The organism is Synechococcus sp. PCC 7336, assembly GCF_000332275.1.
GTDB lineage: Bacteria > Cyanobacteriota > Cyanobacteriia > Thermostichales > PCC-7336 > PCC-7336.
Genome location: NZ_CM001776.1, coordinates 3,987,726 through 4,216,362, shown reverse-complemented (window position 1 = coordinate 4,216,362; position 228,637 = coordinate 3,987,726). Strand labels below are relative to the sequence as shown.

Here is a 228,637-nt window from a genome sequence, read left to right as displayed (position 1 = left end):
AGACAGCAGTTTTCTAGAGCAACGATCTGCCCCAAACTGGTAATTCGATCGGGAGCCCAGCGCTGTTGGTAGCAATTGCAGCGCGGGTTTACATTTCTTAACTAAAGGCTTCGGCCTCTCCATACTCTCTCCATATCCGTTCTCTATAGTCGAATGCAATAGGTACCGAGTTACTTGGCGATTGGACTCATACCGTCGCAGAATCGAGAACTTGAAACTGTAGATACTGGTAAATTAATTTACTGTTGCGAACATCTTTCATAGCTGCTGCGGTCAGAGCTAGCAGACCTCGTGGCTGAGAGATTCCTCGCGATCCAAAGAACCTTCGCAAGAGTTTAGTAGATCTAGCTTTTATGCTTCTATCATTTCTCAGTCTTTTTAAAGTCCTGACATGGAGAACCTGATGTCCTCGCAAGCAACGAAAGCCTCTTCTATCCCACATAAATCTCTAACGGAGTTTTCATTCTTGCAGAGCCAGATCGAAGAGACAATCTATTTAGATTGCTTGCAGCGGTTTGCTCGACGCATTAGCCATCTCTACGACTTAGAAACCCAAGGAGAAATCACTCCTGCAAAAGCTCTCGAAGGCATTCGACTTTCCTTAGAGATGCTCGATCGAACAAAACAAGATCTCAGTACTTCGAAAAAGTCAATGTTGTGATGAGAAAAAGTATTCGAACTTTGTTTCAAACCCATATATCGATCTCTACAGATCGGGACGATCTAACCATGAAAACCTCACCGATCGACAGCACCATTTCAATCATCACTGAAGAATTAGAATCACTCTTGAATGAAAATTATCAGATCTTTAATACTCAAGCCTTGACTCGGTATGGCCGCAAGGAAAAACTGATTTCTTATGTCTTCAGCCGTATCTTTAGAGATCGTGAAAAAATTCGACCTCAGCTTGATAGCGCAGACTTTATCTCATTAGATTCAAGTCTAAATTATAGAGATAGGGTTCGGGAATACCTCTATCAGGGTATATCAGAAATACTTTAGATCGAAGGTAGAATTGCGGATCGCCTTTGGTCTCTCGCTCCACTGGGTGAAAAGTTTGAGGATTGTGCGGAAGGGCTGTCTGAGACCCTCGACTTTGCTTGCGCAATCTCTGCCTAGAGGGACAAGTTGCCGACTGGCTCTCGCTGCTCTTCTACAGGAGCTGAACTGTTGGAGCTTGCAGGCAATCCAGCTCGATGTCGCAGTGCAGCAGCTAAGACGAAGGCCAGATCGAGAGCCACCCAAGCTCCAATCCAGCCAGAACCTCCGGTGCCGAAACCGTAACTGTGTAACCCCCGACCCAAGACAAAGTTGACCCCATACCAAGCCATCAGAACAGCATTAAAGGACACCACGCTAGCCACCGCCAAACCGAAATTGTTCGTCCAGCCGACAAAGCGACCGTGGAGGGGAGCCAGATAGCAGAGCAGAGCGATCGCCGCCCAAGTTTCCTTCGGGTCCCAGCCCCAAAAACGACCCCAAGAAAAGTGCGCCCAAATGCCACCCAAAATAATGCCGGCAGCTAAGAGCAACACCCCCACCTGCAAGACGCTGTAATTCAATTTCGACAACTTCTGCAACCGCTGCGTTGCGCTCGAGGCGAATAAATAATGACCCAAAATAATATGCCCCAATCCCATTGCCAGCGCAAAACAGGCATAGCTCAACGCAATCGTCGGGACGTGGACGCTCAACCAAAAATTATCCCGCAATACCGGCACGAGTGGCTGAATGCGAGCATCCAACACCACTGGCAAACTATCTGCCAACACTAGAGCGGCGATCGCCAGCGGAGCTGCGGCCAAGAGATAGTAGCGAGCCCGAGTGCGCAGCTCGAAGGCTGTTGCCAGTGCCGCAATGCCAAACCCCACCCACACCACCGACTCGTACATATTGGTGACTGGCGGGCGATCGGCCACCTGAATCCGCAGGGCAAATCCGTAAATCTGGATGCCCAATCCCGCCACAAATATCCCCATCGCAGTCCAATACCCATTGGGTAGGGGCAGCAGCGTCACCGCCAACATGGCCACAAACGCCAGCGCAAAAATCTTCCACGTCTTGCCAAAAGCATGCAAGCGATTGAAAAACACCTCGCGTGCCAAGACGCGATCGCCGGGATATACCTCGGGACTCAACTGCTGCAACTGACGGTGCAGTTCCTGCGCCATTGGCGCGATCGCTGCGGCATCGCCGAGACGGAGATAGGTTGACTGCAGGAGCTGAAATGCATCCAGCAGAGCCGCTGCTCTTTCGGCGTCGTAATACTCTGCAGCTCGCTCGATCCCCACCCAAGTCCCTTTCGCATCAGTGGGATGGGGCACGAGGGGCACGGCATTGCGGTTCGCCACCGTATCCAACATCAGCGACATCCGATCGGCCACGGTGAGGGCTTCGCGATCGCCTCGACTCAGATCGCGATCGGCGGCTTGCTTTTGCTGCGCCTGCCCGAACGCCTGCGGCAATTCAGACTGCATCAATTCTTGAAAGCTGAAGTATTTGCGTTCTCCATCCAGCCCCACGGCTTCCTTCAGCGGACGATAGTCGACCAGGATGAAGGGCTCTCGATTCCAATCGCGATCGTTCCACCAGATTGACAAATAGGTGCTCAGATAGTCCAACTTCTCGCCATTAACTGGCTGGTAATTGACCGACCCGTGCATCTGCGTTATAGCTTCGCGAGCAACGGTATCCAACGGTTTTTTGCGACCGTCTAACTGCACGGCCAGCGTCTGCAAGCCGTCGGTGGGGGCGGGCTGCCATGTGCTCGTGGGGAGAAAAATGAACAGCGAAGCCAGCAGGAGACCAAAGCAAAATTTAAGTATTTTCATCAGAAGTCGGTATAGATTATTGTGGGTGCGAATGGGTTTCCAAGGAGGTTGCTGGCGGGCCGAGCTAGGCGATCGCCTCTGAAGGCAAGTCAGACGACTCTGGTACAGTCCGCTCGTCAAGGGGATTGGGCTCGGCAGGAGGGCCAGCATTCGATCGCGATCGCAACTGCTTTGCAACCCCCGGCCCGTAAAACATCACCCCAATCCCCGTCACCACCAAGAGCGATCCCGTCCAGGTCAGCGCTGTTACCCAGGTCGGTTCCCGCTTGACCTGCAACGTGGACTGTCGCAAATCCCCCGGATTCCAAGAGGCTTGAGCAATCTTCCAGCCGCGATACCAAGTGGGATGATTCATCCAGACTGTGCGGTGCTCGTGACCGTTGAGGGCGGGATCGTCAATGCGAATCCGGCTGGTCCACATTGCCACTGCATCCGAGCCCTCATTGCGATCGACGATGAAATCTTCTAGGGCCACGGCAAACGGCAACTCCATCGACTTGGGGCTGTAAGCGGCATAAATAGGGCCGTCTTCTGTCTCGAAGGCTTGGGGTATGCCCCACTGCAGCCAACGGCGATCGCCATTCGGAGTTTCTACTAAAACCGCCGGGATTGCCTCCGCATCCCCCAGTCCGGCTTCGACGACCTGCCGCTGCAACACCGCCTGTTGAATCGAGTCTGTCAACTCGATCTGAAAATCTGCCCAGCCCAATGGAATCGGTGCCCCGATCCTCAGAGAGCCCGATTGAAACCCTTGCGAGCCATTGACCGAGTAGTACACATTCCCCTGCGGACCCACAATCGCCCGAAACACATTCGAAACCGCCGCACTCGGGGCTCGATAGCTCGCGCTCAGGTCTAAAGCCTCGCCAGACACAACCGTTCGCACTGACTCCAAGTCGTCGCGACCGAAGACAAACCACCGTTCCATCCCCCTAGCTCCAGTCACCTGCAACTGCAGCGCCGGATTGAGCAATTGCTCGGAAGCCGTTGCGGGCTCGTTGCGATCGTTGAGGCGAAAATCGGGCCAGAAATTCACCACCTGCACCGTCAGTCGGTCGGTCAGGGCAATGGTTTGACCGACTGACCGCTCCACATCCAGTTCGAGGCGATCGCCATTTCCCTCCAGCACCACCGATCCCCAGCGTCCTCGCACCTTCTCGGGAGACTTTAATAATCTCGCTAGCTCTGACTCGCTATTGGCTCGAACCAGCTCCAACGTCGCCGGACCCAAATTCACTTGACGGGCACTCGCCGGCATCGCAGCCAACCATTCCTCTACAGCCTGCCCCATTCGCTGACTGGTTAGCCTCAGGTGCAGAGCGGGATTGGACGCCGATCCTCCCTCGACAAATTGAGTCGCGGCCAGGGTGCGATCGCGATAATCTACCAGCGTTAGCCCCTCCAGCTCGCGCCGCTGTAGCCTGCCATTCCCTCCAACCGCCAGATCGATCGAGCGGCTGCTGCCATCGGGCAAAAGCACCTCAAACACTTCTCCTTGCAGTCGCAACAGGCGATTGGCCGCCAAATCTGTGCGCAATGGCAGCATTCCTTCCACGCCGAGGTGAATCACCGCTGCCGAGCCCGCGATTAAAACGATTAAGCCCAAATGGGTGAGGGCAAAACCCCATTTGCGAGCGCCGCGCCAAGGAAAGCGGGATAGAGCCGAAACCCCTAAATTAATGGCCAAGCCAAACATCAGTAACCCAAACCAGCCACTTTTATAAATCTGCCGCTGCACGATCTCCGAGCCCACTCGAGCCTCGTAAAACGTAGCCCCGATTAAAACGAGGGCGATCGCCCCCAACAGGGGAACCGCCAACTGAATCGATCCGAGAAACTTGAGGACTTTTCCCTGCATAGGTTGAAACATAAATTTCGATAGGACAGTAATGGATTCAGTCAACCCTATCTTGCGGTCCGCAAAGTGATTTTGTCTCACTCGACACCAGAATAATCTGGCCATGCAGTCAAAGGATTAAACATATGCGCAGCCCGCAAACATGAGCTCGAAACAGGCATCAATAGTATTGTTCGCTACGATTTGTGGCCCACCTAAGCCATACTGTTCGTTCTTAACACGCACCCAATCGCTCTTGATTTGTTGGAGCTTGGATTCGATTCATGCAGTTGGCCCTGTGGCAGATTCTGGTTTTGAGGCGGTCGTCGAATTGTCGTTTGAATCACCCAAAAGGGCGGTGGAGGGGTGAGAAATAGAGTAAGGTTTATTCCTCACTGAAACAGAGCTCTAACCGTAACAAGGAACTAAAATTAATGGCTTTAAATGTCGAACTGCTCGAAAGCAGCTTTGCGAAAATTAAACCATCAGGTCCGCAGTTTGCCGCATCCTTCTATACGAATCTGTTTGAGTCTGCGCCAGCAGCCAAACCTCTATTTGCCCACGTCGATCCCGAATCCCAACAGAAAAAGTTGCTGGCTTCCTTGGTACTGGTGGTCGAAAACTTACGCAATGGCGATGTTTTGGGCTCTACCTTGCGAGGGCTCGGCGCCCGCCACGTTCAATATGGCGCACTGCCCGAGCATTACCCCCTCGTCGGTGCCGCTCTGCTGCAAACCTTCGAGCAGTACCTCGGCGATGACTGGAAACCCGCAGTCAAACAGGCTTGGGTGGATGCCTACGGTGCCATCACCGAACTGATGTTGGATGGAGCTGACTATTCTGCTGGGGAGGTGGCTCTATCGGCCGAAGCGGCGACAGCGCTCGTTGTGGCTGACGGCAATCGCGGTGGCATGATTCCCCTCGCGGTTACCTTAGCTGGCTTTGTGGTGCTCGGCGTCATTCTGGTTCTCTAAGTCCTCTCGCCGATTGGTGTGACACGTTGTGCAGGTTCGGACTCAAAACGGCAGTGATTGGTACGGCGGCGATCGCGTTAACGATCTTGGCCGTCATTTTAGGTTTGGGACTCGAACAGCGCGTTGCCTTTCTGCCCGGACCCACCTCCCCCGGTCACCAGCTCTTCGAAGCCTCCTGCGAGTCTTGCCACCAGAAGTTCCAACCCGTAACCAACGACACTTGCAATCGCTGCCACGAAGCGGAGATGGCTGCCGATGTCCACGGACAGCGCAAATTTCGCGAGCTGCGTTGGGCAGGGTACCTGGAAAACATTGATGTTCTAACTTGCACCACTTGCCATCAGGAGCATCTGCCCATGTTTGGCCGAGGGGTCCACATTCCTCCCGATCTGTGCATGAACTGTCACGACCACATTATTACAGCAGGTAACCCCGACAGCTTGGACAGCCACATCGGCTTTGAACCCGACGGTTGCTGGACGGCAGGCTGCCACAATTTCCACGACCACCGCTCGATTTCGACGGGGTTTTTGCGGGTCAATTTAGACCAACCGGATTGGTTGCCCGAACCCCATCTGAAGGAGCGGGAGCTTGCGCCCGAGGTGGCAGTGGCTCCCGCCCCCGATCTCAATCGCGAGTTGTGGGGTCAGTAGCGTGGCAGGGAGGGCTCGGTTACAGAGGCGTCACGGATGGCGATCGCTACTCGGTCGGAGGTTAGGGCTGGCGATCGCCGCCTTTGCTCTCCTGCTGAATAGCGCGATCGCCAGTCTGCCCGCCCATGCCTTGACGGTGGATCGAGCGACCGAGCTGTGGAGGGGCAGCGCCCACGCTCTGCAGGAGGTGAATTGCTCCAGTTGCCACCAACCCGAACAGACAGAAACCTTTGTGGTCCATCCCGATCTCGAGAGCTGTCGCAGTTGCCACGAGGCAGCGACAGAGACATTTTTGTTCGGCAAGCACGGCATTCGTCTATTAGAAGGGCAAACGCCTCTGACCCCTGCAATGGCAAGGTTGCCGATGAAGTTAGACTCCCTCGATCGAGTGATGAATTGCAATACCTGCCACGAAGTCCACCGGCTCGACACGCGGACAGCAGCGGTGGATTCCTGTTTGACCTGCCACAACGACCCCCATTCACTCGCCTACGTCAATTCGAAACATGCAGGTTTGCTAGCGGGACATGAAAGCTTGCCCAGGCCGAGTGGAGGGGAGGTGACTTGCGCCACTTGTCACTTACCTCGCTATCGTCACTCCGGCCAGGTGGCGGTCAACCACAACAATACCTTCACCCTCAAACCCCGCGATCGGATGGTGTCGGAAGTGTGTATGAACTGCCACGGCATGGAGTTTGCCTACAACAATATTTTTGACGACGAGGTCGTCGAAGCCAACTTTGCCCGAGCGTCCAGCCAAGACCTCAAAACGTTGCAGATGGTACGCCAGCAGCGCGACAGCCGCACAAGTTTCACTCGCGATTCGGGCCGCAGTCCGAATCCGAGCTGATGCCGTTCACTCCCGTCCCTTCGCTCAATTGTCGAGCTCATTGCACTTAAAGAGAGGAAAAATCATGAATTTATCGAAATTAAAAGACTGGCTCGCCCGCCTCAACCATCGAGTTACGGCCCTCGCCACCTTTGCGATCGTCGCTCTGTTTACCGTTGTGGCCTGCAGCGGCCCACCCCCACAGCAAGCCAGTCAAGGCATTCCCCCAGAGATCGTGGTGGACTATATCGCCGCTACGGCGAAAGGGGCTCGGACTGCTTATGTCAGACACGTCGTCAACCGCCTAACGGAGTTGGAAGGTCAGCCCGTCACGCTGGATACTGCCGTGGTAGAAGGTAACGCGACTGAATTTTGGGACGCCGAAGCTGGCATTCCTCTGCCAGCTCAAATGTTCCGTTTAGCGTCGGAAGTGACGTCCGATAGCCCTCTAGCTGGCAACTTCACCATTGGTTTGATTTCTAGCTGGAATATCAACGATGCTCAGTCTCCTAAAACTGACTTTGAAAAAGAGGCGATCGCCGAGATGGAAGCCACGGGCGAACCCGTGAAGCGGGAGCAAGTGATTAACGGTCAGGGGTATATGACAGCAATGTATCCCGATCGCGCTGTGGCAGAAGCTTGTGTCACCTGCCACAACGAGCATCCCATTCACCGAGAGCGCTATCCCGATAAGGTATTCCAACTGAATGACGTGATGGGAGGGGTGGTGATTTCTCTGCCCCTCGGTCCGGCCTAGTCCTCACGAGCTCTAACAACGGATGGGGAAGGGGGGTCCCCATCGAACCTACCCACAGGCTATGAAACCGACTTTTCCAACTCTAGCGGTTCTGACGGCGATCGCCCTCGTGCTGCTCGTGCCGCTGTTTATTAGCGATTGGTATTTGCCGATTGTTCGCGATAGTGCATTTTATTTTCACCAAATTTTGCGGCGGGGACTCTACAAGCAGATTACTGGGTTTATCTGTTTGGGATTCTTTGCGTTGGAGATGATTTTGACACTGCGCAAGCGAGGACGTCGCTGGAAGATTAAGCTACCCGGTTCAATTCTGTTTTGGCGCAGTTTTCATATCTTTCTGGGAGTCGCGTTTGTGGGTATGGCGATCGTTCATACGGTGGGGGCGATCGGCAGTACGTTCAATCGTGTTTTCTTAATCGTGTTTCTCACGCTGTCCTTGGTGGCGATGTTTGGGGTGGCATTAGAAACTTGGCTGGTGGGGACGATCGATCGCAAAATAACCCTCCTGCCTGTTGTGGGTTGGCTGACGTTTCCTAAAGGTCAACTCATTCGCAGTTTGCGCTCGGTGTGGTTGGGGGTGCATATTGTGTTGGTGAGTTTGTTTGGCTCGATGCTGAGTATTCATATTTTGTTGGCGTTTTACTTCCAGTGAAGGATTTTCGCTGTCTATGTTTGGAGTTTTACAACAGTTCTGGGGCCGCTTGCAGTTGGTGAGGCGATTGGCGATCGCCCTTGCTGTTGGATTGTTATGGACGAATCCCCCAGCATTCGCCAGTTCCTTACTCTCGGACTTTGCCGCCCTCAAGCAATTGGCGGCTGAATCGGTGACCTATTCTGTGGCAATGGCTGACTCCAAGCCAGCGTTGGTGGAGTTTTATGCGGAATGGTGCGCCACTTGTCGGTCGATGGCTCCGGCGATCGCGCGTTTGCATGAGGAGTATGGCGATCGCGTCAATTTTGTCATGCTGGATATTGACGATCCGCAGTGGGCTCTACAGATACGGAAATTCGGCGTGATGGGGGTACCCCATTATGCGTTTGTGGGTTCTAGACAGGATGAGGCAGGCGATCGAGCTTTGGTTTCGACGGCGATCGGTTATCAACCTACTGTAATAATGGCGACAGGGCTAGATAGGTTGCTGACTAGCGATGTAAATTTGTGAAGGTCAAATCCGAGCTAGCTTTCGTACCCGGTTTCGCTGATTGTAGGCGATCGCTTTACGTGCCCAATTTAGCTGGAGTGTTTTGCATGATTTCATCAGATCTGATCTCAACTTTAAGAGCACTGAGTCGCTCAGACAAGTTCTACATTATGCAGCTTCCGATCTCGGAACTCGCCCAGCAGGAAACCGAACTAATTAAACCTGAACAAGCTTATCCAGTGTGGTCGCCCTATGGCGCAGATGAGGCTGCGGACACAATGTTAAAAGTGCTACAGGCTACCAAAGCTCAAGACCATGCTTAACGCTGAGCGATATCCATTTCTTTCTGGCGATCCAGCATTAGGTGAAGCCAGTTTTCGTCCATATCTGCCTTTCACCCTGGTTTATCAAGAGAGTCCTGTCGCAACAACTGGTCTACTGGATACTGGGGCAAGTGTAAACGTACTGCCCTATTCGGCAGGAATCGAGCTTGGGTACGAATGGGAGAGACAGACTACTGTACTGAGCTTGACAGGCAACTTAGCCCAATACGAGGCGCGTGTCGTGCTTGCCCAAGCGGTCGTCGGGCAGTTTGAGCCTGTGCAACTGGTGTTTGCTTGGACACAAGCTACTAACGTGCCGCTTATCTTGGGGCAGGTGAACTTTTTTATGGAGTAGGCATTGACTCGGAGATCTGCTTCATTAAGTTACTGTTCTGTAGCACATATAATGTTTCTTGCTCTCGCTCCCAGTCTTCGGCACTGACTACGACAAAGTCCTTTCCATTTCGGCGAGTAACTTTAAGAGGGGTATGCTGCCTGACCACTCTTTCAACGCAATCTCTGAGCGTGTCTCGGAACTTGTTTACACTCACGGTATCCATTGGAAGGCCCTAAACGTACGGCAACACCGTACATTATAGGTTAGGGTCACCTTGTCTAACAAACGCATGCACTCGGATGCTCGACCAACACTACTGCTACTTGAGTTTTCAGTTTCTGCTCGCACCGATGGTGCCGAACGTTATGCGGATTGCTCCGCTGCTGCATCTCCCCTTGCTAAAGGTGAGGCGTAATAGCAATAATCGTTATCTGATTCCTATCGGGGCCGTAACACCAAAACACGCGATACGCGCCTGATGTTCTATTTTGTACGTACGCTTCGAAAACCTTTTTGTCTTTGTCATACGGGTGTGGTATGGAATCATATTCGTGTGTATTTAGCCCTTGATGGCGCGGGTTGCTTTTCAGAAATTTGACAGTCTTCGCAACTTGCTTGAATAGCCCCTCTTGCTGAGTTGACTTCTCGATCTTTTTTTTCTTTCTTGCTTCTCTGTTCGCTTTTGCCGTTGCTTTCAAATCGGCGTATGTTTTGTCCGCAGTCTCTGTCCACTTGATTTCGTACATACGGCGCTTCCTAGAAAATTAAACAGGCAACCAAGTCGGATGCCTGTTCGTTGTCTCGTTAAGTTGAATCACACAACTAGTCGTCGATGTCATCCAACCACTCCATATCTGCTTCAACATCAGGAGGCGAGCTTGAGAATACACTATGACGAGCATCGTTCAACCCTTCCCGGACGCGATGCAATGCTATTTCATTGTTGTACAACCAAGCCTCTTGTGCTGGAATCATCACAACCGGCTTAATCAAAATGCAGCCTGGGTCGGAATCGTCAATGTCGACAGTTTGCCCAGCGTATTGCGCTCCAAGCGTAACCCGCCCCTTGCTGTCCAGTGTCTTTGTGGTCATCTTTGCACTCCAAGAAAGATGTGAATCGAATACAACTTTTCCTATCTTGCTTAACTATAGACGTCTGGTGGGCAAGTGGGCAAGTGGAGATTTCCCACATTATGTCGATCGATTGAAGCATTCCGTTATGCTGCCTCCAGCCATCGTCGCAGCTCCTTCCAATTGAATGCCTACGATAATCGCTAGGAGTCATTCCAGCCACGGCTCGAAAAGATTTGCCCGAGTGACTTTGACTGTTAGATCCACATTGCAGAGCGATATCTGCGATCGCCTCCAAACGATCGATCCCCAACAATTTCGCTGCCCGCCCGCTGGAAATCGTCCCATACCGCAGCAACTCATTTGTATCGTTGCGGCATTCACTCGGGCAGAAAACCTAATTCTAGGCTGGTGCGATCGCCTTCTCGCTATCAGAGGCGATCGCCATCCAGCTCGCAATAGTTATTCCAAACCAAAGGCGTATTTTTTCCACTCGCGATTGCCCCCCGAGCGAATTTGCTTGGCAATCTCGAAATATAGGCTGCTGTGGGGACGGCGGGGCGATCGCTTGAGCGGCATTCCTGCTTCTTTGGGGGTACGGTTGCCCTTCTTGATATTGCAGCGCACGCAAGCACTGACCACGTTATCCCACAGGTCGCCCCCCCCTCGCGATCGCGGAATCACATGGTCGATCGTGAGATTGTCTCCCGCAACGTTGCAATACTGACAGCGATATTCGTCCCGATATAAAACATTCCGCCGAGTCAGCGGAATGGCCTTATATGGAACGTTGACGTAATAGCGCAGCCGAATCACCGTTGGCAACCTGAAGTTGGCATACAACATTCGCCCATTATGCTCCACACCTTCAGCTTTACCCTTCAGCAACAACACGACCGCGCGCCGCCAAGTGGTGATGTTGAGGGGCTCGTAAGAGGCATTCAGAACCAGAACTTTGCTCATCTGGAACCAGGGCTCTCGCCTGCAAACAAAACGATCGAATAAATGCTAGCACAGGGGGTCTAATTGGCGACGCATCTATCGTTAGACTTTCCTGCTGCGATCGCCGCTGCGCGATGTTGCAACAGGCGATCGCGTCCGAGCGGTCCCAACAAATGTTCCCAGGGTAAAGGCAAATCTATCTCCCAGTCTTCATGAACGTAGAAATCGAGGGGGGGCAGCTCCCGTTTGAGGGTTTTGAAGGCGCGCTTGTAGCTGCCCAGAGATTCGCCAAACTCGCGGGCCAGCTCCAAAACGCGACCGACCCGGCGATCGCCCCGCGAGATCAGCGCTTGAATAACCGACCAGTTATAGCTTTCGGGTCTGAAATCAACGCCGAGGGGCCGCAATTGCTTTTGCAAGGCTTTGAGCTTTTTATCGGAGGTCTTATCGACGCCGTACCACTGGAAGGGGGTGTGGGCTTTGGGGACAAAGGTACTGCAACCAAAGGTGTAGCGCAGTTTCGGGGCGACTTTGCGCAGTCGCACAAACATCTCCACAGTTGCGTCTAAATCCTCTGACTCCTCAGAGGGCAATCCGGTCATCCCGTAAAACTTGATCGCTTTGAGACCACCCGCTTGGGCCGCCGCCGCCGCCTGGAAAATTTCCTCATTGTCCAGCTTCTTGTTGATAACCCGCCGCAATCGTTCCGAGCCAGTTTCGACTGCTACCGTAATCGAGTTGCTGCCCCGCCGCGTCAGGACGGACGCCAGTCGCTCGGTCACGGTGCCGGTGCGGACAGAGGCCAAACTGAGGCGAATGCTGTCGAAGCGATCGCCCTCTAAATAGGTCAGTAAATCGTCAAATTCGGGATGCTGCGTCACCGATGCCCCCAGCAAGCCAATCCGATCGGTCACCTCCAACCCTCGCTCGATCGCCGGAATTAACCCCTGCGGCAAGCTCGCCACCCGAAAGGGCAAGGTCAGGTAGCTGGCCAAACAAAAGCGGCACATTTCCGGGCAACTGCGCACCACCTCTACCATATAAATGTTTTCCCAAGCGGCATGGGGGGTCACCACCGTCGAGGTTGAGAGGGTATTGCCCCGATAGGTGCGCTTCTGCACCGTTTCAGGTACGTCGGCATATTTGGGGGTGCAGGCCACAATGCCGCCATCGGGACCGGCGTAGCTGGGCTCGTACAGCGTGGGGATGTAAATTCCGGGAACTTGGGCTAGATGCCGGAGGATGGCAAGGCGATCGCGATCGCGCACGACTTTGTAAGCCTCGATAAACTCGTGCAGTAAATCTTCTCCATCCCCCAGCAACACCACATCGAAAAACTCGGCAAACGGTTCGGGGTTGGCAGTCATGACGGGACCGCCGCCGAAGATGAGGGGGTGCCGATCGGTGCGATCGTCACTGTGGATGGGAATGCCCAACTCCTCTAAGAGATTGAGGATATGGACGTAATCCAGCTCCCACGAGACTGAGAAGCCCAGTAGCTCGGGCGGATGCGATCGCTTGTCGCTACCATCCAAGAACAGACGGGTGACCTCTAGATCGGAGCGAGAGGCGAGGGTTGCCCAGACCCCCTGATAGCCCAAGCTGGTAATGCCAATGGAATAGGTATTCGGAAACGCAAAGGTGAGGGGGATGGCATTGACCTCGGCGGGGGCGGGGCTGCACAACAGGGTTTCGTCAGTCCAAGCAATCGTCATGAAATAGGATGACCTGCGCAGTGGCGGGTACGGCGAGAGATCTTTGCTCCATTGTCGCTTCCCTCTGTCTCACCCCGCTATAGAAATGCTGGGTCTCATCAATCCTCTGACAGAGCCCCAGCCCCTGTGACGTTGAGAAATCCCAAAGACCCCAGCAAAGGCGATCGCATCGATTAGGATGGAAAATGCCTATTCCCTCCGCGATCGACTCCATGAGCACTGCCGCCACCCTCACCTCCGCTGCTCCCGCCCTTGCCGACAAACTCGAAATTGCCGGACGCCAGTTTCGGTCTCGTTTGATGGTGGGCACGGGCAAGTATCGCACTCTGGAGGAAATGCAACGGGCGATCGCCGCCAGCGGAGCCGAAATCGTCACGGTTGCCATCCGTCGAGTCCAACTGCAGGCCGCAGGACATGTCGGCTTGATGGATGCCCTGGACTGGTCCCACCACTGGCTGCTGCCCAACACCGCAGGCTGCAAAACCGCAGAGGAGGCCATCCGGGTGGCCCGCTTGGGTCGGGAAATGGCCCAAAATGTCCTGGGCCAAACCGACAACAATTTCGTCAAACTGGAAGTCATCCCCGACGCCAAATATCTCTTGCCCGATCCCATCGGCACCTACGAAGCCGCCCAACAGCTCGTGTCTGAAGGCTTTACTGTCTTGCCCTACATCAACGCCGATCCCCAACTGGCCCAACGGTTACAAGAGATCGGCTGTGCCACCGTCATGCCCCTCGCCTCCCCAATCGGCTCCGGTCGCGGGATCGAATGTCGCGACCAAATCCGCATCATCATCGAGCAATCCGCCATTCCGGTGGTGGTGGATGCCGGCATTGGCGTACCTTCTGAAGCGGCAGAGGCGATGGAATGGGGGGCAGATGCGCTGTTGATCAATACGGCGATCGCCCAAGCCCGCGATCCCGAAGTCATGGGTCGGGCCATGGGGATGGCAGCCGTAGCGGGACGGTTGGCCTTCAGTGCCGGTCGCATCCCGGTCAAAGCCTATGCCAGCGCCAGTTCTCCCATGACGGGCTTGGTGAGCGCACCTGCCGATCCCGAGCAACCGATCTCGACATAGAACGGGGCGATCGCTCCGAAGTCAGCAGGTAAGGGTTAGTCAGTCAATCGTGGACCGAGCGGATCGCTCAACGAGCGGGGGCTTCTCGGTCCGATCTATTCGGGCGCAAGCCTCGAGGCAATCTCCTTCACACATCGGATTCATCCAACCAACGATCCAGATCCGCCCCAGTCTGAAACTCTAATAGCACTTCCCCCAGGGCTTCCAATTGAGGCAGTGCCAGTGCTTCTATGCGGGCTTGGCGCTGCGGAGAAATCTCCCCGAATCGCCGCGCGAGCAGGCGCAAGAGCAGCGCTCGTTCTCCCTGTTCGCGACCTTGTTCGAGTCCTTCTTCGCGTCCTTCTTCGCGTCCTTCTTCGCGTCCCCGTTCGAGACCTTCTTGACGCGCCATGCGCTCAATCGTGCTGAGGTAAGGCATCTGACCCTCCTGCTCCCATCGCTCCAACTCTGTCCGAAATTCTAGCTCTAATTCCTCGGGCAACTGCATCACCCAATCGATGAACCGATACAAATTGACGATCGCCTGACGCTCGTAACCTCGCTCGTACAACCGACGCGTTAAACGCCATTTCCAGCCCTTGCGCTCGGTTGGCCGACCCCGAGTTGCCTGCGTCTTCAAATGCGCCATTACGACCGTTGCAAAGGGATTCTGGCTAGCTTCCAACTCTTCCCAGCGTTGCCCGTAGTCTAACAGCTTCACCGAGGGAAACCGAAAGCTGACCTCGCAGCCCCAGAGACGGGTCTCAAATTGATTGGGTCGCCAACTGGCTCGCTCGTCACTCAAGATGGCCACACTGACGATGGGGACATTGAACTTGTCCCGCAAGCGATAGTGGTAGGTAAACATACGTGCGGGAAAACTGTTTCTGGCTGACCTTGGACTTCAACGTGAATGATGACCCAGGCTTCGTTGCCATCTTTGCGCCACACTTTGACCAGCTTGTCTGTCCAGCGCTTGCCCACTTCTGCGTCGCGGACGATTTGCTGGAGTTCGGTATTCAGAAACTCGTAGCCTCGGCTCCAATCAATCTCGGCATAGATCTCGGGAAAGAAAAATGCCAAGAACTCAGCAAAATGGCTCTCGATGATGTCCTTCCAGGGGTTATCGAAATCTTGACGGGTTGAGCTCATGTCGGTGGGGGAGCGGATGGGGAAGATTATTTTATTGGGACGCAAGCCCCTTAATGAATCTCGATCTCGCCATTCGACAAGATGGCCCAATCCGCTCGAACGATCGGCGTAAACCCATAGCGAAGTTGGGGCATTTGGGTGACTGTCGGTTGCGTTTCCCCTGGCAATAGCGGTTGCGTAGAACGGGGCGATCGCTCCGAAGTCAGCAGGTAAGGGTTAGTCAGTCAACCGTGGACCGAGCGGATCGCTCAACGATCGGGGGCTTCTCGGTCCGATCTATTCGGGCGCAAGCCTCGAGGCAATCTCCTTCACACATCGGATTCATCCAACCAACGATCCAGATCCGCCCCAGTCTGAAACTCTAATAGCACTTCCCCCCAGGGCTTCCAATTGAGGCAGTGCCAGTGCTTCTATGCGGGCTTGGCGCTGCGGAGAAATCTCCCCGAATCGCCGCGCGAGCAGGCGCAAGAGCAGCGCTCGTTCTCCCTGTTCGCGACCTTGTTCGAGCCCCTGTTCGAGTCCTTCTTCGCGTCCTTCTTCGCGTCCTTCTTCGCGTCCCCGTTCGAGACCTTCTTGACGCGCCATGCGCTCAATCGTGCTGAGGTAAGGCATCTGACCCTCCTGCTCCCATCGCTCCAACTCTGTCCGAAATTCTAGCTCTAATTCCTCGGGCAACTGCATCACCCAATCGATGAACCGATACAAATTGACGATCGCCTGACGCTCGTAACCTCGCTCGTACAACCGACGCGTTAAACGCCATTTCCAGCCCTTGCGCTCGGTTGGCCGACCCCGAGTTGCCTGCGTCTTCAAATGCGCCATTACGACCGTTGCAAAGGGATTCTGGCTAGCTTCCAACTCTTCCCAGCGTTGCCCGTAGTCTAACAGCTTCACCGAGGGAAACCGAAAGCTGACCTCGCAGCCCCAGAGACGGGTCTCAAATTGATTGGGTCGCCAACTGGCTCGCTCGTCACTCAAGATGGCCACACTGACGATGGGGACATTGAACTTGTCCCGCAAGCGATAGTGGTAGGTAAACATACGTGCGGGAAAAACTGTTTCTGGCTGACCTTGGACTTCAACGTGAATGATGACCCAGGCTTCGTTGCCATCTTTGCGCCACACTTTGACCAGCTTGTCTGTCCAGCGCTTGCCCACTTCTGCGTCGCGGACGATTTGCTGGAGTTCGGTATTCAGAAACTCGTAGCCTCGGCTCCAATCAATCTCGGCATAGATCTCGGGAAAGAAAAATGCCAAGAACTCAGCAAAATGGCTCTCGATGATGTCCTTCCAGGGGTTATCGAAATCTTGACGGGTTGAGCTCATGTCGGTGGGGGAGCGGATGGGGAAGATTATTTTATTGGGACGCAAGCCCCTTAATGAATCTCGATCTCGCCATTCGACAAGATGGCCCAATCCGCTTGGCTGACTGGCGTAAACCCATAGCGCAGTGGGGGCGTTTGCGTAACTGTCGGTTGCGTTTCCCCTGGCAACAGCGGCTGTGCTGAAACAAGATCGTTGAGGCCCAAAACCAGTTCCCTCAAGCTCTGACGAAATTCCGCATCTCCAGTTAGCTCGTTTAGATCGGTGGTAATTTTCTGGGCGTTTTCAAACGTAACGCGGGCTGAGTCCAGTGTGGCGCGCAGATCCGCAATGGCCTGCGGATCGCTAAAGTTTTCAGTCAGCAGGCGCAGATCGGCCGTGACAGCCGCCACATTTTCAGAGGCAATCGCCGCTTGAGAGGTAACCGCACCCAAGTCTCGGGTCAACTCCTCGCTGGCGAGAAAGGGTTTGAGGGCCGTCGTAATTTCCCTCATATCCTGCGAGAAGACCGACAGATCGGCGATCGCGGAGTTGAGCGAGGCTTGATTGCTGGAGAGGCTCGTACTGAGGGTATTGGCCGCGCGATCGACCGACTGTGCAGCATTGGAAATCGCCGCAAAATCCAATTCGCTTTGCAGAGAATCGGCCAGCTCAGTCACACTATCGGCCACCTCCGTCACGCTGCTAGCCACGCGATTGATAGTATCGTCAAACTCGCCGTCCGCAAACGTACTCAACAGGCGATCCATCTTTTGCACCAGTTGGGAATAACTCACCCCAATCGAGCCCGTTACTTCCATGCCGTCGCAAACGATGGTCGCAATGTCACATTGTTCGTCCAATGGCCCGCGATTCTCGCCAATGACAATTGGCTCTAGCTCCGGATCGGGAACGATGTCCAAAGTGGTCTCGCCGATGAGCCCCGTTTGGCTGGCTAGAAATTGGGAGGCCAGCGGTACAATCGTGCGATCGCGATCGACCGCCACCCGCACCCGCACCGCATCGACATCGGTGGCAATTCCCTGGACGCGGCCGACTTCCACCCCCCGCAGCCGCACTGCAGCTCCATCGAGCAACCCGCCCGCGTCTTCAAATGTCACTGTGAAGCGGTAGCCTCGCTCTCCCACCCGAAAGTTCAACACCCAAAAAAATAGCCCTGCCAGACCCAAAATTCCCGACAGGATCAACAAACCGAGGAGTCCTTCTCGAATGACACGCGATCGCATTACATCTCCTGTTCCACAACGCGAATGGGACCTCGAATGCTGCCACTCATAAATTGCCGCACATACGGATCGTCCACCGTATCGAGCTGACTGGCTCGCCCCTGCCACCGCACCTTGCCATCGGCCAGCAAAATCACCCGATCGGCGGTGCGGCGAATGGTGGAGTCTTGGTGGGTGACAATCACATAGGTACCGCAAATTCGTTGCATTTGCTGTAGATCTCGGATTAAGTCTTCGATCACGGTGGAGGCGATCGGGTCGAGACCGGCGGTGGGCTCGTCGTATAGCAAGATGAGGGGATCGTCATCTGGGTCTTCGGGGTCATCGATAATAGCGCGGGCAAAACTCACCCGCTTGCGCATGCCCCCCGACAACTGCGCTGGCATGCGATCTTCAATACCGGGCAGTCCCACTGCCTCTAACTTTTGCCGCACTAGTGCCCGAATGCGCTCTCGCGGCAGTCGAGAATGTTGATAGAGCAAAAAGCCGACATTCTCGCAGACAGTGAGGGAATCGAACAACGCCGAGTTTTGGAACACCATGCCGAAATGTCCCGGTACGCTCTCGAAGCGCACTGCCTGCTGTGGGGGATGGCCGCGCCACTGAATCGTACCGGCATCGGCGGGCAACAGGCCAGCAATAATGCGCAACACCGTCGATTTGCCCGTGCCGGAAGGACCGACGATCGCCAGGGCCTCGTTCTGGTAAACGGTCAAATCGACATTATCGAGTACGAGGCGATCGCCAAATCGCTTCGAAATTCCTTTCAGCGTCACCAGCGGCTCTCTGGGCAGGATGGGTGCCAAGGGTCTGTTTGAGGGTGTCATGGATGGACGCGAAGTTGTCATGACTGGACGCAAGCCTACGGGCGTATTGTATTCAAGATTGTTGGTTCCGAGAGACTGCGTATGATGGAAAAATACAATCTTTCTTCTCAGAAGTCTCGGACGGAACAATGACTGCATCCGCATGGATGGTTTTGGGGTGGAGCTCCGCTTCCCTCGCAGGGGCGTTCTTTTGGGCGCTCGGATTTTATTGGATTTTCGGACGCTGGGTCAATCGCTGGATCGATCGCGCTTCGACCCGGATACCGGCAGCCGTTGCTTCCCTGGTCAGCATAGTGCCGTTCGTGCTAGCAGGCATCGCCTCTGAGGGATTGTGGGAACTGTACTTCAACCCCAGTTGGGCCATCTCCTGCGCCATCCTGACCTGTGGCGGTTGCGGGATATTCCGCCTCGGCCAACTGGATAATGAAGCTTACCAACAAAGCCAAACCAAAAACTCAAACCGTCGCCCCTAATCGATCCGCTCGGCTCTCGATCGTCCTAGACTGCCAGATACGTAGACGCATCCAAACTGGCCGCAAAGGACTGCTCTAAATGGCGGGCCTCTTCGATATATTGGCGATCTTTAAAGCTATTACAGACGATCGCCCTGCCGGGAACGTCGAGCACCGCTAAGGCGATCGCCAACTCCGATACTGCTGGCCAATTTAACATTTAGAAATATTGGCATGGTGCAAGTCCTCTGCATGGCCCTCACCCCCGGCCCCTCTCCCAAGTTTGGGAGAGGGGAGAAACAGCCGAAAATCCTTACGGGGCCTTGTTCCCCTGCCCCCAAAGTTGGGGGTAGGGGTTAGGGGAAGGGGGCCACAGGCATCTAGACAAATGGCCAATGTTTCGGAATATGAATTTCGCCAGCAGCATCAACTCCGGTTTCGAGCCCACCTCAAACCCGAGCTGGCTAGAGCGGCCGCAGGCTGCCACGGTTTCCACTAAATGTCGCTGCTGATTGGTTTTGACCGGATAGAGACCGCGATAGGGCTGCGGGTAGTTCAATTCGGCGATCGCCGCCGAGACGCACTTCTACCCGTCCCGAAGCATTAATGCCGAAGTAGGGACTGCCCCAGCCATCAATGTTGTAAAGCCTGCTACTATCCCGCACCGTCCAATTCGGACGAATTGCAATGGTCATTCAGGGGGATCTCCCAGCAAAGATAATGCTCGGACAAAAAAAGGTAGTGCCCTGACAAAAAAAAGGTGCGCCCTGACAGCGCACTGATTTCCGCAGAGCCAACGCGAGTTGTTATCCAATTAATTTTCACTCGCCAACGGAGCGCCTGCAAGCAAAAAATGAGCGTATTTTCGCGACTGGAGATCGGCTCAGTTTCGCCAGCGAGGCCTCAGAGACTGCGGTATGGGCTAGCCCATCATGCGCTCGGCAGCATTTGCTTCCGCTTCGCGCGCTATCTCCTCTTCAGATTTAGCCTCGATCGTGGCTCCATCCGGCTCGGCCCGCTTGCTGGGGGGTAACTGAGCCACTGTTGACTCCAGCTCCACCACCAAATCTTTAAGCTCGGCAATGCGATTGTCTTTATCTTCAATCTCGCTAGCTTGCTGGCGAAACTCAAACACGAACTGGGCTCGGCTCCAGGCGCTGAACAGCCAAGCCAGCCCCGCTCCCAACCCGCCAGCCAAGAGCAGTTCGACCACCAGAGGTGCTTCAAACGACATCCCTGGAGCCACATTCACCGTTACAAAACTGGCATTCTGCATGGCAAAGAAAGATACCGCCAAGCAAATCGCAAAAATCACTATGAAGTTGAACTGTCGCATCATTCACCTCTACCGTCAGATTGCCTCAATGAGCTCGAGTGGCAGACATCGCGCCGCACATATATTAGTGTATGAGAGCCTTCGGTTCAGGCAAAACCCCAGAGATTCCGCCACAATGAAAACTTTTGTTAAGATGTCGCCGCTTTAATTCGGTGGGTATGGCGGTATGACTTGCAAGCCAGGATTGAGATCGGCAGCGGATAGATTCTGCAACAGAGCTCGGATGTGCATGCGGGGAATGTAGGGCCAAGAACCGCTGGCTTCAATATCTTGCAAAAGGGCGTAGAGGGCTTGGCGACTATCGGGCAGCGACTCTTGAAAGAGACTGTCGTGAATGTCGCGGTGCAATTCTTCTAGCAGGCGCAGCAACTGCAATAATTCGAGGCAGTTACCCTGCCTCTCTTTCGCCAAGTCCTCAACGTTGGCGGCCAAGCTTTGCAACTCTGGGGGGAGTTCGTCTTTAGGAAAATTCATAAATCTACGGGTTGTTCGAGTCTAGTTTACGAAACATACCGAGCCGTTCTAACGATGTGTTTCTCAGGGCAGACAAGGGTTGGGACTGTTTGTCACAGGAGACATACCGGGAAAACAATGGCGGCGATCGCGTACGAGAGTCTCGTCACAGGACGATGGTCGCAGCAAACAAGACGCAATTTCGTACAATAATATGCAATTGTTAAGAGTATGAGAGATTGACTTCGGCTTTGCCCGCAGTTTCGACGAACTTGCGATCGCGGAGTCAGTTAGGCCCAAGAGCTGCCGATGGACTTCACGGTGTGGCTTTAGCGCCTGCGCAGGCTAGGTTCGACCTAATTCGCACGACCTGCAAACTTGCCCGACTAGCGCCTGACATCGAAACCCCATATTGGGGCTTTGAATTGCCAATCGATTGATTGATGCTTAACATCTGTTCATGTGTTGCACCGTTTTAACGAGGTTGAAGATGAGGTACCGTTCCCTGGTTGCGATGCTGCTGGCCTTATTTGTGGGCTTCACCGTAACTGCTTGTGGAGGGGCTCCCCAGCAGCAGGGGCCGCTCACCTACGATCAAATTCACAGCACGGGGCTGGCTGCCCTATGCCCCGAAGTGTCCGACGTCGCTCGCGGCAAAGTTCCCATGACTGCCGGTCAGGTCGTCAAATTGGACGATGTTTGCTTTCAGCCCGTTTCGATTGAGGCCGAAGAAGAGCGTCGCGGTGGCGACAAAGAATTTGTCAGAACCAAGAATCTGACTCGCAAGACCTTTACCCTCGGTCCCGCTCAGGCGGAGATCGTGTCGAATGGCGATACGTTAGAGTTCAATGTGCTGGATGGCATGACCTTCCAGGCCATAACCGCTCAACTGCCCGGTAACGAACAGGTACCCACATTGCTGAGCATTAAAAAGCTCAGAGCGACGGGAGAGTCTTCTGATGGCAGCATCAACGCTTCTTTAGACTTCGAGGGCACCTACAGCGTTCCTGGCTATCGCTCCAGCATGTTCCTCGACCCTCGCGGTCGCGGTTCCGAGACTGGTTATGAAATGGCGAATGGCTTGCAAGCCGCTCAGGATGAGTTCCCTGAAGGTTCCATCAAAACGGATGATTTTACTCAGGGTAAAATCTCCATTCAAATTGCTCGCGTCGATCCTTACACTGGAGAACTGGCCGGTAATTTCATCAGCTACCAAAAGTCTAGCGACGAGCAAGGCACCTTAGAATCTCGCTTAGTTCGGGTTCAGGGGTTGTTCTACGCTCGCATTGTTGACGAGTCCTAGTTTCCTTCATCGATCGCTGCCAATTTGCGATCTCCAAGCGCTGGGGTGCCTAAAGCTCCGGCGCTTTTATTGTCAATGTCGATGGTTTAGGGGCGATCGCCCTACGACTCAATCTTTATTCAGCCGGTAATCCAAGACCCGTTTGAGCTGGACTGGACATTTATAAAGACATCTTCCCAGGCAAACTGCGGTCGAAGGAGATCGCAGAAGTAATTGAATCTATTGAAGACATGATAGCTTCTAAACCAAGTCTAGTCAGAAATCTTTAGTTTTAATGAGGCACCTTTTAGTTCCCCTCACTAACGCTGTTAACCACTGCATTCGCCCCCTAAATCCCCCATTCTGGGGGACTTGACGACAGTGCTAGCTGGGGTTTGGAGACTGGGAAGACGAACCGGCCAATCTGCGGTCATTCAAGTTGTAGAACGAAGCCAACAGACTCTCACAAGTCCCCCACTGGTGGGGGATTTAGGGGGCTGAGTGCAACGCCTGAAAACTCCAGGTCTCAACATGGATGAGGTTTATGGTAGTTCGCGACCACTCAGAGCTAAAAAAAGACACCATAGTAGTAGTAACTCGCGATATGTACCGCAGAAGTGGTTTTCCCACAGCCTCCTTTGAAGCCAGAAGCCGTTACCATCACTAGATTTGTCCTCCAGATTAGGGCGAGTTTATCTCGAATTTTTAGCTTTGTCGATTGGCGGATATTCATATATTTATATTTTCGCCAATTCAAAAATCCGACTTCCCTTTTGGAATATTGAGATCCAAAAAGAGTATTCAAGTCGCTACTAATTTCTGCGGAGCAAGACGATATCCCAACGCCTGCATGATGGCGTTCACACTAGCCAATTTTGGATTGCCTTCTTCCGACAGAGCTTTCTGCAATCCCTTTCGACTCATCCCGGCAGCTTCTGCCGTTGCAGTCACCCCCCGCACTCGCGCGATCGACCGCAAAGAAGCAAGCAGCGCTCCAGTATCGCCATGCTCGGAAAATTCTTCAAAAATCAGTGCAATGTAGTCTTCGATTTCCTCGGGATGCTTGCGAAAGTAGTCCTCCTCTACCTGGTCGAGTGTCCGGTACTTACTCATGACGCTTGTACTCCTGCCAATAAGCCTTAGCGGTTTCAATATCCTTGGCTTGCGTACTTTTATCGCCGCCACACAGCAACACAACGATAGTGTCTCCGTCTTCTCCGAAATAAACTCGGTATCCTGGCCCGAAGAATAATCTCAGTTCGTACACACCATCTTGCAGCCTTTTACAGTCCCCGTAATTTCCTTGCTCCAATTGACGTAACCGGGTCAGAATACGCTTCCGTCCCATAACATCGCGCAAGCTTTCCAACCATTCTGTAAACGTTTCGTTCCCTGCCTCGTCGGCATAGAACAGAATTTGCTTCGGTCTGCCAGAGTTGGGCACGGCTAATGCTGTTGCCCTTCGCTTTAATCGCGTACTTTAATCGCGTACTTTAGTTCGCACCTAATCTAGCACGGATAGCCGATCGCGCAGCACAACGTGAAGATTGACAAGAAAAGCTTGCGCAAAAGAGGATGGTACATCATTGAGCCTCCAAATCCAGCCAAACAGACTGATTGAGAATAGATTCAACAAGATGCCTTTTCTCCCCACAAAGTGCAAGTTTTCACAGTTCTGACGAGATAGACTGGCCAGAAAATATCATTCCAATCTTCCAGCCATCCAAAGCTCCAGAGCTGAATCCAATTGAACGGTTTTGGGAATATATTAAAGCACCGCTGCGCTGGGAGAATCACGAGACGCTTTCACAACTGTGGGAAAGAATTCAAGAGATTCTCGGCCAACTCACTTTAGAAACCGTCCGTTCACTGACGGGCTGGGACTTCATTGTTGATGCAGTATTCAGCGCAGCTTCATAGAAAATTGGAGTGACTACGAAGAAAGGTCATTGTCAGACGTGTTTGATGAGTTAAAGGATTTAATGGGTGACACCTTTGAAAACATTACAGATGTAAATGGCTTTGTCTCTGAGATACGCTACGGACATTCGGAGGAGTAGATGAGTTTGGTTTGCTTCGATACGCACGCATATTATCAAACGCAATTGAATATAGAGGATGCTCAATGACTTGAACGAGGGGGGTGTTGCTAGGTGCAACTGACCGGCTTGGCGAGATCCGCAAAGCGGTATGGTTGGGAGGATGTTGCGTCGATTCTGCTTGCATGAGTGCAGCCGATACCGTTGCCTATCTCGGCCCTGCAGGGACCTTTACTGAGGCCGCAGCGCTTGCCTTTCAAGCGGAACCAGCTAAATTAGCCCCCTATCCCACCAATGCCGCCACCCTCATTGCAGTCGCCGAGGGAGAAGTGGGATGGGGAGTAGTGCCGGTGGAAAATTCGGTGCAAGGGGCAGTAGCAGCTACGCTCGATACCCTATGGCAGTTAGAGGGGCTGCAGATTCACCGCACTCAAATTATGCCCATTCGCCACCATTTGATGGGGTTTGCCGATCGCCTCGACGCCATCCGCACAGTCTACGCCCACCCACAGGCATTAGCCCAATGCCAGCAATGGCTGGCCCGCAACCTCCCCGAGGCGATCCTGGTGGCAGCCACCTCGAACACGAGCGAGTTGAAGCGACTGGAGGGCGATCGCCAGTTGGCCGCGATCGCTTCCGAACGAGCAGCTCGGGTCTACGGGGTGCCCATTTTGGCGCGCTCGATCGCCGATTACGACAATAATTGCACGCGATTTTGGGTGGTGAGTCGGGAGCCGTCGCCAGGAGGGAATTACACGTCGTTAGCGTTTTCCGCTAAGGCAAATGTACCCGGGGCGCTGGTGCAGCCGCTACAAGTACTGGCACGAGCGGGCATTAATATGACGCGGATTGAATCTCGACCGACCAAAAAGGCGATCGGAGATTATGTCTTCTTTATCGATTTAGAACACCCCGATCGGGCCGACCTATCTAATGTGCTACAGGAACTGAAGCAGATTGTGGCAGTGCTAAAGGTGTTTGGCAGCTATCCGCTACAGATCTGTACAGAATAGCGATCGCCCGATCGTAGAGCTCTCGACCGAACGGCACTCTGATGCCAGACTGAGAGCGAGAGGCCGACAACAGCCCAGATGGCGGGTTTGTAATGCGGATGGCGGATTTGTAACGCGATCGAAACGGGCGAATCCATCCCGCAGCGTAGGAAAATCCTCCTATAATGGATTTCGTCTAAAACCATTGCAGACGCAGGAGACGGCACCTATGCCGACGATCGAAACCAAAGCGGACCGGATGGTGCTCAACTTTGGGCCTCACCACCCCTCCATGCACGGCGTCTTGCGTCTGATTGTCACCCTCGACGGCGAAAATGTCGTGGATTGCGAGCCGGTGTTGGGCTACCTGCACCGTGCGATGGAGAAAATTGCCGAGAATCGCACCATTGTCCAGTACTTGCCCTACGTGACGCGGTGGGATTATCTCGCCACCATGTTCACCGAGGCTATCACCGTCAACGCCCCCGAGCAGTTGGCCGACGTGAAAGTGCCCCGTCGGGCTCAATACATCCGCGTCATCATGCTGGAGTTGAGCCGCATCGCCTCCCACCTGCTGTGGTTGGGTACCTTCGTAGCCGACATCGGCGCTCAAACTCCCTTCTTCTATGTCTTCCGCGAACGGGAGATGATTTACGACCTGTTTGAAGCTGCCACTGGCATGCGGATGATGCACAACTACTTCCGCATTGGCGGATTGGCCGCCGACCTACCCTACGGCTGGGTGGATAAGTGCCGCGACTTCTGCGATTATCTCTTGCCCAAAGTTGACGAGTACGAGCGGCTGCTATCCAAAAACCCGATCTTGCGCAACCGCACTGAAGGGGTGGGCACCGTCACCCGCGAAAACGCCATTAGCTGGGGCCTGTCCGGTCCGATGCTGCGGGCTTCGGGGGTGAAGTGGGATCTGCGCAAGGTGGACCACTACGAATGCTATGACGATTTTGACTGGGAGATTCAGTGGGAAACGGCTGGCGATTGTTTGGCTCGCTATTTCGTGCGCGTGCGGGAGATGCGCGAGTCGGTCAAAATTATTCGCCAAGCTTTAGACGGCCTGCCGGGAGGTCCGTTCGAGAATCTGGAAGCCCAACGGATGGCGGGCGGTCCCAAATCCGAATGGAACGATTTTCAATATCAGTTCATCGGTAAGAAATCATCCCCCATGTTCAAGGTGCCGGAGGCGGAGCACTACGTGCGCTTGGAAGCACCGAAGGGAGAGTTGGGGGTCTACCTCGTCGGCGATGACAGTGTGTTTCCCTGGCGCTTCAAGATTCGTCCGCCGGGCTTTATCAATTTGCAGGTGTTGCCCGAGTTGGTGCGCGGCATGAAGTTGGCCGATATCATGGCCATCTTAGGCAGCATCGACATCATTATGGGAGAGGTCGATCGCTAATTCGCCTACCTAAGCATCTGAAATCCCTCTCTTGACGCTAATTTCCTCGTTATTACGCTAATTCTTTCGTTAACACCCACCCTTCGCGAGCTCTCCCCAGTATGGAAACCGGTCTAGACCTACAACGCAGTTTTGTGGAAGCCCTGACAAGTTTTGGGGTGCGCCCGGATGTCGCTTCAGCATTGTGGTTGCCCTTGCCCATGCTCGTCCTGATTGTTGGGGTTACGGTGGGGGTGATGGTGCTCACTTGGCTGGAACGAAAGATTTCGGCGGCAGCCCAACAGCGGGTGGGACCGAACTTAGCGGGTCCAGAAGGACTGTTGATTCCGCTGGCGGACGGGCTCAAGTTGCTGACCAAAGAAGATGTCACCCCCGGCAATGCCGATCCGCTGCTGTTTGCCCTCGGACCGATTCTGGTATTCTTGCCGGTCTTTTTTTCCTACTTGGTGATCCCGTTCGGTCAGAACATGTTGCTGACCAATTTAGCGGTCGGGGTGTTTCTGATTATCTCGGTCTCTAGCATCCAGCCCATTGGCCTGCTGATGTCGGGATATGCCTCCAACAATAAATACTCGCTCTTGGGGGGGCTGCGGGCTGCGGCGCAGTCGATTAGTTACGAATTGCCCCTAGCGCTGTCGGTGTTGGCGATCGCCATGATGAGTAACGGCTTGGGCACCGTCGAGATCGTGCAGCAGCAGCAGGGTTTGGGCATTCTGTCTTGGAATCTGTGGCGGCAGCCGATTGGCTTTGTTATTTTTCTGATTTCTGCCCTCGCCGAGGCGGAACGCTTGCCCTTCGACCTGCCAGAGGCAGAAGAGGAATTGGTGGCGGGCTACCAGACTGAATATTCGGCCATGAAATTTGCCCTGTTCTACTTGGGCTCTTACGCCAATCTCCTGTTGGGGGCTCTACTCGCGACCGTGCTTTATATGGGCGGCTGGTCGTTTATTGTGCCGGTGGATGCGATCGCCGATTGGGTCGGGATCTCGATCTACAATCCGCTATTTCAGGTGCTTGCCGCAGCCTTGGGCATTGTCATGACCCTGTTTAAGGCGTTCCTGTTCGTATTCCTCGCCATCATCATTCGCTGGACGTTGCCCCGCGTCCGCATCGACCAATTACTCGATCTGGGTTGGAAATTCCTGCTGCCCATTTCGTTAGCCAATCTGCTGCTGACAGCAGCCTTGAAGTTGGCGCTACCGGCCTACTTTGGCGGTTAATCCGTCCTATCTATTGAGAGGGAAGACTAGCAATGAAGTTTCTAAATCGAGTCGGCGGCTATGCCAGCGATGTCTGGCAGTCGGCCAAGGCGATCGGTCAGGGGTTAACGGTGGTCTTCGACCACATGAGTCGCCGCCCCATTACCGTGCAATACCCTTACGAGAAGCTGATTCCTTCGGAGCGGTTTCGGGGTCGGATTCACTTCGAGTTCGATAAGTGCATTTCTTGCGAAGTCTGCGTCCGGGTCTGCCCGATCAACTTGCCGGTGGTGGATTATGCCTTCGATGCCAAGCTGAAGAAAAAGGAACTGTACAGCTACAGCATTGATTTCGGCGTCTGTATTTTCTGCGGCAACTGCGTGGAATTTTGCCCCACCAATGCCCTGTCCATGACGGAGGAGTACGATCTGGCAGCCTACGATCGCCACGAACTCAACTTCAGCCAAGTGGCACTGGGGCGGCTGCCCTATAAGGCCACGGAAGACCCGATGGTGACGCCGCTGCGGGAGTTGGCCTACTTACCCGCAGGGGTGATGGAGCCCCACGACTTAGAGCCCCGATCGCAGCGGGCCGGCAAGCGACCGGAAGATATTTTGGCCGAGCTGCGGGAGGCGAAGGCAGCAGCAACTTCAGATGGAGAGTAGGCAATACCGCTTACACTAATAGGGCTTGAAATTTGCGTGCAGTCGATCGAGGAGAGCATTCGTGCAGCTATCGGAAGGGGTTCAGTTAGTTAGCTTTGGCATCTTAGCTGCAATGGCAGTTGGATTTGCCCTCGGGGTGGTGTTGATGCCGAGCATCGTTTACGCCGCGTTTATGCTCGGGGGCGTGTTCTTGAGTATGGCGGGCCTCTACCTGTTGCTCAATGCCGATTTTGTGGCGGCTGCACAGGTGCTGATTTATGTCGGCGCTGTCAATGTGTTGATTTTGTTTGCCATTATGCTGGTGAATCGCCAGCAAGACTTCAAACCGCTCCCGTTGGGCTGGCTGCGGAGTGGTTTGACGGCGGTTACCTGCGGTGGCCTGCTGTTCTTGTTGGGGGCGATCGCCTTCACCACCGACTGGCAGATCGAGCCAGTGCAGGGGGTCAGCAGTATTCTGACGATCGGCGGGCAATTCTTTTCCAATTACCTGCTGCCCTTCGAGGTGGCCTCTATCCTGTTGTTAATGGCGCTGATTGGGGCGATCGTGATTGCCCGCCGCGAGTTTATCGCTGAGGTTTCCCCTGAAGGAAGCAACGTGGAATTTGCGCTGTTAGAGCGCCCCCGCGAAACCCTGACGGCAAGTTCCCCTTCTGAGGCCGAGTGAGGTCGTATGTTAGAGCTGCAATTTTTTCTCGTCGTCGCCGCAATTCTCTTTTGCATCGGCATTTACGGCATTGTCACCAGCCGCAACGCAGTGCGAGTGCTGATGTCAATCGAGCTGCTACTCAATGCGGTCAACCTCAACTTTATCGCCTTCTCCAACTTCCTCGATTCGCAAGCCATTCGCGGACAGGTGTTTTCGGTGTTTGTGATTACGGTTTCGGCAGCGGAAGCGGCGGTTGGCTTGGCCATTGTGCTAGCAATTTACCGCAACCGGGCCACGATCGATATGGAGAGTTTCAATCTCTTGAAGTGGTAGGTGCTTTGAGGTCGAGTGGCGGTAAGGCGATCGCTAAATCCTTAAAAGAGCGCTTGCGAACTCTTGTGAATGGCAAAGAATTTAAAGAGCGAAACTCCGAAAATAAATCCTCCGGCATGGGCGAGGAAGGCAATGCCGCCGCTGCCCATCTCGCTGTTGACGCCTAAGGATGCAATGCTGTAAAACGTCTGCTGAACGAACCAAAAACCCAAATAGAATAGGGCGGGGACTTGAATGGGAAGCCAGAAAAAGCCTAGCGGTAGGATGGCTTCTACCCTCGCTCTGGGGAAATTAATCAGATAGGCCCCCAGCACTCCGGCGATCGCGCCACTGGCCCCGAGATTGGGCACGAGCGAGCTCGTGTCCGAGAGGATTTGGGCCGCAGACGCTCCAAAGCCGCAGACGAGATAGAAGGCGAGGAATCGCCAGTGGCCCATCAAATCTTCGATATTATCCCCAAACACCCAGAGAAATAGCATGTTGCCTGCAATGTGAAAAAAGCCGCCGTGCAAAAACATCGCAGTCAAAATGGGCAGCAGGAGTAATGGCAACACAAAAATATTGCCAGACAGAACTTGCTGTAGAGAGCCAATTTCGCGGGCGGGGATGATGGCAAATGTGCGGAAAAAGTCTTCCAACTGACCGCCGGACATCAACAATAGCTCGAACAAAAATATGCAAATGTTGGTGGCCACCAAACACTTTACAACGACAGCCGGTCGTTGGCTGGGAATATTGTCACCGATGGGGATCATGGAGTTGCTACAAGCGGTTTAAATGGGACTTTGACGGGTGTAGATGTGGTTAGCCTAGCACTCGCCAAATGGTGTTGGCCTGCGAACAGAACTACTTTTCGCGCGATCGCTCTGCACGAGAGGGACTTTGCTGAAAATAGGCAACCTGGGCAACGCTCTAAGCAATGGTCACGCTGTCAGATAGATAAACATCTTGGATGGCATGGAATAGCTGGATTCCTTCGTCGAATGGGCGCTGAAAGGCTTTGCGGCCAGAAATGAGCCCCATACCGCCGGCTCGCTTGTTAATTACAGCGGTACGAATAACCTCGGCAAAGTCATCTTGTCCCGAAGCGCCCCCCGAATTAATTAACCCTGCCCGACCGGCATAGCAATTGAGCACCTGATAGCGGGCGAGATCGATGGGATGGTCGCTGGAAAGTTGACTGTAAACGAGATCGCTAGTTTTGCCGTAGGACCGACCGGTTGCCTGCGTCACAGCGGCATATCCCCCATTGCAAGAGGGCAGCTTTTGCTTAATGATATCGGCTTGAAGGGTGACGCCGAGGTGGTTGGCCTGAGCGGTGAGATCGGCAGCGAGGTGATAGTCCTTATCCTGCTTGAAAACATCGTTGCGCAGATAGCACCACAAAATGGTGGCCATGCCGAGCTCGTGGGCGCGGGCAAAGGCCGCACCGATCTCCTGAATCTGCCGTGCCGACTCCGGCGAGCCAAAATAAATCGTCGCTCCGATCGCCACTGCCCCGAGATTCCAAGCCCGTTCCACGGATGCAAAGAGAATTTGGTCGTAGCGATTGGGATAGCTGAGCAGTTCGTTGTGGTTGATTTTGACAATAAAGGGAATTTTGTGGGCGTATTGGCGGGATACGGTGCCCAAAACGCCTAGAGTGGTGGCGACAGCGTTGCAGCCCCCCTCGATCGCCAACTTGACAATATTCTCGCTATCGAAATACAGGGGGTTGGGGGCAAACGAAGCACCCGCCGAATGCTCGATGCCTTGGTCTACCGGCAAAATAGACAGGTACCCCGTATCGGCCAGCCGTCCCGCGCCGAAAAGCTGCTGCAGGCTTCGCAAAACTTGAGGGGAGCGATCGCTGGGGCTAAAGATGCGCTCGACCCAGTCCGAGCTGGGCAAATGTAATAAATCCCTCGACACCTTCGCAGTGTAATTGAGCAGATCGTCTGCCTCGTCTCCCAACCAGTCAGCGATCGACTGCGGTTTTGCGATCGTCTGGGTCATTATTCGATCCTCAAGGGTAATGGTGGCGATTTCAGATTAGCTCTAGGCTCTCAATAAATCCTGAGAATGGCTGATTCAACTGAGTGCGATCGCTGACTGGCCCCCATGACCCACTTCGGAACCGTTGAGTTCCCGTTACTCAGTTGCAGTGACTGAAAGGCGTTCGACAAAAGCTCGATGTTCTGCACTGGAGAGACCTTGCTGTAAGACAGCTAAGACCTGTCCCGAGTTTCCGGCCAATAAGGCAGCAGGATCTAACCAGAGCCCCGGAAACTGTTCGGAGCGGATGATTCCCACTCCCTCTACGCGATCGTAGACTCCAGCTTGGAGCCGAAACCAATCGAAGGCGCGATCGTACACTCGCCAGACCAGATATTCCCGTACTCCATTGCGGCAGTAAACATCGAGCTTGTCGCCTAAGTCCAGAGAAGCGCTACTGGCCGCAATTTCTACAATCAGTTCCGGTGCCCCCTCCACATAGTCATCCGCGCTAATCACAGACTGCCCCCCACGCTCGAAGCGCAGTAATGCATCGGGCTGGAGTTCATTATCGACATCGAGACGGACAGTGGCATTGTCGCCGGAGACAACGCCAGGGGTAGCAGCTTCGTAAACCCCCAACCAAGTCACAATGCGGCTGCGAGGATTTCCATGACTTCTAAAGCGCAAGGGAGAAGCCATATAAACAATTCCTTCGACCAGCTCGGCTTTTTTAACGTGGGGCATCGCTTCGTAGCGACGTTCGAATTCAGTCCGAGTCAGTTTGTCGCCGCTTTCGAGGGGCGGAATGGTTCGCTCTGGCTGTCCTGTCTGAATAACCATCTCGTTGAAAACGCCGATATACCCTCAAGCCTGTTTCTAGATTACTCAACCTCTACGATTGGAGGGGCGATCTGGAGCTGAGGGTTGAAAATCCTGTCGATTGAGATGCAAGCGGGACGCGATCGCAGTAAGATTGCTCAGCATCGATTTCAATCTGTCATGGCTCCGATCGTCCATAAATACGGAGGCACTTCCGTCGGCTCTGTCGAACGCATTCAGGCGGTCGCTCGTCGAGTTGCCGCCACTGTCGCCACTGGCCGCCAGGTGGTGGTGGTGGTTTCGGCTATGGGCAAACAAACCGACTTGCTGGCGAAGCTGGCCTGCGACATCGTGCCCCACCCCAGCGACGATGTTGCCCTCCGCCGCGAAATGGACATGCTGCTCTCGACTGGCGAGCAAGTGAGCATTGCGCTACTGGCGATGGCCCTGCAGCAGCTCGACTGTCCCGCCATCTCCATGACCGGCGCTCAAGCAGGCATCCTCACCGAACGGGAATACTCCCGCGCCCGCATTCACAAAATCGTCACCGATCGCATCCAACAACATCTAGAGCGCGGCAAAGTTCCTATTGTGGCTGGATTCCAAGGGATTGCCAGTGCAATGGATCTCGAAATCACCACCCTCGGGCGGGGGGGCTCCGATACCACCGCTGTCGCCTTAGCCGTGGCTTTGCAAGCCGAAGCCTGCGAAATCTACACTGACGTGCCGGGGGTGTTAACCACCGACCCCCGCAGAGTCTCCGAAGCCCAACTGCTGCCCGAAATTACTAGCGACGAAATGCTAGAGCTGGCTAGCTTGGGGGCACGAGTGCTGCACCCTCGGGCGGTGGAATTGGCCCGCAACTTCGGCATGAAGTTAGTCGTACGCTCCAGTTGGACCGACGAACCGGGCACCGTCATCCTGTCTCCCCCTCCCCGTCGCCGCACCAGCTTTGCCAGCTTGGAAACTTCGCAGGCCGTCAATGCCGTCACCGCCGATCGCGATCGCGCCAAAATCGTGCTGCTGCGGGTGCCCGATCGCCCTGGCGTGGCTGCCCGCCTGTTCGAGGCGATCGCGGCTGCGGGCATCAATGTCGATACCATCCTGCAATCGATCCATCCCACCCCGCCTGACGAGACCAAGGGCGAGATGACCAACGACATCGCCTTTACCGTGCCGCGATCGGTGGCAGCGGAAGCGGCAGAAGCTGCCCAAACCGTCGCGAGGGACTTGGGCTGCCGGGAAGTAGAACTGGATTGCGAAGTGGCCAAAATTAGCATTGCGGGGGCGGGCATGATCGGTCGTCCCGGCATTGCTGCCGAAATGTTCGAGGTGCTCGCTGCTGCCAATATCAACCTACAGCTCATTTCCATGTCTGAAATTAAGGTCAGTTGTATCATTGCTGCCGATCGGGCTGGAGATGCGGCTCTCCAGCTCAGCCAATATTTTCAGGTGGTTCCTCACGCCGTTGCCGATCCCGCCCCTTCAAAAATCCGCAACCACTCGCCAGTCAGTGGCGTTGCCCTCGACTTCGACCAAGCCCGCTTGGCCATTTTGGATGTACCCGATCGCCCCGGCTATGCTGCCCGCATCTTCCGTCGCTTGGCGGACGCAGGCATTGCCGTCGATACCATTTCTCAAAGCCAGCGCAGCCAAACCAATCTGGAGGGAGCTGCCACCAATCACATCGCCTTTACCATCCACCTAGATCGAGCTCCCACCGCCAAAACCCTACTGTACCAACTCTCTGACGAGCTGGGTTGCAGTGGCGTGGCGATCGACGAAGATGTGGCGAAGGTCAGTATTGTCGGAGCCTCTATGGAAGCGCATCCCGGCACAGCAGCCCAGCTATTTGCGGCCCTGGCATCCGCTAACATCAACCTAGAGATGATCTCCACTTCAGAAATTAAAGTGAGCTGCATTGTCCGCGCCTCAGAGGGCAATCGCGCTCTGCAAGTCGTCCACAGCGCCTTCAACCTGCACGAACCCCATGTCTGACTTTCACGGCGATCGCACTGCCCTCAACCAGCGGATCGGACGGTTCTACGATCGCTCCTCCGCTCTGTGGGAGGAAGTGTGGGGGGAACACATGCACCACGGCTATTACGAACCGGAGCAGCCGCGCCCCAATCGCCGTCAAGCTCAGATTGACTTGCTCGATCGCCTGATTGACTGGTCCCAACTCTCGACGGTCGATCGCTTGTTGGATGTGGGCTGCGGTATTGGCGGCAGTAGCTTGTATCTAGCCGAGCGATTTGGGGCGCAAGCGACGGGGATTACCCTCAGTCCGGTGCAGGCTGGGCGAGCGCAGGAGCGGGCCGTGCAGGCGCAGTTAGCCGATCGCACCTCGTTTCAGGTGGCAGATGCCCTCGCGATGCCATTTGCAGATGGCAGCTTCGATCTGGTCTGGAGTCTTGAAAGTGGCGAGCACATGCCGGACAAACAGCGCTTTTTATCGGAATGTTGCCGCGTGCTCGCGCCTGGAGGGCAGTTGATTGTGGCCACTTGGTGCCACCGAGAGGGGGCACTGACAGCAGCAGAGCAGCAGCATTTAGCCCAGATTTACGATGTTTATTGCTTGCCCTACGTGGTGAGTTTGGGGGAGTACGAGGCGATCGCGCGATCGTTTCCCCTCGACAGCCTGCGCAGCGCCGATTGGTCTGCTGAGGTTGCCCCCTTTTGGGATTTGGTGATGGATTCTGCCAAGGATTTGAGGGTGTTGTTGAAAGTGCTGACAGCAGGATGGAGCACGGTGCGCGCCACCTTGGCTTTGCGATTGATGTCGCAGGGATACGCTCGCGGTCTGATTAAGTTTGGCTTGCTGACCGGGACGAAGGCGATCGCAGGTGACTGACCCAATGCTTGCGAGCGGAACTCCGAGCTAGACCTTGACGATACCTGTTGTTGTCATTACCCTGTAATGACAACCCCCGACCAAGCCAATGCCAAACCCCAATACCTCAACCACCAGAGTGCGCAAATCGGGCAACTCCGCCTCAGTCACCCTCCCCAAAAATGTCCTCGAACAAGCTGGCATTCAGTTAGGCGACTCCGTCACCATTGTGGCCGAAGCGGGTCGCCTCATCATCGAACCCATCGATCCCGTTTTCGCAGAAGCGATGCAACTCTATCGGGAGTTCAGTAGTACCCACCGCAACGTCATGCGGGAACTGGCTAAGTGACAGAGCCGCGATGGTTGACTGCTGACATTGTTATTGCTCTCCACAACGCCTCCATCGGCCAATTTGGCGGTTCGGTGGGAATTCGAGATCGCGGACTATTAGAATCTGCGATCGCTAGACCCCTAAATCTCTATGCGTATCAATCCCCCGATATCTTTACACTAGCCGCTGCCTATGGATATGGAATTACGCAAAATCATGCTTTCATTGACGGCAATAAACGTACGGGATTAGCTGCAATGGCAGTATTCCTAGGACTCAATGGATATCAATTCGAGCAGCCAGGTCCTCAAACCGTTCTCGTCATGGAGGGTCTCGCCGATGGCCGCGTGCAGGAAGCAGAGCTCGCGGAATGGCTGAGAAACAATAGTGAAAAACGGCGATCGCTCGATTCATCAACCGAGTAAACCTCCACCCTCTTTCAATTCTACATTTACAGTAATAACCAGGAAAATAAATCGTCAATCGTAAGATTGAATACACTCATGAAAGATGGTGCGGGAAGCAGCATGTCTGGCCGATCGAAGACCTCAGTTTCTTGCTTGGAGCGATAAACAAACACCGCCTTTTCGTCTGGGTCGATCGACCAACCCATCTGAGTTCCATATTTGAGACAATGAAGAATATTTTTCGTTACTTTTGTATGACTTTGGCTAGGGGATAAAATTTCAATCGTCCAATCTGGAGCAAGGGGGAATGCATTAGCAATTTCTCCATTCTCATCACAGGGAATTCGATCCCAAGCGAAAACTGAAATATCGGGGACAGTCGATCGATCGCCAAAAGTGCAACGTAATTCAGGGAATGCACAAGCAATTTTTTGAAGCTTGACCAAACTATTGATAGTCGCTAAAAGCTCTCCTTGAATACGGCTATGTTTTCCTTGAGGCATTGGCTTCTGAATGATTTTTCCATCAATATATTCACTCGCAGGCTTCGTTTCCGGTCGTTTTAGAAACTCCTCCAATGTCAGCAGTTTAGATTGGACGCGTACCATGTCAAGACGATCTCCAAATCATTTTTTCAAGCATGAACAGTTCCGATCGCTCGGCGCTGTTGGCGAGGGGCAAGAAGTCTATTCGTGCCAGGTCAGCCGAAACACTTTTCGACTGGTGGCATTGTCGCCGAAGCGCAAGAACCCCCCAGAAACATAAATGTAGCCATCGCGAGCGAAGGCAGCGTGGGCGAAGCGGGCTTCGGGCAACGGAGCCAATTCCCTCCATGCCGACAGGTTGCCTTGCGGGTCTACCTCTGCCGCTTCAACAGTGGAGAGAGCACCATTAGCTCCCCCGCCCCCAATTAACACTAGAGTCCGATCTAAGAGCACAGTGGCATGACGCCCGCGGGCTGCCGTCGTCCCGATCGCCTCGAAAGGAGATAGCTGCAGATCCGCTTCTGCTTCGGCAACCCAGATCTCTGCCGTCAAGCCAACTGGGCCAAACCCCTGGCTAAAACTGACCCTGCCGGAGATTGCAAAAATGCGGCGATCGACGGTCGTGGCTGTTAGCCAGCTAATCGGGTTGGGGAAAGGAGAGAGGGTTTGAAACTCTCCAAAACGCCCTTCTGGGGAAATCGTGGCCGTGAAAATCGTATCGAGCACCTCTGTTCCCGGACGGAAAGTCCGAGTGCCCCCTAAAACGTAAACGCGATCGCCGATGGCTGTCACGGCATGAACGGTGCGCGGCTGCGGCAGTTTTCCCACCTCCACCCATTCTGCAATATCTCCTCGATCGTTCGGAACAGCGCGAAAAATACGATCCGAAACGCGGCTATTTTCCCAAAAGCCATTGTCACCCCCCAACACGTAGAGAGCATTGTTATGGGTCATCACTGCATGGTGCTGCAGCCTCAGCGGCATAGCAGCGGTTGTTTGCTGCCAATCATCCAGCCTGCCCTCTAGAGTCAAGGGAGCAAAGAAAACCTCGGAATGCGGTCCATTCGATTCATTCCAGCCCCCCAGCACGTAAACAAAGCCATTCAGAGCCACCATCCCGTGCGATTCGAGGGATATGGGCAGTTGACCGACTTCTTGCCACTGAGCCTCTTGCCAGCGAGCCACTTCCCTACCCGTTTCTTTCTGCAGGCTGTAAACAATTGTTGCGGTCGCAACCGTTAGCAGAGCGACTGCGAGAGCGAGGATTGCCCGTGGGAGCTTGGCCATAAGATTTCCGATCGCCAATTCCCGTCCAGTTTAACGACTCAGCTCCGCAGCCACGCGAAACCTCGGGCAAAAACCCGTCAGACTCTCGACGGCACAACAACTTTTTGGCGGGGGGCGATGGTGTGGTGGCTCACCTGATAGTGGCGGGCAGCTCGGGTCATTTTGAACGTCAATAGCTCGACATTGCCTAAAGGGAGAAGCGGTTTGGGTGGGACGCGGGATATGCCAGAGGCCCGCAAGATCTCGGCAGCAACGGCTCGGGCGAGCAGTGGGGGGACCGAGTTGCCAATTTGACGAAAGCCGTGCCACTTCGTGCTGTGGAAGCGGAACCAGTCGGGATAAGAATGCAGGCGAGCGGCTTCGCGGACCGTGATGCAGCGGGGAAACTGGTAGTGGACGGGGCGGGGGGAGGTAAATGCTCCACGACTGCTGGGGGTACCGGCCCGGAGAGTGTTGCACAAGCCGCGGGCATCCAGTTTGAAAAAGCGGCTGATGGGTTCGGTAAACCCCGGTTTGGTCTCGCGGAACCGCTCGATCGTCAGGGGGGTATGGCGGGTGCGGGTGCTGCAGGTGAGCAGATTGGGGTTGTAACGGCGGCGATAGGAAAAGTCGCGATCGCCCCTGCGATCGCCCCGCAACTGCTGCGCGTACTCACTTTTGGGGGAAGAGCCCGTCACCTCCACCCAGTCGCGAGCGAACAACTCCTCAAACTGCTCGATCTCGGGTAAATCGGCAATGGCCTCGGCCACTGTCGGGCCTCTAGGCAAATCGGAATTCTCGCTGACGCGATGCAAAGGCTTGGCCGGACGGACGATCGGGCTGGGATGGGAGGGAAGATTCTGCCCTTGGCGACAGCCAATCAGAAATAATCTCTGGCGATCCTGCGGGACGCCAAAGTGGGCGGCATTGAGCAACTCGAACTGGGCAGCATAGCCGTTTTCGCCCAACGTCTCTACCAGTTCGTCTAGCAGTTGGCGATGCTTGCCCAGCGTCAGACCGCGCACATTCTCCATCACACAATAATTGGGCTGCAATTCCCCCACTAAGCGAATAAATTGACGCATCAAGTCATTGCGCGGATCGTCTAAAGCCCGCTTGCCCATCGTGGAACACCCCTGGCAGGGGGGACCGCCAAACACAACGGTAATGTCGCGATCGCCAATCGCCGACTTCTGCCGTATTTCCGCCCCCGTAATCTCAGCTGCACTGCGACAGAAAATGCGCCAAAACGGAAAGTTAAATTCGTGGACGGCACAATGAATCGGATCTAGCTCGACAGCAGCGAGCACGTCAAACCCTGCCTGCTCGAAGCCCAACGTCATGCCGCCCGCTCCAGCAAACAGATCCACCCCCACCGGTCGCATTACTGCCATTCAATCTCCGTTAACCCTCACCTGACAGGTTGCTCAGCTCCAGCAATCCCCTTGTGACAGCAGTGGGCAATCGGGGAGGGCGGGCAAGTACCGATTTTAGCCCCGTCTCAGGAACGCGGGTAAATCGACGACGGCGGAATGGCGGCGGCTCGAATGGGAGGCGGGCTTGGAGGGCAAAGCAGGAGGAGTAGGAGATTGAGGAGCCACGATCTCGGCAGAGGAAGCCGCAAGAGTACGAACGCGGCGATCGAGTTTGCGCATGGGCACCGGGGAGTCCTCTCGCTTCAAGGCTAGGGGAGGAATGCTGGGGAGGGACAGACTGGAAAGGGCAAGCGGTAGCTCGGAGGGGCTAGAGGACGGTTTTGACTCGCCGTCTGCTCCAGGTAAGGGAAGAATGCGATCGCGGCCAGAGTCAGACTTGGGTTCTGCCGCAGTTTTTACGAGTTGTTTGCGGGCAGCCTGCGCCTGCAGAATTTGTTGTTTTAACGCATTCACCTGTTCTTCCAGCTCAGCCTTAGCGGTTTGGACTTCCGTCAATTCACGTTCTCGATCGCGCCCTGTGGCGTGAGCTTGCGAGCATTCCCGTTCCAGTTCTTTGACGCGGTTTTGCAGTGCTTCGTATTGGCGTTTGAGTACGTAATGGTGAGCCTCGGCCACTTCCTGACGGCGCTTGGCTTCTCGCAATGCTTCTGTGCTATCAGCTGTTGGCTGGGCGATCGCCTCCTGAAGTTTCTGGGTCAGAGTGGCTTGTTCGGCTTGCGAGGCAGCCAACTGTTGCGCGAGACTCTTGTGCTGGGCCGCAACCTCCTGAAATTTTTGGGCGAGCTGCTGGCGATCGCTCTCGCTCTGAGCCAGTTGCTGCTTTATCTCATCCACTAGGTCGGATTGGCCGCTGTGCAATTGGCAATCGGCCAGTTGCTGTTCCAGCTCTGCCGCTCGCTGTATGTTTTGAATCGCTAGCGCTTCCGACTCGGCAAGGGCTTGGGCCTGCTGGTGGAAGCGAGTTTTGAGGACCTGTAGCTGACGATCTGTAGAGTCCATAACCGAATTTAAAAGTAGGGGAACCGCGACCGGATGCCGAAGGGCATGCGCTGCTCAATCATATCCGCAATACCACCACATGTGGTGGTATTAAATTAGTTAGGACAATTTTCAGCTCTAAATATAGGTTGATACGTGGCGTTTGAAACGATTGCTGTTTCTGCAAGCATGCAGGCTGCCCGTAGGAATGTGGTAGGTTAAAGCGCGCTATCTGCTCGATCCCGTCGCGCGCGCTGCGACACTCAGGTTGATTTCTCGTGCATAAAATCCCCGTAACCGTTGTCACCGGCTTTTTAGGAGCTGGTAAAACCACCCTGATTCGCCACCTCCTGCAAAACAATCGCGGTCGCCGCATTGCCGTTTTGGTCAACGAATTCGGCGAAGTGGGCATTGATGGCGAGCTCTTGCGCTCCTGCCAGATTTGCGATGAAACGGACGAGCCCGATCGCAACATTTTGGAATTGTCCAACGGCTGCCTCTGCTGCACCGTCCAAGAGGAATTCTTACCCACTATGCAGCAACTGATGCAGCGGCGCGATCGGCTCGACTGCATTGTGATTGAAACCTCTGGACTCGCTCTCCCCAAACCGTTAGTCAAAGCCTTTCGCTGGCCCGAAATCTGCACCCAAGCCACCGTTGACGGCGTCGTGACCGTGGTGGATTGCGAAGCCCTCGCCAACGGGCAGGTGGTGGGCGCACTGGAGGCTCTGGAGGCGCAGCGACGGGCAGACGAGAGTATCGAGCACGAGACCCCGATTGAAGAGCTATTTGAAGATCAGTTGGCCTGTGCGGATATGGTGCTGCTGGCCAAGGGCGATCGCGTCGACGCCTCCAGCCAGCGCAGGGTAATACAGTGGCTGGAGGGGCAGATTAAATCTGGAGTCAAGGTTATCCCTTGCCAGCAGGGGGAAATTAGCCCCGAGATTCTGTTGGGCTTCAACGCCTCAGTGGAAGACAATCTGGGCAGCCGCCCCAGCCACCACGACGACGAGGAAGAGCACGACCACGACGACGATATTCAGTCGTTCTGCCTCGCCTTAGATCGAGTTTTTGACCCAGCAGAGTTAGTCGCTCGGCTGGAAGCGCTGGTAAAGCAGCAGGAGATTTACCGCATCAAGGGGTTTGTAGACATACCGGGGAAGGCAATGCGTTTGGCAATTCAGGGGGTGGGGCAGCGCTTTGATTCCTTTTACGATCGCCCCTGGAGAGCGACCGATCGCCGTCAAACTCAATTGGTATTTATCGGTCGAAACCTCGATCGAGAACGCATTGCAGCGTCAGTCAGTTAGGCATAATGTGGATGCGATCGCCCCGGCGATCGCTTGCTCGTCGCTTCAAGCGGCGACTTCTGTCAAGATCCCGGCTTCCAGAGCATCCTGGAATAGTCCAAACGGCATCAAAGCGCGATCGGTGGAATTGTGCTCGCTGACAATCAACACCTGTTCGCCCTCTTCCTTGCGAACGATGCCCAAAATCAACCACTTCGCATCCAATGCCTCACGCCAAGCAATTTTCTTGCCAAGATATCCACAGTTAGCGTTCATGATGACTTAGCTGGGGTTAACTACTCTACATATAGTGCCCAAGCTCGGAGAATAATTTCAGCAAACACTAGAAATTCAATCCCACTTCAGCGAGTGCTGCCAAGTCACCCAGCCTGGAAGACCTGCCAAGCTTTCCAGAATGTGTAGACCGCGAGAATAGCCATGAGGGCGCGGAAGGCCAAGCTGACGATTTCATCGGGCAGTTTCGGTAAAAAGCGGGTGCCCAATTGCGCCCCCATTAACCCCCCCAGCCCAACGGCAACACCGGCCAACCAGACCACATTGCCTAGTCTGGCGTGGGCAAAACTGGCTGAAATGGCGGTTAAAACAATCGCGCCCAAACTGGTGCGAATGGCTGGCTTGATGGCTTCTCCCAATAACAAAATTTGCAGCGGCACCATAATGACGCCCCCCCCGACGCCAAAGAGACCCGCCAACAGTCCTGCCGTTCCGCCTGTCGCCAAGCGACCGAGTGCTAGGTTTTTGGTTTGGCCAGCATCGCGAGCGACGACTGGGGTGTCGCTCTTATCCTGACTGATGGTGCCGCTCTCCTGACTCGTGGTGTCGTTCTCCTGACTGGTGGTAATTTCTCGATTGAGGGCTTGGGAGATCGCCTGTTTTTTCAACGCAATTAAATAGACATTGACCAGCAGCAGTAAAGCAAATCCAATCAAGAGGAGATGGGGTGGAATCTTATCGGCAAGCTCGGCACCGATTTGAGCCGTGACCAAAGCCGGCAGAGCCAGCGCAATCACTTTTCTGAGATCGAGGGCTCCAATACGCCAGTTTTGGAGACTTCCCGATATGGCGGTCATCAAAATGGCGAGACTGCTGGTGGCAACCGCTTCGACGGGAGTGAGTCCGGCGCTGACTAACAAAGGCACTAATAAAACGCCGCCGCCAATGCCGAGTATGCCTGCGATGATGCCCGAACAGATGCCGCCCCCCACCAAGAGCAAGATTGCGAGTACCGCCATTGCTGCCAATCCCGAGTCAGTTCGACGGTAACAGTAGCATGCCATCGCCAAAGGAATAGAAGCGATAGTCATATTTCAGCGCTTCTACGTAGAGATCGAGCAGGCGCGATCGCCCCAACATGGCGCTGACCATCATCAATAACGTCGATTGGGGCAAGTGAAAATTAGTGATTAATCCATCCAGGACTTTCCATTCGTAGCCGGGATAGATAAACAGGTGGCTTTTGCCAGTAAAAGGCTGTAATTGACCCGATTGAGCCGCAGTTTCGAGCGATCGCGCTACGGTGGTTCCCACTGCGATCGCGCGTCCTCCCCCCGCCTGTGTCTGGCGAATTTTCTCCACCGCTGCTGCCGGAACGTCAATCCATTCCCCATGCATGGCATGTTCGAGAATATTGCCCACTTCCACAGGGCGGAAGGTGCCCAAACCGACGTGGAGGGTAACGGTGGTGGTAGCAATCCCGCGATCGCCCAGCCGCTGGAGTAATTCGGGGGTAAAGTGCAGGCCAGCCGTAGGGGCAGCGACGGCTCCCGGTTGAGTGGCGTAGACCGTTTGGTACTGTTCGTCACTGGCAAAGCGATCTTTGACATAGGGGGGGAAGGGAATTGTTCCGGCCCGATCGAGAGCGCTCCAGAAAGACTCTTCGGCAGGCCAACTGAATTGAAGCGAGCGTCCGCCAGTTTCGGGGTGTTTGGCGATCGCCTCCGCCCGCAATCCTGCCGCAAACTCCAGTTGACAGCCCACCGGAATGCGTCGCCCCGGTTTCACCAGCGCCAGCCAAGTGTCTTCAGACTGCCGTTCGAGCAGCAGCGCTTCCACTTTGCCCCCCGTTTGCTTGCGCCCCAGCAGGCGGGCGGGAATGACTTTGGTGTTGTTGAGCACGAGTAGATCCCCCGACTGCAGCCACTCGGGTAGATGAGTGAAGTGTTGGTGGTGGTGTTCTGCAGCAGTGACGACGAGCAGGCGGGAGCGATCGCGGGGCTCGACCGGGACTTGGGCGATCGCCGCTTGCGGGAGCTCGTAATCATACGACTCGGTGCGAAAGTCTTCGGGCTGGGGGGGGCAACTGGGGCAGGGCATGGTGACAGAGCGGGAGAACGGGCGAGAGGGTTTGAAGACAGCACCAATAGCGTTTATGCTAAGCGGTGAATGCTTGCAGAACGCAGGGTGACAGGACAATGACTGGACGCCGGATTAGATTTGCACAGCTCTCGGATATTCATATCATGCAGCCGCAACGGTGCCGCTGTCAGTGGATGCCCGCCGATCCCGTAGAAATTTTGCAACAAGCGATCGAGCAAGTCCAGGCCATACCCGACCTGGACTTCGTTGTGTTTACGGGAGATTTGGTGGACGAAGCCGATCGCCTCAGTTTCGAACAGTTCGGCCAAGTTGTCAGCCAGTTGCGGGTGCCCTACTACTTCAGCGTCGGCAATCACGATATTGACGAGCCCATCTCGGAGACTTCAGCCGCAGACAGCGGCGTTCGGCAGCAGGGCGATCTCGATACCTTCAATCGCGCCGATTTCCTGAACTGGTGTCGGCAACATTTCCACTTAGAGGCCGCGACCACTGGCTGGGCAGATTTTGTCGTCACCCCTCTCCCCGGCTTGCGATTGATGGCGATGGATGCCAGTCTGGGGCCTTGTCCCGACCCCCAAGGCATTGTTCGCCCCCCTCAGTTGGCCTGGTTGCAGGAACAACTGGATCGATATCGCGACGAGCTCGTCATTCTGGCCATCCATCAACCCCCTCTAGCCTCCGTCCTGTTTCGCAACCACCGCATGCTGCCAGACAGTGCCCGCCAGCTCCGCGCCATGCTCAAAACCCACCGCTATGTGGCTGCCGTCCTCAGCGGTCACCTGCACACTCCCAAGGTTTACGCTCGACGCAACACTGCTTTCCTCACCGCCCCCCCTTTGGTCGGTCCATTTTGTGCCTTCCGCGTCATCGACCTAGAGGCACCGATCTCCTCCGCCCCCGATCGCCAGTGGGGCCAATTGCATTACCGCTGGCATCCCCTGCAGCTTGCCAATGGCAAACCTAAGCTGATGTGGCGGGCGCTCGCTAGAGGGCGCTCGCCCGATCGCGAGGGTTCCATACCCATTGCCTTTCCCGTCAATTGGGGCGATCGCCTCTGCCAATCCTCCCCTTTAACGGTGTAGCCGTCAGGAATCTCCGCCCGCGATCGCGGGTGGGAAGAATAGCACCGAATGCCAACTGCGGCGTATGATTTCGCCCGTAATGCTAGGGACGGTCAGCTCCCAAATTTTGCCGATATTGCGGGAACTGGTCACGATCGCAGTGACATCTTCATCTTGGGCAGCGGCCAAAATCTCTTTTACAGGAGACCCCTTGCGCACAGAGTAGTTGACCGAGAGGGGATGGCCCACCTGTTCGGCCAGATAGGCTCCTAGCTCCCGTAACTGGCGTTCGGCATTTTGACACAGCTCTTCAGCATCGCGATCGGTATAGCGGCGGCTGGCGGTGTCGATCACCGACATCATGAGCACTGACTCGCACTTGGCCTGTTGGCAGAGCATGGGCGACAGCATATCTAGCAGGCTCTGGCGCGATCGATCGAGGTCGCAGGGTACGAGCAGGTAGTCGAACAGGTGGCGACAGCGCAACTGCAGCTCGGCGATAGTCATGCTGGCCACAAACTGCGGACGCACGATCAGCACCGGAATTTTGAGTTGCTGAATCTGCTTCATCGTGTTGCTGCCAAATACCTTCTCCGCCAACAGGCTGCGGCTGGGGGGAGCCATCACCAACACATCGGCATTGAAGCTTTCAACAGCGCGCTGAATGACCTCTACAGGCGGCCCCACTTGCACAATGACTTCGGGCGAGATCGTGGCAGCGGCCAGATCGGGGTTGATGTAACGCTCGATCGTGTCTTTTGCTTTCCCTAAATCTAGGTCGTGAGAATCTGGCAATCCCCCCATCTGGCGATCGCCAAAGGGCACGGCGTGAACGAAGCCGAGTTGTGTGACTCCCCCTTCGTGAAAATCTTTCAAACACAAGGCAAGACGGTACATTCCGTCCTCAAGGTCAGTGGCGACCAACACACGTTCAAACATGCTCTACTCCACGGCAAGCGGCATACGCCATTACGGTAGCACCCCGCTTCAATTCTCCCAGAGATGTGCAATCGAGCTTAATAACAGTGTTTTCATGGCTTCAGATAGCTGTTTTGAGAGGGGTAACGGCTAGTTGGAGAAGGCGATCGACTGATGTTGGTTCGGCGACCCCAGATTCTGTGAATTGCGTGAAAGTTCGCGTGCGGCTTCACAAGCTGAGCAACAATCAATTCAATCGCTGCACCTCCGCTGTCAAAACCGCTTATGGATTCCTTATTCGAAGTCGTCGTTCTCAACCAAACCCCCGATCCCGAGCGGGTGATTTACCAGGCGATGCACCAAGACTATTCGTCGGAGTATATTACCCCTTCGTCCCCGTTGCCAGAGAATTATGGCGAAGTCGTCATCAAGCGCTTGCTAGAGGGAAATCGAGGCCATTACGGTCCTTTAGAGCACCCACAAATTACATTTGGAGTTGGAAATTTTCCTCATGCGGTTATGCAACAGGCTCGAACTCATAGAGTTGGAGTATCATTTGACGTGCAATGTTTGGCTGCTAACACCGAAATTACATTTGTGGATAAATTAGGTCACACTGGCTCGAAACTGAAGAAGACCCTTGGCGAACTCTACGAACTTTGGGAGCAGGGCGAAATTGCTATTCGGGAAAGGCACATTCGGGGCAGAAAGGGAGAACCTCCCGGTACGTATCGTCGAGATTGTAAGCGTCGTATACAAAAGATGCGCCTGCGAGTTTTGAATGAAACGACAGGTGAATTTGAGGCAGGCCACATCAAAACTATCATGTCTAGTGGCATTCAGCCCATCTACCGGCTGACCTTGGCAGATGGCAAAACACTAAATTGTACCGTTAACCATCGTTTGCATACTCCCGATGGGTGGCAGCGGATGGCGGATGCTGTGGAGTTAGAAGTCGATGCCAACAATCGTGTGGTAAGTTTCAGTCGTTTTTCCTATCTGACCTGCAATGGCATTTTAGTGTCAGGAAATGAGTTATATCGAGATCGCCATTGGTTGCGTCAGCAGATTGAAGCAGGCTGTTTAGAGCAGGAGTTTGCCCAAGGCTATCAGCCAATTGCTTCGGTTGATAGTTGGTCTCCCAAGCCTTTGGCTCCCGGCAGGCGATTCGTGTCTCATCCTGTCCGAGTCGCGAAGGTGGAGTACCTAGGTATGCAACCCAGCTACGATATCGAAGTGGATGGTCCGTGGCACAACTTTATTGCGAATGGGGTTGTGGTTCATAATTCTTTCCGCTATACGGGGGCCAATGTGGCGGAGGTTGGAGCTCAGTTGCAGCAAGGAGTTCAGCCGGATCGGGCAGGGCTAGACAAACTGTTTTACCTGCCGGAGACGATTGCGCAGGGGCAGGCGAAAACGCGGCAGGGGATGAAGCCGATCGCCCCCGAAGCGATCGAGATTGTGTTGGAGCAATATCGCAATCAGGCGATCGCCTATCACCGCTTGGTCAATGAGTGCGGGGTGCCGTATGAGGATGCTCGCAATGTGGTGGGTTACGGCATTCGCCAACATTTTGTGGTGTCGTTTAACTGCCGCAGCCTGATGCACTTTTTAGATTTGCGGGCCAAAGCAGATGCTCAGACGGAAATTCGGCATTTGTGCGAGCTGATGATGCCTCACTTCAAAGCCTGGTGCCCGCATACAGCAGAGTGGTATTTGCAAAATCGCTGGGGGAAAGCGCGACTCTCTCCCTAGTTCGAGCGAAGCCTATGCCTGCACTGCTGACTGGAGGGTTACGGCGCATTCTCGAGGGTATCGACCCGCTCTTGGCTGCTGTCGTAGCGGGTGTCTTGGGGGAGCGATTCGAGGGTCTGCCCGAGCAACGACGCGAAAGTGGAGGTTACGGCAGTTCTCATACGATAGCTGGCGGGACCGGCAGGCGGTGGCAAAACGCGATCGCCAATCGCGATAAAGAGGATGCCAACTAAGGCTATCAGCATAATTCCCGTTTGCTTAGTCATGTCAACCACCCTTGTTGCCATTAGAGCAACTTCGCGAACGATATGATGTGGCTTGCAAGAGGTTTGAGGCTGCGAGCGCCCTACGGAAGGCTAACCCCGGCAGGCTAACAGAATGTGGCGCTGGCCCGCAGTGAAGTGCCCGCTCCGATGCGATCGAGATCAGTTTGCCCGCAATTGGCGGCTGGGAAGGCACCTGCCAGTTGAAAGCCACTGGCGATCCTCAGGCAATTTCCATCATGACCTCCGGGGTACTCCCGCCAGAACGCAGAGCGTTTGGCGGTGAGGGGGGATAGGATAGTTAAACGCAGGGCGGTTGGACTACCGCTCTCTGGCTGTGGAGGCTTATCCGCTGGGATGCCTGTGAAACAGCAACTCTCACTCGTGAGTCTGAGAAGCTCCCGCTAGACCCGTAGGGTTAGCGGTGAGAGTAGTCACGTTGTCTGATACTAGGTTTTTGTAACCAAAAAAACGCCAGTACCAATCATTACACTACCAGCAGTCACATTCATTCCCTTTTTTGTTCTAGGGCTTGTCAAAAGCAATCTAGATTTATCTGACATATAGGCATACCCTAGCTTTGCTCCGCCGACTGCGATCGCTGCAATAACCATAATGATGCCTGTATCCAAAATGGACACACTAGACAGATCGAGAAAAGCGGGAAGAAAACTTAAATAAAATAAAATTGCTTTTGGGTCACCTAGGGTAATCAAAAGTCCACACAAGAAATTAGAAAGCCAAGATGATTCTGCAACTTTATGGATTTTAACAGACTGTGATTTCGATCTCCACAACTCTATTCCTAGCCATATAAGATAAGCACTTCCACAGTATTTTATCAAAACAAATAGGCCACTCATCATTTCAGAAAAAGACCATAAACCCAAGACAGCCAATATAATGAATATTAAGTCGCCAACCACGATCCCTAAAACTGTAGTCAGGCCATGAGAAAATCCAGATGCAATTGTTCTGGCCACCACAGTGAAGACACTTGGGCCAGGGATCGTAGCCAGAACAAACATGGCTCCGAATAACGCAGCAGCATTGCCAAATGTCATACTGATTTCCATAGAAAACCTCACGCTCTCAATGCACCCGCCACAGATAATCCTTTCGACGGTTGAGTGAATTTGGCTTGTTATATTGATGCGATCGCTCTTACATTTTATGGAGCATCAATATCGATGTTTTCATAGAGTGTTATGATTTCGATTTGAGTTTCAAAAGTACTCAATGAGAATGTGGTATTAGGCTCATCATATTCTGAGAGCAGCCATTGATTGGACGCCGTTTTGACGTAATGTTCTACATGGATACTGTACTGCTCGACGAGCAGATATTCGCGAAAGCTATCAATACTGCGGTAAGCAGAAAATTTCTCGCCGCGATCGTAGTCTCGCGTTGATTTAGATAGCACTTCAGCCAAAAAACAAGGGTTTATCACTGTGTCAGCACGCCCGGTCTGAAGTTGTAAGGGTTTTTCGACAACCATGACATCGGGATAGGTATAAAGATTGCGAGCAGGAACCCAAAGCCGTTGATCGGTTGCAAAAATACGGTAGGGTTTGCCCCGCAAAGAAGATTTGAGCAAGGCTGCAAGGTTAATCGCCAATTCATTATGGTCAGGTGTACCCCCGGTCATAGGAGTAATGGTTCCATTGCGGTATTCGCTGCGGATCTCAGATGCAAGTTCGAGGTCGAGATACTCTTCGGGGGTGTAGACTCGTTGTTCTAGTACCTGTGTCATGGTGGGATTGTGACTCCTAATGCTCCAAGCTATAGGTTTGCGAGACCGATCGCCTAAGAAGCCTCCGCAGGCACATCCCCCCGCCGCACCGCTGCCAAATATTCAAACACCGACTTGTCCCCAATATCCGGCGGAATCTCTTGAAAGGTTTTGCGCAACGCAAAGACTAAAAAGAGGGCTGCCCAAGCCACTAACAAGCCCCGCTCCCCCTCCAGCGGCAACAATCCGAATAAATGTCCCAAAAGTAACGTGGGTATCATTGGCGTCAGCAGTTTCGTTTCCAATCGGTTAAAGCAAAACGCTTCTTTGACAAACAATCCCGTCAGGGCAACAAAGGTGAATCCAACGCCCAACAGAGTTAAAGGATTGTGGTAGACCGCGATCGCCAGAGGTTCGGGCGCGAAAACCACCGCTGTGGCGATCGCCGCCACTGAGCCCATCGCCCAAAACACCTGCAGTGCCCGATGCAGGGAGACCATATAAATGTGGATCGTCCACAGCGCCACCCCCATCGCAATTGAAAACACGGCGTACAAACCGGCGATCGCCCACTGTACCGCCAAAGCTTGCGGCAGCCACATCGCCAACCCCGTTGCCACCGCGAAACAGAGGGCCGCCACCATCAGCGCAGCTCGATAGACCACAACACCCCGGCGATCGCCCTCGTTAATCTCAAACTGACCGAACTGTCCTCGATAAACTTCCGCTTGTGCTCCAGGCATCACTAAACTCCCGCTCCGCATTCGAGCTTTACTTCTACCTTAACGCCATAGTCTAACCGCAAGCGATCGCGAGCATTCCCTCCATTCACCGCAATTTCCACCCAACCGTGACTGCCTGCCAGTGCATCGGGATTATCATTCGGTGATTGTTTACAACGGAAGTTAAGCACAAATTCATATTGCTTTGCACACTTAATGAATATTTTATAGTTTTAGCTTGTTGATTGCCATTCTTCTAAAGCAGCCAATAAGATGTTGGTGCTAGGATTTTTAATGGACTCCCTGAAAAATTCTGCTCCTCCTGATTTCAGAGCTTCGATCGCACGCTGCTTAAATTGAGGTTTTTTCTCGATTTCTTCTATTGCTTTTGTTGCTACTAACATCTGCCCAGATAGTGTGTCATTTGGATGAGCCTCAGAGATTTTCTCTAGTAAACGCTGAAGTTCTGATACTGTCTCAGCTAAAGACTGTGTTTGTTCTGTCGTATGTACAAAACCTTTATTGACTCCTACTGAGAAAGGGCCTACCTGATAGAAATAACCTGGGGGTAGTTTCTGGGAACCTTCTTGAAATTTAGACTCTTCTGCTACAGATTCTTGAGTCTCTTCAGTGCTATTTGTTTGGGTTACTACTTCAGCGTAAATACTTGACGCAGAGAATTCTCTTTTAGAAAAGGCTTTTACGTTGGCAATCCTTGTGTTAGAAAGCTTGAATGTGTAACTGAGTCTTTTGCTTGGGTTGCTCATAACCTCAACAATTTTATTTATAAGATTGTCTACTGAGGCTTCATCTGTCACCACTACCAAATCTTTACTTCCAGCAGTGGTTTCTACAACGAGGCCGTATTGCTTGGCTTGAGCAAATCCCTGTTCGATCTGATATTTAGAAACTCTAGTAATTTCGCAAGTACGATAAACTTTAGAATCTAACGTAATTAATTGATTGGTGATTAATAAAGTGCGCGCCGCCTTTGAATCTGAAGAAGTCTTATCCTCAGCCGATCTCAAATCAAAAATTCGCTTTTGTTCATTCCATGAAACAAAAGCCGTACCAATAAAAAAGCTTAAAGCAACAACAAAGCTCGACGGAGCACCTCCAGTGATTAGCAACACGAACACAAAGCCAATAAAGACAGTAGTTGTTTGCCGAACTAAAGAACTAAGACCAGCTTTGGCTTCTTCATAAAGGGTGACTTTCTTACGACTTGTTAGAGTCATGACTACTACCTCGCCTTAATTCTCGGAGATCTATCCAGAACCGCCCAATTATTCGACCAGCCAGAATAATCCAAAGGCAAAAATCAGAAGTAATGATTATAAAACAAGCATAACGCGATACGCCTAAGGCATTCTCTTGCAAACATACATCAAAACTAGCGAAGTCTTTACCAATGATTATGCGGCCCACCAAACCGGGAAGCTGTAGCAATGTGCTGAGAGCGATCGCATCTTGGACTGAGAGATAAACTGTTCGCCATAAGCCCCCCATCAAGCCTTGTCCCAAAAGATCTATAGGCTCCCAGATATTGCTTAAGAATTGTTGCACGAACCGACCTGTGACTGTTTGCACTACTGGAAGGCTGGGGTCTGGTTTAACAGGTGGCTGGGGAGAAGGTTGACTCATCTAAGCTCATGTTTGACTGGCTACTCTAAGCGATCCTCTCTTACTATACGGTTCACTGAATGCGATTGTCTCATTCCACGCTTAAGGCATTAACCGAAAGTTGCTCGACACAGAACGGGTTCAGCTCCCTGTCTGACGCGGACACCAGTAGAGCAGCACTTGGATATTCAACTCAGACAGCCAGTATCGCTAAACTCCCAACTTGTTTTCGAGCTTTACTTCTACCTTAACGCCATAGTCTAACCGCAAGCGATCGCGAGCATTCCCTCCATTCACCGCAATTTCCACCCAACCGTGACTGCCCGCCAATGCCGCTAACTCCCCCACGGCAACATCGCCGTAGGTCGTCACTACCGGGATGGCTGTCCCAGCAGCGATCGCCAACCACTGTCGGCCTCGCACCACCTCGCCCGGAATAGTAGAGATGGCGTTGCCGAAGCGATCGATCGCCTGAATGCAGCCGACATAGGTGTCTCCCTCGCGATCGCAGCCCAGCCCCGGCAGCTCCACTAACGAACCCAGATCGATCGCTCTCCCCAGCGCATTCAACGGCACCCCACTGGCCAAATGCGCCCCCACCGGGGCAAAAATATCGCGTCCGTGAAAGGTGGAACTGGGTTGGGGCACCCGCCAGTAGGTCGGTTCGGTCAACTCCACCGCCGCGATCGCCTCAAACTGTTCGAGTACGCCACTAAACAGACCGTTATCCGGCCCCACCAGGAATCCGGGCGCGATCGCGATCGCCACCCCTCGCCGCGCCGTGCCCACCCCCGGGTCCACCACCGCCACATGCACCGTTCCTGCCGGGAAGTACGGGACGGCGTTCATCAACTGAAAGCGAGCTGCGAAGCGATCTTGGGGGGGAATGTGGTGGGTCAGATCCACAATCGCAAGCTGGGGGTTGAGGCTGGCGATCGCCCCTTTCATGACTGCGACATAAACATCCTGGGTGCCAAAATCTGTCAGTAGGGTGACTAAAGGGAGCGCGCTCATTAGCCCTCGCCACTCCCTCGCCCCCGTAGCTGGGCGACCTCTTGCACCCAGCGACGGCGATCGCGATGTTCCAAGTCCAGAATTTCCTGCAGCGACCAATGACAGTGCAGGGCGAGAAAGGCTACCTCCTGGTGCAGTTGTTCCGAGGGGTAGCCTAAGACTCCCCCGACAGTGTTAACTCCACCTCAAACGCGTGACTGCATTGGGGGCACTGGGTCGGAACGTACGGGTGCCCCTGCTGATTGATGCGGTTGTAGAACTCGCGCAAATAGGCCAAATCGCTGGCAAAGAGATTCTCTAAATCTTCGGCAGTCACAGCGGTCAGCGAGCCTAGCTGGGCGATCGTGCGGGCTAACAGGATGAGAGTTCCATAGGCAGGCTCTTGCCTCACCCTGACATCTTTCTGCATCGCCAACTCGTCCCGCGCCGTCGCCAAGCGCATGCGTCCCTGCTGGTGTACCTGTCCGGCATCGTCCAGCAAACCGCGCGGCAACTGGAACTCAAATGCTGTGGTGGGTAAGTCCAAACTCGCAGGTTCCGATAGGGCCAATGGGGTCATGTTCGCAGCCTCAAGCTTGCTTCACTGGAGCAACCGTCTAATCCTCTTCCAATTCGTTAATCTGACGGTAAAACTTCTGCAAATAATTCAAATCGCAGGCAAATAAATCTTCGATCGCGGCTGGAGACACCTCGCTCAAAGCCCCCAACCGCACAATCACCCGTGCCAAAATCACCACCGTGGCATAAGCCGGATTGGCCTTCACGCGCGGATCGCGCAGCGGTACGATCTCGTCCATCGCCCGAGCCAACCGCATCACCCCCTGACGATGGAGCGTCCCCTCCGCATCCACATACCCCTTCGGCAATTCAAACTCGAACTCCGTTTGCAGCCCAGCCACTTGCGGCCTCCGACGCTGCTCTGGCGGTGCAGTGTCTTGCTGGGGCGATCCCTCCAAGTTCAAAGGGTTATTGAGTTGCATCACGATGCTGGTACCCGAACGCGTCTGAGATCTTCAACGGCAAGTTCGATCTCTTCGATATTGAAGTCGCCACTTTTGACATCTAGATCCGAGATCTGATAGCTGACTGGCCAAGCCCGCTGAAACTCCCATCGCACCTGCTGCTTGGCTGCTTGATTGTAAATCGTCAGCGATCCCTTCTGCCGCTGTTCGCTCCAATTGCCCTCCTCCACCTTCTCGACCCAATCCCACAAGCTACTCGACGTGGTGAGACCGCGCTTCAAGGTGAGATTGCTAAAGGTGACATGACCCGGGATCTTCGTGCGCGCCAAGCGCCCTCGCGAATTGCCATTCTTACCCCACTTTTGCGGGGTAACCTCCACAATCTCAGTTACCTCTTGCGAGTATTGAAACCCGCTGCACTCCATAAAGTAACCATCCACCGGCTCTTTGCTGCCATCCAGCTTGAGCTCCAGATAGAAGCGGGAGTTGGTGAGAATTTCGGGAAATGTGGCCATATCGATCGAGGTAAGAGTTACGCGGCCCGCACAACCTTGGTGAAGTATAGCTCCAGCGTATCTTCAGCCAGTTGACCGCCACTGTCCACCGACAGACTGCCGATCTGTTTTTTAGTGCCGGGGAACAGATCCGTATAGTTGAACCGCATGGCCTCACTGCCGTTGGGATCGTAAATCACCAGCGAGCCTGTTTTGCGGCTATCCATTGCCTTCGAAGCCCCCCCCGTAAACGAGTCGGGGTGGCAGTCGTTGTACCAGTCCGACAGTTTTTTCTGATCGGACTCGTTGCCAGCAACATAGGTGAGCGTTACGGTGCTGTTGTATTTGACCCCACCAACCACTGCTTGGGTTTGGGTTTTGGCATCTTTAGTGACGCCAATGGGAGCATCGCCGCCAGCCACTTCCATTTCAATTTCAGGGCCAGTGACGGTTTTGACCAGGAGAGAGGTTATCCCGTCAATTTCGAAATAGAACTTCGAGCTAGTTAAATACTGAACCACTGTTGGTCTCCTGAATGGCCTCAAACTCGACCGAAAACTACATCAAAGCTACATCGTGAAAGACCCTACATCGTGCGATTGAACTTCTCGCAGGTCAGGGTATAGGTTTCCTCAATGTAACCATCGCCCGTGACATCTAAATCGGCACACTTGTATTTAGACGGCCAAGCTTCCACAAACTGCCACTTGGCAATTTCGTTACCGTCGGAATCGTAGGCGGTAATACTGCCTTCTTTTTTGTTGTCATCCCACTTGCCTTTGCCGCCATTGGAACTGGGCAAACAACTCTCAAACCACGTGTATAGCTCTTTGCTAGTGCTGCCGCCATCGCCGCTAGCGATGCAAACGCAGTCAATCGTAAACAATCCTTCAAACCCAGCGGAGTTGACTTGCCAAATGGTTTTGCCATCTTTGGTGCTGCCGATCGCCTGTTGTCCCCCCTGCACTTTGGGGGTGTAGTCGGGGATCGTGACGCTTTTGAAGACGGATTTGTCTCCCTCCACCACCCCCGAGATTTCCAAATAAAAACTACTGGGGGCAATCGGTTTAGTCAGTTCTGCCATCGCACTGGCTCCTTACGCGCGCTCGTGTTAACTGTCTGCCTCCAAACCCTACTGGTTCGGAGCCCACTGGCTGATACGGAAGATGACAAATTCAGCCGGACGCACCGGGCAAACCCCGACCTCGACATAGAGACGACCTTTCATAATCGTGTCTTGGGTGTTCAGTTCGCCATCGCACTTGACATAGAAGGCTTCGGCAGGAGAGCCGCCAAATAACGCCCCATCTCGCCACAGGCCCTCTAAGAAGCTGCTGACAGAGCGGGACACGCGAGCCCACAGGTCGGGATCGTTGGGTTCGAACACCACCCACTGCGTCCCCATCTCAATCGATTTTTCGATGTAGCTGAGCAGTCGCCGCACGCTGATATAGCGCCATTGAATATTGTCGGGTTCCACCAGCGTGCGCGCCCCCCAGACCTTAAAGCCCCGGTTGTAACTGGAGAAGTTGCGGATGCAGTTGATCCCCTTGGGATTGAGCAATTCTTGCTCGCGCATGTTGGTTTCGTAAGCCAAACCAATTACGCCTCTAGGGGTTTCATTGGCAGGGGCCTTAAACACCCCTCGATCTTGGTCGGTGCGGCACCAAATGCCCATCATGTGACCGCAAGGGGGCACCAGGATCGGCTTGCCTGCATTGGCTGGATTCGGCACTTTAATCCACGGATAGTAGACAGCACCGAACATCGAACGGCGGTTGAAACTGGTCAGCCACTCGTCTACGTGCTGCGGCTTTTGAGCTGCAGGCGAGACCACTTCGCCATTCTTAATGGGAGGCGGATCGAGCACAGCCATGCGGAAGGGGGGGCCGGGGAACGAATTTTCGCAGTAGCTCAACATCGCTTCCATGACGCCGTGGACCTGATCGATGTCGAGCAATGCTTGCTCGAAAGCCCACATCAGATCGGGGCAGGCAATCATGGCAATGTCATCAATCTCAAAGATCCCCTGCAAGCCCTTGCGATCGGCCCGCGAACCGTGAATGCCGCGCGTCAATTGGCTGACTTGCTCGATAAAGGGGGGCGGCCCTTCGACTGGATAGGCTCCATTAGCCGGACGTTGGGCGAGGGGTCTACCCGGCCCGCTCAGATCGGTGGCTTGAACGTAGGGGTTGTTGTCCTCCTCGTTCAAGACCGCCACGACATAATCGGCTACGGTACCGCTGGCAGCATCGTCCATCGTCAGATGCTCGAATACGCAGGGCGCTCCATCGACCTCGAGGATGTTTCCGGCCTGCTTGAGCGTCACTTTAAAGTATTCACCCGTGTCGAGGGGCGGCTCGTCGCCTGCCGCTGGCGGTTTGGGCGAGCTGTCGGAAATCTCGACAACGATTTCTGTATCGTCTTCGTTGCGCAGATTGAACTGTAACGCAGGACGACTGCCCGCAGTCAGTAATTTAGTGCCGGTGTCTTCCAGCGCGGGTTTTGCAGCACCGGGCTCGAGCGTGCCAATGCTGGCCACCCAACAGCGTCCGCCACCGTTGTCGAACCAGCCGCGCACCGCAAAGGGCAAGTAGGCATCAAAGTCGGTAAAGCCGGGATGTTCGGAGTCGGGTTTGCCAAAATATTCCAGGAACTGACTCCAGTTGGTAATCATCATGGGTTTAAACAGTTCGGCATCCCCCCGGATGGCCTCGGTAAACCCAATGAATCCTGCGACGCTGAGACTGACCCCTGCAATCGGGCGAGCGCCCCGGTCGACTTCTTCAACGTAAACGCCTGGGGCAAAGTAATCTAATGGCATGAACGGTTATCCTCCTTCAACAACTCTTGCGAACTTGAGATGTGCGGGTTTCGATGCGATCGCCGAGCGCAATGCTCTATAGCTGTCGCATCTGCCAGATTTAGGGCGGAGCGAGTGCTGCTGAGGGCGATCGCTTCAGGGACGGTGCAGTCTGACGATGGGTCGGGACTATCACCTTGACGGAGAGGGACGGCCGTAGGGGAACCCCTAAAGCCAGCCACAGTCCTGGCAGATCGACCTGCTCTTCTGTGGCGACGTGCAACCGCAACTGACCGCGTCCCCGCAGAGTGGGAGCGAGGACACCATCGGGTAGAACGCGGTATTTCCATAGCAGCAAGAGGGCATCGGAGAGAATCTGCTGCTCTCCTAAGGCTGTAAATCCCCAGGCGCTAATCAGAAAAGAAATCGCAAAGCTTTCGGGTACTGCTTCTGTAGCGCGGTCTGCAAGTGTGGCAGACCGGGCGCGCAGGTCATAACAGTACAAATTCAGGCCAGCATTCTGTTTCGATTGGCTGCGAGGACTGCCAATGTGGATATGCTCGGGGTCGATTGAGGAGCTTCCAGCCGAGAGCAGCTCTGCCAATGTTTGAGTCACAGCCGCAATCATGAGGTCCGAAGGGGCAGTGGAGAACATGCTCTACAGGGTAAGGAGGTCGCGTTCTGTCTGTTATTAGACTTTGGTCTACACCTAGGATGGAGGCTGGCGATCGAGGCGCTTCGGCCGGGCGATCGCTTTCGAGGCAGACGTAAAAAAAAACTTAAAACCCTTTAAAGTTAACGTTTTCGGTTCGTTTTAGCGATGCTCTGCCGTTACTATCGCACTAAAGACCCATTCGTGTCGGTGGCTAGACGCTGGGGTGTGGTTTCGCTGAGTTGGGTTCGAAGCACAGAGGGCAGCAGCAATATGCGGGATCTGGCAACGCCTGAGGATCTGTCTGGCGTCTCTCTATCTGGAGATCGAGTGGCGTTGCCTTCTTCGATCTCAGCTGCCGACCTACAGTCTCCTCAAAGCTCCGATATCGAGGCAGTTTGCCGACGGCAAGCGGTACAGCTTTCAGACAGTCTGGCAGCCCTTGCCGTGCGCCTAGTTTTCGCTCGATCGTCTCGCTTGAAGCTCCCCACGATCGCCGCCTGCCACCCCGAGTTCGAGGAGAAATTGCTGCCCCCTTTACCGCCGGAGAAGATCGCGAGGTTGCCAGCGATGGAACTCTTAGCGATCGATCGCTCCTCCAGCGATCGCCGCCCGTTGGCTCCCTCTGTCTATCTCTATCGTTTCGACAGTTTGGGGCCGCCAGATCCCTCTTATTTGCTGGTGTGTACCCCCACGGCTCTGACGAACCGGCAGACTGTTGAGGTAGAGCAGCAGGCTCAACTCCTGCAGGATTATTTAGTCGTCTGTTGCGATCGCGATCGCCATCGCCAACAGTCGCAAGCTCTCGAACTGACGCTGCAGCAGGGGGAACACCAACTGCGCAACCTGATGGCTCTGGCGGCCCTGCAAGCAGAAAATCTTTTCTGGGCACTGCCCGCCGGCCCGCTGCAGGAGCAAGCCTCTGCCCTGCGGACGACTGCCAGTCAGCTCGGCGATCGGATCGAGCAGTGGCTGCGGCAAGCCCCAGTTCGCGCGCTGCAGCTAGCCCGTCACGATCTCAACGAGATGGCAGAGGAAGCGATCGCCCTGCTGGAACCCAGCCTCACGGCCAAGCACCTCCACATCCGCTACTCGAACACATCTGTCCTGCTGGCGGTCGATCGCACTCAAATCGTGCAAGTGTTTGAAAATCTATTCAGCAATGCCATCAGTTTCAGCCCGCCAAACACCACCATTGACTGCAAATGGCAGATCTTTCGTCGCGAAGTGGCGATCGATATCTGCGATTGTGGGCCGGGACTGTCAGAGCAGGATTTAACCTCTGTGTTTTTGCCCCACTATTCTCGCCGTCCGGGTGGCACGGGAATGGGGTTGACCATTGCCAAACGCATTGTGCGGGAGCATCGAGGGGATATTTGGTGCCAGCAGATCCCCACTGGTGGCGCTCAGTTTTCATTTACACTCAGTCGAGAATTGTGCGCGCCGCTTGCGAGCGATCGATAAGTAGAAATCGCAGGTTTTTACGGAATTGACTTGTTAAAAATGGTTTGAAGTATGTACGTTTTCGGTTTGATGAAACTCGACTCAACCCCGAGATTCTGTCTCGCGCGCAATTCAACTGACAAACTTTTGTTTCTTTTTGAGAATGTATTGTGTCTCAGTTTCAAGCTGTAGAGATATTGCGTGAAAATATTTGGAAGGATTTTCGCGAGGGGGTCAGTGCCTGATACATAGTGTTGAGTAATGTGTTGAGTAATCGATCGCAAATGTTCGATAGGCTGACTCGCCACCCCCAGAATTCGCAGCTCGAAATTCTAATCGTTTTCACTTATGCCCCCAACCTTTGAGGTCTTTAGCTTTAGCTCGCATCCCGAACAGCTCCCCCAAGTTGGCTGAACGGTATGCGGGCAGACTGTCGCAATTCAGTGAAACAGCTATGAGTGCAGCCCCATCGCTATCAATTTTGCTGGTGGATGACGAGCCTCAATTTCGCCAGGGGATGCGGATGCTGTTGGGTTTTTTCCGGCAGCAGGATTGGGAACGGGTACAGGTGGTGGGGGAAGCCGCCTCGGCGGCTCAGGCGATCGCCTTGGCCCGCGAACAGCATCCTGCCCTGATCTTGCTCGATCTGGAGCTGTCGGCAGAAGATGGCATTGCCGCATTGCAGGGGCTGCGCGAGGCGGAATTTGGCGGTAAAGTACTCGTGCTCTCGGCCCATCGCGAGGACGAATGGGTGTTTCGATCGATGCGGGCGGGGGCGAGTGGTTACCTGTTTAAAGATCGCTTGGTGAAAGAGTTGTCGGAGGCGATCGCCACCGTTATGCGCGGCGACATTTATCTCTCTCCAGAGATGGCCAGCGGATTTTTCCGCATGTTCCATTTCTATGCCGGTCAGCCCCTGCAAGCCTGTCGGGAACTGCATTTAACCGAGCGAGAGCAGGAGGTCCTGCACTGGCTCGTGCAGGGGGAATCCAACGAATCTATTGCCCGCCACCTGTACGTGACGGTTGCCACGGTCAAGGCCCACCTCACGGCAATTTTCGACAAGTTACAGGTGCGCAGCCGCACCCAGGCCATTGTCAAAGCCCTCAAATTGGGATTGGTATCGGGATAGACCATGAGCAATCACCTCGCGATCGCCACGGTGACCGCTGTTTTGCAAAAAAAACTTCAGGAAGCGATCCAGCGGGATGTCGATGGTGCCCGCGTGACGGTATCGCGTCCCAATGCCGTGGAAAATGGCGTTTTGGAAATGGGGGTCAATCTCTATCTCTACCAGGCGGTGCCCAATGCCGTCTGGCATACCACCGCCGAGCTGCGCGGTCGCCAGCGCAAAGGAGAAATGGCAAAGCGATCGCGCACCGGCCTCGATTTGCATTACATGCTCAGCTTCTACGGCAACGACGGGGAACACGAGCCGCAGCGCTTGCTCGGCAGTGCCCTGCGAACCCTATCGGATCTGAATACCCTCAGAACTGAAGCTATCCAAGCGGCCATTACCGACTCCACCTTTGCCTATCTAGCCGATTCGGATCTGGCCCATCAGCTAGAAGAGATTTCCGTCTATCCGCTGGATCTGTCGTTAGACGATCTGTCTAAAATCTGGTCGGTCTTTTTCCAGACCCCCTATGCCCTGTCGATGGCCTACAAAGCCACCGTCATCATTATTGAAGGGGACGACCCAGCCCAACGGGCCTTGCCAGTGCGCGATCGCCCCTCGCTCGCGGCAGTGCCCTATCCCAGTCAGCCCGTTGTCGACGAGGTGGTGTCGCAGGCGGGTCGATTTGCGCCCATCTTGGCAGACAGTCGCCTATCCATTTTGGGCAAGCAGCTACAGGGACCCCAGACTTGGGTTCGCATTGGCGATGTCGAGGCAGTGCCGACGACTGTCGAGCCGGGAAAAGTTGTGGTGTCTCTGGCGAGCCTAGAGCGCGATCGCCTCCAGGCTGGGGTGCAGAACCTCAAGCTGGTGCATCGGCCAGCACAGCAGAGCAATGGCAGCGGTACCGCAGCTCCTGCTTTGGTGGAATCGAATGTGATGCCCTTTGTCCTCTGCCCGCAGATTATCGACCTGCAAGTGGAGACCGTCATGGCCCACGGGGACGATCTGCGCGATGGCGAACTGACGCTGCAAGTGGATCTGGCCCTCGATCCCCAACAAAAAGTGGTGTTGGCTCTGAACGAATGGTCGGTCGAACACCCTGTGGCGTATCTGTTTGAGGCCAAGCCCCGCTCTGGCCCCACGCGATCGGTGGAGTTTGCCCTCCGCGACGTGAAAGCCAGCGCCTATTTGGTCCGGCTGCAGGTGGATGGGGCCGCCTCTCCCCTCCAGGTGGACCGCGATTCCAGCAGCCCGACCTACAACTGGTTTATGGGTCCTAAATTCGACATCTAATTCCCCTTACCCCAAGCACGAGCGCGAATCATGTCCTCCCTCGATTGGCAGATGGCGAATCAGCAGTACCTCGCGGCGGCGATCGCGCGGGTGCGGCAAGCCTTGAACCGTCACATTTCCGTCCTCGAAGGAGACACAGCCAAACTACCCGAGATTCCAGTACTTGCCCCTTCGCAGCTCTCGCCCCCCTCCGCTTTAGAGCAACTGTGCCAAGCCTTTGGCCTATCGTCCTTCGAGCGGGATGTGCTGCTGTTGTGTGCGGGAATGGAATTTGAAGGTGATTGGGAAGGGCTGTTAATTGCAGCGCACGGCAATCCGCAGCGGGGCTATCCCACCTTTCAGTTGGCCTTAGAGGTTTTGCCCGAAATCCATTGGAAGGGATTGCTGCCCGACTCGCCCTTGCGCCACTGGCGAATGATTGAGCTAGGAGCGGGCAATTCGCTGGCGAATAGTGCATTGCGGATTGACGAGCGCATCTTGCACGCGCTCTGGGGCACCGATCCACTGGACGAGCGCTTGGAGCGACTCGGAGTGCCGCTATCGAGGGCAAGTGATTTGGTGCTGTCCCATCGACAACTGGCCGAGCAGATGGCGAACACTTGGCTGCAAGCATATCGGTTGAACTCAGCATTGCCCGCGTTGCAACTCTGTGGCAGCGATGGGGAGAGTAAGAGGGCGATCGCCGCTGCAGCCTGCGAATCTCTGGGACTGACGCTGTACGCTATCTCGGCTGAAGCACTGCCGGCGGATAGTGTTCAGCTGCATCTGTTTCGCTGCCTGTGCGAGCGGGAATGGCACTTGAGCCAACGGGTCTTGTTGTTGGATTGCGATTGGATTGAGCGTCGGGAGGACGAGCGAAATCGAGCGATTGCCCAATTATTGGAGGCGATCGCGACCCCATCGATCGCCTCCAGTCAGGTCCGCCGCCCCCAGCGACTGCGCCCGACCGTGACGTTTGAGGTGCAATCGCCGACGGCTGGCGAGCAGCGTCAAGTTTGGCGAGGGGTGTTGGGTGACGTGTCAGCTAGCCTGAACGGTCAAATCGATGCCCTGGTTTCCCATTTCAACCTCAGCGCAACTGCGATTCAGTCAGCCTATCTGAAGGTGGGTGGCTGGCAGGATGGGGATAGCAGCAATGAAGAAGATTCAGACCTGCAGTTGCCCCAGTTCTCGCAGCGATTGTGGACGATCTGCCGGGGGCAGGCTCGGCCGAGGCTAGATGAATTGGCCCAACGGATTGACTCGGCAGCCAGTTGGGACGATTTGGTGTTGCCGGAGAAGGAGCGCGGCGTGTTGCAAGATATTGCGACGCACGTGCGGCAGCGAGCGCAGGTTTACGAGCGCTGGGGGTTTGGCAAAAAGAGCGGACGGGGATTGGGAATTAGTGCGCTGTTCGCTGGAGGGAGCGGTACTGGCAAGACGCTGGCGGCAGAGGTCTTGGGGCATCAACTCAATTTAGATGTATATCGCATCGATTTGAGTTCGGTGGTGAGTAAGTACATTGGCGAGACGGAGAAGAATTTGCGGCGGGTGTTCGATGCGGCAGAGGAGGGCGGTGTGATTCTGTTGTTTGATGAGGCGGATGCGTTGTTTGGCAAGCGAACGGAGGTGAAAGACAGTCACGATCGCCATGCCAATATTGAGGTCAGCTATCTATTGCAACGGATGGAATCTTATCGCGGCTTGGCGATTTTGACGACGAATCTGAAGAGTGCGATCGATCGGGCTTTTCTGCGGCGCATTCGGTTTGTGGTGCAGTTTCCCTTTCCCGATGCCAGTCAGCGAGAGGCGATTTGGCAGCGCATGTTTCCCGCTCAAACGCCGACGGAGGGGTTGGATTGTCAGAAGTTAGCCAAGTTAAATGTGGCGGGGGGGAATATTCGCAATATTGCCTTGAATGCGGCATTTATTGCGGCGGATGCTGGCGAGCCAGTGCAAATGAAGCATGTTTTGCGGGCGGTGAAGGGGGAGTATGTGAAGTTGGAGCGATCGCTCACGGAAATGGAGGTGAGGGGTTGGATCTAGGATATTCGGCCCCTACTTTGCGGGTGACTGGGGTTGAGGCGATCGCCGCACCCAAATCTCCACCTACCTCTTATCTATGATTGAGTAGCGATCGGGACGGAACTAAACCGCATCCATGTTGAAACCTGGAGTTTTCAAGCGTTACACTCGGCCCCCTAAATCCCCCACCAGTGGGGGACTTGTGAGAGGCTATTGGCTTCGTTCTACAACTTGAATGACCGCGATTTGCTGGTTCGTCTTCCCCGTCTCCAAACCCCAGCTAGCACTGTCGTCAAGTCCCCCAGAATGGGGGATTTAGGGGGCGAATGCAGCGATCGACAGCGCTAGTGAGAAGGACTCATAGATGTCTCATCAAAACTACGGGTTTCAGACTAGACTCGGTTTAGCACGGCAAGTCTAGTAGAGCCTAATTTTATTCATTCATAATGTGACCAAACAGAAACCACCCGAATGATTTTCGTTTCATTGTCCACAGAATAAACAAGACGATGTTTGATATTGATTCGTCTTGAATAATACTCCTGAAGATTGCCTGATAGTTTTTCATACGGAGGCTCATGGGGATTTCGCCTTAGTATGTTTAATAAGCCTCTTACATTGGCCTCTAAATTAGCAGATCTCAATTTTGGAGTAGACTTAACTGCATTGCGACTAAACTCAATCCTCCATTCCATCTAAGCTCCTCAAGAACTCCTCCTCCGACACCCAATCATTTGCTTGTTCAGCCGCCCTCAAAGATTGCACAAATCCAGGTATAGATTGCAAGTAAAGGGTTTCCTGCAAACTATCCCAATCGTCTTTAGACAGCAAAACAGCATTTCCTTTTCTGCTGGTAATTGCTCGCGGCAGACGATCTTTATTGACTTGTTCGATCAGGCCAAATAAATTTGCTCTCGCTTCACTTGCACTGAGAATATCCACTGGCGACCTCAATACTGTACAACTTATTGTACCACTTCTGAACCAGCAGAATGCCGCAGGCGATCGCAGTATTGCTCCGTCATTGATGTCGTCTCACTGCTTTGGATGCGGTCAAACCTCGACGTTTGGATAGCTCCCACGCAGTCTTAGCAGTAAGAGAATGAACTGACTAGACATGTGACCGTTTGGGGTTTTCGCGATGCCTTCTCGACAGTCTCTGCCAACCAAAGACGCCTCTCAATCAGCGGCTATCCCAGCACAGACCCCCTTGGCATCAAGACCCTTTGCCCCCCAATCCCAGCCAGAAGCGATCGCCGAACCGAAGCTAACGCTAGAGGAGAAATTGGCAAAAATAGAGCGAGCCGGACGCTCGGGACACAGCCTAGCCAAAATGAGGCTTAACCCAAGCCAGGTCGAGCCCCCTCAACCGCTGCAGATGAGGCTGGAGATCGGCGCACCTGGAGACAAGTACGAGCAGGAAGCAGGCCGAGTTGCTCGGCATGGGGTTAGCCGGCTGCATACACCAGAACCGCAGCAGACAGATCGGGGCGATGCGCTTCAGCGGGTGGATGTACCGGATGAGGACGATGAGTTGATGATGGAGCCGGAAATGGACCCAATTCAACGGGCGGAGCTGCCGGAAGACGATGACGAGCTGAGGATGAAGCCTGTCGTACAGCAACAGCTCGGTATTGAGGGCATAGCGACTACAGCCAACTCAGATCGATCGATTAGCGCTGAAGTTAGGGCATCTAGAACAAATCGCGAGCATAAAACCGGTTTGCCCAACGCTCTAAAATCTGGAATCGAGTCTCTCTCCGGCATATCCATCGATGATGTAGAGGTTCACTACAACTCTTCCAAACCCTCCCAACTAAAGGCTTTAGCCTATGCGCAGGGTAGCGACATCTATGTGGGACCGGGACAGCAAAAACATTTACCGCACGAAGCTTGGCATGTAGTACAACAACGGCAAGGGCGCGTGAGGCCGACTCAGCAGATGGAGGGGATGGCAATTAATGACGATCCAGATTTGGAGCGGGAAGCAGATGTGATGGGAGAAAGAGCAGCAAAGCAGCCTGCAGATGTATCGAGCGAGCATAGCCCGGAAAAAGCCAATGCTTTGGATTCTCCGATTTCAAGGTTTGCTAATGACTTGCAACCGAATCGAGGCGATCGAAGCCAAGCTGGGACAGCACAATTGAGAGCAAAGCTAGCTAAAGCTCCTAAATACAATCAAAGCGGGACTATCAATGCTAATACAGCCAATGGGTTAAATAAACAAGCGCCATTCACATTTTCTGCAAAATTTGATAGTAAACCCTCTGTAAATGTCGATCCGGCTCATGGAGAAATCCGGCAAGAAATATTGTGGCAAGGCACCCGGACTATGGCAGCACATGGTGGTTTTGACACAAGACTATTTCGTGCAAATACTTGGCATGAAGATCGGGATGCGAATAATAAGCGCTATGGGCATAGGAATGATGCTTATTCAGATTTAGGACCTGGAGACGAATATTATCAAAACGATGGAAGTACTGTGGATAATGCCAGTGGGTCTATTTATAAAGGGAGCGATACGCCCGGTGGAGATAATATCACTGGAAAATGGAAATTTCGACTTTACGCAATTGACACCTCCGATAGTAATAAACGAATTGCAGAGTCAGATATCCTAGCGATTGACTGGGATAGTTAACGGAGGAATTGTCGATCTCAAGCTTTCGCGCCGAGGCGATCGCGCAAAACTCCGGCTTCAATCATGCGGCGATCGCCTTTCAAGAAACCATTTCGCCAGCGTTTTCACAACGTTTCGCTCCCACAATCCGAGTGCTACTCTCCACCGTTGTAGTCCCCCAATTGAATAGAACAGGAGAAACAGCTCGATATTCTCCTAGAACATCATTTGAGAAAACTTCCCCATAACCAAGAATGTCTACGGATATTCCATCTCGAACAATTATCCAATAAATATCTTTATCCCTGTCACATAACTTAGCGGACAATTCAACAATCTGACCATCTTTTTTAAGAATTTCCACGAACTGCTGGGTTGCAATCTCAACCGACCCACATTCATCGAGCTTAGATATAATATCACTAGTATTTTCCGTTGTTGAGTCAAGATCTTCTATTTTCCAAAAAGGTAGTTTATGTCCAGAAGCAATGCTTGTCGAAAGACGTCCTGCTGAGTCAATTTGATGGAGAGAGCCAATATGCTCAATGATTTTTTCAAGACGCTCTTCAAGATTGCCTTCTCCCCGATCGATCAGTGTTACTGCCCAAGGTTGACTGTTCATAATGGTATAGGTTTCTTACTTCTTCTGGGGGTCCCGCCGGTAGAGTTTGCCTCCCAAGTATGTACGTGAGGTGGTCCTAAATGGTCTGGGCGTCTGCTGCCGTTAGGGTAGGTCGGGCTAGTGAAGTCAATGTCTTTTAGGGGCTTTCCCTTTGTATTAAACTCTCTCCCTTGATAAATCCTTTGATTCTTGCAATCCCATCTTATTCGAGTATGAGGGCCTCTTGCCTTTGGATCGGGGTCGGGGGGTCCTAATCTTCGTGGTTGTTCGCCTTCATAGACTAGAGTTCCATCACTGTAGTAAGAGTGTATTCTATTCATTAAAAATATACAGCCTCCCCTTTGCTCTAGTTTATTGATACTCTCCTGACAAGAGTCAACTCTCCCCAAATCTTCCATGACAGATCTCAGCGATCGCGGCAATCTCCTGACCGAAGCCCTCAACCCCGCCAGTGAAAATTTAGACCAGCTTTCGACCTTGGAGTTGGTCGATGTCATCAATGCCGAAGATGCCAAGGTGGCGGTGGTAGTCGCGCAACAACGGGAGGCGATCGCCCGCGCGATCGATCTCGCTGCAGCATCCTTGCGCAAAGGAGGGCGGCTGGTTTACGTGGGGGCTGGCACCAGCGGACGCTTAGGAGTTTTAGATGCGGCAGAATGCCCGCCCACCTTTCAGACCGATCCGCAGCAGGTGCAGGGGGCGATCGCGGGTGGGTTTGAAGCCTTGGTGCGCAGTGCGGAAGGGAAAGAGGACGAATGGGCGGCGGGAGTGGCGGAGATGGTCGAACGCCAGATTTCGGCAGTGGATGTGGTGATGGGGATTGCGGCGGGTGGAACGACCCCTTACGTACGCGGGGCATTGGCTGAAGCTCGCGATCGCGGTGCCGCCACCCTGTTTTTTGCCTGCGTTCCCGAAAACCAAGTGCCGATGGAGTGCGATGTCAATCTGCGCGTGTCGGTCGGTCCCGAAGTCTTGGCGGGCTCCACCCGCATGAAAGCGGGAACTGCCACGAAGCTGGTGCTGAATGCGATTTCGACGGGGGTTATGGTGCAGTTGGGCAAGGTGTATGGCAATTTGATGGTGGATGTGGCGGTGACCAATGCCAAGCTACGCGATCGCGCGATCCGAATTCTGACAACGCTGACAGACTGCGATCGGCCAGAGGCGGAAGCATTATTGGAATCTGCCGAATTACAGGTGAAGCCAGCCCTATTGATGTATTGGTCGGGCTGCGAGTATGCGATCGCCCAAAGTGCCTTAGCACGAGCGGATGGCAACTTGCGCGTTGCTCGCAACCAACTTCGCTAGGCGATCGCCATCTATGCGCCAGCGCCAAAATCTTTCACAATCGATAGCGAGATTGAGCGAGGCAAAAGAATGCTTCCGGTTTTAGCTGGAGTAGTGCTGGTTAGCAAAGGGATATTGGGGGTGGCGATCGCTGCCTCGATTGCCTTTTACTGCTTCTGTACCTACTGCACCCTCGGCTTTCAGACAGAACGTCCCCAACCTCAGGGCAAGCCTCAAAGACAGCCCTCAGCTCCCCTGCCTGTCTCCATCTTGATTCCCGTCAGAGGGGTCGATCCCGGCGCAATGGCCAACTGGACCTCCTTCTGCCAGCAGCACTACCATTCCCACTACGAAGTTCTGTTTGGCGTTAAAGATCCTGACGACCCCGCCGTGCCGATTTTGCAGCAATTGGCCGCTCAATTCCCAGAGCGCGTGCGCCTGCTGGTGGGGCTAGAGCCGCGCGGGATCAACCATCAAATCAGCAATTTGATCTACCTGTTCGAAGCCGCCCAGTACGAAACGATTATTTTGGCAGACAGCGATATTCGCGTCGGTGCCGATTACTTGAGTGCGGTCGTCGCCCCTCTCGCCGACCCAGAGGTGGGATTGGTCACCTGTCCCTATGTGGAAAAGCGACCGCGATATATCGGAGCCGCCCTTCACACCCTCAACCGCTGCACGGAATTTATCCCCAGCCTGTTAATCGCCCGCCTGCTCGACGGCGGCCTGCGCTGTGCCCTCGGCCCCACCATCGCGACTCGCAAATCGGTGATGTCTACTTTCGGCGGTCTCAACTCTGTGGCCAACCGGATTGGCTCTGATTACCACATCGGTAAAATGACTGCTCAATCTGGCTATCGCGTCGAACTGTCCGGCTACGTCCTCGACAATGACGGCGGTAACGAGTCCGTCGGACAGGTGTTTGCGCGAGAACTGCGCTGGGCTCGCACCATTCGCATCAATCGCGGCGCTCAATATTACGGCATGGCCTTTACCTTTGGGACGGTTTACGCTCTCCTGCTGTTACTCGTCTCGGGACTGGCCCCCTGGGCGATCGCCCTGTTTTTCGGGGTTTGGGCAGTCCGAATCATGCAGGCAGCGATCGCCATCGTCCGACTCAACCGCCCCCAGCTCTGGCGCTGGATGTGGTTGTTGCCCTTGCGGGATGGCATGAGCTTCGTCATTTGGTTGCAAGGTAGCTTTGGCCGCAGAGTCTACTGGCGAGGTCGCTGGCTGAATATTGGGACAGAAGGATCGCTGGCCGAGGCGCGAGGGGGGTTGAGCGAGGGTTGAGATGGAATGGGAAGCTCGGCTGGCCAAATCTCCTCTAGTATTTGAGGTTGGCGAGCATCTGACACCAGCGTTTGCAATTCCTCTGTCACCCGCGACAGAATGGCCCTCTTGCTCATATGCTGCTCTGCATACCGGCGCGCGTTTCTGCCCAGCTCGGCCCGTTCTTCGGGGCGATCGGCCAACTGCAAGAGCAGCTCGGAAAACTGCTTCACATCTCCCGGCGGTACCAAGCGGCCGCAACCGGAGGATATAACCGCCGAGCCGACTGCTGTGGACGGTAGTGCTGTTGCCAACACCGGACGTCCGCTCGCCATCATGCCGGTCAATTTGGAAGGCATGACCAAATCTGCCACTGAAGCAGACTGTATTAATGCGTGGATGTCGGCCAGGTTGAGCAGTTGATTGAATTGCTCGATGGGGACGAAGGGCAGGAAGGTGACATTCTTTAATTCTAGAGAGCGAGCCAATGCTTCCAAGCGCTGCTTCTGAGGGCCTTCTCCCGCCAACACGAAGTGCAGCTCGGGATGCTCCCTGAGGCGATCGGCGGCATGGAGGAGTAAATCTAACCCTTGCTTGCTGCCCATACTACCGGCATACAGGGCGACAACCTTGTCGGCAGACAGCCCCAGCGATGCCCGCAGAGGGCTCGAACAAGGCATGGGATACATCCAATCGGTATCCACCCAGTTGGGGAATAGGACCGTTCGGTCGGTCGGAATGCCTTTGCTGTGAAGGCGCGCGAGCATGCGATCGGACAAGGTCGAGACCGTATCGAATTGCTTCATCAACCAGGCTTCGATACCGTACAGTCCCCGCTCCAACCAACTAGTTTTGGGCAACATCCCCAAACTGAAGGCAGCATCGACTTCAAAATCTTGAATGTGCAGCCAACTGCGGGCTCCGCTCACTTTAGCCACCAAGGCGGCCACGGGCCCGGAAGAAAAGGGAGGCTCTACCGCCACAATCGCATCGGGACGCCAGCCGATTTGCCTCAGCATAACTGGCAAGCTCGATACCGCGAAAGACAGCAGGTGAAGCACTCGATGCAGGCCAGATGGATTTTTCTTCACCCAAACGGGACAGCGGAACACGTCAACGTCCGCGATGCTTTCCCGACAATAGGCCCAAGCTCGATAACCCGGATCGATTTGCCAGTTGGGATAGTGGGGCAGGGCCGTCACCACTCGGACTTCGTGCCCCTGCTGTACCAGCCATTCCGCCATCTCACTCGTAAACTTGCCGATGCCAACCAGTTCTGGAGCGTAGTTTGTCCCGCAAATTAATAAGCGCATAATCCAGCTCGAAGTGAGGTCCGTAGATTTCTCAGAGAAAGCTCAGAAATATCTGATATGTGGCATCCTCTTGTCTATAAATATCGAGTAAATTGCAATTTTGAACGATTATACCGCAAAAACACGGAGATATTGCCTGTCGAACCGGAGCCTAACGCTCGATCGTACTTAAAACATCAGTGTATTTGCTGGAAAATCATCCAATTGGGTAGCTTCGCGACTTCGACCTATCTATAAGCCTCGAAGTCGTCCAGGCATGGATATTGAGGGAGTCAGCCGAGAAGTTGACGGAAATAAAACACTCGCAAAACGATTGAGGTAAGATCTGGCCTAGTTCGTCTCAAGTAGAAAGCAGAATCGGTTTCCGCACAACAGAAATTTCACGCAAGTCAGCTGGCGATCGCGATCGAAGCGGAAGCCAAGCTGCAGGCGAGCTGAGTTCGGAGATCGAGCCCCGTCACTTGGCCCGATTTTTACTGTGCTTGCACCAGGGAATGGCCTTGGTCGGTCGGGTACTAGAAGATGACTCGCAGCTTGCTGGCGTTGTCGAGACCACTCAAACGGTACTTGGGAAGAACTAAAGCAGTGCTGTTTCTGGCTAGCGATGAGTCTTCATTTGTCTTGGGTGAAGAGATCTTAGTGGATGGCGGCTGGGCCACGTTGTAAGGGTCAATTTTGAGTGGCGATCGCTCGGGGCATAGAGAATGTTGCCTGTGTCTTCTTCTTGTGCTTCGATTCTTGTGCTTCGATTCTTGTGTTTCGATTCTTGTGCTTCGATTCTTGTGTTTCGATTCTTGTGCTTTGACGCGAGCGCTCTTCTGTGGGGGAACGTTGGCTGATTACCCTAGCTTTGCAATGACTGTAAATTGTAGAGACTGGCGTAGATGCCATTCAGCGCCATCAACTGTTCGTGAGTGCCCTGTTCCTTCAGTTCACCCCGCTGCAAGACGAGAATGCGATCGACATTGCGAATCGTGGCGAGGCGGTGGGCAATGATAATGGCGGTACGATCGCGCAATAACGTCTCTAACGCATCCTGAATCAACGACTCAGTGCCCACATCCAAACTGGCAGTCGCCTCGTCCAACACCAAAATTTGCGGATTGCGCACCATTACTCGAGCAAAGGCCAAAAGCTGCTTTTGACCGGACGATAAATTATTGCCCCGCTCCCGCACTTCCGTCTCGTAACCTCGGGGTAAGTCCAGAATAAAAGGCTCCACATTCATTAACTGTGCCGCCCGCCGAATCTCCGCTTCGGGATAGTCTTCCCCCAGCGTAATGTTGTCCCGAATATTGCCGGAGAACAGAAAGGGGTCTTGCAAAATGGTGCCCACATGCCGGTGCAGATCCGCTTGCGCCAGATCGCGAATATCAACTCCATCGATCGCAATGCTGCCCGAGCTGGCATCGTACAAGCGGGCCAGCAGCCGGATGATAGAACTTTTGCCCGCTCCCGTCGGCCCCACCAACGCCACTTTCTCGCCGGGACGAATCGTAAAGCTGAGATTCTTCAACACCAACTCGTCTGGCTTGTAACCAAATGAGACTGCCTCGAACTGTACTTCGCCGCGCATGGGGCTGGGTAGGGGGATGGGATGGGCGGGATCGGAGACGGCGATCGGCAACTCCAACATGCCAGTAATCCGCTCCACTGCCGTAAACCCCGCCTGCAATGACGTGAATTTTTCGGCCAATTGGCGCAAGGGATTGAAAAACTGCGACGAAAACAGAATGAAAGCATACAGTGTACCGAAGGTGAGGGGCTCAGCAGCCCGCTCTTGCAGAGAATTAGGAATAAACGGCAGGCTTTGGGCCACTAACGTTTCCCCCTCCACGGCAACCGTTTGTAAAATCTCTTGCCCTCCCAACCACAAGATCCCCGCCAATCCCAGCCAAGAGACCCATTCCAAAATGGCTGAGAGGGTGGAATCGTACAAAATCGTCTTGTCCACTTCGCGGACATATCGCTGGTTGGTGTCGTAATATATCTCGCTGTTGTAAGTTTCTCTGCGAAACATTTGCACGACGCTGACGCCGAGGATGTTTTCCTGCAGCAGGGAGTTGAGGGCAGAGAGCTCTTCCCGCACCCGGAAATTGGCATTGCGATAGAGCTGCTGCAGCCAGACCACTAGCAAAGCGATCGGGATAATCAGGCCGATCAGGAAAAGGGCCAAATTCCACCGCTGCCACAGCATGATCCCGGCGATCGCCACCAGAGTGACTAGATCGCTGACCACCCCCACCGCCCCAGTGGAGAAAACATCCCCCAAGGCTTCCACATCGCTGGTAATGCGGGTGATCAGCTTGCCGACAGGGGTACGATCGAAATAGGAAGACGACAGATTGGTGATGTGGCGAAAGAGATCGTTACGGATATCGCTGGTGAGCAGTTGGCCCAGCTTTTGGCTGGTGAATCCTTCTAGCCCCTGGAATACGGGTCGCAGGAGGCCGACGGCAAGGAGGGCCGCAATAAATTTCCACAACCCCCCGAGCTGTCCCGAGGCGATCGGACCGTCGATCGCCCCTTGCAGAATGGCGGGTTGAATGGCTTGCGAGATGGCGAGGGGGGGCAATAGGGCGATCGACAAGGCTAGCAGTCGCCAGTGGGGGCGAGCGTAGGGCCAGAGTTTTCGCAGGAGCCACCAATCGCTGTGCTCGGGACGAGTCTTGGGGCGTTTGGAGGCAACAGGGGTAGCTGCAGTCATGCAATTGCGCAAAGCGACATTCTCTCAATCCTAAGGGACTTCGAGTGGCCTTTGCCCTGCCACTGCCGCGAGCGATCGCCTAAACTGATAGATGCATCGCTGTGCTTCGCTTTTGACTGGAATGGCCTAGAAGTTGCCAATCTCCGAGCGATCGCCATCCCAAATTTGTTTTTAAACGGGTGACCGTATGGATTTAGCTGCTCTGCAAGAACTGCTCGACAATAGTGCTTTTGCCGTCTTGTTTGCGGCGATGGGCCTGTATTGGATATCTGCTGCATTTCCTCGCATTCCCGCGCTGCAGGAGTTGGGCACAGCAGCGATGGCGATCGGCAATTTATCCATTGCCTCCCTCCTGATCGCCCGCTGGATCGACGCCGGATACTTCCCTTTGAGCAACCTCTACGAATCCCTGTTTTTCCTGGCCTGGGGGGTCACCACTATGCATCTAGTGGCCGAGTGGATGGGGCGCAATCGCTTGGTAGGGGTGTTTACCGCCCCGTTAGCGATGGGCATTGTGGCATTCGCTGCCTTCAGCCTGCCCGTCGAAATGCAATCTTCCTCGCCGCTGGTGCCCGCGTTGCAGTCCAATTGGCTGATGATGCACGTATCGGTGATGATGTTTAGCTATGCCACGCTGATGGTGGGCTCCGTATTGTCGATCGCCTTTTTAGTCGTCACTCGCGGTCGAGTGGTGGAGCTGAAGGGGAATTCCTTCGGGATTGGAAATACTCGCTCGGGCCGTGGAGAGGGGGCGAGCGAGCGAGCAGAAGGTGAATCGGAGGATTCTGCTGCAATCGGAGCGGCCACTACAAATGCTGGTGTGGCGGTGTTGGAGCGATCTCAAACTGCTGTGGCTTCTGCACTGACACCTCAAAAACTGAGCTTAGCCGAAGTGCTCGACAATCTCAGCTATCGCTTAATTGGCCTCGGATTTCCCTTGCTGACCATTGGCATTATTGCGGGAGGGGTATGGGCCAACGAAGCTTGGGGCACCTACTGGAGCTGGGATCCGAAGGAAACTTGGGCCTTGATTACCTGGTTGGTTTTTGCCGCTTATCTCCACACCCGCATTACTAAAGGCTGGCAGGGACGCCGTCCGGCAATTTTGGCGTCGGCGGGGCTTGTTGTGGTTTGGGTGTGCTATCTAGGGGTGAACCTATTGGGGATTGGCCTCCACAGTTACGGCTGGTTCTTGTAAGCGTTGAAAAACTTAAGCTCAGTCAACAGAACGAGCGGTTCGAAGAGCTAGCGGGAGCCACGATAGATGCGATCGGCTTGTTGGGTGGAGAGGCGCGATCGCCCCGGCAAGCCGATTTGTACGCTAGGAAGCAATTGCTTCTCGTTCGTCTTTTGGGTAGTGGCAGGAATGGGGCAACTGGCATGCAGATTGTACTCGGGTTCGGGGGCTGGATGGGCTTTGTCCGGGGAGACAAATTCGTGCAGAACGGGGTCGTAGGCGAGCACCTCTCCGGCTTCAATGTTGTAGATCCAGCCGTGCAAGGCGAGTTGATTGCGGTGCAGCTTCGAGCGGACGACGGGATAAGTGCGTAGGTTTTCCAGTTGGGTGAGGACGTTTTCGGCGATCGCGATATCGATCAGAGCCTCGCGATCGCAGTGGCTGTAGCTATCTTGTAGGACGCGCCGGGTGGCCTCAGTATGTTTGAGCCAGTTGTAAACGAGGGGCATCCCCTCCTCCAACTTGTCCAATTTCAGTAGGCCCTTCATAGCCCCGCAGTGGGAATGGCCGCAGACGACGATTTCGCGAATATCGAGGGCATTGAGGGCATATTCGAGGGTGGCCCCTTCGCCGCCATTGGCAGCACCAAAGGGGGGAATGATGTTCCCGGCGTTGCGGATGACAAAGATTTCGCCGACATCGACTTGGGTAATTAAGGTGGGATCGATGCGGGAGTCGGAGCAAGTGATGAAGAGGACGCGAGGATGTTGGCCGTGGGCGAGCTGTTCGAATTCAGCGCGGTGGGCGAGATAGTATTCGTCGTGGAACTTTTGCAGTCCTCGGATGAGTTGTTTAGTCATGGCCGCTGTCCCTTAAGCACACTTATCAATATTCTCTTGGGCTCGCGGGCGGCTGTGACAGATTGCAATCAAGCGTAAGTGGCGTTAACCAGCGCGAGATAAATCGTTGCCTTTTGCAATGTAGTCAATTTGTCGAGTGGCAATGGTCGATCGAGCGAAGACCATAGACCGAAACCCAGCTACTCAACCCTTCGTTACAGGCGAACAAAAGCTTCGGGGGCAATCTGTCGAGGATTGCCCCATAGCGCACCGGGTTCACTAGATCGCCTTTGCTCAAGACTTCAGTTGAGCTAGCACCGTATCGTTCGGTTCGCGATCGCCTTCCTCGGGGTTTGTCTCGGATACCTCAGTCTCGGGTAACGGATTGAGGACGATAACCGCACAAGGGGCGTGGTGAACCACATAGTTACTGACGCTACCTAAGAGCAATTCTTTCAAGCCACTGCGACCGCGCCGCCCCACCACGATCGCGTCAGCATGCCAATTCTGCGCCATAGCGCAAATACCGGGTCCGGCATTGCCAGTCTGCTGGGTAAATTCTGTCGGCACCCCCGCTCTTTCGGCGATCGCTGCCTGTGCTCTGAGCTGCTCCAAGCAGTTCTGTGCGTACCGCTCCCACTGTTTGCGATTTTCGACATAGAATTCTTCCCGCACGCCTTCGTAATAAAATCCCATACCTGCTGTCGGCGCGAGGGGGATGGGGGCTGTGTCTTCTTCGGGAGACAGAACGTGTAGCAACATCAATTGGCTACTGGCAGTCAGTGCTAATTGGATAGAGCGATCGAGCACCTGCTCTGCTGCATCGGACCTGTCGAGGGCCACTAGAATTCTTTGAAACATCGTGAGGGTCTCCCTGACTCGATGGGGGTACGGTGAAATCTAACTGAGCGGCGATCGCGACGGGCTTGACAACAGCGAGAAATCTTGGATTCCAACTCGCGATCGCTGGCGCTAATGCGAACAAGTCCCGATCTCAATCAGTCAACTAGAGGCGAATGGACTTGCATAACAAGCGCCTATCCTCAGTGTAGGAAAGTCATTCAGGCAATCTGAAGCTTTTTGATAAATCGAAATACACGATTTTGGCTCTGAGGCGATCGCAACTGGAACGCATTTCTTGCGCGAGCTGCAAAAGCAGGGTCGATTGGCGATCGCAGTGCGTACAATCCTTTTTTTTGCAATCCTTAAAGAACATACATATACAGCAAGAATTCTAGATAGATGTTACTCATCCTTGAAGACTTTTGCGATCGTAGTGTTTCTACTTACCTCTGTAAGATTCCGACTACAGGTCATCAGTGCTAGTTGTTTGGCAACGCGCAATGAAGCCCGTTCATATACGCAACTCAAACAAACCCAACACACTCCAAACCAGGGAAAGCAATGTTATATAGCTGTTTTCGACTTGAAAGTATCACAGCCTAATAGATGTCTGATTTTTCCACGCTACTTACAAAAATTTAACAATGGGCGGCACCAGAAAAATCGAGCTTCATGTTACGATTCAAACTGAAAAGGTTAAATCTAATCTCCTCTCGATGAAGTATAGAAGTTTTTCTCACTCAACTTCTTCTTGAAGACAGTAATGTAAGGATTTTCTAACACTCTATCGATTTGGCCTCACCTCTGTTCCTGTGTGCTAAAAACCCTTGCAGAGTGTAGCGAACTCGTTTGCTCTCACCGGACTTCGATCTACTCCTCTTACTTATTTGACAATTCACTGGAGTCAATTGTATTGCTAGCAGCTAATCTTCTAAAACTCATGCGAATGAGCTGCTAGAGCTTGCTTGAAATTAACGTGCTGAGCCTAAATCTCAGGGTATGTCTCTTGAGGAGGCGTGCAGTGCGTACCCAAATTTTTGCCGAGAGTGCGATCGCTCGGCACCCATTCTTGTTGCCTTTGGATGTGAAATTATGACTGGTTTACTTGTTTCAGAACCCCAGCAAGAGCTTGCGCTGTTCGATCGTCTCGGAGCATTTGGCTGGGGATGGTCGTTTGCTGGAGATTTAACAGTTTTTGAAGACGCCGAGGGGACAGTCACGATTCGAGGGTTCAATATTTTTGCCCTTTTGCCCGAACAATTCGTGGGACTTTCGAGTTACACGGAGGTTTCTTTCGACCTGGCCGATGGTAATCTCAGTCAAATTCCCGATCCAGAGGGATTCAATCAAACTTACTCCCATAACACTGAGGGTCGGCCTGCCAAACCAATAACCTCAACCAAACTACCATTTACACCTACGACTCTGCGGCTGGCCAGTTGCAAAACTGCCGCAATGCCCAAGATAATGGCCTCGATTATGTCTACGACAGTAATAGCAATTTGGAGGCGATCGCAATACCGACGCTTCATCAACGATGACCGCAAGCTGTTCGAGAGCACCACCATCAGCAGTTTTTTCGCACAAAATATTTACAATCAAAACAATTATGGCTTCATCCTATTAAGATGTGAGTGCCAAAATTATCCTTATCGTGATAAATGCTATTGGATAGTAAAGTAGGCAAGAAATAATGCATGAAACAATCATATACGGGATGTTGTTAGACCGCAAAGCGGATAATTTATAGGCAAAATTATCCGCCAACAAAAACACTCCTAGATTTATTGGAGTTCCATAAATACCGACAGACCAAAACGTCGCACTAATATCGTTATATTGAAAAATATATCTAGTACTGAAAAACCAGAACAGTAACCATACAGCCAAGTTTAAAGTCACTCTGGCCAAGCGTTTATCAAGTATTTTAAGTTTCATTTTGAGTACACTTTAGTAGGACTGAAAGTAATGCCTGGGACAATTTTCATCGAGTCAAGATCTGTGGCTCTCGGTTTCGAACATCTATATTTAGTCTATCAAAATGAAAGCGGGGAAGAATTTGTAATCCGTGGAGGACCGACAAACGATAATATACTAAATTTCGGGAATATCCTTGTTGAGGTTGATGTGCCCATCATGGATTCTGAGGATATACGAGTTGATGGCAATGGGAATCTCCTCACTCCAGAAGATAGAAACCAGGCAATGGTCGAGCTCGATGGGAGGGATGCTGCAGAAGTCTGGAACCTACTTATGCAGCATGCTCAAAATATAAATGATACAGGTATTGATTACAATGCATTCACTTTTGCTCAGAACAGTAATTCAACAATAGCCTCAGTCCTCAACGCTGTAGGGATAGATATTGCAGATAACTTACCTGAGAATAGAGAGCTTAATGATTTTCCTGGCGGTGAGAATTCGATAAATTTTTCAACCACTTTGGAGGGAGGAGCTTCCGCAGACATTATCTCTGGCAATTCTCTGGGAGATAGTTTAAATGGTGGTGGAGGTGACGACATTATCATTACGGGTGGGGGCGACGACACTATCGATGGTGGTTCAGGCATAGATACAGTTGTCTTTTTTGGCTCGGCTGATGACTATGCGATTACTGTAGCCGATGATGGACGAACAATCGAGGTTTCAAGTCGCCCTTTCCCATTTTTATTTGAAGTGACAACTACAATATCTAATGCTGAGATCATTCGGTTCGAAGACCGTGAAGTTTCGGTTGCAGATCTTTTAGGTCCTTCACCCTATGCAAAAGCTTTAGAAAAACAATTTGGCCAAGCAGAAAGCACAGGTTCGCCATTAGTTCTCGACCTAGACGGCGACGGCATTGAACTCACCGCCCTCAACGAAATTCCCGTCCGCTTCGATATTGATAACGACGGCTTCCGCGAAGCCACTGGTTGGGTGCGCCCCGACGACGGCCTGCTCGTGCTCGATCGCAACGGCGACGGCTACATCAATGACAACTCCGAACTCTTCGGCAACTTCACTACCAGCGGCTTCGTCGAACTACGCCAAATCGACGACAACGCCGACGGTTTCATCGACGCCGCTGACTCTCGCTTCGCCGAACTGCAAATTTGGCGAGATCTAGACCAAGATGCCCGCTCCGATGTCAACGAACTGTTCTCACTAGAAGAATTGGGCATCACTCGCATCAGCGCAGTCGCCACTCCCGTCAGCACCTTCATTGCAGGCAACGAGATTAGCGAAACCACCTACTTCGAATACGCTGACGGCACCCAAGGGGAAATCGTTGACGTCTGGTTCCAACTGCACCAACTCAACTCCACCTACGACTTCGCCTCCACCTACAACGACTCCGTCACCTTCACCGAAGAAATCCTTACTCTGCCCGACCTGCGCGGCTATGGCAATCTACCCAACCTGCGCATTGCTATGGCACAAGATAGTGTGCTCCTGGATTTAGTCCGCTCTTTTGTCGCAGACTTCGCTCAATCGCCCTCGACAGCCCTCACACAATTGGATGCGATCCTTTTCCGCTGGGCTGGTGTAGATGGAGTCGATCCAACCAGTCGCGGTAGTTATGTTGATGCCCGACAATTAGAATTCCTCGAAGCCTTTGTAGGTCTCGATTTCCTACAGAATGGTCAGTCTAGCAACCCTGGATCAGTTCCTGGAGGAGAAATTTTATCGCCTGCATATGACCGATTAGTGACTTCGCTAGAAGTTCGACTAATTACCCAGCTAGCTGAGGTTGCGGTTGAGTACGATCCTCTCTCCGATCGATTCCTGTTTGCCAGAGGTGAAGAAGAGGTATTGGAACAGATAGAGCAAGTTTTGGCCCAGCAAGCAGTATCTCCATCTGAACAATTATCCTTGGAAGCTACCGTACTCATAGGCATTCTTAACGAACTATCAGGCGTCAGCCCTATTTTGGGAAGTTTGGCTTCCGACTCTATCATTGGCACTGCTGCAGGTGAGGGATTCTTCGGTCTGTCTGGAGACGACACAATTGATGGCAGTAGTGGAAAAGACAGACTAAGCGGCGGCACGGGTAATGACAGCTTAATCGGCGGCAGCGAGAACGACATCCTCATCGGCGGCAGCGGAGCGGATGTCCTTGAGGGCGGTCATGGTTACGACATCCTCATCGGCAGCAGTGGGGACGACCTGCTCAAAGGTGGCCAGCAAAACGACACCTACCAATTTGGCTTGGGGGATGGTCGCGACACCATCTTGGATGAATATTTTTCCGGTACCACTCTCAAACATGGCGGGACCGATCGGTTGGAGTTTGGGAGTGGCATCAGCCTGGGAAATCTGGACTGGAGTTTTGACGGTACAGACCTGACCTTCTCTGTTGCAGGCACCAGTGATAGCGTCACGATTGAGCAATTTAGCGATTTCAATCGTCGGCTTGAAACTTTTGTGGTGGAAGGCAACAGTCTTGACCTGGGCCAGATTCTGACAGTCTCAATCGGGACTGGTAAAGAAGGGGCCGACATTGTGAACTGGACTGACTCGACCATCCGATATGACGGCAGGGCCGGTGACGACACCATCATCAGTTCGGGGAACCACAGCGACAGCCTTTATGGAGGACTCGGCCATGATTCGATCGATGCAGGCAGCTTTGCGGATTCTGTGGAAGGTGGCGCGGGCAATGACACCTTAATCGGCGGCAGCGAGAACGACATCCTCATCGGCGGCAGCGGAGCGGATGTCCTTGAGGGCGGTCATGGTTACGACATCCTCATCGGCAGCAGTGGGGACGACCTGCTCAAAGGTGGCCAGCAAAACGACACCTACCAATTTGGCTTGGGGGATGGTCGCGACACCATCTTGGATGAATATTTTTCCGGTACCACTCTCAAACATGGCGGGACCGATCGGTTGGAGTTTGGGAGTGGCATCAGCCTGGGAAATCTGGACTGGAGTTTTGACGGTACAGACCTGACCTTCTCTGTTGCAGGCACCAGTGATAGCGTCACGATTGAGCAATTTAGCGATTTCAATCGTCGGCTTGAAACTTTTGTGGTGGAAGGCAACAGTCTTGACCTGGGCCAGATTCTGACAGTCTCAATCGGGACTGGTAAAGAAGGGGCCGACATTGTGAACTGGACTGACTCGACCATCCGATATGACGGCAGGGCCGGTGACGACACCATCATCAGTTCGGGGAACCACAGCGACAGCCTTTATGGAGGACTCGGCCATGATTCGATCGATGCAGGCAGCTTTGCGGATTCTGTGGAAGGTGGCGCGGGCAATGACACCTTAATCGGCGGCAGCGAGAACGACATCCTCATCGGCGGCAGCGGAGCGGATGTCCTTGAGGGCGGTCATGGTTACGACATCCTCATCGGCAGCAGTGGGGACGACCTGCTCAAAGGTGGCCAGCAAAACGACACCTACCAATTTGGCTTGGGGGATGGTCGCGACACCATCTTGGATGAATATTTTTCCGGTACCACTCTCAAACATGGCGGGACCGATCGGTTGGAGTTTGGGAGTGGCATCAGCCTGGGAAATCTGGACTGGAGTTTTGACGGCACAGACCTGACCTTCTCGATTGCAGGTACCAGTGACTCAATAACCATCGATCGCTTTATCGATCCCAAGCGTCGGATTGAAGCCTTTGTCGTAGAAGGCAACGGTCTTGACGTGAGCCAGATTCTGACAGCCTCAATCGGGAGCGGTACTGAAGGGGCCGATATTGTGAACTGGACTGACACGGCCATTCGATATGACGGCGGGGCGGGTGACGACACCATCAATATTGTGGGAAATCACAGCGACACCCTTTATGGAGGACTCGGTCATGACTCGATCGATGCAGGCGAGGGTGCGGACTCTTTGGAAGGTGGCGCGGGGAATGACACCTTAATCGGTGGCAGCAGGAACGACACGTTATTGGGCGGTAGCGGCGACGACCTGCTCAAAGGGGGTCTCGACAATGACACCTACCAATTTGGCTTGGGAGATGGTCGAGACACCATCCTGGATGAACATGTTACCAGCACCATCGACTACTATGCCGGGTCGTCTGACCGGTTGGAGTTTGGCAGCGGCATCAGCCTCGAAAGCCTGGACTGGAGCTTTGACGGTACAGACCTGACCTTCTCCGTAGTGGGTACTAGCGATAGCATCACGATCGAGCAATATGGCGATGTCAATCGCCGAATTGAAACTTTTGTAGTGGGAGGCGAAATCGTGGATTTTGGCATTATTTAGGATGTCCTGAAAAAGCCTTCCTAGGACTTTTCTGACCCAAGATCTATCGATGTAAAAAAGCGATCGCCCCCAACGCGATCGCCCCTTATCCTTAAACCCAATCAAATTCAAGCAGACATCCCCATCCCAACTTCAGGCGATCGCCGTTCTTCTACAGTTTAACGATCGCCGTCAATCGTCCCTTGCACCTGCCGCCGCAGTAGCCGGGTTGCCGCTGTCGTTCCCTGACTGCGACATCGCTCCAAATATTCGTAAAACAACAACTTTGTCACCCAAGCTGGAAAAGCAGGACTCGTCGGCACCTCTCGATAACTCCCATCCACAAGCTGGAAGATTTGCAAGACCGCTCCATCAAACCGCCAAAATTCGGGCACACCAATCTGGGCATAAAGACTCAATTTATTCAAATCGCGATGGGTAATGTCAATCTCTACCACAAGGTCAGGGGGAGACCCCTCTGCTAAATCCAATTTTCCATTGCGTACACAAGCTTGATTGTGCATGTAATAACAAGAGTCAGGCTCCGAACCCCGCCCGAGATCTGCCCGATTGAGCGTCGTCGAGCCATACGGTTCTAAAGGCATGTCAAGCTCTTCTGCGAGTATACTGATGAAGCGCTCGATAAGTCGGTTAGAAACTGCATGTTCGGGGAGTGGGGTCACAAGCTCGACAGTCCCCCGATCGTAGGCAATGCGGCAAGAGCGGCGATCGCCTAACTCCTCCAACATAGACTCGTATTCTTGCCAGCGAACGTTCTTCAAGAGCAACGACTTTCCCGGCGGAACAGAGATTTGCTCCAGCAGTAGTTGAACCATCGATACCCCCTCATCATCTCCGAGACTATTGGGCCTAGCTCTAGCATAGCGATCTCGGCTAGAGGAAATTTTTAGATCTGCCTCGGCAGGCAACCGAATGGGTACACCGAAATACTCCATCAACTGCCGCTGGCGATCGCCGATCAGCATTCTCAGTCTGAAATCCTTGAGTTAGGATAATACATGATACCAATCTTCTATGAAGTCACCCTTAACACTTCGTTACCAGATCGCCAGAAAGCTAGCCACAGGAGGCTAGGCAATATAATCGTCCTGAAATATTAAGCTCAGCGTAATATAGGATCGGTATGAGAATAAAGAGATAATTGGATAAGAATCTTAATGAATTTCGAGTTTTTGCAACCTCTCTTCAAGTATCTGAATTTTTTTTTCCAGGAGAGCATTCCTTTCAAGAGTTTCTCTGTGATTATTATTTAGTTCTTGCTGGGCCTTGTATACATACATGCTATTGCTCTGTGACATGGTATTGATTGACATTGTCAAGTTGATGAGGCCAATTAAAAGCAAGAAAAATGAGACAAAGAGGGCAATCTGAAAGCGATTGCTTATCTGTTTTGCCGCCTCCTCGGATGCTTTAGCAGACTCCTGGGACTCCTTGATTATTGAAGGAATCGAGCTTTTAATAGATCGCGAATCTGCCTTTCGAAGATAATCATTTACATTCTTGAAGTCCTCATTTTTACTAAGTGGAAATTGAATATAGGTGCCTTTTCTATCTACTTCTGAGTGTGCTGATCCCCAATTTTTCCACTTGCTTAGCTTCGTAAACTCCATCCATATTAGACCTTGGCCACCTATTAGCTTATACTCATTAGTGGTCAGGTTATGTAATGGGATTGAAAGTCTTCCAGCAAAGCCTGGATCTACGAGAGGACCAGTTCCAAGTAGTAAACCTCTATATACATTTGTGATCTTTAAGTTAAATCTAAGTGCGATGTAGTGTGGTATGAGAAAAATTGGCTCTAGAGTAACGAAAGCAATTGAGTTAGGGAATATAGTAAACTCATCACCCTCGTTAATGTCAAGAGTCATTTTCTCATTGGTATTGGAATCCCAATATACACATTCTCCCTTTAAGTTAACCTCATAGGAGGCTGGTTTTAGTTTCTTGGAGCTATCGTCGAATGGAACAATCATCCCTGTTTTGGCAACATAGTCAGCAATATCTGCTGAGTTCAGAAGTGCTGGGGCTATCTTCGAAAAGGGATCTGTCGATTTATAGTTTTCGTATCGACCATAAGCTTCGGCATAATGTTCAGCAAAGCGTGGTAAGTCATCAGAAGTCATATCAGACAAACCTTTCTTTTTACATCTAGACATCTTACAATCGAAGAGGGACCTAAGCCTATATAATCAACAGTTCTCCCAATAGAAAGCTCTACTTCATCAAGGAAGCGAAATATTTTATCTGAGGCTCCATTTAAGTGAGAGTAGGAATTATCAACATAGTCTAAATGGTTCAAAATGATTCGAGTCGGGGCATTAGCAATAATTGCCTTACTAACAACATCAGGATGAAAACGTCCAATTCGTCTAGCTAATTGAGTAACCGAAGTATATTCAATAATTGGAGTTTCACTTCCTAACTCCTTAGTCAAAATTGACCAGTCAATCTCGTTTGGCAGATATCCAGAATTACCTGCAACCCGGATAGGAAAAGCACGAAGTACTAATACTATGTCATCTACATCTAATGGACTTAAGCCTGCTTCGGCAACAAAAGAGGCAGCAGTCGTATCTCGACTGGTAGCATAAGGATAAAATTCAGAATGTATCAATGATAGACCATATCCCTGTGTGCCCTCAATAATAATTCTCAAATTTTGATTTAAACAGTCTCGCATAAAAGGTGATACAGGCTTAACAAACTTTTGAAGACGAACATCATCTTTGACCAAGTGAGTTGAACCATCACGCTTAACTCTTCTACAGACTGCAGCACCAGTACCACTTAAAGTAGAGCCAATTGACTTACGCAATACCCCTGATGACTCCTCTTCACGTTCTCTCTCAGTAATAATTACAGCATTTGGATCGATGAGTAGTCGTTCCGAGGAAAGCCCCGAAATTTCTATCTCTCCAAGCAAAATCTCTGGGTCGATGTAGGATCCAGCTGGTAGTATGCAAGTTAAATCTGGAAGCAATGCTGCAGTAGGCAAATGTTGAAAGATGATTGCCTTTCCGGAAGGCGAAATCACTGTATGCCCAGAGTTCGGTCCACCCACACGTACTGCTACACGGGCATTTAATTCACGTGCAAGGCAATAGGCAACTTTACCTTTTCCTTCAGAGCCATATTGTCCACCAACAACCACTGTTACGGGCACGAGAGAGACTCTTCCTTTACAGCTTTACTGCAATCAATTACTTCAATCAGTTGAGACAGAAACTGATCTCTATTCATTTTATTAAAAATAGTTGCATGCGCAAGCTTTGATATCTTATGAATCTCTGCTTCAACAGGATGCTGTATCGCCTGTTCAAACTCGTCTTGATTTCCCCCTTTAGAGATGTACCGTTCTAAACGAACCTCAGCAGGCGAATCGATATGAATATGCATGAAAGCAGAGCCAAATTTTTCAACAAAAAATGCATGATCCTCGGGAAAACGTAAGCCATCAATAACTATATCTCCTTCATTTGGGAGATGTTTAGTAAGTTGTTGACATAACCATCTCTGACCTGGCTCTTTATTGATTTTTTCTCCGAATATCTGTAAAGATTCACGTGTTATTTCTATATCTCTATTTCTTAGAAGTTCTGCCAAAACGGAACTAAATCTTTCATAGTGAAACCCCCTAGATTTAAGGAATTCTCCTGCAGTTGTCTTTCCAGCAGAGATAGGACCACTTAATCCGATAACTTTTCTACCTTTCAGCATATTCTTAGAAGTGTCTATATTTGGTATGATTAGATAATCTTCTTCGTCTGTTCCAAGCTCCTCAAAGTTACCAGTCCATAGAAAACATCCTACAATGGCTGATGTAATAGCATCTAGTTCGTCATGAGTGACAGAATGGTTGAGGAAATCACCCTTAATTCCAAATTCTACAAGTCCATCAACCAAAAACTTAATGCTAACTCTTTTTCTAGGAATATTCATGATGTCCTGAGCTGCACCAGGGTAGCTCTCAATTACAGGAACACCTAAACTTCTGAGCTTATAAGCAAGCTTAATTCCTCTTGCTGTTAATCCTTGCATACTTTTGATTAAAGATGGATAAACATTAATCCCTCGTTTTTTCAGTACTCGCTCGCAATATCTTGTGATGCCATACTCTCCTCTTCCAGGATCATCATCACTTACAATCTTCCTTCCCTTTGGCAGCGATAATGGCGAGTCGATAGACACTAGGGATGGATTTGCCTCTAGCGTCATATGAACAATATCTGCATCGGAGTAAAGTCGTTGGGTTATAGCCCGATCTCCTTCCAACAAACACCAGCCTGATGCACGCTGTTCTGAACCAGTAAGATCTATGCCAACAATTCGTAGCTTTGAAGTCTCACTTGAGGTTTTACTATCAGTGCATTTATGGAGATCGTTAAACGATATAAGTGGACCAGAATTGCCTTGAAAAGACTTTAGCTTAATTTGGCTATGTTCATCAGTCTCATTCTCTTTGAGGGCATACCAGGAAATTTTGCTGAGATATTCAGAAAAATGATGTGTCTTGTGTTTATCCTGGGGGATTTCTTGACCCTCAATAATCTTATGTACGGTAAAATCAAAAATATGCTTCATACCTTCTACATCGGCATGATTGTATAAAATTAATGTTTTCAGTGCGTCAAGATCCCCCTTACGATATCGATGCCAAAGTAAAGGAGCCACCTCCCCATTAAGCTCTTGTAAAGACTCATGTCTGATTAAGCCAATTTTTGTTTCAATTGCTTTTTGCCCTCCTGACAGACCTACACGTTTAGCGAAGAAGCGAAGATCTACATGGGATTTAGGAATTTCAATTTGTGGAAATTCTTTTCTTAAAAAAGGTAAATCAAATATTGAGCCATTAAAAGTAACTATTACTTTTGCGCACGATAGGGCTCTCAATAGTTCTCTTTCACTATCCCCTTTAACGTAAACTCTATATTCATTCCCTATACTCCACCCAACAATAGTAATTGTATCATAGTATCTACTTAGTCCAGTTGTCTCAATATCAAGGAAAATAGTTCTCTTAGGAAAACTCAGTGGGATTCTATAATGTTCCTTCTTGTTCAGGCGATTGAAGAAGAAATCAGAATTTTCTTCTTCAATCGCTTTTTGAGAGGCCCTTAAAATCGTGTTTTTAATTTCCTCGCAAGCATCTTTTGCAAATAACGTAAGTTGAAGCGATTGCTTATTAAGAAAATCATCCCAAGATTGGATTCCACAACTCCAAAGTTGGCGCTCCTTCTTCGGACCAATTCCCTTTAAATGTTGAAAGGTAGACTGCAGCATAGGAGCTTTACCTTCAAATGTATGTTTTATTGATAGAAACGTCTCAATCTTTGTTTATGTGGCATCAAGGTAGAACCTAATTGTTTGGTTCCCCATCATACAGGCTTAAAGGTAGGAATCAATATTTTTGGGCTCATCGATTCTGACCATGCTAATGGCACCCTTGAAAAAGCTGAACTCCTTGCTTAGTAAAGCTGATATGGCAATCCGAGATGACTTGTAAATGCCGATCCTTGCCAGCACTGAACTTTAGGCATCCCGGCGTTTACACATAGCTTAGGACTAGGATGATTACTTTGTCCCTTAGGTTCATCAGATTTCTGCGTTGCCCATAAAACCTCCTTAGTGCAGACAAGACAGGTATTTCAGCCAGTTTATGGGTGACATAGAAGTTGAATGAACCGGAAAGGCCATCACTGACTGTGTCTACTTGCCAAACTACACAAGCATTATAGATTAAGCTTTTGTGCAGAGATCCAAGGACACAAAAAGTGCAGGAAACCTTGTTTACAGGCTGATCACCCTAGCTTAGGACCGCTATATGCCATTTTACCTGCAGAAAAAGGTATTTTATCAGCAAACCCTTAGCTAGCAAGGCTTTGAGCGATCATCAGGCCGGAACTAGCATACCAGGTCCGGTGAGCCTATTTTTGCAAAGAATCTATATCCTCCTTCCAATCTGGCTGCTTGATACCAGTACTTAAAATGTAATCATACCAAGGGATATTAAGAAAAAGACAGATTGACTGACCCATGCCCACATTAAGATCGTCAGGTGCGGCGACAGCCACCCTACGACCCGATCCCGGCCGATTGGGCTTCAGCAGAGACCGATACGCTGCCTCATGATGCTCCTGCAACTCAGCCTCTTACCTCTGCGAGGAAATTTTTTTCTGAGCTGTGCCAGTTCTAACTGTAACTGAGCCATTGCCTTTTCCAGCAGACGCAGTTTTTTTGAAGGCATCACGACCTTTACCTACATCGGCAAGCTAGGATACTACCAATTAGCCAGATCGGGAGTCGTTACCACAAAGGTTCCCGTCGGCTGCGTCAGAAATTGGTTTGCACCCACCAACTTGCGCGTCCAATACTTGATCCGAAGTATTGGAACTCCCCCTACCCTCGAGATCGCTAGTTTAACCGAATATCCTCTTTCCCAAGATACTGCCTCCTACCCAAAAAGCGATCGCCCCACAGTCTGTCACCCAATCGAACTCAAGCCTGCATTGCTTCCAACACCTGCAAGACATCGCCATCCCCCACTGCATCCGTTATCTCCACCCGCCCGATCGCCCGAGGCAACACAAACCGAACCTTCCCCGACTTCACCTTTTTATCGCTGTGGGTGAGGGCCACAACACGATCGCGATCGATCTCGGCAGGCAGCCGAACGGGCAACCCACAACGCTCCATCAAATCCCGCTGGCGATCGCCATTCCCCCGCTCCCACCAACCCAAATTGCTCGCAATCCGGGCCGCCGCCTCCATCCCCAACGCCACCCCCTCGCCATGACGGTAGCGACGATAGTGCGTCGCACTCTCGATCGCATGCCCCACCGTATGCCCATAATTGAGAACCGCCCGCAGCCCCCCCTCCTTCTCATCCTGCACCACCACATCCGCCTTGCAGCGAGCCGACTGCTCGATCGCGTGAAATAACGCTGCAGCATCGAAGCTGCGAAAGCTCGCGAGCTGAGATAAATTCTCCAGATACTCGAACAACTCCGGCATCCGAATCACCCCATATTTAATCACCTCCGCCATCGCTGCTCGAAACTCTCGCGGCGGCAGAGTTGCCAGCACATCTGGATCGATCCAGACCAAGCGCGGCTGCTTGAATGCGCCGATGAGATTCTTGCCTTGGGGATGATTCACCCCCGTTTTGCCCCCGATCGCAGCATCCACCATCGCCAGCAATGTCGTAGGCACCTGCACCACCTGAATTCCCCGCAGCCAAGTGGCCGCCGCAAACCCTGCCATATCCCCAATCACGCCCCCCCCCAGCGCCACAATGGTGGAAGACCGTTCCAAACCGGCAGCGAGGGCCGCATCGTAGATTTTTTGGACCGATCGCAGGGTCTTATAGCGCTCTCCGGCAGGGAGAATGCAAGTGGAGGGCATAAAATCAGCCTTGCCCAGACCGTCTAACACCGCCCGACCGTAGTGCTTGAAGATAACGGGATTGCTGACCACTAAGACCTTTTGGCTCAAACCGCGCTCGACCATCGCACAACCCAACTGCGTCAGGCTGCTGGAGGCGATCGCAATGTCGTAGGGGGTGTCGGGCAGACAAACGGGAATGGAAACAGCAGACATAGATTCAGCTAGCATCAGGGTGTTCAAATCAAGTTAAGACTGAGTAAAAATTCGGATCTCCTGTCATCATTGCAGACATCTTCCATTAGGCTATCTGGGAGAGACCCTTTTGCCCAGCGGAGGAACGCGCGTGGCTTTGCAGTATTCGAGACTGAGAAAAGTCGGACCGGTCTGGCAGGTGGATTTTTACCGCTGCCCCCTCAAAGATAAGGCAGGTAAGGTGCTGTGGCTGCTGCTGGCCTGCACCAGCGATCGCGCTCTAGAACTGGTTGCCTTTTGCCCGCAAGATCGGGCCAACTCGGCCTGGGTGGCTCAACAATTCGAGCAATGGTTCCAGGTCCACTGCACCCCGCAGCGAATCAAAGTCTTTCGCCCAAAATCGTTCTCCCTGCTGTCAGCCGCCTGCCAGTCACTCAATATCCCGATTGAAGCCAGCCGCCATACCCCAGCCCTCAAACATCGGTTGCAGTTGCAAGACCAACTCTACCCAAGCTTGGAGGGCTACACCGGCGAAGCATACGACCCCTTAGAACTCGATCCGCCTCCCCCTCAACCCCTCCCCCAAGACCTGCAAGGCACTCGCTGGCAACTGGCTTCCCTCTCCCGTCCCGATCTACAAGCCTTTGCCAACCGCTCCATCCCGATCGCCAATCTCAAGCTCTCCCTGAGCCTGAATCGATTGAGGGAAGACGTGCAAATACCCGGAGCTATTTTTTATGGCGAAAAGCAATCGCTGCAACTGGCCCGCTGGTTTGACGACGCCTCCCCCGTTTCTCTGCACCTTATTTTTGGCAATCCGAATGGACTCGTGCTGGAGGCAGGACTCGCCGATCGATGGATTGTGGCAACATTTGACGATCGCACCGTGCAAAATGCTGCTGTGAAATTCGAGCAGCGCAAATCTGATAGCGCAGGATTGCACTTTCTCCTGGTTTTACCCGATGAATCGGGGGTAACGGTGACGGGGTTGTGGTTGCTTCGGGCTGAGGTGTAACGGGCACCTGAGGGATGAGTTGAGAGATCGGGCACTAACCGGTTCGAGGGGACAAGGGAGAGTCAGGACGCGCCACGTAAAGTCTGGCATCCACTGCCTTGAGATGGGATTGAAGCAGGCGTTCGATCCAATAAAGCAGATCTTCGAGCTCGAAGGGTTTGGGCACGAACAGATCGGCACCTGCTTCGAGCACCGCAATGCGATCGCCGTCGCTGCCGAGAGCCACTAGCAACATCTCCGACTCGCTCGCGAGCGATCGCAAATAGCGACAGGTGGCAACCTCGGGATCGGGATCGACGATCGCCACATTCGGGCGCCAAGCCTCGATCGAGCCAGCAGCTTCGCGGGCGGAGTTACAGAGATTCACTTCATAGCCTTCCAGTTCCAACCGTACTTGCAAGAGGCAAGCTAGAGCCGCATCCGGCACAATAGCTAGAACTTTAACTTGAGGGGCGCGGGTATCCTGCCACAGGTGTAAAGCCTTGTCTCGACTGGAGGAGGGCTCTTGCTTGCGAGCGAGCACCTCTTGCATGCGATCTTCACTGACGAAGGTGCTTTGGCGCTGGCAGCGGGCTAGAGCATTGGTCGCGACTGCTGCCGAGCAGATCTCGGGAATCATTTTCAAGGGATGGGGGTGGTGGGTGTAGCTGACGAGGCCGATGCATACCTGCACTAACGGACAGCGACAGCCAATCCCGTTGCGACCGTTGCCGACCAAAAAACCGCGTTCGATATCTAGAGGGTGATAGAACTGTCCCAGAAGGTGCTGCCAGCGATCGCAAATGGCGCTTGCATCTGCTTCTGCCCGATCCACCCGCGAAAAGCCCAAAAACTCATCTCCCCCCACGCGATATAGGTGACAGTCGTCGGGGAGTTGAGCTGCGAGCAGCACCTGAAAGACTTCCAGCAGATGCTCTCCTGCCACAAAACCGTAGAACTGGTTGTAGGCACGGAAATAGCGCAAATCGGCGTAGAGCAACACCCAATCGTGACGCTGAGAGAGTTCCACCCGCAGGTAGGTTGCAATATCAGTCCCACTTCGATCTTCAAGAAGTTGCATGCGTGCAGGTGGGGCAGGCCGAGACGTACGACAAGGGGACGGGGAAAATAGGCCGGAGATTAAAGCAAAGAATTGGCCCATTCGGGTACGGGTTCCGAGCGATCCTCTGGGGCTCCGGGGGGAATCCAGCGAATGCCGGGGGTGCTGGGTAGGTCGATGTGGCAGGTGGTACCTCGATCGAGTTGACTTTCGATATCGATGTGCCCGCCAAAGCTTTCTACGAGCGATTTGGTGATGTACAGACCCAACCCAGGCCCCGCTCGATCGCGGGTGAGGGGGCTCTCGATATGGTTGAAGCGGGTGAAAAGGTGGATCAGTTGTTCTTCAGACATCCCCATCCCGCTGTCTGCGATCTCGATGCTGACGCGGTTGGGGTCGGCAGCGTGAAGGCCCGCCTTGACAGTGACGGAGGTATCGGGTTCGGAATATTTGAGGGCGTTATCGAGCAGGTTGGCGAGAATTTGATCCAACCGGTAGGGATCGGCCCAGACGGTGGGCAGGTCGGGCAACAATTCGAGCTCGATCCGTGCTTGGGTATCGGGGGGAAATGCGGACAGGACGCGATCGAAGGCTTCCGATAGGGCCAGTTGTTGGGGGGAGTTGTGCAGTCGTCCCGACTGGATGCGGGAGACGAGCAGTACATCTTCCACCATGTGAATCAGCCGATCGGCTTGGTCTTTGACAATGGACAGAAAGCGTTCTTGCTGCAGGTCACTCAGTTGGCCGTGGCATTGCAGCAGGGTGTCCACAAACCCTTTAATGCTGGTCAGGGGGGTGCGCAGTTCGTGGCTGACGGTGGCGACAAAATCGGTGTGGGCTTGTTCGAGCTGTTGCTGGCGGGGCTGGAACGTCCACAAGCGGTGCCAACCTTCAGCCTGCTTTAAGTCTGGAGGGCAATCGCGGGCGATCGCCTTGAATTCGAGCACGGGACTCGTGTCGGTGGCATGGGGATGCCCCGCCTGCATGGGCTGCGATTTGAGGCTGGCCGCGATCGCCACAGCAGATTGATGGAGACTGCTGCGTTCGGCAATCTCCTGAAGTTGGGGAAAGGATTGCGACAGCGGATGGCCCACCATCGCTTCAGCGGCAATGCCGGTCATTTCCAGCATGGGAGCATTCCACACCAAAACTTTGCCGGAGCGATCGGTACAAACCACTCCCACACTCAGGCTATTGAGTAGATCGAGAGCACTTTTCATATAGCCGATCTAACACGGTTGCCGCTCGGTTTGGAGGGAAAAAAAGGTTAAGTCAAGACTTGGAAGGGGATCTTGTTGAGTTTCTCAAGTTTTTGAAATCTAACGATATTTATTGGGACAAAACTCAAAATCCTGATGCTCCAGTTGGTGCGCTCATGCGGCGACTGAGCGTAAACGTCAGGCAAGCTCCCCCTAGCTCGGGATGGTTCCGAGCCGAAATCTGTCCCCCATGCACCTCGACAATTTGTTTGGCGATCGCCAAGCCCAGCCCCGTGCCTCCCTGGCTGCGAGCCCGCCCGGGATCGGCCCGATAAAACCGCCCGAAAACCGAATCCACAGTATTTGGCGGAAAACCGGGGCCGCGATCGCAAATTTCGCAGCGAATACAGTCTTTCTCTAGGCCAATGTTTAACTGGATGGCCGCACCCTCGGGGCTATATTTGAGCGCGTTGTCGAACAGATTGAGGAACAGGCGATGCAAGCGGGGGCGATCGCCACAAAACTCCACCTGTCCCGGCCCTGCATAGGTCAGCGTCACCCCTTTCTGGGCCGCCAGTGGCTCCAAACTGCGCCAAGCGGAATGACAAACTTCCGCCAGATCGACGGCATTCACCTGTAGGGCAGCTTGCAACTTGAGATCGAGCCGACTCAATTCCAGCAAGTCTTGGACCAGATCGCTCAAGCGCAGGATTTCGTTGAGCAACCGATCGACCCACTTGCGCAGGGGGGCATCCACTCGCGATTGCAGTGTCTCGGCCAGCAGGCGAATTGAGGTCAAGGGGGTTTTGAGTTCGTGGGCCACATCCGACGCCCATCGATCGCGCTGTTGGGCTAGCTGCGTAGCTTCGCGGCGATCCTCCAGCAAAACCCCCACCTGCCCTTCCGAAAGGGGAATCCCCCAGCCCCGCAACGGCAATGGCTTACTTTCTCCATCGGGGGGATAAAACGACCACTCCCGCATTTCTAATGGCTCGCCCTCGGATTGCCTGCCCGCTTGCAAGGGATCTCTCCCCACCCATTGGGGCGATCGCCGCCGAGTGGCCTGCACGAGTCGATCTAATTCATACGAGCGCACCCATTCCAGCAGCACTTTGTTGCCCGGTCGCCAGTTGGGAATATCGAACAACTGGCGGGCAGCCAGATTGCAGGCCAACATGCGGTTGTGGCGATCGACCTGGATAAATCCCAACGGCAAGGCGTTTTGCAGCGTTTTGCAATCATCTAGCTGTTGCTGCAATTGAGTCTGTTGCTGTAGCTGCTTGCGTCGGATTTCGATGACTTGACTTAAATTTTGGGCCAGCAGATCGCTGCCGGACGCTTCTGCTCGCACGACCCCCAGTTTGCGAAATAGGCGATCGGCATTGTGGAGCAAGCGCCGCCGCCACTGCAGGTGCAGTCCCAGTCCCAGACCCAATCCCAACAATATCCAGATCGCTGCCATGCGCAGGTCGTCTGCTTGCGTTCTCTCGAGTGCTGGCGCGCGGGCGGTTGCACGAGGTTGCCGATCGCCAGTCTCGGTTGTCCCAACTCTTCAACCTTACTCTCCAATTTTGCAGCTAACCTGCCAAAGGGTGCTGCTGAGACGTTTTTAGTCAGTCGGGTAGCCAAACATGATGCGATGGCCGTCAGATGTGCGAATGGCAAACTCGCGCATGCCCCACGGTTCGTCGCGCAGCTCTTTTAAGATGGCGGCTCCGTTTTGCTTGACGGTGTTGAAGTACGTCTCGATGCGATCGACAATTAGGTAGGCAAAGTAAGAATGGTCGCCCAACTCCTGCGGCGGAATGGCATCTGGGCACTCTCCAGCCATAATGCAGCAATTGTCTTTCACAAAGAACCGCCATCCCGGATCTCCAATTGCTTCGATCTCGAAACCGAGAACATCTCGATAGAAGTGTGCCGAGGCTTCCAGATTGGGGACAGCAAGCACGTATCTAGACTCTGTAATTCTAGGGTCTGCCATCGTGAAGCGCGATCGGCGACAACCGCTTCATTATAGCCGTGCCGGATGTCCGCGATCGCGATCCTCAACTCCGATCGCCTGCATCTGTTCTACTAGACAGCAAGCCTCGTGCAGGGAGGGCAAGACTCGGTAGAGCGACGACAGCACTTCCGGCTCTGGCTGCTGTAAGTCCGGCACCATAACTGTCACCGCTCCGGCCGCTGCTGCTGCTTTCGCTCCCGTATTCGAATCCTCAAACACCAAGCAATGCTCGGGAGCAACCCCCAATTGCCGTGCAGCTTGAATATAGATGTCGGGAGCGGGCTTGTTATTCGGCACCTCGTCTCCCGCGATCGCATGGGCGAAACGCGGCCCAATCCCCGCTGCCGAAATGCTCAATTGGGCTTCGGAACGGTGGCTGGCGGTGGCGATCGCCTTCGGGATGTCCAATGCTTCTAACAGATCGAGCAGTTCGAGCAATCCTGGCTGTAAGGGAATGCCGTTAGCCAAAATGTGCTGGCGCCAATGCTGCTCCCGCAACCCCCGACAGTCCCGGACGGGAAACTCCCGCCCAAATATTTCTAGCAACAACCGATCGCAGTCCTCGTTACTGCGCCCCACAAACCCTCCGTACCAGTCCCCCGCCAACTCGTAACCCAAGTCAGTCACCGCCCGCTGCCAAGCCAAGCGATAAATGGGCTCGGTGTTCAACATCAGCCCATCCAGGTCGAACACAACGGCTCGAATGCGATCGCGATTCAGCATCTCAAACTGCCACGCTTAAAAACGCCAGACTGTGCAGCGATTCATAACGATACTGCAACCACCGTAATACCGTAAGAATACAATCCAGTACGATGGTGCTAACCACGTGCCAACATAGCTGCTATGTCTCGAAAAGCTGCGCCCATTTCAAAAGTGACCGCAAAGTATCAGACCACCATACCGCAATCCATTCGCGAAGCTTTAGGGATTCGTGCGGGCGATCGAGTTCAGTTCGAACTTGAGGGGGAACGGGTCGTGTTGCGCAAGTTGCCCGACCTCGCTTGGGATGACCTCGAAGCTGTCTCGGAAACTTTAGGGGAGTGGGCTTCGGCGGCTGATGGGGAAGCTTATGACAATTGCCTGACTCTCGATCGAGTTAGAGCAGGTGTAGAGACTGGAATGACCTATCTCGAACGAAAAGCATGGTTGAGAAAGTCTAACTTAGGTGAGTTTTGGGGGCTGAAACCCCCTGTTTAGGCTCTGGCTCAAAAGATTGTCTACAATTTAATACCCAGTGGGTTTGTGTCCTACTGGGTATTTTTGTATATGCCCAACACGTTAGAAAACTTACGGGATGAGAATGGAATGGCTGTGAATGAAAATCCCCAAGTGAGAGATGCTCGGCAGTACGCCCCCGCGACATTGCGCAATCGCGAGCCGATCTTGCAGATTCTTTCGGACATCTTGCCCGCGACCGGAACAGTGCTGGAAGTGTCTAGCGGCACGGGAGAACATGCAGCCTTTTTTGCCCCTCAGTTGCAGCCCCTCCAGTGGATTCCCTCGGACCCCAATCCGATCGCCCGATCGAGCATTGCGGCTTGGCGATCGCACTCGCAAGCCCAAAGTCTCTACCCTCCACTGGCCTTAGATGCCTGCGCAGCAGTCTGGCCGGTAGAGCGGGAGGAGTTCCCAGCAGACTGGCGGGATATTGTGGCGATCGTCAATATCAATATGATTCACATCGCCCCTTGGAAAGCTTGTTTGGGGCTAATGGCAGGGGCAGCGAGGATTTTGCCGCCAGAAGGACTGCTGTATTTGTACGGGCCGTTCAAACGGGAGGGGAAACATACGGCTGCGAGTAATGCGGCATTCGATGCAAGTTTGCGATCGCAAGATCCCGAGTGGGGGGTGCGGGATTTGGAAGATGTGGTGCGGGCGGCAGGCGATCGCGGCTTGCAGTTGGCTCGAACCGAGGCCATGCCTGCCAACAACTTATCTGTCGTTTTCAAACGCTCCTAGAACCGTTTGACTAACAATCAAGCGACCATAGGTCAAAGGCCCAAACTGTCCAGATGGGACTTTGGGCCAGATGAGACTTTAAGCCAGATGAGGCTTTAAGCCAGACGAGACTTTAAGCCGGAGGGGAATTATTTTTTATGGGTTGCTTGACCAACCAGTAACTTGTGGCTAGGGCGACGATCGCGAGCCCCAAGCCAATCAGTTTGAGACCGGGGGTAGCAGAAAAATCTAGGATGATAATTTTACGGGCAACGGCGATGAGTGCCGTTACAATCACCAGTTCCACCTGAAAAACATTCCGTTTTAAGTAAAAAGTCACATTCTCCAGCAGTTCGATGGCAATCAGAACATCGAGAATCAGCCCAAAAATCTTGAATAAGTCCGTCTCGAACTGACCGTAGGGGGGCGCGATCAGTTCTGCCAGAATCGAAATGCCTAACTGAATGGCAGCGACAAAAATCACCACCACTAGCGAAAGCGCTAAGATCCGGCTGGCGATGCCTACCACTCGTTCGAGCGATCGCAAAAAACTGGCTGCCTCTAAACTATTGCGCAAATGTCGTTTGAACTGCTTGAACACAGCGGCTGTTTCCTCTCTCGGAGCTGCTCTATCGCGATTGTGCCTCCCTATCGCGCCTCGGCAAACTAAACATCTGGCGATCGCTCGACCGATCGAGGATATCTCCCATGCTAGGCTTGCGAGCTGAGCTGACCCAGAGAGGCGTTCACTATACATTGGATTAAGTAGGCCGCGAACCGTGGAAAGAACGAGGTAGGGTGAAGATAAACTGTGGCAACCGACTCGCTAGTTCCTCTCGCCGGTCCCTAGCTTCCCCCGTTGTCCTGCCGCCGACTAGCCGCTGTACTGTTGAAAGGAACTGTCATGAGAGGTGGTCTCAGAGTTGGAAACCTATTTGGGATTCCCTTTTACATCAACTACACCTGGTTTGCGATCGCCGGATTGCTGACGCTGTCTTATGCCTTCAATCTGTTAAATTTCAACTCATCCTGGAATCTTCCCACAGCATTGGCAGTCGGTCTGGCAACATCCTTAGGCTTGTTTGGTTCGGTCTTGGCCCACGAACTCGCCCACAGTTTGGCCGCCCGAGCCCAAGGGATTTCCGTCACATCGATTACGCTGTTCATTTTTGGCGGCATGGCCACCATCGAGCGGGAGTCAGATAACCCCTGGGCCGCGTTTCGGGTGGCGATCGCCGGTCCTCTACTCAGCTTTGCCCTATTCTTAGCGCTCAAACTGGTGCAATTGTCTCGCTTAGTCCCCGAGACATCGGGTCTGGGCGTGTGGGTCTCAAATATTGCTGGAGCCAATCTCATCATTGCGCTATTCAACCTCATTCCCGGCTTGCCCCTCGATGGCGGTCAAATTCTCAAGGCTGTTGTGTGGGGGGTGACGGGCGATCGCCACACGGGCATGAAATGGGCGGCGCGATCGGGGCAAATTGTGGGGTGGGGCACGATCGGGCTCGGTCTGCTGCTGGGATTCGCCGAAAGCTCTTTTGCAGGACTGTGGATTGGCTTCATTGGGCTATTTATCCTCAACAGCGCGCGGCGATACAGTCAGTACCTACAACTCCAACAGGTGCTGACTCAGTTAATGGCACGGGATGCCATGCGGCGGAATTTTCGCGTTGTGGATGTGGCCCTGACGCTGCGAGAATTTGCCGATCGCTATTTGATTCCTGCCGAGGAGCGAGAGGTGTTTTTTGCCGACTGCGACGGTCGCTATAAGGGCATGGTGGACCCAGAGGCAATGCGGCAGATCGAGCGCAGCCAATGGGAACTCGAGAACTTATACGCCATTCTGACCCCGATGGACCAATTGGAAGGTATTGCGGAAGAGGCATCCATTCCCGAAGTGATTCGTCTGATGCGTAACGGCGATCGCGCCCGCGTTCCCGTCCTATCGCCCACAGGGGCGATCGCGGGGTTGATCGATAAAGGAGATATTGTGCGCAGTTTGGGCGAGCGGTTGGGGATTGCAATCTCTCCCGAATTAGTGCAGCGGGTGCGGGAAGAAAACAAGTTTCCGGCAGGATTTCCGGTCGATATTGATTCTCCGGCGTAGCCGAGGGGTACTCTGAATCTCCTCCCGCTCTGCAACATTGGCAATCTATTGAGGGGATGACCCGAACTGAAATCCTGTCAGTAAACTGGGCTTCAGTGATTGATTCCTCTCTCCACCTGTGACTCCATCCCGGCTAAGCCAATCGGTCGGACGAGCCCGCCATCGGCGGCCATCGCCCTCCCCCCCCTCCGAACGCATGCTGCAGCGGCGGTTGTGGTGCGCGGGATCGATCTTCTTTATTGGGATGTCGATCGCGGGGCTGCGGTTCGTGCAGTTGCAGGCAATTCAGCGGCAAGTATGGCGACAGCAAGCGATCGCACAGCAGCGACGGCTGCTGAGCCAGCCAGTGTTTCGGCGATCGATTGTGGATCGCCGCTCCGTAGCTCGCCACGAGGCAGAATTTTTGGCGATCGACCGACCGACTTATACGCTTTGGGCTCGGCCCGAACAATACAAGCAGGCCGAAACGGGGGAGATTTTGGCCGAGATCGTCGCCCCGATTGTGGATCGCCCCCGAGCGGAATTGCGCCAGATTTTTACAGCCGAATGGCCGTCGATCGCGGCACGCGATCTCTCTGAAGCACAGACCCATCGACTCCGACAGGCCATTAACGCAGCCCAACGAGATCGCCATCTCGATCTGAGTGGTTTCGACCTACAACCCTCCCGACAGCGGGTTTATCCCCACGGCGAGGTGGCAGCAGCGGTGGTGGGGCACATTGGCTTTACTGGCGCGGCAGGAGAGGTGGAGCCGCAAGGACTAGCTGGCATCGAGCTAAAGTGGCAAGAGCAGATTGACTTCGATCCTCCTGCCGCCGTGGAGGTCTGGCAGGACGGTCTGGGGGCGGTACAGGCAGCCAGTCACTCGGCCAATGGCAACCTGCAGGTGGACGAACAGGTGGTGCAATTGACGCTGGACATGCGCCTGCAGCGGGCAGCCCAGGCGGCCTTGCGTAAAGGTATGGCCGAATATGAAGCAGAACGGGGGGCTGCGATTGTGATGAATCCCCATACAGGCGAAATCTTAGCGCTGGTCGACGAACCCACCTACGATTCCAACCACTACTACGACTACGACATCAGCCGCTATCGCAATTGGGCGGTGGCCGAACGTTACGAGCCGGGGTCCACCTTCAAGCCCATCTCGGTCGCCCTCGCGCTGCAAGCCAATGCCATTCAACCCGGCACCCTCGTGGAAGATACGGGACTGATGGCCGTGGGGGGACATACCATTCAAAATTACGATTACAATCCCGCCGCAATTCCCGGTTGGCTCGACATCAGTCAGGTCTTGCAGCGATCTAGCAATGTGGGTACGGTGCGCATTCTGGACCTCCTGGGACGAGAGCCATTCTATGAGGGCTTACTGAGTTTGGGATTGGGACAGCCCAGTGGCGTCGATTTTCCCCTAGAACCGTCTAGCTACATCAAAGATCGTTTCCCGACGGTGAATTACCCGATCGAAGCGGCGACGGCTGCCTTCGGCCAGGGGATTGCGGTCACGCCTCTCCAACTGGTGCAACTCCATGCCGCGATCGCCAATGGAGGCTATCGAGTCACCCCCCATGTGATGCGCGGCTTGGTCGATCGCGATACAGACGAGCTAATGTGGCAACCCGAGCGGCCTCAGCCCGAACGGGTGCTGTCGGCAGAGGTAACGGCTGCAGTGCGGCAGATGCTCTTGGATGTGGTGGAACGGGGCAGCGGTAGCAATGTGGCGATCGAGGGCTATCAAATCGGCGGCAAAACCGGCACGGCCCAAAAGTCCGACGGCAGTGGCTACTTACCCCGAAGTCAGCGGATTACCAGCTTTATCGCCTACTTCCCCGCCCTAGAGCCTCAATACGTCATCCTGGCTGTGACAGACAATCCTCAGGGAGACAGTGCCTTTGGCGGGACTGTCACTGCTCCCATCGTGCGATCGATTATCGAAGAAATTATCGCCAACGATATTCTCCATCCCCAGCGACAGGCCACTGAACTCCCGAGCCGCGATGAGTAAGTGACACAATGCTCCCGAACTTGACTCTGGAACTCCAGCCCAGACTGCGACCTATGCGACTGTTGCGAGTCTGCAATTTTTAGGTGGCCAGTGTAGGCTCTAATTTTCAAACCAAGAGCCCCCAATCTGCTTTGGCACAGAACGTGTATCGCTAACCTAGCAAATGGTCTAGGGCTAATGACATCTTGCGGGAGAGTCCGCCATCTAAGTCTGGAGATTACGACTCAGAGGGCTTTTGGGCCAAGTATTCGGCCAGTTGTTCGAGTGAGTCAGCGGCTAGGACTGTATCGACTAACTCTTCTAGCTGCACTACGCTCAGCGCCTGAAGTTGAGCCTGAAGCGAACTCGGAATAGAGCCGAACCGACCTTCCATTAAACGCAGCAGTATGCGAAGCGCTTGTTGTCGCCCCTGTTCGAGCCCCTGCTGCAGTCCTTTGGTCAGACCGATCCTTTCCACACTGCTGATGTAAGGCATCCTCTGCTCCCGCTCGTAAGCTTGAATCTCCTCCCAAACCTCTTGCTCCAACTCCTCCGGCAATGCCATCACCCAATCGATGAAGTGAAAGAGCTGGATGATGTCCTCGCGCTCGAAGCCCCGTTCGTAGAGCCGCCGAATCAGAGGTATGGCCATGTATCGGGCAAGCCGCAAAGTCACATTTACCCTACAACACCAGCAGGGTAAGGTCGAGACTGTCTGTGGGCTCTCGCAGTCTGCCAGCCGTGGCCAGGAACTCCATTGATATACCTCTTGAATTGACAGACCTGGATTGGCCGGTAACTTCTGGGCTGGAAATCTCCTGAGTTGAGCACAGACTTGTAGAAGAACTGAAGATCCGGACGTTAAGTCTTTATGATAATTTTAGAAATCGGTGCTCAATCGAGACCCAACTGCAAGTCCGATCGCCTGCCCGCCCCATCTCTGTCCCGACACCCTGCTTCGTGCAGACTTCCACATGGTCCAAGAACGCATCGCCCCCCCTACACTGACTCACCTGCCGCCGCCGAACACTCCTAAGGCCCAGGTGAATCGTGCTGAAGCCTCGATGCTTTACCGCGATCTGCAGTTGGGGCGACAGTTCGAAGACAAGTGCGCCGAAATGTATTACAAGGGTAAGATGTTTGGCTTCGTCCACCTCTACAACGGACAGGAAGCCGTTACCACTGGCGTCATTAAAGCCCTCAAAGCCACCGACTACGTCGCAGGCACCTACCGCGAACACGTCCACGCCCTCAGTGCTGGCGTTCCCGCCCGCTCGGTCATGGCAGAACTCTTCGGCAAAGCCACCGGCTGCAGCAAGGGGCGAGGGGGCTCGATGCACCTGTTTTCTGCCGAACACAATTTCTTGGGCGGCTACGCCTTTGTGGCCGAAGGTATTCCAGTCGCCACCGGCACAGCGTTTGCCGCCAAGTATCGGGGAACGGACCAAGTCACCGCTTGCTTCTTTGGCGATGGTGCTTCCAACAACGGCCAGTTTTTCGAATGTCTCAACATGGCTCAGTTGTGGAAGCTGCCCATTATTTACGTGATTGAGAATAACAACTGGGCGATCGGCATGTTGCACGAGCGCGCCACCTCCGATGTGGAGATTTATAAAAAGGCTGAAGTCTTCGGCATGCCCGGTTACCGCATTGACGGGATGGATGTCTTAGCCGTCCGCAAGGCCGCGCAGGACGCGATCGCGCGGGCGCGAGCCGGTGAAGGACCGACGCTGCTGGAGTGCATGACCTACCGCTTCCGGGGCCACTCCTTGGCAGACCCCGACGAGCTGCGGGAGGTCGAGGAAAAAGAATTTTGGCGACAGCAGGATCCGATTAAAGCGTTCGAGCGCTATGCCCTAGAGCACGAGTTGATGGCGCAAGCGGAGCTGGATGAGATTTCTCTAGACATTCGCAAAGAAGTCGAGGATGCCGTCCAGTTTGCCTTCGACAGCCCCGAACCAACTGTGGACGAGCTGTATCGATTTGTGTTTGCTGAAGACGAATAATTCGCCCCCCAATGACTCGACCCCATTCCCCCTATCTGGAACTGTTAAAGATGGCAGAAACGTTGTTATTTAATGCTTTACGCGAAGCGATCGATGAAGAGATGGCCCGCGACGATGCGGTCTTCGTCATGGGTGAGGATGTGGGCCATTATGGCGGCTCTTATAAAGTCACCAAAGATCTTTACGAGAAATATGGCGAGCTGAGACTTCTGGATACCCCGATCGCCGAGAATAGCTTTACTGGCATGGCTGTGGGTGCGGCCATGACGGGATTGCGTCCGATTGTGGAAGGCATGAATATGGGCTTTTTGCTCTTAGCCTTCAACCAAATTGCCAACAATGCAGGCATGTTGCGCTACACCTCGGGCGGCAACTTCAAAATTCCCCTCGTGATTCGGGGTCCGGGAGGGGTAGGCCGTCAACTGGGGGCAGAGCACTCCCAACGTCTGGAGTCTTATTTCCAAGCAGTACCCGGCCTGAAAATGGTGGCTTGCTCTACCCCTTATAACGCTAAGGGGCTGTTGAAAGCTGCCATTCGCGACGACAATCCCGTTCTGTTCTTCGAGCATGTCTTGCTCTACAACCTCAAAGAGGAGTTGCCCGAGGGAGAATATTTATTGCCGTTGGACAAGGCTGAAGTGGTCCGTCCCGGCGAAGATATTACGATTTTGACCTATTCCCGCATGCGCTATCACGTCATGAAGGCGATGGATAGTTTGGTGGCTAACGAAATCGATCCCGAAGTGATTGACTTGATTTCCCTCAAGCCACTGGATATGGAAACCATTACCGAGTCGGTGCGCAAGACCCATCGGGTGCTGATTGTGGAAGAGGGGATGAAATCTGGAGCGATTGGTTCCGAGTTGAGCTCCCGCATTATGGAAGAACTGTTTGACGAACTCGATGCCCCCGTGGCTCGCTTAGCCTCTCAAGATATTCCCACCCCCTATAATGGCACGTTGGAAAATGCCACGATTGTGCAGCCTGACGATGTGGTGCAGGCGGTGGAAGAAATGCTGATGGTGGCAGTGTAGGCGATCGCTGCTTGCCATTCTTTGCAATAGACCCGCTTAGTATGCTCTCGCGCCCCATTTTCCGAGGAGGCTGAAACCATTGTCAAGGTAGGGGTTCCTCCAGTAGCGCCATCACCTCAGACCACATCTGGGGAAACTGTTGTTGACTGGCCTGCAGCCGCTCCATGCGAGACGCTGCACTGGCACTTTCTTCTACTAAATCGGCATACCAGCGACGGGCGGCAACCCAGTAGCCAGCCGTCCAGCAGATCGATCGCAATGCCGGAAAAGCCCCGAATACTGCGAAGTGGACCTTTATTTTCTTCACTAGTTCGCTTTCTTCCAAAGCATTGTAATAAGCGTTCAGGAAAAACTGTTTGTCGCCAGCAGGCATCTGATAGCCGTGGCGGCGACGAATGGTCACCGGAGACAGGAAGTGACCTAAATCTCCGGCAGGTGAGCCAATCTCGGCCCATTCCCAGTCAATCAGGTAGGCTTGCCGATCGTCGATAACCCAGTTTTCATAGGTATGGTCGCTATGTACCAGACACTCATAGGGATACTCCGAGAGTAGTGTTTCTGCCGTGAGGCGAGTCTGGGCCTTAGCCAGCAACGACTCCAGCATTTTGACAATATCTGGATTTGCCTCTGGAGCATCCAAATAAGGTTGGGCGTAGTCTCGCGATTCTTGCCAGAAGAGCATCAGAGGATGGCTGACCCGCTGCACTTGCGGCATTAGCTGACGGATATCCCCATAGCCTGGTTGTAGGGGCAACCGATGCAGTCGCGCCAGGGTGACGGCACACTGCTGGAGGTGCTGGCGACTATAATCTATCGGCACTCCAGCAATGTAGTTAGTAATTAAATAGGTGTACGGAAAATCTTTGCCAGACTCCAATTGCTCCCCTAGCAGCTCGTGACCTAGGCCAGACCCGTGGAGGTAGCGCAGAATTGTCCATTCGAAAGCTGTCAAGCGGCTAAAGTCGCCCTCGAAGCGCTGATTGGGGGTGTTCGCGGCAACCCGCACGAGACGATCTGCATTCCATCGGAAAATGATGTTTGCCTCGCCGTGGGCCATAAGGTCTAAGGTATCGCCGCCCTTCCATAACTGACGAGATTGAAGATGCGATCGCAGTTCCTTGCGAAGCTGCTCGAGATTCAGTGGAGTTGAAGACGCCAATAGACCTGACAGAACTCGACAGAAATTGGATTGCCATAGTTAACATGAACGCAGACTCATATAAATGACGCCTTAAAATTTAATGCCCTACCTGCGCTTTGCCTGCTGCCACAATCGGAAGAGCCAGGTGGCGATCGCCATTCCCCCCAGAGTCAGCGCCATGGTAATGCTAGAGGCGGCGGCGACCAATGGCGTCAACGTGTAAAGCAGGTTTGGCCAAATCACCTTAGGCAGCGTTTCAATCGCTGGGGTACTGAGAAACAGAGCCACGACCACTTCATTCAAAGACAGAATAAATGCCATAGTCGCCCCCACCATTACCGCTGGAGCAATCAGGGGTAGGGTAACCCGGCGAAAGCTGGCCAAAGGGCTAGCGCCCAATCCACGGGCAGCTGCTTCCAGGTCTGGATTGAGATCCTCCAGGGCTGACCGAATCACTAGAAATACCACCGGCACGCTCCAGAGGCTGTGAGCAGCGGCCAGAGAAAAATGAGAGCCCCAAATACCCAGCTTGTGTACAAAGGGCAAAAGCGCCATTGCCAGCACTACAGCGGGCACAAACAAAGGCAGCAGCAATGCACCCGACAGCAGCTTGGCTCCGCGAAAGTGAAATCGGGTCACGGCTAACGCCGAGCAGCCTCCGCTCGCTAGAGAACCGAATACAGTCATGGCAGCAACAATTAGGCTATTCTTTAACCCCATCGTCCATTGGGGGTTTTGAAAAAAGCTTTGATACCATCGCAACGACCACTCCCGCACTGGCGGGCGCAAAAAATTGCTCGGGGTAAAAGAGATCCAAAACACGTAGACCAAGGGCCACAGCATCGCCAGCAGCAGCAGGATGCTAAAGCCCACCAAACCCACCACTAAACCCGCGTTCATCCAGGAACTACGATGCTGTAAACCTAAAATTTTCACGATCGCCTCCTGATTGCCCACCGGCTTGAGAGGGCGTACATTGTCATGCAAATCCCTACCGCCACCAGCACGATCGCAGCCTCAGCCGCTCCTCTCGGCCAGTTGAGATTTTCAAAGGTCTGCTTGCGAATATCCACCGCCAGGGTAATTTCCTGCGGACTGCCCAGCAGACTGGGAGCTTCTAGCAACCCCAGAGCAAAGATCGAGCTGAGCATAGCCGCCAGAGTTAACCCCGGCAGTGACAGGGGAAACGTTACCCGCCAAAACGCCTGCCAGGAACTGGCTCCCAGTCCCCGAGCTGCGGGCAGCAGGTTGGCGTCAATGCGATCTAGCGCTGTCACCAAAATCAACACCGCGTAGGGAACAATCGCATACACCCCACCAATAACCACCCCGGTGAAATTGTGAAACAGCATCAGCGGTGCAGAGACAATGCCCAGGCCCACCAACGCCTGATTGATGGGGCCAGAATGACTTAACAACAGCTGAATGCCATAAATGACGATCAGCGGGTTTGCCAGCTTCGGCAAAATGACAGCAGCCAGAGCGATCGACTTGAGCCACAGGGGCAGCCGATGAATCACCAGGCTCAGGGGGTAGGCTAGCAGTAAGATGAGTAGGGTCAGGCTGATGCCCAGGGCCACAGTGAAGGTCAACACTTCATAGAAGTAGCTGTCCTGAAAGAGAAATTGATAGGCTTCCAGGGTCCAGGTGCCCGGTTCGTAAAAACCACCGCCGCCGATGCCAAATCCACTGTTGCCGCCCCCAGCATAAAAACTAACTCGTACCAGTAGGATTATCGGCACCCAAAAAAAGAACAATAAGAGGACCAATGCCGGTGTCGCCAGCAGCCAATGGGCAGGCAGACGCGATAGCAGAGTCCAGTTTTTGTTCATAGCAGGGCAAGGAATAACTAATAATTTGTGGTCGCTAGCAGGCCCAAGGCCCTGGCGGGCTCGTAATGGGGAACGATCCAAATGCGATCGCGATCGAACCCCACTGGCAAGATGTCCCCTACTCGAGCCGGGGGTAACTCCTCGGGTCGTCCGCGCACTTTCAGCACGGTTCCCTGAAAAATCTCCACTTTCAACAGGCGATCGCTGCCCAAAAATGTAGACTCAACCACCTGAGCTTGCCAAGAGTAGGAACAATCTAGAGCGGCCCGACCCGCGACGCAGTGCTCGGGACGAATCAGCAGCCAGGTGCCCGGTACTAATGCCCCAAGCAGCGAAGAGAACTGCAAACCGCCTACTAATTGCACCCCTACCGAAGTCACTGTCTCGACCTGAAACAGATTTGCCTCCCCGACAAACCGAGCCACAGCAAGGGTAGCCGGTTGCTGATATAGTGCCGTAGGCGAATCGATCTGCAAAAATTGCCCCTGCATCATGACTCCCACCCGATCGGCCATAGAAAAGGCTTCGTCCTGGTCGTGGGTAACCAGAATAGTCGTCACTCCAGTCCGCCGCTGAATGTCGCGAAGTTCCCCTCGCAGCCGTTCCCGTAGCTTGCGATCTAGGTTTGCCAGAGGTTCGTCTAGCAGCAACAACTCGGGCTCGATCGCCAGGGCACGGGCTAATGCCACCCGCTGCTGCTGCCCTCCAGATAACTCTCGAGGATAGCGCCGACGTTCGGAATTAGAGAGTCCGACTCGATCCAACATTGCTTCTACCCGCTGCCGACGATCCTGACGGGACAGTCCCCGCACCGCTAAGCCAAAGGCGACGTTTTCTCTAGCAGACAGGTGGGGAAAGAGGGCATAGTTTTGAAACACCATGCCCACATTGCGGCGCTCTGGCGGCTGATGAGTGAGGCACTGCCCAGCGATGATAATCTCTCCCGAATTTGGCATCAAATATCCGCCAATCAGTCGCAAGAGGGTGGTTTTGCCGCAGCCGGAGGGTCCCAATAAGCAGAAAAACTGCCCTGACTCTACCGCCAAATCAACCCCATCAATGGCAGCAGGCCCCGGCCCAAAGGTTCGTCTTAGAGATTCAATTCGCAGGGCTTCCATCGCACCTCACCCCTTGCGTAGAACTTGTCGGTCCCAAGTGGCTACGATACTGTCCCAATCTTGGAAGTAGGCATCGTAAGGGTAGTATTGAATCTTTTGAATCTCTTCAGCTGTGGCCGGATACACCTGTGTCCAAGCCTCATCTCGGGCCGCTACCTCTTGGGCCACTGACAAAATAGGCGTAGGCGCTCCATTCTCAGCCGCTGCCCGCTGCATTTCTTCACTGAGCAAAAAGTCGATCGCCTCTTCCGCGAGAGCCTTCTGCGGTGTATCTGCCGGAATCACCCACATCGTTTGCACGAAGGCAATGTCTTCTTTGGGGACTATGGATTTTAGCTTTGGACTTTCCCGCATGGCAGTAATCATGCCGTTGCTATGCATATTACCGATGGCAGAGTTGCTCCGATCTAAATTCAGCACCATGTCAGTGGAGGTAGGCCACCAGTACTGGACGCGATCGCGCTGGACTTTGGCAAATTCCAGCACCTCGGACAGGTTATCCGTCATTTCCCGGGCAGCGGTGCCGGGTCGCCCCTCCCAAGCCACTTTCATACAGGCAAAGGTGTACAAAGACATATAAAAGGAGTTATACATCCCCAGTTTGCCTGTGACCTCGTCCCGCATTAAGTCACCCCAGTCGGTTGGAGTAAAGTCAATCAGGTCGTCATTGTAGGCTAAGACCATGCCAGATCCTGGAAAGGTGATGCCATAGCCCTCTCGGTAAACCCAGTTATCCAGCACCGAAGGCGTGAATTTTTCCTTGTTCGGAATCCGGTCCATGTCGATAGTTTGGAACAGGCCCTCGCGAATGGCAGGATAGCCCTGTGTGGCGTCAGTCAAGACCAAGTCAAAGGCAGGCTGACCGGGAGGCGATGCCTTGAGCTTAGGGATCGAGTCCCACCAGCCGGGATCTGGAATCACCGTTGCCCCCGTCTTGGCCTGAAAAGCGGGCACAAAGCTATCCCGGAAGAACTTTTCCGTACTGCCAGAATAGATAAAGACTCGCAGTTGCTGTCCGGCAAACTCTTGGCTTCCAGTAGTGCCGGAGGAATCTGAGCTAGTAGCCGAAGGACTGCTGCCGCAGGCGTTGAGCCCTAAGCCTACGCCGACTCCAGCAGCGGACCAGCTTAGAAATCGGCGGCGAGACAAAGAGAAAGGACGTTTAGAGGACATACTTTACCGAATTGAATGGACTTTTAAATGAGTTCTAGGCGTTATGCGAATTCGGGCACTGGCAGTTCTTTTAGATGCTGCATGCATACCGTGCAGGCCGCTAGATTGTGGTCTTCGGCAAAGGGCTGATGGACGGTATCGAGCCAGTGCAGAAAGGTCTGATAGTTGGCGGCAACCACCGCCGGATCGCTTTCTAAATTTCCTAACTGATAGTGGGGGGCGCGGCTTTCGATGGCGAAGGGACAGGCGTGAAATTCCCCCTTGCTGGTTAGCACTGGATAGCAATGGGGGCAGACAGTCTCTTGTTTGGGACGAGTGCGATCCCCGGTAAAGGGCTCGATTCCCCAACCAGAATCCACAATATCGGCATGGGCAATGGTAATTTTGCCAGGATGCTCGGCTTCGTAGGCTGATAATCGTGCTAGCGATTCTTGAGGCATCTGGGGTGCGCCATCCCCGGTAGCAATGGAGTAGTTTAGCGCGGCAGTGATATATGCCAGTGGGTCAGATTCGAGCACCTCAATCAGCCGATCGGCCAAAATACCGTTCGAGAAGATGGCGATCGTACCCTCAAAGCCCCGGGCACGAACGTAGCGAATGGCCCAGATTGCATTTTCATGATTGAGCGTGGGTTCGCCGCCGTAAAACTTCAGCGCGCCGTCTGCCTGGGTAACGACTGATTTTAGAGCGGCATCTAGATGGGCTTGGGTGTACTCGGCGTACCAGCCTTTGGGGCTGCCGAAAACGGTGCAGAAGGAGCAGTCGCGGTTGCAGAAGTTCCCCGGGTACAGATGTAGCTCCAAGATGCGATTGTTCTCAACTACACCTTTCTCATCGCGCGATACTCGCCTAGTAAAAGCCATTGGTTTGTCCTTCCCATCGGGCTTTGGTGTCACTCTCTGCAGACTCATAAATAGGCAGGTGCCTATGGTTAGGCGATGGAAGGGGATGGGACTGCCGTTTTCGCTCCCTCGAAGTGACTCTGGGGCACAATGGCCACTGGGCGAACCCAACCCGCACTACCGCCGCGAATTTTGACTGGAAAAGCGGCAAACAAAAAGTCGGTGGCTCGGGGCAAAGCGTCTAGATTAGCTAGTTTCTCTAGGTGCATGTGCTCCCGCTGCCGTCCGGCAAAATGGGCCGGGTAAAACATCGGGTTGTCATCTTGGAACTGCTGCTGCATCGTTTGGTAAGACACATCCATGGCATAGCCATCGATGCCCACCAGCCGCACGCCCCGATCCAGTAGGAAGTGCAGCCCCTCTAACGACAGTCCTGCCTGACTCTGCCAGTAGCGATCGTCATCTTCTATATGCTGATAAGCGCCCGACCAGATCGGGGGAATCATGCCCGCTTCGAGTGTGACATTGAGGCGATCTAGCTCCCGTTCGAGGTCAGCTTTCATGATGTCGCGCCCTACATGGGAACGAAAATCTAGCCGCACTCCCGGTCCGATGCACCAGCTCAGGGGGACTCGATCGATCGTTTTCGCCGGTTTACCCTCTACTTCCGATCCAAAGTGGTAGGGCGCATCGATGTGGTTGCCTGCACGATCCGTTACCCACAGATGGGTCCAGGCCAATCCTAAAGACTCTGGAAAATCGGTATTGGCTACCTTCTTACCTGTTTTACTAAATTCCTGACGATTGAAGCGATTGGCCATAGCTTTGGCCCCATCGGCATGATTGACATGTTGTGCCCGGTAGGTCCAGGGAGAATAGTCTGCCGCATCGAGATAAACTCCCAAATCGATGACTTCAAAGGGTTCGTTGAAGCAATTGAGCATAGCGTATCCTGTGTGTATTTTTATATAGATTGAGCGGTTAGTTCGGACTGGGATAGATGAAACTTAGCGATCGCGCGCAGGGATTTCCATTCATATGAATTCTAATCCATATGAATGGACTGATGCCTCCTGAAACTCTAAAATGTTGATTAAAAAAGCTTCAGCTCTAAGATTCAAGAATAGGGCTAGTTTCCCCTTAAAATGGCGATCGCCAAGGGGATTGTAGTCTGGATTGAAACGATTAGTTTTTTAACTAAACTGTTGGCTTTTATAGCAGAGGGTAGCAGTTCTCAAGGTGTTACCCTAGCAACAAATCTAAATCTGGAGATGCGATCGCAAACTTCTTAAAAATTCCCAGACTAAATATTGATTGTCTAAATTGTCTAAAACAGCAATGGCCTAAGAAGATTTCTCTAGAAATTCCCAATAATATACTCAGCTTGAATGTATACTCATATGAATGAAGCCTTAAAAGTTCCTGAGTTTGTGGAATTCATGGACTCTTCTCCCTCTGCTAACGAGCTCTACTGCGCTCGGCGCCTCAAGGTCATCGCCGAAGAGCACCGCCTTGCCATTCTCAAGCTACTATTCGCCGGTCCTAAGCATGTTTGGGAAATCAACGTTAGCCTGTCGATCGAGCAGAGTCTGCTTTCCCACCACCTGAAGGTCCTGCGGCAGCAAGGCTTCGTTGAGTCATGCAGGGATGGCAAAGCAGTTCTCTATCAACTTGTGCCCGATGTCCGTCCTGCTTTAGGGGAAGGGATCGATTTAGGATGTTGCACGGTGTCTTTCGCACCCGAGTCGGCGGCAGTATCGGATGGGCGAGGATAGAAGCGGAGTAGATGCGCATATCGTACATATCGTAAACTTCCCAAAGCTCTAGCCTTTTGGCGAACCAGCCGATCCGCAAAACTCTCTAGAGTACTGCTGTGATAGGGGGATCGAAGCCTATCTCTGTCGCAAGTTGTAGTTTTGCATACTATTATTAAGTAGATACACTGGCTTGACTAAATTTCGTGACGCTATCGAGCCCTGCCTTGACCCGCTCTACCTCCCACTTCCAGCAATACGACCCCGAGGAAATTGCCCGCTACTATCGCTGGCGTTTCCCGCTAGTGGTTTGGCGAACGGTTTCCGTCTTGCTGCGACTGGCCTGGTTTTGTCTGGGATCTCAGAGCGATCGCCTACTGGGGCGTCAGAGTTCTAGGCAAGTACAGCGTCGAGCCAGCCAACTGCGCGCTCTGCTGGCCGACCTCGGCCCCACCTTCATTAAAGTGGGGCAAGCCCTCTCCACTCGCCCCGATCTAGTGCGGGTAGATTACCTCGAAGAACTGACTAAGCTGCAAGACCAACTGCCCAGCTTCCCCACCACTATTGCCCGCGCCATCATCGAGCGAGAATTGGGCGATGTCGTTGAAGAAATTTACGCATACATCAGTCCCAGGCCGGTGGCTGCCGCCAGTTTGGGACAAGTCTATCGAGCCCGCCTAAGCAGTGGGGAAGATGTCGCTGTCAAAGTGCAGCGTCCCTATCTGCGCCGCCAACTCACCCTCGACCTCTACATCATTCGCTGGGTCTCCACTTGGGTTTATCGCTGGCTGCCACTCAATTTGGGCCAATCCCTCACGGCTGTTGTTGATGAATTTGGCAGTAAGCTGTTCGAAGAAATTGATTACCTCAATGAAGGCCGCAACTGCGAGCGATTCGCCGGATATTTTGATGGAGATCTCGACGTTTACGTGCCAAAAATCTATTGGAAATATTCTTCCAAGCGAGTACTCACACTCGAATGGATCGATGGCATTAAATTGACTGACACTGCAGCGATTCAGTCTGCCAATCTCGACATTCAAAGCTTGATTCGCATCGGCGTAGAATCAGCCCTCAAACAACTACTGGAATATGGTTTTTTTCACGCCGATCCCCATCCCGGCAATCTGTTTGCTTTGAGAGACGGACGCTTGGCCTTCATTGACTTTGGCATGATGGACCAATTGTCGCAGGACAAAAAAGAGCGCTTAGTGGGTGCCTTGGTCCACATGGTCAACCAGGATTATGAGAGTTTGGTAGAAGACTTTCTGTACCTGCAATTTATTTCAGATTCGGTCGATACAGCTCCGATTGTGCCTGCTATGCAGGTCTTGATGGATGACATTCTCAACGAAAAAGTTGGAGACTTTAATTTCAAAACCGCCACCGATCGCTTCTCTCAGCTGGTTTACGAATACCCCTTCCGCGTTCCCCCCAATTTTGCTCTAATCATTCGCTCTTTGGTCACCCTCGAAGGGGTTGCCTTAAGTCTCTACCCCGACTTTAAAATTATTGGCGTTGCTTATCCCTACGTCGCCCGCCGCCTGCTTACTGACGAATCTCCCGCTCTGCGCAAGCGTCTGCTAGACGTGTTGTTCAAAGACAGCAAATTCCGTTGGAATCGGTTGGAAAATCTGATTGGCATCGCTCGCACTGACAGCAGTCCGCTCGATCTCAGCGGTACTGCTCAAATGGGGTTGCGATACCTACTGTCTGACGAAGCCGGGGATTTACGCATTCAGATTGTCCTAGCGCTTACAGAAGACGATCGCCTGCATGTGGAAGAGGTCAGGCAATTGTGGGAACTCTTGCAGCCGGACTTAACCCCCGACCACTTGCTACAGAGAGCCGCCAAAGCCATCAGGGAGGCATTGCCCGAAGTTGTGACAGCTCCCATCGAGCAACTTTCCCGTCTTCTGCCGAATTAGCGAGCCAAATTAGACTTGCTTTGCCACCGCAGGCGAAAGCTGGCTGTTAGGATTAGGGGAACTTGAAGCAGAGAGATGCGAGACGAGCTGTGAGTGAAGATCGGTCCGATTTTTTTACTGGGTTGCTGGCAGGAGCCGTTTTAGGAGGGGTCGTTGGCGGCGTGCTGGGAACAGTCTTGACTCAGCAACTCAGCCGCGACGACAAACAGCGCCCTTCGCGCAAGCGGGCCAAGACGAATGGTAGCCGCTCTGATGGCAAGCTACTGGCAAACCGCGAGTCCCAAGAGTTTTTAGCCGAGGTGCGACAGGATGCCGATCGGGCGATCGCCGAGGCTCGCCAGAGTTTAGATGATAAAATCGCTCAACTGAACGCGGCGATCGAAGACACTCGCGCCAGTTTGTCAATCGACTCGCCAGTTTCAACCGCTGCTTCTGCCCCCCCAGACTCTGCGGATATGCAGGATGTTCGAGAAGCGGACTAGCTTCAAGCGAGCGATCGCCGCTATCCTGAGACTGCATTCGATTCTGTTTGTTGCTTTGAAGAGTTCCTATGGTTTTAATCTTGGTTGCTGTGATTGCCAGAACCCTCTCGATCTATTCGATCCTGCTGATTATCCGGGTACTGCTCACTTGGTTTCCCAATGTAGATTGGTCTAACCCGATCTTTTCGGTTCTTCGGCAGCTCACCGATCCCTATCTCAACCTATTCCGGTCGATCGTCCCCTCCTTTGGGGGCTTAGATTTTTCTCCGATGCTGGCGATTATTTTGCTGCAGGTGGTGCAGGGGGCACTCGTGAAAGCTGTGGTTAGCTTCTAAGCAGGCTAGCTTTTCCCAACGGCACCATCGGAAAGCAGAATCGCTGCCCGCGTAGATTTCAACTAACGATTCACTCTGCCGTTAAAACCCATGACCTTGAACTGTTTGAGTTCTATCGGGAGTGGGTTGGTGCTGGGGACGCCGGTACGAATCGAAAAGGTGCTGTCGCCGGGAGGAACCTCTTCCACCGCACCGATGCGGGTGCGTTCGGGCCAAACGTCATTGCCGCTGGCATCGTAAATGCGGCCAAACAGATCGGCGTTGTAGAGGGTGCGCTGAGTGGAGTTATGCAGGGTGCCTTCAAGTAAGAAGCAATGGACAGGGGCAGCCGAAGCACCACTCATGGGCAAGTTGCGATATTCGGGACTGTCGGGACAATCCACCGCATGCAGATCGCTCAATCCGATCTGTACTCGACCGCCAAATCCGAACAGGAGGAGGGCGAGGAGGGCGGTACAGGTAAGTTTTAACAATTGTGACAAGCGAGCGATCATTCCTTTACCTCTGGGCAATTGGCTAGGGGGCCGAATGTTAGCAGGATCTGAGCTAGTCGAGTCTAGCTAGTCGAGTCTAGCTAGTCGAGTCTAGCTATCCGGGGGGGGGGTCATCGCGAGACTTTCCCCAGTTCATCCGCATTTTAGCGGCTTGAGGATACCGGAGTCGGGCGATCTGTTGGCAGATCGCACTCAAATCTTACTGGCAGGATCTTTTCCCTCAAAATCGCCCCACACACAATCGATCCCCTCCTCAGTCGCGATCGCCCCCAACTCCACATCCCAGTTATCTCGCGGCAGGGGCTCGCCAACATAACAAATACGGGGCACAATCCCCACCGTCAGACAGCGGTTGAAAGGAGGAACGCTCAAGCAGCGATCGTAATAGCCACCGCCGTATCCCAACCGGATGCCCCAGCGATCGCAAGCTAGGGCAGGCACTAGCACGAGATCGACGCGATCGCCATCAATCGGTGTAGCCGTTGGGGAGGGCTCCATCAAACCAAACCGAGCGGGCACCAAGCCGTCGCCCGCAGGGTCGTACCGATGCCAAGCCATCCGACCTTCGGGCAGGGTGCGAGGCAACCCCCAGGTTTTGTCAGGCCAAGCCCGCATCAGCTCTCGCAAGTCCACCTCTGAATGGGCGGCCCAGTAGGCCAAAATGACCTTCGCTTGGCGGGCCGGGGGCCAGTGGAGCAGGCGATCGCAGATCTGCTGACTCGAGTTAGCGATATCGAGTGACCCTCTGAGGGAACGGTAATAGCGACGCAGTTCCGATTTAGACGGTTTGGGCTGGGGGCAAGCGGCACTGGGCATGAATAGATGGCAGTAACGAGGGTTGGTCGGGGGGAAAAAAGGCGATAGCCTGATGGGACTGCAGTGTGGATGGGGAGCGAACGACATTGATCGGTCAGGTGCAAGTGTTTGGGCTGGGGGCGTCAGGATTGGCAGCGGCGCAACTGCTCTCGCTCCAACACTCTCAGGTTATCGTCTGTGACGAACGCAATAACCCCACTGTGCAACAGCATAAAGAGAAACTGGAGCAGGCAGGCATAGCGGTCTCGATCGATCGCCCGTTTGAGGTCTGGCCCGAGACTCAACAGGTGGCGATCAGTCCCGGCATCGATTGGCATCTTCCCGTCCTCGTCGAGGCCCGCGCGCGCGGGGTGGAAACACTGGGAGAAGCAGAATTAGCCTGGCGATCGCTCCAGCAGGTGCCTTGGATAGGCATCACCGGCACCAACGGCAAAACCACGACCACTGCCCTCGTCGAAGCCATCTTCAAAGCTGCGGGATGGCATGCCCCCGCCTGTGGCAATATTGGCCTGCCCCTCTGCCAAGTGGCTTTTGATGCCCTCACCAGCCAAACCTACCCCGATTGGATTGTGGCAGAGCTGAGTAGTTACCAAGTGGAAGCTTCTTCCACCCTGGCCCCCGACATCGCCATTTGGACCACCCTCACCCCCGATCACTTGGCCCGCCACCGCACGCTCGAGCGTTACATCGACATCAAAGCCTCCTTAATCCGTCGAGCCAAAACCGCCATTCTCAACGACGACGATTCCTACCTGCACTCCCAGCGATCGCAATGGCCCCAAGCCCTCTGGACCTCCTGCAACAGTGGCTTCGGCGACGCCCGTATCTGTGTAGATGCGACAGGCAAAGCCTGGGTTTGGTGGCAGAAAGAGCCTATTTTGCCCCTGTCCGAGTTCCACCTGTTAGGCGACCACAACCGCCAGAATTTGCTCATGGCGATCGCGGCTGCCTGTCGAGCGGGAGTGCCGAGCGATCGCATTCGAGAGGCGATTCGAACCTTTCCCGGTTTACCCCACCGACTGGAATTGGTGCGGGCGATCGACTCCATCCAATTTGTCAACGACAGCAAGGCCACCAATTACGACGCTGCCGAGGTCGGCTTAGCCGCCGTTGCCGCTCCCGTGGTGCTGATTGCTGGCGGTCAACCCAAAACGGGGGACGATCGGGCCTGGTTGCGAGCCATTCAAGCCAAAGTGGCCGCAGTCATCCTGATCGGAGAAGCCGCCGAGCCCTTTGCGGCCCGCCTCGCAGATGTTGGATATACTGACTTTCAAATTGTGGAAACTCTTGCAGAAGCCGTACCCCTAGCGTTCGATCGCGCCCGAGCGATAGCAAATGCCCTAGAGATGCCTTCTCAGGGCAAGCCCCGATCGCCACTTGTCACCGTTCTCCTTTCCCCCGCCTGTGCCAGCTTCGACCAGTACCCCAACTTCGCGCGCCGAGGCGAGCACTTCAAACAGTGCTGCGATCGCCTGGTCGGCTGAAGCGCGCTGGCTGCACTATCTCGTCCTGACCTGGCTTGGCTTCGGGCTCTTGGTTTTGACCTCGGCTTCATTACCTCTGTCTCAATATCTCTACGGAGATGGCCTGTATCTAGTCAAACGCCAATTGGTATTTGTAGCCGTGGGGTTGGGCTGTTTCGCCTTTATCGCGCGCTATCCCATGCAGCGTTGGCTCAAGCTTGGCGGCCTGCTCTATCTGCTCGCCTTAGCGCTGGTGCTTGCCACCCACATTCCCGGCTTGGGGGAAACCCGCAATGCCGCCAAGCGTTGGCTGGACTTGGGGATTGCCGTCCAACCCGCAGAATTTCTCAAGCCCGTGCTGGTGTTGCAGGCCAGTGTCGTCTTGGGCCGCTGGTACCGATCGCCTGCCTGGTATCGTGCTGTTTGGATTGTGCTATTTGCCATCGGGCTCGGGGCAGTGCTGGCTCAACCGGATTTGGGCACGACGGCCATCTGCGGCGTCACAGTGTGGCTGATGGCTGTGGTGGCGGGGTTATCGTTTGCCACCCTTTGGAAGGCGTTGGTGTTGGGGCTGGGAGCAGCGACCCTCAGCATTCTCACCAAGAGGTACCAGCTCGATCGCATTAAAGGGCTACTCGCCTACTTGTTGAATGGTACAGACGCAGCCCGAGAAGAGAGCTATCAGCTGATCCAGAGTTTGCAGGCCATTGGCTCTGGCGGGCTGTGGGGAGAGGGATTCGGTCTATCTCGGCAAAAGCTGTTTTACTTACCGATTCAGCACACCGACTTTATTTTTTCAGTCTACGCTGAGGAGCTCGGATTGATTGGTACGCTAGGCTTTTTAGCTTTACTAGCTGTCTTTAGTGCGATCGCTTTGCGGGTGGCCGCCCGCTGTCGAGATATCCGCCTGCGACTGGTGGCCTACGGCTGTCTCAGCCTATTGGTGGGTCAAGCCCTGCTCAATATAGGCGTGGCCTCCGGTTTGCTACCTACCACAGGCATTACCCTGCCCCTGTTTAGTTATGGCGGCAGTTCCATTTTGGCCAGCGCGATCGCCGCCGGATTTCTAGTGCGCGTGGCCCGGGAGTGCAACCGATCCAAACCGATTCTGCTGGCTGGAGGCGATCGCCCATCCGAAAGCAAGCCGGAGCCTCACCCAGATCGGCAGATTCCAGCCAGTGACTGACCTCCCCGTTGGGCACAAGATGTTAGAGGTTCTGCTGAAAATCTTCTAGGCTAGTTGCTTCCAAAGCAGCATCTACAAGTTCCTCCAGTCGCTCTGGAGCGGCGATCGCCTGTAGCGAGCTCGCGACGGCTTGAGGGAGAGGTCCAAACTGACGGGACAGGAGTCGGGCGAGCATTCGCTGCCCCTCTTCAGCTTTGCCTTCAGCTTTGCCTCTAGCCTCAGCTTCGCTCAGCCAATCCTTCAATAGGGGGGACTCCATCAAATCCAACATTTTTCTGCTCCTGAGGAATTCTTCGATAGCATCCTGCCCTGTCGGCTGGAGCGAACTCAACAGCACTGCCACCGCAAGCAAATCCTGTTGCCTCGACTTTAATTCTACTCGCTCGGAAATGGCTGCTTCACAAGCTTCAAGCCGCTCCTTCAGATTATTCGGCGGTCCCATCAGAGGGACCAAGGGAAGCAAGCCGGGGCGATCGCTGGCTAAAATCGTCGCGCGCGACAAAATCTGCTCGCCGTTCGCGAGAAGTAAACACTGGATTGACGATTTCCTCTACCCGAACCGTATCGTCTAAGAGCCACTGAAGAAAGTCTTGGCTGTAATCTCCGACCAAGCTGCGCAGGTTGATGTCGTACTCATTTCGACTCATCGGGCAGAGACCAAAAGCTTGGATTCTCGTCCCAGATTCGCTGACTGCCTGCTAAATGGCAAGACAAATTGGCGATCGCCTATGGGCTTGCGCCCAAATAGAACATCGCTCGGGTAAAGCACCTCCAAAGCATTGCGTGACCCAGTCGGCACATTATTAACTGGCAAGTCCCTTACCGAACCCTTTGTTCGCTGCTGCCGATGGCTGAACGCAATTTTCTAATTGCTTCAACAGGGGTTTAGTTTTGAGATGTTGGCCGATCAGAACCATCTGATTCTTCGGCGTACTGTTCTCGGGCCAATCTTCGCTATTGATGGTGTAGCGATTGCCGCACAGATGGAAGATGTGGCGATCGGGGCTTTCGTCAAACCACAGCATCCCCTTGGCTCGAAAGACCCCATCCGGCAGGTTATTGAGAAATTTCTGGAAACGATCGAGATTGAAGGGGCGATCGGCTTCAAACGACACCGAGTTAAACCCGTCTTCTTCTAAATGGTGCGAATGGTCGTGATGGTCGTGCCCGTGATGGTCGTGCCCGTGATGGTCGTGCCCGTGATGGTCGTGCTCTTCTTCCACGAACGCCTCAGACTTAAACAAATCCGTGTCTAGCAGCAATTCCAAAGGCACCTGACTATTCACCGTCTTGAGAATGTGCGCTTCAGTCTTGAGCACCCGAATCCGCTTTTCCAACTTCTTCAGCTCGTCCTCATCCACGAGGTCAGTTTTGTTGAGCACCACCACATCCCCATAGGCAATCTGGCTGTGGGCCACTTCGCTTTCAAATAAATCGGGAGCAAAGTTGCTGGCATCCACCACCGTCACAATCGAGTCGAGACGAGTCAGATCCCGCAGTTCCGATCCGAGAAAGGTGAGCGCCACCGGCAGCGGATCGGCCAATCCCGTTGTCTCCACCACCAAATAGTCGATCGGCTTGTCATTGGCGTCAGAACGCTCCATCAACCGCAGCACGCTCTCGGCAATATCTCCGCGCACCGTGCAACACATGCAGCCATTATTCAACTCCACCATGTCTTCTTCTGTGGAGACGATCAGCTCTGAATCAATCCCAATCTCGCCAAACTCATTCACCAGCACGGCCGTCCGCATACCGGTCTGGTTCGACAAAATATGATTGAGCAGCGTTGTCTTGCCACTCCCCAAAAAGCCCGTCACGATGGTGACTGGAAGTCCGCGCTGGGGCACGTCCATGCTTGCTACTCCTGTGCTGATGGGGTCACGTTCACTCACTCTAGCGCATCAGTTTGCAGGGCGAATCATTGCGAAGTGTTAAGAAAATGCCGTCATGCTGGCTGTCTCCATTAGGATGGCTGCATTCAGATACGTAAGAATCAAAGTTAGCTGGTTATGTCCGAGCGAAAGCTGACAGGCTCGAAACAAAAGGTGACGCTTTACCTGTCTCCTGAGGTACATCGCAAAGCCAAAATTCAGGCAGCGGTGGAATGCGAGTCAATGTCTGCGGTGATGGAAAAAGCGCTGAGCTTCTATCTGACCCACCCCGAAACGGTTGAGGGTCAGATGGGGGAAGCGTATCAAGTTCATGCCTGCCCTGCTTGCGAAGTGTCCTTCGTCATGCGGGAAGGCAGTCCTCAGCTCCTGCCCAGTGCATCTATCTTGCCAGAGGAAACCGATGTCGAGCGGGCCATACGCCTGCAAGCGTCTGAAGTTTCTGCAGATGGCGGTCATCCCGATTTGGTCGCGACCTGCTCGTAAGTGAAATGTTTTGGCCGGGTCCAGTAGGTACTAATTGTTAGTGCCACAGATCGATTGTTGCAAATTGGGTGAATTGTCATGCGAGAGCTAGAAGTTCTCACACAAGCCCAATATCCACTGATCTACCTCGTGACCCCCGAGGAAGAGCGGGCAGAGACTGCGATCGCCCAGGTGGCCAAACAGGAGCCCGAGCGCAAGGTCTTTATCTGGACCGTGACCCACGGCATCGTGGAATACGGCCAGCCTCGCATGTTGACCCAGCACAATACTCAATCTCCCCAACCGGCGATTCAGTGGGTGATGGAACAAAAGGATGCGGGGCTGTATATCTTTAAGGATCTGCACGAATTTCTCGATTCCACTGAGGTCAAACGCTGGTTGCGGGATGCGATCGCCAGCTTCCGCAATACCTACAAGACCATCGTGCTGATGTCCCCCATCCAAAACATTCCGGTGGAATTGGAAAAGGATGTGGCGATCGTCGATTTTGCCCTGCCCGATATGGCCATCTTGGAGGGGGTGCTCGATCTCCAGTTGGAGAAATTGCCCCGTCACAATCGCTGCACCCCCGACGAGCGCGAAAAACTGGTCAAAGCCACATTGGGGCTGACGGTGGACGAAGCCGAGAAGGTCTATCGGCGGGCCAGGGTGGTTAGCGGTCGTTTGACCGAGAGCGAAGTGGAGATCGTCCTGTCCGAGAAAAAGCAGCTCATCCGCCGCAACGGCATTCTGGAATACATCGAAGAGGATGAAACCATCGACTCGGTGGGGGGGTTGGAGGAGCTCAAGCGATGGTTGCGCAACCGCACCGATGCCTTTACCGAGCGCGCCCGCGAGTATGGTCTGCCCCAGCCCAAAGGCATGTTGATTTTGGGGGTGCCGGGGTGCGGCAAGTCTTTAATTGCGAAAACCACCTCGCGTCTGTGGGGCCTGCCCCTGTTGCGCTTGGATATGGGCCGCGTCTATGACGGCTCGCTGGTGGGTAAGTCTGAAGCGAACCTGCGCAGTGCCCTCAAAACAGCGGAATCGATTTCTCCCGCGATTCTGTTTGTGGATGAATTGGACAAAGCCTTTGGGGGCGCATCGGGGTCGAGCGATTCAGATGGCGGTACCTCCAGCCGCATCTTTGGCTCGTTCTTGACCTGGATGCAGGAGAAAAAGTCTCCAGTGTTTGTGATGGCAACGGCAAACCGAGTCGATCGCCTGCCGGGAGAGTTTTTGCGCAAAGGTCGATTCGACGAGATTTTCTTTGTGGATCTGCCGACGGAACAAGAGCGGGTAGAAATCTTTCGGATTCACCTATCCAAGCGCCGCAAAGAGATCGATCGATTTGATTTTGAACAGCTTGCCAGCGCCAGTGACGGATTTTCAGGCGCGGAAATCGAACAAGGTTTAATCGCAGCGATGTACGAATCGTTTGCCCAGCACCGGGAACCGGGTCAGCTGGACATCTTAGCTGCGATCAAAGCAACTCAACCGCTGTCTCGCACCATGATGGAGCAGGTGGCAGCTTTGAGGGAATGGGCCCAGCAGCGGGCTCGGCCAGCAGCATCATCTGTAGCCGAGTACCAGCGGCTGGAGTTCTAGTTACGCTCTCCAGGAGGTCTAAACAGACAGAACCCAGTTAACTTTGCAGCGCTCTACTTCTGCATGTTTCCATTCGTTCCATTCATTTTTACTACCTATCAAGGAGAAACCCATGTCTCACTTTAGCACTCTGCGTACCAAGATTTCCGATGCTGAAATTCTCCAGCAATCCTTGCGCGACATAGGCTTGACCGTTCACAACCAGGCGGATGTTCGCGGCTACAACGGCCAGCGGGTTCGGGCTGACATTGTGGCTCAATTGGAAGGGGAGTACGATTTGGGCTGGTCTCGCAACCCCGATGGCTCCTTCGATCTGATTGCCGACCTCTGGGGTGTGGCGAAGAAGCACAATCAGACCGAGCTGATCAATTCCATCAATCAAAAGTATGCGGTCAATAAAACTTTGACAGAAGCAAAGCGCCCCGGCCTACAAAATGCCAATGTGCGTTTGATGGTTCACAGCTAGCGCTGGCGTGGCTTTCAATCCTGTCTTTGTTCCTCTTTACATTGGGCCGAGCAATCGGCCCCTTTTTTTGGCGTGGTTCAATGCCGGGTGAAAGCGGAACAAATTATTATGCTAAGTGTGTCTCATAATACATTGATAATATAATACTCTAGATTTTCGATACTATAAGTATACTGAAAAATATTTTTCAGTATACTTATAGTATTAGCTACTATAGTGACAATATAGCTAGGGTATTTTACTCGCGTAGTTTAAGATACATCTAGTACAGTAATCTGTTCCGCTTCCAGCTCCATATTTACTGCGCGATCCAGCCTTCTAGATACCGATCTACTTTGACCAAAAACTTCCGATGATTCTTGTAAGGAATCAACTCCTCGCGGTGGAGGCGACCTGCTAAAATACCAGGATGTCGATTCTGGGATATTGAGAATTGCTGCACCTTCTTTGTAGAGAAATAGGGTGAGGTCTCTGCCACAAACTCAGACAAATCCTGTGGCTCCAGTAACCAGTCAGCCGCAAGCTGATTCGCCTCTGCCTCCTCCTCCGTCACGGCTAGATTTTCCATGTTGTCCAGATAGCTACCTTTGTGTCCGGCCACAATATGCCCTAGCTCGTGCATGAGCGTGAACCAAAAATTATCGATCCGCTTGTGCCTTAGAGTCAGTGCAACCACCGGCGTTCCTTCCACATAGAAGGCAGCACCATCCAAATAAGTCTTTTGCAAATGAGGCACGATCGCAAAATGCACCCCCAAACTGGCAAGCTTTTGCGGCACCAACGCCACATCCTCAGCTTTACGCGCATACTCAAGCAGATCGGGAATCGCATCCCGCAGTTTTGCACGGTCAAAAACAGCCACCTCGCGATTCCTAACCAAGTTCTCAACCCGCTTCACCCATGCAATCTGCGCGCGGCCCTCCGCCTCAAACACTTCAGACTGTCTGCAGTTCACAGCAAGCTGAACTGCCTCCTCAATCCGAACAACACCAAAAAAATCACAAACCGCCTTCTCCAACTTGTCAATGGAATCGGCACCCTCAATCCAACCTCGCTTAACCATCTCAGGTATGGGCGCAAGGCTATATAATCGCCCCCTGCGAGAAATCGAACTATCCCCTGAGGATTGTCCAGCCTCCTTTTGAGCCAGATGCAGACGGTAGTTCGCCTCCAAATTTGTCCAGAACTCAGCAGACGTCCCCAACGCCGCAGCCAAATCCATAGCCGTCTCAGGAGTGATCTGCTTCTTCCCCTTAACAATCTCGTTAATCGTTTGTGGAGGACGCTCCACAATCACAGCCAAATCCTTCTGAGTCCATCCCCGAGCATCCAACTCGCGACTCAGAATCCGCCCAGGAGACGAAACCCTTGCTGGTACTAAAGTCTGACTCATATGCTTGCCTCTCCCCGATTCCCGCAGTCAGTGGTAGTCCTCGATATCGAGGACTAGAACGAATCTACCGTCCTCGTCGTTTTCTAACGTGACAATCAGTCGCCACTGCTTATTCAGCCGAATGGAACGCTGCCCCTCTTTTCCGCGCTTCCCTTGAAGCTTTTCAAAGTGAAACCCCTTCAATGCATAAAGATCTCGCTCGTCCTTTGCTGCGGCGATCGCACTCATCACTTCAAAGAAGTCATCAACGACCCCTGGATACTTGTGAGCGTTCTTCTCTTGGGTATACAGCTCCTCCAGCTTTTTCTTTTTGAACTTGACCCTCAAAACGACCACCCACAGTTGCTGAGCTGGATACCAGCAAATTATATCCAAAACTAGATTCAGTGATAGGGTGAATCACTGAATCTATTATATGAAAATGTGGAGTGGCTTCCATCTCCGGTTAGCTTCTTAGATGCAAGCAGGGAACGGCAAGGATCCTTCACAAGAAAGTAACACTACATATAGAGCCTGTAGCTGACTCTAGCTTCTTCAAGCTCTATGGCTGATTGTAAAGATATGTATCTTATATCGTCGATATCAGCCTCAGCCGGAGAGTGATTGACTTCGCCCAATCGCTTGAGTGCGAAGTCAGCAATCTCGAGGAATAGACGCAAAACCCTGCAAGGTCCTTACTACCCCAACACAAGATCGAGGCTTTCTATACGCGATGTAGCCCCCAGGTTTGCGACTAGCCATCAACGCCTGAAGCGGGGTTAAACGGCGGTAACTGGAAGCCCAATCTGGAATCCCGTCTAGCAAGCTGTATATGGGTACGAGAGGAATCCATGCCTGACGGATCGTCAGACCTAAGCGGTGAAATCAGGCTGACACACCGCCACCAAAAGGTGAAGGATAACGGGGCTGGCACGTACAACGGTGACCAGTAGCTACTCCCAATAAACCCGGTCTAGAGTGGAGCCTTAAGTACAGCAACTATCGGATATCGGAACGTAGGAACCCCATACATCTCTCAAGAGAGTCGATGTCGCTTTTGTGGACTGAATTTCTTTCCAAATGAGCCTATCGAGATGCATCATCTCGATGGCGATCGCGACAACAATCGTCGCGACAATTTGGCTTTGTTGCATCAACACTGCCACGACCAGGCACATGCAACATAAACATCTATCTATGACTGGTACCGGTGACAATGGCCCAGTTAGAGAGGAGCCGGATGAATCGAAAGATTCACGTCCGTGTCTGAAGCCGAGTCGGGGGGGCGATCCCTCGGCTTAGGCACCCTCTCTCTCTGGCGATCGATCGCGCTGGAAAGTCGCCAGGGTTTCGCCTTCGGATGGAAGAACCTCTTCGGCAGGGGGGGAGGAGTCTTCAATTTCTTGCGCGGGGCGATGGCTGGCGGGGAAACCTCTGATGGCAACGCTGGAGAGCGCTAACATGGCCAAGACAGAACCGTAGAATTTGGTGCGCGAGTCCATCACTGCAGGAGAAAGGTGTCGGACTCATTCTAACCGCCCGAGGGGATTGAATTAGAGTGAGAATCTGGGGGGCACTGCCACGCGCGCAGTAGGCTGCCCCACTTTAGGAGGAAATAGTGAGCAGTTGGCATCGCGTCGAGATTCCAACCGCAATTGAAGGGCTGCAGACCGATACCCAGTGCGGCCTGAGCGCAGCGGAGGTGGAACGGCGCCAAGAGCGGTACGGACCTAACGAGCTGATTGAGGGGAAGCGCAAGCAGCCTTGGCGGATTGTGTGGGAGCAGATAACTGCGTCCCTGGTGCTGCTATTGCTCGCTGCCGCAGCCATCTCGGCGGTGGTGGGGGATCTCACCGATACCCTGGCAATTTTGGCGATTGTCGTGCTGAACGCCTACTTGGGATTTCGTCAGGAATATCGGGCCGAACGGGCGATGGCGGCGTTGAAACGATTGGCAATTCCCAGCGTGAAGGTGCGCCGAGACGGACAGGTGCGGGAGGTGAGCGCGAGGGATTTAGTGCCGGGGGATATCGTGCTGCTGGAAGCGGGGAATAGGGTGCCAGCGGACGGTCGCCTCTGGGAAACTGCGGCTCTGAAGGTGCAAGAGTCTGCTCTCACGGGCGAGTCAGAGGCGGCGGACAAAGACGCGCAGGTGGTGTTTGCGGAGGATCGTGCTTTAGGCGATCGCTGCAATATGCTCTATCGGGGCACGACGGTGACCTACGGTCGCGGCGCGATCGTGGTGACGGCAACGGGCATGGAGACGGAGCTGGGTCGGATTGCTCGCTCGATTCAGACGGTTAAAACCGAGCTTACGCCTTTGCAGCGGCGCTTGGAGGATTTGGGTAAAGCGCTGGGGTTAGCGGCTGCCGTAGTGGCTGGCACCATCCTGGTGTTGGGGTTGCTGCGGGGGGAATCCCTCGATTTAATGCTGCTGACGGCAATTAGTTTGGCAGTGGCGGCGGTGCCGGAAGGGTTGCCTGCTGTGGTGACCATTTCTCTGGCGCTGGGTGCCCAGCGGATGTTGCAGCGCAATGCTCTGGTGCGGAATCTGCCAGCGGTCGAAACCCTCGGTTCTGTGACGGCGATCTGTTCCGATAAAACAGGCACCCTGACCGAAAATCGCATGACAGTCACGGCGATCGAGCTGGCGGGCCAGCCGGTGGATGGGTTGCAGTGTGGCGATAGACAGCAGCTTGTCCTGGCGGCAAGCGAGCCACCTGCCTTGGGGCTGTTGCTCCTGAGTGGCGCTTTGTGCAACGACGCGGTCTTGAGCTCCGAGTGGGAGTGCCCCGATGCCTGTCAAGCAATTGGCGATCCGACGGAGACGGCTTTAGTAGTGGCGGCGGCACAGGCGGGCTTGCAGACGGTCGATCTGGCGCGGGCTTTTCCGCGCGTTGCCGAAGTTCCGTTCGATTCCGATCGCAAGCGCATGACCACTCTCCACCAAGTCTCGATCGCCGAGGCAGGAGAACTGCCGCTGTGGGATTCCATGCACTTGCTGGGGAAGCCCGCGACGCTGGCGGTGAGTAAGGGGGCACTGGACAGCCTGCTGGCAATTTGCACTCGGGTTTGGGTCGATTGCCGCGAGGTCCCGCTGGATGGGGAGTGGCAGCAGCGGATTCAAACCCGTCACGATCGCATGGCGGCCAAAGGATTGCGGGTGTTGGCGATCGCCGTTCGCAGTTGGGAGGCCCCCCTGACCGAGGCCGCTCCGAGCAGTTTGGAGCGGGACTTTACTTGGCTGGGTTTGGTCGGCCTGCGCGATCCGCTGCGACCGGCAGCCAAGGAGGCAGTGCAAACCGCTCGGCAAGCAGGCATTCGAGTGGTCGTGATTACGGGGGACCATCCCGAGACAGCTCGCCACATTGCCCGCGAGTTGGAAATTCTTGAGGATGGCGGTCTTTTGACGGGGATGGAGTTGAGTGGTCTGTCTCCTGCAGAACTGGAAGATCGGATCGAATCAGTGCAGGTGTTTGCCCGAGTGTCGCCGGAGGACAAGCTGGATATTATTCGGGCCTTGCAGCGGCGGGGACAGATCGTAGCCATGACGGGGGATGGGATTAACGATGCGCCTGCGCTGAAGAAGGCGGATATTGGGGTGGCGATGGGGATTGTGGGAACGGATGTGGCCAAGGAGGCGGCTGATGTGGTGTTGCAGGACGACAATTTTGCCACCATTGTGGCTGCGGTGCGGGATGGGCGGGCGATCTATGACAATATTCGCAAGTTTCTGAAGTACACGCTGACGGGCAATGTGGGTCAGATCTGGCTCATTCTGCTGGCTCCGTTTTTGGGTATGCCGCTACCCCTCAATCCCTTGCAAATTCTCTGGATTAATTTAATTGCGGATGGCATGTTGGCTCTGGCGATCGGGGTAGAGCCTGGAGAGGAGGGGGTAATGCGGCGTCCCCCTCGCAATCCGAAGCAGAATATTTTTGCGGGCGGTCTGGGACGAGATATTGTGGCGATCGGGCTGCTGTTGGGGTTGGTTTTACTGGTCTTTGCTTGTCAGTACCCGTCAGTGGATTTGGTGCGCTGGCAGACGGCAATTTTCACCACGTTGGCGTTTTCCCGTATTGGTTTGGCCCTGACGATTCGGTCCGATACGGATTCGTTATTTAAACTCGGATTGATGTCGAATCAGCCGCTGTTGGGGGTGGCGGTGCTCACGTTTGGCCTGCAGTTGGGGACTATCTACTTGCCGTTGTTGCAGACGCTGTTCGAGACGGCGTCTCTCCCGCTGGCAGATCTGGCGATCGCCTTTGCGGTCAGTACTATCCCGTTCTGGGCGTTGGAGCTGCAAAAGTGGATGGCTCGGCGGCGTTCAACCAGCTTCTGCTAGCTGGGGCGGGATCGATTGAACCCCAAGAGCATCGCGCCCGAGTAACCAAGACCTCTATGACGCTGATGGTAAGCTGAAATTGAACAATTTGGTATGGGTGTCTGGGTAATGCCACATGCTACTGATATAGGCACATTAGTGATTCGCTCCCCCAACATCAATAGCGGCCGCCCAACGCTCGCAGGCACGAAAACTTCTGTCCGGAGAATTGCGGTTCTCTACAAGCAAGGGGCAGGAGCAGAAGAAATTGCAAGTCGTCTAAGCCATATCAACCTCGCCCAAGTTTATGCAGCCTTAGCTTACTACCATGCCAATCGCGACGAAATTGAGGCCGACTTAGCAGAAGAAGAGGCCGAGTATTGGAAACTGGCCGCACCAAACCCCAAGGCTTAGCCACTTCGCAAATGAGTAAGATGCTTCTAAACCTCATCTATGTTGAGACCTGGAGTTTTCAGACATTGCACTCGGCCCCCTAAATCCTCCACTAGTGGGGGACTTCCGAAAGGTTATTGGCTTCGTTCCACAACTCTAATCATCGCGATCTCCGATCGTCTTCCCAGGCCCCCAACCCTAACTGGCACTGTGCTCAAGTCCCCCAGAATGGGGAATTTAGGGGGCGAATTCAGGGCTAGACAGCGTTAGTTGAGCGAGCCATTTTTACCTTTAATATCAAAGACTTTTACCAACTACACGCGGTTTGCATAGAACGAGGCTTGTCTCATGCCGGAATTATTTTGGCCCTGCAACAACGGCACAGTATCGGCGAGCTCTTGCGCGGGGTCCTGAAGCTAATCGGCAGCAAATCTGCCGAAGATATACAGGGGGAAGTCGTGTTTCTCAGCAAATGGATTGAGTGAATCCACCAGAATTCAAAACGATCGCTTCACTCAAGGGGCTGTAATAACGTCATCCCCCTCAAACTCATCAGTAATAAATTCGCCAGTAGAGTCGTTGGACTCCGCACTCGGCTCTGGAGACGGTTCGACAATGGGCTCGGCTGTCCCCTCCGGCTCGGAGGTCGGAGAGGGTAAAGGCTCGTCCCCCTCTTCCCTAAAAGGGTCAGCCTCGGGCGTGGGGGTTGGAGTGGGGAAGCTGAGATCGCCCGACTCGACTAATGCGATCGCCTCGCGACGGTCTTCCCCCAGCCCAAACTCGGATAACGAGATCGCCGCTTCCGCTCGGCTCGCAGGTGCTTGCGGATTGAAGCTGCGGATAATGCCGTACGTGCGGCGGATATTGGAGTCGCGATCGAGGCTAAAATCCGCGACGATCGCCGCCACCGCGTCCTCGGGAATCTCATTCCCATCCGCAAAGCCCCAAGTACTATTCAGCGCGGCGCGATCGCCCTCAATCGCTATCGGCAGCAGATCCAGTGGAGCTTTCAAAGCAATTAGGTCCGCCCGAGACAGGAGATTGCGGGGCTTGAATTCACGCGCAGCACCACCATCCACAAACCCCGCATTACCCAGTGCTTGAATGTAGACAAACTCGGGATGGTCCTCTGGCACATCCAAAAATAGAGGGGTCTCGGTGACCGCCGGAAGGCGAATTTGGCGGGTGGGGTCGTTGGCATACAGCCGGTTGTTGGCCAAAACCAGCCAGCGGGCAAATTCCTCGCGGCGAACGCTGCGGCTGGGCTGGAAGCGATCGCCCTCAATCGAGTCGAATACCCCCAGAGTATCGAGAGCGGCGATCGCGGGGGCAGCTAGATCGGACTCGTCCACATCGCTAAAGCGGCGATCGAACTGAGGGGGCGTCTCTCCATCTGGAACGCGATCGGGAATGTCCGAGCTGGGATCGACCCGATCGGACTCTTGCTCGGATGGAGCGATCGGCGCAACAGCCGTTTCGATCTGTTCCCCCCATCGCTTACCTCGGCAAGCTGTCAGGGCAAGTGCAGCAAGCGAGATGGCAGCAAAAGTGACACGACGGCAACGTTGCACGGGGACTCCAAGGTTTCAGCTTGTTTTAGTCATAACTCTCTAGGAGCCGCTTGGCTAGAGATAGAGCCGCCATTTCCGAGAGAGGGCTTCTGGCTGGGACGAGCAGCGCGGCGAAGCGGAGCCTAGAGGATGCGCCATGAAAGATATTCATGTGACTGATTCATGAATTGTTTTGATTGTCAAGATCCATCTCGATACCGTATAGCTAGGGGTTGATAACCCCTCCGTCCTCAATCACTAGGAGGTCAGTGATGACGAGTCGTCTCCCCTTTCCCGAGCGAGACAAGCTAGAGCGAGCCTACACTAAGTCCGAGTCTGTATGGCAGGAAATGCCCCGATTGACCTCCATTCTCACTCCCATTTGGAAACAGGCCGCGACTGCTCTCGCCCCCTTGCACGAGCCCCGCATTCGTCAAATTTGCGGCCCAGATGGCACCCTTACCTACTTTGCCTACGATCCCGTCACCGGTTCTCGACACCTGTTTAGTTCTGAAGAGTCGTTGCGGCTTTGGCTAGCGCAGCGCTATCGCGACTAGCGACGGAATCGCCTCCAAAATTGGGTTTCCTCTCTGTGAAGTGGTATGGCTGCGGCATCTGTCGCAGCCTTTTCTCTGCATGGCAGGCACCGGTTCTCCGTATCGCGATCGCCCGACTTGGCAATCCTAGATTGCAGGGGTGTGAACTAAATTCACATTTCGCATCGTACTTGTCTCAAAGCCATAAAAAATCCAAACAAAATCGGCTGCCCCGGAAAGCTAGGGTTAATGTGAGGTTAATGCAGCCACTCAAATAGGCTGCTTTGCAAGCTTCGCGCCACCTCAATTGCGTTTCAATCCGTTTGGAGCAATCTGGGCGGAGGAATCGAATATCTTAACTGACGCGATCGCGCAGAGCGGCTGCAGCGAAACAATGCACGCTAACTCCGTGCAAGAGAGGTTTATATGAACGGTAGAAGGCTATCGGACTCACGAAACATTGCCATCGTGGGTCCGTACTCCAGTGGAAAAACAACGGTTTTAGAAAGCCTATTGTCCGTAACTGGAACCATTACCCGCAAAGGTGCCGTCACCCAGGGAAATACGGTCGGAGATGGAACCCCCGAAGCCCGCAATCGCCAAATGAGCACCGAAGTCAATGTCGCCAGCGCTGAGTATGGCGACATTTTGTTTAATTTCCTCGATTGTCCCGGCTCGATAGAACTGGGCCAAGAAACCTACAATGCTCTCGTGGGCGTAGATTTGGCGATCGTGGTGTGCGAGCCCGATCAGCTCATCTCCACCTCCACCGAACACAAAGCCGTCACCCTCGCCCTCCTATTCCAATTTTTGGATGACTGGGAAATTCCCCACCTCGTCCTGATTAACAAAATGGATCGCATTCGCGGCACCTATGTCGGGATGCTGAAGGCACTCAAATCTGTTTCCCGCCGCCCTGTCATTCCGCAGCAATACCCCATCCGGCAAGGGAATGACGTCGTCGGCTTTATCGACTTGGTCGACGAGCAAGCTTACCACTATCACAGCGGTGCGCCCGCCGACCCCGTACCGCTGCCCGACGAGTTAAAGGCCGAAGAACGAGAGGCCCGTCAGGAAATGTTGGAAACACTGGCGGATTTTGACGATCGCTTAATGGAGGAATTGCTGGAAGATATCGACCCTCCGCAAGCGGAAATCGAACAGGATCTCAAGCAGGAGCTAGGCGAAGACGCGATCGTTCCCGTTTTCATTGGTATCTCCCGGACTGGCTTCGGCACCCGTCCGCTGCTCGACGCCCTCGTGCGCGAAGCTCCCGAACCCAGTGTGGCTGCCGAACGGCGGGGTCTGAAGGGGACCGAGTCTGGCGAACCGCTCGTACAGGTGCTCAAAACCTACTACACCCAACAAGGGGGCAAGCTCTCTCTCGTGCGGGTCTGGCAGGGAACGTTGCGGGAGAATTCCGTCTTGAATGGCTCTCGTGCCGGTGGCCTGTACCAACTGATGGGTCAGCAGCAGCGGAGCTTGCAACAGGCAGCAGCAGGGACGATTGTGGCCTTGAGTCGCTTGGATACTGCGGCAACGGGGGACGTGCTCTCGACCATCGAGGTGGATGATGAGTTACTGCAGGCGGACAGGCTAGAGCCGGTGTTTGCGCTGGCGATCGCCCCCGAAAACCGCAAAGACGAGGTCAAACTCAGCGGAGCCTTGACCAAATTGGTGGAAGAAGATCCATCCCTCCATTGGGAACACCACGGCGACACCCACGAAGTGATGTTGTGGGGGCAGGGCAACATTCACCTGCAAATTGCCCTCGATCGCCTCAGAACCAAATTCAACTTGCCAATGGACACCCACATGCCCCACGTGTCCTACCGCGAGACCATTCGCAAGCCCCGCGAGTCAGTTCACGGTCGCTACAAGCGCCAATCGGGCGGTCACGGTCAGTTCGGCGACGTTTATGTCGATATTCAGCCATTGCCCCGGGGGAAAGGTAATGCCTTCGACCAGAAAATCGTCGGAGGGGCCGTACCCAAGCAATACATTCCCGGTGTGGAATCGGGGGTGAGGGAATATCTGCAGCACGGACCGTTGGGGTTCCCGGTGGTGGATGTGGCGGTGACCCTCAAGGATGGCAGTTACCACAGTGTGGATAGTTCCGAGCAGGCGTTTAAACAGGCGGCTCGGCTGGCCATGCAAGCGGGTATGCCCGAGTGCGATCCGCAATTATTGGAGCCGATCGACGAGATCGAGGTTTCCGTTCCCTCTGAATTCACCTCCAATGTGCTCGGCATTATCAGCGGGCGGCGGGGGCAAATTTTGGGCTATAACCCCAGGACGGGTTGGACAGGCTGGGATGTGGTGTCTGCCTACATGCCGGAGGCGGAGATGCAAACTTTAATTGTCGAGTTGCGATCGCAAACTTTAGGTGTCGCAACCTTCAGTAGGAAGTACGATCGCTTGCAGGAGGTTCCTGACAAGCTCAAAGAGCGCATCCTAGCCGAAGTTAACAGCGGCTGAGACGCCTCCTCGAACTTTGGAAGTTGAACCATTCCTATTTACAGTCTTGTGGCGCACTCAGTCTGGGTGTGCCACTTTTTTGAGCAAAGCGATCGCGAAGCACGAGAACACCGTTCCAAAAAAGCGGCTGGAGTCACAGGCACGACAAAACAGCGGCATTACAATTCAGGTTGCGGTGCCGCTGTTTTATGCGTACCCCCCAGTACGATCGCCAATGACAGCGAAAACTCTAGCGCGAGCCGCTCCAATCGACGTGCTGATAGGTCTCTAGCTCAGTCAGAGGACGCTGGATGTATCCATTCCACCGATCGCTCCCAAAAGCCCAATAGGTGTCCCGATTTTCGACTCGGGTGACCCTGTGAGTGCCGTCGCTTTGACGTTTCACAATCGTGGTCGGACCGTGGGCGCCGCTGGCACCAGCAGAGCTGGCCAAGGGCATCCAGAGCGCAGCAGTGGCTAAGGCCACCATTAAACCCAGGCGCATCGTCAACCTCCTTGTATTGAATTCAAACGGTTATCGTTGCCAGCTCCTTACTCTTCACGCGCAGTGTAAGCAATGGCCAAACGGGCAGCTTCAGACTCGTCAATTGCGGCATTGACGGTTGTGGGCACACAATTGGTGGTTTCCATCGAAGCATGCATGCCTTGATACATGGCATCGCGATCGCGGCTCCAGGTATCTCGAACGGCATCGGAGACGGCTTGCCCGTTGCCATCCATTTCAGCTAATAAACCAGCCACTTTGTCGAGATGGAAATGAACCATCTTCAAGTCTTCCTGTCGAGTGGGGACTTCCGTTCTTTCAATCGCACACAAAGCACGGGCCACTTGGCTATTTGCACCAATGCCAACTGAATGTAAGCGATTGGAAAAGCCCATTGCCTGCCTTGTGGTTGCGTTCGAATCATCAAAAATGGTGGCCACCGGTACGTTATTGCGACGAATGGCATCCTTGAAGGCATTCTCGCGGGCTTCCACAAACCGAATTGAGGGGCTACTAATGGAGCCAGTTGATTCTAGTTGCACTTCCAATGGGGTTGCTTGAGCCAATGCCCCAGCAGTTGACATCGCTAGCGTCAAACAGCCGACTGCAGAACCCAATAAAATTTTTCTGACTTTCATGAAATCTCTCCCTAAATATCAGTCAATATTTGCAGGATAGGCATTGCTTTCAAGAGTTGATAATACAAACTCTCGCTCTCTACTGAAATCTTGTAGAGATAGTTAATCGAGTGAAAAATCGATTGGCAATCTTAGTATCTCGGCACTAGCCACTAGAATGATTGCTCTCTATAACACTCTCGATTGCCCTCTATAACACTCCGCTTGGCAAGCCTCACACAAAAAACACTCCTCGCATAAAGCCGATTGAGAACTCTCTCCATCCGCCTGACTGCGAGCGATACGCTCGAGTTCCAAAATGTTAAAATTGAACCTCTAAAACATACCTTCTAGCTGTTGGATATGCCTGACACTCCTCGCGCTGTCAAACAAGCAATCCATGGCTGAATAACATTGACCTGACTGAGGCTAGATACACTATAACATTGCAATTTTTAGAACATTCGAGATTCAACCCAAAGTCGATACAGAACTTCTCCATAGGTTTATCTAAATTCATATTCTTATTGCGAGGTATGGATATTATCTCTATTTAAAACCTTCTGAGTTCTTGTTACAAATTATCGAGTCGATCGTCCTTTTGATGGATACTCTTTCGCGTCAAAGAAGTGAATGGAAGGAAATTAGTTGAGTCCGATTGGGCAGATAGAGAGGGTGTTTGGGAGAGCCCGTGCGATTGAGGCCCAAACAGTAACAATTGACAGAGTTGAGCAGCGCGACAACAGCGCGATCGCGTCCCAACCAACTGCCAAAATTTCCCCAAGCCAGCACGAGCCAACTGACCCGCCGACTGGCCGCAAGAATCTGGCGATCGTTATCCAACCCAACCGGCTCGATCGCCTGTTGCAACAGTTGGGGACGAGTCGCTCGATAGGCAAACAAATTCACCACCTCCACCGAGCCACACCCCCACCGTCGGGCAAAGCCCATACAGCGCCGAATGGTTGGGTCGTCTGCGGTTGCATCCGCCGTGCTGGGATTGAGCATGACAAACCCCACCCGAGGCTGACTACCGTCCCATTCCCGCCAGAGGGTATAGCGATATTGACCGGTCGCGTCAAATTCTGCCCCCATCTGCATAGCGCGATCGCCCCTCAAAGTCGGCGCAGGCGATCGCACAATAATCCGTAAATCCCGTCCGCATCAGCCCGTTCCATCACTACCGCATTCGCATCCCGACCGGTGACACCCCACAAATCCACAATCGCGCGCCCGCGCGTAATGTCACTGAGGGTTTCCAGCTCAACCGACAGCGATCGCCCCTCAAATAACTGCGGCTGAATCAGATAGGCGATCGGACAGGGATCGTGCAAAAAGCCTCCAGCCGTACCGTATCGCTTCATGCTGAAGCGACCGTAAAACTCCAACATATCGGCAGCGGCGATCGCTGCGGGGCTGTCAATTGCCCGAATGGCTTGCAGGCGAGCGGGGGCGGTCACGAGCTGGTGGGTCAAATCGAGGGTAAAGAGGGCGATTTTTGCCCCCGACTTCAGCACGACATCGGCAGCATGGGGATCGACATAGAAATTGAATTCTGCCGAAGGGGTGACGTTACCCTGGGAAATGGCGCCGCCCATGATGGCAATCTCGGCAATATTCTCGACAATCTGGGGAGCTTGAATGAAGGCGACGGCTAGATTGGTGAGCGGGCCGACAGCGGCAATCGTTATGGGTTCGGGAGAATTGGAGATCGCCTCAATCAGAAAAGCCACCGCATGTTGCGATTGCAAGGGCATCGTGGGGGCTGGCAGTGCGGCCCCATCCAGACCTGTTCTGCCGTGAACCTCTCTGGCCGTTTCTAGGGGTCTCAGCAGCGGTCGCGGACAGCCTGCAAAGACGGGGATATCGGGGCGTCCGGCTAATTCGCAGATTTTGCGGGCGTTGGTTTGGGTGAGTGCTAGGGGAACATTGCCCGCCACTGTGGTGATGCCGAGCAGGTGCAGTTCCTCTGGGGAAGCCAAAGTCAGCAAAATGGCGATCGCGTCGTCCACCCCCGGATCGCAGTCAACAATCAGCGATCGCGCCATACCTGACCCCTCATCCAGCTAACGATTCCAATTCCAACAGCATCAGATTGTCGCGATGCACCACTGTATCTTCGCCGTTGTAACCCAAGATCTGCTCGATTTCGCTCGACCGCTTGCCTCGAATCCGCTGGAGTTCAACCGCGCTGTAATTGCTCAATCCCCGTGCAATCTCGCGTCCCTGCGGATCGCGCAAACTAATCGCGGCCCCCACCTCAAAATTGCCGTCCACCGACACCACGCCAGCAGGCAGCAGCGATCGCCCCTGTTCGTACACGGCTCTCACTGCCCCAGCATCTAGCCCAATCGACCCCTGCGGTTGCAGCACAAACGCAATCCAGCGCTTGCGAGCCCGCGACGGCTGCGGATCGGGGTCGAAGCGAGTCCCAATCGGTTCCCCCGCTAAAATGTCGGGAATTTTTTGGGGTTGAGTGCCGCTGGCGATCGCCATTGTTATCCCCATCGACGTGGCAATCTGGGCAGCAGAAAGCTTGGTAGCCATCCCCCCCGTACCCCAACCACTCGCCCCTCGCTCCCCCGCCCGCACGAGCAACGGCTTGCCCTTCTCCACCCGCACAATCGGCTGCGCATTCGGATCGAGACGGGGATCGGCAGAATAGAGGCGATCGACATCCGTCAGCAAAATCAGCCAGTCCGCCTCCACAATCCCCGCCACCAGCGCCGAGAGGGTGTCATTATCCCCAAACTGCAACTCCTCCACCGCCACTGTGTCGTTTTCGTTCACCACTGGAATCACCTTCATATCCAGCAGTTGGGCGAAGGTCCGTTGGGCGTTGAGATAGCGATCGCGATGGACCAAATCCGCTCGGGTCAGCAACACCTGGGCAATGGGTTGATTCAAAGAGGAAAATAGGTCGTCGTACAGCCGCATCAAGCGTCCTTGACCTACAGCCGCGATCGCTTGCTTTTCGGCGATCGTCGTCGGTCGCTGCTCGATTCCCAAGCGCGCACAGCCCACCCCCACAGCCCCCGAAGACACCAATATCGCCCGCCAGCCGTCTCGCCGCAGCTGGGTGAGGGTTTCCACCAGCGGGCCAATGGCCGACAACCGCAGATCGCCCGTTTGGCTGTCGGTCAGACTGGAAGTTCCGATTTTGACCACAACGGTTTTAGAGCCCATACCCGCATTTATTCCACTTCAACAGACTCGGACGGCTTGGAGTTGAGGCGATCGCTGGGGGGCCGACCCATTGCCTCTGCCCAACTATCGGGCACGGGATCGACGCCGCCCGGATGCCAGGGATGGCAGCGACAGATGCGACGCAAACCGAGATAGCTGCCTTTTAAAGCTCCAAACTTTTGAATCGATTCGAGCGCGTATTGGGAACAGGTGGGCCAAAACCGGCAACTGGCGGGCAAGAGGGGAGAGAGGCCCTTTTGATAGCCGCGAATTGCCCAGACTAAGGGGGTACTGAGTTTGGAGGTCATGCGCGTTCTCCCTGTAAGAGGGTTAAACCCCATTCAGCAGATATACCGCAACGCCCAAAACTGCGCCTGCCAAACAGAGCACTGCCACTACTGTAGTCTCTGACCACCCCCCCAATTCGAGATGGTGGTGCAGCGGCGACATGCGCAACAGCCGTTGGCCTTCGCCATACTTGCGTTTGGTGTACTTGAAATAGCCCACCTGCGCCATCACCGATAGCGCCTCGGCCACAAACACTCCCCCCGCTAGGGCCAGCGCCCACAGGCAATTGCCGATTAACGCGATCGCCGCTAGAGCTCCCCCCAAGGCCAGCGAGCCCGTATCCCCCATAAACACCTTGGCCGGATTGCGGTTGTGGGCCAAAAATCCCAAGCAACTTCCGGCTAACGCGATCGCCATCAGGGCCACATCCGCTTGAGGCACGATGCAGGCCAGCGCCACTAACGCGATCGCCACAGTGCTAGCAGCCAATCCATCTAAGCCATCAGTCAAATTCACGGCATTGTTCGTGCCAATGAGGGCGAAAACCGCCACCGGCCAGAATGCCAAACCCAGCGGCAAACTGACCGCTAAGGGCAGCGCCACCGCTGTCTGGACTAATCCCACCATCCAAAAGCCAATACAGGCTGCGATCGCCACGGCAATTTGCCAGCCTAATTTGAGCTTCGGCGAAATGCCTCGATTCGATTTCTCGCGAATCACCAGCCAATCGTCAAAAAAGCCAATGGCTCCAAACGCTAATGCCACCAGCGCGATCGCGATCGCGGCGGGCGTAGCCTGCGTCCAAATCAACCCAACAACCAGCCCGACAGGCACAAAATACAAGCCCCCCATCGTTGGAGTGCCGCCTTTTTTCAAATGAGCCTGCGGCCCTTCGGCACGAACGATTTGTCCCGCTTTCAGCCAGCGCAACATCGGCACTGCTGCAATGCCCAGCAATGCTGCGAGGATCGCTGTCAGCCAGAAAGGAACGAGCGCGGCGGGCTGCAGTTGCCACAACACTGCAGTCAATCCGGCGATCGATAGAATCGCAATTCCAGTACCGCTCCACTCCACGGGGAGCAGGCGGTTTTCAATCTGTTGTTGTCCTGCCAAACTTGTCGAGCCCCAGCCACACCTACAGAGAATCAGGAACGCGAACGAGCACTCCGCCGATCACCCTAAGCCTACAAGCGAATCGCAGCAGAATCTGTCACCACCTCCAAACAACGGGAGTTCAATCGTAGAGTTTCCTGGCTGTTGCTCCCCTCTCCCAAACTTGGGAGAGGGGTTGGGGGTGAGGGCGGTAACGAAACCATGCATCCTCGCGGCGGCCCGTTACGTTTGGGGCGCGCGGGAGTAATCGTCACTAAAGCGAACGATGTCGTCTTCGCCTAAATATTGACCGTTTTGCACCTCAATAATCACCAGCGGAATCACGCCGGGGTTTTCCAAGCGGTGCTTGGTGCAGGGGGGCACAAAGGTTGATTGGTTGTGGGATAAGACCGTCTCGCGATCGCCACAGGTCACTTTGGCAGTGCCGGAAACCACGATCCAGTGCTCGCTGCGATGGTAGTGCATCTGCAAGCTGAGGCGGTGCTTGGGGTCTACCACGATGCGCTTAATTTTATAGTTCGGACTTTCTTCCAAAACCGTGTAGGTGCCCCAAGGGCGACGCTCTGTAACCAATCCCTCCTCGCCTAAGCGACTGGCAAGTTCTGCTTCAACCGAGGTTGCCTCTTCAGTGACCGGAGCTTTAGCCATAACCTGAATTCCTCTAGGCTCGTATGCTGACTGGGGACGTGCGCGGCATCTATCTCGAACAGCTATACCGCGATCGCCAGCCGCAACACCCGCGCATGCTATCAACTAAGCATAACTTGCCCGATCGGGCGGTGGCGAACTACACACCTCCAGCGATCGCCGGAATAATACTGACCTCGTCCCCTTCCTTGAGGGGAGTTGCGGCCCCATCCAAGAAGCGAATATCTTCGTTATTGACGTAAAAGTTGACAAACCGACGCAGCGTTCCAGAGTCGTCGCAGAGGCGATTTTTAATGCCGGGACAGTTAGATTCGAGCGAATCCAGCAGTTCGGTAATCGTGCTGCCCTCGCAGTCAATGACTGCTTGGTTTTGGGTCAGCTTTTGCAAGGGGGTGGGGATTAGAACCTTAACAGCCATCTTTAGATTTCAGCGTAAATGAGTTTTGTCAGAAGTACAGTATATCCAGTCAATCCCGAACCGACTCAAAGGGGTAGAGACTGCGGCATCGAAGCGAAGAGCCAGCGGCCCAGTCCATCCCACTGGCCATCGAGCCGGTTCAGTTGAGGTTATACGCTGACCTCTTGCCAGTCCAGACGCTCTAAGGTGCGGGCGCGCTCTAGCGCCTGCTCGAAGCTGTCCAGCTTGGGAGGAATTGTCAGCGGGTGGCCCACATGGGACTGCACGGCCTCCTGGGTTTTGAGGCCGTTGCCGGTGATGTAGGCGACGGTGACTTCGTCGGGAGCGATGCGCCCCGATTCTGCCAGCTTTTTGAGCACGGCAATAGTGGTACCGCCTGCCGTCTCGGTGAAGATGCCTTCGGTTTCCGCCAGCAGCTTGATACCGTCAATAATTTCGGGGTCGGTGGCGGTGTCGATATGACCGTTGGTCTTGCGGGCCAAATCGAGTGCGTAGATGCCGTCAGCGGGATTGCCGATCGCGATCGACTTGGCGATCGTATTGGGCTTCACCGGAGTGACAAAATCGCGCCCTTCAGCAAACGCCTGGGCAATGGGGGAGCATCCCTCAGCCTGCGCTCCACTCATACGCACGTCTTTGGCTTCCACTAGACCCGTTTTGACGAATTCTTGGAAGCCTTTGTAGACCTTGTTGTACATGGAGCCGGAAGCCAGAGGGGTCACCACGTGGTCGGGGAGCTGCCAGCCCAGTTGCTCGGCCACTTCAAACCCGAGCGTCTTAGATCCTTCCGAGTAGTAGGGCCGCAGATTGATGTTGACGAAGCCCCAACCGTAGGTGTTGGCCACTTCGGAGCAAAGGCGATTCACCTGGTCGTAATTGCCCTCCACTGCCATCACGGTGGGGTTATAAATCAGAGAGCCCAAGACCTTGCCCGATTCGAGGTCGGAGGGAATAAAGATGTAGCATTCCAAACCGGCATGGGCGGCGATCGCTGCGGTGGAGTTGGCCAAGTTGCCGGTGCTGGCGCAAGAGACCGTACTAAAGCCGAGTTCCTTCGCACGGGTCAGCGCCACAGACACCACCCGATCCTTGAAGCTCAAGGAGGGCATATTAACGGCATCGTTTTTGATGTAGAGATTGTGGAGCCCCAAGCGCCGCCCCAAGCGATCGGCGCGCACTAGCGGGGTCATGCCGGTGCCTACGTCAATGGGATGTTCGGATTCGACGGGGAGAAATTGGCGGTAGCGCCAAATGGAATTGGGGCCGCTCTCGATGGTTTGGCGGGAGACGGACTGCGCGATGCGATCGTAGTCGTAGACCACCTCGAGTGGCCCAAAACAGAACTCGCAGACATGTTGGGCTGTGGCCTCGTGGCGTTCGCCGCATTCTTTGCACTGCAGGTGACTGATTTTAGATCGCACCGCAGTGGCGACTTCAGTGAGGGGGGAGATGGCTTGGGTCATGGCTAAAACTCGGGCAACTCGGCTACACAGCAATCTTGCAGTAAAGTATCATCCTGGCAAAAATCTGTCAAGCAATCCAGACTTTTTTAGTCGGGATTAGTCAATTGCTTTTCTGGTATAGGTTTGAATGCTTTTTCAGGAGGGGGAGATCGCCCGCGATCCCAGATCGAATTTCGGCCGCACCAAAAAAGCTCCCGATTTGGGAGCTTTCGAAGGGGATATTGAGTTGTTTAAAGCTGGTTAGTCCCGCAGTGCCGTCTTACCTCAGGTTTCGACCCCTGATTGCCAGGGAAGAGTCTCGGCAGCGTCTGATAGTGTCCTGGCTATTACGCGAAGAATCGCACCCAGGCTTACTGCTCGTTCGCTTGTCTCCCGACCCTCAATATCGAAGATTACAGATCAAAAAACATATTGGCAGTCACCAACACCTCAGGACTTGCAATATCCTACCCTAAATCTCGGTAGAGCTTGTATCCCCACGATACAAAGCCCGATAAAACCTCAGTTCGACCAAAGGGTGTCCCCTACCCCTACGCCCCCGCTAAGGGCGGCATCAACCATAACTTTGGGGCTAGAGGAACAAAATCCAGCCAAGCTTGGCGGCTGTTTCTCCCCTCTCCCTCGGGAGAGGGACCGGGGGTGAGGGCAATGCAGAGCTATCGAACTCAGGTGATAAACCCTTGAGTGGATGAGGCGATCGCGGCCCCAGAGTGATTTACAGGCATTAGGTTTGCAAGTCCAGTAGGCCCTTATCTTTCAATTTGGGATGAAACCGCAGCGGCTCCTGCAAATTGCGTTCGGCTAGAATTGCCAGAATCTCAGCTTCGACGCGGCGGGCAACTTGCTTGAGCACTTTAGTGCGGGCGCGATCGTCGATCGCCGGATCGGCATAGCTAGCCAGTTCCTCCGCCGCCATCATCGGCTTCACATCAATCGGGTTATCCCACGCAGACGGCTTGCTGGCATTGCCAGCGGGGATGCGGCCGTTTTGCTCGATCCAAGCAGCACAAATCTGCTCTAGCGCGGTGCGACTGGGACGCTCGATGGTTTGGGCTTTCACCCAATGGCACAAATGGGGCTGACGGATGAGGTGCAGCTTGAGGCTGAGGGCTATATCGCGGGAATAGCCAATGTAATGCAGGGTGCGATCGCGATCGAAGATGGCGTAGACGCCGACTTTGCTGCGATAGCGATCGGGTAAGTAACCGCTGTCGTCGATATAGGGGACAAATTCCAAACTCTCGAGGGGCAAAATATCGATGGGGGTGGGCACGATCGCCTCTTGAATATGCTTCACAACAAAATGCGCGATCGACTCAAACGTCCCTTTTCAGGAGAAATATGAAGACATGTAATCCTGTTTAACGGTTCGTTACGGCCTGCGGGGCTGCGATGTAGAGCACCAGATCGCTGTGGTAGCGTATCACTGGCACGATTCATCCGCCCAATTTCTTAAAGGAGATATCCGTTGTTAGCATCCTCCTCTGACTTCTCCACTAAGACTCCAGTTCAGCTCGAAGATCCGCTGGACGGTTATGTTGCCGATATGCAATTGCACATGGCCCTGCAGGCCAGAAATTTAGTTCCCCGTCTCAATGCCGATGCTGTCGACAGCAATCGTCTGGGACTACTGCACGAAGTTCAGGCCGCCTCTGAAAAATCTGCTTCTCGACAGTGGTTCTAAGCCCTGAAAGATAGCCTGGAACTGCCTTCAGAACTGAGGGTCTGGCGAAGGTTCGAGATAGGTGGCGATCGCGATATTTTGCACGCAATTTAGTAGCACGTTATAAATCTCTTGTTTTAGAAGGCCGCGACTCTGAGGGGGTTGCGGCCTTCGGGTTTGAGACATTCGGAGTTGAGTTCCTCAACTCCGAAGTAGAGGGATTGGTATTTGGCGGGTTCTTAACAATCCTTTACTATTGAAACAGTCTCTATCCTCCTCAGTTAAGGATTGACTGACGATTGTCCCATCATCGAGCTCCGTCAAACCCTATGTTCGAGCGTCTTCCATTTGCCCTCAGCACGTTGCCCACGATCGCGGGCGCGATCCTGCTGGTGTGGGGGTTAATTGAGTACAATACCCCAACTCTCAACTTGATTGGATTTTCAGCGGGGATTCCGCTGTTGTTAGGGGGATTGGTGATGAAGGCAGTGGAGTTAAAGCCGGTACCGCTGATGTCCCCCGTGACGCCAGAGATCGAGCAAGCGCGATCGCAGCAGTCCACCGAGATTCAGCAGCAGATTATTACCGATATCACCAAGTACAACTACGGGGCAGATGCCCACCTCGACACTGCTTTGGAAGCATTAAAACTGAAAGGTCGCACGGATGCAGAGTTGCCGCGCATTCAGACCTATGGAGAGCAGTTGCGAGATGGAAAATATACGTTGGTGTTGCGGTTCGAGACTTCGCGACTGCCGTTTGAAAAGTGGGAAGAGAGTTACGAGAAAAAGATGAAGACTTTTTTTGGTCGCGATGTCGATGTAGAGCTGACCCAGCCCGGTAAAGATTTGGCTGAGATTGCCCTAATTGTGAAGTCCGACGTGCCAGAGACTGAGGCGGCAGCAAGTTAGCGCAAGCAAAACTTGACGATACATAAACTGGCTCTCGCTCCCCTCTCCCAAGGGAGAGAGGGGCCGGGGGTGAGGGCCAATCCCCCGCTGAGTGAGTAACCAGTGGCAGGCGATCGCCTAGTTGCCAAACAAATCGTCAATGGGCGTACCTGGCTCGACATCCTGGAATCGAGATCCCGTTTCGCGGGCCTCCCAAACTGCAGCAATTCTGGTGTAGGCAGAGTTGGGTAAGCCAATGTAGCCGACGGAGGAGGAAAGATCGGCTGCATTTTCGATGTAGAAGTCAATGAATGCCCGCACCTCTTGGCGATCGGCAGAGTCTTTGCTGACATAAATAAACAGTGGGCGAGCTAGAGGCTTGTAGATACCGTTCTCAACCGTTGTGGTGGAGGGGGTAACGCAGCCATCGCCGCCATCAACAGCCAATACGTTGAGAATATCTTCGTTCTCTTCAAAAAAGGCCAAGCCAAAGAAACCCAACCCGCCGGGACTGCCAGCCACGCCGGTCACAATGACATTGTCGTCTTCGCTAGGCGTGAAATCTGCCCGAATGTCGTCTTCATCCAAAATGGCTTCGTTGAAATAGTCGAAGGTGCCAGAATCGACGCCCGGAGCAAATAAAGCGAGCTCTTCGTTCGGGAAAGCCGGACGAATTTGACTCCAACGGGTAATCTCCCCCTCTGCATCTGCATTCCAGAGGGTGTTGAGTTCCTCAACCGTTACACATTGAGCCCAGTCGTTTTCCTTATTAACCACAACGGCCAATCCGTCAAAAGCAACGGGAATCTCGATAAATTCAACACCGCTTGCTGCGCAGGTCTCGATCTCGCTTTGCTTGATGGGGCGGGAGGCATTGGAAATATCGGTTTCGCCAACACAGAATTTCTTAAACCCGCCGCCACTGCCACTCGTGCCAACAGCCACCGAAACGCTCGGGTTTTCAGCAGAGAAGGTTTCAGATGCGGCAATCGAGATGGGGGCAACGGTACTGGAGCCATCAACGATGACCGTACCACTCAGCCTGTCTGACGTAAGGGTGGATGAAGGTTGCGAGGATTGGTTTGTACCTCCACAGGCAGTCATCAGTGCGGCTACAGTCGCTGCCAAACCTACTGGTAGCAATGTCCGTTTCATGGGCTTTTCTTCCTTCTCGCGCTTTGAGATCCTGAGAGGATCTGACGGTACACATAATGGAGCGGGATCTGGAAAGTTCCCACCTCCTACGTAGTAATACCGCTATTGAGCGCCCGTTGAGGTTAATGCTGGGTTAAGGGGTTACGGACAATTAGGACACATCACCCCGTAAAATTAAGTGTTCTCATGTCTAATCAGAGGTTACTTTTCCTCGTCCGGGCAGTCTTCGGAAACGAGCAGTGTGGTGTCGTATTTCGGCACCGAGGCAATCTGTCGAGACACAGAACCAATACTATCGAGACGCACAGCTTCTTCTAGTGCAAAAATCTCATCTTCATCTTCCACTTCATACCGCAGAGTAACGATATCTCCCTCGATATTGAGAATCGTAGCCCGATCGATCCACCGCATCTGGTCCCGCAGAAAGATACTAACGGTACTGTTGCTCTGGCACAGTTGGTAGATCTTGCGATCTAACATATGCAGGATCCCTTAAGTATGGAGCTGTTATTAAACTTACCCAAAATTCCCCACAACTTTGGCCAATGTGCCGAGACGACAAGCTACCTCACCGCACCCATCCGTGAAAACGACCCGCAAGGCGTATCACTTTGTCGATCGCTTATCGCCATAATAAAGAAGTATCTCTCGATTGGCGAGCTTGCCAGCCGCTTGGGCTGCTCCCGCGCCAGTCAGTGGCGCTTTCCCGACTGCCGGCCGAGCGATCGCCTCGTTTCTCCAATTCTTGTGTTCCCTATGCTGCACGACTCCGTCACCTATCTCGATCGCTACGACGTCATTGTGGTGGGGGGCGGCCATGCTGGCTGCGAGGCGGCATTGGCGGCAGCTCGATTGGGGGCTCGCACCTTGATGTTGACGCTCAATCTCGATCGAATTGCTTGGCAGCCTTGCAACCCAGCGGTGGGGGGTCCGGCAAAATCGCAGTTGGTCCGTGAAATTGACGCTTTAGGCGGCGAGATGGGTCGCATTACCGATCGCACCTACCTGCAAAAACGAGTGCTCAACCGCTCCCGAGGTCCGGCGGTGTGGGCCTTGAGGGCGCAAACCGACAAGCGGGAATACGCGCGCGAAATGCGGGCTGTGGTGGAAAATCAGCCGGGTTTGACACTGCGGGAGGGGATGGTGACAGACATCATCTTGGGAGCGAATGACAATATCGAGGGGGTGCAAACCTACTTTGGGACGGCCTATGCCTGCGCAGCGGTCATTTTGACGACGGGGACGTTTTTGGGCGGGCGCATTTGGGTGGGACCGCGATCGATGGCGGCGGGGCGAGCGGGAGAATTTGCAGTCGAGGAATTGACGGACACCCTCAATCAGTTGGGTTTTGAAACCGATCGCCTCAAAACCGGCACCCCTGCCCGTGTCGATCGCCGCACGGTGAATTTCAGCCAAATGGAGCCCCAACCGGGGGATGAAGAACAGCGCTGGTTTAGCTTCGACCCCAGTGCTTGGGTGGAGCGGGAGCAGATGTGCTGTTATTTAACTCGCACCACTGCCGAAACCCATCAAATCATTCGAGATAATTTACATCTCACCCCCATCTACGGCGGTTATGTGGATGCTAAGGGGCCGCGCTATTGCCCCAGCATCGAAGACAAGATCGTCCGGTTCGCCGACAAGGCCAGCCACCAAATCTTTATCGAGCCAGAAGGTCGCGATATTCCCGAACTCTACATTCAAGGGTTTTCGACGGGGTTGCCGGAGAATCTGCAGCTCCAGCTCTTGCGCACGCTGCCCGGTTTGGAAAGCTGCGACATGCTGCGTCCGGCTTATGCGGTGGAATACGACTATATTCCTGCAACCCAGTGCTATCCCACTCTGATGGCCAAACAAGTGGAAGGGCTATTTTGCGCGGGCCAGTTAAACGGTACGACGGGGTATGAAGAGGCGGGAGCGCAGGGGTTGCTGGCGGGGATTAATGCTGCTCTGTTGGCTGCAGGGAAACCCCTGCAGGTGTTGCCCCGCGAAGGTAGCTATATGGGCACGTTGATTGATGATTTGTGTACGAAGGAATTGCGCGAGCCCTATCGCATGTTGACTAGCCGATCGGAATATCGGCTGCTGCTGCGCTCCGACAATGCGGATCGGCGGCTAACGCCATTGGGTCGGGAGATTGGCTTGGTGGACGATCGCCGCTGGCAGCTTTTCCAAGACAAACAGACTGCGATTTTGGCCGAGATCGATCGCCTGGAAAGTCAGCGAGTCAAGGGCCACGATCCGGCGGGCATTGTTTTGAGCGAGCTGACCGGGCAGGGGATTAAAGGGTCGGCGACGCTGGCGGAATTATTGCGGCGATCGGGGTTGCATTACTGTCATTTAGATGAGAATCAGTTGGGCAATCCCGAGCTGGACGAGATTGAAAAGGAGGCGGCTGAAATTGCGGTGAAATATCGCGGCTATATCGAGCGGCAGAAAACGCAAATTGAGCGGGTGGCGAAGCAGTACGGACGAGCTCTCTCGCCCGATCTCGATTATGAGGCGATCGAGACCCTATCGAAGGAGGCTCGCGAAAAGTTGGCGAATGTGCGACCGCTGACGTTGGGGCAAGCAGCTCGAGTTGGCGGGGTCAATCCAGCGGATATTAATGCCTTGTTAGTGTATTTGGAAATTCAGCATCGGATGGTTGGGGTTTAATGGGTACATTTTCTAAATATGGTTCTTCGGTACCTGTTATGCTGATGGAAGCTTGTAACTGACCAAACCTCTTACCCAGTAAGGCTTATATGCGATTTTGTCTCCAGAAAAGGGTGTTTTGCCAACAAACCCTTAGCTAATAAAGCTTTGAGGAATTATCAGGCCGGAACTAGCATACCAAGTCCGGTAGAGCCCTGAATATTCAGTCAGCGCTTCTGGATGAAAAGCGTATTTCATTCACTCGAGATCTGTCTGGCTTGTGCCAGAGCTTCCTTGCCAGGAATAGGCTGTACTAGCCCGTTACGAATATCATCTCGTCGTTTCTGGACTTTTATTAGCTAGTCGGATTGAATAGTTTCGTCTACCTCAGCCTCAAGACTTGCCAGCAGTTCTTCCGCCAGTTGGAGTCTAAGATTATTGGGTAGAGACAAAGCTTCCTGCATCAATTGATCAATAGACATTTGGGGACCTCGAAAAATTGCTTTCGCCAAAAAGTCAAAGGCTGAAACCATTGAAAACTCGTTGAGCATTCTCAATAACTCAACTTTATTCTCAACAAGTTTGAATTAATCGAGATGCCTATTTGTTGAAGTCAGAACCAAGAAGAAATTAGTTCTATTATATCTTGATGCTTTTGCATAATTACTCCAATCAAGCATAGAGTTAACACGTAAAAACATTATTTTTATAGATTCCATCAGACGCGAATTCTTTGGGCAACTTGGGTCCTTAACCTGATCTGATTGTATAAATTAATTTCAGGAGACGAGTGACTAATAGATACAACCAATGCATATCTTTGTACATCTTTTTCTCCCTTCTTCGCCCATTTTCGACCACAGCTAACAACAAGATATAAAGATTGATGATTATATCCTCTTGCTCTAGAGGTAATTGTAACCTGGCCTCTCTGAAGAGAAGCCTTCTTTCTTAAGTTACTTCCAGGAAAAAGATCTATAGAAATCCCTGATCCGTACCTTTTCTTTAACTCGGTCAGAGAAATTTCTGTAAACGATTCCGTCGAATTTTCCTTGTTAGCCTTGACGAATGCATTAACAATATTATCTTTGTCGAGATTTTTGAAAAGGTTGAATTCCATCGTAACTCCGAGGTAAGAGTCTCCTCGTGTTGGTCGAGTGGGTGGGTCGAAAGCAAGTGCTATAGATAATGTTCGATCTCCTTTAGTCTCTAGATATTCATCTGGAAGAGATGGAATCTCATATATCTGAAAACTTCCAACAGGAATCTGTACATTGTCTTCTAAAAGTACTACATAGTTCTCGGCAGAGTACTTTGCTCGATATAAGTCAGCTTGGCCGTATCCATAAATTTTCAATTGTTTCAGCAATTGCTTTTTATCTTTTCTTTTTGCTTGAAAAACATTTGGAATTTCAATAGGTAAAGTAGCTGAGTTTACAATCAATGCCCTAATCAAATTTGAAGTTGCATTAGGGAATTGAGTGAAGAGCTGGGCTGCTATGTTAGCTACACGGGAAGCTGCAAAGCTAGTCCCACAATAGGCACGAAACATTGAACCAGCATAGTCTTTGGCAAGTGTCAAAATCGAAGTGCCTGGTTCATTGATGATTACGCGGCTTCCGTCAACAACTAAATCACCACCAAAATCTACTAGGTCGGGCTTGATCATACCATCGACACCAAAGCCACTTCTTGTAAATGGGGAAGGATATCCTTGAACCCGTGCAACTATATTTCGTTTGGCATCTTCAGGATATTGAAGACTGCCAGAGCCAAGTGAAAGTGAACCAACTGTGAGGGCAATCGCAGAAGTGGCCGGTTCAATAATTCGAGCTTCTTTACTGAGCAAATAGTTTGGATAGCCGGTTCGTACCTGTTCCCCTGAACCTGCTTTGTAAGGTAGGTTTCCGGCGGAAATAACAAACACCAAGTTTCTATGCTGGAGCTCATAGGCAATTTCATCAATCTTCGCGGCAAGACGAAATTGCTTCTGCCCATCTCTAAAGGTTAATCGAGAGTCTCCAAGAGATATATTGATAACTTTGCAGTTTCTATAACTTTGTGTGAAGTGTTGAATAGCATCATTCAACTGGTTCTCTAATAGAGAGTCTGGATCGTACTCGTTATTGCTGTCAGTAACACGCGCCGAGAAAAGCCAAGTTGTTGGCTGAAAGAGCCGGTTCTTGATGCTTTGTTTTATATCTCCATAAATAGCAATTCCTGATACACCTGTGCCATGCCCCCCTGTTTTCTCATCTCCATCATCAGCACTGCCTGTAATAAGTTTTCTGGCTGAATCTGGAAAAACCTCAGCCTCCCCCAATGCTGGAGCAATAAGAGGATGTCCGCGCTGCACCCCAGAGTCAACAACCAAAACTCCGCAATTCTGCTCAGGAGGAGAATCAACTTCTGGGAAATCAGATAGTGGGATGCTATATTCAGCAGGGGTCTCAAAGCTAGGTTTAGGTCTACGATCAATTTCCTTGACAAATTCTTCTTCTAGCAAAAGATTGAGAACTTCATGTATAACCTTAATCCTGGCAATACACAGGTATTCCCCTACATAGCGATCGCTGATCTGCATGGCAGAATCATTTGACCAATTCCTCAAAACCTCATCCAATTCATCCAGGTATTTATTCATTTCAGCCCTATCCCCCGTATGCCATAGCTCTAGGTCAAACACATCAGGTTCATCCACTTGAATGGGCTCAAGCTCTAATAAGCGCCCAATTCGATCTGAAGGCTCTAGTGGTACTAACGCTTCAATTGCATCCAAGTGACCATATTCGTACTGAGAATCACGGATGCCGCTGTAGGCTTCTAAACGCGAGCGAAATTGAGTGAGTTCTTCATCCGAGGTAAAAACGACAATGGCTTTATTTGCTTTTGGCTCTTGGGCAAGTAACGTTAATCCGAGAGGTGAAAGCGCACTCTCTTGCAGAGTTCTGTCTGGGCTCAACTTAATTTTGAAAATAAGCTTTGGATTAAGGTGAAACGGTGAAGTCTTTTGTTTCGAACGTTGAGTCAGGATCGAAGCCTGTTCTAGTAATTGCCGACCATGACTACTACGATCACTTCTGCGGGAGCTATTACCTCCACCACCTTTGCTACGCCTCGGTAGCTCGATACTGGTTCTCGGCAATTCTAGATGCTCAAACTGACTCACAGGCTCCTGCCTCTGGAGATTCTCCTGAACTCACTATTATACGACTTCTTTCTAAATAACGCTCTACAGCAGCAGTTAAGTCAGCGTGAGTAAGCTCTTGGTCGCCGCGAAGAATGACAGTTTTAATTGTGTCAATACAAATTCGTTCAATATCTGCACCAGTTGCCTCTTCCAATTCAGCGGCAAAATCTCCAAGGTTAATACCAGAGTATCGAATTCTAGAAAGATAGCATTTCAAAAGCTTTTTTCGGAGTTTTAGATCGGGTTTAGCAAAGAAAATAATCTCGTCAAATCTCCTCCAAATAGCATTATCTAGTAAGGACTCATGATTTGTTGCTGCAATGAATAAACTGTTACTGCTTGAAGCGTCAATAAGTTGAAGTAAGCTATTAACAAGTCGCTTAACCTCACCATGTTCGTTAAGGGTGTTACGATCTCTAGCGATCGCGTCAAACTCATCAAACAGAACAACCCATTCACCATTCTCAACATAATCAAAGATTTTCTTTAGATTAGTCGCTGTTTCACCTAAGTAGGAAGAGAAGACTGCTGTTAAATTAATATAGGCAAGAGGTATACCTAAAACACCAGATAACACTTTGGATGTGAGAGTTTTACCACAGCCTGGAGGTCCACAAAATAAAAGTTTTGATTTGGGTCGCAACCCATAAGCTTCCAAAATCTCTTGCTTTCGATTTTCCAATGCAACGCGCTGCAAAATCTCCAAATTATCCTTGCTTAGAATAACATCATCCCAACTTAGACTGAATAGTTTAACATCAATTAGCGATAAACCCGTCTCCCTATCTTTTGGCTCTTCAGGATAATTTCCGTAGAGAGTGTTACTAGCAGGAAGGGCTTTAGAATAGCCATTTTTCAAGATTCTTTCTAAATCTCTGGCAAGTAAGTTGTGATTCTTGCTCTTCTCTTCTTGAATTAGTTCCATAGCTGCAGCATAAAATCCTTCTCTCTCATTGTGAGAGAAGCTTTGGAAAAGCTTTCTTATGATTTCTCCCCTTGCCATATTCTGATGCTGCGCTCGACTCTATCCAGTATCTACAGTGAGTAGATTAACACTATAGGCATCATGCCATCCTGAAATTAGGGATCGGATAGGCTTAATTAGGGTTGATGCCACTAGTTGTGGGAGATTGTCGAATAGGAGGTTTTGACTGAAATGGTTTTAGGAACTTTGTTGGTGATGAGGATGTGCATTCCCTGGAGCCATTCACCGGTGGTTTGGGGGCGGCACTATCTCAACGAGGTATCACCTATTTGTTGCCATCAGGCAATCCCTAGCTCATTGAAGTCATATATAGCGATCCTACGTCAGTCGTAGACGACTTGAGGGCTGAAACCCAACGCTGGCAAGGACTCAAATTTATAACTCATCTAGGATTGCTATAAAAGGGCTGAAGTGTTTCAGGTGAAACCCACACAGATGTCGCTGAACTAGGCGCCGTACTGGACTCAGGCGACACCGATAGCCAAAACTCAATCCGGCACCGCTTCCAACTCAGCCCGATCGCCCCCAGCAATCCAACCCGCTCGAATCGCAAGACTGTAAAGCGACGGGACGAAGAATAAAGCGAGCAATGTCGCCCCCCCGAGGCCACCCGCGATCGCCACTGCCAGCGGCGGCCAAAACCCCGCTCGATCGAATAACAACGGCGTAAACCCCGCCATCGTCGTCAGCGTCGTGGTTAAAACGTGGCGAGTACTGCGGTCAACCACCCGCTGCATCGCCTTTGGATCGCCCCGACGAGCCTCTGGATCGGAACGCAGGGCCGCTAAAACCACAATCGAATCGTTGATGGCTAAACCCACCAGGCCCAATGCCCCCAAAATAGCCATAAAGCCGAGGGGATAATTGAACAACCTGAGGGCTGCTAAGGCCAAACCCACTGCGGCGATCGCGATCGCCGCAATACTCCCCGCCAGCGCAAACGACCCCAGCGACAACACCAACGTCGCCAGCATTAACACCGCCAGAATGCCCACGGTCGAGAACAAATTGCCTTCCGCAGTTCCTCTCGCCTCAGCCTCCCCCCCATACTCGAAGCTGTAACCCTGCGGCAATGTCACTCCACTCGCCTGCCAAGCTTGCTCGAACTGAGCTAGCGCATCGGCTGGCAACACCCCTGCTTCAAGGTAGCCTCGCACAATGTTCACCCGCAGGCCGTCGCGACGATCGATTTCCGCAATGTCGGGCAACAGCTCAACTCGACCCAGGGCATCTAACGGAATTGCCTCCTCCTGCGAGAGCAGCTCGATGGAATTCAAGCTATTGAGATTGCCGCGATCGCCCTGTTTCAAGCGCACCCGCACCGGCAGTTCTTCCGTTGACTCCAAAATCGAGCCACCCACCGCTCCTTCTAGGTTGGCATCCAACTGTCGAGCGATCGCCGCTCGATCCAAACCCGCAATCCGCGCAGAAGTTTCATCCAACTGCAACCCCAATTTCGGCAGCGCTTCGGTCAGCGTCGATTGAGTGTGAACGACCTGCGGCACTTGCGCCATCACCCCCCGCAACTCATTGCCCAACTGCCGCAGGCGATCGAGGTCGGGACCGTAAAGGCGCAGTTCGAGGGGGGATTCAAATGGCGGTCCCTGCTCTAGCTGGCGGACGAGAACTTGGGCTTGGGGAAATTGGCGATCGAGTTGGAGTTGCAGGCGGCGAACGATGGGTTGTGGCAGTAAGTTGGGCTGTAGTTGTACCAAACCTCGAGCGAAGTTGGAGACGCTTTCTTTTTGGGCGACGACGTTGTAGTAGAAGGTGGGAAACGTTTCGCCTACCAACCAGGTAACCTTTTCGATCTCGGGCTGCTGCACGATCAAGTTTCGAACGTCCTGCACCTGTCGTTCGGTTTCAGTTAAGGAGGCTTGCACGGGGAGTTCGAAGTCGATGTGGAACTGGTTGCGATCGCTCGGGGGGAAAAACTGCTGGGAGAGCGTTCCGGCTCGAGCAAATCCGACGATTGGGATGGCCAGAGCGAGGGCGACTCCCAGCCAGGGGCGGGAAATCAGGAGATTGAGAAAGCGGCGGTAGAGGACAGAAAGTTGAGGATGGTTGAAGCCTCGGGTGAGGAGTTGGGGGGGGGTCGCTGTTGATAGGTTTTGGCTGGGAACCTGAGGTCGTGGGGGGAGTGTCGACTCCCCCCACACCCCCCCGACCAGGGGACGGCCCGCTTCCCCTGGACCCCTCCGATGGGGGTTATGGGTTCGCATTGATAGGGTGAAGGAGCGTTGTATTGCGAGCCAAGATTTGTGGCTATTTCTCCCCTCTCCCTGGGGAGAGGGGCCGGGGGTGAGGGTAGCAGAGCTATCGAAATCAGGTCTCTATCTCTCCAGTTCTCAACTTGCCGATACAGCTTCGGTCAAGTCCCCCACAAGTGGGGGATTTAGGGGGCAGATCGTGACAGTCTCTCCCACCGACAAAACTTCACTGAACAGCCAGTTCAAATCTAGACCGATCGCCATTCGCCACCGTCTCTATTGGCATGACCAATTGCCCCGGCACGATGCGGTGGGTGCCGCTGGCGATGACGCGATCGCCGGGTTGTAGGGTGCCGCGTACGAAGACGCGATCGCCTTCGGAATGGAGGACTTCGACCTCTTGGGGGGAGATGCTGAAGGCGGTGCTGTTGGGGTTGACGGTATCGTTCGGGGTTAAGACGTAGCTGGACCAGAGGCCGCGATCGCTGCGGACTAGGGCGGTGGCGGGGAGCCAGTAGCCGCGATCTTCGATGGTGCTGGCGATGTTGAGGCGGGCGATTTGGCCGGGGACGACTGGGGCATCGGGGGGGAGGGTGAGGATGGCGGTGAGGGTGCGGCTGGGGGAGTCGAGTTCGGGGAGGAGGGCTTTGAGCTGGGCTCGATAGGGGCGGTTGTTGATGGTGAGGTCGTAGGGGGTGCCGGGGGTGAGGCTGGCGGCGGCCCTGCCACGAGTTCGGACAGCACGGCTTCTGCCCGAGCTTTTTGGGCTAGCAATTCTTGTCGTTGGGCTTGCAAGCGTTGGGTGTCGAGTTCGGCGACGATCTGTCCGGGTTCGACGCGATCGCCTTCCTCAACTGCCACTCGCATGACCAAACCCGCTAGCTCGAATCCCAAATCGCTGCCTCGCCGCGCTTCGATCACTGAGGCGGGCAAGCAAACGTTACTGGAGTGGCTGGCAGAACCGTCCGATCCGATGGCGATTCGCGAAGAACTATTGGTCAAAATTCGCGGCGGTCATTTGGTGGAGCCCGAGACAATGCTGGCGGAGTTGCGGCGGCGGTTGGCCGAGCACCAGGAGAAGTTGAACTATTTGCGCGGGGTTGAGGCCGAACACTACCCCGAGCCCGACGAGCTGACGGGCAGTCCCCTGATGATTTATCTGACGATGCGCTGTGGTATTCGCTACCAGACAGCTTGGGTGGAGTGGTGCCGAGAGGCGATCGCCCGTTTAGAGCGTGACTCCAACAGAAAGGCAGGCGATCGCAAGGGCGGCTCGGCGGGTATTGCCCTCAATGGCGCTCGCCTACGGAACCCTACTGCTGCGCCGCTCGATTAAGACGGGGATCTCTCCCACCTCAATCCTTTGGGCCGGAGCGATCGGGAAACTCTCCCCCGCGAGCCGCTGTCCCCAATTCGCCTGCAACCCTGCGGGCACCTCCACCTGCACTGTTCTATTGGGATTCCACACAATCCAGCCCCGATCGCCATTGGCCCGAGCCATCGGACACAGCCGCGTGCGATCGCTAGAAATCTGGCACAATCCCAGCGTCGAGCCCAGCAGCCAATCCTGAATGGCCCCAAACGCTTCCCCTGCCACCGTCACGCTGCCATCCCGCTCGGTCATGCGCAAACCCACAAAATTAAAATTCCGCCAGGAATACCACTGAAAGCGATCGATTCCCGCTGCCCATTGCAGAATGTGCGCTCGCCCTACATACCCCACCGCTCTATCCCCTTCAACCGGATAGGTATCGACTCGCCCAAAGCCCGTTTCCGTATTCCATAACGGCTTATGGGCTTGGCCAGACGCTGCCATCACCTGCCGAAGATCGTGAATTTGCCAGACAATCCATTCGGGGGGCAGGTCGCGGGGCAGATAGAAATGTGCCCCCACAATGTCAGTGTAGCGATCGCCTCCCAACGCAAAATACTCTTTCAACCAATCCGCTCCGCTGCGTTCCAGGCTGGGATAGTCTCCAGCAATGACGCTGGGGGAAATCACTTGGGCGTCGGGATCGACTTGCTCGATCGTCGTGTAAGCGGCAGCGGCTAGTTCGAGCAGGTTGGGGATGCTGCCGGTGTAGAACCAACGGAAGTTGGCTTCATTCCAGAGTTCGTAATAGTGAATGCGACCTCGATAGCGGCTGGCGATGGTGCGAACGTAGGCCGTCCAGTCTTCGATCCGGGCGGGTTCTGCGGGCAGCCCGGAGATGCCGTAGGGGGACTCGTCGGCGGGGCGAGCGGAGGCCCAAGCGGGGGTTTGCCCCAGCACTAAAATGACCTCTACGTCTTGCTGCTCGGCCAAATCGACTAGGGCATCGAGGTGATCGAAATTCCAGCGATCGCGTTCCGGTTGTAGTTCGTCCCACCTCGTTCCCGCATCGTGCAAGCGCCAGGTTTTGAAGGGGACGGCGGGCCAATCTGCGGGGGTGACCCCGGCATAAAGGTGCAGGCCGAAGAATTCGGGGGTGACCTGACGGGCGGAGCGATCGAATGCCACATCTGTCCAGACCACAGGGGCCAGAGGGGGGTCAGCTTGGGCGAGGGCTAACTGAGGGTGGATCGAGACAGAGATCGAGAGCCACGACAGAAATCCGAAATGTTTCATGCGAGCGGGTGGATAGAATGGGCCGAGTTTACCCAACCTCAGTTCGACCAAAGTGTGTCTCCTACCCCTACGCCCCCGCTAAGGGCGGCATCAACCATCACTTTGAGGCTAGAGGAACAAAATCCAGCCAAGCTTGGCGGCTGTTTCTCCCCCCTCCACCTCGGAATTTCCAGTGGTTGGCAAGTACTAACAAAATCCAGCCAAGCTTGGCGGCTGTTTCTCCCCTCTCCCTAGCTATCCATTAGGCACAAGTCGATGGAGAGCTTACTGTGACTGGATTATAAACTGCAGTAGAGACTGAAGCAGTTGTAGCCGGAGGGAGAGAAACCATGCAAGATTGGGTCAGCCAAGAAATCAACCCGATCCACTTCGCCGATTTGCGACATGCAAAGCGGTTGGGGCAGATCGTCACAGACTTGAGTGAGCAGCCCACAGCGAGCGTGCCTCAGGCGAGTGGGAATGCCTCAGTGGCCCAAGGAACCTATCGATTTTGGGCCAACCCGAAGGTGAGCACGAGCAGCATTCTGGACAGTCATCGTGATGGAGTGGTCAGGCGGGCCCTCACGGGCAAGACGGTGCTGGCCATTCAAGACACAACGGATTTCGACTTCACCACTCACCCCCAGACCGAAGGGCTGGGCTTCATCAATCAAAGCCATCAACAGGGAATCAAAGTCCACAGTTGTTTTGCGGTGAGCGGCGAGGGAGAACCCTTAGGTCTGTTGAGTCAATTCATCTGGAATCGCAAACAGCGGCGCGGGAAGAAAGAAAAACGCTCAGTGACTCCCATCGAGCAAAAGGAAAGCTATCGCTGGATAGCAACTCTCGCAGCCGTAGAGCGAGAGCTCGCGGGCCAAGAGCAAGTGGTTCATATTGGCGATCGAGAAGCAGACATCTTCGAACTGTTTGCCCATCCCCGTGCGGACAACAGGGAGTTACTCATCCGCGCAAGGCACAATCGCAAACTTAGCCACGAGCTGGGCAAGTTCATCCCCACCCTCGAACAAGCCCCAGTCTTGGGAGCGATGAGCCTGCAAGTGCAGCGTAATCCCAAGCGAGCGGCCCGCATTGCCCAGTTGCAGGTGCGGGCGATGGCGGTGACGCTGGAGGTGCCATCGCATCACCTCAAAGCCGCGAGCTTAGAGCCCGTGCGCCTCAATGCCATCTTCGTGGAAGAAACCGTCCCCCCTGATGATGGCGCTCAGCCGATTCGCTGGTTTCTGCTGACCAGCTTGCCAGTTGAGAGCTTCGAGCAGGTCTGTCAGTGCATCCGCTGGTATAGCTACCGCTGGCTGATTGAGCGGTTTCACTTCACCCTCAAAAGTGGCTGTGGCATCGAACAGCTCCAACTGCAAAGCTATGAGCGCTTGCTCAAGGCTCTGGCAACCTACAACGTTGTAGCTTGGCGATTGATGTGGCTGACCTACCGCGCTCGACTCACCCCGCAAGCCTCCTGTGAGCTCGTTTTACAGCCTGCTGAATGGCGGCTGTTACGACGCAAGTTTGTGCCGAAAAGTCGCTCTCAAAAGCCACCCACTCTGCAACAGGCAATGCTGTGGATTGCTCGATTGGGAGGCTTCTTGGCTCGCAAGGGCGATGGCAACCCTGGATTGAAGACGCTTTGGCGAGGGCTGACCAAACTCCACCATTTGCTTGAAGGGGCTCAACTGGCTTCTCAAAGCTAGTGCCTGTCTATGGTTCAGCTACTTTTGCCTAATGGATAGCTCCCTAGGGAGAGGGGCCGGGGGTGAGGGCAATGCAGAGCTATCGAACTCAGGTTACCCAGACGAATGCTGATTTCCAGATGCAACATTGGCTGCAGCTGCGATCGCCCCTTCAGAGAACTTCGCTAATGGGAAAGCGATCGATCGCGATCGCAGCTCGGCGGGCGTTGTCCTTAATCTCGCCGGGAATGTGAGGGATGTGGGGGATCTGACTGAGCAGATCGAGGGTGCGGCGCAACAGCCGGACTAAGTCTCCCTCGTCTAAATTCGTGCCCGCTGTTAGTGCTTCCCAGGTCACCCCCAAGGTCCACTGTTCCACTAAACCGGCCAACTTGTACTCTAGCCAAACGGGCATAAAGACCTGATGTTCCCGCTGGGTGCGGAATAGGCGGCGGCGCACCCGTCGCAGCGCGTACAACACATCTTCAACGATGTCGGAGGTGTGGAAGCGGGTGAAGGTGCCCGATCGCGGTTTTTCGGTAATCAAGGCGGCGATCGCCCCTGCCAAGTGATGGGGGTCCAGATCGTCCAATCGACCCGACTCCAGGGCCAGCGCCAACCACAGTTCGTTATCGCCGCGAATGGCAGCGGCAATTTCCCCCATCATGTTGGGCTTGTAGTCTTGTAGGTGTTTGAATTCCGTCAGCACATCGGCTAAGGCTAAAAATTCCAGCCAGCGTTGCTGCTGTGGGCGTCCGGTGGCTTTCGACTGCTGTTGGAGTTTGCGTTCGAGTCGCTGGCGCTTCTCCTGCATGCGAATTAACTTGACGGGTTTGGGAAAGCGGGACACCGGATTGGCGTTCATTTGGGTGTAAACGGCTTCGAGGCGTTCCTGTTGGGCCAACAGTTCGGGGGCGTCTGTCGATTCGCTGTGTTTTTTGAGGTATTTGAGAATGCGGCGCTCTTCCCGCAGGCGACCCTGCAGCTTTTGATAGTCCTGCAAGTGGGCTTCCGTGATGCCTTCCAGAGCATTGTCGATTTTGTCCAGTTCTGCCTGCAGAGATTGCACTTCGACTTGCTGGGGCAATGCCTGTAATGAGAGCAGGTATTGACCGAAGCTACGTTCGATTAGCTCCTTCGTCCGTTCCAGCGAATGGGTTTGCAGTAGGTTAAGCACCATGCCGTAGCTGGGGGTGAATTGGCTCACCAGCGGATCGGCCTCGGAGGTAGCTAGATAGGCAGCTTCGCGGGCTCCTTCGAAGGGGCTTTGGACGGTGACCACATAACCGATCTCATCTTTACCTCTGCGCCCCGCCCGCCCGGACATTTGCAAGAACTCGGAGGCGGTGAGCAGGCGGTGGCCGTCATCCGTGCGTTTGGATAGGGAAGAAATCACGGTGGTGCGGGCGGGCATGTTGATACCTGCCGCCAAGGTCTCGGTGGCGAAGACGATTTTGATCAGCCCCTGCTGAAACAGTGCTTCGATCAGGGCTTTCCAGGCGGGGAGTATACCGGCATGGTGGGCGGCGATGCCGCGATAGAGGGGTTCCAGTTGTTGGGTGCGGATGGCTTCGGGGGTTTCGCGACAGAAGCGATCGATTTGCGCTTTCAGGGCTTCTCGTTCCGTTGCGGAGGTGAGCAGATCGGCATCTCCTAACGTGGCGATCGCCGAGTCGCAGCCTCGGCGGCTGAAAATAAAGTAGATGGCAGGCAACATGTCGCGGCTGCGCAGGTGCTCGACCACACGGGCAATGTCCGGCCCTTGCGGGCGCTGGTCTCGGCGCTGCAATTTCTGCGGGCGGCGGGTTTTCAGCCGGGAATTGCCCACAATTTTGCCATCTTTTTCCTCCAACAGCGGGAACATCCCTTTGCTGTTGACGAAGCTAAACTCCAGCGGTACGGGGCGGTAGTCGGAATCGACTAGCACAGTCGGGCCGTGGACTGCATTCAGCCAGTCGGTCAACTGTCCGCTATTGGCGACGGTGGCGGAGAGAGCAGCCAGTTGGATGGAGGGGGGGCAGTAGACGATCGATTCCTCCCAAACGGTGCCCCGCTGTCGGTCGTTCATGTAGTGGCATTCGTCCAATATCACCGCCTGCACCCCTTCGAGGGAGGTACCCACCTCGCCGATCGCCGTGCCGTAGAGCATATTGCGGAAAATTTCGGTGGTCATCACCACCACTGGCGCATCCCGATTAATCGAAACATCCCCCGTCAGCAGGCCGACGTTCTCGACGCCAAACTGCTGGCCGAAATCCCGAAATTTCTGGTTCGAGAGGGCCTTGAGGGGAGTGGTGTAGAAGACCCGCCGACCCAGCGACATGGCCCGATAAATGGCGTATTCCCCCACCAGGGTTTTGCCGGACCCCGTGGGGGCGCAGACCACCACGGACTGGTTGCGATCGAGGGCGGCGATCGCCTCGGTTTGGAAATCGTCTAACTCGAAGGGAAAGAGTTCTTGCAGGCTGGGCGTTACGGCAGAAGTCACACGTTATTGCCGGTAAATTCAGTAGGGTTTGAAGTTTGGAGATGCTGGGATGGTTGTAGGTATTGTAACCACTGGCGGCGAGCCTCTGGGGAACCGTACCAAAAGCGATCGCCCCGAGGGGAATGATAGGCTCCTGCGATTGTGAGGTTGGTGGCCCCGTCGAGGTGGGCGGCGGCAATGGGGGTAATGCCATCTCCCCAGAGATTGCCGTTCCCGGCGGTGAGTTGGTAGCTAGAGTAGGCTAGCCATTCCGCTCCATTCCAGTTGTGCGGCTGCCACAGCGGGGCTTTGCGACCCAAGGTCGCTTGTCCGGCGACGCACACGTATTTCAGCTCGGGGTGAAAGACACTAACAGATCCCATGGACTCGAAAATCTTAGAGGGTGTTTAAAAAGGTAGTTGACCAGCCTGAAACCCTTATGCTCTCGTTCGGAGTTGATGTCCGTAACCCCCATTCCTTCGTAGACGGTAAACTTCTCGAACACGCTGTTAGATTTGAGCTTATTAATCAATCATAAACCAGCAATGTCTAAATACTTTATTGAGTCCTATTACAAATAGCGCGGGCATCTCTACAATTGATATTGAGTCAAATCTTGGAGTACGTATATTCACTAAAAAGAAAAGAATATTTCCTTACTTAGGATCTCATACTATTTCCATCTAAACTTGCGCTTAATCTTTAGAAACTAAACTGCTTGTTGCCAAAAGCTTTCAGGCGGTTGAGTTACGAAGGGGCGCATCCTGATAGTTGGGGGAGGGCTGCTCAAGGGTTATGTTGATGTGCAGAATTACTGAGATCGCCAACGAGACTTCAAGGGTTTCAGCCTCCCTCACATCGCTTCTGTCACCAGATTGACAAGTCTCCCCAAACCGCTAGATGAGCCCGTTACGAAGTATTAGGTTCAGACTCACATCAGATTGGTATCAGTAGTCGGCTTTGAGGTAATAAAAATATATATTAATTTCCCATCGACTTATCGTATAAAATTAATATGTATTTTCGAGGAAAACACGCTGGAATTGGCAATATTTTTGCGTATACTTTTAATTGATAGCTAAATTAGATTGCCTTTCTGAAAGGAGTTTGTTTTTTCTTCTGGATAGATCTGTTTTTGCTTGAATTATTTAATTGAGGTCTTGGAATACTGATTCTTTCTGGGTTGATACTACAGGATCGTCAGTATAAATTGACAGCTTTAATGTAAATATTAAAGGCATTACATTCATTAGAAGTCAATTTGATTAAAACTTTTTTGTGGCACTCGTGAAGATTTAGGTTCTTGAATGAGGTGACACAATGGATAGAAGATATGCTTTGAAAAGGATTATATCTTTCTGCACGATCTTCCTGGGCTTACTCATTTTTGGGATGAGTGTTCATCAAGATCGCCTGCGAGCACAGACTGAATCTCTTTCCTTATCGCTAGTTAAGGGGCAACAGTACGAGCTTTGTCGGTCTTTAGAGGAAACATTTAATGCAGTCTTTATCCAGTCTGAGGAAGACTTCTGGTGTAAAACCTCCGAGATTTTAGAGCCCCCTCTCTTTCCTCAACCAACCTGGAATGATGTCGATATTTCTGCTGATAGAAAGCTAGCACGTGAAATTTTTCTTCGTGGGTGGTTGGGGCACTGGTTTAGAGACGGAGCGATTGTAGATGACTTTTGGGAGCGAAGAAAAGATCGATTCAAAGAGGAACTTTCTCAAGGGAAAATAAACGTTCAGAGTAGTAATTTTGATCTTAACTTTGACGGCGATCCAGATCTTGTCTATCGATATTCTAGAGCAGACTGTACCTTAGAAACAGGGGATGAGATTCCTTCTGCTTGGTCATATCACGTTTTGGATAGAGACAATCCTATTCTTAGTGAGAATATACTCTTCTATTCTCGTTCTACGCTAGACTCTTTCTTCTTTAGAGGTCGTACTTACCTGTTGGGATTAATAACAGGAGGAGCCCTTATCTATGAACCAAATAATGTGCCTGAGATAGAATCTTTAGCAATGCTGCCAGTGTGTGAATTTAAATGGAATGGAGATGAACTGTGATAAATACACAAAATCTAAACAATAGTGACTATGAAAACCTTAGATTTGAACTCATTAATCAGTTGGAAACTAGTAACAATCTAGACCCTTTGCTCAATCCTATTATAGACATTGAAGGTCTTCCTACAATTGGTGTTGGATTAAATCTTTCAGATGCTAGCTCTAGAAATATTGCCTTTCTTAGTTTTGGCATCGAACAAGATGCCAACATCGATCCAGTAGATGCAGGGTACGCAACGGAACTCATCAACATCATCAACCAAACCTGGACCCCAAGTCAAGTATCTCAATTGAGAGATGACTTAAATGAGGTCATGATGCGGCGTGCAAATGACACTAACGTACTGGCATCTAATCGAAGATCGACATTTGCTTTCCTCGACCGAATGGAGTCAATTGATGCTTTTGACGACAGAATTATTACAGATGAGAATGTAGTAAGCAGCAGGATTTCTGGTGTCAATGATTCATTAGAACGTGCCGTATTAGTCTCGCTTGCCTTTAATAGTCCAACTCTCATCGGCCCTGGCCTGAGGACAGCCTTTAATAATAACGACAGACCTGAGGCTTGGTTCGAAATTCGTCATAATTCCAACCTTGGGCTAGATCTTGGGATCGCGAGACGTAGATATATCGAGTCAAAAGTATTTGGACTTTATGACATCTCAAATCCAGGGCCCAATTTCCAACCTCCAGAAATGGATGCACTAAAAGTATTCAGGACTTTCAATAAGCATGAGGCGCGTATTAGCCTTTATGAAGCTAGCTTGAACGGAGCGATCTCAATTGCCAATGCCGACATTGCTGCAATTAACAGCCGACTTACGGGGATATCAATTGCCAGTATTCTTCCAGTGCGGATGGAATTTGAGCCCGCTAGGACAGTCCTAATCAATAACTTTGCCACACTCCAAACAGACATTCAACAGGCTCTAAGTACAATCGCCCCTGGCAGTCCTTTGCTCGCACCATCGTCACTGGATGGAGTGTATGTTTCTGCTCCTATACAATCTAGCCAAGCTGGCGAGATAACAGCTTTCACTGTCGATCGCAACGGTAGAGAAAGCCAAGCTAACCGGATCTATAGCGGAACCAATGATTTAATCTTTGGAGGCATTGATGAAGCAGGGGTCAGTGGCGGGAACGACACACTGAGAGGAGCGAGTGGAGACGATCTATTTATTGGCGGATTGGGCGCAGACCTTCACGATGGAGGCGCTGGCGAAGATACCGTCAGCTATCTGCGCAGTGCTTCAGGTGTAACAGTCGATCTGCAAGGCACTGGTTTGGGAGGACAGGCTGCAGGCGATACTTACATCTCAATTGAAAATATTCTCGGCAGTCCCAACGCAGACACCATTACGGGTAACGGAGCCAACAATACAATTATTGGATTTGAGGGAAATGATGTCTTGGACGGAGGCGGAGGAGACGATATCCTCTTTGGCTATGTGGGAAATGATGAACTTGATGGTGGAGAAGGAACTGACACCGCTGTTTTTTCAGATATCTTCGACAACTACGAATTTCAACTCTCTGCCGACGGTCAAACCATTACCGCTATCCATTCAGGTGGATCTGGAATTGATGGCACAGATACATTAACTAATATTGAATTCGGACAGTTTCAAGATCGAAATGTATCGCTATCGGGCATCGATCTCACGTTTGTCATTGACGCCACTGGCAGCATGTTTGACGACATTGCAGCCGTTCAAAGCCAAGTCACCCAAATCATCCAACAAACTGCCGAAAACGTCCCATTCACCCGATTTTCGCTCGTCACCTACCGAGATCCGGGACAAACCCAAACCGATTCGCCCTTCACCGCCGACACGAGCCAAATCATCTCGGCCATCAATAACATATCGGTTGGGGGAGGAGGAGACTTTCCCGAAGGCGTCAATTCTGGCTTACTACATGCACTGCGCAACGAGCAAGGGCTGGGGCCTTGGAGGCCGAGTCCGACACCCCGCTCAATTATCCTGATTGGAGATGCTCCCGCCAGAGATACGGAATTGAGAAGTGAGGTGATTGCCCTCGCCAATAGCGAAACCATCTCAATCGATGAAACGATCCTTCTCTCATCCACCAGCACTCTGGCACTAGCGAGCTCTTTTGCGACAGCGACGGCAACTTCAGAACCCACCCTTTTGCCCGTGCAGCCCGTCACAATTTTTCCGATCGCCATTGGAGGCAACTCCCAAACTCTGGCCGATTTTCAAGAAATCGCCACAGCTACTGGCGGCACGTTGCTGACAGCCGTCAATGCTTCAGACATCGTTTCGGTCTTATTAGACGCGATCGAACAAGCGACCCAATTCCCAATCGCCCTGCCAGATTTCGCCACCACTACTTCTACAGACATCACGCTCCTCGACCTGCTTGCTAATGATAGCGATCCGAATGGCGATTCCTTATCTTTAGTTGAGATTGAAGGAATTGCGATTGTGCCCGGTGCCGAGATCCTCATATCTTCGGGGGCATTGCTATCTGTCAATAGCGATGGCACAGTTACCTACAACCCCAACAATCAATTTAACGAGCTCGCCGAAGGAGAGATCTTCTCCGATACATTTACCTACACCATCACTGATGGCAATGGAACAGATTCAGCTCTAGCAACGATTGAGATTGCGGGCACGCTCCCTCTCATTCTGGGGACCGAAGAGTTGGAAACGCTAGCGGGTACATCCGAGGGCGAGCGTCTTGATGGGTTAGGAGGGGACGATACTCTGAAAGGGTTTGGCGGGAACGACCTCATACTAGGGGGTGACGGCGACGATAGCCTTAAAGGGGGAAGCGGCACCGACAAGTTGATGGGCGCTAGTGGTGCTGATTCGCTCGATGGCGGTGACGGCGACGATCTGTTGCAAGGGGGAAGCGAGAACGATTTTCTCCGAGGCGGTCAAGGCAACGACACACTAGAGGGTGGCGAAGGGAATGACGAACTGATGGATACTCAAGGCGATGATGTCTTAGATGGCGGTAATGGTTTGGATACCCTCAAAGGTGGCCTGGATAATGACAGCCTGTTAGGAGGAAATGATGATGACATTCTGTTGGGTAATAGCGGTAACGATACGTTGGTAGGGGGCGCAGGGAACGACCAGTTAACTGGCGGTCAGGATGCCGATCTATTCGTGCTGGCGGCAGGTGAAGGTAAAGATACAGTTGTTGATTTCCGCATCGCTCAAAACGATCGCTTCGGCTTGTCAGGGGATCTCGCGTTCGAGCAGCTTATCTTCACTGCTTCTACAGCCAGTAGCGGTACTGACATCCTCTTTGCCGACGAAATTCTGGCAACTGTCGAGAATATCACTATCTCAGCGCTCAACAATGCCGAGCTGTTCGTCACTCTCTAGATTTCTGGCTGCGAGGTCCCCGAAGTCACGCATCATTCCCGGTGAATACAGTCGGGGCTAGATTACGATATGCAGGCATCGGTGTGCATAGACGCATCATTGCAGGTATTGTAACCACTGGCGGCGAGCCTCTGGGGAACCGTACCAAAAGCGATCGCCCCGAGGGGAATGGTAGGCTCCTGCGATTGTGAGGTTGGTGGCCCCGTCGAGGTGGGCGGCGGTAATGGGGGTAATGCCATCTCCCCAGAGATTGCCGTTCCCGGCGGTGAGTTGGTAGCTAGAGTAGGCTAGCCATTCCGCTCCATTCCAGTTGTGCGGCTGCCACCAAGGGGCTTTGCGCCCCAGGGTAGAGCGTCCGGCAACGCAGACGTATTTCAGTTCGGGGTGAAAGGCACCGGGATAAGTGGTGTTGACGAAATCGAGATTCCAACGGGTCCAGCGTTCTTGGCTGAGGTGGGGGGTGCCCAGGGTAATCAGGCTGGCAACATTCGGAAGTCCGGCCCAAAGGCGATCGCAATAGGGCTCGCTGCCCAGATAAATACGAGCTATCCAGCCTCCCGCCGAGTGGCCGATTAAGTTCACCTGCGGCGCGTTGAATTCCTGTTGAGTCGCGGCGATCGTGGCCTGCAATGCCTCCAGAATGGGGGTCATGGGGCGTCCCCCCAGCGTCGGCAGCCAACTGCGCAGTGTCAGCGGCACCGTGCGGGTGGGATGGCCTTCGGCTGCTAACGCCTGCTGCAGCGGTAGGTATTCCTCCGCGCTGGCAAAAAATCCCGGCAGGATAACAGTGGGAAGGGACATAGCCGACCTTTAGCTATCGGGATACCAAAACATGCCTTTGATACCGTCGGGATCGGGGTTAAAGCCGAGATGCTCGTAGAACCCCACCACATCGGGGTCGGCAAATAGGGTGATGTTGCTGATGTCTTGCGATCGCAAATCGTCAATCACCCGCTGCATCAGTGCTTTGCCCAACCCTTTATTTTGATAGTCGGGATGCAACACCACATCCCACACCGTGGCATTAAAGGTGTGGTCGGAGGTGGCGCGGGCAAAGCCAATTAAGCGGCGATAGTTGCCCTGCTCTCGCCACATGGTGACCACTAAAAAACTATGCTGAATCGCCTTTTTGACTTTGCGAATGGGCCGACGCGCCCAACCGACAGCATCGCAGAGCTCTTCCAGTTCGTATAAATCGATATCGCGATTGTTGCTGAGAAAAATCCGTGGCGGTGGCGGTGCCGCCCCCGCTCCGTCGAGCGTCCTTCTGGCGGAACCATTTGCAACTGCTGGGCCGGAACCGTTGGTTGAGAGGGATGGGGTAAAAAGATTTTTCCAGAAACTCATGCAGAGATCGCGCGCAGGAAGAACAGCACAGCAATAATTGACGAGAAGGCTGATGGAGCGCGATGCATCAATCAGCCCAATTAGTATAACTGTTCCCCACCCCTGACATAGACTGCCACGAGCAAACCGGCTAATTTTGTACGGTTGCTCTCATGCGATGGGAGCTGCTTCCAGGAGATCGACTCGACACAGCGCAGTGACAGGTACTGGTTCTGTCGGATCTGATGAATGGCTCCAAGCGCTGGCGATAAGACGAGCGCAGCCTTTCGAGCGGGGTTCGCTGTAGTCTTTAACCTTAAGGGCCTGTCATCGATTTTCCTCGGTCGGGCTGAATCAGCACCTCAGATTTTTGTCATAGCCAGAGCATGTTTAGCAAATGCGCGGCAGCAAATCTCCACTGAGCATATCGATAAGCCTGCCACTGCCTATGGCATTCTTCGCCACAACCCTAGGGAAGGTTGAGTCGATCGCCGTGCCGATCGACTTTGCTGGCAGAGGGCAATTGCCCGTTGAAACTGAAGGATCTTGGAGGGCATGTCGATTCAAAATAGAAAGCGCTAGGTCTGCTGAGCCAGGTGCCACGAAGGCAATAAATCGCCCTTCATTCGCCACATAAAGCGGGTCGAGCCCCAGAATTTCGCACGCTCCCCTCACCTCTTCCCGCACCGGAATCGTGTCTTCATCAATTTCAATCGCGATCCCTCGGGCGATCGCGATTTCGTTGAGAGCACTTGCCAATCCCCCTCGCGTCAGATCGCGCAGGCAGTGAATTTCGACGCCAGCAGCCAGCAATTCCAACACCTCGCCAGCCAGCGGTGCAGAATCACTGGCGATCGCGGCCTCGAACTCCAACCCCTCCCGAACTGACATCACGGCAATTCCGTGGCGAGCAATATCTCCGTTGAGCAAAATCAGATCCCCCGGCTGGACTTTTTGAGGGCCAATTTCTGTCTCGCATTCGACCACCCCAACCCCAGTGGTATTGATAAACATGCCATCCCCTTTACCTCTCTCCACAACTTTTGTATCGCCAGTAATAATCCGAACTCGGGCTTTGTTCGCCGCCTGCTGCATCGACTGCACCACCCGCGCGAGGCGATCGAGGGGCAGTCCTTCTTCCAGAATGAATCCTGCGCTGAGATAGAGCGGACGCGCCCCCGCCATGGCCAGATCGTTGACGGTACCGTTCACGGCTAGCGAGCCGATATCTCCGCCGGGGAAAAACAGCGGGTCGACCACGAATGAATCTGTGGTGAAGGCAATTTTCTGGCCGGGACTCTCGAAAACGGCAGCATCGTGCGGGGGCGTTTCGGTAGCTTGAAAGGTGGGCAAAAACAGGCGATCGACGAGCTGGTGCATGAGTTTGCCGCCACTCCCGTGGGCCAGCATCACTTTGGAGTGCCGTTCGTACGGCAGGGGACAAGCAAAGTTGAAAGAACTGTCCATTGACTATCCCTTTAATCGATGTGGGAAGAGCGGCTGAAACGCCAAATATTATTGCGGTTCGAGCAGTGCGGGGTGTTGGCGGTATCGAAAGTAGGCAGCACAGGCCCCCTCCGAGGAAACCATTGGGGCACCTAAGGGATGTTCGGGGGTACAGCGTCTGCCAAATTCCGGGCATTCGAGCGGCGATTTTACCCCCTGCAAAATCTCTCCAGCAATGCAGTCCGATCCCTCTCGGCCAGTTGGCAAAACTAGGTCGAAGCGCCGCTCCGCATCGAACTCTGCATAAGCCGATCGCAGCCCCAGACCGCTATCGGGAATGAGCCCGATTCCGCGCCAGTGACGGGGAACCCACTCGAACACTTCTCGTAGCAACTGTTGGGCTGACTCATTGCCTGCCACGCGCACCGATCGCCGATATTGGTTCTCTACCTCTGCTCGCCCTGCCTCTAATTGGCGCAGGCACAGATAAATCCCTTGCATAATATCCAGGGGTTCGAACCCCGTGACCACAATGGGAATGTGAAAGCGTTTGGCGATCGCCTCGTATTCTCGATAGCCCATGACCGTACAGACGTGACCTGCGGCCAGAAATCCCTGTACGCGATTGTGGGGAGAAGACAGAATGGCCGACATCGCTGGAGGAACGCGAACGTGGGCCACCAGTAATGAGAAATTGTGCAGGCTTTCCCGTTTGGCTCGGTAAGCTGCCATGCCAGTGGTGGGGGCAGTGGTCTCGAAGCCAATGGCAAAAAAGACCACTTGCCGGTCGGGATGCTGGCGGGCCAATTCTAATGCATCGAGGGGGGAATAGACGATGCGGACATCGCCGCCATCAGCTTTAACTGAGAGTAAATCGCGATCGCTGCCCGGAACCCGCAACATATCCCCAAACGAGCAGAAGGTTATCTCTGGGCGAGCCGCAAGGGCAAGGGCTTTATCGATTAACTCGACGGGCGTAACGCAGACCGGGCAGCCGGGACCGTGAACTAGTGAAAGTCCCTCTGGCAAAAGCTTCTGGAGGCCGTAGTGCAAAATCGCGTGGGTTTGTCCTCCGCAAATTTCCATCAGGGTTCTCGGCTGAGTCAGCAGTTGCCCAATCTCAGTTGCAGAGTGCCGAATTGAGTCGGCGTCGCGATACTCGTCGATAAATTTCATCTGACCACCTACACTGAGGGGTACTTGTTGGATCGATATTCTATAAGGAATTTATTACCTCGATCTTCAAGAGACTGCTCGAATAGTTGATTCATTCGCTTTAAGGCAGGAGTCAGCGCAGTGAAACTAAATCATTGGATTGGCTTTCTCTTTCTAACGATCGCGTTAGTCATTCTTTGGCAGTTTCGACAGGTGGTCTTGCTGATATTTACAGCAGTAGTACTGGCTACCTCCATCAATGGATTAGTCCGCCGGATCGGGCGAAGACTGGCGATCGGGCGAAAGATTGCAGTGTTTGCGGCAATTAATCTATTATTGCTGGCTTGTGCTGCCTTTGCTGCTTTGGTTATGCCTCCCTTTATCTCTCAATTTGGACAATTAATTCAACTCCTCCCCTCTGGCTTTAGTCGACTCCTAAGGGCGATCGATCGGGCGATCGATATGCTAGAACGCTGGTTTCCAGAGCAAGATTTCGAACTCCTGCCTCAATTCTCCGACATCCTTCAACAAGTTGGGCCAGTGGCAGGGCAATTGGTTGGAAATCTGTTCGAATTTTTCTCGAACTCGGTCCTAACTGCATTGCAATTACTATTGGTCGTCGTACTGACAGTGATGTTTCTATCCGATCCTAAAGCCTATCGAAGCTTGACATTACGACTATTTCCTGCAACTTACCGGCCGCGAGCAGATTCGATTCTGGCCGAATGCGAAAAAGCTTTGCTCAATTGGCTCCGAGGTATATTTTTTAATTCGATTTTTGTGGCAACTCTATGTGCAATAGGTCTTTCTATTTTAGGCGTTCAATTTGTCTTTGCTAATGCTCTTTTGGCTGGTGTCTTTAATTTTATTCCCAATATTGGCCCCGTATTGAGCTCCATCTTTCCGATTTCAGTTGCACTCATTGATTCCTTTTGGCAGGCGATCGGCGTCATTATCCTCTATGTAGTCGTTCAAAATCTAGAAACCTATTGGTTCAGTCCGATGGTTATGCACCGGCAAGTCTCTTTACTTCCTGCGATAACTTTAATTTCGCAACTATTCTTTACGACATTTTTTGGGATTTTAGGATTAATTTTAGCGCTCCCCTTAGCAGTAGTCAGCAAAACTTGGTTTGAAGAAGCATTCGTAAAAGATGTCTTGGATAAAATGGGGCAAGACTCTAAAAAGGAGAGGTCTGTCAGCAAGACATTACCTAAATCTCCTGAGGAGACAGATTCTTCTGTAGGGCACTTCGATTGATTGGGATTCACGCACCTAGAAGAATAAAAAGCAGCTTTTTCTAGAGCAGCTTGTGCATAGATTTAGATATTATTGGTTTCTCAGGCTAGGTCTAATGCAATGATCTTATCTGATTACATCTAAAGACACCAGGTTTCCTTATTGAGCTGCTTTAAACTCCAGAAATATATATCTTTTGATATTGTATACTAGATTCGGTTTAAACCCATTTTTCTTTCCCCTTTGGACGATAATTCTACTCCATTAGAGCCAATATGATAAAAGAGGGATAGCTGCGCTCTCAATGCTTTTCCGGTAGGGGATACTTAGCGCAATCACCTTTCAACGCTCCAAACTCCAAAAGCTCCAGCCGAATGAATCAATCGAACTTCTATTGCTGGCAGATAACTCGTTTCCAGATCGCTATTAATGAGATGGTCAAAACTATCCCTCTTCTGTCAAGTCAGTCATGATGGAGCCAATATCCGCTATACAGATGGTGTGGAGAAAATATAAATATAAGCCCCAGATCTGCTTCTAACGGATTCTATGGCACCAGTGTATAGTGAAGTACCAATGGATGTTTGATAGAGCTAGCTTGTCGTGGATGAGACGCCGATCGTGCCTGCAGCCAAACGGGGAGACAAGAGCATCTGCATGCCAGTCGAGACTGAAGCCCAGTATCAGAGCTTGATGGAGAATGCCGATGCCTGCCGCAGCCATCTGATGCAACTGTGGAGGCGGCATCCGGAGCTATTGCCTGCCCATTTCGAACAGGGCTTCCGCTTTCACAGCTTTGTCTATTCGCGCAAGCTGGGGCTGCGCATGCGTCGAATTGAGTTGCATGCCACCCAAGAGGTCTATCAACTGCGGCGGGGATGGCCGTTCTCTGGAGGTGGGTGGAAGCAGCCCTGTTTGTGAGGTTGTTCACGGATGGAGAACCGCGCTATGCCAACTGCTTTTGGCAACTGGCTCATGTGTGGCTTGGGGGCAAAGAACTTCCCCAGGCTTATGGCCAGCGCAAAGTCTTGCGCGAGGGGAGCGAGGTGGCCAGTAAGGTGAAGCGGAGCCAGGGTCGGCGGCGAGTGCATCGGCGCAAGCCGGAGCATCCTTATACCGCCCTCTCAGCCAAATCGGAAGTCCATGCCAACCATTGCGAGGCTCATAACAGCAGTATCCGTCGCCGCTGTAGTGCCTATCGACGGCGGCAGAACCACTACGCCAAGACTCAGGCGGGGTTGAACCGAGCGATTACGGCTCTGCGCCTGATTCACAACTGGGTACGACCGCATTGCTCTCTACCCAAGGCAACCACTCCAGCCATGGCCATGGGCTTTATTGACAGGCCGCTTACGCTCGCGGAAATGCTCTCCTGCCGGGACTTTCATGACTTGAACTAACCTCTGTCCAGTGCCCGAGTTTGAGGCTGCTTCTCCCCTCTCCCAAGTTTGGGAGAGGGGCCGGGGGTGAGGGCAATGCAGAGTCATCGAACTCAGGTTGGTAAAGCTAAAGCTGCCATCTGCCTGCACGTTGGCTAGCACATCCACAAACTCGGGATTGAGCCCATTGGCAAAGCGGGCTACCAGCCCAGCCACAGCCCGATCGTCTGTGACCTGACCGCTAATAGCGGAGTCGTTAGTGATGCCATCTCCACTCTCAACTCCCGTATCGTTGAGCAATCCAGCTGTCACCACTGGGGCGATCGTATCGGAGCATCGTCAGCAATCTGGCCAACTGCCCCTCCATCCCCATCACCGCCAGAAGCGCGACAAACGTATGCCGCATTTGGGGGGATGGCTGCTGTCGATCCCCGCTGCCCCAACCAGCCCCTTAAAGATTGAATACAGACCGCGGCACAGACTTCCAACGCTGGGGCTTCGACTGAAACACCCGCAGCCGCGTAAACAGACTCCGGCCATGGCGATGGGATTCATCAAACGGCCTGTCGCAATCGCTGAATTGCTCTCATCCAGAAGCTTTGAAGTCTTTACTCCTTAAGTAGACAGTGCCCGATCGGGGAGTTTGTATTGGCTAACAATGCATTTGGCGTATGCCGGGACGTGCTCCTCTAATTTTTGGGGATAATTGCGTTTGACGTAGAGATAATTGCGGGTGAAGTGAGAGTCGATGGAAAAGCGGGCATATTCCAAGCCTTTGGGACCGATTTTTTCGATGACGACCCCCATCAATTGAGCTGCCCACATCGGTAAGGTTACGCCTTTATCGTAGGCAGGAATACTTTGTTGGACAGCGCTTTTGCGATCGCCCTTCGACATCACCGGCTGAAACTCCAGTTGCTCTGCAACTAAATCGAACATCTCCCGACCGGTGTCGTTGCGCACCACCATCCACTGCCAGCCAAAGGGAGCTCCCATGTAGCCGACGACTAAATCGGCGAGGGAGTTGACGTAGTCGAAGCAGCTCATGCAGGAAGGGGCGAAAACATCCTTGAGTTGGTTGGTTTTGAGACCGAAAAAGGGGACGGTTTCCGTCGAACCGTCTTCGTGTTTGAAATGCACCCGAAAGTCTTGCATGAATTCGTAGTGGACGACGGTTTCGGGGGAGCGGCTAGTGGTTTCGAGAAACTTTTGCAAGCCTGCGCGAGTGACGTTATCTACACAGGGAGTGCCGAGAACGTAAAGCTTTTCTAGCCCCAGCTCTGCTTGAACAGCTCGCAGAGCCTGGATTTGGCAGCCAACCCCGATCGCCAGCAATCGCTTCATGCCCGATTCCCGCACGAGATCCAGGATAGAGAGATTGGGGGATAGGGTTGGCTTGTTGACGCGGGCGGCGAGTACTTCTTCTGCCGTACGGGCAATGACAGGTTTGGGCTGGAAGCGATCCTCCTCCGTATTTTGGACGCAGACCACCCCTTCGACCCAGTTGTGCTCCAGCATGGCGATCGCGATCGAGCTGACGATGCCGGTCCACTGCGCCCCTTCGATGGGCTCTAGCTTGCGAGCGGCAGTCATGTGGCTGTGGACGCCGAAGTAAAGTTCGCGATCGCTGTCTAGCTGGCGCGATCGCCCGTGGGCGCTTGCTTCGAGTTCCTCAATGCGCTGAGTGATAAAGGCACAAGCCTCTTTGACATACTGCACGTAGGAGGTATCGCACAGACCGCAGCGGCTGCACAGTTCTTTGGCGGGATAGCGATCGGAGCGGATGGGGCGAGCGGTTTTAACGGGCATGGCGGAGGTGGCAGGATGGCTAGCAGTGACTGCAGTCTGATTGCAGTTTTGCACGATTCATCCTAATTCGGGAATGCTCTGCTGTCTTGGGGCTGTTTCGAGCCGATCCCCTGGTCAAGCTATTGATACATTGCTCAGGCATAGAGACGTTTGACTTGTGCGAGAGGTCTAATGAAATAAGATGGGCATTCGAGATTCGCATGTTGGAGTTATGGCGATCGCCGATGGAACGCAGCAAGACCTATCGAGCTACGGGCATTAACCTGAAAGCAATTCCCCTAGGAGAGTCGGATCGGATTGTGACGATTCTGACCCAGGAACACGGCTTGGTCCGGGCGGTGGCAAAAGGGGCCCGCAAGCAAAAATCCTCCCTCGGCGGGCGAGTCGAGTTGTTTGTGGTCAACGATCTGGTCATAGCTCGCGGGCGATCGCTCGATCGTATCTCCCAAGCCCACATGACCCAAAGCTTCCCCCGCATGCGCTCTAGTTTGGCCCAATTAACCGTGGCCCAATATTGGGCCGAAGTGGTCTTGCATCAGGCCCTAGCGCAACAGCCCCAAGAAGACTTGTTCGTCTTGCTGGTGGAACACCTGCAGCGCCTGGAACAGTCACCCGCCAAAGCAGACGCACTGCCACTGCTGGTCCACGGCCTGTATCACCTGCTGGCGATCGCCGGAATTGCCCCCCAAGTACGTCCCTGCGCAGATTGCCGCAGCAGCTCCGATTGGTCGTTCAGCCCCGATGCGGGGGGAGTCGCCTGCTCGCAGTGCATCGACCGACAGCGCCCCATGCAGCGCACAATGCTGTCAGCTCCCATCCGCACTGTTTTGAAACTCCTGCCAAAACCCAAACTACCCGAGCTGCCAGACCCCGATGTTCGCGCCTGGTTGATGGTCGAAAGGCTGCTGCGCAAGGCGATTCAATATCACTTCGATCGCGCCATCCAGTCTGCATCCTTGGTCGAGTCTTGCTTTCGACCCGCTCCGACTTCCCTCAAAGCAGCAGAGTCAAGCTCGCCTTACCCAGCCAGCTCCTAATGAGGCGGCTCAGCTCTTCCTGCTCGGAGGCCCCGCACTACCGACTCACTGGCTATGCTTCCGCAAGATTCGATCGAGACCGATCGGCCTCTATTCCTGGATAGAGATCGCCCCCAACTGCGTATCTCGATAGTAAAAATTGAGAATTTGTCGGTGGGTGTAGTTCCGTTGCGCCAGCCCAAAGGCCCCCCACTGACTCATGCCGACACCGTGTCCGAAGCCTCGCCCAGAGAGTGCGAAGTAAGTCGGACTTCGCTCCGCCCGGGCGGTGCTAGCCCCCACGGTCGGTCCGATCGCCGTCACCGAGAACCAAGTACTGTCCAGATTCAACTTGCGGCGCAGGCTAGCAGCAGCGATTTCGATCGTGCCTGCCGTGCCTCGCAACCGCAGTTCAGTGGCGCGACCGTTGGGGGTTTGTGCCACAATCTCCAAGTCCAGCACCGTCCCCACTTCTCCGATCGCCGCCTCGATCGCGTTGGGGGAGAACCGTTCTTGCCAGTGCATCGGGGGAGAAACGTGGCTGTCGATAACGCCGCGCAAGTAGGGCAGCGGTTGCGTCCAAATTTCCTCCACATTCTCCGTTCGACCGCCGGAGGAGGCATGAAACACGGCATCGATCGTTTGACCGTTGTGGGTGAGCACTTGCCATCGGGTTTGGGTGGTGGATTGGCGGGTCGAGGGGGATTCGGAGGCGACCCCCCGATAAACCTGCCACAGTTGGCTGTCGCCTAAATCGTAGGATTCGCGCAGGCGACGGTTGCGATGGAAGAGGGCGTAGGTGCGGGAGGCAATCGCTTGGGCTTTGAGGGCTTCGAGGGGAAAGCGATCGCCCATTTCGCTACCCACAACGCTGGCAATATAGTCTTCCAGATCGACGCGGTTGATGGCGGTGAGTTTGCCATCCGCAATGATGACATCGACGCTGCCGCGATACCAGCGATCGTGAATAAACACATAACCTTCAGGTGTTTGCGGTTGCAGGCGCAGGCGATCGCCTCTGAAATTGCCCAAACGGATGGAACGGTTGGATATGCGGGCATCAATCGGTCGCATGGCTGTTGTCGAGCCCAAAACCTGACCGTTGCGATCGAGAATCTGCCCGTTCGTCGAGCTCCCCAGCCGAATCTGGTTCTGTCCTTCGACAATGCCAATCCGCAGCAGCAGGCTCTCCGCCTGCGCGGGAAAGAGGAGGACCAGCCAAATCAGTATGCTCGACCCCACCACTTGCCAGAGCCATCGCACCGTTCGCGGTCGCTTAGATTTCGACGGTTTCAACGTTTGCAACCTTTGGTTCTCTCTTTCGCCCACGAGCGAACCTATCAAAAAATCACGGCAGGGACACGTTCGGCGCTCGCAACCACTAGCCTGCCCAGGTTGCGGGAGAAGTATGGCGCTTAGCGCGATCGCCTACGAGCTCGATATTCGCTCGGACGGTCAGTCGTTAGACGACGGCTGCAATCTGGCGAATAGCTAGATTGAGCTGAATGGGTGCGAGCTGAATAGCTCGTTCTAGCGGGGCGATCGCATTGGGCGACCCGCTCGCTGGCAGTTTGGACTTCAATAGGAGCAGCTATGGATCGTGGCCTATAGCTGTCCTTTTGGGGAGGAGTAGAATGGGCGATCGCCAAAACCTGTGCCGCTGCCATTGGGTGGATTTGAGTAAGCCGGACTATGTGGAGTACCACGATCGAGAATGGGGGGTGCCGGTACACGACGATCGCCTGCTGTTCGAGTTCCTCACGCTAGAGTCAGCGCAGGCAGGGTTGAGTTGGTATACAGTGTTGCGCAAGCGGGAGAACTATCGACTGGCCTTCGACCAATTCGATCCAGAGAAGGTGGCGGAGTATGGGGAGGAGAAGGTGGCAGCACTGCTGCAGAATGCTGGCATTATTCGCAATCGCTTGAAGGTGAACGGGGCGATTAACAATGCGCAGCGGTTTTTGGCGGTTGTGGAGGAGTTTGGCTCGTTCGATGCCTATATTTGGCGCTTCGTAGATGGCGAGCCAATTGTGAATGAAATTCGCTCTCGAGAGGATTGTGTAGCGACGAGTGCGGAGTCGGATGCGTTGAGTCGAGACTTGAAGCAGCGGGGGTTTAAGTTTGTGGGCTCGACGATTTGTTATGCCCACATGCAGGCCACGGGGATGGTGAACGACCATCGCATCGATTGCTTTCGCAGGCAGGAGATTGTGGATAGATATTTGGGGTAGGGAATCTGTCCTGCGCCTCAAATTGTTAGATAGGAGTTGTATTCCTGCGATCGGGTCTGGGAACTCAGATAGATATCCCCATATCGACAGTACTCGGCAATGTTTGCTATCTTGCTTACGCCAGCAAAGAGACCTCCACCATGCCAACCGACAAACATCGCTGGTACGAATGGGCCACCCAGATCCAAGCCACCGTTCAGGGCACGTTGGCTTACAGCACCAACCCCTTCGAAATCGAACGCTGCCGCAAGCTGGAAGCCCTCGCCCACGAAATTTTAGCCACCTATACCGACACCGACTTCGATCGAGTACAGGGGTTTTTTGAATCGGACACCAGCTATGCCACCCCCAAAGTTGATGTGCGCGGCGTGGTTTTTAACGACAGGGGCCATATTTTGATGGTGCGAGAAAAAATAGACGGCAAGTGGTCTCTGCCTGGAGGGTGGGCCGACTTAGGCGATTCTCCAGCCGAAGCCGTCGTGCGGGAAATTCGCGAAGAAGCGGGGTACATCGCCACCGCCAGCCGCCTGCTGGGCATCATCGATCGCCACAAATCCACCCAACTCCCTCGCGCTTTCTACATCTATAAGATCTTCATGCGCTGCGAGATTGTCGAGCGCTTGCAGGAGTTCGACAACGCCGAAACCGATCGCGTCGATTTTTTTACCTTCGATAATCTGCCCGACTTGTCCACTGCCCGCAACACCTACGAGCAAATGCAGGCGATCTCCGAGTTTTGGCACCAGCCCGACAAACCGCCCTTATTTAACTAAGGCCCGACCGCAGGCCGGTTTCAGCCTCAAGCGGTGAGTTTGGAGAGCCCATCGAGCGACACTTGTCGAAACAAAAGTTATCAGGTCTGTTAAATATGCCTTAAAATCAGCCTAAGTGTTGAAAATATGCATTAAAGAGAGGTCCTGGAGGGAGAACTCATGGCTTTAGTATCGCTACGTACGCTACTGGATCACGCTGCCGAAAACGACTACGGCATTCCCGCTTACAACGTCAATAACATGGAGCAAATCATCTCCATCATGCAGGCTGCAGATGAAACCAACAGCCCTGTAATTTTGCAAGCTTCTCGCGGTGCGCGCAAGTACGCTGGCGATATCTTCCTGCGTCACTTGATTTTGGGGGCGATCGAAACCTACCCCCACATCCCCATTGCCATGCACCAAGACCACGGCAATAGCCCCGCCACTTGCTACTCTGCCATGCAGCAGGGCTTCAGCAGCGTCATGATGGATGGCTCTTTGGAAGCCGATGCCAAAACCCCCGCTAGCTTCGAGTACAACGTCAACGTCACCAAGACTGTCGTAGACGTGGCTCACGCTATTGGCGTTAGTGTCGAGGGCGAACTAGGTTGCTTGGGTTCTCTAGAAACCGGTGCGGGCGACAAAGAAGACGGCCACGGCTTTGAAGGCACCTTGAGCAAGGACCAACTCCTGACCGATCCCGATGAAGCGGTTGATTTTGTCGAGCAAACTCAAGTGGATGCCCTAGCTTTGGCGATCGGCACCAGCCATGGCGCTTACAAGTTCACCCGCAAGCCTTCCGGCGATATCTTGGCGATCTCTCGAATTGAAGAAATCCACCGCCGTCTGCCCAACACCCACTTGGTCATGCACGGCTCTTCTTCTGTGCCTAAGGATCTGATTGACATCATCAACGAGCACGGCGGCAGCATCCCCGAGACCTACGGCGTGCCTCTAGCAGAGATTCAGCGCGGCATCAAGAGCGGCGTGCGCAAGGTGAATATCGACACGGACAACCGTCTGGCCATTACTGCGGCCATCCGCGAGGCTGCCGATGCCGATCCGTCTAACTTCGACCCCCGTCACTTCATGAAGCCCGCGATCGCGCGCATGAAGGCTGTGTGTGCCGAGCGTTATGAAGCGTTTGGCTGCTCTGGCAACGGCACTAAGGTCAAGCAGGTGACTCTGGCCGATATGGCTGCGGGTTATGCCTCTGGCAAACTGGCTGCAAAGGTTGCAACCACCGCTTAACGTTCGGGCTATTTTGCACCGAACATTGGAGTAATTTAAAAACGGACAGAGCTGTTGGGTTCTGTCCGTTTTTGGTGTCAATCGCGAGTTGCCTCGCTACGGCGATCGATTTCTTTTAGGCTTACCGAGCGTGGCTCGACCCAGAAGGAGCAAATAGTGGATTGGGAACAACGGTATCGAGAAGGCGATACCCCTTGGAATCGAGGGGAACCCTCCCCCGGCTTGGCCGATTACCTGCAAGCACATTCCCTCGCAGGAGACATTCTCGTGCCCGGCTGTGGGGTCGGACACGATGTGCGAGAAATTGCTAAATACGGCGGTCGCGTCTTGGGCATCGACATTGCTCCAACGGCGATCGCCACAGCCAAAACCTTTCCTGTCACAGGCAACGAGCGCTACGAACGAGCCGATCTATTTGCCCTGCCGAGTGACTACAGCCACCGGTTTAATTGGGTGGTGGAATACACCTGCTTTTGTGCGCTCGATCGGGTGCTGCGATCGCGATATGTGGAGGCGATCGCGGCAGTTCTCAAGCCGGGGGGGCGCTTATTGGCAGTCTTTTACATCAACCCCGACAAAACCGGCGATGGCCCGCCCCACGGTATCGAACCAGAGCAACTGGATGTCCTGTTTAGTCCGCACTTTCAGCTTCTGAAAGACTGGCAGCCCCAAAAAGCCTATCCCAAGCAAATGGGGCGAGAACGGATGCGATTGCTACAGCGGTTGCCACGAGCGGAAAAGCAGTGAGCCCGACACTATCAGTAGAGCGACGCAATTCAGCAGATCGCCGATCGCAAATATTCGAGAATGCACAGTCGATCGAATTGGGCTTGTCACGCTATGTAGAGGGAAAGATAGAGGCGGCGGCATACAGGACCGATCTCCTGTAGAGCAGTTCTACAACTAGTGCGGGCAGAACTCGCCCATCTAGACTATTGAGATGGGGTGTGGAGGTTTCAATGTCTGAATTAGCAATACGCGATCGCCTCGCAATTCGCCGCCTGCGATGGGGAGAGAACCAGCAGCTCGAAGCCGTGTTTGAAATGGCTTTGCTGCACTTGTGCCGTGGCGTCTATACGCCTCAACAATTGCAGGTGCTGTCAAAGACAAATAATCCTCGCCAATATCGAGCTCATTTTGTCTTGGTGGCCGCGATCGAGCGGCAGGTGGTGGGATATACCTCACTGTGGGGGCGCACCCTTCAGGCCATGTATGTCGATCCTCGTTACGCCCGTCAAGGAATTGGTCGAGCCTTGCTGAAGGCAATGGAAGTTCGTGCGTCAGAGCGGCGTATCTGGCAGCTTAAAGTGAATTCTTCACTCAATGCCGAGTCTTTTTATCGGGCTTGTGGGTTCGAGGTTTTGAACCATACCGTTACCCGTTATGCCGGTTTCGATAGCATTGAGATTCCCGTTGTGACAATGGCAAAAAAGTTGCGGTGGACCGAGCAACCACTCGGGCACTGCAGCACTCTCGCCTCGGCAGTGATGCAAGAAGTCTGAGATCGAGGGGTGTCATTGCAAGCTTGAATTCGGCGACGCATAACAGCTCTCACCCCCAACCCCTCTCCAAATTTTGGGTGAGGGAAGCAACGGCCGGGAACCTCTATATTTCATCAAGTTCCCCTTCCCCCAAACCTGGGGGAAGGGGCTAGGGATGGGGGCCAGAAAGATCTTGACAACCTGAACGATCTCTACTTTTGACCGGTAGCTTCTGCCACCTCAGCAGCAAAGTCAGACTCCTTTTTTTCGATGCCTGCCCCCAATACAAAGCGGGTGAAGCGGCGTATCTTGATGTTTTCTCCCAATAGAGCAATGGATTGCTTGACCAACTCTTCAACCGTGATGGACTGATCCTTGATATAGGGCTGATCCAGCAGGGACAGTTCCTTCAGGCGCTTGTCGATGCGGCCTTGAACGATTTTTTCCTTAATCTTTTCGGGCTTATTCGCTAAGTCTTCGCGACCCATCTCGATCGCCTTCTCTTTGGCGATTGTCTCGGGGTCGATGTCCTCGGTGCTGACAACCTCGACATTAGGGCAAGCAGCAACCTGCATGGCAATATTGCGGGCTAACGCCTTGAACTCTTCGCGGCGGGCCACGAAATCCGTTTCGCAATTCACCTCGACCAAAATACCAATGCGACCGCCAGTGTGGATGTAGCTTTCCACTAAACCTTCGCTGGCGACACGACCCGCTTTCTTGCCGGCACTGGCCAAGCCCTTCTGGCGCAACCAAGCCATTGCTTCTTCAAGGTTACCCTCAGACTCCACCAGAGCCTTTTTGCAATCCATCATGCCTGCGCCTGTTTTTTCGCGCAGCTCCTTGACGGTCTTAGCGTCTACCTTAGCCATGTCAGTTCCTTTTTCTCCGTCTCAATGTTGCTCGCACAACCCAAACCAACCCGATTATCGGGTAATTCAGACGTATCTCGACATCGGATTGTCGCAGGCGATCGCCAGTGCCTGCAGATACATCTGTACTTTTGGGGCGCTATTGCGGCGATCGCCTCAGGTCCGAACTGAACTCAGTCAGAACTTGGCTCAGCGCGACAATCTACTCGGCAGCAGCGACTTTGCTATCCTCAGCAGCAACTTCACTGTCCTCGGCAGCAGCAACTTCACTGTCCTCGGCAGCAGCAACTTCACTGTCCTCGGCAGCAGCAACTTCACTGCCCTCGGCAGCAGCAACTTCACTGTCCTCGGCAGCAGCAACTTCACTGTCCTCGGCAGCAGCAACTTCACTGTCCCCGGCAGCCTCGCTTTCAGCGGCAGCTTCTACCATTTCCTCGGCGACTGCCTCCGCCTCAGCAGCCTCGACAGGAGGAACCTCTGCATCGTCTTCGAAGTCCTCAACGTCCATCGCCCCTTCATACTCAAATTCCTCCATTGTCTCCAATTGGCCGTGACGACCCTCATAAATGGCGTCAGCCAACTTGCCCACGATCAATTTGATGGAGCGAATGGCATCGTCGTTGGCAGGAACGAACACATCGGCATAGTCGGGATCGCAGTTGGAATCCAGTAGCGACACAATCGGGATATCTAGCTTGCGACATTCCTGCACGGCATTCATTTCGCGGCGCTGGTCGATCGTAATCACCACATCGGGGATGCGGCGCATGGTCTTGATGCCACCCAAATACTTTTGCAGCTTTTCCATCTCGCGACGGCGCATAGAGCCTTCTTTCTTGGGCAGGCGATCCATGATGCCGGAGGACTGCATTTCTTCCAGCTCTTTGAGGCGATCGGTCCGGGTCTTAATCGTGTTCCAGTTGGTCAGCATTCCCCCCAGCCAGCGCTGGTTGATATAGTAGCTGCCACAGCGAAGGGCTTCTTGAGCGACGATGGCAGCCGCCTGACGTTTGGTGCCCACAAACAAGAACCGCTTGCCCTGTTCGGCAGCAGTACGGACGTATTGATAGGCTTCTTCCATATACCCGGCAGTTTGCACCAGGTCGATAATGTGAATACCGTTGCGTTCTGTAAAGATATACGGACGCATTTTGGGGTTCCAGCGGCGGGTTTGGTGCCCAAAGTGGACACCCGCCTCTAGCAGATCGGCAAGTGAGACAACAGCCATAGATTTTTGGTTCTCCTTCGGGTTTAACCTCCGCCCGACTGCATCCGATCGCCAGCGGTCTGAATGGTTGCATCAGACTGGGGATCGAGACACCCGAGGGGTCGAGCGTGCGGATTGAATTAAACAGCTTTATTAAGCTAGCACGTTGCCAAAATCATTAGCCCTCCAGTTTCTGGCAATTGCTCTCCCTTCGCCAACCCGTTAGACTCGATCGAGGATTTTGGAAACCAACTGTGCTCGATCTGAAACTGCTGCGCGATCGCCCCGATGCCCTTCGTCAAGCGCTGCACAATCGTCAGGAAAATATCGATCTGGATATTGTTCTCGATTTGGATCGGCAGCAGCGGCAGTTGTCGAAGACACGAACCGATCTGCAGGCGGAAAGTAACAGCGTTGGCAAGCAGGTAGGGGCGGCGATGACAGGGGGAACTGACCCCAACGGAGAAGAGATAGCTGCCTTACGTCAAAAGGGGGTCGATCTCAAAAACAGAGTTGAAGCATTAAAAGCTCGAGAACGAGAGATTGCCGAGCAGCTCGAGGAGCTATTGCTGAAAATTCCCAACCCTCCGCAGGAGATCGTGCCGGTGGGCCAGGACGAAAGCGAGAATGTCGAGGTGCGCAGGTGGGGGGACGAGTTCAAACCCCAACACGAAGTTTTGCCCCACGACGAGATTGCCGAAAAGCTGGATCTCCTGGATATTGCTCGGGCAGTCAAAATTGCCCAAAGTCGCTTCGTTGCGCTCGTGGGGAAAGGGGCAGCCTTAGAGCGAGCCCTGATTAATTTCATGCTCGATCGCCACATTCAATCTGGCTATCTGGAAGTGATACCGCCGTTATTAGTCAATAGTGCGGCGTTACAGGGGACTGGGCAATTACCTAAGTTTGCCGATGACAGTTTCAAATGTCAGGATGACGACCTCTGGTTAATTCCCACATCGGAAGTGCCCCTGACCAATCTATATCGGAATGAAATTTTATCGAGCGAGCAGCTCCCCCTCAAGCTGGCGGCATTCACCCCCTGTTTTCGGCGCGAGGCGGGCAGCTACGGGCGCGATGTGAAGGGTCTCATTCGGTTGCATCAATTTAATAAAGTGGAGATGGTGAAGATCGCCCATCCCGATACCTCCGAGCAAGAGCACCAAGAGTTGGTGGCGGATGCAGAGGATGTTTTGCAACAATTACAGTTGCCCTATCGCGTCATTGAGTTATGTACGGGCGATTTGGGATTTTCGGCTAGCCGTTGCTACGACCTAGAGGTCTGGTTGCCATCGCAGCATACCTATCGCGAGATTTCCAGTTGCTCGAATTGTGGAGATTTTCAGGCGAGGCGGGCAAATTTGCGCTTTAAGCAGCCGGGACAAAAGGGAACTCGGTTTGTACATACGCTGAATGGCTCGGGGGTAGCGATCGGTCGGGCGATGGCAGCAATTTTGGAGAATTATCAACAGCCGGATGGCAGTATTCAGGTGCCTGAAGTCTTGCACTCGTTTATGGGATGCAAGACGATTTAAGGGGTTTCGGCGGCTGGCGGCCGGGCTTGCGGGTTGCCAAAACCGAACATTGCGCGAATGGGTAACCGACGGAAGCGGTGACATCTGCTACAACGGAAGCAGGCGCGCGCTTGAGAAATAGTTCAATGGATAGGTTGCTACTGGTAAGAGTTGGTTTTCTGCCCCTAGCTGCGATCGCGCTGTCGATTCCGGCGATCGCTCGGGCTCAGGGGTTTTTATCGGGAGACATTGACGGTAACGGTCAGGTGACTGCCGCAGATTTGAGCTTGCTGTCGGACTATCTGGCCGGCGAAAACAGCTTTGCGGACGAACAGATTGTCGCTGCGGATGTGAATCGAGATGGCAATATCGATCGTTCAGATTACACGCAGTTGGAGCAAAGCATCCGGGTTGAATCGGCCCGCATTAATTCGGAAGTGCAGCTCGATTCAGCCTTTTCGGGACAAGTGATCGATCGCTCCACCGGCCAACCGCTGGCGGATGTGGCGGTGGACATTCCAGGGGCCGGGGTTGCGGTGCGTACCGATAGCCAAGGGCGATTTCGACTGCCCGATAACGTCCCCTCCAACGAAATTTTGACGGCTCAACTGGAAGATTATGCCCCCTTTTCGCAAACCACCTCCGGTGAAGGTGGCACGCTGCGGGTGGAGCTAGAGAAGCTCGATACGGACACCACATTAGTTTTAGAAAGTAGCGTGGTGCATTTGGGAGACGATGCCTATTCTCAGCAATCGGCCGCCGCCGGTCAGTTTCAGTTGCGCACGCAGGGTCGCGAGATGGCCCGGACCTTCCGCCTCGATCGCATTCCCAACCAATCCCCCACCCTCAAAATCGGTTCGCTGATCGGATTGGATACCGCCGCCGCTTATCGCGCCGGTCAATCTCGAATTCCCTCTGCCGACATGACACCGCTGGAAGTGGAATTAAATGGCAACCTGATTCGCCGCATCGATTTGGGGGCTGACAATATTGCAATTCCGCTGCCCCTGAGTGGGCTGCGGGAGGGGCTCAATACAGTGGTGTTGCGGACGGGCCGCACCACTCACCTCGTGTCGCGAGGGGGCAACGCGATCGCTTGGCCTATTTTCGGTGGAAACTTCCGCATCAACACGTCTTCCCGCCGCCGCACCGCTATGCCAACGGTGGATTATGACGATATCGAGTTGGCAAACGTCACGATTGAGGTGCCGACTAACTAGCCCGCGATCGCCACTCCTGCGCGGCTGAATGTTCCTCGATCCGCCTCTCTGTTCGGAATCGAACGCGATCTCAGCCGCCACGAGTGAGTGACAAACCTTGACTTCCTTCCGGGAAAGTCTGTTATAGTGAGACATCTAACGAATTTTACTGAGCGCGAGGAACGCAGTATGGAGTTAGTCGATCGCATCCTAGAAAAGCTGCGCGAATGGGTGGATCGGATAGTCGATCGGGTCGCCGAGGCGCTCGAAGGGGGTAGTGTTCAGCCCCAGCCCGAGCCAATCCCCGTTCCGGTCCGCGATCGTATGCCTCGCCGATAAAGTAGGTTTGACTCTTAGATTCCTGTTAGGTTTGCTTGAGGTATCCAGCTCCTCTGGATGCCTTTTTTGTCGTGGGTAAGGGCGAAGTTGAAGTCTTTGGCAGGATTTGATATTTGATAGGAGTGACTAAAGTTTCTCACAAATCCTACTCCGTCAGCTTCCAACGCCTGCCAGGTAACCCGACAGTCCCAACTGCGATCGCTGCTGCTGTAACAATGGGCCACCAACAGAGCCCACATCTCGGCATCCTCTCACAGCTCATCTAACCTTCTATCCATGCCTCGGCCTGACTTTTACGAAATAAACGACTCTTAGGAGTTGACAATGTCAGATCCAGAAGCTGCCATAATATGCGAAAAAAATAATTCTCCTTTATCAAACCTACCTTGCAGAGTGGGGAACTGTAGAATCTCAAATCTCGGTAGATCTCTTAGGGCACATCAGGCATCAGCAAACATCTAATGATTGCTTGGTCGCTGTTCGGTAAGCTTAAAGAGGAAAGACTGTGGCCACTAACATTCTGGACAATATCGATCTACGCAAGCTAGGAGAACTTCTGCAGCAGGCACGTAAAAAGTGCGGTATGACTCAGGCCGATGTAGCTAAGGTAATTCATGCTTCCCGTACTACTATTGTTGCCATTGAGAAAGGAGAACGTCGTCTCAAGCCAAATGAGTTAATTCAACTAGCTCGTACTTACGGACGATCGGTTAGTGATTTTGTTCGACCTAGTCCTGTTATGGAACCCTTCGAAGTTCAATTTCGAGCGGTCTATAAGCGTAGCGAGCAGGAAGAAGCACGAATTACCCCGATCGTTCGGCGCTTAGAGGAGCTATGCCGAAATTATCTAGAGCTCGAGAAGATTGTGGATGCTCCTCTGCCTCGAAACTATCCTCAAGAGTATGACGTAACGAATATGCCGATAGAGGCCGCTGCGGAAAGTATTGCGATCGCCGAGCGACAACGACTTGGGCTTGGAGATGGTCCTATTCCGCTCGTGCGAGACATCCTAGAGCAGAGTGTCGGTATTCGAGTTTTCTACCTTAGAATGCCAGCAAAATATTCGGAGATTTATAGCTATGACGAGCAGCTTGGTGGCTGTATGGCAATTAATTTAAATCACTATGAAGAACGGCGGCGTTGGTCGATGGCGCATGGATATCTCCATTTTCTTGTTCGTAGACGAAAGCCAGTGGTGGATTACGAAGGGCACTATCAAAGAATCCCAGAGAGTGAACGACTGGCTGAGGCGTTTCCAAAATATTTTCTAATGCCCACAAGTGGCTTGCTCAGACGATTCAATGATATGTATCGTACTCACAGCAAGTTTACTCCAAGCAACTTATTCACTCTTGCCTATTACTATGGTGTATCTATAGAGGCCCTTGTTTATCGGTTAGAAAAAATGGGACTTTTGCCATCTGGTACTTGGGATCGGTTGCGCGATCGAGGATTGAAAGTAAAGAAGGTACAGCAGGAGTTAGGTTTAGAAGAAATCCAACAGCGCGCTGATATAGTGCCCATTCACTATCAACATCTTGCAATTGAGGCTTTCGATCGGGGACTCATTACCGAAGGCCGATTCGCCGACCTGCTTGGCGTCGATCGCCTAGAAGCTCGGCGCATTGCAGAAGTATTGCGCGAATATTCAAGCGGGATGATGGAAGGGACTGCTCATTTAGATTTGCGGCAAGCGTAAGGATTTTTAGAGACTCAGCTATGCAAATTAGTCACTCCCACGTAGTTCTCGATGCTTGCTGCGTTCTAAACTTCTGTGCTTCGGGACGTTTCACTGAAATTTTGAAATCTATTCCTGCTCGTGTTGTAGTTACTGAAGTTGTAAGAGAGAAAGAACTAATAGCCCTTAAACGTCTCGAAGAGGAAGAGAATGAAAGTGCAGCTCAGTTTGAAACAGCTATTATTCAGGGCTTGCTTGGGGTAGTTGACTTTGAGTCGGAGTCAGAGGAAGAAGCCTTCGTAAACTATGCCTTTGAACTCGGAGATGATGGCGAGTCTGCAACCTGTGCTATTGCGATTCAGAGAGGGTGGGCAATTGCTACTGAGATCGAATTACGCACTGTACTCGATTCTATACGGACTAAAGGACGATACATACCGTCTAGAAACCATCCTTTGCTTAGTTGGTGGCAAACGTCAATGCAGTGATATAGGCCCATCCTCAGTCGTCCATTCATCCATTTCCCCTTGCTCTAGTTGAGTAAGCCTAGAGAACAGTCCTCCCTCTCGCAGACTAACTCCAGCAACGCCCGAGCAGCCTGCGATCGCGCCTCCGACTTACTACTCCCCACCCCGTCAGCTTCCAACGCCTGCCAGGTAACCCGACAGACCCAACTGCGATCGCTGCCGCTGCAAACGTAGTCAACTGCTCCCAACCCTATTTGCTCCATCACATTCAACACACTGATGGAATTCAACGTCGGGGCCTCCAATTGGATCGCATCTAACACCCGCCGCCGTAAAGACAAGTCGAAAGGCTGAGATAAAATCACCGCCGCGTGGCGGGGTGTCAGACGACCCTCCTGCAGCCATTGCTCGATCGACCGCTCCAAAGCCTCGCTCGCCTTTCCACTGCGGCCCACCCGCTCCAATAACCCTGCAAACTGATTGGCTGTTAACTTCCCTAGAGATATCGGGTCATCCAACGGTTTCTGCATCCGCACGAGCATCCGTTCTCGCTGCTTTGCCTCCCCCGCCAGCACCCGGTCCTCAATTCGCTCGCACACACCCTCCAACACAGTTTCCGACCAGCGCGACCTCTTTCCCGCCAGAGCCGCTAGCAATTGTTGCTGGTTGATCAGATCCTCCACCCGCCGTAGCGGACTGCTCGCGCGGGCATACCCCGGCAACTTCAAAGCCCAGTGGGGCGCAACCCGAGGCCGATGCTCGGCCCGAGGTAACTGATGGGCCACCAATGGAGCCAACATCTCGGCATCCTCCCCCAGCTCGTCCAGCAGAGTGGCAAACTCCTCCACCCCTCGGATATCCTGCACCCGATACATCCCCGGCAGGCCCGCCAGCGTCAACTGCTCGGCAACCAAAGCGTTGTAGGCGATCGCCGTCGAGGCAATCAGTTGTCGGCTGCCAGTGACAGTTTGACCGATATCGTCGCGGAACTCCCCAGCGATGGCGTGTCCCCAAACCCCCTGGCGTCCTCGGTCGAGCCAAGTAGTTCCCCGGGCAAGAGTCTCGAGTAACAGGGCAAAGGGACTGTCTTCTCGTCCGGCCAGAATGCGATCGGCCGTGTCATAACTGAGTTGCCCGTGGGAGAGTAAGACATCCTCTCGGAAGCAGTACTCTTGAATCGAACCATCCGCCTGCAGCAGTAATTCCAAGACCACCACGGGCCGTTCTCGCTCTGGCAGCAGAGAATGACGTTTCGTCAGGTGGGGGGAGAGCATCGAGCGAATGCAACGGCTGCCTCGATAGCGAGACTCCAGCCAAACCAATGCTTGCTGCATAGCAGGCGAATGGGGTTCTACGGTTTGGGTCACAGCCGCGATCGCGATCCACAAGCGGATGCAATCGCCTTCTTCCACTGCCCAAACAGCGTCGTCGAGATCGCGGGAATGTTCGCTGTCAAGCGTAATGCCGGGGAGCATAAGCGTAGGGGTCGAGCGGCGATCGCCGTCAGAGGATCGATCGGTACTATCCTACGCTGCTCGCAGACAATGTCAGAACGACGGTTATCCTTCATCACCTTCCAGCAGTTCTGCCAACTGTTTCAAGCCTTTCTTCACTTGGCGGGAAACGGTCACTGCACTAACGCCCAGCCGGAGAGCCGTATCCTTCTGAGAGAGGTCGCAAAGGAAGACGAATTCCAAAATCTGACGCGTGCGCTCTTCCAAATGAGACATGGCCTGTTGCAGGCGAACCCGATCCTCTTGAGCTAACTGAAAGCTCTGATAGCGGATATCGGGAACGAGGTCTCCCATTGAGCTAGATTCACTTTCGGAGTGGCGAACGGGAGCGTCGAGACTGAGGGTAGACAGGTTTTGCTGGGCCATCTGGAATTGCTGCCATTCATCGGCAGTTAATTCCATCGCCTCGCGCAGCTCCCGTTCGGTCGGAGACCGACCGAAGTCTTGACGGAGCTGTGCCGCCACTTTCTTGCTGAGGGTCATCAGCGCAGACCAGCGTCGGGGAATGCGCACCGGGCGACTCTTATCGCGCAAGTAGTGCTGGATTTCGCCGCGAATGTAAGGCATAGCAAAAGAGCTAAAGGCCAGACCTCGAGATAGGTCAAATCGCTCGATCGCCTGAATCAAGCCGAGGCTGCCAATCTGCATCAAATCGTCAAAATTCTCTTGGCACTGATGCTTCCAGTGGTGGGCCTCTTTGCGAACCAAACCTAGATTCATTTCAACCAGACGATTGCGAACCGTCGCCGAGGGGTTGTGCTGATATTGCTGCAGTAGCTCGACAGTTTTTGATTTGAGATTGCAATTCCGAGACTGAGTGCGGCTGCGTTCGGTTTGACCTGGGGGACGTCCGATTCTCTGGACGGAGGCATGACGATTGGATCGAACTGCATCTACCATAACCATTGGAAAAGTCCTTACTTTGACTAGCAACGAAGAATTTATATGCTGTGAAAAATGTCGCTTCGACAGTCAAAGACTGAGTTGCACCCATGTCAACCAGATGAAGTCTAACTGAGATTATTGGAATTTACGGAAAGAAAATTGTGTGAAGCTTTCACAAAGCAAAGTCAACCTTGCACCTGCAGGTCACCTGCGCCCAGGAGAAGGAGCGAGCAGCCCCAAATTAGACGATGGGGCGAGCGGCTATTTTAGTATAAATATACCCATTCGACCGCCATTATTTCGCGAAAATTACTTCATCGCGGATGAATGTGTTCGATATTCGCGAGTATATTGGGCTCGTGTCGAGATCCGAGGCTTCCAGCGCAACTTTTGATTCAATAAGCTTGAGGCTTAGGCTAGCAGGAGGCAAAACGATGAGCTATGTGGTTCGCGATCGCGATCGCCACTTCCAGAACGACGGTCGGCCAAAACGCATTCTCACGCTAGATGGGGGCGGATTGCGCGGTGTTTTGAGTTTGGCGATTCTGCAAAAAATCGAGGACATCTTGCGAGAGCGGCACAATGGCGATGCTAACTTTCGACTTTGCCACTATTTCGATTTGATTGCAGGCACCTCCACCGGAGCGATTATTGCTGCCACGCTGGCGATGGGCTGGAGCGTAGAGCGGCTTTATCAGAAGTACATTAGCCTCGGTCGCAAAGTCTTTCAGAAGGGGTTATTGAGACAGGGGGTTCTGCGGGCCAAATACGATGCGGGGGCATTGATTCGAGAACTGAAGACGGTTTATAAAGATGCGGTTTTGGGGGGGCCGGAACTGCAGACGGGCTTACTCGTTGTCACTAAACGCTTAGATACGGGCAGCCCCTGGCCCATTAGCAACAATCCGCGCGGTCAGTTTTTCTCCTCTCTCCCAGATGGCACCATTGGCAATAGCGATTACCCGTTGTGGCAGGTGGTGCGAGCCTCCACAGCAGCTCCATCGTTTTTTGAGGGGGAAGCGATCGATATCGTTGACAGGCCCGGTCGCTCGCCCTTGCGAGGAGAGTTTGTAGATGGGGGTGTCAGTCCATTCAATAACCCAGCTTTGCAGGCATTGATGTATGCCACTCTGGAGGGCTATCGAGTTGGCTGGCCGCAGGGGGCCGAACAACTCCTCCTCGTGTCTGTGGGAACGGGGATGCTGGACGCTGGCGCGCAGAACTCAAATCTGGCGGCTTTGCACGCGATTAATTCCCTCAAATCGCTCATGGATGACTGCTCGGTGTTGCAAGAAACGCTGTTGCAATGGATGGCGGAGAGTCCCACCGCGCGATCCATTGATAGTGAATTGGGAGATTTGCGCAATGACTCAATGGCTAGCCAGAAGTTGCTCAGTTATCTGCGCTATAACGCCGACCTCACTCCTACAGGGGTGGCAGCCTTAGATCCCGCGCTGACAGATGCAAAGCTGATTGAATCGCTGAGTACGATGGACGACCCCAATAATATGGACGTTCTCCATCAATTGGGGGAACTGGCTGCCCGCAAGATCGACCCCAATGATTTTCCCGCCTGCTTCGATCTACCTGCAGCATAACTGGCGGAGGCAAGCATTTTAGCGGTTTAATACCTCATTGCGGTGCTCGACTGAACCGACAATTTGTACGACCTCATCGATCGACTCTTGAGGAATGTCGAGTTCAACTAATGTGGCAACTAGGTTCTCGGCGATCGCATCGAAATGGATGTCGCTCAATCCCATTTCGTCCGCGAGTTGTTTGTGAGCCTCTCTCATGGAGCGGCCTTGCCAGTTTTCAGCGCCTCCAAACGCATAGGTCATAAAAGACTTCTGATGCTGTCTCTGTTTTTGCATATCGGTATTGGCAAAGAAATGCTTGACTCGCTCATCTGCCAAGACCTTCTCATAAAACTTATCGACGGCTAGATCGACGGCAGCTTTTCCACCCAACTTTTCGTACAGAGTACTCATGTTTTGACATTCCCCAGTCGATTGGCTTGTATCTCGAGCGCGGACGAAGCAGAGTATAGCACCCAGAGCATGTTTGAGAAGTGACTGACTTTGCCCCAATCGATGGGGGCGACCTCTGCGATCGCGCTGCTAGGCTAGTGAAAGACTAAAATTGTCACTCTGCCTACAAGCCATCGACATGACTGCTGCTGCCCCTGCCTCCCCAGCCAAACAATACGATCCCTTTGCCACCGAACCCCGCTGGCAAACCTTTTGGGAAGAGCGAGGGGTCTATGTCGCCGACCCCGAGCAACCGGGCGAAGCTTTCAGTATGGTGCTACCTCCCCCCAATGTGACGGGTAGCTTGCACATGGGTCATGCCTTAGCCTTCACACTGCCCGACGTCATTACCCGCTACAAGCGCATGCGGGGCTACAACGTCCTCTGGGTCCCCGGCACCGACCATGCCTCCATCGCCGTCCACACGGTTTTGGAAAACAAGCTGCGGCAGCAGGGCAAATCCCGCTTCGATTTGGGACGAGAAGAATTCCTCAAGCAGGCTTGGGCATGGAAGGAATTTTCGCAGGGGACGATTAAGGGACAGTTGCGTCGGCTGGGCCTATCCCTCGATTGGAGCCGCGAACGGTTCACGATGGACGAGGGGCTGAATCGAGCAGTGATTGAAGCCTTTGTCCAGTTCTACGAAGCGGGGCTGATTTATCGCGGCGAATATTTGGTCAACTGGTGTCCGGCCACGCAGACGGCAGTCTCCGACGTTGAAGTCGACAGTATAGAAGTGCAATCCCATCTATGGCACTTCCGCTATCCCCTGGCCGACGACCCCGATCGCTTTCTCGTCGTCGCCACCACCCGCCCCGAAACCATGCTGGGGGATACGGCGGTGGCGGTGAACCCCAACGACGATCGCTACCGAAAGCTAGTTGGCAAGCAGGTGCGCCTGCCCATTCAAGATCGCCTCATCCCAATTGTGGCGGACGATTACGTTGACGCCGAATTCGGCTCCGGTTGCGTCAAAATCACGCCTGCCCACGACCCCAACGACTTCGAAATCGGCAAGCGCCACAATCTACCATTCATCAATATTCTCAATAAAGACGGCTCCATTAACGAGAATGGCAGCATCATGCAGGGCCTAGATCGCTTCGAGGCCCGCCAAGCGGTGGTGAAGTGGTTTGCAGATAACCACTTGCTAGACAAAGTTGAGGACTACACCCACACCGTTCCCTATAGCGATCGCGGCAAAGTCCCGATCGAGCCCTTTCTCTCCATTCAGTGGTTCTGCGATGTCAGCGACATGGCCCAATCCTGTTTGGAGGCTTCTCAGCAGCAAAAAGACCCCGAATTTATCCCCGAAAAGTGGACCAAAGTCTACGAAGGCTGGCTGGCAAAGCTGCGGCCCTGGTGCATCTCTCGACAATTGTGGTGGGGGCACCAAATCCCCGCCTGGTATGTCAGAGGGGACGACGACCCACAGAGCTATATCGTGGCGCGCAGCGAGACAGAAGCTTACGAGAAAGCGCGAGAGAAGTTTGGCGACGAGGTCGAACTGGTGCAAGAGGCTGATGTGCTCGATACGTGGTTCTCGTCGGGACTGTGGCCCTTCTCCACGTTAGGCTGGCCGGAGCAAACTGAAGATCTCGATCGCTATTTCCCCAATGCCTTGATGTCCACAGGATTTGACATCATCTTTTTCTGGGTGGCTCGCATGACCATGATGAGTCAGCAACTCACGGGCCAACTGCCGTTCAAAGATGTCTATATCAATGGCTTGGTGCGGGCCGAAGACGGGTCCAAGATGTCGAAGTCGAAGAATAACGGCATCGACCCGCTGGAGTTGATGGAAAAGTACGGCACCGACGCGCTGCGGTTTGCCTTGGTGAAAGAAGTGGTAGGAGCCGGTCAGGATATCCGCTTGGCCTACAACCGCAAAACGGGAGAATCTTCCACGGTGGAAGCGGCGCGGAATTTTGCCAATAAGATTTGGAATGCCTCCCGCTTCGCCTTGATGAACTTGAAGGACCAGACTCCCGCCCAATTGGGCAGCCCCGATCCAGAGGCGTTGGAATGGAGCGATCGCTGGATTTTATCCCGTTTCAATTCCACCGCGCAGCAAGCGATCGATTTGCTGGAGCGTTACGGCATGGGGGAAGGGGCACGCCTGCTGTATAGCTTTATTTGGGATGAGTTTTGCGATTGGTATATCGAGCTGGTGAAACCCCGCCTGCGCAGCGAAGACGCTCAATCGAAGCGAACCGCACAACAGGTGTTAGCTACTGTCTTAGAGGGACTCTTGCGCCTGCTGCACCCTTGGATGCCCCACCTGACTGAGGAAATTTGGCAAACCCTGACGCAGGTGGAGGCGAAAACCTCGATCGCCCTGCAGCCCTATCCCCTGCCGCAGGCAGAGGCGATCGATCCCGATCTGGAACGAGAGTTCGCACTGGTCATCGACACCATTCGCGTCCTGCGCAACCTGCGATCGGAAACCAACCTCAACCCCGGTCAAACCATCGCGGCGGTGTTACAAAGCCAAAGTGAAGCCGAGCGCTCGGTCCTGACTCGCGGTCGAGACTACATCGCCAGTCTCGCTAAAGCCGAAAGCCTCAGCATCGTGGCCGAGTTGGTGGAAGAACCGAAACAGGTGGCTGCCGGTGTTGTCGGTACTATTCAGGTCTTGATGCCACTGGCGAGCTTAGTCGATATCGACGCGCTGCGAGCCAAGCTGGAGAAAGATCTCGGCAAGATCGAGGCGGAGATGAAAGGCATTCGGGCTCGCCTCGACAATCCCAATTTTGTCAACAAGGCTCCTGCCGACGTGGTGGAGGGCAACCGCAAGGCGCTGGCAGAGTTGGAGAAGCAGGCGGAGATTTTAGCGGAGCGGTTGAGGAAGCTGTAGCGATCGGCGCTCGAAACATAAAAACTGCATACCTATCCAAACCTCGGATCTACGTGCTTGTGAGGAGTCAAAGAAGCCTTCCCGTGGCAGCTGGTTAGCACCCTAGCTGCCCTTTTTTCTTGCCTTACTGAGCCGCACGTTGTCAGACGAGGTCAAAATGGCTGAATCCTCTGGGGAGATACAGCATCTTCCATGCCCCTTGGCACTGGTTCCGTTGGATGTGATGAATAGCTCCAAACGGTTGCTATCAAAGGATCTTAGCGTTTTTGGTGGTGAATAGCTGTAATCCTTGATCTAAAGGCGTTTGATTGATTTTCCCTGTCAAGCTGAACCAGTGCCCAAAACTACGGATTTCAGACTAGCTTTGGTTTAAGGATGGACTAATGCCTCGCTGCCAGAAATTAGCTCGGCATCGATAACGCGATCGCCCAACGTCGCATTATCCAAAACATCGAGACCGTCAGTGACATATCCAAACGTAGAGTAATTGCCATCCAACAGATTCAAGCCCGCTGGAGTCAGTTCAGGTTCGGCTAAAAAGATAAAGAACTGAGAGGAAGCACTATTGAGTTCGTCCTCATAGCGGGCCATTGCCAAGGTGCCCCGCGCATAAAACGGCAGCATCGGTTCGACACCCACAAAGCCTGCCATATCAAACGTCTCGCCATAGAAGGGAGCCTCCTGACCGCGAGCCCGAATCTCTAGCGGCAAGGTGCGCTTCGCACCAGTGGCGGGATCGATAAAGCCATCCTCGGGGCCGGGGGGATCGCCCAACTGAATGAGGTAAAACTGCTCCACCCGATCGAAGGGCAAACCGTCGTAGAAACCGCGCTCGACCAAATCGGCGATCGCTCCTGCCGACAGCGGTGCGTTGTATCCATCTAAGGTCAAGACCATCCTGCCTGCAGTGGTTTTAAACGCTGCCTCGGCCCGACCCAACAGGCGGGGCAGGCCGTCGTATTCACTCGGAATCTCAAAGGGGAAGCCTGCGACCAAATCTTGCTCGAAGGTTTCGAGTTGGGCGAGAGCGACATCGACGCGATCGCTGGCCAGTTCGCGATCGCCAGCCCCTAAAGCCTCGTCGAGAGATTCCAGCGACTGCTGGAGCTGAGCGAGATCGGCAGTCGCTTTTGTCCGAGCGGCTTCCGGCACCGCCGCCAGAATGCGAGATTCTTGTCTCGCCAATAGGCGGGAGGCTTTGCGAACACTGCTCTCCGCACTCGCCAGACTGCGGATGCGCTTGATATCTCGCTCTGCAGCAGAGAGGTCTGAATCCACTTTGCGCACATCCTTCTGTTCGAAGGGCAAGGCCATTCTCAAGAGTTGGTGGCTGTCGGTGATGGCATTGCCTTGGGGCAAGGCGATCGCCGCAGGGCTGCCCCCCCATCCAAAGGCGATCGCCGCCACGCAGAAGACTAGCAATCGGCAGGCGGTTTGTGAAATCCAGCGGGAGCGCTCGTGGGTTCGGTCGGTGGCCATAGCGAAAAATGGGGTGAAGGTTGAGAGGGCGATCGCCTCAGTTCCGGTCAGACTGACCGATGACTGCCCTTTCAGAGTAACGCGAGCAGTTCTCGGAACGGATAGTAGATTCGCAATTGTTAGTTTGCCGTCGAGCAGTCGGATCGCGAAGGATCGCCCGTCCCCCTAGAATTAAACCGAGTCTCGTCCGTCTCTCCACCGCTATGCTGCCATCGTTAATCTTGGCCTCTCAGTCTCCCGCCCGCTGCAAGCTTCTGAATGCGGCAGGTCTGTCGTTTGCAGTCGAGCCCAGCGACTTCGACGAAGATCGAGTGCGCCACGACGATCCGAAGCAACTGGTGGAAATTCTTGCGGTCAAAAAAGCGGAGACTGTGGCGGCTCGCCACGCGGAGGCCGTGGTGGTGTTGGGGGCAGATTCGTTGTTTGTCCTGAATGGCGAAGTTTACGGCAAGCCCGAGGATGCTGCCGAATCGCTCCAGCGGCTGCAAAAAATGCAGGGAAATATGGGCTATCTCTACACCGGACATGCGGCGATCGATACGGGACAGCAGCGGCAACTGAGTTGTGTGGGGGTGACCGAGGTTTACTTTGCGCCTATGTCAGAGACCGATATTCGTCGCTATATCGCAACGGGGGAGCCGCTGGCTTGTGCCGGTAGCTTCGCCTTAGATGGCTTGGGTGGCTTGTTTATCGATCGCATCGAGGGCTGTCATAGCAATGTGATTGGGATTAGCTTGCCGTTAGTTCGTCAGTTGTTGGCGGAGTTGGGCTACGCGGTCTCGGATTTTTGGCAATAGCATTGCGCGATCGCGTTCTCTAGTTTGCCAGAAGCTGCGTTCGAATCTACGTTACATATCGCACAATGATTCGTTCGATTCTGTTGCATTGAACTGAGCTGTCAGCGATGGTCGAGCTATCCTCAGACGAGCTTCAGTTGTCACGATGACCTCCTCCTCCCACCCCCTCATTGCCAGCCTGTTGGCGATCGCCGCTGTAACCTTCCCTCTCACTGCCAATGCCGCCGAAGAACTGACCATCGTCAATGGCATCGGTCGCCGTTCCATCTCTGCCGAATCCCTCCAGACTTATGCCAGCACGGGTGAGGCTGACGGGACGTTGGGCTATTTTGTGCGAGGACTGTCGGATGAACGAGAAACAGCCCTCAGGCGATCGCTGCAAGAAGAAATCGAGGTGGATTTTTTGCCGTTCGTGAATTTTTTGAAATCGGACTTGGGCAGCTCGGTGTTACAGGAATTGGCAGAGGGTATCGAACCCGCCGCCCCCACTGTGTCGGGGGAGCAGGCTTTACGGGCGGCACTGATTGGCTCGGCGGTGGATGGCAAGATCGTCCTCACAGAACTAATCGCTCGCTACCCGACCCAAACGCTGGTGCTCGATTGGAAGGATATTCGAGACAAAGCCCAGTTGTTTGAAACGACTGGCGGTAACTTCCAGCAATTTTTAGCGGCTTCGGGGATTGAGGTTACGCCACCATCGGGCTTTGGCATGCTGCGATCGCTGAATCTCCTCGTCCTCCAACCGACAGACACTGCAGCCGAGCTCCCCCATCCATCCCTGTTTCAAAGCCTGAGTCTGTATCGCGCCCTCAACCAATTGCGTTCCGAACTCACCCAAGTCATGGCAGCCTTTGCTCCTCAAAGCGAATAAATGCCTACGGCTTGGGGGATCGATCTGCTGAGACTGTTCGCGGGGTCGCGATCGGGAGCTCTAGCCCCCGCCCCGATCTTCTGGGTGTTAGAGTTGACGACTGTCAATACAGTGATTTTGCTCGGTCGTATCGAACCTCCCCTCGTCCTTGCGGCGATCGTTTTGCAGGAAAGGGTACATCCACTCGTGGCGGCAGGGGCTGGTTTGTCGTTTGGGGGAGTGGTATTGACTGTGCTGCTGCAACCGGCAAGCACACCCGTTTAAGGCTCGTTCAACGGAGCAATACACGGGTCAAAATTTTGCCCTACCCAATTCAGCAAGCCCATGAGTATGCAAAAACGTTGGGTAAAAAACTAAAAGCAGAACTTAAGTCAATCGTTATTAGCCGACTGATTGAGCTTCAGAAGTTGCGCTCCAGTGCTTCTGAGATGATTTTGCGGCCTGTTCCAATTCGAGATTATCTAGAACGCTTTAAGCGTATTCTTGAAGATCGGCCAAATGGGGAGAATGAGATTCGTTGAAAATCAGCATACGCAGTGTGGCAAGCTCATAGGGTAGGATCGACATAGTTCCTCAATAGCTTCAGAGGCTATGATTATGGCTTCGGCATCCAAGGACCAACCAGCGATCGTTCGCACAGAACGCGGACTAACAATTTCGGGTACGCGCATCACTCTCTACGATGTGATGGACTATGTAATAGCTCAATATCCTCCGAAGTTTATCCGTTCTCTGCTTGACATTACAAAGGATCGGATTGATGCTGCTCTAGCCTACATTGAGGCAAATCGTGCGGAAGTCGAAGCAGAATATCAGTCTGTTCTGGAGCAAGCTGAGGAAAATAGACAGTATTGGGAAGCGCGCAATCGCGAACACTTTGCCCGTATTGCATTAATGCAACCTAAACCAGGTCGAGAAGCTCTTTGGGCAAAGCTCCAGGAGCAGAAAGCTAGACACGAATTAGAGGTATGACCTTCCTCATTGACCACAACTTGGGAGGGCACGCAGAGATTTTACTGGGCAATATCGCCAGCCAAGGTTGGTTGACGATACTTTCGATTCGTTTTGTGACTTTTAAAGAGATAAACCTGCCGATTAATCGTAGCGATCGGATGGTTTGGAGAACAGCTCAATCCAATCGAATGATTTTGCTCACAGCTAATCGGAGTATGAAAGAGAAAGATTCGCTAGAACAAGTTCTCCGTGAGGAAAATGCAGCAGATTCACTGCCTGTGATTACAATTGGAAATCCCGATCGGGTTTTGGCGGATCGAGTTTACCGGAATCGTTGTCTTGACCGTATTCTTGAAATTTCGATCGATATTGAAAATTTTATGGGGGTCGGTCGCCTTTTTGTACCGTGATGTAGCTGAGAGACCTTATCGGCCTTCATTTCAACTGGGTGGATGCGATCGCTCAATCTTGCCCCTGCCCTTTGGGGGCCTCAGCAACCCAACCTCAAGCCACTCCACCACCCGCAAGACAATCCAGGCCAAGGCCGCCCCGATCGAGCCTAGCTGCCACAAGCCGCAGCCCATCGCAATCCCCAGCCCAGCCGATACCCAAATCGCAGCGGCAGATGTCAACCCCTTCACCTTGTGCCCGCTCAGAATGGTGCCGCCACCAATAAACCCCACCCCCGCGATCGCCCCCTGAATCACTCGGCTGAGGGCATCTGGACTCTCTTGAGCCAACCCCAACTCAATCGGAACCAGCACAAACAGAGCCGCTCCCAAACTCACCAACATATTGGTCCGCAACCCGGCAGGCTTGCCTAAAATTTCCCGCTCCAGACCAATGGCCGTCCCGGCCAGGAGGGCAAGACACAGTCGGATTGCTAATTGAAGCCAGCCAATTGGAGCAAGCATCGACACGGAATCGGTGGGGAAACCCACTGTAGCCGATCTGGAGGCCCTACCTAAGGCAGCCAGCCGAGACTGGGCAGCCAGTCCCTCGCAAACGATCGCGCGGAGCGATTGAGCGATCGCAACACCTGAATATGAGGTTCGTCGGGCTCGACCGGGACGATGCGGGCAGGTTCTCCTGTGCCAAAGCGATCGACGACTAAATTCGCCGCTTCCAACCCCGTCACATAAGCCTTCTCCTGCGACCAAGAACCGTGTTGGTTCGCAATCCAATCGCCACTCATAAACAGATTCTCGATACTGGTGGTAGCCGAAGGCAAGTATTGGTAACTGCCGGGGGCAAAGTGCGTCACCCCACGCGGCACTCGAATAATACTGGAATCCACCACCTTCGCATCGCCAAATCCAGGAACGCAGGTAGTCAAATCTCGCTGGACCTTGCGTACAATTTGCTCGTCACTCATGGGCAAGAGCCGATCGGCATGATAGAAATCGGCTTCGATAACCGTGCCCGGTGCGTCGCGAAATTCATCGTGCAGGGTGTTGAGATCGAAAAACGTCCAGCCCGTCGCGGGATCGAAACCAAAACAAGCATTGGAGGGCAGCGGTACCTCCACCTTGCGATCGAACCACAACCGCGTTGCCATGACATCGATCGATCGCAAATTCATCACATCCAAAAACTCTGGTCGCGATCGCAAACTCTCGCTGCCCCTGACAATAGCCTGCATACCGCTAATCCCGACCGCAAAAATAACGGCATCCGCGTCAAACCTCTCGTCTCCACACACCACCGCTTTGGCTCGACCGCGCTTGTCCAACACCAAATCGGAGACCCGCCGCTCGGTCAGCACCTTGCCCCCTGCTGTCTCGATGCGATCGACCCAAGGCTGGAAAATCCACTTGCCAATCGTGCCGCGACACCAAACCACATCGAAGTCAGGTTGGTGGGCCAGGATGAAGTAGTACAACATCCCCAACGCTGCCGCTGCCGAGCATTGTTCTCCCGGCGCAAACAGGCCCACTAGCAACATCGGCTCGAACGACTCTTTGTACAGCCGTTCCGAAACGCCAAATTGTTTGAACAGTTCCCGCGCAGTGACGGAGTCGTAGCGTCGCCAAGCCTCATCGGAGTTATCGAAGTCGATGATGGCGTAGAGCAGGGGCAGGGCAGAAAGGCGATCGCTCGGGGGCAGCCGTTTGAAATCCGTGTAGAGAAAGGTGCCGAGGGGGGACGGCAAGCGCTGTTTGTGTTGAAACAGGGGCGACTCCACCTCCAAGCCGGCGGGGGAATATTGGGACGAGCGGGTAAAGGGTGTGAACGGCTGCAATCCCAGTTCGCCTACCAAGCCAAAGATATTGCTGTAGGGATACCAAAACCCGTGGATACCTCCCTCCACCGAGCGCCCCTCCGGTGTTTCCCAACCCGCCGCCAACCCCCCCGGATAGGGGCTAGCCTCCAGCAGTGTCACATCGTATCCTTGCCGGGCCAAATGGTAGGTTGCGCCTAGCCCCGCCCATCCGGCTCCCACTACAACCACCTTCGGATTGTCCGCTGACATCTTTACATTCCTTAACACTCTTATCTCAAGATGCCACTATTTGGCCCCTGAAAGACTCCGCAATTTGGCGACCCCAATCTGAGCTGACCCAATTCCCGACAGGCTCAACTCTGCCAAAGAGATGGGGGAATTGCTGATTTCGGCCCTGATAGCCCCAATTTGAGTCTCTAGTCCTGACAATTTTCAGCTTTAATGACCCCGTACATTACAAACGGTAATATTTTTCAGGGAGATTCAAAACTTTTACTACAAAAACAAAGTATTTATGCTTTTTCCCTACGATATATGGTTATCTAAGAAAATTATTGCTGCAGGAAGTGTTTTTGATGCAGCCTAAAATTCTTGATTCTCAGTAGGTGGGTACAATCGCCCAGAGGAGTAAGCCATAGTCCTATCCTCGATAGGCTGCAGGATCTGTGAGATCATCTTATGTATAAAAAGTTTCAGTATCAGTAACTGTATTCAAATGACTTGAAGAAATGCTGTTCGGGCGAGCCTCTTATCGATGTATAAGTATAAGCAGCCCTGCTGAGGAGATCCCAATCGTACCTAAGTTGCTTAGCTATTAACTCTATGCGGATACTCGATTTAATATGAAGCTCTTACAGAAATTTCGGTTCTTCTCGATCTGTTTTGCATGTGTTTTTTCTCTCTGTTTTTTGACGGCCTGTCAAAGCAATCGGCTGGCATCCACTCCGAATACAGAAATACTGCAAGCAGCATCTACCCCATCTACATGCATGGCGAGCGCAGATTGGGTGACTCAGCCCAACCCACCCAGCGAAATTCCCGGTGGCGGTCAAAACTTTTGCCAGTTTTATCAATTCTCCTGGCAGTGGTTTCTTTATTTGATGTCGCCTTCTGGCAGCGATCCGAGTTTGCGTAATTTTCAAGTCACGCAAAATTATCCCATTTTGCAAATCGACGAAGACTCTTGCAGCAGCTCTTCTACCGAGCCGGTCTTCTTCCTCAGAATGGTTAAAGATCCGGATGATGCCGCTGAGTTCATTTTGCCCGAGCGCATCGGTCAGGCAGGGGGCGGGGCAACGATATACGACCAAAATGGCAACGTCGTATTTTATAGTATTGCCTTTGGACGCGATCTCTGTACGGCACCAGACAGCGGTAATTTGCCGACCGATACCACTGAGATTAAAACGTCTTGGAAGGTCATCGATGCCTCGGAGAAAGCTGATTACATTTGGATTGATGCAGATGTGATTCCAGAAGATGGCGAGCCCATTAAAGAAACATTAGGTATGGTTGGCTATCATTTGGTGCGCGGTACTCCAGAACATCCCGAACTGGTGTGGACCAGCTACGAGCATAAAAGCAACGCGCCCAATTGCCTGAACCCAGCTGCACCCCCTGCGGATAATTGGTCGTTTTTATCTGAGTCTTGCAGTAACTGTCTGGCCAATCCCGACTCAAGTTGTTTTGATGCCTGTCAGTACAATCAGGCGCAGCCCGCAATGAGTCTAACCGACATGACTCCCAGCGAGATCTGTCGGATTTTTCCTGAAGGCACAGCACCGGGCGATAGCAAAGGTGAGGAGAACATCATCGATGTTGATGCCTTGAACGAACAGCTGGTTGGCCCTAACGGGATTTTGAGCAGCCTTCCAGCCAGCGATCCGATGGCCGTTATGGCAAACTACTTCAACATTGGCGGGCTGTGGGTCAGCGATCCATCTCAGCCTGCTTCTAGTGACAACCAACGCGGTGGATTGCAACTTGCCAACCCGACTATGGAGACAACTTTTCAAGGAACCTTAACGATTAACAACTCTACTATTCAGGCCAGTACAGATAATGGGGTCAACTGCTTTGCCTGCCATAACTACACTCCTAACGAAACTGCGAGCACCCGATTGAGTCATATTTTTGACGATATAGTCAAGCAGCGTGGTAGCTAGCTTCCATTTCGAGTCACTCGGTAGCTGGAAGGCTAAGGAGTCCTTGTCAGAACTAACGACTCCAATTACAAACCATGCCCAGCTAACAGAGTTTTCCTATGCTTGGAGAGCGGAAAAATTGGGGAAATTGCTTCCTAGATTTCCTGCTCTCCTTCTCTATGAGAGAACCTTCAGAGTCGCCGTTTACAACACCGTATTGGCAACAGAACCCGTTGCCGCCATCTTCCGAGCCCAAAACGCGCTAGCTTGCCAACGTTGTTCCATTTGGTAGTAGTGCAAGCGATGGCGAAGGTACTGTCGATAAACTTCTGAAAGCGCGGCATCGTAATGGTCTAAGGCAGCGCGATCGCCCCCTTGCCAAGCCAACCATGCTCTCGCCGCTTTCACTCCACCATACATAGCCGTATAAATCCCCTGTGACGACAGCGGATCGAACGACATGGCCGCATCTCCTACCGCCATCCAGCCTTCGCCGTGGAAGCACTGCAGCCGAGAACTGCCAGCCTCTGTGCCTTGGGGCTTAGTGGCGATCGCATATTCGAACTCCGCCAACTTCTGCTTGAGATGGATGGTGCGATCGCACAGTTGCAGAAACCCCGCCTCAGTTCGTGCTGCACTCGCACAATCCGAATCTGCGTCCGTAAAGAACGCCACGATGCGGCGATCGCCCGGTAGCTTTGCGGTGTACCACCATCCTTCCGGTACCGACTCGATCGAACTCAACGCATCCCGATCTGGCCTCCCCTGCATCGGCTGGAACTGTGCGTAGAACGCCCGTAGGCGATCGCCATCCTGTGCCTCGACCCCCAAACTGCGTGCGACTTTGCGGCTGCGGCCCGTACAGTCAAACACCCACTCCGCTGTAATGGTGTCGCCTGTTCCCGAACCCGTCAAGCGCAATTTCCAGCTTCCGTTGACGCGATTGCATTGAGATAAAGCCATCTGAAACTGGCAGACTGCACCAGCATCAGCTGCTGCCTCTCGCAAGGACGCATCGAAGCGAGCGCGATCCAAATGCCAGCCATAACCGTGGGGCGAGCGGATAAAGTCCGTACTGTAGATCTCCGCCGACCCCCAAGCCGAGGCATAGCCATAGCAGGGCAAATGCTTGTCCGCTAAGAAGCGATCGCCCGCCCCCAAATCCTCCAGCAGCCGCTGTGCCGCAGGCAGCAAACTTTCGCCAATTTTGAAGCGTTTGGGACTCGCAGCATCCACTAGCAGCGTTTTGCAGCCAGCAGATGCCAGAATCTGTGCCGCCGCTGCCCCTGCCGGTCCTCCACCGATGATGGCGACTTCAACGTTCATCCAGTGGCCTCCGAACGGCTACTTTTTACGGGTTACCTTCTCGACTGGACCGACGTAAATGCCGCAATTGTCAGGAATATCATCCACCGCGCTCTTGTCGGTTTTCAGACCCTGGGCTTTCTCCTCTGCAGCGTCGCCACCGGGTGCGCCGGGTTCCGATTCAACATACATAACTGCAGGAAAATCGGGATCTTTGGGAATGCCATCGCGACGTTCTACCACCCCCAGATCGCCGAACAGATCGATCGCATTGGCCACCTGCTTGAGATAGCCTTCACCCAAGAGGCGGTACCAAGAGGCACGGTGATTGAACGCCTCCAGCCGCTTCTCACGCGAGGCATTTCGATCCATCACAGTGTTGTAGCACTTCTGGGTCAAGACATGATTGGGCACGCGGGCAGGCCAGAACGTGGGCAACCAGGGATCGTACTTCTTGTCGTATCCCGCCCGACAACTGGCGGTATCGGTTTGCCAGGGTACTGCCATCCAGCGGGTCAAATCCCCTGCAGATTGGGCGTAGAGCGGTCCGTCGGAACTCATGACTGCTGCGTGCGTGAGGGTGTTGCCGTAGTCGGGTTCGGGATCGTTGGGCGATCGATGGCGAATGCGGAAGGGGCTGGAATAGAGTGAGGTGTTGCGCATTGGCCAGGTCAGTTCGCAGCCAGGGTGGAAGGGGCCGCCCAAGCAGAACCACAGCGAAGCTTTGTCGATTGCCTCCGCTTGTCGAGCGGGCTCGACAATCTCGTCAATCGAGTTGGGGGGAACAAAATCGGGCTCCCAATCATTGATATAGTCCCCCTGCAGCCAAAGCTGTAGGTACCGGTAGAGCGTTGGCGTGACCGACAGAAATGCATCGGGGTTATCAGCCGGGATTGAGACGCGGTCTCCATACATCCAGGGCCAAGCTTCGGAGTCGATCGTTTTGGGATTGGGGGGACGGAAATAGTTGAAAATTTGACGGCGATATTCTCGATAGACCGGATCTGGATTGGCCAGCTTAGCAATGTAATCTTTATTTTCGAAGTCATAGGCTTGGTTGTAGCCAAATCCCACATAAAAGCCAAAGTTCACCCACTGACACATGCTGAACTGCTGCAGCAATGGGTAAATATCCTGCATAAAGGATGGCTTAGCTTTGGGGAGGAAAAATGCGGTCTGGAACGTATCCTCCATGACATCCCACATTGTGATGACTGAGATGATGTCCGGGGCATAGTTGGGGGGAGCAGTGACAACCCAGGCTGGATCGACGGGCAGTGATTGATTGTTATACAAGACTTCTGCTGTTACGGGGCCGTCAGATGTGTCGTCATGCCAGCCATTGTTATTGGCAAAGGTCGTGGGCGGATTGTTTGGAAAGGGTGTTTTAGAAAGTCCATGCCCCCCTAAGAAAATGAGGCGGCCTACTTCATCCGTTTGTAGTTCTCCCAGATAAACTTCTTCTCCTAAGAACGTACCGTTATCAAAGCGATACTCAATACCCGATTTTTGCTTGCCAGAAATTGAAATGGGACCGGGATCGATCGCTAGCTGCTCTCTTTTCTCCTCGGTAAAATTGGCGTTGCGTCGATTGGCTGGTGCTGTGGTGGGTAAATCTAGCGCTTCTTCAAATTCATACCAAGCAGATTTTTTATTGGCGACATGAACGGTCCAAGTGATGTTGGCCTCATCAGCAGTCAATTCCCGCACAACCCGATCGTCGGCATTTAGTCCATAAATTCGAAAGCGGGCTGCCTGTCGCTTTAATGCACCCGTTGTATCTTTGTAAAACCCGATAGGTTGACGATCGGGCCAAGAAATTTCTGGACCAATAAAATATTCATTTTTACTGTTACCCACCCGAGCAATCCCAATCGATGGATAAATAGCCGCACGAACGATGGTTGAATCAACAGACATCTGATGTCCTCTCAAACTTTGGGGTATGTAGCAAAGCGAGGAAGGCGCAGACAAGCAAGCAGTTATAACAGGTTAAAAAATCTCATCAATGGAATAGCAGGCTCGATAACGTGTTACATCAATTGGCTTATCGGCGCAAGCAAAGCAAATTCTGATGCCAGGTTATCAATTCTGCCATTGATTTTGTTCTTGCAATACAAAACAACGTATAAATATATTTTCGGAGATATATTCACAATACTGCTTCTCAAAATGATGTTGAGAGTTTAGTCAGATAATGAGCCCGGAAACTTGCGTTCCGAGCTCTGTAGAACTGCAGTCAGAAATTGCTGGCCAATCGGGGTGTCGCCAGACTCAGGCGATCGCCCTCAAGCCACGCCCACTAATGCAGGAACTTGCTTGGCACTAGCCACAACCTGCCCGCCCTCATCCACATCCAGAACGGCAGTGTCCCCCGCTCCAATCTGACCGGACAGAATCGCTTCGGCCAGTCGATCTTCCACCAGGCGCGAAATGGCTCGACGGAGCGGACGGGCACCGTAGCTGGGGTCGTAGCCCTCGGTGGCGAGCTTCTCTGCAAAAGCGGCAGTGACCTCCAGTGCGATCCGGCGATCGCGCAAGCGCTCCTGCACTTGCCGCAGCATCAGATCGGCGATTTGCCGCACCTCTGCCCGTTCGAGCTGGCGGAAGATAACAATATCGTCCAAGCGGTTGAGAAATTCCGGTCGGAAAACCTGTTTCATCTCCTCTGTGACGCGATCGCGAATTCGTCGATAGGCCGCCTCGCCCGCATCCTCGTCGAACTCGAAACCAAAGCCGCCGCCGCCCGACTCGATGGAGCGAGCCCCCAGATTGGAGGTGGCAATGACTAGAGTGTTTTTAAAGCTGACCGTCCGCCCTTTGGCATCCGTGAGGCGACCGTCTTCCAGCACTTGCAACAGCAGGTTGAAGGCGTCGGGATGCGCTTTTTCTACCTCGTCTAACAGAATCACGGTATAGGGGCGACGGCGCACGGCCTCAGTTAGCTGTCCGCCCTCTTCGTAGCCCACAAAGCCGGGAGGGGAACCAATCAGCTTGGAAACGGTGTGGCGCTCCATATATTCGGACATATCCAACCGCACCATAGCCTCCTCCGAGCCAAATACCGCATCAGCTAAAGCCTTGGCTAATTCGGTCTTACCCACCCCCGTGGGTCCGGCGAAGAGGAAACTGGCGATCGGGCGGTCGGGACTGCCTAAACCGGCTCGCGATCGCCGCATTGCTTTCGCGATCGCTTTCACTGCATCAGCTTGACCGACGATGCGCTCGTGCAGCACCCCTTCTAAATCCAGCAAGCGAATTGATTCCGCTTCGGTCAACTGATTGACGGGGATGTTCGTCCAGGCGGACACTACATCGGCGATATCTTCGGCCTCGACCACTGGCTGGAGGCTGGCGTTTCTCTCGCCATTGAGTTGGGCCAGCAAGGCCAGCTCGCGCTCGCGCAGCTTGGCCGCCGTATCGAATTCTTGAGCAGAAATGGCGGCCTCTTTATCCCGCTGCACTTGACGCAGTTCGTCCCGCAGGGCCTTGTCGGTACTGGCGAGAGCATGGCGCAGGCGCACGCGAGATCCGGCCTCGTCAATCAGGTCGATCGCCTTATCCGGCAGTTGTCGATCTTGAATGTAGCGATGGGAAAGGCGGACGGCAGCGATCGAGGCTTCGTCAGAAACGGTCAGTTTGTGGTGGCGCTCGTAGCGATCGCGTACCCCCTGCAAAATGGCTAACGCCTGCTCTAAAGTGGGTTCCCCCACCAACACCATCTGGAAGCGCCGCTCTAACGCCGCATCCGCTTCGATGTGCTGGCGATACTCATTCAGCGTGGTGGCTCCGATGCACTGCAGTTCGCCGCGAGCGAGGGCGGGCTTGAGCATATTGGAGGCATCCAAACCGCCATCCAAACCCCCCGCTCCCACGAGGGTATGGACTTCGTCGATGACGAGAATGACGTTGCCAGCCGAACGCACTTCATCTATGACCTGATGCAAGCGCTCTTCAAACTCGCCCCGGAAGCGAGTTCCGGCCAGCAGCAAGCCCAAATCGAGGCTGATGACGCGCTTTTCCAATAGCGCTTCGGGCACGTCCAGGTTGGCAATACGCTGAGCTAAACCTTCGGCGATCGCGGTTTTGCCCACGCCCGGTTCCCCGACTAAAACCGGATTGTTTTTGGTGCGGCGACCCAAGATCTGCATGACGCGATCGAGCTCGGTATCGCGGCCAATCGTCGGGTCCAATTGACCGGCTGCCGCCAGTTCTGTCAGATCGGTGCCGTACTCGGCCAGAGCCCCTTGCGAATTGTTAGAAGGAGAACGGCTGTCCCCCCGCCATTCGATCGTGCCAGCCGGGACAGCGGTCAGATCCTCCAAACTCTGCAGCATCTGGCTGCGTAACTGTTCGGGATTTCCCCCCAAGCTGATAATCGTGTTGACGGCGACGCTATCTTCAGCCGCGAGCAACCCCAGTAGCAGGTGCTCGGCATTGACTTGGTTTTGCCCCAATTGGCGAGATTGGCGCAGGGCTTCTTCTAAAGCCTGCTTGGCTTTGGGGGTAATGGGGATCTCGGCGGGGGCAAAGGAGGAGCCGCTGCCTAACATTGTTTCAATATGCCTGCGGGCATCGGCTAAGGTAATGCCGGCAGCTTCTAGGGCGGCAGATGCTTTGGTGGAGCCAGTCACTAGAACTCCCAACAGGAGTTGTTCGGTACCCACAAAGGCTTGACCCTGACGGCGAGCTTCTTCTTGGGCGGCGACGATCGTGGCGATCGCACTACTGGAAAATCGTTCAAACATTAGTTTGCTCTCTTAGAACTCACCGCGATCGCTGAGAGGATAGGGGTGACTCGGCGATCGAGATTGATTTCGGTGGGATGCAAGGCTGCGATTGAGGGAGTATTCCCAAAGTCAGACTGCGCTCCATCTCACCGTTGAAGTTGGGGACCCAGCAACGTAAAGTTTTGTTGCTACTTCGTTCAGTTTACGGGTTTCGCGCGCAACCCAACAGTAGGGAAAGCCGATCTTTTCTGGTAATTGATTTTTAAGCTGTAGCTTCATCTCTCCAGCTTGCGGGAAGAGCGCAATCGAGCCCAGCTCAGACTGCCTCCCCTGGGTAGAGGTTACAATTTGTAATAATCCAGTATTCAGTTTTAGATTGAAGAGGGCTGCAGCGAATGCGATTGACTTGGTACGGTTCAAACTCTTGGCTACTGGAAGTGGCGGGCCAGCGGATTGCGATCGATCCGTGGTTGGTGGGGCCATTGGAATTTGGGGGCATCTCTTGGTTCTTTCGCGCCATCCGCGCAGCAGACTCGCTGCCGCTGCCGCAGAACCTCGATTTGATTTTGCTCTCGCAGGGATTGCCCGACCACGCCCATCCCCCCACGCTGAAGCAATTCGATCGCGCCATCCCTGTCGTCGGCTCTCCCAAAGCGGCCAAGCTGGCGCGGGAATTGGGATATAGCGATGTGACTGCCCTCGACATTGGCGAGCAGTTTACCCTGGCCGATCGGATCGATATCTTGGCCACGGAAGGAGCGCTAACCGGCATCAAACCGGAGAATGGCTATCTGCTCGCCCTCAAAGACAGCGGGACTAAGCTGTACTACGAGCCCCACGGCTTTCATGCCGACAGCTTGCAGCAACATGCCCCCGTCGATGTCGCGATCGGTCCGGTGGCAAACATTGAAATTCCAGTGGTGGGAGCCTTTATTCGAGGGAAAGACAGCTCTCTAGAGTTAGTGAAAATGTTGCGGCCGCAATACTTCCTACAAAGCACCCACGGCAATGATGGCATCGAGTTTAGCGGGCTTTTAACTTCTGTTCTGAGTTTGAAGGGCAGTTTGGCGGAACTGCAGGATCGAATTCGAGAGTTGGGGATATCCACCCAGGCGATCGCCCCCAAGGTTGGCGAGCCGTTCGAGCTGAATTTGGCCAGTCCTGCGCTCTGATTCGAGACAAATCTCCAGTTCTGAGGCACGATCGGGGGCAGTGACTCGCGCTTGATATGACCTCTGCAAATGACACGACCTCTTCAAAACATCGAGCTAGCGTTTGGAACTACAAACCCTGGTGGTGTCAGCCTTGGAGTATTGTGCTGACCGGGGTGGCGATCGTGGCAGGCAGTGGGTTACTGTTCCACCGCCTTTGGGTTACAGGGCTGGTGGCGCTGCCTGTGGCGGCTTGGTGGGTGCTGTTTTTGGGGCTGTATCCCAAGGCGATCGCCGAGGCCGGTGTTTTGTCAGACTACCCGCAGACTGCTGCTGCAGATGCCGACGCCTCTGACAATTAGCGAATGGCCTCCTCCTACAGCCAATTGCCAATCAAACTGAAGGCAGCCCAAAAAAACGGGTGTTGGTGCCGCCGATCTGCCTCGGCCAGGAAGGAAATCTGGGCTTGGCGCAGCGCTTCGGCCTTCGTCATCTCGCCAGTTTTGAGATTGCGATAGAAGCCTTCCATGATGGTGGCGGTGGATTCGTCGTTGACCTGCCAGAAGGTGGCCAGGGTGCTGCGAGCTCCAGCGCGGGTGGCAATTCCCGCTAGGCCCAGGGCCGCGCGCCGATCGCCAGTGGCGGTTTGACAGGCACTCAACACCAACAGATCGATCGGGCGGCTGCGGGTGAAGTCACTGGCAAAAATCAGGCTGCGCAGTTGGTTGATATCGATTTTGTCGTCCCACGTGAGCAAGAAGGTGCGATCGAGCTGGGAGCTGAATTGGCCGTGGGTGGCAATATGGACGATCGGGTAGGACTCCGTGCCTGCAGATTTTTTAAATTGGTTGGCGGTGAAATCCTCATCTTGCAACCGGCTGGCCGGGATTTGGAGGGCAATGGAGTCCACCTCGGAGGTCACGTGGGGCAAGCCCGAAAATCCCTGCGTCGGTTGGGATAATCCGGCAATTAAGACATTCACTTGGGTAGAGTCGGGAGCTTCGGGGGGCAATAACTGCAAGCCGGGGCTGAGGGCGATCGCATAGCGTTCGAGTAAATAGCGTTCGCCATCGTGCATGGCTCCCATCGGCAAATTCCGCAGTACGCCATCGGGCACGAAAACGAGAGTATCCACTTCACTCTCGGAAAGCGCCCCTTCAATCGGTCGCACGATCCAGTCGTACATCAGTTGCGAGAGGGGCATGTGGCGGGGGCTGTTGCGCTGGCCGTAAGCCAAGCGAGCCAAGTCCACGAGGCGATCGATCTGAGCGCTATTGGCTCGGGAGTGAAACAGTTGTAAGGGTTGTCCCGGCAACCGCAGGACGATCGCCAGTTCTCGGGGCAACACGATCGGGTAGATGATGGCCGAGTGCTCGTCAATCGTGTCGATCTCAATCGGCTCTGTATCGACGCAGGCCGCTCGAAAGAAGTTATCCAGCTCGGCCACCTGTAATGACTCAATCGTTTGGCGGGCCACCTCCAGAGGGTCGTCGATACCTAAGTCCTCAGCCTCTTCCCGAAGCAGCAACTGGACAAATTCGCGGTGGATGGGCTCAATCCGATCGCGGAAGGCGTGTTGAATTTCAGGGTTGATGGCTGCCAAATCTCCGCGCAGCTCTTGTAAAGTGCCGAGGGCCGCTCGATAAGACCGCACGGCCTGGGCCAGTTGACCGTTTTCGACTTGAATGCGGCCCAGTTGCCACTGCCAGCGGTAAGCAATGTCGGCGTCGCGGTGGGCTTGGGCCAGCTCTAGCGCCGTTTGGGTGGCAGCAGTGGCTTGGGGCCATTGCTGCGTGCGTTCGTACCATTCCCCCAACTGCCCCAAGGCGTGGGACTCGGCTCGCGGATCGTCAATCTCTCGGGCTTGTTGGCGGGCTAAGGCCGTCATCGCCGCGATCGCCGCTAAGTCGGGTGCTCCGTCCACCTGATGGCGGTGTAATTGTTCTAGGCTGCGGGCGAGATTGATGCGATCGTAGATCGCCGTTCGAGAAACCGGCATGGCATCGAGGCGATCGCCGATCTCGGGCCATGTTTGCAGAGCCAGCGGCCACTGCTCCGTCTCCACCAAGAGGCTGAGTTGATTGAGCAGGGCCTGAAGTTGCGTGCGGCTATTTGGGCTGCCGCTGGCCGCCTCGCGATAGAGGGCGAGGGCGCGATCGAACTCTCTGCTAGCGCGGGCAGCATTGCCCAAACTCAGCTGAGCGGCGGCGATCGCCTCGGCATCCTGCAGCCGTTCGGCCACCTTCAAACTGTCATTCAAGGCTTTGCGAGCCAAATCGAGATCCCCTGCAGTTTCGAGGGCATCCCCCAAACTGCGCAGGCCCACCGCCACCATCACCGAGTCAGGACGCTCCTCCAAAGACTCGACCACCCGTTCGAGAATAGCGGTGGCCCGCCGATACAGTCCCAGACTCTGTAGAGCTTGGGCCTCGTTGATGCGGGCGCGAATGGTTCCCGATTCGTCCCGCAGGTGCTCGAACAGTACCGCCGCCCGCTCCCAACTGTCGAAGGCTGGTTCTAGGCGACCTTGACGAAATAGCAGGCGGCCATTGGTGTCGAGCACCTGAGCCAACACCTGCTGCTCCCCAACCGCCCTGTCCGCTGAGGTCGGAGCGCGATCGCCCTCCAATAGATCCAGACTGGCATTGATGGCGCGATTGGCCTCTTGCCAGCGGCCCAATTCGGCGTAAACAGAGGCTAAATTGCTGCTGGCGATCGCCTCTCCAATGCGATCGCCGTTGCTCCGGTAGGAGGCGATCGCCTCTGCCAAACTGGCGAGGGCGGCTTCCTCTCGTCCCTCGGCAAACTGCCTTTGGCCCTCCAGTTCGAGCTGTTGCGCCGCCTCTGCCAGCCAGTGGCTGCCAGAGGGCGACGTTGGCTCCGCCCAACTGTGGCTGCTGCCCAGCAGCCAACTCAGCCCAGCAGCCAACAACAGACCGAGCAATTCCCCAAAGTACCGTCGCCGCATTCTCTTCCCGACATTTGCCATCGATCGCCTCCTCAGTCAACTGGCCCGCCAGTGAGGGCAAGCTCCCGCAACCCTGTTGCCATCATTGCTTCCATGCCTCCCGTGCAATCGTCCCCCAAGGCCGAGACCTCAAAAAAACGCCGACACTTCAGAAAAAGGTGAGCCTCACTGCAAATGACAGGCCGCTATCTTGCAACGTATCAGTTGGCGTATCCACATCCACAAGGGGAACCCCATAGTTAATGCGTGCTGACAGACGATCTTGCCACTGCCACGAGAGGCTCAACCCGGCAGAAGCCAAGCCATTGGGAAATTGGGCCTCCAGCTCGCCATTATTCCAACCCGCCCTCAGATCTACAAACGGGATTGCTTGGATAACCCCCGCTCCATCGGCATCCTGAAAGATGGGCAGGCGCACTTCAGCAGACAGCAATGCCCCATTATCGGTCAAGCGCAAATCCTGACGGAATCCCCGCACGGTATCCAGACCCCCCAAGCGAAATTGCTCGGAGCCCACGAGGGGGCGATCGGCGAGCTGCACGTCCCCCCGCAGCAAAACCAGCGATTGGGGGGCGAGCCGTCTGGCCCATTGGGCCTGTCCGCGCCAGACAAAAAAGTCCCCATCGACGCCGCTGCCGTCTGGAAGTGCGTCCTGCACGTCGATGCCAAAGTTGAATTGCGATCGGGCAGCAATGGCTTGACGGGGCTGGCGCAGCAACCAATCCTGACTGAAGCGCACCACTGCCAGCTCGAGGCGACCGTCTTCATCCGCACCCCGACTGGGAAACGGCAACCCATCTAGAAACTCGATCTGGCTGGCTCGATAGGTGCCCTCTAAACGTAAGGACAGCTCTTGGTGGGGGGTGCGCAGGATGGGGTGGGTCAGTGCCAGATCGATGCGATCGGAGACTGCCTCAACCTCGAGAACGTCGAAGGGTTCTTCAATAATTTCGCTCCAACTGCGGGCGTAAGCCAAGCTGACGGTATTGCCGCGAGGAGTAATGGGATAGGTATAACTGGTTTGAACGACATTACTGCCATCGGTGTTGTCGAAGAGCAGCACAAAGCTATCCCCCTGACCGAAGAGATTATCTTCTCTCAGGCGTCCTTCCCGCCGCAAACCGCCCGCACTGGGGGAACGACCGCTATCTAACCGCACGTCAACGGCGACCGTATTGGCTTCCTGTACGCTAACCGCCAACACTGAGGAGCCCGGTTGGGCACCGGCAGACAATTCTGCCGAGAGATTGTCGATCCGACTGTCCAAGCGTAGTAGTTGCAATCGTTCGAGTAGGCGATCGACGTTGAGGGGAGGATCTGCTGCCAACTGCAGCCGACTGCGAACGTAGCGGGGATTGAGACGGTTAGTGCCCGATACTTCAATCTCATCGAGGGTGCCTTCAACCACCTCCACCACCACCACGCCACCTGCAAGCGTCTGGGGCGGGATAAAGGCTGCCGAGGTTAGGTATCCGGTTGAAATGTAGAGCTGGGAGATCGCGGTGCGCACTTCTAGAAGTTCGTTGAAGCCGATCGGGCGATTGGTGAACGGCTCAGTCTCCTTTGCCAAGTCTTCTGCACTAAAGATAGTGCTTCCCTCCACCCGAAATTCCTTCACCACAAACTGGTTTTGTTCGAGGGATGGCTGTAGATACGGCGATTGGGGAGAAGGGGTTCGATGCAGGTTGGGAAAGAGATCTTCGAGGGGGGGAAGCGGCTGGGTCGGTGCGGGTTCGGTCTCGGGGGGAGTGGGATCGAGAAAGGGGAGAGCTTCTAAGGAAGGATCGGTCTGGGCAACAGTAGGGGTAGCAATACCGAGCAGCGGCAGGCTGCACATTAGAACCTGCCACAGTATTGAGCAGGGGTGCGAGAACAAAGGTAATAAAATGTTGGGCAGCGTATTGGCTGGTGGATTGGCCATAATCGAAACTTAATTCTTAGCCATATTACCCACAGTTGGCGGCAGAGAGAGGTCGGAATTTGGAAATTTAGCCGATCGTTGTTGCAAATTTATCCCTAAAACAAGCATTCGCTTGTCATTTCAAGCCAAGATTTGGCCAATTGAGTTTTATTTTTATCTCCTCGCGATCGCCAAAAACGCTCGCCAGTCTGGCAGCACTATGCGCCAACGGCTTGCAGTCGCTTCTGAACGCGATGGAGAGAAGTGGGGGGCAAGGGCATTTCTGCCGTATCTAGCCGCGGTTTCAGGCTGTCCAGATCGGGCCAAGAGTCAATATCGGCGCAGGGGCAGGGGCCAGTGCCACTGGCGGAGACAGACGCTGGCAGCGGCACGAGCAGATCGCAGCGACTGCAGGCTTCAATATCCCAGCGATTGGCCAGCAACTCTTCAATACTTTCATTTGTGCCACTCAAGTAGCACCGGCCGGCATTGCGGTACATAAATCGCCAGTTACGCTCGAATTCCGCACTATATCCATCGGCGCTCAGGATCGATTGGGGCTTGAGCTGTTGGAGGCGATCGCGGCGATCGATATCCACGGCTTTACCCATTTGCAACCAACAGGCAACATATGCCTTAACTCGTTCGGGGCTAGCCATGATGCCATAAGGATACTTCTACTTTGAGTGTAAGTAGGTCAATGCATACCTATCGCGATCGTGTCAAAGATTTTCCGAAACTTCACAGCGCTTAATGAGTCGCTCGATCGCTTCATAAATTGACAGAAGCTCTCAAGTTTTATACCGATATTCTCCCAACGTGGGTTCGACAAGGGACTGGACCCCATCCCCTAACCCCTTCCCCCAGAATTACGGCTGACGCCACGCTTCGCGAGGGGAGAGGGGTCGGGGGTGAGGGCAATTCAGAGCTCGGAACCTTACTGCAACAACAGCGCCACTTCCTTGGCAAAATACGTCAAAATCAGATCGGCACCCGCCCGTTTCATACTCAGCAGCGTTTCCAACATCACCTTTTTGCCATCAATCCAGCCCATTTGCTCGGCAGCTTTAATCATGGCGTACTCACCACTGACGTTATAGGCCGCCACTGGCAGATTGGTAGATTCTTTGATGCGATAAATGATGTCTAGATAAGCTAACGCAGGCTTCACCATCACCATATCTGCCCCCTCCATCTCGTCTAACTCCATTTCGCGCATGGCCTCGCGAGCATTGGCAGGGTCCATTTGGTAGGTCTTTTTATCGCCCGCCTTGGGAGCAGAACCCAAGGCATCGCGGAAGGGACCGTAATAGGCAGAAGCATACTTAGCCGAATAAGCCAGAATTGCAACGTCTTCAAACCCCTTTTCGTCCAGCGCTTCCCGCAATGCTCCAATCCGACCGTCCATCATGTCGGAGGGGGCGACAATATCGGTCCCCGCTTCTGCTTGACACAGTGCTTGCTCGACCAAGACCTCGACAGTTTCGTCGTTGAGAATGATGCCATCTCGAACGATGCCGTCATGACCGTCGCTGTTGTAGGGGTCGAGGGCCACGTCAGTGATGAGGGTAATGTTGGGGATAGCGGCTTTGATAGCTTTCAGCGCTTGAGGAATTAAGCCGTCGGGATTGAAGCTTTCGCTGCCGTAGGAATCTTTTTTCTCCTCGGGTACGGCAGGGAAGAGCGCGATCGCCCGAATGCCCAACTGATGCGCCTCTTGCACTTCTTTGACGAGCAGATCGAGGGTATAGCGATAAGACCCCGGCATAGAGGTAACTTCTTCGCGGGTGTTTTCCCCTTCCATCACAAACAAGGGATAAATCAGATCTTTAACAGACAGTTGAGTTTCCTGCACCATGTCGCGGATGGCAGCAGTGCGGCGCAGGCGGCGGGGGCGGTAGGTGAGATCCATAGCTGAGTCAAAGGGTTGTGGGGAAAGGGTTTTGTCAAGCCGATCGAAGGGCCTTTTTATCCTACTGCACGGGGGGATTGTCCGATTCGGTCCCCTCTAGCGCGAGGGATAGCCGGTATATAGCCCGCCGATCGCAGCCGGTCTGTTTGGCCACCTGACGGCTCGCCTGCGATCGCGATAGACCCTGCCCTATCAACTCCCGCAATTGCTCGCGCAAAGCAGATTCCGACGTATCCGCAGGCTTAGGCTGCGCGCCTGCCAAAACTAAGGTGAACTCACCCCGAGGCGATCGCTCGGCGAACTGTTCCAGCGCAGACGCCACCGTTCCCCGCCAAAATTCCTCGTAACGTTTCGTTAATTCGCGGGCCACCACAATGGGGCGATCGGGCTCCACATAGGCCAGTAAATCCTTCAGCGTGCGGGTCAAGCGGTGCGGGGCTTCATACAACACTATCGTGCGCCTCTCCTCCGCAAGCTCTTGCAGAATCGCGTCCCGCTGCTTGCGCGCAGTGGGGAGAAACCCTTCAAATGCAAATCGCTGTGCGGGCAAACCCGAGGCCACTAACGCCACAATCAGAGCGGTGGGACCGGGCACGGGCACGATCGCGATGCCAGCGGCAATACAGGCTTGCACCAACTCCACCCCCGGATCGGAGATACCGGGCATGCCAGCATCTGTCACCAGGGCGATCGCCTCTCCCGCCTGTAGCTTCGCGACTAATTCTGGCGTGCGGCGGGCAATGTTGTGGCGGTGGTAGCTCAGCAATGGGGTGGAAATGCCAAAGTATTTGAGCAAGCTACCGGAATGACGGGTATCTTCTGCTGCAATCGAGTCCACCTCGCGCAAAATATGTAAGGCGCGATCCGATACATCGCCGCGATTGCCAATCGGCGTTCCCACCAAATAGAGCGTGCCGGGTTCGACGGTCATTACAGACATCAACGATGAAACTCGCAAGGGTGTAGACAATTATGGACTCTATCCCGAGCAGCAATTCTGACCCAAATGGGCTTGCCGAGTCCAGGCAATTGGTGGCGATCGAGCTGTTATCGGTTTATCTTTGAGAAAAATGTGCACTAGGATACAAAACCTGACGGCGGATAGCCTCTAGTGTATGTAAAAAATTAAGGCTCCATCATGCAGATTGGCCAGCTTAACCTGCCGAATTGAGCGCGTTAGAGTTTTAACTGGATTGACAGCCAATTAAATAGAATGCGACAGATCTCTATCCAAAGCCAATATCGAGCACCAATCGGTCTACAGAATCAATTCGTCATTGAGAGTTAATACACCTGACTGAGGATAGAGATTATGATCCCATTGGATTCGGTAGCAGCCCCTGAAAGACCCCTATCCTCTGTTTTTAAGGAAATGGCAGGCACTCAGTATCCGCCAATGGTGGACACTTACGAGCGCGGCAAGACCATTTTCTTTCCGGGCGATCCGGCAGAACGAGTCTATTTTCTCCAGAAAGGGGCAGTTAAGCTCTCGCGGGTGTACGAATCGGGGGAAGAGATTACGGTAGCACTATTGCGGGAAAATAGTATTTTTGGGGTGCTTTCCCTGCTGACGGGACAACATTCCGATCGCTTTTACCATTCAGTGGCATTCACGACGGTCGAGTTACAGTCGCTGCCGATCGAGCAGGTACAAAAGGCGCTAGAAGATAATGCCGAATTGGCGATGTTACTGCTAAAAGGCTTGTCTTCTCGGATTTTGGAAACGGAGATGATGATCGAGACCTTAGCCCATCGAGATATGGGCTCTCGCTTGGTCAGTTTCTTGCTCATTCTCTGCCGCGACTTTGGCCTCCCCAGCAGCGATGGCGTCACCATCGACTTGCGTTTATCCCACCAAGAAATTGCCGAGGCGATCGGCTCGACGCGAGTCACCATTACGCGGTTATTGGGCGATTTGCGCAAACACAACTATATTTCTATTCACAAGAAAAAAATTACCGTTCGCGATCCGATTCAACTGGGCAAGCGATTTACCTAGAGGCTCGCAAAGGGGGCTCTAACGGCGATGCCTGCTTTGTATAAGTCGCCACTCAGTATATCCTCTCTACGTCCCATCTCTCCCTTGGAGATCGATCGCCAGCACGGACCCCACCAAACGCTTGCTCGGAGCGCGATCGCAATAGAATAGAATGATCCTCGTTGTTCGACTGACGTCCGGCGTTGCTCGACTGACGTCCGGCGTTGCTCGACTGACGTCCGGCAGGAATGAAAGGCGTCGGCGATCGTCACTCGGGTATAGACTCAGTAACATGGAGCTAAATCATAGATTCTGAGATCCAACATCAGAATCAGCTCGAATCTAAATTGAATCTATAGATGTCGTGACGATTGCGATATGATGTGCTAGTCAGCAACACCTGTTCGTAAAAACGCAAGGAAAGGGTCAGTGATTAAGGTAGCCATTAACGGATTTGGCCGCATCGGTCGTAACTTCTTACGATGCTGGTTGACGAGAGCAAACTCCGGCCTCGATATCGTTGCCATTAACGATACGGGGGATGCTAATACCAGCGCTCACCTGCTCAAATACGACTCTATCCTCGGTCCTCTCGAGGGCGTGAATGTCGAAGCCCGAGATGGCAAGCTACTCCTCGATGACAAAGCCATCACAGTGGTTTCCGATCGCAACCCCAACAACCTGCCCTGGAAAGCAATGGGCATCGATCTGGTAATCGAAGCCACTGGCGTCTTCCGCAACTACAAAGGCGCTGCCCGCCACGTCGAAGCCGGTGCCAAGAAAGTCATGATTACTGCTCCTGCCAAGGGGTCTGACGTTCCCACCTACGTTTATGGGGTCAACCAAAACGATTACGATCCCGTGGGAGACATTGTGGTGAGCAACGCGAGCTGCACCACCAACTGCCTTGCCCCCATCCTTAAGGTCATTCTGGAGAAATTCGGCGTGGTGCGGGGCATTATGACCACCACCCACAGCTACACGGGCGACCAGCGTCTGCTGGATAACACCCACCGCGATCTGCGCCGCGCCCGTGCCGCTGCCTTGAGCATTGTGCCCACCACCACTGGGGCAGCAACCGCTGTTGCACTCGTGCTGCCCGAGCTTAAGGGGAAGCTGGGGGGCTTGGCAGTCCGCGTTCCGACCCCCAATGTTTCCTTGGTCGATCTGGTCGTTCAAACCGAACAGAAGGTCATTGCCGAAGAAGTGAACGGTGCCCTCAAAGAAGCCTCTGAGAATGGTTTGGCCGGTATTTTGGGTTATTCGGAAGTTCCCTTGGTTTCGATCGACTACCGTCGGGCCCATTGCTCCTCTGTGGTGGACTCTCTCCTAACCACGGTTCTCGATGGCGATTTGGTCAAGCTGATGGCTTGGTACGACAACGAGTGGGGCTACTCCCAGCGCGTTGTAGACTTAGCCGAGCACATGTCCGCCAAGTGGCAAGGGTAATTTTTCAGCCTCTCTCTGACTGGGCGATCGCGGTTTACCGAGGTCACGGCCAAGTGATAGCCTAGTCAGCGGAAAATGGTGAGCAAAAGTGCTTAGCGTCGCACATCGAGTGACGGTGTCGCGATCGCAACCTCAAGCCGACTCAATTCAAGCCAACCCCTTCATTCAATTCTAGATTTCCTTCAATTCTAGATTTCCTTCAATTCTAGATTTCCTTCAATTCTAGATTTCCTTCAATTCTAGATTTCCTTCAATTCTAGATTTCATTCGACGATAGATACAGACATCGCTGCCAGGAGCTTATTGCGAGCATGGTCACAACAACTGCAACCAACATCGGCTACGTCACTCAGGTGATTGGCCCCGTTATCGATGCCGAATATCCCAACGGCAAACTACCCGAAATTTATAACGCCCTCAAAGTCGAAGCCACCAATGAAAGCGGCATTGAGGTAAAAGTCACGTTTGAAGTTCAGCAACTGCTGGGGGACAACCGCTGCCGAGCGGTGGCCATGTCTTCTACGGACGGTCTGGTACGCGGCATGGAAGTCATCGATACGGGCGCTCCCATCTCCGTGCCGGTGGGCCCCCCCACCTTGGGTCGCATCTTTAACGTCTTGGGCGAACCCGTAGACGAGGTGGGTCCGGTTGAGAATCAGGAAGCCATGCCCATCCACCGCGAGGCTCCCAAGTTCACCGAACTGTCCACCAAGCCAGAAATCTTCGAGACTGGCATTAAGGTTGTGGACCTGCTGGCTCCCTACAAGAAAGGCGGCAAAACGGGTTTGTTTGGCGGTGCTGGCGTCGGCAAAACGGTTTTGATCATGGAGTTGATCAATAACATTGCCCAGCAGCACTCGGGCCTGTCGGTGTTCTCTGGGGTGGGCGAGCGCACCCGCGAAGGCAACGACCTTTACAACGAAATGAAAGAGTCTGGCGTACTGGATAAAGTGGCACTGGTGTACGGTCAGATGAACGAACCCCCCGGCGCTCGCATGCGCGTCGGTCTGACGGCTCTGACAATGGCTGAGTACTTCCGCGATATCAGCAAGCAGGATGTCTTGTTGTTCATCGACAACATCTTCCGCTTCGTCCAAGCGGGTTCCGAGGTCTCGGCTCTGCTGGGTCGCATGCCCTCCGCTGTGGGATATCAGCCCACTTTGGGGACCGACGTGGGTGACTTGCAAGAGCGCATCACCTCCACCAAAGATGGGTCTATCACTTCCGTACAAGCGGTTTACGTTCCGGCTGATGACTTGACCGACCCCGCTCCAGCCACCACCTTCGCTCACCTAGATGCCACTACGGTTCTGTCTCGCGCTCTGGCTTCCAAGGGCATTTATCCGGCTGTGGATCCTCTGGACTCTGCTTCTACCATGTTGCAGGAGTCGATCGTGGGTTCCGAGCACTACAAGTGCGCTCGGGCAGTGCAGGAGACTCTGCAGCGCTACAAGGAGCTGCAGGATATTATCGCCATTTTGGGTCTGGACGAACTATCAGAAGACGACAAGATTACGGTGGCCCGCGCCCGCAAGATCGAACGTTTCTTATCTCAACCCTTCTTTGTGGCCGAGGTCTTCACCGGTGCCCCCGGTAAGTACGTGACTCTGGAACAAACGATTGCTGGATTCAATCGCATTCTGTCTGGCGAGCTGGATGACATGCCCGAGCAGGCATTCTACCTGGTCGGTGACATTGATGAGGCGATCGAAAAGGCTGGGAAGATGAAGGCGGAAGCGGCCTAACCCTTCTCTACTGTTCGAGTGGCATCCGATAGAACTCTCCAAAGGTCTGGCCCCCATGCTGGGCCTTTTTTCGATCGCCACAGGTGCTCTCGAAATGGCAACAGACATCCGGTAAGATACAGCACGAACGCAACGGCTCTATCCCGAACCGTATCGAGCCGCTGATAGGTTGAGGTGAAATCTTTGCGCAATTGGCTCCGGCTCTCCCGATGGATCGATCGCCTGACTCGAAAGATCGGCCAACTCACTTACCTCTTGACGATCGCAATGGTATCGATTGGGGTTTGGAATGTCATCGGTCGCTTCCTCGGTCGGGGCATCGGTCAAAATCTCAGCTCGAACGCCTCGATCGAGATTCAATGGTATTTGTTTGCGATCGTATTTCTCTGTGGTGGAGCCTATACCCTACAACAGGGGGGGCACGTGCGGGTGGATGTCTTCTACAGTCGCCTCAATCGCAAGCGCAAGGCTCTCGTGGATCTGGCGGGTAGTTTGCTGTTTGCCATCCCCTTTAGCGTTCTGGCGATCGCCTTTTCCTGGAGCAGCATTGCCAAATCTTGGGCCATCCTGGAACAATCTCCCGATCCCGACGGCCTGCCCCGCTACCCGATCAAAAGTTTCATTCTGGTGGGGTTCGTTCTGATTATTTTGCAAGCGATTTCAGAAGCGATTAAGAATGTCGCGATCCTGCGCGGTCTAGACCCGGGGAGAGCACAACCCGGGGAGAGCACAACCCGAGGAGGGACGACCCGAGGAGGCGAACCGTGACTGAGTGGCTCGGTCCCTCCATGTTTCTGGGGGCGCTAGTCCTGCTGTCGTTTGGCTATCCAGTGGCATTTTCGCTGGGGGCAACGGCGATCGCCTTCGGCCTGTTGGGCATTGCCCTGGATATCTTCGACCCCATTCTGATGACCGCCATGCCGCAACGGCTGTTCGGCATGATGAGCAATTTTACGCTCTTGGCAATCCCCTATTTCGTGTTTATGGGGGCCATGCTGGAAAAATCTGGAATTGCCGAACGATTACTGGAAACCGCCGCGATTGTCTTGGGTCGCGTGCGGGGGGGATTGGCGCTGGCGGTGGTTTTCATCGGTGCGTTGCTGGCAGCCACCACTGGGGTCGTGGCTGCCACGGTGGTGGCGATGGGGTTGATTTCGCTGCCCACGATGTTGCGCTTCGGCTATAACAAGCAACTCGCCTCCGGCATTATTGTTGCCTCCGGGACCTTGGGGCAGATTATTCCCCCCAGCGTGGTGCTCGTCGTGCTGGGCGACCAGTTGGGTATTTCGGTGGGAGACTTATTCGTCGGCTCGTTGATTCCCGGTTTGCTCATGGTGGCTGCTTTCTGCCTTTATGTTGCCACTGTCACCGGCTTCAAGCCAGAGGTTGCCCCTGCCTTGCCCGATGCCATGCTGGAGATCGGCACTCGGAAGCTGGCCCTACAGGTTGTCAAGGTGATGCTTCCTCCCCTCTGCCTGATTTTGTTGGTCTTGGGCAGTATTTTTGCCGGGATTGCCACACCCACTGAGGCAGGAGCCGTGGGGGCGACTGGAGCGGTGCTATTAGCCGCAGCGAACCGTCAGGTGAGCTGGACATCGCTGCTGGAGGTGGCCGAGGCAACCGTACGAACCACCGCGATGGTGATGTTTATCTTGATCGGGGCCAATGCCTTTAGCCTCGTGTTTCGCGGCTTGGAAGGCGATCGCTTCGTGCAAGTGGCTCTAGCCAATTTGCCGGGGGGGGAACTGGGCTTTTTGGTCGCCAGCATGGCTGTCGTCTTCATGTTGGGCTTCTTTATCGACTTTTTCGAGATCGCCTTTATCGTTGTTCCTCTCTTTGCCCCTGTTGCCCAACAGTTTGGCATGGACTTGGTTTGGTATGGGGTAGTGCTGGGGGCCAACTTACAGACTTCATTCCTCACCCCGCCGTTTGGATTTGCACTCTTTTACCTCAGAGGGGTAGCCCCTCCCGAGATCGCGACTGGCGATATCTATCGAGGGGCAATGCCGTTTGTTTGCCTGCAATTGTTAGTCTTGGCCGCAATCGTGGCATTCCCGGGTTTGGTCACCCTGCTGCCGTCGCTTGTCAGCTAGGAGAAAGACTGCTGCCGAATTACAGCGTGCTTCAAATACGGTGCGCTACAGATATTGAAGTCCCAAGCGCAAGATATTTCGCTCCAATTCCCGCACCCAAACAACCTTCGCTTCAATTGGCCCAGCCCCACCGACAATCGCGGTGCAATGTTGGCCAGAGGCGATCGCCGCATCGGAAACCGTCACAACCCCACAGCCACTAAACGAGCCATCAACCGCCAACCCCTGCACCCGACAATGGTTATTGAGAGTCAGCTCTATTTCGACAATCGTCCCGGCACCTGTAGTGGTTCTGCTGTGTTCCCGCTTGTCCCAAGTTTTGGGCAGTGTGATTTCTGTGTATGAGTCGCGTGTCATCATGGTTAACCCATTATTGAATAAAGTCTCATCAAAGCTAAATCGAGAGCATTGGTATACTCAGCTACTACCAAAATACCCTTAAAAAAGCTCAATCTGGCAGCAAAAAAGTGACGGCATTTTGACGCATCCATCCCACAAGGCCGGACCTGAGCCAAGGGTTGGCGATGGGCTTAGGCAGGATTGCGAGTTCTAGCGCTAGCTGCCAGAGGCGATCGTTCTCCCTATCTCATCCTCAATACCGCCACTTGCACCCTTCAGAAGTGACGCAAAAATTCACAAAACTTTATAAATCTAGCTAACCAAACAACACATTTAGCGATCCTCGATACTGACAAAAATTATTTCACCCATGCAGTTACGATCCCCACTGTTTTTCAAAGAGAAAGTGATGAGTATTTCAACTTAGCGCTAATAATATACCCGGTATTTCTCTCTCCTCCTCTAATAATTTTAATGAAGCTACACAGCAAAAATTTACTTTTGCCGAGAGCCAGAGAATACGTAAAAATACTCATTCATCAGGGCATTTTCCACCGAAATCCTCGCTCCATTTAGATAGTACAAATGCCTATTCAGGGTGGAGCTGTGCTGTCCTGTAGAAGCAGCCACTCAGCGCAAAATTGTTTGACTGCTATCAATGAATGCAATCCAAAAGTGAAAAGAGCTTGACTGAGTCATTTTTCGCCAGAAAAAGTTTAAAGATCGATGTAACCGCTGATTGGTAAGGCTTTTGGCTCTAGCTAGCCTTTACTGTAATCTGTCAAAATGCCTGTATCAATTGCAGAAATCCTAAAGTTGATTGGAAAACATCAAAATAATGCTGGCAACGGTCCAAAGAACGTGCCACTATGTTGAATGTGGATGCCTGTGGAGGATAGGCTACGGCACTACCTCGTAGCGACTTAATAGTCCGTTAAGGATTGCTTGACACGTTACAAAAACCTTCGATTTCGTAACACTTCCCTAGAAGGGCCTGTGATAGAGTGTGCGCAACAGGATTTGTTGCACAACATTTTTCTATCAGCCAGGAGTTTAACGATATGCCTCTAGAGAATGTTCGAGTCAAGGTAGATACGCGCAACCACCGGGGCTGCTTCGTTCCCGAAGCCTCTTATACGTTGCACGATATCGATCAAAATGGCTGGGCATTGATTTGCGTTGATGACGCCCACTGCCACTATGTCGATCCAGATGCCCTCAGATTACCCAAAGGGACCAGATCGGCCAAAGCTTAACGGCCAGACTGTTTAAACTTCTGAACGCCGGTTTCAGTTGATGTTTGCATAAACCCTGGAGGCTCTCCGAGCCTCTTTTTTGTCGCTCGGAGAGGCAAACTGCCCTTACCAGAGGAGCAACTGAGGGAACGCGGCAGCACAAAGCCTAAAAGTCTACCTGTAAGTTGCCCCACTGTCGGCCCCGCATCACCGTCAGAACTGCCGACTGCGGACGAGTATCCAAAAAGTTAACGAGAGATTCAACACTGCGGACGCGCGTGCCGTTGACGGCCAGTATGCGATCGCCTGCTTGCATCTGCAGAC

At 53.7% G+C, this 228,637-nt stretch carries 224 protein-coding genes, 1 other RNA gene and 2 pseudogenes (1 of these 227 running past the window's edge); 99 read left to right on the top strand and 128 right to left on the bottom strand.

The genetic code is table 11. From position 1 onward, the window contains the following. The first annotated feature begins 403 nt into the window (after window positions 1–403). Complete coding sequence (locus tag SYN7336_RS26970; protein ID WP_156820245.1) at window positions 404–661, top strand: hypothetical protein; 258 nt, start codon at window positions 404–406, stop codon at window positions 659–661. Window positions 662–729: 68 nt separating this feature from the next. Then, complete coding sequence (locus SYN7336_RS19995; protein WP_156820244.1) at window positions 730–1,005, top strand: hypothetical protein; 276 nt, start codon at window positions 730–732, stop codon at window positions 1,003–1,005. Between the two features lie 113 nt (window positions 1,006–1,118). Here the strand turns inward: SYN7336_RS19995 and SYN7336_RS19990 are convergent, their stop codons facing one another. Together SYN7336_RS19990 and SYN7336_RS19985 are read right to left on the bottom strand one after the other, a co-directional pair. Further along, window positions 1,119–2,834 carry a cytochrome c biogenesis protein gene (locus SYN7336_RS19990; RefSeq protein WP_017327719.1) on the bottom strand — a complete coding sequence of 572 codons (1,716 nt, stop codon included), beginning with the start codon at window positions 2,832–2,834 and terminating at the stop codon, window positions 1,119–1,121. A gap of 64 nt (window positions 2,835–2,898) precedes the next feature. Next, on the bottom strand, window positions 2,899–4,692 hold the full coding sequence (locus SYN7336_RS19985; protein ID WP_017327718.1) for a cytochrome c biogenesis protein ResB: 1,794 nt from the start codon (window positions 4,690–4,692) through the stop codon (window positions 2,899–2,901). A 413-nt stretch (window positions 4,693–5,105) separates the two neighbouring features. Here SYN7336_RS19985 and SYN7336_RS19980 point away from each other — a divergent pair, with 413 nt between their 5' ends. From SYN7336_RS19980 to SYN7336_RS26955, 8 genes are all read left to right on the top strand, one after another. After that, the gene (locus SYN7336_RS19980) at window positions 5,106–5,645 is read left to right on the top strand and encodes a globin family protein (RefSeq protein WP_017327717.1); all 540 of its coding nucleotides are present in this window, start codon (window positions 5,106–5,108) and stop codon (window positions 5,643–5,645) included. 26 nt (window positions 5,646–5,671) lie between these two features. Beyond that, window positions 5,672–6,298: a cytochrome c3 family protein gene (locus SYN7336_RS26965; RefSeq protein ID WP_038026131.1), complete on the top strand. Its 627-nt coding sequence runs from the start codon at window positions 5,672–5,674 to the stop codon at window positions 6,296–6,298. 1 nt (window position 6,299) lies between these two features. After that, window positions 6,300–7,148 (top strand): cytochrome c3 family protein, encoded by an 849-nt coding sequence (locus SYN7336_RS26960; protein WP_071590825.1) that lies wholly within the window; start codon window positions 6,300–6,302, stop codon window positions 7,146–7,148. 64 nt (window positions 7,149–7,212) lie between these two features. After that, window positions 7,213–7,884 carry a DUF3365 domain-containing protein gene (locus SYN7336_RS19965; protein ID WP_017327716.1) on the top strand — a complete coding sequence of 224 codons (672 nt, stop codon included), beginning with the start codon at window positions 7,213–7,215 and terminating at the stop codon, window positions 7,882–7,884. Between the two features lie 61 nt (window positions 7,885–7,945). Beyond that, entirely contained in the window at window positions 7,946–8,536 is a 591-nt protein-coding gene (locus tag SYN7336_RS19960; protein ID WP_017327715.1) for a hypothetical protein, read from the top strand. A 16-nt stretch (window positions 8,537–8,552) separates the two neighbouring features. Further along, window positions 8,553–9,047, top strand: a complete 495-nt coding sequence (locus SYN7336_RS19955) for a thioredoxin domain-containing protein (protein ID WP_017327714.1) — start codon at window positions 8,553–8,555, stop codon at window positions 9,045–9,047. Window positions 9,048–9,133: 86 nt separating this feature from the next. Further along, on the top strand, window positions 9,134–9,349 hold the full coding sequence (locus SYN7336_RS19950; RefSeq protein WP_026101173.1) for a hypothetical protein: 216 nt from the start codon (window positions 9,134–9,136) through the stop codon (window positions 9,347–9,349). Beyond that, window positions 9,342–9,704, top strand: a complete 363-nt coding sequence (locus tag SYN7336_RS26955; RefSeq protein ID WP_017327712.1) for an aspartyl protease family protein — start codon at window positions 9,342–9,344, stop codon at window positions 9,702–9,704. Before SYN7336_RS19950 ends, SYN7336_RS26955 begins: the two co-directional genes overlap by 8 nt. On the opposite strand, the gene SYN7336_RS29240 is transcribed toward SYN7336_RS26955, so the two are convergent. The 5 genes from SYN7336_RS29240 to SYN7336_RS19925 all read right to left on the bottom strand — a co-directional run bounded on the left by SYN7336_RS29240 (window position 9,694) and on the right by SYN7336_RS19925 (window position 13,414). Next, the gene (locus SYN7336_RS29240) at window positions 9,694–9,909 is read right to left on the bottom strand and encodes a type II toxin-antitoxin system Phd/YefM family antitoxin (RefSeq protein WP_071590824.1); all 216 of its coding nucleotides are present in this window, start codon (window positions 9,907–9,909) and stop codon (window positions 9,694–9,696) included. The genes SYN7336_RS26955 and SYN7336_RS29240 overlap by 11 nt on opposite strands. Window positions 9,910–10,084: 175 nt before the next feature. Further along, a complete protein-coding gene (locus tag SYN7336_RS26950) occupies window positions 10,085–10,432 on the bottom strand; it encodes a hypothetical protein (protein ID WP_017327711.1) in 348 nt (115 codons plus the stop codon). A gap of 76 nt (window positions 10,433–10,508) precedes the next feature. Further along, window positions 10,509–10,778: a hypothetical protein gene (locus SYN7336_RS31580; RefSeq protein WP_017327710.1), complete on the bottom strand. Its 270-nt coding sequence runs from the start codon at window positions 10,776–10,778 to the stop codon at window positions 10,509–10,511. Window positions 10,779–11,219: 441 nt separating this feature from the next. Beyond that, window positions 11,220–11,720, bottom strand: coding sequence for an HNH endonuclease (locus SYN7336_RS19930; RefSeq protein ID WP_017327709.1), 501 nt, complete (start codon window positions 11,718–11,720; stop codon window positions 11,220–11,222). A 59-nt stretch (window positions 11,721–11,779) separates the two neighbouring features. Continuing rightward, window positions 11,780–13,414: a radical SAM protein gene (locus SYN7336_RS19925; protein ID WP_017327708.1), complete on the bottom strand. Its 1,635-nt coding sequence runs from the start codon at window positions 13,412–13,414 to the stop codon at window positions 11,780–11,782. A gap of 212 nt (window positions 13,415–13,626) precedes the next feature. On the opposite strand from SYN7336_RS19925, the gene SYN7336_RS19915 reads away from it, so the two are divergent. Then, entirely contained in the window at window positions 13,627–14,493 is an 867-nt protein-coding gene (locus SYN7336_RS19915) for a thiazole synthase (RefSeq protein WP_017327706.1), read from the top strand. 127 nt (window positions 14,494–14,620) lie between these two features. On the opposite strand, the gene SYN7336_RS26940 is transcribed toward SYN7336_RS19915, so the two are convergent. From SYN7336_RS26940 to SYN7336_RS19890, 5 genes are all read right to left on the bottom strand, one after another. Continuing rightward, window positions 14,621–15,340: a DUF4351 domain-containing protein gene (locus SYN7336_RS26940; RefSeq protein WP_017327705.1), complete on the bottom strand. Its 720-nt coding sequence runs from the start codon at window positions 15,338–15,340 to the stop codon at window positions 14,621–14,623. Beyond that, a complete protein-coding gene (locus SYN7336_RS32465; protein ID WP_227498549.1) occupies window positions 15,274–15,624 on the bottom strand; it encodes a hypothetical protein in 351 nt (116 codons plus the stop codon). The genes SYN7336_RS26940 and SYN7336_RS32465 overlap by 67 nt, the downstream gene beginning before the upstream one ends. A gap of 321 nt (window positions 15,625–15,945) precedes the next feature. Continuing rightward, entirely contained in the window at window positions 15,946–16,950 is a 1,005-nt protein-coding gene (locus SYN7336_RS19900) for a DUF4351 domain-containing protein (RefSeq protein WP_017327702.1), read from the bottom strand. Between the two features lie 50 nt (window positions 16,951–17,000). Then, window positions 17,001–18,173 (bottom strand): MlaD family protein, encoded by a 1,173-nt coding sequence (locus SYN7336_RS26935; RefSeq protein WP_017327701.1) that lies wholly within the window; start codon window positions 18,171–18,173, stop codon window positions 17,001–17,003. Continuing rightward, entirely contained in the window at window positions 18,173–19,000 is an 828-nt protein-coding gene (locus SYN7336_RS19890) for an ATP-binding cassette domain-containing protein (protein WP_051039851.1), read from the bottom strand. Before SYN7336_RS19890 ends, SYN7336_RS26935 begins: the two co-directional genes overlap by 1 nt. Before the next feature lie 128 nt (window positions 19,001–19,128). Between SYN7336_RS19890 and SYN7336_RS28310 the strand changes: the two genes are divergently transcribed. Next, a complete protein-coding gene (locus tag SYN7336_RS28310) occupies window positions 19,129–19,473 on the top strand; it encodes a hypothetical protein (protein ID WP_017327699.1) in 345 nt (114 codons plus the stop codon). A 25-nt stretch (window positions 19,474–19,498) separates the two neighbouring features. Here the strand turns inward: SYN7336_RS28310 and SYN7336_RS31260 are convergent, their stop codons facing one another. The 4 genes from SYN7336_RS31260 to SYN7336_RS19865 all read right to left on the bottom strand — a co-directional run bounded on the left by SYN7336_RS31260 (window position 19,499) and on the right by SYN7336_RS19865 (window position 21,262). Further along, on the bottom strand, window positions 19,499–19,672 hold the full coding sequence (locus SYN7336_RS31260; RefSeq protein WP_017327698.1) for a hypothetical protein: 174 nt from the start codon (window positions 19,670–19,672) through the stop codon (window positions 19,499–19,501). A gap of 244 nt (window positions 19,673–19,916) precedes the next feature. Continuing rightward, window positions 19,917–20,147 carry a hypothetical protein gene (locus SYN7336_RS31575; RefSeq protein WP_162139127.1) on the bottom strand — a complete coding sequence of 77 codons (231 nt, stop codon included), beginning with the start codon at window positions 20,145–20,147 and terminating at the stop codon, window positions 19,917–19,919. 227 nt (window positions 20,148–20,374) lie between these two features. Beyond that, a complete protein-coding gene (locus SYN7336_RS19870; protein WP_227498548.1) occupies window positions 20,375–20,749 on the bottom strand; it encodes a lipopolysaccharide assembly protein LapA domain-containing protein in 375 nt (124 codons plus the stop codon). Window positions 20,750–20,932: 183 nt separating this feature from the next. Beyond that, window positions 20,933–21,262 (bottom strand): hypothetical protein, encoded by a 330-nt coding sequence (locus tag SYN7336_RS19865; RefSeq protein ID WP_017327695.1) that lies wholly within the window; start codon window positions 21,260–21,262, stop codon window positions 20,933–20,935. A 469-nt stretch (window positions 21,263–21,731) separates the two neighbouring features. On the opposite strand from SYN7336_RS19865, the gene psbO reads away from it, so the two are divergent. Next, window positions 21,732–22,544 (top strand): photosystem II manganese-stabilizing polypeptide, encoded by an 813-nt coding sequence (gene psbO / locus SYN7336_RS19860; protein WP_026101172.1) that lies wholly within the window; start codon window positions 21,732–21,734, stop codon window positions 22,542–22,544. Between the two features lie 780 nt (window positions 22,545–23,324). Here psbO and SYN7336_RS19855 read toward each other — a convergent pair. Both SYN7336_RS19855 and SYN7336_RS19850 read right to left on the bottom strand, forming a co-directional pair. Next, window positions 23,325–23,636 carry an addiction module antidote protein gene (locus SYN7336_RS19855; RefSeq protein ID WP_017327693.1) on the bottom strand — a complete coding sequence of 104 codons (312 nt, stop codon included), beginning with the start codon at window positions 23,634–23,636 and terminating at the stop codon, window positions 23,325–23,327. Next, window positions 23,629–23,967, bottom strand: a complete 339-nt coding sequence (locus SYN7336_RS19850) for a type II toxin-antitoxin system RelE/ParE family toxin (protein ID WP_017327692.1) — start codon at window positions 23,965–23,967, stop codon at window positions 23,629–23,631. Before SYN7336_RS19850 ends, SYN7336_RS19855 begins: the two co-directional genes overlap by 8 nt. 173 nt (window positions 23,968–24,140) lie before the next feature. Between SYN7336_RS19850 and SYN7336_RS31250 the strand changes: the two genes are divergently transcribed. From SYN7336_RS31250 to nuoK, 7 genes are all read left to right on the top strand, one after another. Further along, complete coding sequence (locus tag SYN7336_RS31250; protein ID WP_156820243.1) at window positions 24,141–24,443, top strand: hypothetical protein; 303 nt, start codon at window positions 24,141–24,143, stop codon at window positions 24,441–24,443. A 226-nt stretch (window positions 24,444–24,669) separates the two neighbouring features. Continuing rightward, window positions 24,670–25,575, top strand: a complete 906-nt coding sequence (pheA, locus tag SYN7336_RS19845) for a prephenate dehydratase (protein ID WP_227498547.1) — start codon at window positions 24,670–24,672, stop codon at window positions 25,573–25,575. A gap of 208 nt (window positions 25,576–25,783) precedes the next feature. Beyond that, complete coding sequence (locus tag SYN7336_RS19840) at window positions 25,784–26,965, top strand: NAD(P)H-quinone oxidoreductase subunit H (protein ID WP_017327690.1); 1,182 nt, start codon at window positions 25,784–25,786, stop codon at window positions 26,963–26,965. A gap of 101 nt (window positions 26,966–27,066) precedes the next feature. Then, window positions 27,067–28,185: an NADH-quinone oxidoreductase subunit NuoH gene (gene nuoH / locus SYN7336_RS19835; protein WP_017327689.1), complete on the top strand. Its 1,119-nt coding sequence runs from the start codon at window positions 27,067–27,069 to the stop codon at window positions 28,183–28,185. A gap of 32 nt (window positions 28,186–28,217) precedes the next feature. Continuing rightward, window positions 28,218–28,829 (top strand): NAD(P)H-quinone oxidoreductase subunit I, encoded by a 612-nt coding sequence (gene ndhI, locus SYN7336_RS19830; protein ID WP_017327688.1) that lies wholly within the window; start codon window positions 28,218–28,220, stop codon window positions 28,827–28,829. Window positions 28,830–28,890: 61 nt separating this feature from the next. Continuing rightward, entirely contained in the window at window positions 28,891–29,493 is a 603-nt protein-coding gene (locus tag SYN7336_RS19825; RefSeq protein ID WP_017327687.1) for an NADH-quinone oxidoreductase subunit J, read from the top strand. A 6-nt stretch (window positions 29,494–29,499) separates the two neighbouring features. After that, window positions 29,500–29,808: an NADH-quinone oxidoreductase subunit NuoK gene (gene nuoK / locus SYN7336_RS19820; RefSeq protein WP_017327686.1), complete on the top strand. Its 309-nt coding sequence runs from the start codon at window positions 29,500–29,502 to the stop codon at window positions 29,806–29,808. Between the two features lie 41 nt (window positions 29,809–29,849). On the opposite strand, the gene SYN7336_RS19815 is transcribed toward nuoK, so the two are convergent. The 3 genes from SYN7336_RS19815 to SYN7336_RS19805 form a co-directional block, all read right to left on the bottom strand. Next, window positions 29,850–30,563, bottom strand: a complete 714-nt coding sequence (locus SYN7336_RS19815; protein WP_017327685.1) for a rhomboid family intramembrane serine protease — start codon at window positions 30,561–30,563, stop codon at window positions 29,850–29,852. A gap of 157 nt (window positions 30,564–30,720) precedes the next feature. Beyond that, window positions 30,721–31,803, bottom strand: a complete 1,083-nt coding sequence (locus SYN7336_RS19810; protein WP_017327684.1) for a class I fructose-bisphosphate aldolase — start codon at window positions 31,801–31,803, stop codon at window positions 30,721–30,723. A 135-nt stretch (window positions 31,804–31,938) separates the two neighbouring features. Next, window positions 31,939–32,625: a Uma2 family endonuclease gene (locus SYN7336_RS19805; protein WP_017327683.1), complete on the bottom strand. Its 687-nt coding sequence runs from the start codon at window positions 32,623–32,625 to the stop codon at window positions 31,939–31,941. A gap of 159 nt (window positions 32,626–32,784) precedes the next feature. Between SYN7336_RS19805 and SYN7336_RS19800 the strand changes: the two genes are divergently transcribed. The 4 genes from SYN7336_RS19800 to SYN7336_RS19785 all read left to right on the top strand — a co-directional run bounded on the left by SYN7336_RS19800 (window position 32,785) and on the right by SYN7336_RS19785 (window position 36,193). Further along, the gene (locus SYN7336_RS19800) at window positions 32,785–34,602 is read left to right on the top strand and encodes an aspartate kinase (RefSeq protein ID WP_038027348.1); all 1,818 of its coding nucleotides are present in this window, start codon (window positions 32,785–32,787) and stop codon (window positions 34,600–34,602) included. Then, window positions 34,595–35,458, top strand: coding sequence for a methyltransferase domain-containing protein (locus SYN7336_RS19795; protein WP_017327681.1), 864 nt, complete (start codon window positions 34,595–34,597; stop codon window positions 35,456–35,458). The genes SYN7336_RS19800 and SYN7336_RS19795 overlap by 8 nt, the downstream gene beginning before the upstream one ends. Before the next feature lie 88 nt (window positions 35,459–35,546). Next, complete coding sequence (locus SYN7336_RS19790; protein WP_017327680.1) at window positions 35,547–35,786, top strand: AbrB/MazE/SpoVT family DNA-binding domain-containing protein; 240 nt, start codon at window positions 35,547–35,549, stop codon at window positions 35,784–35,786. Further along, a complete protein-coding gene (locus SYN7336_RS19785; RefSeq protein ID WP_017327679.1) occupies window positions 35,783–36,193 on the top strand; it encodes a type II toxin-antitoxin system death-on-curing family toxin in 411 nt (136 codons plus the stop codon). The genes SYN7336_RS19790 and SYN7336_RS19785 overlap by 4 nt, the downstream gene beginning before the upstream one ends. 26 nt (window positions 36,194–36,219) lie before the next feature. Here the strand turns inward: SYN7336_RS19785 and SYN7336_RS19780 are convergent, their stop codons facing one another. The 4 genes from SYN7336_RS19780 to SYN7336_RS19765 form a co-directional block, all read right to left on the bottom strand. Beyond that, a complete protein-coding gene (locus tag SYN7336_RS19780) occupies window positions 36,220–36,783 on the bottom strand; it encodes a Uma2 family endonuclease (RefSeq protein WP_017327678.1) in 564 nt (187 codons plus the stop codon). A gap of 78 nt (window positions 36,784–36,861) precedes the next feature. Then, window positions 36,862–37,947, bottom strand: coding sequence for a hypothetical protein (locus tag SYN7336_RS19775; protein ID WP_017327677.1), 1,086 nt, complete (start codon window positions 37,945–37,947; stop codon window positions 36,862–36,864). Window positions 37,948–38,024: 77 nt separating this feature from the next. Further along, window positions 38,025–39,320: a DNA cytosine methyltransferase gene (locus tag SYN7336_RS19770; protein WP_026101170.1), complete on the bottom strand. Its 1,296-nt coding sequence runs from the start codon at window positions 39,318–39,320 to the stop codon at window positions 38,025–38,027. A 96-nt stretch (window positions 39,321–39,416) separates the two neighbouring features. Next, window positions 39,417–40,361, bottom strand: coding sequence for a hypothetical protein (locus SYN7336_RS19765; protein WP_017327675.1), 945 nt, complete (start codon window positions 40,359–40,361; stop codon window positions 39,417–39,419). A 257-nt stretch (window positions 40,362–40,618) separates the two neighbouring features. Here SYN7336_RS19765 and cobW point away from each other — a divergent pair, with 257 nt between their 5' ends. Next, window positions 40,619–41,650 carry a cobalamin biosynthesis protein CobW gene (gene cobW / locus SYN7336_RS19760; RefSeq protein WP_017327674.1) on the top strand — a complete coding sequence of 344 codons (1,032 nt, stop codon included), beginning with the start codon at window positions 40,619–40,621 and terminating at the stop codon, window positions 41,648–41,650. Window positions 41,651–41,695: 45 nt separating this feature from the next. Here cobW and SYN7336_RS31245 read toward each other — a convergent pair whose 3' ends face one another. From SYN7336_RS31245 to queA, 3 genes are all read right to left on the bottom strand, one after another. Beyond that, the gene (locus SYN7336_RS31245) at window positions 41,696–41,905 is read right to left on the bottom strand and encodes a hypothetical protein (RefSeq protein WP_017327673.1); all 210 of its coding nucleotides are present in this window, start codon (window positions 41,903–41,905) and stop codon (window positions 41,696–41,698) included. A 104-nt stretch (window positions 41,906–42,009) separates the two neighbouring features. Next, window positions 42,010–42,882 carry a sulfite exporter TauE/SafE family protein gene (locus SYN7336_RS19750; RefSeq protein WP_017327672.1) on the bottom strand — a complete coding sequence of 291 codons (873 nt, stop codon included), beginning with the start codon at window positions 42,880–42,882 and terminating at the stop codon, window positions 42,010–42,012. 16 nt (window positions 42,883–42,898) lie between these two features. Then, on the bottom strand, window positions 42,899–43,963 hold the full coding sequence (gene queA / locus SYN7336_RS19745; RefSeq protein WP_017327671.1) for a tRNA preQ1(34) S-adenosylmethionine ribosyltransferase-isomerase QueA: 1,065 nt from the start codon (window positions 43,961–43,963) through the stop codon (window positions 42,899–42,901). 98 nt (window positions 43,964–44,061) lie between these two features. On the opposite strand from queA, the gene SYN7336_RS26925 reads away from it, so the two are divergent. Further along, window positions 44,062–45,048 (top strand): metallophosphoesterase, encoded by a 987-nt coding sequence (locus SYN7336_RS26925; protein ID WP_051039849.1) that lies wholly within the window; start codon window positions 44,062–44,064, stop codon window positions 45,046–45,048. Between the two features lie 3 nt (window positions 45,049–45,051). On the opposite strand, the gene SYN7336_RS19735 is transcribed toward SYN7336_RS26925, so the two are convergent. After that, entirely contained in the window at window positions 45,052–45,966 is a 915-nt protein-coding gene (locus SYN7336_RS19735; RefSeq protein WP_017327669.1) for a universal stress protein, read from the bottom strand. A 264-nt stretch (window positions 45,967–46,230) separates the two neighbouring features. Between SYN7336_RS19735 and SYN7336_RS19730 the strand changes: the two genes are divergently transcribed. Then, entirely contained in the window at window positions 46,231–47,700 is a 1,470-nt protein-coding gene (locus SYN7336_RS19730; protein ID WP_017327668.1) for an FAD-dependent thymidylate synthase, read from the top strand. A gap of 38 nt (window positions 47,701–47,738) precedes the next feature. Here the strand turns inward: SYN7336_RS19730 and SYN7336_RS26920 are convergent, their stop codons facing one another. Beyond that, a complete protein-coding gene (locus SYN7336_RS26920; protein WP_038026126.1) occupies window positions 47,739–47,966 on the bottom strand; it encodes a hypothetical protein in 228 nt (75 codons plus the stop codon). A 164-nt stretch (window positions 47,967–48,130) separates the two neighbouring features. On the opposite strand from SYN7336_RS26920, the gene SYN7336_RS32780 reads away from it, so the two are divergent. Next, entirely contained in the window at window positions 48,131–48,259 is a 129-nt protein-coding gene (locus SYN7336_RS32780; protein ID WP_255346684.1) for a hypothetical protein, read from the top strand. A 153-nt stretch (window positions 48,260–48,412) separates the two neighbouring features. Here SYN7336_RS32780 and SYN7336_RS19720 read toward each other — a convergent pair whose 3' ends face one another. The 14 genes from SYN7336_RS19720 to SYN7336_RS19660 all read right to left on the bottom strand — a co-directional run bounded on the left by SYN7336_RS19720 (window position 48,413) and on the right by SYN7336_RS19660 (window position 57,968). Next, complete coding sequence (locus SYN7336_RS19720) at window positions 48,413–49,039, bottom strand: LysE family translocator (protein ID WP_017327666.1); 627 nt, start codon at window positions 49,037–49,039, stop codon at window positions 48,413–48,415. A 95-nt stretch (window positions 49,040–49,134) separates the two neighbouring features. Beyond that, the gene (locus SYN7336_RS19715) at window positions 49,135–49,716 is read right to left on the bottom strand and encodes a Uma2 family endonuclease (RefSeq protein ID WP_017327665.1); all 582 of its coding nucleotides are present in this window, start codon (window positions 49,714–49,716) and stop codon (window positions 49,135–49,137) included. A gap of 53 nt (window positions 49,717–49,769) precedes the next feature. Then, window positions 49,770–50,438: a DUF2301 domain-containing membrane protein gene (locus tag SYN7336_RS19710; protein WP_017327664.1), complete on the bottom strand. Its 669-nt coding sequence runs from the start codon at window positions 50,436–50,438 to the stop codon at window positions 49,770–49,772. A gap of 2 nt (window positions 50,439–50,440) precedes the next feature. Continuing rightward, on the bottom strand, window positions 50,441–50,608 hold the full coding sequence (locus SYN7336_RS31240; protein WP_227498546.1) for an SAM hydroxide adenosyltransferase: 168 nt from the start codon (window positions 50,606–50,608) through the stop codon (window positions 50,441–50,443). Between the two features lie 42 nt (window positions 50,609–50,650). Beyond that, window positions 50,651–51,655 (bottom strand): hypothetical protein, encoded by a 1,005-nt coding sequence (locus SYN7336_RS28305; RefSeq protein ID WP_017327663.1) that lies wholly within the window; start codon window positions 51,653–51,655, stop codon window positions 50,651–50,653. Between the two features lie 595 nt (window positions 51,656–52,250). Then, window positions 52,251–53,054 (bottom strand): S-adenosyl-l-methionine hydroxide adenosyltransferase family protein, encoded by an 804-nt coding sequence (locus tag SYN7336_RS19700; protein ID WP_017327662.1) that lies wholly within the window; start codon window positions 53,052–53,054, stop codon window positions 52,251–52,253. Then, window positions 53,054–53,191 carry a DUF6760 family protein gene (locus SYN7336_RS33110; protein WP_369791888.1) on the bottom strand — a complete coding sequence of 46 codons (138 nt, stop codon included), beginning with the start codon at window positions 53,189–53,191 and terminating at the stop codon, window positions 53,054–53,056. The genes SYN7336_RS19700 and SYN7336_RS33110 overlap by 1 nt, the downstream gene beginning before the upstream one ends. 17 nt (window positions 53,192–53,208) lie before the next feature. Further along, window positions 53,209–53,613, bottom strand: coding sequence for a hypothetical protein (locus SYN7336_RS19690; RefSeq protein WP_017327660.1), 405 nt, complete (start codon window positions 53,611–53,613; stop codon window positions 53,209–53,211). Between the two features lie 37 nt (window positions 53,614–53,650). Beyond that, complete coding sequence (locus SYN7336_RS19685) at window positions 53,651–54,034, bottom strand: hypothetical protein (RefSeq protein WP_017327659.1); 384 nt, start codon at window positions 54,032–54,034, stop codon at window positions 53,651–53,653. Continuing rightward, window positions 54,034–54,531, bottom strand: a complete 498-nt coding sequence (locus tag SYN7336_RS19680) for a phage tail protein (RefSeq protein ID WP_017327658.1) — start codon at window positions 54,529–54,531, stop codon at window positions 54,034–54,036. Before SYN7336_RS19680 ends, SYN7336_RS19685 begins: the two co-directional genes overlap by 1 nt. Window positions 54,532–54,548: 17 nt before the next feature. Beyond that, the gene (locus SYN7336_RS19675) at window positions 54,549–55,031 is read right to left on the bottom strand and encodes a phage tail protein (RefSeq protein ID WP_017327657.1); all 483 of its coding nucleotides are present in this window, start codon (window positions 55,029–55,031) and stop codon (window positions 54,549–54,551) included. A 65-nt stretch (window positions 55,032–55,096) separates the two neighbouring features. Next, window positions 55,097–55,594, bottom strand: coding sequence for a phage tail protein (locus SYN7336_RS19670; protein ID WP_017327656.1), 498 nt, complete (start codon window positions 55,592–55,594; stop codon window positions 55,097–55,099). Between the two features lie 48 nt (window positions 55,595–55,642). Then, complete coding sequence (locus SYN7336_RS19665; RefSeq protein ID WP_017327655.1) at window positions 55,643–57,334, bottom strand: phage tail sheath C-terminal domain-containing protein; 1,692 nt, start codon at window positions 57,332–57,334, stop codon at window positions 55,643–55,645. A gap of 100 nt (window positions 57,335–57,434) precedes the next feature. After that, window positions 57,435–57,968: a Pvc16 family protein gene (locus tag SYN7336_RS19660; protein ID WP_083885828.1), complete on the bottom strand. Its 534-nt coding sequence runs from the start codon at window positions 57,966–57,968 to the stop codon at window positions 57,435–57,437. 207 nt (window positions 57,969–58,175) lie between these two features. Between SYN7336_RS19660 and SYN7336_RS26910 the strand changes: the two genes are divergently transcribed. From SYN7336_RS26910 to SYN7336_RS19640, 4 genes are all read left to right on the top strand, one after another. Further along, complete coding sequence (locus SYN7336_RS26910; protein ID WP_162139126.1) at window positions 58,176–59,429, top strand: sensor histidine kinase KdpD; 1,254 nt, start codon at window positions 58,176–58,178, stop codon at window positions 59,427–59,429. 433 nt (window positions 59,430–59,862) lie between these two features. Further along, entirely contained in the window at window positions 59,863–60,540 is a 678-nt protein-coding gene (locus tag SYN7336_RS19650) for a response regulator transcription factor (RefSeq protein WP_017327652.1), read from the top strand. A 3-nt stretch (window positions 60,541–60,543) separates the two neighbouring features. Next, window positions 60,544–61,821, top strand: coding sequence for a DUF4255 domain-containing protein (locus SYN7336_RS19645; protein ID WP_017327651.1), 1,278 nt, complete (start codon window positions 60,544–60,546; stop codon window positions 61,819–61,821). A 30-nt stretch (window positions 61,822–61,851) separates the two neighbouring features. Beyond that, window positions 61,852–63,846 carry an ATP-binding protein gene (locus SYN7336_RS19640; RefSeq protein ID WP_017327650.1) on the top strand — a complete coding sequence of 665 codons (1,995 nt, stop codon included), beginning with the start codon at window positions 61,852–61,854 and terminating at the stop codon, window positions 63,844–63,846. A gap of 416 nt (window positions 63,847–64,262) precedes the next feature. Here SYN7336_RS19640 and SYN7336_RS29220 read toward each other — a convergent pair whose 3' ends face one another. Next, entirely contained in the window at window positions 64,263–64,520 is a 258-nt protein-coding gene (locus SYN7336_RS29220) for a Txe/YoeB family addiction module toxin (RefSeq protein ID WP_071590821.1), read from the bottom strand. Then, window positions 64,504–64,767, bottom strand: a complete 264-nt coding sequence (locus tag SYN7336_RS32775; RefSeq protein ID WP_017327648.1) for a type II toxin-antitoxin system Phd/YefM family antitoxin — start codon at window positions 64,765–64,767, stop codon at window positions 64,504–64,506. The genes SYN7336_RS29220 and SYN7336_RS32775 overlap by 17 nt, the downstream gene beginning before the upstream one ends. Before the next feature lie 343 nt (window positions 64,768–65,110). On the opposite strand from SYN7336_RS32775, the gene SYN7336_RS29215 reads away from it, so the two are divergent. Further along, a complete protein-coding gene (locus tag SYN7336_RS29215) occupies window positions 65,111–66,469 on the top strand; it encodes a DUF4157 domain-containing protein (RefSeq protein ID WP_227498545.1) in 1,359 nt (452 codons plus the stop codon). A 79-nt stretch (window positions 66,470–66,548) separates the two neighbouring features. Here SYN7336_RS29215 and SYN7336_RS19620 read toward each other — a convergent pair whose 3' ends face one another. Next, a complete protein-coding gene (locus SYN7336_RS19620) occupies window positions 66,549–67,070 on the bottom strand; it encodes a hypothetical protein (protein ID WP_017327646.1) in 522 nt (173 codons plus the stop codon). Between the two features lie 396 nt (window positions 67,071–67,466). Between SYN7336_RS19620 and murQ the strand changes: the two genes are divergently transcribed. Next, window positions 67,467–68,378: an N-acetylmuramic acid 6-phosphate etherase gene (murQ, locus tag SYN7336_RS19615; protein ID WP_017327645.1), complete on the top strand. Its 912-nt coding sequence runs from the start codon at window positions 67,467–67,469 to the stop codon at window positions 68,376–68,378. A gap of 69 nt (window positions 68,379–68,447) precedes the next feature. Then, entirely contained in the window at window positions 68,448–69,650 is a 1,203-nt protein-coding gene (locus tag SYN7336_RS19610) for a glycosyltransferase (RefSeq protein ID WP_017327644.1), read from the top strand. Here the strand turns inward: SYN7336_RS19610 and SYN7336_RS26900 are convergent. After that, the gene (locus SYN7336_RS26900; protein ID WP_017327643.1) at window positions 69,572–70,942 is read right to left on the bottom strand and encodes a glycosyltransferase WbuB; all 1,371 of its coding nucleotides are present in this window, start codon (window positions 70,940–70,942) and stop codon (window positions 69,572–69,574) included. The two genes, SYN7336_RS19610 and SYN7336_RS26900, sit on opposite strands and share 79 nt — an antisense overlap. Window positions 70,943–71,464: 522 nt before the next feature. On the opposite strand from SYN7336_RS26900, the gene SYN7336_RS31235 reads away from it, so the two are divergent. Beyond that, window positions 71,465–71,608: an SDR family oxidoreductase gene (locus SYN7336_RS31235; protein ID WP_156820242.1), complete on the top strand. Its 144-nt coding sequence runs from the start codon at window positions 71,465–71,467 to the stop codon at window positions 71,606–71,608. Between the two features lie 178 nt (window positions 71,609–71,786). Here the strand turns inward: SYN7336_RS31235 and SYN7336_RS19600 are convergent, their stop codons facing one another. Beyond that, a complete protein-coding gene (locus tag SYN7336_RS19600; protein WP_017327642.1) occupies window positions 71,787–73,649 on the bottom strand; it encodes an ABC transporter ATP-binding protein in 1,863 nt (620 codons plus the stop codon). 187 nt (window positions 73,650–73,836) lie between these two features. Here SYN7336_RS19600 and ccsB point away from each other — a divergent pair, with 187 nt between their 5' ends. After that, a complete protein-coding gene (gene ccsB / locus SYN7336_RS19595) occupies window positions 73,837–74,847 on the top strand; it encodes a c-type cytochrome biogenesis protein CcsB (protein WP_017327641.1) in 1,011 nt (336 codons plus the stop codon). Between the two features lie 47 nt (window positions 74,848–74,894). Here the strand turns inward: ccsB and SYN7336_RS19590 are convergent, their stop codons facing one another. After that, window positions 74,895–75,686, bottom strand: a complete 792-nt coding sequence (locus SYN7336_RS19590; RefSeq protein WP_017327640.1) for a carbonic anhydrase — start codon at window positions 75,684–75,686, stop codon at window positions 74,895–74,897. 273 nt (window positions 75,687–75,959) lie between these two features. Continuing rightward, entirely contained in the window at window positions 75,960–76,526 is a 567-nt protein-coding gene (locus SYN7336_RS19585; protein ID WP_017327639.1) for a universal stress protein, read from the bottom strand. 981 nt (window positions 76,527–77,507) lie between these two features. On the opposite strand from SYN7336_RS19585, the gene SYN7336_RS19575 reads away from it, so the two are divergent. Beyond that, window positions 77,508–78,191, top strand: coding sequence for a hypothetical protein (locus SYN7336_RS19575; protein ID WP_156820241.1), 684 nt, complete (start codon window positions 77,508–77,510; stop codon window positions 78,189–78,191). A gap of 759 nt (window positions 78,192–78,950) precedes the next feature. After that, window positions 78,951–82,721 carry a calcium-binding protein gene (locus SYN7336_RS19570; protein WP_017327636.1) on the top strand — a complete coding sequence of 1,257 codons (3,771 nt, stop codon included), beginning with the start codon at window positions 78,951–78,953 and terminating at the stop codon, window positions 82,719–82,721. Between the two features lie 158 nt (window positions 82,722–82,879). Here the strand turns inward: SYN7336_RS19570 and SYN7336_RS26895 are convergent, their stop codons facing one another. From SYN7336_RS26895 to aroB, 5 genes are all read right to left on the bottom strand, one after another. Then, window positions 82,880–83,686 (bottom strand): Uma2 family endonuclease, encoded by an 807-nt coding sequence (locus SYN7336_RS26895; RefSeq protein WP_017327635.1) that lies wholly within the window; start codon window positions 83,684–83,686, stop codon window positions 82,880–82,882. Between the two features lie 189 nt (window positions 83,687–83,875). Further along, entirely contained in the window at window positions 83,876–84,844 is a 969-nt protein-coding gene (locus tag SYN7336_RS19560; protein ID WP_071590819.1) for a hypothetical protein, read from the bottom strand. Then, window positions 84,841–85,884, bottom strand: a complete 1,044-nt coding sequence (locus SYN7336_RS29200) for an adenylosuccinate synthetase (protein ID WP_071590818.1) — start codon at window positions 85,882–85,884, stop codon at window positions 84,841–84,843. Before SYN7336_RS29200 ends, SYN7336_RS19560 begins: the two co-directional genes overlap by 4 nt. Continuing rightward, window positions 85,875–88,001, bottom strand: a complete 2,127-nt coding sequence (locus SYN7336_RS19555; protein WP_017327633.1) for a ribonuclease H-like domain-containing protein — start codon at window positions 87,999–88,001, stop codon at window positions 85,875–85,877. The genes SYN7336_RS29200 and SYN7336_RS19555 overlap by 10 nt, the downstream gene beginning before the upstream one ends. A 1,215-nt stretch (window positions 88,002–89,216) precedes the next feature. Then, on the bottom strand, window positions 89,217–90,317 hold the full coding sequence (aroB, locus tag SYN7336_RS19550) for a 3-dehydroquinate synthase (RefSeq protein WP_026101166.1): 1,101 nt from the start codon (window positions 90,315–90,317) through the stop codon (window positions 89,217–89,219). A 130-nt stretch (window positions 90,318–90,447) separates the two neighbouring features. Between aroB and SYN7336_RS19545 the strand changes: the two genes are divergently transcribed. Then, a complete protein-coding gene (locus SYN7336_RS19545) occupies window positions 90,448–91,311 on the top strand; it encodes a Tab2 family RNA-binding protein (RefSeq protein WP_202951122.1) in 864 nt (287 codons plus the stop codon). A gap of 34 nt (window positions 91,312–91,345) precedes the next feature. On the opposite strand, the gene SYN7336_RS19540 is transcribed toward SYN7336_RS19545, so the two are convergent. The 5 genes from SYN7336_RS19540 to SYN7336_RS26890 form a co-directional block, all read right to left on the bottom strand. Beyond that, window positions 91,346–92,371 carry a diguanylate cyclase domain-containing protein gene (locus SYN7336_RS19540; RefSeq protein ID WP_162139125.1) on the bottom strand — a complete coding sequence of 342 codons (1,026 nt, stop codon included), beginning with the start codon at window positions 92,369–92,371 and terminating at the stop codon, window positions 91,346–91,348. A 59-nt stretch (window positions 92,372–92,430) separates the two neighbouring features. After that, window positions 92,431–93,570: a PAS domain-containing sensor histidine kinase gene (locus SYN7336_RS19535; protein ID WP_017327629.1), complete on the bottom strand. Its 1,140-nt coding sequence runs from the start codon at window positions 93,568–93,570 to the stop codon at window positions 92,431–92,433. A gap of 124 nt (window positions 93,571–93,694) precedes the next feature. Then, window positions 93,695–95,011, bottom strand: coding sequence for a cell wall metabolism sensor histidine kinase WalK (locus tag SYN7336_RS19530; protein WP_017327628.1), 1,317 nt, complete (start codon window positions 95,009–95,011; stop codon window positions 93,695–93,697). 147 nt (window positions 95,012–95,158) lie between these two features. Beyond that, window positions 95,159–95,533 (bottom strand): VOC family protein, encoded by a 375-nt coding sequence (locus SYN7336_RS19525; protein ID WP_026101163.1) that lies wholly within the window; start codon window positions 95,531–95,533, stop codon window positions 95,159–95,161. A 30-nt stretch (window positions 95,534–95,563) separates the two neighbouring features. Further along, window positions 95,564–96,277, bottom strand: coding sequence for an HAD family phosphatase (locus SYN7336_RS26890; RefSeq protein ID WP_017327626.1), 714 nt, complete (start codon window positions 96,275–96,277; stop codon window positions 95,564–95,566). A gap of 153 nt (window positions 96,278–96,430) precedes the next feature. On the opposite strand from SYN7336_RS26890, the gene SYN7336_RS26885 reads away from it, so the two are divergent. Continuing rightward, the gene (locus tag SYN7336_RS26885; protein WP_202951121.1) at window positions 96,431–96,754 is read left to right on the top strand and encodes an AbrB/MazE/SpoVT family DNA-binding domain-containing protein; all 324 of its coding nucleotides are present in this window, start codon (window positions 96,431–96,433) and stop codon (window positions 96,752–96,754) included. A 108-nt stretch (window positions 96,755–96,862) separates the two neighbouring features. Then, complete coding sequence (locus SYN7336_RS19510) at window positions 96,863–97,516, top strand: DUF938 domain-containing protein (RefSeq protein ID WP_038027338.1); 654 nt, start codon at window positions 96,863–96,865, stop codon at window positions 97,514–97,516. A 112-nt stretch (window positions 97,517–97,628) separates the two neighbouring features. Here the strand turns inward: SYN7336_RS19510 and SYN7336_RS19505 are convergent, their stop codons facing one another. Continuing rightward, window positions 97,629–98,096, bottom strand: a complete 468-nt coding sequence (locus tag SYN7336_RS19505; protein WP_017327623.1) for a phosphate-starvation-inducible PsiE family protein — start codon at window positions 98,094–98,096, stop codon at window positions 97,629–97,631. A 303-nt stretch (window positions 98,097–98,399) separates the two neighbouring features. Here SYN7336_RS19505 and SYN7336_RS19500 point away from each other — a divergent pair, with 303 nt between their 5' ends. Both SYN7336_RS19500 and SYN7336_RS26880 read left to right on the top strand, forming a co-directional pair. Beyond that, window positions 98,400–99,602 carry a site-2 protease family protein gene (locus tag SYN7336_RS19500; RefSeq protein ID WP_017327622.1) on the top strand — a complete coding sequence of 401 codons (1,203 nt, stop codon included), beginning with the start codon at window positions 98,400–98,402 and terminating at the stop codon, window positions 99,600–99,602. A 118-nt stretch (window positions 99,603–99,720) separates the two neighbouring features. Next, complete coding sequence (locus SYN7336_RS26880) at window positions 99,721–101,604, top strand: penicillin-binding protein 2 (protein WP_156820238.1); 1,884 nt, start codon at window positions 99,721–99,723, stop codon at window positions 101,602–101,604. A gap of 217 nt (window positions 101,605–101,821) precedes the next feature. Here SYN7336_RS26880 and SYN7336_RS26875 read toward each other — a convergent pair. Further along, window positions 101,822–102,223, bottom strand: a pseudogene (locus tag SYN7336_RS26875) (DUF4351 domain-containing protein); the annotation flags it as partial. A 334-nt stretch (window positions 102,224–102,557) separates the two neighbouring features. On the opposite strand from SYN7336_RS26875, the gene pdhA reads away from it, so the two are divergent. After that, window positions 102,558–103,589 (top strand): pyruvate dehydrogenase (acetyl-transferring) E1 component subunit alpha, encoded by a 1,032-nt coding sequence (gene pdhA / locus SYN7336_RS19485; protein WP_026101161.1) that lies wholly within the window; start codon window positions 102,558–102,560, stop codon window positions 103,587–103,589. Window positions 103,590–103,639: 50 nt separating this feature from the next. Then, on the top strand, window positions 103,640–104,623 hold the full coding sequence (locus SYN7336_RS19480) for an alpha-ketoacid dehydrogenase subunit beta (RefSeq protein WP_026101160.1): 984 nt from the start codon (window positions 103,640–103,642) through the stop codon (window positions 104,621–104,623). Window positions 104,624–104,705: 82 nt separating this feature from the next. Here SYN7336_RS19480 and SYN7336_RS19475 read toward each other — a convergent pair whose 3' ends face one another. The 7 genes from SYN7336_RS19475 to SYN7336_RS26865 all read right to left on the bottom strand — a co-directional run bounded on the left by SYN7336_RS19475 (window position 104,706) and on the right by SYN7336_RS26865 (window position 111,673). After that, window positions 104,706–105,782, bottom strand: a complete 1,077-nt coding sequence (locus SYN7336_RS19475) for a phosphotransferase (protein WP_038026122.1) — start codon at window positions 105,780–105,782, stop codon at window positions 104,706–104,708. Window positions 105,783–105,869: 87 nt separating this feature from the next. Then, window positions 105,870–106,700 carry an ABC transporter permease gene (locus SYN7336_RS19470; RefSeq protein ID WP_202951120.1) on the bottom strand — a complete coding sequence of 277 codons (831 nt, stop codon included), beginning with the start codon at window positions 106,698–106,700 and terminating at the stop codon, window positions 105,870–105,872. Then, on the bottom strand, window positions 106,697–107,596 hold the full coding sequence (locus tag SYN7336_RS19465; RefSeq protein ID WP_017327615.1) for an ABC transporter permease: 900 nt from the start codon (window positions 107,594–107,596) through the stop codon (window positions 106,697–106,699). Before SYN7336_RS19465 ends, SYN7336_RS19470 begins: the two co-directional genes overlap by 4 nt. Window positions 107,597–107,613: 17 nt before the next feature. Further along, on the bottom strand, window positions 107,614–108,714 hold the full coding sequence (locus tag SYN7336_RS26870; RefSeq protein WP_017327614.1) for an ABC transporter ATP-binding protein: 1,101 nt from the start codon (window positions 108,712–108,714) through the stop codon (window positions 107,614–107,616). A gap of 6 nt (window positions 108,715–108,720) precedes the next feature. After that, window positions 108,721–109,863, bottom strand: coding sequence for a PotD/PotF family extracellular solute-binding protein (locus tag SYN7336_RS19455; RefSeq protein WP_017327613.1), 1,143 nt, complete (start codon window positions 109,861–109,863; stop codon window positions 108,721–108,723). A 65-nt stretch (window positions 109,864–109,928) separates the two neighbouring features. Then, window positions 109,929–110,750: a radical SAM protein gene (locus tag SYN7336_RS19450; protein WP_017327612.1), complete on the bottom strand. Its 822-nt coding sequence runs from the start codon at window positions 110,748–110,750 to the stop codon at window positions 109,929–109,931. 68 nt (window positions 110,751–110,818) lie between these two features. Then, window positions 110,819–111,673 carry a cyclase family protein gene (locus SYN7336_RS26865; RefSeq protein ID WP_017327611.1) on the bottom strand — a complete coding sequence of 285 codons (855 nt, stop codon included), beginning with the start codon at window positions 111,671–111,673 and terminating at the stop codon, window positions 110,819–110,821. Between the two features lie 456 nt (window positions 111,674–112,129). Between SYN7336_RS26865 and SYN7336_RS26860 the strand changes: the two genes are divergently transcribed. From SYN7336_RS26860 to SYN7336_RS19420, 4 genes are all read left to right on the top strand, one after another. Continuing rightward, window positions 112,130–112,504, top strand: coding sequence for a metalloregulator ArsR/SmtB family transcription factor (locus SYN7336_RS26860; protein ID WP_227498544.1), 375 nt, complete (start codon window positions 112,130–112,132; stop codon window positions 112,502–112,504). 185 nt (window positions 112,505–112,689) lie between these two features. Beyond that, on the top strand, window positions 112,690–114,411 hold the full coding sequence (locus SYN7336_RS19430) for an AarF/ABC1/UbiB kinase family protein (protein WP_017327608.1): 1,722 nt from the start codon (window positions 112,690–112,692) through the stop codon (window positions 114,409–114,411). 89 nt (window positions 114,412–114,500) lie between these two features. After that, window positions 114,501–114,893 carry a hypothetical protein gene (locus SYN7336_RS26855; protein ID WP_017327607.1) on the top strand — a complete coding sequence of 131 codons (393 nt, stop codon included), beginning with the start codon at window positions 114,501–114,503 and terminating at the stop codon, window positions 114,891–114,893. 68 nt (window positions 114,894–114,961) lie between these two features. After that, window positions 114,962–115,228, top strand: a complete 267-nt coding sequence (locus SYN7336_RS19420) for a YggT family protein (RefSeq protein ID WP_017327606.1) — start codon at window positions 114,962–114,964, stop codon at window positions 115,226–115,228. A 62-nt stretch (window positions 115,229–115,290) separates the two neighbouring features. On the opposite strand, the gene SYN7336_RS19415 is transcribed toward SYN7336_RS19420, so the two are convergent. Beyond that, the gene (locus SYN7336_RS19415; RefSeq protein ID WP_017327605.1) at window positions 115,291–115,722 is read right to left on the bottom strand and encodes a hypothetical protein; all 432 of its coding nucleotides are present in this window, start codon (window positions 115,720–115,722) and stop codon (window positions 115,291–115,293) included. Between the two features lie 192 nt (window positions 115,723–115,914). Next, window positions 115,915–116,538: a 5-formyltetrahydrofolate cyclo-ligase gene (locus SYN7336_RS26850; RefSeq protein WP_017327604.1), complete on the bottom strand. Its 624-nt coding sequence runs from the start codon at window positions 116,536–116,538 to the stop codon at window positions 115,915–115,917. An 89-nt stretch (window positions 116,539–116,627) separates the two neighbouring features. Here SYN7336_RS26850 and murD point away from each other — a divergent pair, with 89 nt between their 5' ends. Next, window positions 116,628–118,022 (top strand): UDP-N-acetylmuramoyl-L-alanine--D-glutamate ligase, encoded by a 1,395-nt coding sequence (murD, locus tag SYN7336_RS19405; RefSeq protein WP_026101158.1) that lies wholly within the window; start codon window positions 116,628–116,630, stop codon window positions 118,020–118,022. After that, window positions 117,943–119,187 carry an FtsW/RodA/SpoVE family cell cycle protein gene (locus tag SYN7336_RS19400; RefSeq protein WP_017327602.1) on the top strand — a complete coding sequence of 415 codons (1,245 nt, stop codon included), beginning with the start codon at window positions 117,943–117,945 and terminating at the stop codon, window positions 119,185–119,187. The genes murD and SYN7336_RS19400 overlap by 80 nt, the downstream gene beginning before the upstream one ends. Before the next feature lie 22 nt (window positions 119,188–119,209). Here the strand turns inward: SYN7336_RS19400 and SYN7336_RS19395 are convergent, their stop codons facing one another. From SYN7336_RS19395 to SYN7336_RS19385, 3 genes are all read right to left on the bottom strand, one after another. Next, window positions 119,210–119,629, bottom strand: coding sequence for a DUF4351 domain-containing protein (locus SYN7336_RS19395; protein WP_017327601.1), 420 nt, complete (start codon window positions 119,627–119,629; stop codon window positions 119,210–119,212). Then, on the bottom strand, window positions 119,613–119,834 hold the full coding sequence (locus tag SYN7336_RS32455) for a hypothetical protein (RefSeq protein WP_017327600.1): 222 nt from the start codon (window positions 119,832–119,834) through the stop codon (window positions 119,613–119,615). Before SYN7336_RS32455 ends, SYN7336_RS19395 begins: the two co-directional genes overlap by 17 nt. A gap of 156 nt (window positions 119,835–119,990) precedes the next feature. Then, entirely contained in the window at window positions 119,991–121,043 is a 1,053-nt protein-coding gene (locus SYN7336_RS19385) for a GTP-binding protein (RefSeq protein WP_017327599.1), read from the bottom strand. 156 nt (window positions 121,044–121,199) lie between these two features. Here SYN7336_RS19385 and SYN7336_RS19380 point away from each other — a divergent pair, with 156 nt between their 5' ends. The 3 genes from SYN7336_RS19380 to SYN7336_RS19370 all read left to right on the top strand — a co-directional run bounded on the left by SYN7336_RS19380 (window position 121,200) and on the right by SYN7336_RS19370 (window position 123,618). Then, window positions 121,200–121,565: a hypothetical protein gene (locus SYN7336_RS19380; RefSeq protein ID WP_017327598.1), complete on the top strand. Its 366-nt coding sequence runs from the start codon at window positions 121,200–121,202 to the stop codon at window positions 121,563–121,565. A gap of 78 nt (window positions 121,566–121,643) precedes the next feature. Next, entirely contained in the window at window positions 121,644–123,152 is a 1,509-nt protein-coding gene (locus SYN7336_RS19375) for an AAA family ATPase (protein ID WP_017327597.1), read from the top strand. A gap of 112 nt (window positions 123,153–123,264) precedes the next feature. After that, window positions 123,265–123,618, top strand: a complete 354-nt coding sequence (locus SYN7336_RS19370; protein ID WP_017327596.1) for a DUF1257 domain-containing protein — start codon at window positions 123,265–123,267, stop codon at window positions 123,616–123,618. 298 nt (window positions 123,619–123,916) lie between these two features. Here the strand turns inward: SYN7336_RS19370 and SYN7336_RS19365 are convergent, their stop codons facing one another. Both SYN7336_RS19365 and SYN7336_RS19360 read right to left on the bottom strand, forming a co-directional pair. Next, window positions 123,917–125,011: a HigA family addiction module antitoxin gene (locus SYN7336_RS19365; RefSeq protein WP_017327595.1), complete on the bottom strand. Its 1,095-nt coding sequence runs from the start codon at window positions 125,009–125,011 to the stop codon at window positions 123,917–123,919. A 27-nt stretch (window positions 125,012–125,038) separates the two neighbouring features. Next, a complete protein-coding gene (locus SYN7336_RS19360) occupies window positions 125,039–125,386 on the bottom strand; it encodes a type II toxin-antitoxin system RelE/ParE family toxin (protein WP_017327594.1) in 348 nt (115 codons plus the stop codon). Between the two features lie 605 nt (window positions 125,387–125,991). Here SYN7336_RS19360 and SYN7336_RS33105 point away from each other — a divergent pair. Beyond that, window positions 125,992–126,177, top strand: coding sequence for an HNH endonuclease signature motif containing protein (locus SYN7336_RS33105; RefSeq protein WP_156820408.1), 186 nt, complete (start codon window positions 125,992–125,994; stop codon window positions 126,175–126,177). Between the two features lie 111 nt (window positions 126,178–126,288). Here SYN7336_RS33105 and SYN7336_RS31225 read toward each other — a convergent pair whose 3' ends face one another. Further along, the gene (locus tag SYN7336_RS31225; protein WP_017327591.1) at window positions 126,289–126,492 is read right to left on the bottom strand and encodes a hypothetical protein; all 204 of its coding nucleotides are present in this window, start codon (window positions 126,490–126,492) and stop codon (window positions 126,289–126,291) included. A gap of 116 nt (window positions 126,493–126,608) precedes the next feature. Here SYN7336_RS31225 and SYN7336_RS19340 point away from each other — a divergent pair, with 116 nt between their 5' ends. Further along, complete coding sequence (locus SYN7336_RS19340; protein ID WP_017327590.1) at window positions 126,609–129,335, top strand: cation-translocating P-type ATPase; 2,727 nt, start codon at window positions 126,609–126,611, stop codon at window positions 129,333–129,335. A 108-nt stretch (window positions 129,336–129,443) separates the two neighbouring features. Further along, entirely contained in the window at window positions 129,444–129,728 is a 285-nt protein-coding gene (locus SYN7336_RS19335) for a DUF433 domain-containing protein (protein WP_017327589.1), read from the top strand. A 494-nt stretch (window positions 129,729–130,222) separates the two neighbouring features. Here SYN7336_RS19335 and SYN7336_RS28300 read toward each other — a convergent pair whose 3' ends face one another. Continuing rightward, complete coding sequence (locus SYN7336_RS28300) at window positions 130,223–131,278, bottom strand: S-layer homology domain-containing protein (protein ID WP_017327587.1); 1,056 nt, start codon at window positions 131,276–131,278, stop codon at window positions 130,223–130,225. Between the two features lie 251 nt (window positions 131,279–131,529). On the opposite strand from SYN7336_RS28300, the gene SYN7336_RS19320 reads away from it, so the two are divergent. After that, window positions 131,530–131,814, top strand: a complete 285-nt coding sequence (locus SYN7336_RS19320) for a hypothetical protein (RefSeq protein WP_017327586.1) — start codon at window positions 131,530–131,532, stop codon at window positions 131,812–131,814. 405 nt (window positions 131,815–132,219) lie between these two features. Continuing rightward, the gene (locus tag SYN7336_RS19315; RefSeq protein ID WP_026101156.1) at window positions 132,220–134,271 is read left to right on the top strand and encodes an elongation factor G; all 2,052 of its coding nucleotides are present in this window, start codon (window positions 132,220–132,222) and stop codon (window positions 134,269–134,271) included. Window positions 134,272–134,500: 229 nt separating this feature from the next. Here SYN7336_RS19315 and SYN7336_RS19310 read toward each other — a convergent pair whose 3' ends face one another. The 12 genes from SYN7336_RS19310 to SYN7336_RS19255 form a co-directional block, all read right to left on the bottom strand. Then, window positions 134,501–134,755 carry a hypothetical protein gene (locus SYN7336_RS19310; RefSeq protein ID WP_017327584.1) on the bottom strand — a complete coding sequence of 85 codons (255 nt, stop codon included), beginning with the start codon at window positions 134,753–134,755 and terminating at the stop codon, window positions 134,501–134,503. 47 nt (window positions 134,756–134,802) lie between these two features. Continuing rightward, on the bottom strand, window positions 134,803–135,393 hold the full coding sequence (locus SYN7336_RS19305; RefSeq protein WP_017327583.1) for a hypothetical protein: 591 nt from the start codon (window positions 135,391–135,393) through the stop codon (window positions 134,803–134,805). Between the two features lie 600 nt (window positions 135,394–135,993). Further along, window positions 135,994–136,512 carry a DUF1643 domain-containing protein gene (locus SYN7336_RS26830; protein ID WP_227498543.1) on the bottom strand — a complete coding sequence of 173 codons (519 nt, stop codon included), beginning with the start codon at window positions 136,510–136,512 and terminating at the stop codon, window positions 135,994–135,996. Beyond that, the gene (locus tag SYN7336_RS19295; RefSeq protein ID WP_017327581.1) at window positions 136,488–137,420 is read right to left on the bottom strand and encodes a nucleoside hydrolase; all 933 of its coding nucleotides are present in this window, start codon (window positions 137,418–137,420) and stop codon (window positions 136,488–136,490) included. The genes SYN7336_RS26830 and SYN7336_RS19295 overlap by 25 nt, the downstream gene beginning before the upstream one ends. A gap of 10 nt (window positions 137,421–137,430) precedes the next feature. After that, on the bottom strand, window positions 137,431–138,558 hold the full coding sequence (proB, locus tag SYN7336_RS19290) for a glutamate 5-kinase (RefSeq protein ID WP_017327580.1): 1,128 nt from the start codon (window positions 138,556–138,558) through the stop codon (window positions 137,431–137,433). 8 nt (window positions 138,559–138,566) lie between these two features. After that, the gene (gene yidD / locus SYN7336_RS19285) at window positions 138,567–138,866 is read right to left on the bottom strand and encodes a membrane protein insertion efficiency factor YidD (RefSeq protein WP_017327579.1); all 300 of its coding nucleotides are present in this window, start codon (window positions 138,864–138,866) and stop codon (window positions 138,567–138,569) included. Window positions 138,867–138,888: 22 nt separating this feature from the next. Then, window positions 138,889–139,959: a phospho-N-acetylmuramoyl-pentapeptide-transferase gene (mraY, locus tag SYN7336_RS19280; protein ID WP_017327578.1), complete on the bottom strand. Its 1,071-nt coding sequence runs from the start codon at window positions 139,957–139,959 to the stop codon at window positions 138,889–138,891. 222 nt (window positions 139,960–140,181) lie between these two features. Continuing rightward, window positions 140,182–140,607 (bottom strand): phosphomannose isomerase type II C-terminal cupin domain, encoded by a 426-nt coding sequence (locus tag SYN7336_RS19275; protein ID WP_017327577.1) that lies wholly within the window; start codon window positions 140,605–140,607, stop codon window positions 140,182–140,184. Between the two features lie 139 nt (window positions 140,608–140,746). Next, on the bottom strand, window positions 140,747–141,025 hold the full coding sequence (locus SYN7336_RS19270; RefSeq protein WP_017327576.1) for a MoaD/ThiS family protein: 279 nt from the start codon (window positions 141,023–141,025) through the stop codon (window positions 140,747–140,749). Between the two features lie 149 nt (window positions 141,026–141,174). Then, window positions 141,175–142,488, bottom strand: a complete 1,314-nt coding sequence (gene thrC / locus SYN7336_RS19265) for a threonine synthase (RefSeq protein ID WP_017327575.1) — start codon at window positions 142,486–142,488, stop codon at window positions 141,175–141,177. A 239-nt stretch (window positions 142,489–142,727) separates the two neighbouring features. Beyond that, a non-coding RNA gene (gene ssrS, locus SYN7336_RS29190) (6S RNA) lies at window positions 142,728–142,927 on the bottom strand. Between the two features lie 285 nt (window positions 142,928–143,212). Beyond that, entirely contained in the window at window positions 143,213–143,785 is a 573-nt protein-coding gene (locus tag SYN7336_RS19255) for a GIY-YIG nuclease family protein (RefSeq protein ID WP_017327573.1), read from the bottom strand. 171 nt (window positions 143,786–143,956) lie between these two features. Here SYN7336_RS19255 and SYN7336_RS19250 point away from each other — a divergent pair, with 171 nt between their 5' ends. Beyond that, window positions 143,957–144,172, top strand: a complete 216-nt coding sequence (locus SYN7336_RS19250; protein ID WP_017327572.1) for a hypothetical protein — start codon at window positions 143,957–143,959, stop codon at window positions 144,170–144,172. A 27-nt stretch (window positions 144,173–144,199) separates the two neighbouring features. Here SYN7336_RS19250 and SYN7336_RS31570 read toward each other — a convergent pair whose 3' ends face one another. Further along, complete coding sequence (locus SYN7336_RS31570) at window positions 144,200–144,337, bottom strand: hypothetical protein (protein ID WP_162139124.1); 138 nt, start codon at window positions 144,335–144,337, stop codon at window positions 144,200–144,202. Between the two features lie 143 nt (window positions 144,338–144,480). Here SYN7336_RS31570 and SYN7336_RS19245 point away from each other — a divergent pair, with 143 nt between their 5' ends. After that, complete coding sequence (locus SYN7336_RS19245; protein WP_017327571.1) at window positions 144,481–145,062, top strand: DUF2854 domain-containing protein; 582 nt, start codon at window positions 144,481–144,483, stop codon at window positions 145,060–145,062. 117 nt (window positions 145,063–145,179) lie between these two features. Here the strand turns inward: SYN7336_RS19245 and SYN7336_RS19240 are convergent, their stop codons facing one another. Together SYN7336_RS19240 and SYN7336_RS19235 are read right to left on the bottom strand one after the other, a co-directional pair. Beyond that, window positions 145,180–146,196 (bottom strand): PstS family phosphate ABC transporter substrate-binding protein, encoded by a 1,017-nt coding sequence (locus SYN7336_RS19240; protein WP_038026114.1) that lies wholly within the window; start codon window positions 146,194–146,196, stop codon window positions 145,180–145,182. Between the two features lie 201 nt (window positions 146,197–146,397). Further along, window positions 146,398–146,676, bottom strand: a complete 279-nt coding sequence (locus SYN7336_RS19235) for a DUF6679 family protein (RefSeq protein ID WP_017327569.1) — start codon at window positions 146,674–146,676, stop codon at window positions 146,398–146,400. A gap of 276 nt (window positions 146,677–146,952) precedes the next feature. Between SYN7336_RS19235 and mnmG the strand changes: the two genes are divergently transcribed. Continuing rightward, the gene (mnmG, locus tag SYN7336_RS19230) at window positions 146,953–148,854 is read left to right on the top strand and encodes a tRNA uridine-5-carboxymethylaminomethyl(34) synthesis enzyme MnmG (RefSeq protein WP_017327568.1); all 1,902 of its coding nucleotides are present in this window, start codon (window positions 146,953–146,955) and stop codon (window positions 148,852–148,854) included. Between the two features lie 338 nt (window positions 148,855–149,192). Here the strand turns inward: mnmG and SYN7336_RS32450 are convergent, their stop codons facing one another. The 4 genes from SYN7336_RS32450 to SYN7336_RS26820 form a co-directional block, all read right to left on the bottom strand. Next, entirely contained in the window at window positions 149,193–149,384 is a 192-nt protein-coding gene (locus SYN7336_RS32450; protein WP_017327567.1) for a hypothetical protein, read from the bottom strand. Window positions 149,385–149,551: 167 nt separating this feature from the next. After that, entirely contained in the window at window positions 149,552–152,002 is a 2,451-nt protein-coding gene (locus SYN7336_RS19220) for a S8 family peptidase (protein ID WP_026101153.1), read from the bottom strand. Beyond that, complete coding sequence (locus tag SYN7336_RS19215) at window positions 151,989–153,026, bottom strand: AAA family ATPase (RefSeq protein WP_017327565.1); 1,038 nt, start codon at window positions 153,024–153,026, stop codon at window positions 151,989–151,991. Before SYN7336_RS19215 ends, SYN7336_RS19220 begins: the two co-directional genes overlap by 14 nt. A gap of 470 nt (window positions 153,027–153,496) precedes the next feature. Beyond that, window positions 153,497–155,230 (bottom strand): efflux RND transporter permease subunit, encoded by a 1,734-nt coding sequence (locus SYN7336_RS26820; RefSeq protein WP_017327564.1) that lies wholly within the window; start codon window positions 155,228–155,230, stop codon window positions 153,497–153,499. A gap of 7 nt (window positions 155,231–155,237) precedes the next feature. Here SYN7336_RS26820 and SYN7336_RS26815 point away from each other — a divergent pair, with 7 nt between their 5' ends. Further along, on the top strand, window positions 155,238–155,567 hold the full coding sequence (locus tag SYN7336_RS26815) for a hypothetical protein (protein ID WP_038026111.1): 330 nt from the start codon (window positions 155,238–155,240) through the stop codon (window positions 155,565–155,567). Between the two features lie 143 nt (window positions 155,568–155,710). Here the strand turns inward: SYN7336_RS26815 and SYN7336_RS33100 are convergent, their stop codons facing one another. Beyond that, complete coding sequence (locus tag SYN7336_RS33100) at window positions 155,711–156,085, bottom strand: biotin/lipoyl-binding protein (RefSeq protein ID WP_071590816.1); 375 nt, start codon at window positions 156,083–156,085, stop codon at window positions 155,711–155,713. On the opposite strand from SYN7336_RS33100, the gene SYN7336_RS33095 reads away from it, so the two are divergent. Next, window positions 156,084–156,554, top strand: a complete 471-nt coding sequence (locus SYN7336_RS33095; protein ID WP_071590815.1) for a hypothetical protein — start codon at window positions 156,084–156,086, stop codon at window positions 156,552–156,554. The two genes, SYN7336_RS33100 and SYN7336_RS33095, sit on opposite strands and share 2 nt — an antisense overlap. On the opposite strand, the gene SYN7336_RS19200 is transcribed toward SYN7336_RS33095, so the two are convergent. Next, window positions 156,522–157,877 (bottom strand): beta-galactosidase, encoded by a 1,356-nt coding sequence (locus SYN7336_RS19200; protein WP_227498542.1) that lies wholly within the window; start codon window positions 157,875–157,877, stop codon window positions 156,522–156,524. The genes SYN7336_RS33095 and SYN7336_RS19200 overlap by 33 nt on opposite strands. A 278-nt stretch (window positions 157,878–158,155) precedes the next feature. On the opposite strand from SYN7336_RS19200, the gene SYN7336_RS19195 reads away from it, so the two are divergent. Beyond that, a complete protein-coding gene (locus tag SYN7336_RS19195; RefSeq protein ID WP_017324427.1) occupies window positions 158,156–159,511 on the top strand; it encodes an IS4 family transposase in 1,356 nt (451 codons plus the stop codon). 151 nt (window positions 159,512–159,662) lie between these two features. Here SYN7336_RS19195 and SYN7336_RS19190 read toward each other — a convergent pair whose 3' ends face one another. Together SYN7336_RS19190 and SYN7336_RS26805 are read right to left on the bottom strand one after the other, a co-directional pair. Next, the gene (locus SYN7336_RS19190) at window positions 159,663–161,978 is read right to left on the bottom strand and encodes an RNA helicase (RefSeq protein WP_017327560.1); all 2,316 of its coding nucleotides are present in this window, start codon (window positions 161,976–161,978) and stop codon (window positions 159,663–159,665) included. After that, the gene (locus tag SYN7336_RS26805) at window positions 161,975–162,340 is read right to left on the bottom strand and encodes a hypothetical protein (protein ID WP_017327559.1); all 366 of its coding nucleotides are present in this window, start codon (window positions 162,338–162,340) and stop codon (window positions 161,975–161,977) included. Before SYN7336_RS26805 ends, SYN7336_RS19190 begins: the two co-directional genes overlap by 4 nt. Before the next feature lie 937 nt (window positions 162,341–163,277). Here SYN7336_RS26805 and SYN7336_RS19180 point away from each other — a divergent pair. Together SYN7336_RS19180 and SYN7336_RS19175 are read left to right on the top strand one after the other, a co-directional pair. After that, window positions 163,278–164,027 carry a hypothetical protein gene (locus SYN7336_RS19180; RefSeq protein WP_017327558.1) on the top strand — a complete coding sequence of 250 codons (750 nt, stop codon included), beginning with the start codon at window positions 163,278–163,280 and terminating at the stop codon, window positions 164,025–164,027. Between the two features lie 767 nt (window positions 164,028–164,794). After that, entirely contained in the window at window positions 164,795–167,392 is a 2,598-nt protein-coding gene (locus tag SYN7336_RS19175) for an Ig-like domain-containing protein (protein WP_162139123.1), read from the top strand. Window positions 167,393–167,488: 96 nt separating this feature from the next. Here the strand turns inward: SYN7336_RS19175 and SYN7336_RS19170 are convergent, their stop codons facing one another. From SYN7336_RS19170 to hypD, 4 genes are all read right to left on the bottom strand, one after another. After that, on the bottom strand, window positions 167,489–168,193 hold the full coding sequence (locus SYN7336_RS19170) for a triacylglycerol lipase (protein ID WP_017327556.1): 705 nt from the start codon (window positions 168,191–168,193) through the stop codon (window positions 167,489–167,491). A gap of 9 nt (window positions 168,194–168,202) precedes the next feature. Continuing rightward, window positions 168,203–168,739, bottom strand: a complete 537-nt coding sequence (locus SYN7336_RS19165; protein WP_017327555.1) for a GNAT family N-acetyltransferase — start codon at window positions 168,737–168,739, stop codon at window positions 168,203–168,205. A gap of 369 nt (window positions 168,740–169,108) precedes the next feature. Beyond that, window positions 169,109–170,185 (bottom strand): hydrogenase expression/formation protein HypE, encoded by a 1,077-nt coding sequence (gene hypE / locus SYN7336_RS19160; RefSeq protein ID WP_017327554.1) that lies wholly within the window; start codon window positions 170,183–170,185, stop codon window positions 169,109–169,111. 48 nt (window positions 170,186–170,233) lie between these two features. Continuing rightward, window positions 170,234–171,340 (bottom strand): hydrogenase formation protein HypD, encoded by a 1,107-nt coding sequence (gene hypD / locus SYN7336_RS19155; protein WP_017327553.1) that lies wholly within the window; start codon window positions 171,338–171,340, stop codon window positions 170,234–170,236. A 120-nt stretch (window positions 171,341–171,460) separates the two neighbouring features. On the opposite strand from hypD, the gene SYN7336_RS19150 reads away from it, so the two are divergent. The 3 genes from SYN7336_RS19150 to SYN7336_RS31220 all read left to right on the top strand — a co-directional run bounded on the left by SYN7336_RS19150 (window position 171,461) and on the right by SYN7336_RS31220 (window position 173,958). Next, complete coding sequence (locus tag SYN7336_RS19150) at window positions 171,461–172,579, top strand: AI-2E family transporter (RefSeq protein WP_017327552.1); 1,119 nt, start codon at window positions 171,461–171,463, stop codon at window positions 172,577–172,579. Between the two features lie 582 nt (window positions 172,580–173,161). After that, window positions 173,162–173,479, top strand: a complete 318-nt coding sequence (locus SYN7336_RS26800; RefSeq protein ID WP_017327551.1) for a hypothetical protein — start codon at window positions 173,162–173,164, stop codon at window positions 173,477–173,479. Further along, window positions 173,437–173,958 carry a hypothetical protein gene (locus SYN7336_RS31220; protein ID WP_071590814.1) on the top strand — a complete coding sequence of 174 codons (522 nt, stop codon included), beginning with the start codon at window positions 173,437–173,439 and terminating at the stop codon, window positions 173,956–173,958. Before SYN7336_RS26800 ends, SYN7336_RS31220 begins: the two co-directional genes overlap by 43 nt. Window positions 173,959–174,552: 594 nt before the next feature. Here SYN7336_RS31220 and SYN7336_RS19135 read toward each other — a convergent pair. Beyond that, entirely contained in the window at window positions 174,553–175,746 is a 1,194-nt protein-coding gene (locus tag SYN7336_RS19135; protein WP_017327549.1) for a Coenzyme F420 hydrogenase/dehydrogenase, beta subunit C-terminal domain, read from the bottom strand. 200 nt (window positions 175,747–175,946) lie between these two features. Here SYN7336_RS19135 and recO point away from each other — a divergent pair, with 200 nt between their 5' ends. Continuing rightward, window positions 175,947–176,783: a DNA repair protein RecO gene (gene recO / locus SYN7336_RS19130; protein ID WP_227498541.1), complete on the top strand. Its 837-nt coding sequence runs from the start codon at window positions 175,947–175,949 to the stop codon at window positions 176,781–176,783. Between the two features lie 90 nt (window positions 176,784–176,873). On the opposite strand, the gene SYN7336_RS26795 is transcribed toward recO, so the two are convergent. Next, entirely contained in the window at window positions 176,874–178,025 is a 1,152-nt protein-coding gene (locus SYN7336_RS26795; protein WP_017327547.1) for a SpoIID/LytB domain-containing protein, read from the bottom strand. A 371-nt stretch (window positions 178,026–178,396) separates the two neighbouring features. On the opposite strand from SYN7336_RS26795, the gene SYN7336_RS19115 reads away from it, so the two are divergent. The 5 genes from SYN7336_RS19115 (at window position 178,397) to SYN7336_RS28290 (ending at window position 182,501) form a co-directional block, all read left to right on the top strand. Then, the gene (locus SYN7336_RS19115; RefSeq protein ID WP_017327545.1) at window positions 178,397–178,993 is read left to right on the top strand and encodes a DNA-3-methyladenine glycosylase I; all 597 of its coding nucleotides are present in this window, start codon (window positions 178,397–178,399) and stop codon (window positions 178,991–178,993) included. Window positions 178,994–179,133: 140 nt separating this feature from the next. After that, complete coding sequence (locus SYN7336_RS26790) at window positions 179,134–179,766, top strand: NUDIX hydrolase (protein ID WP_017327544.1); 633 nt, start codon at window positions 179,134–179,136, stop codon at window positions 179,764–179,766. 159 nt (window positions 179,767–179,925) lie between these two features. Then, the gene (gene fba / locus SYN7336_RS19105) at window positions 179,926–180,999 is read left to right on the top strand and encodes a class II fructose-bisphosphate aldolase (RefSeq protein ID WP_017327543.1); all 1,074 of its coding nucleotides are present in this window, start codon (window positions 179,926–179,928) and stop codon (window positions 180,997–180,999) included. Between the two features lie 156 nt (window positions 181,000–181,155). Continuing rightward, the gene (locus tag SYN7336_RS19100) at window positions 181,156–181,746 is read left to right on the top strand and encodes a methyltransferase domain-containing protein (RefSeq protein WP_017327542.1); all 591 of its coding nucleotides are present in this window, start codon (window positions 181,156–181,158) and stop codon (window positions 181,744–181,746) included. Between the two features lie 212 nt (window positions 181,747–181,958). Beyond that, the gene (locus tag SYN7336_RS28290; protein ID WP_017327541.1) at window positions 181,959–182,501 is read left to right on the top strand and encodes a GNAT family N-acetyltransferase; all 543 of its coding nucleotides are present in this window, start codon (window positions 181,959–181,961) and stop codon (window positions 182,499–182,501) included. A 191-nt stretch (window positions 182,502–182,692) separates the two neighbouring features. Here the strand turns inward: SYN7336_RS28290 and tsf are convergent, their stop codons facing one another. Together tsf and rpsB are read right to left on the bottom strand one after the other, a co-directional pair. Beyond that, window positions 182,693–183,352 carry a translation elongation factor Ts gene (tsf, locus tag SYN7336_RS19090; RefSeq protein WP_017327540.1) on the bottom strand — a complete coding sequence of 220 codons (660 nt, stop codon included), beginning with the start codon at window positions 183,350–183,352 and terminating at the stop codon, window positions 182,693–182,695. A 475-nt stretch (window positions 183,353–183,827) separates the two neighbouring features. Then, window positions 183,828–184,580, bottom strand: a pseudogene (rpsB, locus tag SYN7336_RS26775) (30S ribosomal protein S2); the annotation flags it as partial. A 233-nt stretch (window positions 184,581–184,813) separates the two neighbouring features. On the opposite strand from rpsB, the gene serS reads away from it, so the two are divergent. From serS to SYN7336_RS31810, 3 genes are all read left to right on the top strand, one after another. Next, window positions 184,814–186,091 carry a serine--tRNA ligase gene (gene serS / locus SYN7336_RS19080; RefSeq protein WP_017327538.1) on the top strand — a complete coding sequence of 426 codons (1,278 nt, stop codon included), beginning with the start codon at window positions 184,814–184,816 and terminating at the stop codon, window positions 186,089–186,091. A 125-nt stretch (window positions 186,092–186,216) separates the two neighbouring features. Further along, entirely contained in the window at window positions 186,217–187,290 is a 1,074-nt protein-coding gene (locus tag SYN7336_RS19075) for a dockerin type I domain-containing protein (protein ID WP_017327537.1), read from the top strand. Between the two features lie 168 nt (window positions 187,291–187,458). Continuing rightward, complete coding sequence (locus SYN7336_RS31810) at window positions 187,459–187,608, top strand: hypothetical protein (protein ID WP_017327536.1); 150 nt, start codon at window positions 187,459–187,461, stop codon at window positions 187,606–187,608. Between the two features lie 14 nt (window positions 187,609–187,622). Here SYN7336_RS31810 and SYN7336_RS31215 read toward each other — a convergent pair whose 3' ends face one another. Next, window positions 187,623–187,847 (bottom strand): hypothetical protein, encoded by a 225-nt coding sequence (locus tag SYN7336_RS31215; RefSeq protein WP_156820233.1) that lies wholly within the window; start codon window positions 187,845–187,847, stop codon window positions 187,623–187,625. Window positions 187,848–188,113: 266 nt separating this feature from the next. Here SYN7336_RS31215 and SYN7336_RS19065 point away from each other — a divergent pair, with 266 nt between their 5' ends. Beyond that, window positions 188,114–189,307 (top strand): XRE family transcriptional regulator, encoded by a 1,194-nt coding sequence (locus SYN7336_RS19065; RefSeq protein WP_017327535.1) that lies wholly within the window; start codon window positions 188,114–188,116, stop codon window positions 189,305–189,307. 101 nt (window positions 189,308–189,408) lie between these two features. Then, a complete protein-coding gene (locus tag SYN7336_RS19060; protein WP_227498540.1) occupies window positions 189,409–189,774 on the top strand; it encodes a hypothetical protein in 366 nt (121 codons plus the stop codon). Window positions 189,775–189,818: 44 nt separating this feature from the next. Here the strand turns inward: SYN7336_RS19060 and SYN7336_RS26770 are convergent, their stop codons facing one another. Both SYN7336_RS26770 and SYN7336_RS19050 read right to left on the bottom strand, forming a co-directional pair. Further along, complete coding sequence (locus SYN7336_RS26770) at window positions 189,819–191,228, bottom strand: RNB domain-containing ribonuclease (protein WP_017327533.1); 1,410 nt, start codon at window positions 191,226–191,228, stop codon at window positions 189,819–189,821. An 84-nt stretch (window positions 191,229–191,312) separates the two neighbouring features. Then, the gene (locus SYN7336_RS19050; RefSeq protein WP_017327532.1) at window positions 191,313–192,173 is read right to left on the bottom strand and encodes a sigma-70 family RNA polymerase sigma factor; all 861 of its coding nucleotides are present in this window, start codon (window positions 192,171–192,173) and stop codon (window positions 191,313–191,315) included. 413 nt (window positions 192,174–192,586) lie between these two features. On the opposite strand from SYN7336_RS19050, the gene SYN7336_RS19045 reads away from it, so the two are divergent. Beyond that, on the top strand, window positions 192,587–193,750 hold the full coding sequence (locus tag SYN7336_RS19045) for a patatin-like phospholipase family protein (protein ID WP_017327531.1): 1,164 nt from the start codon (window positions 192,587–192,589) through the stop codon (window positions 193,748–193,750). 18 nt (window positions 193,751–193,768) lie between these two features. Here the strand turns inward: SYN7336_RS19045 and SYN7336_RS19040 are convergent, their stop codons facing one another. Continuing rightward, window positions 193,769–194,143, bottom strand: a complete 375-nt coding sequence (locus SYN7336_RS19040; protein WP_017327530.1) for a group 1 truncated hemoglobin — start codon at window positions 194,141–194,143, stop codon at window positions 193,769–193,771. A gap of 178 nt (window positions 194,144–194,321) precedes the next feature. On the opposite strand from SYN7336_RS19040, the gene SYN7336_RS19035 reads away from it, so the two are divergent. Beyond that, window positions 194,322–197,039, top strand: coding sequence for a valine--tRNA ligase (locus SYN7336_RS19035; protein ID WP_017327529.1), 2,718 nt, complete (start codon window positions 194,322–194,324; stop codon window positions 197,037–197,039). A gap of 369 nt (window positions 197,040–197,408) precedes the next feature. Here SYN7336_RS19035 and SYN7336_RS19030 read toward each other — a convergent pair whose 3' ends face one another. Beyond that, on the bottom strand, window positions 197,409–198,518 hold the full coding sequence (locus SYN7336_RS19030) for a peptidylprolyl isomerase (protein WP_017327528.1): 1,110 nt from the start codon (window positions 198,516–198,518) through the stop codon (window positions 197,409–197,411). A 203-nt stretch (window positions 198,519–198,721) separates the two neighbouring features. On the opposite strand from SYN7336_RS19030, the gene SYN7336_RS19025 reads away from it, so the two are divergent. The 6 genes from SYN7336_RS19025 (at window position 198,722) to SYN7336_RS19005 (ending at window position 201,550) form a co-directional block, all read left to right on the top strand. Next, window positions 198,722–199,315, top strand: coding sequence for a nucleoside triphosphate pyrophosphatase (locus SYN7336_RS19025; protein WP_017327527.1), 594 nt, complete (start codon window positions 198,722–198,724; stop codon window positions 199,313–199,315). A 145-nt stretch (window positions 199,316–199,460) separates the two neighbouring features. After that, window positions 199,461–200,186: an alpha/beta hydrolase gene (locus SYN7336_RS19020; RefSeq protein ID WP_017327526.1), complete on the top strand. Its 726-nt coding sequence runs from the start codon at window positions 199,461–199,463 to the stop codon at window positions 200,184–200,186. Next, window positions 200,187–200,450, top strand: a complete 264-nt coding sequence (locus tag SYN7336_RS19015) for a hypothetical protein (RefSeq protein WP_017327525.1) — start codon at window positions 200,187–200,189, stop codon at window positions 200,448–200,450. 35 nt (window positions 200,451–200,485) lie between these two features. After that, window positions 200,486–200,707 carry a hypothetical protein gene (locus SYN7336_RS31210; protein WP_156820231.1) on the top strand — a complete coding sequence of 74 codons (222 nt, stop codon included), beginning with the start codon at window positions 200,486–200,488 and terminating at the stop codon, window positions 200,705–200,707. 76 nt (window positions 200,708–200,783) lie between these two features. Then, a complete protein-coding gene (locus SYN7336_RS19010) occupies window positions 200,784–201,158 on the top strand; it encodes a hypothetical protein (protein WP_026101151.1) in 375 nt (124 codons plus the stop codon). Then, on the top strand, window positions 201,155–201,550 hold the full coding sequence (locus SYN7336_RS19005) for a hypothetical protein (protein WP_017327523.1): 396 nt from the start codon (window positions 201,155–201,157) through the stop codon (window positions 201,548–201,550). The genes SYN7336_RS19010 and SYN7336_RS19005 overlap by 4 nt, the downstream gene beginning before the upstream one ends. A 30-nt stretch (window positions 201,551–201,580) precedes the next feature. Here SYN7336_RS19005 and SYN7336_RS26765 read toward each other — a convergent pair whose 3' ends face one another. Together SYN7336_RS26765 and SYN7336_RS18995 are read right to left on the bottom strand one after the other, a co-directional pair. Further along, window positions 201,581–202,054, bottom strand: a complete 474-nt coding sequence (locus tag SYN7336_RS26765; protein ID WP_083885819.1) for an MgtC/SapB family protein — start codon at window positions 202,052–202,054, stop codon at window positions 201,581–201,583. Between the two features lie 50 nt (window positions 202,055–202,104). Beyond that, a complete protein-coding gene (locus SYN7336_RS18995) occupies window positions 202,105–203,613 on the bottom strand; it encodes an FAD-dependent oxidoreductase (RefSeq protein ID WP_017327521.1) in 1,509 nt (502 codons plus the stop codon). 914 nt (window positions 203,614–204,527) lie between these two features. Here SYN7336_RS18995 and SYN7336_RS18990 point away from each other — a divergent pair. Continuing rightward, complete coding sequence (locus SYN7336_RS18990) at window positions 204,528–205,529, top strand: hypothetical protein (protein WP_156820230.1); 1,002 nt, start codon at window positions 204,528–204,530, stop codon at window positions 205,527–205,529. Window positions 205,530–205,712: 183 nt separating this feature from the next. On the opposite strand, the gene SYN7336_RS26760 is transcribed toward SYN7336_RS18990, so the two are convergent. From SYN7336_RS26760 to SYN7336_RS18975, 3 genes are all read right to left on the bottom strand, one after another. Continuing rightward, window positions 205,713–206,834 (bottom strand): tryptophan 7-halogenase, encoded by a 1,122-nt coding sequence (locus SYN7336_RS26760; RefSeq protein ID WP_017327519.1) that lies wholly within the window; start codon window positions 206,832–206,834, stop codon window positions 205,713–205,715. 18 nt (window positions 206,835–206,852) lie between these two features. Then, on the bottom strand, window positions 206,853–208,733 hold the full coding sequence (locus SYN7336_RS18980) for a LodA/GoxA family CTQ-dependent oxidase (RefSeq protein ID WP_017327518.1): 1,881 nt from the start codon (window positions 208,731–208,733) through the stop codon (window positions 206,853–206,855). A gap of 368 nt (window positions 208,734–209,101) precedes the next feature. Continuing rightward, a complete protein-coding gene (locus tag SYN7336_RS18975) occupies window positions 209,102–211,561 on the bottom strand; it encodes an ATP-dependent Clp protease ATP-binding subunit (RefSeq protein WP_017327517.1) in 2,460 nt (819 codons plus the stop codon). A 377-nt stretch (window positions 211,562–211,938) separates the two neighbouring features. Between SYN7336_RS18975 and SYN7336_RS18970 the strand changes: the two genes are divergently transcribed. Further along, complete coding sequence (locus SYN7336_RS18970) at window positions 211,939–212,715, top strand: MBL fold metallo-hydrolase (RefSeq protein WP_026101150.1); 777 nt, start codon at window positions 211,939–211,941, stop codon at window positions 212,713–212,715. A 56-nt stretch (window positions 212,716–212,771) separates the two neighbouring features. Continuing rightward, window positions 212,772–213,056, top strand: coding sequence for a DUF6737 family protein (locus tag SYN7336_RS18965; protein ID WP_017327514.1), 285 nt, complete (start codon window positions 212,772–212,774; stop codon window positions 213,054–213,056). Between the two features lie 14 nt (window positions 213,057–213,070). Here the strand turns inward: SYN7336_RS18965 and SYN7336_RS18960 are convergent, their stop codons facing one another. The 5 genes from SYN7336_RS18960 to rsmI form a co-directional block, all read right to left on the bottom strand. Beyond that, on the bottom strand, window positions 213,071–215,683 hold the full coding sequence (locus SYN7336_RS18960; protein WP_083885817.1) for a CHAT domain-containing protein: 2,613 nt from the start codon (window positions 215,681–215,683) through the stop codon (window positions 213,071–213,073). Window positions 215,684–215,810: 127 nt separating this feature from the next. Beyond that, window positions 215,811–217,499 carry a ShlB/FhaC/HecB family hemolysin secretion/activation protein gene (locus SYN7336_RS18955; protein ID WP_017327512.1) on the bottom strand — a complete coding sequence of 563 codons (1,689 nt, stop codon included), beginning with the start codon at window positions 217,497–217,499 and terminating at the stop codon, window positions 215,811–215,813. Window positions 217,500–217,780: 281 nt separating this feature from the next. Further along, window positions 217,781–218,221, bottom strand: a complete 441-nt coding sequence (locus SYN7336_RS26755; protein WP_156820229.1) for a hypothetical protein — start codon at window positions 218,219–218,221, stop codon at window positions 217,781–217,783. A 278-nt stretch (window positions 218,222–218,499) separates the two neighbouring features. After that, window positions 218,500–219,474, bottom strand: coding sequence for a porphobilinogen synthase (gene hemB, locus SYN7336_RS18945; protein ID WP_017327510.1), 975 nt, complete (start codon window positions 219,472–219,474; stop codon window positions 218,500–218,502). Between the two features lie 61 nt (window positions 219,475–219,535). Next, a complete protein-coding gene (gene rsmI, locus SYN7336_RS18940; protein WP_017327509.1) occupies window positions 219,536–220,405 on the bottom strand; it encodes a 16S rRNA (cytidine(1402)-2'-O)-methyltransferase in 870 nt (289 codons plus the stop codon). A 381-nt stretch (window positions 220,406–220,786) separates the two neighbouring features. Between rsmI and ntcA the strand changes: the two genes are divergently transcribed. Then, entirely contained in the window at window positions 220,787–221,473 is a 687-nt protein-coding gene (ntcA, locus tag SYN7336_RS18935) for a global nitrogen regulator NtcA (protein WP_017327508.1), read from the top strand. Window positions 221,474–221,539: 66 nt separating this feature from the next. On the opposite strand, the gene SYN7336_RS31205 is transcribed toward ntcA, so the two are convergent. After that, window positions 221,540–221,746, bottom strand: coding sequence for a hypothetical protein (locus SYN7336_RS31205; RefSeq protein WP_156820228.1), 207 nt, complete (start codon window positions 221,744–221,746; stop codon window positions 221,540–221,542). 135 nt (window positions 221,747–221,881) lie between these two features. On the opposite strand from SYN7336_RS31205, the gene gap reads away from it, so the two are divergent. The 4 genes from gap (at window position 221,882) to SYN7336_RS18915 (ending at window position 226,739) form a co-directional block, all read left to right on the top strand. After that, the gene (gap, locus tag SYN7336_RS18930) at window positions 221,882–222,901 is read left to right on the top strand and encodes a type I glyceraldehyde-3-phosphate dehydrogenase (RefSeq protein ID WP_017327507.1); all 1,020 of its coding nucleotides are present in this window, start codon (window positions 221,882–221,884) and stop codon (window positions 222,899–222,901) included. Window positions 222,902–223,212: 311 nt separating this feature from the next. Further along, on the top strand, window positions 223,213–224,646 hold the full coding sequence (gene atpD, locus SYN7336_RS18925) for a F0F1 ATP synthase subunit beta (RefSeq protein WP_017327506.1): 1,434 nt from the start codon (window positions 223,213–223,215) through the stop codon (window positions 224,644–224,646). A gap of 174 nt (window positions 224,647–224,820) precedes the next feature. After that, window positions 224,821–225,414, top strand: a complete 594-nt coding sequence (locus tag SYN7336_RS18920) for a TRAP transporter small permease subunit (RefSeq protein ID WP_017327505.1) — start codon at window positions 224,821–224,823, stop codon at window positions 225,412–225,414. Between the two features lie 20 nt (window positions 225,415–225,434). Then, window positions 225,435–226,739 carry a TRAP transporter large permease subunit gene (locus tag SYN7336_RS18915; RefSeq protein ID WP_017327504.1) on the top strand — a complete coding sequence of 435 codons (1,305 nt, stop codon included), beginning with the start codon at window positions 225,435–225,437 and terminating at the stop codon, window positions 226,737–226,739. Between the two features lie 45 nt (window positions 226,740–226,784). Here the strand turns inward: SYN7336_RS18915 and SYN7336_RS18910 are convergent, their stop codons facing one another. Continuing rightward, the gene (locus SYN7336_RS18910) at window positions 226,785–227,096 is read right to left on the bottom strand and encodes a hypothetical protein (RefSeq protein ID WP_017327503.1); all 312 of its coding nucleotides are present in this window, start codon (window positions 227,094–227,096) and stop codon (window positions 226,785–226,787) included. A gap of 1,043 nt (window positions 227,097–228,139) precedes the next feature. On the opposite strand from SYN7336_RS18910, the gene SYN7336_RS18905 reads away from it, so the two are divergent. Next, entirely contained in the window at window positions 228,140–228,334 is a 195-nt protein-coding gene (locus tag SYN7336_RS18905) for a hypothetical protein (protein ID WP_026101147.1), read from the top strand. 145 nt (window positions 228,335–228,479) lie between these two features. On the opposite strand, the gene SYN7336_RS18900 is transcribed toward SYN7336_RS18905, so the two are convergent. Further along, window positions 228,480–228,637, bottom strand: the 3' portion of a protein-coding gene (locus SYN7336_RS18900) for a S1C family serine protease (protein ID WP_202951119.1). The gene runs 805 nt beyond the window's last position; only the last 158 of its 963 coding nucleotides appear in the window; the start codon falls outside the window, past its right edge; it ends in the stop codon at window positions 228,480–228,482.

Bases quoted from the DNA above. Each gene is read 5' to 3' on its own strand.
- SYN7336_RS26970 (WP_156820245.1), top strand. From the start codon at position 404: ATGTCCTCGCAAGCAACGAAAGCCTCTTCTATCCCACATAAATCTCTA.
- SYN7336_RS19995 (WP_156820244.1), top strand. From the start codon at position 730: ATGAAAACCTCACCGATCGACAGCACCATTTCAATCATCACTGAAGAA.
- SYN7336_RS19990 (WP_017327719.1), bottom strand. From the start codon at position 2,834: ATGAAAATACTTAAATTTTGCTTTGGTCTCCTGCTGGCTTCGCTGTTC.
- SYN7336_RS19985 (WP_017327718.1), bottom strand. From the start codon at position 4,692: ATGCAGGGAAAAGTCCTCAAGTTTCTCGGATCGATTCAGTTGGCGGTT.
- SYN7336_RS19980 (WP_017327717.1), top strand. From the start codon at position 5,106: ATGGCTTTAAATGTCGAACTGCTCGAAAGCAGCTTTGCGAAAATTAAA.
- SYN7336_RS19965 (WP_017327716.1), top strand. From the start codon at position 7,213: ATGAATTTATCGAAATTAAAAGACTGGCTCGCCCGCCTCAACCATCGA.
- SYN7336_RS19960 (WP_017327715.1), top strand. From the start codon at position 7,946: ATGAAACCGACTTTTCCAACTCTAGCGGTTCTGACGGCGATCGCCCTC.
- SYN7336_RS19955 (WP_017327714.1), top strand. From the start codon at position 8,553: ATGTTTGGAGTTTTACAACAGTTCTGGGGCCGCTTGCAGTTGGTGAGG.
- SYN7336_RS19950 (WP_026101173.1), top strand. From the start codon at position 9,134: ATGATTTCATCAGATCTGATCTCAACTTTAAGAGCACTGAGTCGCTCA.
- SYN7336_RS26955 (WP_017327712.1), top strand. From the start codon at position 9,342: ATGCTTAACGCTGAGCGATATCCATTTCTTTCTGGCGATCCAGCATTA.
- SYN7336_RS29240 (WP_071590824.1), bottom strand. From the start codon at position 9,909: ATGGATACCGTGAGTGTAAACAAGTTCCGAGACACGCTCAGAGATTGC.
- SYN7336_RS26950 (WP_017327711.1), bottom strand. From the start codon at position 10,432: ATGTACGAAATCAAGTGGACAGAGACTGCGGACAAAACATACGCCGAT.
- SYN7336_RS31580 (WP_017327710.1), bottom strand. From the start codon at position 10,778: ATGACCACAAAGACACTGGACAGCAAGGGGCGGGTTACGCTTGGAGCG.
- SYN7336_RS19930 (WP_017327709.1), bottom strand. From the start codon at position 11,720: ATGAGCAAAGTTCTGGTTCTGAATGCCTCTTACGAGCCCCTCAACATC.
- SYN7336_RS19925 (WP_017327708.1), bottom strand. From the start codon at position 13,414: ATGACGATTGCTTGGACTGACGAAACCCTGTTGTGCAGCCCCGCCCCC.
- SYN7336_RS19915 (WP_017327706.1), top strand. From the start codon at position 13,627: ATGAGCACTGCCGCCACCCTCACCTCCGCTGCTCCCGCCCTTGCCGAC.
- SYN7336_RS26940 (WP_017327705.1), bottom strand. From the start codon at position 15,340: ATGTTTACCTACCACTATCGCTTGCGGGACAAGTTCAATGTCCCCATC.
- SYN7336_RS32465 (WP_227498549.1), bottom strand. From the start codon at position 15,624: ATGAGCTCAACCCGTCAAGATTTCGATAACCCCTGGAAGGACATCATC.
- SYN7336_RS19900 (WP_017327702.1), bottom strand. From the start codon at position 16,950: ATGAGCTCAACCCGTCAAGATTTCGATAACCCCTGGAAGGACATCATC.
- SYN7336_RS26935 (WP_017327701.1), bottom strand. From the start codon at position 18,173: ATGCGATCGCGTGTCATTCGAGAAGGACTCCTCGGTTTGTTGATCCTG.
- SYN7336_RS19890 (WP_051039851.1), bottom strand. From the start codon at position 19,000: ATGACACCCTCAAACAGACCCTTGGCACCCATCCTGCCCAGAGAGCCG.
- SYN7336_RS28310 (WP_017327699.1), top strand. From the start codon at position 19,129: ATGACTGCATCCGCATGGATGGTTTTGGGGTGGAGCTCCGCTTCCCTC.
- SYN7336_RS31260 (WP_017327698.1), bottom strand. From the start codon at position 19,672: ATGTTAAATTGGCCAGCAGTATCGGAGTTGGCGATCGCCTTAGCGGTG.
- SYN7336_RS31575 (WP_162139127.1), bottom strand. From the start codon at position 20,147: ATGACCATTGCAATTCGTCCGAATTGGACGGTGCGGGATAGTAGCAGG.
- SYN7336_RS19865 (WP_017327695.1), bottom strand. From the start codon at position 21,262: ATGAATTTTCCTAAAGACGAACTCCCCCCAGAGTTGCAAAGCTTGGCC.
- psbO (WP_026101172.1), top strand. From the start codon at position 21,732: ATGAGGTACCGTTCCCTGGTTGCGATGCTGCTGGCCTTATTTGTGGGC.
- SYN7336_RS19855 (WP_017327693.1), bottom strand. From the start codon at position 23,636: ATGAGTAAGTACCGGACACTCGACCAGGTAGAGGAGGACTACTTTCGC.
- SYN7336_RS19840 (WP_017327690.1), top strand. From the start codon at position 25,784: ATGCCGACGATCGAAACCAAAGCGGACCGGATGGTGCTCAACTTTGGG.
- nuoH (WP_017327689.1), top strand. From the start codon at position 27,067: ATGGAAACCGGTCTAGACCTACAACGCAGTTTTGTGGAAGCCCTGACA.
- ndhI (WP_017327688.1), top strand. From the start codon at position 28,218: ATGAAGTTTCTAAATCGAGTCGGCGGCTATGCCAGCGATGTCTGGCAG.
- nuoK (WP_017327686.1), top strand. From the start codon at position 29,500: ATGTTAGAGCTGCAATTTTTTCTCGTCGTCGCCGCAATTCTCTTTTGC.
- SYN7336_RS19815 (WP_017327685.1), bottom strand. From the start codon at position 30,563: ATGATCCCCATCGGTGACAATATTCCCAGCCAACGACCGGCTGTCGTT.
- SYN7336_RS19810 (WP_017327684.1), bottom strand. From the start codon at position 31,803: ATGACCCAGACGATCGCAAAACCGCAGTCGATCGCTGACTGGTTGGGA.
- SYN7336_RS19805 (WP_017327683.1), bottom strand. From the start codon at position 32,625: ATGGTTATTCAGACAGGACAGCCAGAGCGAACCATTCCGCCCCTCGAA.
- SYN7336_RS19800 (WP_038027348.1), top strand. From the start codon at position 32,785: ATGGCTCCGATCGTCCATAAATACGGAGGCACTTCCGTCGGCTCTGTC.
- SYN7336_RS19795 (WP_017327681.1), top strand. From the start codon at position 34,595: ATGTCTGACTTTCACGGCGATCGCACTGCCCTCAACCAGCGGATCGGA.
- SYN7336_RS19790 (WP_017327680.1), top strand. From the start codon at position 35,547: ATGCCAAACCCCAATACCTCAACCACCAGAGTGCGCAAATCGGGCAAC.
- SYN7336_RS19780 (WP_017327678.1), bottom strand. From the start codon at position 36,783: ATGGTACGCGTCCAATCTAAACTGCTGACATTGGAGGAGTTTCTAAAA.
- SYN7336_RS19775 (WP_017327677.1), bottom strand. From the start codon at position 37,947: ATGGCCAAGCTCCCACGGGCAATCCTCGCTCTCGCAGTCGCTCTGCTA.
- SYN7336_RS19770 (WP_026101170.1), bottom strand. From the start codon at position 39,320: ATGGCAGTAATGCGACCGGTGGGGGTGGATCTGTTTGCTGGAGCGGGC.
- SYN7336_RS19765 (WP_017327675.1), bottom strand. From the start codon at position 40,361: ATGGACTCTACAGATCGTCAGCTACAGGTCCTCAAAACTCGCTTCCAC.
- SYN7336_RS31245 (WP_017327673.1), bottom strand. From the start codon at position 41,905: ATGAACGCTAACTGTGGATATCTTGGCAAGAAAATTGCTTGGCGTGAG.
- SYN7336_RS19750 (WP_017327672.1), bottom strand. From the start codon at position 42,882: ATGGCGGTACTCGCAATCTTGCTCTTGGTGGGGGGCGGCATCTGTTCG.
- queA (WP_017327671.1), bottom strand. From the start codon at position 43,963: ATGCCCTGCCCCAGTTGCCCCCCCCAGCCCGAAGACTTTCGCACCGAG.
- SYN7336_RS26925 (WP_051039849.1), top strand. From the start codon at position 44,062: ATGACTGGACGCCGGATTAGATTTGCACAGCTCTCGGATATTCATATC.
- SYN7336_RS19735 (WP_017327669.1), bottom strand. From the start codon at position 45,966: ATGTTTGAACGTGTGTTGGTCGCCACTGACCTTGAGGACGGAATGTAC.
- SYN7336_RS19730 (WP_017327668.1), top strand. From the start codon at position 46,231: ATGGATTCCTTATTCGAAGTCGTCGTTCTCAACCAAACCCCCGATCCC.
- SYN7336_RS26920 (WP_038026126.1), bottom strand. From the start codon at position 47,966: ATGACTAAGCAAACGGGAATTATGCTGATAGCCTTAGTTGGCATCCTC.
- SYN7336_RS19720 (WP_017327666.1), bottom strand. From the start codon at position 49,039: ATGGAAATCAGTATGACATTTGGCAATGCTGCTGCGTTATTCGGAGCC.
- SYN7336_RS19715 (WP_017327665.1), bottom strand. From the start codon at position 49,716: ATGACACAGGTACTAGAACAACGAGTCTACACCCCCGAAGAGTATCTC.
- SYN7336_RS19710 (WP_017327664.1), bottom strand. From the start codon at position 50,438: ATGCCTGGAGCACAAGCGGAAGTTTATCGAGGACAGTTCGGTCAGTTT.
- SYN7336_RS28305 (WP_017327663.1), bottom strand. From the start codon at position 51,655: ATGACTCTAACAAGTCGTAAGAAAGTCACCCTTTATGAAGAAGCCAAA.
- SYN7336_RS19700 (WP_017327662.1), bottom strand. From the start codon at position 53,054: ATGAGCGCGCTCCCTTTAGTCACCCTACTGACAGATTTTGGCACCCAG.
- SYN7336_RS19690 (WP_017327660.1), bottom strand. From the start codon at position 53,613: ATGACCCCATTGGCCCTATCGGAACCTGCGAGTTTGGACTTACCCACC.
- SYN7336_RS19685 (WP_017327659.1), bottom strand. From the start codon at position 54,034: ATGCAACTCAATAACCCTTTGAACTTGGAGGGATCGCCCCAGCAAGAC.
- SYN7336_RS19680 (WP_017327658.1), bottom strand. From the start codon at position 54,531: ATGGCCACATTTCCCGAAATTCTCACCAACTCCCGCTTCTATCTGGAG.
- SYN7336_RS19670 (WP_017327656.1), bottom strand. From the start codon at position 55,594: ATGGCAGAACTGACTAAACCGATTGCCCCCAGTAGTTTTTATTTGGAA.
- SYN7336_RS19665 (WP_017327655.1), bottom strand. From the start codon at position 57,334: ATGCCATTAGATTACTTTGCCCCAGGCGTTTACGTTGAAGAAGTCGAC.
- SYN7336_RS19660 (WP_083885828.1), bottom strand. From the start codon at position 57,968: ATGTTCTCCACTGCCCCTTCGGACCTCATGATTGCGGCTGTGACTCAA.
- SYN7336_RS19650 (WP_017327652.1), top strand. From the start codon at position 59,863: ATGAGTGCAGCCCCATCGCTATCAATTTTGCTGGTGGATGACGAGCCT.
- SYN7336_RS19645 (WP_017327651.1), top strand. From the start codon at position 60,544: ATGAGCAATCACCTCGCGATCGCCACGGTGACCGCTGTTTTGCAAAAA.
- SYN7336_RS19640 (WP_017327650.1), top strand. From the start codon at position 61,852: ATGTCCTCCCTCGATTGGCAGATGGCGAATCAGCAGTACCTCGCGGCG.
- SYN7336_RS29220 (WP_071590821.1), bottom strand. From the start codon at position 64,520: ATGGAATGGAGGATTGAGTTTAGTCGCAATGCAGTTAAGTCTACTCCA.
- SYN7336_RS19620 (WP_017327646.1), bottom strand. From the start codon at position 67,070: ATGAACAGTCAACCTTGGGCAGTAACACTGATCGATCGGGGAGAAGGC.
- murQ (WP_017327645.1), top strand. From the start codon at position 67,467: ATGACAGATCTCAGCGATCGCGGCAATCTCCTGACCGAAGCCCTCAAC.
- SYN7336_RS19610 (WP_017327644.1), top strand. From the start codon at position 68,448: ATGCTTCCGGTTTTAGCTGGAGTAGTGCTGGTTAGCAAAGGGATATTG.
- SYN7336_RS26900 (WP_017327643.1), bottom strand. From the start codon at position 70,942: ATGCGCTTATTAATTTGCGGGACAAACTACGCTCCAGAACTGGTTGGC.
- SYN7336_RS31235 (WP_156820242.1), top strand. From the start codon at position 71,465: ATGACTCGCAGCTTGCTGGCGTTGTCGAGACCACTCAAACGGTACTTG.
- SYN7336_RS19600 (WP_017327642.1), bottom strand. From the start codon at position 73,649: ATGACTGCAGCTACCCCTGTTGCCTCCAAACGCCCCAAGACTCGTCCC.
- ccsB (WP_017327641.1), top strand. From the start codon at position 73,837: ATGGATTTAGCTGCTCTGCAAGAACTGCTCGACAATAGTGCTTTTGCC.
- SYN7336_RS19590 (WP_017327640.1), bottom strand. From the start codon at position 75,686: ATGACTAAACAACTCATCCGAGGACTGCAAAAGTTCCACGACGAATAC.
- SYN7336_RS19585 (WP_017327639.1), bottom strand. From the start codon at position 76,526: ATGTTTCAAAGAATTCTAGTGGCCCTCGACAGGTCCGATGCAGCAGAG.
- SYN7336_RS19575 (WP_156820241.1), top strand. From the start codon at position 77,508: ATGTCTCTTGAGGAGGCGTGCAGTGCGTACCCAAATTTTTGCCGAGAG.
- SYN7336_RS26895 (WP_017327635.1), bottom strand. From the start codon at position 83,686: ATGCTGATCGGCGATCGCCAGCGGCAGTTGATGGAGTATTTCGGTGTA.
- SYN7336_RS19560 (WP_071590819.1), bottom strand. From the start codon at position 84,844: ATGACTTCTGATGACTTACCACGCTTTGCTGAACATTATGCCGAAGCT.
- SYN7336_RS19555 (WP_017327633.1), bottom strand. From the start codon at position 88,001: ATGCTGCAGTCTACCTTTCAACATTTAAAGGGAATTGGTCCGAAGAAG.
- aroB (WP_026101166.1), bottom strand. From the start codon at position 90,317: ATGTCTGCTGTTTCCATTCCCGTTTGTCTGCCCGACACCCCCTACGAC.
- SYN7336_RS19540 (WP_162139125.1), bottom strand. From the start codon at position 92,371: ATGCAACTTCTTGAAGATCGAAGTGGGACTGATATTGCAACCTACCTG.
- SYN7336_RS19535 (WP_017327629.1), bottom strand. From the start codon at position 93,570: ATGAAAAGTGCTCTCGATCTACTCAATAGCCTGAGTGTGGGAGTGGTT.
- SYN7336_RS19530 (WP_017327628.1), bottom strand. From the start codon at position 95,011: ATGGCAGCGATCTGGATATTGTTGGGATTGGGTCTGGGACTGGGACTG.
- SYN7336_RS19525 (WP_026101163.1), bottom strand. From the start codon at position 95,533: ATGGCAGACCCTAGAATTACAGAGTCTAGATACGTGCTTGCTGTCCCC.
- SYN7336_RS26890 (WP_017327626.1), bottom strand. From the start codon at position 96,277: ATGCTGAATCGCGATCGCATTCGAGCCGTTGTGTTCGACCTGGATGGG.
- SYN7336_RS19510 (WP_038027338.1), top strand. From the start codon at position 96,863: ATGGCTGTGAATGAAAATCCCCAAGTGAGAGATGCTCGGCAGTACGCC.
- SYN7336_RS19500 (WP_017327622.1), top strand. From the start codon at position 98,400: ATGAGAGGTGGTCTCAGAGTTGGAAACCTATTTGGGATTCCCTTTTAC.
- pdhA (WP_026101161.1), top strand. From the start codon at position 102,558: ATGGTCCAAGAACGCATCGCCCCCCCTACACTGACTCACCTGCCGCCG.
- SYN7336_RS19480 (WP_026101160.1), top strand. From the start codon at position 103,640: ATGGCAGAAACGTTGTTATTTAATGCTTTACGCGAAGCGATCGATGAA.
- SYN7336_RS19465 (WP_017327615.1), bottom strand. From the start codon at position 107,596: ATGAACAAAAACTGGACTCTGCTATCGCGTCTGCCTGCCCATTGGCTG.
- SYN7336_RS26870 (WP_017327614.1), bottom strand. From the start codon at position 108,714: ATGGAAGCCCTGCGAATTGAATCTCTAAGACGAACCTTTGGGCCGGGG.
- SYN7336_RS19450 (WP_017327612.1), bottom strand. From the start codon at position 110,750: ATGGCTTTTACTAGGCGAGTATCGCGCGATGAGAAAGGTGTAGTTGAG.
- SYN7336_RS26865 (WP_017327611.1), bottom strand. From the start codon at position 111,673: ATGCTCAATTGCTTCAACGAACCCTTTGAAGTCATCGATTTGGGAGTT.
- SYN7336_RS26860 (WP_227498544.1), top strand. From the start codon at position 112,130: ATGAATGAAGCCTTAAAAGTTCCTGAGTTTGTGGAATTCATGGACTCT.
- SYN7336_RS19420 (WP_017327606.1), top strand. From the start codon at position 114,962: ATGGTTTTAATCTTGGTTGCTGTGATTGCCAGAACCCTCTCGATCTAT.
- SYN7336_RS19415 (WP_017327605.1), bottom strand. From the start codon at position 115,722: ATGATCGCTCGCTTGTCACAATTGTTAAAACTTACCTGTACCGCCCTC.
- SYN7336_RS26850 (WP_017327604.1), bottom strand. From the start codon at position 116,538: ATGCCCAGTGCCGCTTGCCCCCAGCCCAAACCGTCTAAATCGGAACTG.
- SYN7336_RS19395 (WP_017327601.1), bottom strand. From the start codon at position 119,629: ATGGGACCGCCGAATAATCTGAAGGAGCGGCTTGAAGCTTGTGAAGCA.
- SYN7336_RS32455 (WP_017327600.1), bottom strand. From the start codon at position 119,834: ATGAGTCGAAATGAGTACGACATCAACCTGCGCAGCTTGGTCGGAGAT.
- SYN7336_RS19385 (WP_017327599.1), bottom strand. From the start codon at position 121,043: ATGGACGTGCCCCAGCGCGGACTTCCAGTCACCATCGTGACGGGCTTT.
- SYN7336_RS19380 (WP_017327598.1), top strand. From the start codon at position 121,200: ATGTCCGAGCGAAAGCTGACAGGCTCGAAACAAAAGGTGACGCTTTAC.
- SYN7336_RS19375 (WP_017327597.1), top strand. From the start codon at position 121,644: ATGCGAGAGCTAGAAGTTCTCACACAAGCCCAATATCCACTGATCTAC.
- SYN7336_RS19370 (WP_017327596.1), top strand. From the start codon at position 123,265: ATGTCTCACTTTAGCACTCTGCGTACCAAGATTTCCGATGCTGAAATT.
- SYN7336_RS19365 (WP_017327595.1), bottom strand. From the start codon at position 125,011: ATGAGTCAGACTTTAGTACCAGCAAGGGTTTCGTCTCCTGGGCGGATT.
- SYN7336_RS31225 (WP_017327591.1), bottom strand. From the start codon at position 126,492: ATGGACTCGCGCACCAAATTCTACGGTTCTGTCTTGGCCATGTTAGCG.
- SYN7336_RS19335 (WP_017327589.1), top strand. From the start codon at position 129,444: ATGCCACATGCTACTGATATAGGCACATTAGTGATTCGCTCCCCCAAC.
- SYN7336_RS19320 (WP_017327586.1), top strand. From the start codon at position 131,530: ATGACGAGTCGTCTCCCCTTTCCCGAGCGAGACAAGCTAGAGCGAGCC.
- SYN7336_RS19315 (WP_026101156.1), top strand. From the start codon at position 132,220: ATGAACGGTAGAAGGCTATCGGACTCACGAAACATTGCCATCGTGGGT.
- SYN7336_RS19310 (WP_017327584.1), bottom strand. From the start codon at position 134,755: ATGCGCCTGGGTTTAATGGTGGCCTTAGCCACTGCTGCGCTCTGGATG.
- SYN7336_RS19305 (WP_017327583.1), bottom strand. From the start codon at position 135,393: ATGAAAGTCAGAAAAATTTTATTGGGTTCTGCAGTCGGCTGTTTGACG.
- SYN7336_RS19295 (WP_017327581.1), bottom strand. From the start codon at position 137,420: ATGGCGCGATCGCTGATTGTTGACTGCGATCCGGGGGTGGACGACGCG.
- proB (WP_017327580.1), bottom strand. From the start codon at position 138,558: ATGGGCTCTAAAACCGTTGTGGTCAAAATCGGAACTTCCAGTCTGACC.
- yidD (WP_017327579.1), bottom strand. From the start codon at position 138,866: ATGACCTCCAAACTCAGTACCCCCTTAGTCTGGGCAATTCGCGGCTAT.
- SYN7336_RS19275 (WP_017327577.1), bottom strand. From the start codon at position 140,607: ATGGCTAAAGCTCCGGTCACTGAAGAGGCAACCTCGGTTGAAGCAGAA.
- SYN7336_RS19270 (WP_017327576.1), bottom strand. From the start codon at position 141,025: ATGGCTGTTAAGGTTCTAATCCCCACCCCCTTGCAAAAGCTGACCCAA.
- thrC (WP_017327575.1), bottom strand. From the start codon at position 142,488: ATGACCCAAGCCATCTCCCCCCTCACTGAAGTCGCCACTGCGGTGCGA.
- SYN7336_RS31570 (WP_162139124.1), bottom strand. From the start codon at position 144,337: ATGTCTCAAACCCGAAGGCCGCAACCCCCTCAGAGTCGCGGCCTTCTA.
- SYN7336_RS19245 (WP_017327571.1), top strand. From the start codon at position 144,481: ATGTTCGAGCGTCTTCCATTTGCCCTCAGCACGTTGCCCACGATCGCG.
- SYN7336_RS19240 (WP_038026114.1), bottom strand. From the start codon at position 146,196: ATGAAACGGACATTGCTACCAGTAGGTTTGGCAGCGACTGTAGCCGCA.
- SYN7336_RS19235 (WP_017327569.1), bottom strand. From the start codon at position 146,676: ATGTTAGATCGCAAGATCTACCAACTGTGCCAGAGCAACAGTACCGTT.
- mnmG (WP_017327568.1), top strand. From the start codon at position 146,953: ATGCTGCACGACTCCGTCACCTATCTCGATCGCTACGACGTCATTGTG.
- SYN7336_RS32450 (WP_017327567.1), bottom strand. From the start codon at position 149,384: ATGCTCAACGAGTTTTCAATGGTTTCAGCCTTTGACTTTTTGGCGAAA.
- SYN7336_RS19215 (WP_017327565.1), bottom strand. From the start codon at position 153,026: ATGGCAAGGGGAGAAATCATAAGAAAGCTTTTCCAAAGCTTCTCTCAC.
- SYN7336_RS26820 (WP_017327564.1), bottom strand. From the start codon at position 155,230: ATGCGAACCCATAACCCCCATCGGAGGGGTCCAGGGGAAGCGGGCCGT.
- SYN7336_RS33095 (WP_071590815.1), top strand. From the start codon at position 156,084: ATGACCAAACCCGCTAGCTCGAATCCCAAATCGCTGCCTCGCCGCGCT.
- SYN7336_RS33100 (WP_071590816.1), bottom strand. From the start codon at position 156,085: ATGCGAGTGGCAGTTGAGGAAGGCGATCGCGTCGAACCCGGACAGATC.
- SYN7336_RS19195 (WP_017324427.1), top strand. From the start codon at position 158,156: ATGCAAGATTGGGTCAGCCAAGAAATCAACCCGATCCACTTCGCCGAT.
- SYN7336_RS26805 (WP_017327559.1), bottom strand. From the start codon at position 162,340: ATGGGATCTGTTAGTGTCTTTCACCCCGAGCTGAAATACGTGTGCGTC.
- SYN7336_RS19180 (WP_017327558.1), top strand. From the start codon at position 163,278: ATGGATAGAAGATATGCTTTGAAAAGGATTATATCTTTCTGCACGATC.
- SYN7336_RS19170 (WP_017327556.1), bottom strand. From the start codon at position 168,193: ATGTCCCTTCCCACTGTTATCCTGCCGGGATTTTTTGCCAGCGCGGAG.
- SYN7336_RS19165 (WP_017327555.1), bottom strand. From the start codon at position 168,739: ATGAGTTTCTGGAAAAATCTTTTTACCCCATCCCTCTCAACCAACGGT.
- hypE (WP_017327554.1), bottom strand. From the start codon at position 170,185: ATGGACAGTTCTTTCAACTTTGCTTGTCCCCTGCCGTACGAACGGCAC.
- hypD (WP_017327553.1), bottom strand. From the start codon at position 171,340: ATGAAATTTATCGACGAGTATCGCGACGCCGACTCAATTCGGCACTCT.
- SYN7336_RS31220 (WP_071590814.1), top strand. From the start codon at position 173,437: ATGGCCGTTCTCTGGAGGTGGGTGGAAGCAGCCCTGTTTGTGAGGTTG.
- SYN7336_RS19135 (WP_017327549.1), bottom strand. From the start codon at position 175,746: ATGCCCGTTAAAACCGCTCGCCCCATCCGCTCCGATCGCTATCCCGCC.
- recO (WP_227498541.1), top strand. From the start codon at position 175,947: ATGTTGGAGTTATGGCGATCGCCGATGGAACGCAGCAAGACCTATCGA.
- SYN7336_RS19115 (WP_017327545.1), top strand. From the start codon at position 178,397: ATGGGCGATCGCCAAAACCTGTGCCGCTGCCATTGGGTGGATTTGAGT.
- SYN7336_RS26790 (WP_017327544.1), top strand. From the start codon at position 179,134: ATGCCAACCGACAAACATCGCTGGTACGAATGGGCCACCCAGATCCAA.
- fba (WP_017327543.1), top strand. From the start codon at position 179,926: ATGGCTTTAGTATCGCTACGTACGCTACTGGATCACGCTGCCGAAAAC.
- SYN7336_RS28290 (WP_017327541.1), top strand. From the start codon at position 181,959: ATGTCTGAATTAGCAATACGCGATCGCCTCGCAATTCGCCGCCTGCGA.
- tsf (WP_017327540.1), bottom strand. From the start codon at position 183,352: ATGGCTAAGGTAGACGCTAAGACCGTCAAGGAGCTGCGCGAAAAAACA.
- SYN7336_RS19075 (WP_017327537.1), top strand. From the start codon at position 186,217: ATGGATAGGTTGCTACTGGTAAGAGTTGGTTTTCTGCCCCTAGCTGCG.
- SYN7336_RS31810 (WP_017327536.1), top strand. From the start codon at position 187,459: ATGGAGTTAGTCGATCGCATCCTAGAAAAGCTGCGCGAATGGGTGGAT.
- SYN7336_RS31215 (WP_156820233.1), bottom strand. From the start codon at position 187,847: ATGTGGGCTCTGTTGGTGGCCCATTGTTACAGCAGCAGCGATCGCAGT.
- SYN7336_RS26770 (WP_017327533.1), bottom strand. From the start codon at position 191,228: ATGCTCCCCGGCATTACGCTTGACAGCGAACATTCCCGCGATCTCGAC.
- SYN7336_RS19050 (WP_017327532.1), bottom strand. From the start codon at position 192,173: ATGGTTATGGTAGATGCAGTTCGATCCAATCGTCATGCCTCCGTCCAG.
- SYN7336_RS19045 (WP_017327531.1), top strand. From the start codon at position 192,587: ATGAGCTATGTGGTTCGCGATCGCGATCGCCACTTCCAGAACGACGGT.
- SYN7336_RS19040 (WP_017327530.1), bottom strand. From the start codon at position 194,143: ATGAGTACTCTGTACGAAAAGTTGGGTGGAAAAGCTGCCGTCGATCTA.
- SYN7336_RS19035 (WP_017327529.1), top strand. From the start codon at position 194,322: ATGACTGCTGCTGCCCCTGCCTCCCCAGCCAAACAATACGATCCCTTT.
- SYN7336_RS19030 (WP_017327528.1), bottom strand. From the start codon at position 198,518: ATGGCCACCGACCGAACCCACGAGCGCTCCCGCTGGATTTCACAAACC.
- SYN7336_RS19025 (WP_017327527.1), top strand. From the start codon at position 198,722: ATGCTGCCATCGTTAATCTTGGCCTCTCAGTCTCCCGCCCGCTGCAAG.
- SYN7336_RS19020 (WP_017327526.1), top strand. From the start codon at position 199,461: ATGACCTCCTCCTCCCACCCCCTCATTGCCAGCCTGTTGGCGATCGCC.
- SYN7336_RS19015 (WP_017327525.1), top strand. From the start codon at position 200,187: ATGCCTACGGCTTGGGGGATCGATCTGCTGAGACTGTTCGCGGGGTCG.
- SYN7336_RS19010 (WP_026101151.1), top strand. From the start codon at position 200,784: ATGGCTTCGGCATCCAAGGACCAACCAGCGATCGTTCGCACAGAACGC.
- SYN7336_RS19005 (WP_017327523.1), top strand. From the start codon at position 201,155: ATGACCTTCCTCATTGACCACAACTTGGGAGGGCACGCAGAGATTTTA.
- SYN7336_RS26765 (WP_083885819.1), bottom strand. From the start codon at position 202,054: ATGCTTGCTCCAATTGGCTGGCTTCAATTAGCAATCCGACTGTGTCTT.
- SYN7336_RS18995 (WP_017327521.1), bottom strand. From the start codon at position 203,613: ATGTCAGCGGACAATCCGAAGGTGGTTGTAGTGGGAGCCGGATGGGCG.
- SYN7336_RS26760 (WP_017327519.1), bottom strand. From the start codon at position 206,834: ATGAACGTTGAAGTCGCCATCATCGGTGGAGGACCGGCAGGGGCAGCG.
- SYN7336_RS18980 (WP_017327518.1), bottom strand. From the start codon at position 208,733: ATGTCTGTTGATTCAACCATCGTTCGTGCGGCTATTTATCCATCGATT.
- SYN7336_RS18975 (WP_017327517.1), bottom strand. From the start codon at position 211,561: ATGTTTGAACGATTTTCCAGTAGTGCGATCGCCACGATCGTCGCCGCC.
- SYN7336_RS18970 (WP_026101150.1), top strand. From the start codon at position 211,939: ATGCGATTGACTTGGTACGGTTCAAACTCTTGGCTACTGGAAGTGGCG.
- SYN7336_RS18965 (WP_017327514.1), top strand. From the start codon at position 212,772: ATGACCTCTGCAAATGACACGACCTCTTCAAAACATCGAGCTAGCGTT.
- SYN7336_RS18960 (WP_083885817.1), bottom strand. From the start codon at position 215,683: ATGGCAAATGTCGGGAAGAGAATGCGGCGACGGTACTTTGGGGAATTG.
- SYN7336_RS18955 (WP_017327512.1), bottom strand. From the start codon at position 217,499: ATGTGCAGCCTGCCGCTGCTCGGTATTGCTACCCCTACTGTTGCCCAG.
- SYN7336_RS26755 (WP_156820229.1), bottom strand. From the start codon at position 218,221: ATGGCTAGCCCCGAACGAGTTAAGGCATATGTTGCCTGTTGGTTGCAA.
- hemB (WP_017327510.1), bottom strand. From the start codon at position 219,474: ATGGATCTCACCTACCGCCCCCGCCGCCTGCGCCGCACTGCTGCCATC.
- rsmI (WP_017327509.1), bottom strand. From the start codon at position 220,405: ATGACCGTCGAACCCGGCACGCTCTATTTGGTGGGAACGCCGATTGGC.
- ntcA (WP_017327508.1), top strand. From the start codon at position 220,787: ATGATCCCATTGGATTCGGTAGCAGCCCCTGAAAGACCCCTATCCTCT.
- SYN7336_RS31205 (WP_156820228.1), bottom strand. From the start codon at position 221,746: ATGTTACTGAGTCTATACCCGAGTGACGATCGCCGACGCCTTTCATTC.
- atpD (WP_017327506.1), top strand. From the start codon at position 223,213: ATGGTCACAACAACTGCAACCAACATCGGCTACGTCACTCAGGTGATT.
- SYN7336_RS18915 (WP_017327504.1), top strand. From the start codon at position 225,435: ATGTTTCTGGGGGCGCTAGTCCTGCTGTCGTTTGGCTATCCAGTGGCA.
- SYN7336_RS18910 (WP_017327503.1), bottom strand. From the start codon at position 227,096: ATGACACGCGACTCATACACAGAAATCACACTGCCCAAAACTTGGGAC.
- SYN7336_RS18905 (WP_026101147.1), top strand. From the start codon at position 228,140: ATGCCTCTAGAGAATGTTCGAGTCAAGGTAGATACGCGCAACCACCGG.